This window comes from Streptomyces sp. NPDC093510 (genome assembly GCF_040683555.1).
Classification (GTDB): domain Bacteria; phylum Actinomycetota; class Actinomycetes; order Streptomycetales; family Streptomycetaceae; genus Streptomyces.
Window position 1 is genome coordinate 1 of sequence record NZ_JBFBEE010000012.1, and the last position, 226503, is coordinate 226503.

The window sequence follows — 226503 nt, forward strand, 5'->3', positions numbered from 1 at the left end:
GTGAGGATGTGCGCGGGGGCGCGGCCCGGTTCGAGGCGCACATAGTTGGCCCTGCCCCAGAGGTAGGTCTCGCCGGTGAGCTCGTCGCGCACCGGTACGGACTCGTGCCATTCGAGGCCGAGTTGCGGCATGTCCAGCGAGACCGTGGCCTCCTGGGTGTGGTGAGGGTCGAGGTTGGCGACCACCAGGACCGTGTCGTCGCCGGCGTGCTTGCTGTAGACGATGACCGCGTCGTTGTCGGCCTCGTGGAAACGGAGGTTCCTGAGCAGCCGCAGGGCGGGGTGCTCGCGCCTGATGCGGTTGAGCCGGGTGATCAGGGGCGCGATGGAGCGGCCCTCGCGTTCGGCGGCCGCCCAGTCGCGGGGCCGCAGCTGGTACTTCTCCGAGTGCAGGTAGTCCTCGGAGTCCGGGCGGGCCGGGGTGTTCTCGCACAGTTCGTAGCCGGCGTACATGCCCCAGCTCGGCGCGAGGGTGGCGGCCAGCGCCGCCCGTACCTCGAAGGCCGGGCGGCCACCGTCCTGAAGGTAACCGGGCAGGATGTCGGGCGTGTTGACGAAGAAGTTCGGCCGCAGGAAGTGCGCGGTCCCGACGGAGAGCTCGGTCAGGTAGTCGGTGAGCTCCTGCTTGGTGTTCCGCCAGGTGAAGTAGGTGTAGGACTGCTGGAACCCGGCCTGGGCCAGGGCGTGCACGACCGGCGGCCGGGTGAATGCCTCGGCGAGGAAGACGACGTCCGGGTCGCTCGCGTTGATCTCCCCGAGCACTCGCTCCCAGAACGCGACGGGCTTGGTGTGCGGGTTGTCGACGCGGAACACACGGACGCCGTGCGCCATCCAGAACCGCAGCAGCCGCACCGTCTCCGCGATCAGCCCCGGCATGTCCTCGTCGAAGGCGATCGGATAGATGTCCTGGTACTTCTTCGGCGGATTCTCGGCGTACGCGATGGAGCCGTCGGGGCGGTGCACGAACCACTCGGGGTGCTTCTCCACCCACGGGTGGTCCGGCGAGCACTGGAGCGCGAAGTCCAGGGCGACTTCGAGCCCGAGGTCCGTGGCGCGGCGCACGAAAGCGTCGAAGTCGTCGAGCGTCCCGAGGTCCGGGTGGACCGTGTCGTGTCCGCCCTCCTGTGACCCGATCGCCCACGGCACCCCGACGTCGTGCGGGCCTGAGGACAGGGAGTTGTCCGGCCCCTTGCGGTAGGTGGTGCCGATGGGGTGGATCGGCGGGAGATAGACGACGTCGAAGCCCATGGCGGCGATGGCGGGCAGCCGCTCCGCCGCGGTCCTGAAGGTCCCGGAGACGGGCGGGGAACCCTCCTCGACGACGGCGCCCTCCGAGCGCGGGAAGAACTCGTACCAGGACCCGAAGAGCGCTCGCCGACGCTCCACCAGCAGGGGCATCCGGGGTGAGCGGGACACCCTCTCGCGCAGGGGGTGGCGCGCCAGGGCCGCGTCCGCCTGCGGCGTGAGCGCTCCTGCCAGACGTGCGGCCGGGGGCCGGGACTCGTCCTGCAGTGCGGCGGCCGCGGCCGACAGCGCCCGCCGTTCCGCGCCCTTCGGCGCTCCGAGCGCCGCACGCTCGAACAGCAGCGCGCCCTCTTCGAGCATCAGCCCGGCGTCGATACCGGCCGGGATCTTGATCTCGGCGGAGCGCCGCCAGTCCCGCACGGGGTCCGTCCAGGCCTCCACGTGGTACGTCCAGTGCCCCTCGACGTCCGGGGCGACGTCCGCGCCCCAGCGGTCGCTGCCGGGGGAGAGCTCACGCATCGGTGTCCAGGGGCCGCGGCGCCCTTCCGGTCCGAGCAGGACGACATCGGCGCCGACCGCTCCGTGACCCTCGGCGAAGACGGTGGCCGTGACCTGGAAGGTCTCGCCGGGAACCGCCTTCGCGGGCCGCCGGCCGCCGTCGACGACCGGATGCACGTCAAGAACGGGCACGGGCACAGGCATGGGCATGGACCCGCGCGTGGACGCGGGCCCGGACGAAGGCACGGCCTTGGGAGCAGGGGTCGCCTTGCGGGCTGACGTCATCGGTCCCTCCTCCGCGGGGCTTGCGTGCAGTCGGTCTCGTGGGTGCCGCGCGTCGTCACAGACTCCGGGGCGTCGCGGGCACCGGGGCCACCGGGAGCGGCTTCGGCCGGTGCGCGGCCCGTGGGCGCAGGTAGAGCTCGGCGGCGTCCGCGGCCATCCGCGCCTTGGACTCGCCCATCAGTACGCACAGCGTGTACGCCGTGTCCTCGAAGCGCATGCGCACGGTGTGGTCGGCGGGATGGGCGAGCAGCTTCCGCTCCCACGACCGGTACTGGCGCAGATGGCGTGCGACCTCGGCTCTGGCAGGCAGCAGTATCAAGCTGATCACCTTCTCGTCTCCGCGAACGGCGCGCGCGGTGCACCCGGCCGGTGCGAGCTCGGCGCCCCGGCACCGGCGCGTCACGCCTGTCGAACCTTCTGACTCATGGTGCACGTGTGAGCACGCAGCGTCCTGTTGGCTATTCAACTACTGGGCGGCGGCCGTCTCGTGTTGCGCGGATGGAGTAGTGCTCCCACGCTATTACTGACGCAGAAGCGATCAGTGCTCACGCTTCGTGTTCGGGGCTCGGTCAGCCAGGCCGAGGCGGAGCGACATGCTTCGCCGAAGGGAGCCAAGAGCAATGAAATCCGCTATCCCCTGCTACTACCACCTCGATGTCGAGGTCAGCCCGGAGAGGATCGACCAGGTCGGGCGCATCCTGACCGCGCATCTCCGGCACTGGGGGCTTGAAGTTCTCGTCGAATCCGTCAGCCACTGCACCGGAGTGCTGCTCCACGAGATCGAGGAGCACGGAGCCGACAAGAAGGCCGTCGTGGAGATGTGGTGGAGCGGCCAGCACCTCATCACCGCCGTGACGGACAGCAACCGCGATCTTCTCGAGCGGCACTACGGGCCGCAGGGGTGTCTGACGCAGATCGCCGCGCTGAGCGACGGCTGGGGCAGCTTCCCGGCGACCAACGGCAAGATCATCTGGTTCTCGCGCCGTGCCCGGGCGCCCGAACGGGCACCGCTGGCTCCCGCGGCGCCCGCACCCAGCCTGCGCGAGGAGCTGGAGCTGCCGCGCGAGGTGCGCCACGCCGTCCTCACGGGCGTGGCCGAAGAGGAAGTACCGGTGGTCGAAGAGGAGGCGCCGGTGGCCGCGAGCGCCCTCGCGCTGCGGCCTGCCGGAATCCGGACGAGGATGGCGATGGAGCCCGCGGTGTGAACGCCGATCACGCGTGAACTCCGAAGTCCCGCGGGGGCGCGACGCGTTGGCCGTGGCTGCTGCCCGAGCGGGCCGCCACGGCCACACGCCTCACGCCCACGCCCGACTCCCATCCCACCCGTACGGAGGCAGTTGCGTGCGCATCTGGACCGGCGCCCCTTTCCCCCTCGGAGCCACCTACGACGGCGAAGGAACCAACTTCGCCCTGTTCAGCGAGGTGGCCGACCGTGTCGACCTGGTGCTCGTCGATGACGACGACACGCACCGGAGCATCACCCTCACCGAAGTCGACGGCTTCGTCTGGCACTGCTACCTGCCCGGGGTCGGCCCCGGCACGCGGTACGGCTATCGGGTGCACGGCCCCTGGGACCCGGCGGCGGGCCACCGCTGCAACCCCGCCAAGCTGCTGCTCGACCCCTACGCCCGGGCCATCGAGGGGCAGACGGACAACCACCCCGCCCTCTTCGAGCGCGCGGCCCACGGGCCCGACCCGGCCGACAGCGCCGGCCACACCCCGCTCTCGGTGGTGACCGACCCGTCCTTCTCCTGGGAGGACGACAGGCCGCCGCGGCGCCCGTACGCGGAGACGGTCGTGTACGAGACGCACGTGCGCGGTCTGACCCGCACGCACCCAGGGGTCCCCGCCGAGCTGCGGGGCACGTACGCGGGCCTCGCGACCGAGCCGGTCATCGACCACCTCACGTCCCTGGGCGTCACCGCGGTCGAGCTCATGCCGGTCCACCAGTACGTCCAGGACGGATTCCTGCGCGACCGCGGCCTGTCCAACTACTGGGGCTACACGTCCATCGGCTTCTTCGCCCCGCACAACGCCTACGCGGCGCACGGCTCGCGCGGCGAGCAGGTCACCGAGTTCAAGTCGATGGTCAAGGCGCTGCACAAGGCCGGGCTCGAAGTCATCCTGGACGTGGTCTACAACCACACCGCGGAGGGCAACGAGAACGGCCCCACGCTCGCCTTCCGCGGCATCGACAACGCGTCGTACTACCGCCTGGCGGAAGACGATCCCGCGCACTACTTCGACACCACCGGCACCGGCAACAGCCTGCTGATGCGCCACCCCAACGTCCTGCAGCTCATCATGGACTCGCTGCGGTACTGGGTCACCGAGATGCACGTCGACGGGTTCCGCTTCGACCTGGCGGCCACTCTCGCGCGGCAGTTCCACGACGTGGACCGTCTTTCGGCGTTCTTCGACCTGGTCCAGCAGGACCCCGTCGTCAGCCGGGTCAAGCTCATCGCGGAGCCCTGGGACGTCGGCGACGGGGGCTACCAGGTCGGCAACTTCCCGCCCCTGTGGTCGGAGTGGAACGGCAAGTACCGCGATTCCGTACGGGACTTCTGGCGCGGCGCCGACCACACGCTCGCCGAGTTCGCCTCCCGGCTCACCGGGTCGTCCGACCTCTACCAGCACGACCGCCGCCGCCCCCGCGCCAGCGTCAACTTCGTCACCGCGCACGACGGGTTCACGCTGCGCGACCTGGTCTCGTACAACGACAAGCACAACGAGGCCAACCTCGAGGACAACCAGGACGGCGAGAGCGCGAACCGCTCGTGGAACTGCGGTGTCGAAGGACCCACCACCGACGAGGCGGTCCTCGAACTCCGCGCACGCAGGCAGCGCAACTTCCTGGCCACCCTCATGCTCTCGCAGGGCATCCCGATGCTCGCCCACGGCGACGAACTCGGCCGCACCCAGGAGGGCAACAACAACGCCTACTGCCAGGACAGCGAGCTCTCCTGGATCGACTGGGACCTCACCGACGCACAGCGCGAGCTGATCGGCTTCACCGGCCGCGCCATCCGGCTCCGCCGCGCCCACCCCGTCCTGCGCAGGCGCCGCTTCTTCCGCGGCGAGACCGCGACACACGAGAACCAGCCGCTGCCCGACCTGGTGTGGCTGCGGCCCGACGCGCACGAGATGACGGACCAGGACTGGCAGCGGCCCGACGCGCACGCCGTCGGCGTCTTCCTCAACGGCGACGCCATCGCTGAGCCCGACGCCCACGGCAGGCAGGTGGTGGACGACTCCTTCCTGCTCCTGCTGAACAGCCACGGGGAACCGGTCGTCTTCGACCTGCCGGACGCCGCGTACGGCGAGCGTTGGACGGCGCGCATCGACACCTCGGACCCCGAGGGCCTCGCGGACGAGGTCGAACACAAGGCGGCCACCGAGGTCACCCTCGCCCCCCACAGCCTCCTCCTGCTCTCCCGCCCGGCCCGCTCGTCCCGTTGACGACACGGCCGCGGCTGTCAGCCTCCGGTCGCCGCGTCGCGGGCGGTGAGTTCTTCCCAGGTCCCGACGAAGGCGGGTCCGTAGTCGAGGGGGAGCCTGTCGATCAGTCTCCATGGCGGCACATCATCTCCCAATGCCTGGTCCGTTGGCCTTGTGGTGGCCCGTCACGCGGCATGGAAGTGGGCCATTGGTTCAGCCGAATCAGGTCCGGTTGAGCCAGAGGGTCGGTCGATGGTGTGATGGTCCTGTCGATGGCGCTGCGGATCTCCGCGGCGCCTTTGTCATGTGGACATGTCGGGCAGGTCGAAAGGGGCGGGAATCCGTGCTCAAGAGCGTGTTCGTGGCGCCGGACCCGGGGCGGATGCGGTTGCGGTTCGCCTCGCGGGCGCTGGTCGGCATCGCGCTGGCGGTGGCCGTGTGCGGGTTGGCCGGACACTCACTCGCGGCAGCGATCACCGGGGGGCTCGCGGCGCTCCTCGCCCTGTTCACCGTCACGGACTCCACGGTGCGGGGGCAGGCGGTCTCCACGGCTCTGCTGCCCGTCGCGGGCTTCCCCGTGCTGGCGCTCGCCGCGGGTCTGCACGACTACCCGGTGGCGCGGGACATCGCCTTCCTCGCCGTCATGGGGGCGGGCGTGTACGCGCGGCGATGGGGCCCTCGCGGGCACACCCTCGGCGTATTCGCGTTCATGACCTTCTTCACCGCCCAGTTCCTGCACGCCGAGCCGCGGCAGCTGCCACAGCTGTACGGGGCGGTCCTGCTGTCCCTGGGCGTGTCCTCGACGGTGCGCTTCGGACTGTGGTGCTACGAGCGTCGCCTGCCGCCCGCGGCCGTGCCCGCCCCACCCGTGGCCACGGGGCTGGCCCGAGCCACCACCCGGCAGGCCATACAGGCCACGGCCGGCGGCGCCTTCGCGCTCGCCGTGGGACAGGTGCTCTCCGGGGAGCGCTGGTACTGGGCGGTGGGCGCCACCTGGTGGGTCTTCGTGAACACCACGTCGCGGGGCGAGACGCTCGTCCGGGGCTTCCGCAGGGTGCTGGGGACGCTCCTCGGGATCGCGGCCGGCCTGGTGCTCGTCGTGCCGCTGAACGGCGCCGCCGTCCCCAGCGCCCTGCTGATCGCGGTCAGCGTCTTCGGCATCTTCTACACGGCCGCGGTGTCCTACACGTGGATGATGCTGGCGGTGACGGTGATGGCCGGAGTGCTCTACGGCCTCCTGGGGGTGCTCGATCCGGGGCTGCTCGCCCTGCGGGTCGCGGAGACGGGCGTGGGCGCGCTCGGTGCGGCACTCGCCGTGCTCTTCGTGCTGCCGGTGACCACGCACGCCACCACCGACGCGTGGATCCAGCGCGCGCTGCACTGCGTGCACGCCTGCACGTCCGAGGCCGCCGCCCGCCTGGCCGGCTCCGCGACCGCGGACCCGGCCAGGTACGTCGCCGAACTGGAACTTCTGCTGGGCCGCGTACGGCTCTCGCTGGCCCCGCTCGTGCACCCCTTCGCCCCGCTGCGTGCCCGCAAGGCGCGGGCCCGCCAGGTGCTGGAACTCCTCGACCAGTGCGCCCGGGACGTGCGCGGCCTGGCGTCGGTCGCCGCGGACCCCGATGCCTCCCACGACGCCAGGCTCGCCGCCGCCTGCTGGCGGGTGGAGGCAGCGGTACAGGCGCTGACCAGGCCCGACGCGGCGCACCGCGAGATGGACGTGGCCGCCGCCGTGGCGCACCACTCCGGTGCCGAACGGGCTCTGAACCATCTGCACGGCCTCGAACAGGCACTGAAGGCCCTCGCGGAGCCCCTGCGCGGCCCGGTGGCTCCCGCCTGACGCCGTCCGGGCCACCGGTCAGAAGCCCACGGCCGTCGCGCTCTCCAGACGGCGCGTGCGGTAGCTGTCGGCGTCGAGGGTGACGACCTCCGCGTGGTGGACGAGACGGTCCACCGTCGCGGAGGCCGTCGCACTGTCGCCGAACACCTCGTCCCAGCGTCCCAGCGGCCGGTTGCCGGTGACGATCAGCGAGGCCCGTTCGTAGCGGTGCGAGACGAGCTGGAAGAGGAGCTGGGCGACCTCGGAGTCGAAGGGCACGTAGCCCACCTCGTCCACGACGAGCACCTGGTACGCGTCCAGGCGGGCCAGCTCCTTGCGCAGCCGCCCCGCGGCCTTGGCGTCCGCGAGCCGGGCGCCCCACTCGGCGGCGGTGGCGAACAGCACCCGGTGACCGGCCTGGCAGGCCCGTACGCCCAGGCCGACCGCCAGGTGCGTCTTGCCCGTGCCGGGCCCGCCGAGCAGCACCACGTTGGCCTTGCGGGTGACGAAGTCGGCCTTCCCCAGCCGCGTGATCACATGCGGTTCGGGCGCCCGCAGATGTCCCTCGTCGAACATTTCGAGGACCTTCCTGGCCGGGAACCCGGCGGCCTCGACGCGCTCCTCGGCACCGGCCTCCGGCTCGGCCGCCTCCTCGTCCCGCGCGGCCGCCCCGCCGTCCCGCTGGGCGGGGACGACCACGGCGTGGGGGTCCTCCTTCACGCCGCGCGCCCGGGCCTCGTGCGCCGCCATGGGCCCGGACATGTAGGCCAGGATGGCCGCGGACGCGATGAACGCCATGTGGATGACCGTCCCCCACAGCAGGTCGTGCCGGGGCGTGTGGTGCACGTCGACGAACATCTGGAGCAGATGCACCGACGAGATCCCCACGATGGCGGTGGCCAGCTTGACCTTCAGCACGTTGGAGTTGACGTGCGAAAGCCATTCGGGCTGGTCCCGGTGGCCCTGCAGGCCGATCCGCGAGACGAAGGTCTCGTACCCGCCGACGATCACCATGATGAGCAGATTGGCGATCATCACCACATCGACGAGCTTGAGGACGGCGAGCATGACGTGCGTCTCGTCGGCGTGCCCGGTGATGACGTGGTGGATGAGGTGCCACAACTCGTTGAAGAACTTGTAGACGTACACGCCCTGCGCGGCCACCAGGCCGAAATACAGGGGCGCTTGGAGCCAACGGGTCGCGAAGAGGGCGCACCCCAGAGTGGTCATGGTCGACGGGGGCGGGGCGGAGCGGGACACGTGACCTCCAACAGCCGTAAGGTCCGTCATTCTTGTGGGCCGCCACCGACAATCTGAATTCGAGCCACCCGTTGGGATTAATAGAAATCCAGTCGGACAGGTCCTCCGGACGGCCGGTCTAGACCGGCGGGGCGGTGAAGACGCCGGGGTCGGGGTCGTTGAAGGACTCCTTGGCGACGAGTTCGTTCATGGGGTTGGCGGTGCCCCACTGGTCGGTGACCTCGGGCCGGGAGAAGTCGTAGACGTGCGGGTGCCAGGTGTCCTCGTCCAGGCATTCCAGCTCGGTGGTGTACTCGACGGTGTTGCCGTGGGGGTCGAGGAAGTACGTGAAGGTGTTGTCCCCGGCGAGGTGGCGCCCCGGTCCCCAGATCTTGGTGAAGCCCGCCCGGGTGACGCGTCCGGAGCCGCGCATGTACTCGTCGATGCCGCGCATCTCGAAGGACACGTGGTGCAGGGACGTGTGCGGGCCCTTCGCCAGTGCCATGGAGTGGTGCTGGTTGGAGATCCGCATGAAGTGCATGACCTCGCCCATGTGGGGCGAGGTGAGCGTGTCGGACAGGGCGAAGCCGAGGTGGCGCTCGTACCACTCGCGGGTGCGGTTCAGGTCGGGGGAGTTGAGGACGACGTGGGAGAGCTTGACCGGGACGGCTTCCTTCTCCTCGATCCTGCGGTGCCGGCGGACCTGGACGTCGGCGGAGACTTCGACGGTGCGCCCGTCGACGTCGAAGAAGCGGAAGCCGTAGCCGCCGCCGGGCGTGTCGACCTTGCCGGGCTGCGATATCAACTCGACGCCTCCCGCCATGAGTTGCTCGGCAAGCGTGTCGACGTCCGCGGCGGAAGCGGCACCGTAGGAGACGAGGTCGAGGCGCTTCTCGTCGGCCTTGCGCAGCCGTACGACGTACTGCTCCGGGGAGCCTTCGGCGGCCAGGAAGGAGATGCCGGAGTCCTCGGCGACCTTGGTCAGGCCCCAGACGCCCGCGTAGAAGTCGAGTTGCTTGTCGTAGTCCGGCACGGCGAGGTCGACGTGCCGCAGATGGGTGAGCAGGCGCATGGTGTCAGTCCTTCCGAAGGAGGGCGGTGGCGTTGCCGCCCCGTACGGCGTGGAAGTCGGCGTCGGGCAGCCGGGCGGCGCGCAGAGCGGCGACGGGGTCCTCGGTGCCCATGTCGAAGGGGAAGTCCGAGCCGAGCAGGACCCGGTCGGCCCCGGCGGCCCGCACCAACTCCCGCAGGGTGTACGGGTCGTGGACGAGGGAGTCGAAGTACAGCCGCTTCAGATAGCTGCTGGGCGGGTGTGCGCAGCCGGCGCCCGCGTCGGAGCGGGCCGACCAGGCGTGGTCGGAGCGGCCGATGTGGGTGGGCAGGTAACCGCCTCCGTGTGCGGCGATCAGCCGCAGCCCGGGGTGCCGGTCGAGCACCCCGGAGAAGATGAGGTGCGAGAGGGCGACGGCGTTCTCGGTGGGCTGGCCGACCGTGTTGGACAGGTACCACCGGTCCAGGCGCTCGTCGAGCGTGCAGCCGAAGGGGTGCAGGAAGAGCAGCGCGCCGCTCTCCCCGGCCCGCGACCAGAGCGGTTCGTAGGCCGGGTCGGACAGTTCGCGCCCCGGGGCGTGGCTGGAGATCTCGACCCCGGCGAGGCCCTGTTCGAGGGCGTGGTCCAGGGCGGACACCATGAGGCCCGGGTGCTGGAGGGGCGCGAGGCCCAGTCCGCGCAGCCGGTCGGGGGCGGCCGAGCAGTGCGCGGCCGTCGCCTCGTTCGCCAGCCGGTACACCTTCTCCGCGGTCTCCTCACCGGCCCAGTAGTGGTAGTGCGAAGGGGACGGGCTGACCAGCTGGACGTCGACTCCCTGGGCGTCCATCGCGGCCAGGCGCACGGCCGGGTCGGTCAGCCGCGGGAGACGTGCGCGGACCATGGGCCCGCTGACCGCGAGGGCGGCCGGGCCGTTGCGGCGGGCGTCGAGCGCCCGCGCCTCGGAGAACCCCGGCCGCCCCTCGACCAGGGCATCGATCTCGGGGAGCAGGACGTGCGCGTGCACGTCGACGGTGGCTGTCGTCAAGGCAGTTCCCTGAGCATGGTCATGATGCGGGCCATGACGCCCGGCACGTCGGCGTCCCGCACCCCGTCGAGCTGCCACCGCCCGATCTGGACGGAGGCCTCGACGACCGGCCGCACGCGGGCGATCCGCCGCTCGTGGTAAGCCTGGAACAGCGCGTCGTCCCACGTGTCGGACCCGGTCAGCATCTGGGCGAGGACCCAGGCGTCCTCCAGGGAGAGGGCGGCGCCCTGGGCGAGGGTGGGCGGGCAGCAGTGGGCGGCGTCGCCGACGAGGACGACACGGCCGCGGTGCCAGGAGCCCTCGACCAGCATCCGGTCGAACCACGTGTAGTTGACCTGCGCCGGGTCGGTGATGTGTCCGGTGATCTCGGGCCAGAAGCCGCCGTAGGCCGACGCGAGCCGGCGCATCTCGTCCGCGTACGACTCCGGGGGTATGGCGGCGCGGTCGCGGTTGGCCTCGGCGACGAACGCGTACAGGGTGCTCTCGCCGGTCGGGCAGTAGCCGGCGATGTAGGCGGGGCCGCCGTAGGTGAGGTCGGCACGGATGACGCCGGCCGGGCGCGGGGCGGCGACGCGCCAGATGGCCATTCCGGTGGGTTCGGGCCTGGTCGTGATGCCGACCGCGGCACGGGTGGCGGAACCGAGGCCGTCGGCGGCGATCACCAGGTCGTAGCGGCCCTCGGAGCCGTCGGAGAGCCGGACGCGGACGCCGTCGGCGTCCTGGTCCAGGATCTCGGCGGTGGTCCCGAGGCGCACGGTGGCGCCGCTGGCGCGCACGGCCTCGATGAGAATCTGCTGGAGCCGCGGCCGCCGCATGCCGACGGTGGCGGGCAGCTCGTCGCCGCCGGTGCGCAGGTCGTCCCGCGCGTGCAGAACGGTTCCGTCGGGGGCGGTGATGCCGATCGAGTCGAAGCCGAAGCCGGACGCTTCCACCTGCTTCCAGACGCCGAGTTCGCGCAGGACGCGCAGGGCGTTGCCCTGGAGGGTGATGCCGGACCCCGCGGTGGCGTTCCAGTCGTCCTTGGCCTCGATCACGTCCACCGTGTGACCGGCGCGGCGCAGCAGGATGGTCACGGCGTTCCCGGCCGAGCCGCCACCGACGACGAGGACCGTGCGGGTCTTGGTCATGCTGAACTCCTTGGCTCCACGGTCTACTTGACGGCGACCGGGTTGACGGGGGACCCGACGGCGCCGGTGATCGGCAGGGGCGCGGCGGTGAGCCAGAACGCGTACGCGCCGTCGGCCGCGCAGTCCTCCGCGAGCCCGTCCAGGTCCCACATCTCGCCGATGAGCAGGCCCATGTGCGGAATGACGACCTGGTGCAGGGGCTGGAAGGCGTGCTCGAACTCGTTGGGCCGCACCTCGAAGCCCCACGTGTCGGTGGCGATCGCGGCGATCTCCGTGCGGTGCAGCCAGCCCGCGCAGGTGAAGGACAGGCCGGGCGCAGGACCGCCCGCGTACTCGCCCCAGCCCTCGCGGCGGGCCCGAGCGAGCCGCCCCGTGCGGACAGTGACGAGGTCGCCGCGCCCGACGTGCACGCCGTGGGCCTCGGCCGTTCGCTCCAGGTGGTCCGCGGTGACGGCGAACGCGTCGGGCAGTTCGCCGCGGGCGTCGCCGAAGACGCGGCCCACGTCGAGCAGCACACCGCGTCCGGCGATGTGGGGCGCCATGTGTTCGATGCCGGTGACCTGGTCCCCGGCGGAGGTGACGACCTCCTCGGCGGCGCGGCCGTTCCAGGCGACGCCGTGGTCGAAGATGTGCCCGAGGCCGTCCCACTGGGTGGAGCACTGCAACGGCATGGAGATCACGTCGTCGGAGCCGCCGTGACCGTGCGGGAAGCCCTGGTTGGCCAGCGCGGCGTCCGTGCCGGTGTCGAGCATCGTGTGCACGGGGTTGGTGCGGCGGCGCCAGCCCCGCTGCGGGCCGTCCATGTCGAAGCGCTGCGACAGGGAGAAGCTGACGCCGCGCCGCACGAGCGCCGCGCCTTCGCGCCGCTTGGCCTCGTCCAGGAAGTTCAGCGTGCCGAGGCGGTCGTCCTCGCCCCAACGCCCCCAGTTCGAGAACGACTTGGCGGCTGCGGCGATCGCGCCCTCCGGGTCGGTGCGGTCCGGGGGGCTCTGCGGGGCGGTGCGGTCCGGGGGGCTCTGCGGGTCGGTGCGGCCCGGGGTCACGAGGTCGCCTCCGCCACGCAACGGGTCCGCTGGGCGCCGAGCCCGGTGATGGCGCCGTCCATGACGTCGTCGTCGCGCAGAAACCGGCCCCAGTGCATGCCGTTGCCGGCCGGGGAGCCCGTCAGGACCAGGTCACCGGGGAGGAGCCGGGCACTCTGCGAGGCGTACGAGACCATGCGGGCCACGTCGAAGATCATGTCCTTGGTGGACTCGTCCTGCATGGTCTCGCCGTTCAGCGCGAGCGTCAGACGCAGGTCGTCCGGCTCGCCGACCGACGTGGCCGGCACGATCCACGGGCCGAGCGGGGTGAAGCCGGGCGCGTTCTTGCTCCGCAGCCAGTCGGTGCCGATCTGCGGCATGTCCCGCCGGAAGACGGTCGCGCGGTCGGTCAGATCGTTGGCGATCGTGTACCCGGCGACGTGGTCCAGCGCCCGCTCCACGGGCACCCGATGGGCGGGGCGCCCGATCACGACCGCCAACTCCAGTTCCCAGTCCGGCTTCTCGGCCCAGGCGGGCAGCACCACGTCGTCGTACGGTCCCGTGATCGCGCTCGGCAGGCCGATGAACACGTACGGCAGGTCCTCGGCCGCGCGCCGGTCCATGATCTCGGCGGCCTCGGCACGCGCCTCCTCCGGCGTGCGGCCGTCAGCCGGGTCGCGGTGGGCGACGTGGAGGTCGATCACGTGCTGCCGGTAGTTGGCGCCGGACTGGAACACCTGCCGCGGCTCGACCGGCGCGTGCACGCGGAAATCGGCCAGCGGCCTCCGGTCTAGGCCGTTGTCGTCGGCCAGCGCCGCGAGCCGCGCGATGGCCGTGTCCCATGCGTCCAGCAGGTCCCGGGCCGTCAACTCCTCGCTCCCGAAGGCGACTCGGAGGTCGAGCGCCCGGCCGTCGGGAGTGACCAGGGCGGGGAAGGCGGGCCCGCCCGGGGCCGACAGGGTGGCGAGGGCGAAGGGTCCGGCGAAGAGTGCGGACGCGGCTTCAGGTTTCACGGACTTGTCCTCCTGATTGCGGTGCGACCAATCTGGACCCCGCACCTGCGATCAGGGAAATCGATTCCGTGGATGGCTGGCATCCACACCACAGATTCGCCCAGGTCGTCGACGTACAGCCAAGGGGAGAGCCCGTGAATCTGAGCAGTCTGGACCTCAATCTCGTCGTCGCTCTGCGCGCCCTGCTGGAGGAACGCAACGTCACCCGCGCCGGTCGGCGCGTCGGACTCAGCCAGCCCGCCATGAGCGCCGCCCTGTCCAGGCTCCGCCGCCACTTCGACGACGACCTGCTCGACCGGGTCGGCGGCCACTACGAACTCACCGCCCTGGGACAGGTCCTGCTCGACCGCACCGCCACCGCGTACGACGTGCTCGAACGGCTCTTCGCCAGCCGGGCCGACTTCGACCCGGCCAGGGAGAGCCGCGAGTTCGAACTGATCGCCTCCGACTACGCCGTGGCCGTCTTCGGCACCGAACTGGCCCGCGTCGTCCACGAGGAGGCGCCGGGCATCCGGCTGCGGTTCGCGCACACCCCGACCACGGTGGTGGACGCCACCGACACGCTGCTCAGCACGAACGACGGGCTGCTCATGCCGCACGGTGTCATCAGCGACTTCCCCGCCACCGACCTGTACGGGGACCGGTGGGTCTTCCTCGTCGCCGACGACCACCCGAGCGTCGACGACCGCCTCACGCGTGAGGACCTGTCCCGCCTGCCCTGGATCACCTACCAGCGCACCTACGACGCCCCCGCCGTGCGCCAGCTCGGCATGCTGGGCATCGAACCCCGCGTCGAGGTCTCCGTGGACAGCTTCCAGATCATTCCGCTGCTGGTGGCGGGCACCCGGCGCATCGCCCTGCTCCAGGCCCGCCTCGCCCGGCTCCTCGCGCCGCTCGCCGCCGTACGCGTGGTGGAGCCGCCCTACGAGGCGATGCCGCTGCGGGAGGCGCTGTGGTGGCACCCCGTGCACACCCACGACGCGGCCCACATCTGGCTGAGGGAGACCGCTGCCCGAGTCGGCAGGCAGCTGCCCGACGTACCGGAGAAGTGACCCCCGTGGCGGGGCCCATGGGCCGGTCCCGCACCTCGTCACGTCTCGACGTGCCCGCGCTCGACGATCTACGCTCATCCCCTTCGGATGCCGTACGGACCCGCAGTGAGGTGGCGACAGTGCGCGGAAGGGGCACGCGGTGGTTCGCGGCCGCCACGGCCGTGGCCTTCATGGCGCTCGTCGGCCCCAGCGTGCCGGGCGACGCCCTCCACGCCAGGGCGCTGCCCGGCCACGCCGTCAAGGACGTCGTACCGAACCGGGTCATGACGTGGAACATCTGCAACCCCTGCGAGGAGAGCGACCTCGACAGGGCGGCGGAGATCGCCACGTACGCGCCCCAGGTCATCGGCCTTCAGGAAGCGTGCGCGCGTGACGTCAAGAGGATCAGGGACTACCTGGAGAGCTTCTACGGGCTGGTCTACCACGTCGAGTACGGGACGGTTCTGCAGGACTGGGGACGCTGCGGGGGAGTGCCGTGGAACCCGGGAGCCTTCGGCCAGGCCATCCTCTCGGCGGCACCGATGACGGACCGCGTCCACGTCGAGTACCCCGACGGCGGGTCCGAGGACCGTGGATACATGGCGGTCACCACCACCGTGGGCGGCGAACCCGTCCGGGTCTTCAACACGCACCTCGCCCAACGGCAGCAGGAAGCGGTCCGAGCGGAGCAGACCGCCGTACTCGCCGCGGCTGTCGCCCGGCACGACCGCGCCATCGTCCTCGGCGACTTCAACGCCGTGCCGGACGCCCCCGAACTCACCCGGATGTGGGCGCTGGCCTCCGACACGGACGCCCGGTGCCACCCCTCGCGCGCCGGCACCTGCGAGGCGACCACCGACTGGCACAGCAAGTTCGACTACGTCTTCCTGCGAGGCTTCACCGCGCTCGAACACCGCGTGCGGCTCACTCCGTACTCGGACCACCACATGCTGCACACCGACGTGGACCCGGCCTGAAGCCGCTCACGACGCCGTGTCATCATCCGCGTCACCGTCCGGGTCGTTTCTGTCCGGGTCGTTTCTGGAGGCGCGCCGTCCCCGCGTGACCGCGAGGACGCTGCCGGCGACGGCGATCACGGCGATGGCCAGGGCGATGCTCACTCCGCCCTGCGTGTCCCAGTACACGTCCTCCAGACTGATCAGCAGGGCCGCCTCGTCGACGACCAGGGCCAGACCCACCCCGTAGGCCAGGCCCATCCAGGCGCGTGCCCGTGCCGAACGGTCGGCGAGGCCCGCCGCGCCCACCACGACGAGCAGCAGGATTCCCCACACGTAGTGGTGGATGTGCACGCCGCCGGCCTGCATGTCGCCGACCCCGGCCACGTCGATGTGGATGAGCCAGGTGAGCAGCCGCATCCCGCCGAAGGTGAGGGCGAACCCCCACCAGGCCAGGACGAAGCCCCGGCGCTTCGGGGAGATACCGGGCAGCAGACGCAGCCAGGGCGAGGGGTGCCTCTTGTGCTGGTGCTCCTCGTGCCGCTCCTCGTGCCGCTCCTCGTGCCGCTCTTTGTGCTGCTCCATGTGCTGTTCCCTGTGTCCGGACGGTGCCTGCCCGGACGCCTTCGAGGACTTCATCCGGACTCTCCCGACTCTCCCGGCTCTCCCGGCGTGAACTTCTCACCTGCCGTGAACTTCTCGATCAGTGCGGCCAGGGCGTCCGGGGCGCTGTAGTGGGCCGCGTGGGCCGCGCCCGGGACATCCTCCGTACGCCCGTCGGCGACCAGATCCGCCACGCGCCGCGTCCATGTGCCGGAGGCGATGGTGTCACCGGCTCCCCGTACGACGAGCGTGGGCGCGCGGACCTGGGACAGGTTCCCCTCGAACGACTCGGCGGCGTCCCGCAGCGAGTGGCGGAAGGAGGCGGCGCAGCGCAGGGGCCCGGTCACCAGATAGTCGAACGCGGCCAGCGACAGCAGGCCGATGGGCTCCCTGGGAGCGTCCGCGACGAGCCGTCCGAACTGGCGCCACCACGAGACGCCCGGTGCGAGCGCCGGGCCGACCAGCACCAGGTGGCTCACCAGCCGTGGATGGCGGGCGGCGAGGGCCGCGGCCACCTGGCAGCCGACCGAATTGGCCACCAGCGGACTCGGACCCAGGGACAGGTGCCGGTGCAGGCGGGCCAGGGCGTCGGCGAGCTGCCCGACGTCGGGCGCCCGACGGGCGGCTCGCCTCGAATGCCCGTTGCCCGGCAGGTCCGGCACCACCACGCTCGTCCCGCCCGCCGCCAGCCGACGCGCGAGCGGCACGAAGTACCGCCCGGACAGCCCGAGCCCGTGTACGAGCACCGTGGCCGAGCCGCCTTCGTCCGGCGCGGGCCCGAACCCCCGGGCGAAGAATCCAAGGTCGTTCACGTGATCCACATGCCCACCCTCACCTTCTGCACGCTGTCGGGCCAACTGAACGGCCCTGCTCGTCACTGTCAGATGAGTCACCGGATGAGTCAGGGAGGCGAGGAACCATGAATGAGCAGCGCCGTCAGATCCTGGAGATGCCGGCCGAAGGCAAAATCACCGCGGACGAGGCCGAGCGGCTGATCGACGCGCTCGAACGGCAGTGCCCCGAGGCCCCGTCCGGCGCCACGGCCCGGCCGAAAGCCCGCCCCAAGTACCTGCACGTGCTGGTGAACTCGCTGGACGACTCCGGCGGCGGCGGCCCGAGCCGGGTCAACGTCCGCATCCCCCTGCAACTGCTGCGCGCGGGCGTCCGGCTCCCGGGCCTCCTCCCTCCGCAAGTCGGGCGTACCGCTCGACCTCGAGCAGCTCGAGCCGCAGCACCTGGAGGACCTCGTCGACCACCTCTGCGAGGTCGACATCGACGTCGACGACCCCGACGCCCGGGTGCGGATCTTCTGCGAGTGACACATGCGCAGGGCACTGCAGGGTGGATCAGCTGCCCGGACGGGTAATTGAGCGGTCAACGGACGCGGGCCGTGCGGGAGCGGCCCGCGTCCCTCGGGTGACCGCGCCCGCCGGTCACCGCTTGGTCCGGACCAGCTGCTAGCGTCGGGCGCACGAGCGGCGCCCCGACGCGGCGCCCCGATCGAGAGGGGACTGTCAGTGGTCGTCGGCAGGCATGCGGAGCGGGCGTACATCGGATCCTTCACCGCGGCCGGAGGACCCGGCGTCGTCACCGCGGCCGTCGACCCGGACACCGGCGCACTGACCGTCCTCGGTGCCACGGACGCCGTCGCCGACCCGTCCTACCTCGCCCTCTCACCGACCGGCGACACCCTCTACGCGGTCAGCGAGACCCCCGAAGGCGCGCTCGCCGCCTTCCGGACCGCCGGGGACAGGGCCGAACTCGCGGGACGGCCGGTGCCGGTCGGTTCTGCGCCCACGCACCTGGCGCTGTACGACGGCCACGTCCTCGCCGCCAACTACCGCTCGGGCAGCGTCAGCGCCGTGCCGCTGAGCGCCGACGGAACCCTCGCCGCCGCGGCGGGCGAGCTCCGGCACACCGGCTCGGGCCCGCACCCGCAGCGCCAGCAGGGCCCGCACGCCCACCAGGTCCTCGCCGACCCGAGCGGCCGATGGGCCGTCAGCGTCGACCTCGGCACGGACTCCGTGCGCGTCTGCGCGTTCGATGACGGGGATCTCACCCTGCACCGGGAGGTCGCCCTGCGCCCCGGGTCCGGTCCTCGGCACCTCGTGTTCCACCCGCGCGGCGACCGCGCGTACGTCCTCAACGAGCTCAGCCCCACCCTCACCGTCTGCGCGTGGGACGCCGCCGACGGAGCGCTCAAGCCGCTCGGCGAGCTGCCCGTCCTCACCGAGACCCCCGCGGTCGACACCTACCCCTCGGAAGTCGTCGTCGCGCCCGACGGGCGGTTCCTGTGGACCGCCACGCGCGGCACGGACGTCATCTCGGTCATCGCCCTCGACGAGGCGGGCGACGCGCCGCGGCTGACCGCGACGGTGCCGTGCGGCGGGCACTGGCCGCGCGACCTCGCCATCGACCCGGCGGGCCGCCACCTGTACGCCGCGAACGAGCGCTCCGGAGACGTCACCTGGTTCACCATCGACCAGGAGACGGGCATCCCGAGCCGGACAGGGGCCGTCGAGGTGCCCGCGGCCTCCTGCGTGGTCTTCGGCTGAGAGGGCTGAGAGGGCTGAGACGGCTCCGCCCACGCCGATGGGCCCGCCCCCACATCGGGGCGGGCCCATCGGCGTACCTGCGGAACGGCTCAGTGCACAGGCGCGCCCGAAGGCTGCTGCGGCGTGATGCCGAGCGTCGTCGTGTACTTGCCGAGCGCAAGCTTGCCGATGGCGGGATAGGCGCCGACCGGCTCGGCGACGGAGCAGCCCGCCTCCTTCGCGGCCGCGTCGAGCAGGGCCGTGTCGAGCTCGGGGCCGATCAGGTACGGCGCGAGCGCCAGCTGGGCCGAGCCCGAGCCGCGCAGCTGTTCGGCGGTCGCCGCGATGGCGCCCTCCTCGTCGAGCGCCGCGGCCATCACCGGCACCGCGAGACGCGCGGCGAGCAGCATGCCGGTGATCCCGGCGGCCTGCACGGCCTCCTCGCCGCCGACCGTGGCCAGCACGATGCCGTCCGCGGCGGTCGCCACGGTGAACAGGCGGGCGCGGTCGGCGCGGGCGAGACCGGCCTCCGAAAGCCGCACGTGCAGCGCCTCGGCGAGCAGCGGGTGGGGGCCGAGGACGTCCGTCAGCTCGGCGGCGGCACGGCTGTCCATGACGGCCTGCCGGATGCGGCGCATCAGCGCGCTGTCGGGGCCCGCGAGCAGCGGCACGACGACGGCCACGGGCCCGTCGGGCTCGGCCACCTCGGCGCCCGCGGCGCGGGCACGCTCGAAGCGGGCGGTGCGCTCGGCGGCCGCGTGCGCGAGCACGGACTGCAGCGAGGGGAACTCGGGGAAGGACGTGACGGTGGCGTCCTCCTCACCGTCGACGTAACCGATTCTGGCGTCGAGGCCGGGGAGCTCGGAGCGGGCGATGCTCACGACTTCCTCGGCGAGGCTGCGCGTGGTGGTGCTGGGGGCGCCCGGCACGGCGAGAACAAGTGCGGGCGCGCCCTCAGGAGCCGCGACGGGCTCCGGACGGCGGTGCCGGCCCGGCTGACGGGGGCGCGGCATTCGTACAGGCAGGCCGGATGCGGGCCCAGTGGGGGAGCTCATGCGCCCGCATGCTACTGGCTTGCGGGCATCCCTGTTCGGGGAGGGTGCAGGTGGGCGGTATAAGTCCGTTTTTGTCTGATGAATTACGTAGAGGTCAACTGTCGCCTTCGCTGTGGACGGAGAGCATGCGCGAATCGTGCGGCAGCCGCAGCCGGTCCGCGGCGATATCGGCCGCTATGCGCAGTGCTCCGTCCAGCGGGTCCCCGGCCGCGGGAACGCGGCGCGCGTGCGGCAGTTGTTCCGCGAGCTCGTCGCGCAGGGGGGCGAGCAGTGGCTCGCCGAGCTTGAACAGGCCGCCGGTGAACGCTACTTCGCTCTCCTCGGCGCGGGGGCAGACGGCGGCCGCGGCCTCGGCGATGTGGCGGGCCGCGGCCCGCAGGATGCCGCCCGCGACGGGGTCGTCCGCCGCGCAGCCGGCCACGTCGGGTGCGAAGGAGGCGAGGACCGCGGGCCGGTCGGCGCGGGGGTAGAGCTGCCCCGGCAGGCCGGCCAGGGGGCCGAACCTCTCTTCGGCGCGGGCGAGGAGCGCCTGCGAACCGCCCCGCCTCCCGTCGTGCGCCCGCATCGCGGCCTCGAGTCCGGCCCGGCCGATCCATGCGCCGCCACCGCAGTCGCCGAGGAGGTGCCCCCAGCCGTCGGCGCGGCGCCAGACGGTCAGGTCCGTGCCGAGCGCGATCATGCCGGTGCCCGCCGCGACGACCACGCCGGGGCGGTCGCCGAGCGCGCCCGCGTACGCGGTGACGGCGTCCGCGGCGAGTGCCGTGCGGCGTACGCCCAGCGTCCGTGCCAGCGCCGACGGCAGCTCGGCCCGGAGGTCGTCGCCGAGGGTCGCCATGCCCGCCGCGCCGACGGCGACCGCCGTGATCCGCCCGCCGCCGGCCCGCTCCAGCAGGGCCCGCGCCATGGGTGCGAGTTGTGCCATGAAGTGCTCGGCGTCGATGCCCCTGGACCCCGTGCGCACCGGCTCCGCGGAGCGCACGGGGTCGGGACGGCGCAGTCCTTGCGGCACGTGCAGGGCGGCCCGCAGTCCGGAGCCGCCCGAGTCCACGCCGAGTACGCAGTCCTCGTCCGTCACGGCAGCCGCCAGTCCACCGGTGGCGCCCCCTGCTGGACCAGCAGGTCGTTGGCCCGGCTGAAGGGGCGCGACCCGAAGAAGCCGCGGTCCGCCGACATGGGGGACGGGTGCGCGGACTCCACGGACGGCAACTGGCCGAGCAGTGGCCGCAGATTGCGCGCGTCCCGCCCCCACAGGATCGACACCAGCGGCTTGCCGCGTGCGGCGAGCGCCCGAATCGCCTGCTCGGTGACTTCTTCCCAGCCCTTGCCGCGGTGCGCGGCGGGCTTGCGCGGGGCGGTGGTGAGCGCCCTGTTGAGCAGCAGGACGCCCTGCTGGGTCCAGGGCGTGAGGTCACCGTTCGAGGGCGCGGGCAGTCCCAGGTCGCTGTTCATCTCGCGGTAGATGTTGATGAGACTGCCGGGCAGCGGCCGCACTTCGGGCGCGACCGAGAACGACAGGCCCACCGCGTGACCGGGTGTGGGATAGGGGTCCTGGCCGACGATCAGGACGCGGACGTCGTCGAAGGGCTGCTGGAAGGCGCGCAGGACGTTCGCCCCCGACGGGAGATAGGTGCGTCCTGCGGCGATCTCCGCGCGCAGGAAGTCCCCCATCGAGGCGATCCGTTCGGCCACCGGCTCCAGGGCCTTGGCCCAGCCGGACTCGACGATTTCATGCAAGGGTCGTGGTGCCACGGCGTCACCCTACTGCCGTAACGGCGGGGGCGATCAACCGATGGCCGCGGCCCGGACGCAGAGCACGTCCGGCAGGTGCGAGGCGAGCAGTTGCCAGCTGTCGCCGTCGTCCGCCGACGCAAACACCTCCCCGTTGCGATTGCCGAAGTAGATGCCCGCCGGGTCGCAGTCGTCGCAGGACATGGCGTCACGCAGCACCACGCCGTAGTGGTCCTCCTGGGGCAGACCCGCGCTCAGCGGCTCCCAGCTCTTGCCCGCGTCCGCCGTGCGGTAGACCCGACAGCGGCGGTCGGCCGGGACGCGGTCGCTGTCCGCGGTGATCGGGAAGACGTACGCCGTGCCGCCGCGGTGCGGGTGTGCGACCGCCGCGAAGCCGAAGGTGGACGGGAGGCCCTCGCCGATGTCCGTCCAGTGCCCGCCCGCGTCGTCGCTTCGGTACACCCCCCAGTGGTTCTGCAGGTACAGGCGGTCCGGGTCGGCCGCGTCCCGCGCGACCTTGTGCACGCACTGCCCGAACTCCGGGTTCGGCTCGGGCAGGAACACCGCGGACACGCCGTTGTTCGACGGGGACCAGCTCGCGCCGCCGTCCCGGGTGCGGAACACGCCCGCGGTGGACACCGCCACCGTCACCGCGCGGGCGTCACGGGCATCGCTCAGCACGGTGTGCAGTCCCTCACCGCCGCCGCCAGGCACCCACTTGGAGCGCGTGGGGTGCTCCCAGAGGGGGCGGACGAGGGAGAAGGACTCGCCGCGGTCCTCCGAGCGGTACAGCGCGGCGGGCTCCGTGCCCGCGTACACCACGTCCGGCTCGGCGGCCGACGGGTGCAGCTGCCACACCCGCTCCAGCGAGGCCCCGGTGTCCTTGGGGAACTTTACGGCCGGCTTCGCGGGCTCCGTCCAGGTCCTCCCGAGGTCGTCGGAGTGGAAGACGGAGGGGCCCCAGTGCGCGCTGTCACCGCCGACGAGGAGCCGGGGGGTGGGGCCGCGGGTGTCGATGGCTACCGAGTACACCGCCTGCGCGTTGAAGTACGGGCTGTCGTCGAACTCCCAGGCGCCCCCTCGCCTGCGGCCGATGAAGAGGCCCTTGCGGGTGCCTACGGTCAAGATGATGTCGGCCATGCCGACCACCTCCGGGACGTCGTTGTCTCAGGTATCGGCCAGTCTGCACCCCACCACTGACAACCACCCCTGGACGTGACGTCCGCGCAGCTCAGCGCCGTGTCTCCGGGCCCGGACGGCAGTCCGGCGCCAAGTCCGCCAGCTCCGCCGCCACCTCCGCGATCGACGCGGGGCCCACCCGGCAGCACCCGCCGATCAGCCGCGCCCCCGCCGACCGCCATCCCGCCGCCCGCCCGGCCGCGAACCGCGCGGGGCCCCGCCACGCCCTGGCCCGCGCGTCCCACGTCTCGCCGCTGTTCGGATAGACGACCACCGGCTTGCCGGTGACCCGCGCGGCGAGCGCCACCGCGGCGTCCGCGTCCCCAGGGGCGCAGCAGTTCACGCCGACCGCGATCACCTCGTCCGCGTCGGCGGCCAGTGCGAAGGCCTCTTCGAGAGGCTGTCCCGCGCGTGTGCGCGTGCCCGTGACGCTGTACGACAGCCAGGCAGGTACCCCCAGGCCGCGGACCGCCCGCAGCAGCGCCCGCGCCTCGTCGGCGTCGGGGACCGTCTCCAGCGCGAGGACGTCGGGGCCGGCTTCGGCGAGGGTCTCCAGGCGCGGCCGGTGGAAGCGTTCCAGCGCGTCGACGGAGAGGCCGTACCGGCCCCGGTACTCGGAGCCGTCCGCGAGCATCGCCCCATAGGGCCCGGCCGAAGCGGCCACCCACACCTCGCGTCCGAGCCCGGCCCCGGCCCTGCGGGCCAACTCCACGCTGAGACGCAGGAGTTCGCCCGTGCGGCCGGCGTCGATGCCGTGCCGCGCGAACCCCTCGTACGTCGCCTGGTAGCTCGCGGTGATCGCGACCTCGGCGCCCGCCTCGTAGTACGCGCGGTGGGCGGCCTCGATCGCCGCGGGCTCGTCGGCGAGGAGGCGCGCGGACCACAGGGCGTCGCTCAGGTCGTGCCCGGCGGCCTCCAGTTGGTTGGCGAGGCCGCCGTCGAGCACGACCGGTCGCCGGGCAAGGGCATCGGTGAGTCTCACACCGCCGACGCTATCCGAGGCGTCGCGAGCGGGAAGTGGCAGGCCACCTCGTGTCCCGCGCCGTTCGGTGTGCTCACCTGCGGTGCGGTCGTGGCGCACACGTCCTGCGCGAGGGGGCAGCGGGTCCGGAAGCGACAGCCCGAAGGGGGCTTCGCCGCGGAGGGGGTCTCGCCCTCCAGCGGCGCGCGTTCCGCACCGGACGCGGCCTCCGGGTCGGGAAGGTTCACCGTGTCCAGGAGCCCCCGCGTGTAGGGGTGCAGCGGATGCGCGTACACCTGTTCCGCCGGGCCCGACTCCACGAGTTTGCCCAGATACATGACGCCTACGGTGTCCGCCAGATGGCGTACGACGGCCAGGTCGTGCGAGATGAACAGATAGGTCAGACCGCGTTCGCGCTGCAGCTCCCGCATCAGGTTGAGGATCTGGGCCTGCACGGACACGTCGAGCGCGGACACCGGTTCGTCGGCGACCACCAGGTCGGGGGAGAGCGTCAACGCCCGTGCCAGACCGAGGCGTTGGCGCTGCCCGCCGGAGAACTCGTGCGGGTAGCGGTGCACGGCGCCGCGCGGCAGGCCGACGGCGTCGAGGAGTCCGGCTGTCAGGTTCTCCTGTTCGGCGCGGCTGCCGACGTTCTGGATGACGAGTGGTTCGCGCAGGATCTCGCCGACCCGCATGCGGGGGTCCATCGCGGCGGTGGAGTCCTGGAACATCAGCTGGACGCGGCGGCGGTGCGCGCGCCGTTCGGCCCGCGACATCCGCGACGGGTCGGCGCCCTCGAATCGCACCGCGCCCGCCGTCGGCTCCTCCAGGCCCGCGACGATCCGCCCGAGCGTCGTCTTGCCGCAGCCGGACTCGCCGACCATGCCGAACGTCTCGCCCTTGCGGATCGTCAGCGACACCCCGCCGACCGCGCTGACCGTCCCCCGGCTGCGCGAGAACGCGCCGCCCTTGAGCGGGAACTCCTTGACCAGAGAGTCGAGTTCGAGGAGCACGTCGCCGGGGGCGGCGGTGGCGGGCGCGGCCGCGGGAGTCACGACGTCGTCCTCGGAAGCGGCCTCATCCGGTACCGGGTGGAAACACGCGAACCGGTGGTCCGCGCCCCGGGTCCCCTCCGCTCCCCGCTCCTTGTCCTCGCCCCGCGCCCCGGCGTCCACGAGCGACGGTTCCTCGGTGCGGCACTCGTCCGTGGCGAAGGCGCAGCGCGGTGCGAAACGGCAGCCCGTGGGGCGCACCGCCAGGTTCGGCGGCAGGCCGGGGATCGTGTGGAGTTCGGTGCCGCGGTCGGCGGCCCGCTCGGGAAGCGCCGCGAACAGCGCCTCGGTGTAGCGGTGGCGCGGGCGCGCGAACAGGCTTCGTACGTCGGCCTGTTCGGCGACCTTGCCCGCGTACATCACCGCTACCCGGTCCACGCGGTTGGCGATCACCCCCAGGTCGTGGGTGACCAGGATCATCGCCATGCCGAGGCGGGTGCGCAGGTCGTCGACGAGTTCCAGGATCTGGTGCTGTGTCGTCACGTCGAGGGCCGTCGTCGGCTCGTCCGCGATCAGCAGTTTCGGCTCGCACACCAGCGCCATGGCGATCGCCACACGCTGGCGCATGCCGCCCGACAGCTGGTGCGGGTAGGCCTTCATGCGCTCGGCGGGCTGCGGCATGCCGACCAGCCGCAGCATCTCCTGGGCGCGCGCCCACGCTTCCTTCCTGCCGATGCCGGGCCGGTGCAGGAGCAGCGGCTCCGCCACCTGCGCGCCGATGGTCATCGTCGGGTTGAGGGAGGTCAGCGGGTCCTGGAAGACCATGCCGATGGTGTTGCCGCGGACGTCCTGGAGGACGGGCGCGGCGGCGGAGGCGAGGTCCTGCCCGTCGAAAACGACGCGGCCGCCGGTGATCTCGCCGCCCGGCGGCAGCAGCCCGAGGACGCTGAGCGCGGTCATCGTCTTGCCGCAGCCGGACTCGCCGACGATGCCCAGGGCCTCACCGGGGGCGAGAGACAGGGAGACGCCGTCGAGGGCGTGGACGGTGCGCTCGCGCGAGGCGATGTCGACGCGCAGGTCCTCGATGGAGAGGAGGTGTTCGGTCGCGGGCCGGGGCTCGGCCGCGCGCAGGGGTTCGGTCATCTTCGCGGTACTCCCTCTTACTTCCGCAGCCGTACTTCGAACGCGTCCCGCAGCCCGTCGCCGATGAAGTTGAACGCGGCGACGACCAGCACGATCGCGATGCCCGGCGGGAAGATCAGCCACCAGTAGCCGTTCTGCGTGTAGGTGATGCCGGCCGACAGCATCGAGCCCCAGTCCGCCGAGGGCGGCGGGATGCTCAGGCCGAGGAACGCGAGGTAGCTGACGTAGAGGATGGCGTCGGCTATCTGGAACGTGCAGTTGACGATGACCGTGCCGATCGCGTTCGGCACGATGTGCTTGAAAACGGCGCGCGTACCGCCGCCACCCATCATCCGCATGGCCTGGACGTACTCGCGGTTGCGCAGGGACAGCGCCTCGCCGCGCACCAGGCGGGCGGGGGAGAGCCACGCCACCGCCGCGATGATCATGATGAGGACGCCCTTGCTGGGAGTGATGATCGCGGCCACCACGACGAGCAGGAACATCGCGGGGATGGCGAGCGCCGCGTCCGTGATCCGCATCATCGCGGCGTCGACCCAGCCGCCGAAGTAGCCGGAGACCGCTCCGTAGACGGTGCCGAAGAGCGTGGCGAGCAGGCCGGCCGCCAGTCCGATCTCCAGCGAGGTACGGCCCGCGACCATCAGCCGGCCGATCATGTCGTAGCCGAGGTCGGTGGTGCCGAGGAGGTGGCCGGAGCTGCCGGGCGGCAGGTTCGCCTGCGACAGATCGGTGTGGACCTGCTCGGTGTCGTACACGAGCGGGCCGAGATAGCTGAACGCGAGCAGCAGGAGCAGCACCACCACGCCCGTCAGGGCGAGTTTGTTGCCGGTGAAGACCTGGAGCGTACGGCGGGCCAGCGAGGGCGTCGCCTGCGCGGCGTCCTCGTGGCCTGGCGCGGTGACAGGGGCGACCGTGGTACTCATGCCACGCTCCGTATCCGGGGGTCGAGGACGGCGTACAGGACGTCGGTGAGCAGCGAGCCGACGACGGTGGCGACACCGACTACGAGCGTCACGCCGAGCAGTACGGGGAAGTCGGAGCCCTGAGCCGCGTTCCAGAACAGCAGCCCCATTCCCGGGTAGTTGAACATCGACTCCACGACGAGGGCGCCGCTGAACAGCGTCGGCAGATAGAGGCCGAGGAGCGTCGCGAGGGGGATCAGCGCGTTGCGCAGGACGTGCCTGACCATGATCCGGCGGCTCGACTGGCCCTTGGCCATCGCCGTGCGGACGTATTCCTCGGTGAGGTTGTCGAGCACCGCCGAGCGCATGTAGCGGCTGAACATCGCGACGATGCCGAAGGCCATGGTGACCACCGGCAGGATCAACCCGGTGAAGTCGCCCAGGAGTTCGGCGACCGTCTCGCCCTGCGGCGCCTCCGCCGGGAAGATGGGCATGACCTGCGCGAACAGGATGATCATGATGAGGCCGAGGAAGAACACCGGCGTCGCGTACAGCAGGAAGGCGAGGCCGGTCAGCGCGTAGTCCGACGCCTTGCCGCGCCGTACGGCCTGCAACAGTCCGAGCGGGACCGCGATGACCACCGCGAGGACGGTGGACAGGACGGTGAGGAGGAGCGTCTTGGGCAGGCGCTGCTTCAGCAGGTCGAGGACGGGCGAGTTGAGCTTGAAGGACTCGCCGAGGTCACCCGTGAGCAGCCGCTTCAGGTACATCGCGTACTGCGTCGGCAGTGAACGGTCGTATCCCTGCTGGTGGTTGAAGTGCTCGATCTGCTGCGGTGTGCCCTTCGGGCCGAGGATGGCGCGGGCGGGGCCGCCCGGCAGCAGGTGCAGCAGGACGAAGACGATGACGGAGACCAGGAAGAGGACGACGACCGCCTGGAGGAACCGCTTGACCAGAAAGCCGGTGAAGCCGGTGAGGCCGTTGCTGCCGCTCACTTCTCGGCTCCCTTCTTCTTGACGTAGTACCAGTGCTGGGGAGCGAAGGTGACGGTCGGGTTCTGTGCGACTCCGCGCAGGTCGTTGCGGATCACCGAGACCTGGTACGCCGGGTTGGGCATCCACATCACGGGCAGCTGCTCGGCGAGATACTCGCCGTACTCGTGCACGGCCTTCATGTCGGGGGAGTACTGCACGCCCCGGATGATGCGGTCCGCCTTCTTGTCGCTGTAGTTGCCGAAGTTGGCGGAGGCGCCCGTCGAGAAGAGCTGCTCGCCGCTGGGGTTGAGCGGGTAGTACCAGCTGCCGGCCGTCCCGAAGAACGACATGTCCCACTCGCAGCCCGGGTCCTTCGCCTTGCACGGCACGGAGTTGCCGAGGACCGAGTTCAGCGGCTGCTGGCGCACCGTCAGGTCGATGCCGGCCTTGGAGAGCGACGACTTGAGCTCCTGCATCATGTTCGTCGTCTCGGTAGACCCGGACTGGGAGAGCAGGGTCAGTTCGAGCGGGGTGTTCCTCCCGATGCCCTTGCCGCACTCGCCCTCGCCCGTACCGGGGCGTACGCAGCGCGCCGTACCGTCCTCGATGCGCCAACCATGCTGTGTCAGCAGAGACTTGGCCTTGTCGACGGAGAACGGGTACTGGTTCTTCTCCATCTCTGCGGACAGGTACTGGCTCTTCGGTGTCACCGGAACCGGACCGAGCGTCGGGGTCGCGCTGCCCTGCCAGATGACGTCGCTCATGGCCTTCTGGTCGACGAGATGCTGCATGGCCTGCCGGATGTAGAGCTGGTCCATCATCGGGCCGCCGTGCGTGGAGTTGAAGTTGTAGACGATGTACGTCGCCGCCCAGCCCTCCCACGGATCGACGCGGTAGCCCTTGCCCTCGAACTTCTCCTTCTGCGCCATCACCGACGGCGGGATGTAGCCGTAGTCGACGCCGCCCGAACGCAGCACGTTGTACTCGGAGTCGGCCGTCGTGAACGGTTTGAAGACGACCTTGTCCAGATGCGGGCGCTCCGACTCCGGTCCGGTGAACTTCTCGTTCGGCACGATGGTGACCTGCCCGCTGTCGCGCCAGCCCGCCAGCTTCCAGGGCCCGTTGACCGTCTTCCAGAGCGGGTCGGAGCCGTACGAGCCGAGGCTCTTGGCGTGCTTCGTCAGGCGGGCGAAGACCGCCTTGGCGCCCGCGGGCGTACGGTCCCAGTCGCCGATCCTCCCGCCGTCGGTCTTCGCGTCCCAGGCGTGCTGGGGGAGCGCCCGCAGCAGGGTGAGCTGGTTGGCCGTGAACCAGTCCGGGTTGTACGCGCGCGTCAGGTGCAGCCGCACGGTGTGGTCGTCGAGCGTCTCGAACCGCTTGACGTTGTCCGGCATCGCGCCGACCGAGTAGCTGCCCCAGTCCGCCTTGTTGGCCTTGACCAGGTGGAACCAGAACTCCAGGTCACGGGCCGTGACCGGCTTCCCGTCGGACCACTCGACGCCCTCGCGCAGCGGCACGGTGACGGTCTTGTTCCCGTCGCTGTACTTCGGCTCCAGGCCGAGCGTGCCCGGCCCGTGCGTGGTCAGCTCGCCCTTCTCCTTGTCCTGCACGGCGTCGTACACCGGCATGAACAGCAGTGAGTAGATCCCGTAGTTGTACGAGCCGCCATAACCCGGCGCGCCGATCGGGAAGATCCAGTTGGGCGTCGCGGCGGGCGGGAGCGCCATCGTCGCCGTGCCGCCCTCCACGGGCGTGCCGCCGGTCGGGCCCATGTCGATGCGGCCGCCCTCGCGGGTGCAGCCGGTGAGGGCCGCCGCGAGGACGAGCAGCGCGGCCGCCGCGGACCTGAATGAGCGCATGGCGATGGGCCTCCAAGGGGTACGGGGCCGGCCCGTGCCGGAGAACGACGGGGCGGCGCCCGAACGCTAGGCCCGGCGAGAAAAACAAGTCAATAGCTTCATTCGGCAAGAAGTGGAAAAGCCGGAAGGGCTGGTCAACTTGGTTCGGTCGGACCTAGTGTTCGTCCTGGTGTCGAACAAACACATCGAAGCAACAGGGAAGCAACTGGGGGCGGCATGGCCGGAACACCACTCGGCGAACCGGGGTCGGCGCAGCACATCGTGCACCTGGTCTCGTCGGGGGCGGCCACGTCCCGCGCCGACCTCGTGCGCGAACTGGGCCTCGCCCCCTCCACGGTCTCCCTGCGCGTGCAGGAACTCGTCGACGCCGGGCTCCTCACCGAGTCCGGCGAAGGCGCGTCGCGCGGCGGACGCAGGCCGCGGCTGCTGCGCGTGGCGACCCAGGGAGGCGTCGCGCTCGCCGCGGACCTCGGCAGCCACCACGCGCGGCTCGGCGCCGTCGACCTCGGCGGCACCGTCACCGACGCCGTCGACCTGCCGCACGACATCACCGCGGGCCCCGAATCCGCCGTCGACTGGCTCTGCGGGCAGGCCGACGCCCTCGTCGCCCACCAGCGCGCCGAAGGCCGCACGGTACGTGCGTTCGGCGTCGCCTTCCCCGGTCCCGTGCAGCCCGCCACTGGCCGCGTCCTGAGTCCGTCCCGCATGCCCGGCTGGCACCGCTACCCGCTGCGCGACGTCCTCGCCGAACGGCTCGGCATCCCCGTCACCGTCGACAACGACGCCACGATGATGGCCGTCGGCGAGCACCGCGTCGCACGCCCCGAGCTCGACCACCTCGTCGTCGTCAAGGCCGGACGCGGCATCGGCAGCGGCATCATCTCCGCCGGCCGGCCGCACGACGGCGCCAACGGCAGCGCGGGCGACATCAGCCACGTCCGCGTCGACGCGGCGGGCGACCGCCCGTGCAGCTGCGGCAACATCGGCTGCCTGGAGACCGTCGCCAGCGGCGCCGCCCTGATCCGCGAACTCGCGCTCCAGGGCGTCGAGGTGGCCGACACCGCCGACCTGCTGCGGCTCGTCGCCGACGGCGACCCGCTGGCCACCACCCTCGTCCGCACCGCGGGACGCCACATCGGCACGGTCCTCTCCGTCGTCGTCAACTTCTTCAACCCGCAGGCCGTGGCCCTCGGCGGCGTCCTCGCCACCGCCGAACCCCTGGTCGCCGCCGTGCGCGGCGTCCTCTACGAACACTGCCTGCCCCTCGCCACGGCCGACCTCGAGATCACCACCACCGTCACGGGGCCCGACGCGGGCCTCCTCGGCGCGGGACTCACCGCGCTGCGCCACCACCTCCCCACCTCACCGGCCGCCCCCGCACCCCAGGAAGAGAGCGCAACCGCATGACCCCCTCCGCGCACCACCGCCGCCTGCGCGTCGGCATCGGCGGCATCGGCATCGAGTCCTCCACGTTCTGCCCGCACCGCTCCACCGCGGACGACTTCCGCCGGACCCGCGGCCAGGACCTCCTCGACCGCTACACGTGGACGCGCCCGGACTCCGACCTCGCCGACACCGTCGAATGGGTGCCCCTGCTGCACGCGACCGCGCTGCCCGGCGGCCCGGTGGAGGCGGAGTCGTACCTGACCCTGAAGGACGAACTGGTCACGCGCATCCGGGCGGCGGGCCCGGTGGACGGCCTCGTGTACGACATCCACGGCGCGATGAGCGTCATCGGCCTCACCGACGCCGAGGCCGACCTGACCGAAGCGGTGCGCGCCGCCCTCGACTTCGTCGGTACGCCGGACGGCACGGGACGGCCGATGATCTCCACCGCCATGGACCTGCACGGCAACGTCTCGCGCCGCTTCGCCGAGCCGGTCGACCTGCTCACCGCCCACCGCCTCGCCCCGCACGAGGACGCCTGGGAGACCCGCGAACGCGCGGCCCGCAACCTCGTGCGATGCCTGCGGGAAGGAGTGCGCCCGCACCGCGCCTGGGTCCAGGTCCCCGTCCTCCTGCCCGGCGAGAAGACCAGCACCCGCCTGGAACCCGCCAAGTCCCTCTACGCCTCGCTCGCCGACATCGAAAAGCTCCCCGGCATCCTCGACGCCGCGATGTGGGTCGGCTACGCCTGGGCCGACGAACCGCGCTGCCAGGCCGCCATCGTCGTCACCGGCGAGGACGCCGGACTCGCGGCCGCCGAGGCCGAAAAGCTCGCCCGCCGCTACTGGGACGCGCGCCGCGACTTCGTCTTCGTCGGCCCGACGGGCTCCGCCGAGGAATGCATCGAGCGGGCGGTGGCCTCACCCGCACGCCCCTTCCTGATCAGCGACTCGGGCGACAACCCGACGGCGGGCGGCGCGGGCGACCTCGCGTACATGCTGGGCAAGCTCCTGGAGAACGCCGCGATCCGCACCGGCGAGGTCACCGCCCTCCACCCCGGCATCACCGACCCGGTCGCAGTCGCCCGCTGCTTCGAGGCGGGCGTGGGCGCGGAGGTCGCCCTGAGCGTCGGCGGCAAGGTCGACGCGAACCACGGAGGACCGTACGAACTCACCGGCACCGTCGTCGCGCTGCAGCGCGCCACCGACCAGAAGGACCGGGCGGAGGGCGGCGCGTACGACCGGGGCGTCGACATGGCGGCCGTGCGCAGCGGCGGCCTCACCGTGATCCTCGTCGAGCGCCGCAAGCCGTTCCACACGCTCGCCGACTTCACGGGCCCCGCGGAGGGCGGCCTCGGCATCGACCCTCGTACGTACGACATCGTGGCCGTGAAGATCGGCTACCTGGAGCCGGAGCTGTACGACATGGCGGCCGACTGGCTCCTCGCCCTCACGCCGGGCGGCGTCGACCAGGACCTGCCGCGCCTCGGCCACCACCGGGTGGAACGGCCGCTGTATCCGTTCGACGAGGACGCGTACGCGGACGGCGCACCTGACCTGACCCCGGTCGGACTCGCCCCTCTCGCCCCTCTCGCCCCACTGGCTCCCCTTGCCCCTCTCGCTCCCTGAGAAGGGGGTTCACCTGCGCGAACGGGTCTGCGAGGGTGATCGCCAGGAACTGTCCGAACACAGCCCGACCCCCCGTCCGATACGCGCAGGAGCCCCCGTGAAGCGTGCCGCCACCCTGTCCGCCCTGGTCTGTCTGCTGGCCGTCACCGCCGCCGCCCCCGCGTCGCCCGACGCGGGCAGGCAGCCGGACACCAGGCCCGACCGGCACCACGGAACACTCCTGGACTCCGTCCCCAAGAAGGGCGTCCTGAAGGTCTGCACGACCGGCGACTACGCCCCGTTCACGAAGCTGGACCCCGCCGACGGAACGTACAGCGGCGTCGACATCACGATGGCACGGGACCTGGCGAAGAGCCTCGACGCCAAGCCGAAGTTCGTGGCCACGTCCTGGGCGAACCTGACCAAGGACGTGGCGGCGCGGCGCTGTGACATCGGCGTCGGCGGCGTCTCGATCACCCTGCCGCGCGCCCGCCAGGTCTACTTCAGCGAACCCACGCGCGAGGACGGCAAGACACCGATCGTGCGCTGCGCGGACAAGGGCAAGTTCGGGGCGGGCGCGCTGGCGGACATAGACAGGCCGGGCACGACCGTCGTCGTCAACCCCGGCGGCACGAACGAGCAGTTCACCCGCGCGAACATCAAGCGGGCGACGGTCAAGCTGCACCCGGAGAACACGACGATCTTCCAGGAGATCATCGACGGCCGCGCGGACGTGATGATGACGGACGCGAGCGAGACGCTCTACCAGTCGAAGATCCACCCCGAACTGTGCTCTCTCCACCCCGACAAGCCCTTCACCTTCTCCGAGAAGGCGTACGCGACACCGCGCGGCGACGACGAGTTCAAGGAGTACGTCGACCAGTTCGTGCACCTCGCGACGCACGACGGGACGTACGCGAAGTATGAGGCGGAGTGGATGAAGTGATGCGGCACGGCTGGGGCGTCCAGTACGTGCTGACGCTGCCGACCGAAAGCGCGGCCGGGGAGGCGGCCGACGAGCTGGCCCGGCATGGGTGCCGGCTCGTGGCCGCGCGCGAACACCGCTCGCTCCCCTTCGAACTGTCCGACTGGTACGGCGATTCGGCGCCGGAACTGGCGGGGTGGTGGCAGGTCTTCGCCCTCGCGGTGTACGTCACTGAGGCCGGGAGCGAGAGGGGTGGGGGCCCGGAACAGGGGTTCGTGGCCCGGTTGCCGGACATGAGGCCGTACCTGAACGAGGAGGCGGCCCGGGTCGCGGAAGTCGCGCGGTCGCACGGCGGGTTCGCCGACGGCTGCTCGGAGGGGCACGAGGCGACGCTGGAGAGGGGGTTCGACCGGTCGGGCCTGCGGCACGAGGACGCGGACGCGGTACTGACTGTCGCCGAGCCACGGGATGTCACCGAGCCACGGGATGTCACCGAACCGCCGGATGTCACCGAGCCACGGCCGACGGTCGGGCCGGCACCGGGGCCTGCGCCCTTGCCGTGGTTCCTCCCTGATCCGGGTGATCCCGCTCTCGTCTGCGCGGCCGCGATCGCCGTGGCGGAGCGCATGTACGGGAGCGCGGAGAACGCCCCCGAAGCGCTGGCCTGGCTGCTCGACGAAGACTTCGCGTTCGCGGACCCGTACGAGCGCGTCGACGACTTCCTCGCCGAACTCGACGACGCGGTGGCGCACCAGGGAACGTGCACGCCCGGCACCGCGACGGCAGTCCCTTTCCTGGCGGCGCTCGCAGCCGAACCCGATGTCCCGGCGAGGGCCAGGCTGACGATCCTCGTCGATCTCCTGCGCCACTCCACCGCGGGCGTGAGGGACGACGTGGCGCTGGCCGACCGCAACGCCGCGCTGGGCCGCGCGTCCACCCAGACCGAGGCCCAGCGCACCGTCCGGCACGCGGTGGCCGACGCCGTGCCGGGTCTCCTGGGCCGGTGGGCCCACGCCACCGACGCGGAACGCCACGTACTGGCCGCGCTGGCGGCGGCACACCGGCCCAGGACGGGCGCCGAAATCATCGCCTCGGTCCGCCTCACCGACCTGGACGCCGCGGGCGCCGACCGTGCGGACGCGGTCGCGCTGATCGGAGCGTTGCTGCGGGACGACGAGGCGGATGTCGCTGCCGTGGTGCGGAGGTTGGCGGCGCGGCCCGGCCGGGTTCCGGGCACCACCGCCGGCCCGCATGCGCGCACCCGGGACGTGGGGGTCGTGATCCTCTCGAGGCTGGTGACGCGCGACGTGGGAGGGACGTCATGCATCACAGCGAGAGGCGGGGACGGGTGATCAGACGGGAACGGGAACGGGGACGGGCGATCAGACGGGGACGGCCTCGTGGACCCGGTGGAGGTGGATGAGCACGTCGTAGGCCTTTTTGACGGCGAGGGTGGGGAGTGGGTCGTTCTTGAAGGACGAGCCGGCGTCGTACACGGGACGCGGCGTGGCGAGCCAACGGCGGGCCGCGGCCGGGAGCGTGCGCAGATCCACGTAGTAGTCGCGGTGGTGAACCTGGTCGAGGGTGTACTCCTGCATGTCGGCGGTGGCGGCCGGGACAGTGACCTTGCTCCACGGGCTGCCCAGGGTGGTGGCGGTGAGGAAGGAGCCCCGGTTGAAGGTGAAGCCGACGGCGACGTAGCGGCTGCCCAGGACGTCGCGCAGGTAGACGCCCTGTGTGGTGGGGTACATCACCGGGTCGGTGGACAGGTAGCCCACGTGCCCGTTGTGCGCCGACAGCAGCATCTTGTCGCCGGTGCGGCCCTGCCACCAGGCGGTGTTGGCGGCCATGGCCCGGTCGCGGAGGTGTTCCGCCTCGGAGACGGACTGCGGGTCGGACAGGTCGAGCGAGGCGAACGCGAAGGTCTGGTGGATGTTGCGGGCGTGCTGTTCGGCCCACTCATGGGCGTCGCCACCCGCCTGCTTGTCCGCGGCGACCAGGTCGAACGCCTGCTGGGCGGTGACGGCGTTGCGGCGCCGTTCGGCAAGGGGCCTGTCCAGATACGCGAAGATGTCGTCGAGCGGCGGCAGTTGGGCGTACAGCGCTTCGAGGCGGGCGAGGTCCTGGGGACGGTGCACGCGGACGTGCGACAGGACCCGCTCGAAGATCGCGCTGCCGAGTTTGGGCGCCCCGACGTCGTTGCCCATGAAGTGGACGCGGCGGCCGGGGTGGCGGTCGTTGTGCCTGCGCATCCAGGCGAGGAGGCTGACGAACTCCTCGCGGGCCCAGGGGGACCCGGCCAGCGCCTCCTTGGCGACCCGCCGGGCGGAGCCGGGACCGCCCTGCACGTACTCGTCGATGCGCAGGCCGGCCGTCCAGCTCATCTCCAGGGCGAAGGTGGTGAAGCCCTTCTCCTCGACGAGGTACCGGAAGACTCGTTCCTTCATGGCGAAGAACTCGTGCGAACCGTGGGTGGCTTCTCCCAGGCCGACGACGACCGCGTCATCGATCATCGAGCCCAGCGCGCGCAGGTCGGTGACGCGCCCGCCTGGCTCCGTCGACCTCAAGGGGTGCGCGGCGCGCTCCAGTCCGCGGACTGCCGCGGCACGGCCGTTCTCCGCCGCCGGGCCTGCGGGTACGGAACCTTCCGGCCCGGCGGTGGGTGCCGCGTGGGCCGCCGGAGCCAGTAGGGCGGTGGCGGCGAGCCCGGTCGTCGCGGCCAGCAACGTCCGTCGGCCCATCGCCTGCCTGTGCACGGTCATCCTGATCTCTCCTCGCTTCGGTGGTCCGCCGGGGCGGTGAAGTGATCATGGCTCGGGCGGCGTGCGGGGCGCGCTGGTGCTGACCGCCGACGTGCCAGGGGGGAAACCCCCGGGCGGCCCGGCCACATCGCCACCACTCGGCAGCTCGACCGCTTCCTCACCCGTCGTGCGCCGAGGTGTCCATGCGGCGGTGAGCAGGGACGTCGTGGCCGCCCGGGTGTAGAGGGAAGCCGCCAGCCACGCCTCGGCGTACGCGTCGGGGTCGGCGGGGCGCAGGCGGCCGAGGGTGTCGTGGCTGCGGTCGGCGGCCGTGTCCGTGAGGCGGCGGGCGCAGTCGGCCCCCGTGGTGAGTCCTGCTGCTCTCAGGCGGCGTGGGAGTTCACCGTCGGTGTCCGTGGCGGCCACGGGGCGGCCGCCCGCCACCGCCCGGTCCACGGCGCGGCGGAGCAGGCCGAGTTCCGTGGGCAGGGCCGGGGGGTCGATGGCGGGCGGCATCGACGGCCCTGTGTGCGGCGGCAGTTGGGTGCGGTCGAGGCGGCGCAGGCCGAGGTCTGCGCGCAGCGTCGTCCGGCCGTCGTGGCCGGTCCACGCGGCGGCCAGCGCGAGGACGCCGCCGGGGCGGTCGGGGGCGACGCGGGCGACGACGCGCAGGGGCAGGCCGGTGCGGGTGGCGAGGAGGCGCAGATTCTCCGCGTACGGGAGCTCCGTTCGCTCGTCCGGCGCGAGCAGCCGCAGCGTGGGTCCGTCGCTGACCGCGAGTCCGCTCGTGGTGACCGTCCCCCGGAGGAAGACGAGGTCGCCCCCGGCGGATACCCGCTCGTCGGCGGGTGTTCCCAACCAGGCCAGCGCGGCGGCCAGTTGGTCGTACGGAGCCCGCTGCCACAGGGCGTCGAGAGGCTCCTCCGACCAGGCGGCTCCCGACGCCCGTACCGAACGCACGGTGCGTCCCGCGCTGATCCGGCCGTCCGGCGACACGGTCGGTGCGGTCAGGGTCACCCCGCCGCCGTCGCCCAGCTCGCGCAGGGACAGTGCGCAGCCGCCGGGGACGGAGGACTCCGTCGCCCGCCGGACGCGGTCCGGGCCGCCGGGCGCGACATCGGACACGGTGCGCAGGTGTCCGTCCGGGGCGAGGGCATAGGTGACCGCCCCCGCGTAGCCGGACGCGGTGACCACCGGCTCGGTGAACAGGCCGTGCAGGCGCAACGGCCGCTCCGGCCGGTAGGCGCGGCGTACCGTGCCTACGAGGGAGGGGTCGGGGTCGCATTCGGGGTTGGGGGCCGCCGGGACCGCCGGGCCCGGCGGCCGCAATCGCTTTGCTACGTAGAGCAGTTCGGTCAGCTCTCCCGACAGGTCGGCGAGCCGGAACTGCGGATCGCCTGAGGTGGCCTCACCGAGCCGCCGGGCCACGCGGACCGCCGCGGCGGAGGCGCGGTGCAGACCCGCCAGCCGCGCGGAATGAGCCGCGTGCAACAGCCGCGCCCGCTGCACGGCACCGGCTGCCCCGACCCCGGCGACGAGCACATCCACCGCGGCTGCCCAGAGGGCTTGGACGGCGGTGCCGGCGGCGGTGCCGGCGGCGGTGCCGGTTGCGGTGACGGTGCCAGTGGCGGTGACGGTGGCGGTCGCGGTGCCGGTGGCGGCCGCGGTGACGGTGCCAGTAATGCTGGCGGGCTCGGACTCGTCACCTGGTGGGAGCTCGGGGCCGGTACCCGGTGGGAGCTCGGGGCCGTTACGTGGCGAGGGTTCGGGGCCGATACGCGGCGGGAGTTCGGGACCGTCACGTTGCGGGAGTTCGGGCGCGTCCGCGGTCGGTGCCTCCTCCGCGAGCGGCGCCCGCAGCAGCACCGCCGCCCTGTGCAGGCACGCCGGCGCGAGCAGACACGTGCACGTCGCGTCGTCCGCCGTGGCGACGATGCCGCGCGGAGCGGTGAGCGTCACCGCTGTGTCGTCGTCGACGCGGACGACGGCACGGATCACGACCCCGTCACCGTTCTCCATGGCGTCGACCGGCCAGGCCGCGGCCTTGGCCGTCGCCCCGTCGACGCGTTTGCGCAGCCGCGCGGGCAGCGGATCGAGCGCGGTGGCGACCACCGCGGCGGCCACCGGGGGCAGCGCGGGCGGCCGGGGCGGCAAAGGCGGCACGGGCGGCCGGGGCGGCAGGGGTGGCACAAGCGGCTGGGGTGGCACGGACGGCTGCGTCATTGGGGCGTCCCTCTCATGCGTTCGCCGACCCAGCGGGCCAGCTCCAGCGGGCTGAGCGCCGCGACGGGCATGCCCGCGGCCACCAACTGCCCGGCCACGCCCGCCGAGTAGCGCGGCCGACCGGCGTCGTCGAGCGAGGCGCAGCCCAGTACGTGGCAGCCCGCGTCGACGAGTGCCCGCACCTCGGAGAGGAGCGGGCCGACGGGTCCGCCCTCCTCGAAGTCGCTGATCAGCACCACGAGGGTGCGCGACGGCACGGTCACGAGGGTGCGGGCGTGCCGCAGCCCGCGCGCGATGCTGGTGCCGCCGCCGACCCGTACCTCCAGGAGCAGCCCCAGCGGGTCGTCCACCTGGTCGGTGAGGTCCAGCACCTCCGTGGAGAAGGCCACGAAGTGCGTGCTGAGTGCGGGCACCCCGGCGAGCACGGACGCGGTGAGCGCCGACCAGATCGTCGACGCCTCCATCGAACCGGACACGTCCACGACCAGCACCAACCGCCAGTCCACAGCTTTGCGCGACCGCGTGCGGAACACGGGCCGCTCGGGCAGCACCGTCACCGTTCCCGTGACCGGGTCGCGGCGCGCGGTGGCGAGGTTGGCCCGCAGCGTACGTGCGAGGTCCAGTGGGCCGCCGGGCCGGCGCGTGGGCCGGGGGTGGGCGAAGCCGGTGACCGCCGGACGCAGCCGGTCGGCCAGTGCCTCGGTCAGCTCCTTGACCAGGCGGGCCACCAGCGGCCGGAGACGGGCCAGTTGACTCTCGGGCATGCCGCCCGCGTACGACAGGACCGTGCGCAGCAGCTCTACCGAAGGGCGTGCCGTGGCAGGGTCGAGTTCCATCGCGGCGTCGATGCGGCCGCTGTCGGCCGCCGCGGCGAGGACCTCTTCCCGTACGTCCGGTCCGAACAGCGCGGCCAGCTCCTCCGACCAGCTGCGCACATCGGGGTACGAGGCGTCGGTGCCGCCTCCTGACCCGCTCCCGGGCCCGTCCTGCCCGCGCGAGCCTTCCCCGCGCCCGCTGCCGTACAGCTCGTCGAGCGCGGCGGCGACCCGTCCCGCGTGTCCGCCGACGCCCCGGGTCCGACCCAGGAGAAGCCGCCACCGTTCATGAGCGGCGAGGCGATAACTACAGGGGCTACAGGGGCTACAGGGGCTACAGGGGCTACAGGGACTACAAGCGGCCGCCGAGACGGAACCCGCCCCGGCGAACGCCGCGCCCGGCCCCACCACAGTCGGCCCCACCGCCGATCCCGCCGCCGGCCCCGCCTCCGTCGGCACCACCGGCATCAGCCCCACCGCCGTCAGCGCCTCCCGCCCCGCCAAGTCCGCCTCCGCGAGCCTCGCGAGAGCCGCCGGGTCGGTGACCGCCGTCGGCAAGGTGTCCGCCGAGAGGCCCGTGCGGTCCTCCACCGCCGTGAGCATCCGGGCGCGCGCCGCGGGGGACAGGGTGTCGAAGCCCGCCCGGAGTGCCGGCAGCCGGTCGAGGAAGGCGCGGTCGGGGAGTGACTCGACGCGTTCGAGGAGGGGGCCCATCGCGCGGGCCGTTTCCAGGAGCGGGCCTGCCGCGACCAGCGTTCCCCGTAGGAACGCGCCGAGCTCCGCCCGCAGTTCGGGCGTCACCGCGCCGTCCACGCGGGAGGCGATCCGTACGCCGAACTCCCCGGCGTCGCACTGTCCGAGCAGCACCCGAGCCGCGCCCGCCGCACCCCGGACGAGAGGCGTGCCCTCCGCGTCGAGGCGGGCCAGCGCGTCCGCGAGCCGCAGTCCGCCGCCCCTCTCGGCGGCGCGGAGGGCGAGGTCCGTCAGGGCGCGGGCGTCGGCCGCGTCGGTGGACCCGGCGAGCCCGTCGAGGGCCCGCACCCCCGCCGCGTCGAGCTGCTCACGTGCGGCGGCGACCTCGGCGGCACGCCACCGCGCGGGCAGCCCGGGCAACTGGCCCGCCTCGATTCGGCTCAACAGGTCGAGCCCGTCGAGGAGTTCGGGCAACGTACCGGACGCGGGCAGCAGCTCGGCGACCTGCCCGAGCCGTTCGGCCGCCGGTTCCGGCAGCGCACAGCGCGCGGCGTCCGTCAGCCCGGCCAGTACCTGGGCAGCCGTCGGCCCACCGTGCCGGACGTCGGCCGCGTGCCGCCGGCGCAGTACGCCGGCCGTCGCCTGCTCCAGCGTCACGCCGTGCACGCCCACGACCTCCAGCATCGCCGCGGACGACGGCGTCCACTCCACCGCCCAGCGCGTGGTCAGCGCGGCGGTTCCGCCGACCCGCGCGACCTCGCCCTCCTCCCCGTACGGAACACGGCAGACCGCGAGTCGGCGCAGCAGGACTTCGCGCCGCAGGTCGAGGTCCGAGCGGTGCGGATCCAGGCGCAGTTCGCGCCGCGCGGGCGCGCCGGGCGTCGGCAGCGACACCTCACCGAGCGCCGCCTCGACGGCGGGCCCCAGGCCCGACCGGGGCGTCCCCGGGGCGAGCCGCCCCCGCCGGTCCCCGACGAGCACCTGCTCCAGGGCCGTGGCGACGACCCGCCCGCGGCCGAGAAGCTGTCCCTGGGTCAGCACCGTCCCCACGGCCTCGACCAGCTCGCCCCGGCCCGCCGCGGGCAGCCCGCGCAGCGACGCCAGGTCCCGCGCGACGCGGACCACTTCGCGCGCGTCCGCGGGGCCGCTGGGGTGGCCCGCAGCGCGGACCGCCGCGCAGATCCGTACGGCGGTGACGGTCAGCAGCTCGTCGAGCCGGTCCGCCTCCCCGCCGGCCAGGAACACGCCGCGCTGCCACTCCGGATCGCGGATTCCGGCCGGATAGCCGGAGCGCTCGTCCAGCAGCGGGTAGGAGTACGGCACGAGCGAGGTGGTCACGGCCGTTCCCTCCGGGGCCGCGCCGGACACGTACTCCCTGGCCGCCGCGTCTTCCGGTTCGTCCGCCCCAACAGGCCGCACGCCGTCTCCCGCGACCAGCGCCGGCGCGTGGAACGCGCCGATCACCGCCGCCGTCCGCCGCCCTGCGTGCTCCGCGATGCGGCGCCGCATGTGTGCCTCACGCGCCAGGTCGTACGCGGCGACCTCACCGGCGTCCGTTCGCAGGGCCCAGCCGGCCAGGAGCGCGGCCCGGCGCAGCGCCTCCGCCGTGCCGCCCGGCGCTGCCGACTCCACGAGGCGGTCCCAGAGGTCGTCCCCGGGACGCAGTCCGGCGCGTGAGCGGAGCGCCGGGACCAGGCGTCCGGACTCCAGGGACGGATTCGCTTCCCGGCCGTCGGCCGCCCCGTCCGCGGCGTCGTCCCGTACGGGCTCGCCCACCTGATCCCGTGCCGCCAGCGGCAGGTCGAACGGCACGACCGGAACGTCCGCCTCCCGGGCCCAGCGGATCGCCGCCAGCTCCGGTGAGAACTCCGCGAACGGCAGGAAGACGAGGCCGCCCTCCCCGGCACTTCCTGCCAGCGCCACGGGCGGCACGGTCGCCGAGTCCCCGAGATGCTCCAGCCACGGCGCGAACTCCTCGGGCAGCTCCACGAGCAGCACCTCGGGAGCGGCCGCCGTCAGCAGCGCGGGCATCGCGGCGGCAAGGGCGGGGGAGTGGTGCCGCACCCCGCTCAGATACGGGTCACGGCACCCGGCCAGCTCGGCCAGGGCCTCCTCCGGCTCCGGCGCGGCCCTCTCACGCGAGGTCATCACGCAGCTCCCACAACGTCCGCCACAACCCCGCCCCGCTCTCCGCACGCCGCCGCACAGGACCGTCCCAGTAGCCGAGCAGTCGTGCGTGGTCGGCCGGGTCGTCCTTGCGCACGGTGCCGAGGAGGTGGCCCGGCAGCGTACGGACGACGTCCCTGCCGTCACTGAGATACGCCGCGCCGATCGCCATGGACGTGGCGACCTGCACCGCCTCCGCCGTCGACATGACCGTCGAGGGCCGCTCGACCTCCCAGCCCTCCGCGCTGCGCCCCGAACGCAGGTCGCGGAAGGCGGTGACCAGCGCCTCCAGGACCGTGTCGTCCACCGAGAAGGCGGCTCCGGAGCGGGTCAGCGCCGCCGTCGCCTGCCGGCGCACCAGGTCGGTCTCCGCCGCCAGGTCGTCGATCGGGCCGACCGTCTCGAAGTTGAAGCGCCGCTTGAGGGCGGCTGACATCTCGGAGACGCCGCGGTCCCGGAGGTTGGCCGTGGCGATGAGGGTGAAACCGGGCACCGCGTGCACCGTCCCGTCGTCACCGTCCTGCCCCGCCAACTCCGGGACGGAGATACGGCGTTCGGAGAGCAGGGAGACCAGGGAGTCCTGCACCTCCGGCAGGCAGCGGGTGACCTCCTCGACCCTGGCGACCGCGCCCCGGGCCATCGCGGTGAGCACCGGCGAGGGGACGAGGGCCTCGCGGCTCGGGCCCTTGGCCAGGAGCATCGCGTAGTTCCAGCCGTACCGCAGCTGGTCCTCCGTGGTGCCCGCTGTGCCCTGCACGGTGAGCGCGCTGGTGCCGCACACGGCGGCGGCGAGCAGCTCGGACAGCATCGACTTGGCGGTGCCGGGCTCGCCGACGAGCAGCAGCCCGCGCTCGCCCGCCAGCGTCACCACGCAGCGCTCCACGAGCTGTCTGTCGCCCACGAACTTCCGCGTCACGGCGAGCCGCCGCCCCGCCCCGTCGCGCAGCTCCTCACCGTCCGAACCGCAGACGAAGAGCACCACCGCGCGCGGAGTCAGCCGCCAGCCGGGCGGGCGCGGCCCGTCGTCGTACGCCGTGAGGAAGGCCAGCTCCTGCGCGTAGCGGTCCTCGGGCAGCTCCATCTGCCGTCCGCCCGTCACCGGCTGTTCCGGCTGTTCCGTCTGTCTCGTCGTTCGGTGGCTCATCGCCTGCCTCCCCTGCGGCCGCCCCGCTCCTCGAACTCCTCGTAAGCGGGCCCTTCGCCGTCGACGACCCGCTGCCACGCACGGGCGTACAGCTCGGGCACCGGGCACCCGGGGACTTCGAAGCGGGAGCTCGACTCCGGGAGCAGCGGGACCTTCCAGCTCTCCACGGGCAGGAGCGGCGCCCTGCGGTCGAGCCAGCCGCCGGGCAGGAAGAGGGTGCGGCCCGCCCGGGACCGCTTGGCCTCCACCACGAGCTCCGTGGCGGCCAGTTCGGCGCTGGCCTTCTTGAGCCGGGCCGGTTTCCAGCCCGTCCACGCCGCCTGGCGACGGTCCGTCGGGTCGGGCAGCGCGAGCAGCATCAGGTAGATGACGGCCGCGTCCTCGGAGAGCCCGAACCGCGCCATCACCTCGGGGACCGCCTCGGGGGCACCGATCAGCGGGTTCTGCGCGGCTCCCGCGGGGCCGTCGGCGGTGAGCAGCGCGGTGAACTCCTCGCTGAGCAGCGTCCGCAGGGCCCGCAGCGCGTCGCTGTTCCCCGCGAGGCCGGAGAGGAGCGTGAGCGCCGGGTGGTCGGGGCCGCCCTCGTCGTTCACACCGGGCAGCAACGCGGAGGGCCGCACCCACACGGCGTCCCATTCGGAACGGTGCCGCATCGGCGCGAGGACGAGCGCGGGGCCCGCCTCCACCAGACCGCGGTCGTCCTCCCCGCCGCGCGGCGGCAGACCGAACGCCTCCCGGACGGCGGCACCCGTGACCTCGCCGTCTGTACCCCAGCTCACCCGCAGATCGAGCAGCAGGCCAGGGTCGGCGAGCCGGTCGCGCAGCACGCGCAGCGTCTCGGGCAGCACCGCGCGCAGCGGATCGCCGTACGGCAGGCGGTAGGCCAGCCAGCGCAGCATGTCCACGTACGGGACGAGCGCGGGGCCGGTGAGCAGGGCCCCGGGGTCCGCAGGCCGCAGTCCGTCGTCGAGCTTCTGCTCGGTCCGCCCGGTGAGTTCGCGCCGGGCCCCGGGGTTCAGGACGTGGTCGAGGATGGGGCCCGGGCCGATCTCCGCGACGACCTGGGCGACCAGCTCGGGCGGTGCGACGCGGTGTCTGCCGCGCGCCGCCAGCCACAGCTCGGCGGCATCGTCCGGCGTGAAGCCGCTCGTCCACAGCCCTTCGACGTCCTCCGGGTCGACGGGCACCAGCGCGGCCGTGAACGCCTGTCGCAGGGCGAGCGGCAGATCCTGCAGCGCGCCCCGCGCGGCCTTGGCCTCGGCGCTCTTGGCACCCAGCGGCTTCAGGAACTCGGCGGGGAGCAGTCCCTCCCTGCCGTACCCCTGCAACCCCGGCAGGCCGAGCAGGAGCAGCGCCCCGGCCACCGGTGCGACCCCGATGCGCTCGGCGAGCTCCGCCGCCCGCTCCGGACGGTAGGGCAGCGGCCCCCGCTCCCGAAGGAGCGTGAGGAGCCGCCGCAGCGAGGGCGCCCGGCGCGGGTCTTCCGGGCTGCCGTGCACCTCGGAGGAGGTGAGGGCGAAGCCGTCCCATCCGCCGAAGGCGCCGGCCGGGTCGTACTCGATGCCGTTCCAGAACGCGTCGTCCCCCTCCACCCGCTGACACGACACGATGAGCATGCGTCGCGCCCCGGAGACGAGGACTTCGCCCACGCGCTCGGGCCGGGCCTTGTGCGAGGTCCTGAGCTGCACCACGCGCAGCCGCCCGCGCGGGTCGACGAGCACGGCGTCGTCGTCGGCCCGCACCTCGAGGACGGCGTCCAGGCATTCGAGGAGCGCCGCACGGTGCCCGTCCTCCGTGGTGGGCGACGCGGCCCGCAGGGCGATCGCGGCCATGCCGGATCCCGCGAGCGTCAGCCAGGCCACCCCGGTGCCGCTGAGGCTGCTCCGGCCCGCCGCGGTGCCCGGCCGCAACGCCCTTGCCAGCGCGACGAGTTGCTCGATCGCGGTGGTGCTCTGGTCGGCCCGGACGCCGTAGTGGTACGAGCCGTAGAAGTGCTGCGATCCGGTGAAGCCCTGCATGGCTTCACGCAGCGCGAAGTCGTACGCGTGCCGGACCGTGGGCGTGGCGTCCTGCCGGGCGTCCGTCCGCCGCCGCGCCCGCTCGGCGAGCGTGGCGATCCGCTTGGCGCAGCGCGCGGTCTCCTCGACGAGCCCCGCCACGCCCCGGGCGAGCGCCTCGTCGGTGACGGCGGGCAGCAGCCGGGCCACGGCAGCGCCGGGGCTCTCGCCGCCGACGACGGCGGCCAGGAGCGCCGCCGCGTCCGTGTCGGTCACCGCGCGCAGCGCCGCGGAACCCCGCTCGTCGCGCGGCCGCAGCGCGTGCCAGTACCAGAGAGGCGGCACGAAACGGGTGCCCGCCGCGTGGGCGCTGCCCCGGTCGCCGATCTGCACACGGGCCACGGCCACGCCGTCCGCGTCCCGCAGCTCGACCACCGACTGGTTCCAGCCCAGCTGTACGGGGTGGAGCACGGCCTCGGCCGGCAGCCGCAGGGGCGCCACGGGCAGACCGCCGGCCGTCGCGGGCCCACGGGTGCCGTCGACCGAACAGGCCGTGCGCATACCTGACTTCTCGTCGTACGTCACCCACCAGCCGAGCAGCCCGTCCTTGCTGCCGAACGGCGAACCCTCCAGGCCCGCCTGGACGGGCAGCAGCCTGCAGTGCTTTTCCTCCAGACGCACTCCCGCCCCGGCCCCGGCGAGCGCCGAGTCGAAGAACGCGGGCACCGAGGCCCGGCCCCGCCGCGCGGACGCGGGGTCGTACTCATGCCAACGCCCCTCGTGCAGCACCCAGGAGGACACGCCGTCCGAGGCGATCTCGCGGCGCCGCTCGGGGAACGCGGTGTCCCCGGCGCGCACCGGCCGCGCTCCGTACCAGCGGCTGCCGTCGGCGAGCGCCATCGACACCGTGCCCGAGTCGTACCAGCCGTCCTGGAGGCCCGTCGGCCTGAACACGTCGGCGGGGCCGCCGGACCAGACGGCCCGCCGGTCGTTGCCGTACCCCGACGCGATCAGCCACTGCCCGTCGACGAACCGCACCGTCGGCTCGCCGTGCCCCGGACTCCGGCCGGGCAGGCTCAGCGTGCGCCGGTCCAGGACGCCTTCGGGCCCGGCGAGCGCGACATGCGTGCCGACACGCACGATGAGCGCGGGCCAGGCGTCGGCGGACTTGTACCACCGGTTGTCGACGTGCGGCCACTGCGGCTGCCCCGCGGTCACTTTGTCGACGTCGCCGAGCGCGGCGAGCGCCTCTTCGAGCGCGGGCCAGCCCAGCTCGTCGAGGATGCCCGCGCGCAGCGTCCGGGCGAGGGCCGGCGCCGGGTCGAAGGAGACGATCCGCTCGACGGCGTCGGGCGCGGTGGCCAGGACGGCGGGCCTGGCGAACCGCGTGACGTTCCTCAACAGCGTGTCCAGGCCCGGCAGTCCGATGGGCCGCCCGAGGTCCGCGGCACGGTGCTGGAGCCAGTCCGCGAGCACCGTGCGCAGCGCCGGATACTCGGCGACCCGCTCCAGCCGCGCCGAGGGAACGGCGCCGGGCCCGTCCGCGGTCGACAGGTTCTCCACCGCCCCGCGCAGCAGCGGGGCGAACCGCGCGTCCGAGGTCAGCGCCACCAGGTCCCTGCGGCCCTCGCTGTCATCCTGAAGCCAGTGCCGCAGCTCCAGGCCGTCCGCTTCCTGCGGCGGGTCGGCGACCGGCACCCCGGCCGCGAGCGCCGCGTCGAGAAGGTCCAGGTCCGTCTCGCACCGGTGGCCGCGGTCGACGACGAGCCGCGCGGGCGTACCGTCCGCGATCAGGCGGGGCGCGAGCCGCTCCACCAAAGCCAGCTCGGCGGCGAGCCGCTTCGACTCCCGCCAGCCGCGCCTACGGTGCCGCGCCCACGCGCCCAGCCACTCGGCGGCGCTCACCGTGCCGTCCATGAGCAGCCCGATCGCCCCGCACCGGTCCAGGAGCGCCAGCCACGCCTCGTCGAAGGCGTCCGTGGAGTCACCTCCGGCGGTCGGCATGAGCTGCAACAGCCGCTGCCGCACGGCGGGTTCGGCCTCCGCGAGCTCGGCGAGCGCGGGCAGCGCGGACTTCCAGAAGCTGCCGGCCGCGCGCGTCATCGCTCCCGAGTGGATGATCTCCGCGAGCAGAGAGCACTCCTCGGCGCGGGCCGCGAGCCCCGCACCCTTCGCGAGGCGCCGCAGATCCTCCAGCATCCCGGCGTACGGCGCGATGCCCGCCGCGCACCGCTGTAGGGACAACATCCTGAACTGCTCGTACGCCTCCTGGCCCGTCAGCCGCGCCGCGAGACCCTTCGCGTGCTCGCGCAGCACCTTGCCGCTGAGTGCGCCCGCGCCCGCGAACTCCACGAACGCCCCCCGCAGCCGCTCCTCGTCGATCTCCAGCGCGTGCCGCTGCTCGGCCGCCCGCGCCTTGCCGAAGAACACCGAGGCGTGCTGGCGCGACTCGGCCGCGAGGAAGAGCCGCGCGACCTGTTCGTAGTACGTCGGCAGGAAGTGCGGCACGGAACGGTCCAGGCGGCCCCCGATCTCGTCGAAGCCCTCCTTGGCCAGGCCGGGCTTGCTGGTGACCAGCCGGGCGAGCCGCTCCACCTCCTTGACCACGGCGAGCGCGTGCCGTCCGTTGGCCGGGTCGTTGACCAGCGCCCAGGCGGGGAAGCCGAGCGACTGGCGCTGCACCCGCCCGACCGTGGTGGCCGTGGCCGAACCGAATCCCAGGTACTCCAGGGCGAGATCCTCGGCGGGGCCGAGCGCCTCGGGCACCAGCCGCACCACCGTGCGCCCCTCGATCACCGGATGTCCGTACGCACGCGCGGTCAGCGCGTCCCCGGCGGAGCCGGCCGGCGGCAGCACCGCGCCCGCCTCCAGCAACTTCTCTTCCCTCGTCGCGCTCACAGCTTCCCCGCCCCGTCCTCTTCGGACTCGTCGTCCTCGTTCCCCACCACGCGCCCCGCGTGTACGAGGGCGGCCATCCGGACGCCCTCCGACCAGGCCACGGGCCCCACTTCACCGAGCGGCACCCGCCGCCCGCCGGCGGCCCGCCACTCCAGCCCGCCCGTGTACGCCTCGCTCTCGGGATAGTCGTCACCGAGCCAGTACGCCGCCTCCAGCGTCCGGCCGTCCTCAGTGAGCCCGCACACCGCGTAACCCCCGCGCACGCGATACCCGTACGCCCCCGCCCTCGCGGTCGCGTGCCGGAGCTCCTCGAACTTGGCGTCGGCGTACGCCCCCCACTCCAGCGCCGCCCCGTCGACCGCGTCCGGGCGCGGCCAGACCTCCCGGAACAGCTGGTCGAGGCCCTGCTCGACGCCCAGCTCCGCGGCGAACTCCCGCAAGTCCGCCAGGTCGTCAAGGAGCACCGGGTGCGGTATCAGCACCTGCTCCGCGTCGAGCCGCACCGAGTCGCCGTCCAGGTCGACGACGCCGAGGCCCCGCTCGCTGTCGGCGTCCCGCAGGAATCCGGCGCGCACCACGTCGGCGCTGCCATCGGCCCCCACCGGCGCCACGACCAGGTCACGCAGCGCCCCTTGCCAGGCGGCGTCGCGCCACACCTCCGTGAGCAGCCGCGCGGGGACGGGCAGGGAGCGCACGAGCCAGGTGTCCACCTGGGCCCGGCACTCGCGCTCGTGCCGCTCCAGCCACTCGGCGAGCTGGCGCAGCCGCACCACCTCGGCGTCGTCGCGCAGCTTCGCGGGGACCTGCTTCAGCGTGCGGCCCGCGGCATTCCTGCACAGCACCCGCGTGCCGTCCAGGGTGACCGCGTACCCGCCCGCCGTATCGACCCAGCCCATGACAGGACCCCTCCCAGACCTCCTGCTTTCCATGTCGATCACAGTAGGTGACGGGTCTGACAATCCTTCCGGGGTGCCGGGCGCCCATGACGGCAGACGGACCCCTAGGGACCGTCGTGGAGCACCGCGAGCCCGACGAAGTCCCCCGGGACGGCGGCAGGTTGACCTCTCATGAGCTGAAGGGGTCGGGCAACATCGGGTCCAAACGGAGCGACGCACGCACGGCTGAGCCTCACCCGCGGTACGAGGCCACCTGTGCGAAATTGGTCACCGGCACCGTGACCTCGCCGCGGCCCGCGCCGACCGCGTCGACCTCGCCCACAGCGTCCTTCTCCGCAGGGCCGCCCGCTCCTCCGCGCAGGTCCCGCCCCAGACGCCCGCGGCCTCCCCGGCCTTGAGCGCCCACGCGAGGCACTGCACTCTCACCTCGCAGTGGGCGCAGACCTCTTTGGCGGCGGCGGTGTCCCGTGCCGCGGGCCCCGTCGTACCGACGGGGAAGAACAGTTCCGGGTCCTCTTCTGTACAGGCAGCCCTCTCCAACCACTTCATGCCCGCGCGGGTGCCCATGGCCAAAGCCCGGAAACCGCAGGCCGTTTGGGCGGAACGGCGTGGGGGACCCGGTCGCCATGACCGTCGACAAGAACGCCGTGCTCGTACTGGACTGTTCGGAACCCGAGCGGCTCGCCGAGTTCTACGCAGGACTGCTGGGCGCCGAGGTCCGGTTGAGCAAAGACCCCGACTACGTAGAGGTCACCCATGAGAGCGGGGTCTGCCTGGCCGTGCACAGGGAGCGTGACTACATCCCGCCGAGCTGGCCCCGTCCGGAGGACTCGCAGCAGGCGCACCTGAGGATCCTGGTGGCGCGGAGCGACATGGACGAGGCGGAGCGCGAGGCGGTCGGTCTCGGCGCGCGGCCCGTGGACACGAAGGACAACAACGGCCCCCGGGACACCCGCACCTACTCCGATCCGGCCGGGCACTCCTTCACGCTGGCCGCGATCCCCGAGTGAGCCTTCTCGGCTCATGGCTCCGCCCCCCCCAAGGGGCACAGCAGCGCACGGACGGCCCCTGAAACCAGCGCCCCTGAAACCAGCGCCCCTGAAACCAGCGCCTCTGAAACCAGCACGCCCCACGTGTCCGTAAGTTGATGCCCCCGCTTCACTCCCTGTGGCATTCTTTCCGTCCACACGTACCGCTCGGGTGGGAGGGGGGAGGGCGCCACTTGGTCGCACAGTCGAAGCCCGTTCCGCCGGGCGGTGGGCCCGCCCAGGAAGGCGCGGCCGGGCAGAGCGGCCCGGACGAGCCGGACGGCCGGACCGGGCAGGCGCCGGACCCCGAGGGCAGGCGCTACTTCACGGTGCTGTTCACCGTGCACCTTCTCCTGATGCTCATCCTCGTCGCCATCGCGGTCATCGGGGACTCGGCGACCGCGCTCACCGTCGCGGGCGGCGGATTCATCGCGTACGTATCGGCCATGACGCTCTACGCGCGTCGGGACGAGCGCAAGGAAGTGACGCACCATCTGCTGGCGTTCCTCGCGGCGTTCACCACGGCGGCCGTCATCGGAAGCGTCCTGTGGTGGGCCCTCGCGGCGCGGCCCGACGACGTCACGGATGACGCGCGCCTGACGGGCGGCAGCGTCGGCGCGGGAGCGACGGTGAGGCTCGACGTCCAGGCGCGGCCGGATGGCAACGGCGAGTTGAGGGTGTCGTTCACGGCACGGGACAGTGCGGCGGGTGCTTCGCCGTGTCTGCGCATGGGCAAGCTGAGGTTCCAGGGAAAGGACGTCGAGGCCAAGGCGCCCGTCGACCTGGAGGAGACGCTCAGTACGACCCTCACGCTCCACGACCCCGGACCCGAGGTGTCGGTCGACATCCAGCTCGTCGGCGGCACGGACTGCCGGGTCGAGCTGACGCTGGAGAAGGCGGAGTACCGCCGGTAGCCCAAGGAGATTGCTCATGCCCGGCAGAACGCCGTCGCCCCGCCCCGGGACTCGTCCGTCGTCCCGGTCCGTGTCCCGCCCGTCGTCCCGCCCCGCGTTACGCGTCCGGTCGGCCGTCACGTGCCTGCTGGCGCTGGCCCTGCTCGCCGCCTGCGGCGGTGGCGGGTCCGACGATGGGTCCGGCGCCGCGTCGCCGTCCCGCACCGGCGGCTCGCCCGGCGACACCCAGGCGTCCCTCTTCGACAAGGAGACGCTCAACATCGCGGTGAAGAAGGGGCAGCCGGGCTTCAGCACGCGCAGTGAGGAGGATGACGACTTCGCTGGTTTCGAGGCGCAGTTGGTGCAGTTCCTCAGTACGGACCTCGACTTCAAGGCTGCGGACTGGGACGTCCAGTCGCGCAACCGCGAGAAGGTGCTGCGCGAGCGCAGCATGGACCTGGTGGTGGCCACGTACTCCATCACGGCGCCCCGCGACAAGAAGGTCGACTTCACCGCCCCCTACCTCAAGACCTACCAGGGCGTGCTCGTCCGTGAGGAGGAGAAGGGCATCGCAAGGCTGGCGGACGTCGACGGCAAGCGGGTCTGCAGCGTGCGCGGCTCCACCGGCGACCCCGAGAGCGAGCAGGACGACAAGGCGAAGAAGTCGGTGCGCGACGCGCTGGGCCCGAACGTGGTGGCGGAGTTCCGCAACAGCTACAAGACCTGCGTGAAGGAGCTGAGGAGGGGCAACTTCGACGCCGTCTGGACCGACAAGATCATCCTTGAGGGGTTCGCGCAGGACCCGCGGTACAAGGACGACGTGAAGGTGGTGCGCAACATCACCGTCAAGAAGCTGCAGTTCTACGGGATCGGTCTGCGCGAGGGCCACGAGGCGGACTGCCGCAGGCTGAACAGCGCCCTCAAGCGCTTCCTCGACACCCAGTGGGTGCTCGCCTTCCAGGCCCACTTCTCCGACATCACCGAGCGCGTCGCGGGCTACGAGCAGCAGTACAAGCCGACCGACGACGAGTTCGAGGCCCTCGCCGAGACGTCGTGCGGGGGCGCATAGGCTGCCGATGACAACAGCCGTGCCCCCGCGTCCCGTCCCTGCCCTCAGACGGACCGGTGGTACTGGTCCGGCACGTGCACGTCGGCGCCGAGTTCACGCCCCGCGCGCCGCGCCCACGAGGGGTCGCGCAGCAGTTCCCGGCCCAGCAGGACCGCGTCCGCCTCGCCGTTGGCGAGGATCTTCTCGGCCTGCTCCACCTCGGTGATCAGGCCGACCGCGGCGACCGCGAGCTCCGTCTCGGCCTTCACCCGTGCGGCGAGGGGCACCTGGTAGCCGGGTCCGACGGGGATCTTGACGCCCGCCGCGTTGCCGCCGGTGGAGACGTCGAGCAGGTCGATGCCGTGCTCCTTGAGGTCGGTGGCGAAGCGGACCGTGTCGTCCGGCGTCCAGCCGTCCTCCTCCAGCCAGTCGGTGGCGGAGATGCGGAAGAACAGCGGTTTGTCCTCGGGCCACACGGCCCGTACGGCGTCGACGACCTCCAGCGCGAAGCGCGTGCGGTTCTCGTACGAGCCGCCGTACGCGTCGGTGCGCTTGTTGCTGTGCGGGGAGAGGAACTCGCCGATCAGATAGCCGTGGGCGCCGTGGAGCTCGGCGATCTCGAAGCCGGCGTCCAGCGAGCGCCGCGCCGCGTCGGCGAACTGCGCCACGATCTCGCGGATCTCCTCGACGGTGAGCTCGGCCGGCACGGGGTGCCGCTCGTCGAAGGCGACCGGACTGGGGGCGACCGGCTGCCAGCCGTACCGGTCCGGTCCCACCGGGGCGCCGCCCTTCCAGGGCCGGTCGGTGGACGCCTTGCGGCCCGCGTGGGCGAGCTGGATCGCCGGGACGGTGCCCTGGCTCTTCAGGAAGTCGGTGACGCGGCGGAAGGCCTCGGCCTGGGTGTCGTTCCAGATCCCCAGGTCGTACGGGCTGATGCGGCCCTCGGCGCTGACCGCAGTGGCCTCCACGATGATCAGGCCGGTGCCGCCGGTGGCGCGCGCCGCGTAGTGCGCGAAGTGCCAGTCCCGCGGCGCTCCGGCCTCCGCGCCGGTGGGCGCTGCCGAGTACTGGCACATCGGGGGCATCCAGACCCGGTTCGGGATGGTCAGCGATCGCAGGGTGTAGGGCTCGAACAGCGCGCTCACGGCGGGCTCCCATTCGTCGGGGCTGGTGTCTGCTCCTCGTACGATAGACCTCGTAGTACGGAGGATGTCAAACTACGACGGCTCTCGTACAATGGCGTCCAGGGATCGCCCGGGGGCCAGATGCCCGGGGCGCACAGGACGAAGTGGAGCCGCCATGACGACCGCCGCCGCGACAGGCAGCGCGAGCAGCAGGACGCTCGCCCACCCCGAGCCCGAGGAGGTCCGCCTCGAAGGCGTGCTGCACGCCCTCGCCGACCCGATGCGGATGCGGGTGGTGCGGGAGCTGGCACGGGAGGAGGGGGCCGCCGGGCTCTCCTGCTCGTACTTCGAGCTGCCCGTCACCAAGTCCACCTGCACGCACCACTTCCGGGTGCTGCGCGAGAGCGGCGTGATCCGGCAGATCTACCGCGGCACGGCCAAGCTGAACGTGCTGCGCCGCGACGACCTTGACGCACTCTTCCCGGGCCTGCTCGACAGCATCCTGGCCGCGGCGGCCCGTCAGGAGGAGCGGGGTTAACCGCCGCCCGTTCCGGCGTCGGTGTCCTCCTGCAGCAGTACGCCCCGGAATTCGTCCGTCAGTGTGTTCCGGGCGCCTCGCAGGGCGTCGATGTGCGGGTGGAGCCGGTCACCGAAGGACTCCTCGGTGACCGGCAGCGTGCCGGCCCGCAGGCCGGCCAGGAACGGCCGCAGCTCCATCTCGAACCGGTCGCACCGGTCGACCACGCCCTGCGCGGCGTCCGCGATGACCGGCGTGCCCAGGAACGACACGGTCCCCGAGCAGCTGCCCGCGAGTTCGCCCACCGCCCGGAGCGCCGCTTCCTCCTGCTCGGCACTGGGCAGCTCGCCCCGGCAGACGGCGGCGTAGACCGGATAGAGGCTCACACCGATGGCCGAGTAGGCGGTGCACACCTGGTCGTACGCCTTCGTACGCTCCTGGCGCACCCAGAGCGCGTGCGACTCCGCGGCCGCGATCGTCGCCCCCAGCCGCGTGCCTTCCGTCGCCGCCCGCCCGCCCAGCCAGGCGCCGAGCACCGCCCCGAGGAGCCCCGCACCCCCGGCGACCACCGCCGCCAGCCCCTCGTCCACCCCCTAGCCCCGCATCTCCTGGTCCCGCACCCGCTCCGCCGCCGCGCGCAGCCCCGCCCAGTCCGGGATCTTCACCACGCCCCGGCCGAGGGAGCGGCCGAGCTCGGCCTCGGCGCTTTCGATGGCCAGCCAGCCGGGCCACTCGACCGGACGCAGGCCCGCCGCCCGCAGAGCCGTCAGCGGGTCCTCCTGGAGCGGCCTCCGTTCGAGGGCGGAGGCGTCGTCCAGGAGGGACTGGACCGTCTCCTTGGAGCACGGGCGGTTCGTGCCGATGACGCCGGTCGGGCCACGCTTGATCCACCCCGCCACGTACTCGCCCGGCGACGGCACGCCATTCCGCAACACCCTGCCCGCCGCATGCGGCACCGTGCCCCGCTCCGCGTCGAACGGCAGCCCCTCCAGAGGCACTCCGCGGTAGCCGACCGAGCGCAGCACCAGTTCCGCGGGGATGTCCTCGTACTGTCCGGAACCCGTCACCCCGCCCCGCCCGTCGGGCAGTGTGCGCTCGAACCGCGTCAGGGCGACGCGGCCCGCCGCCCCCGCCGTCAGGGAGACCGGCCGCAGGAAGAAGCGCAGCCTGAGCCGCCGGGCCAGGCCCTGCGCGGGGCGCTCGGCCCAGCCGCGCAGCACCTCCACGTTGCGGCGGCTCGCGGCGGGCAGCCCGGACGGGTCGATGTACGCGGGGTCAAGCGCCAGCTCCGCCGGGTCCACGACGACGTCGGTGTCCGGGAGCGCGCCGAGCTCCCGCAGTTCCTTGGTGGTGAACCGCGCCTGCGAGGGCCCGCGCCGCCCCACCATGGACACCTCGCGCACCCCGCTGCCCGCGAGCACGCCGAGCGCCGCGTCCGGCATGTCGGTGGGGAGCAGTTCGGCGGCGCCGCGGACCAGCATGCGGGCGACGTCCACCGCGACGTTGCCGACGCCGATGACGACGGCGGACTCCACGTCCCGCACGAAGCCGTCCTGCGCGTACCCGTCGGTCAGCGCGTCCGGATGCGCGCTGTACCAGGAGACGAACTCGGTCGCCGAGTAGCTGCCCGGCAGGTCCTCGCCGGGCACTCCGAGCCTGCGGTCCGTCGCCGCGCCGACGCAGTAGACCACCGCGTGGTAGAGGTCGAGCAGCCGGTCGGGGAGGAGGGTGCCGGGGCCGATCTCGACGGAGCCGAGGAAGCGCACCCGCTCGTGTTCGAGGACCGCGCGGAGGTTGTTCTGCAGGGACTTGATCTTCTCGTGGTCCGGCGCGACTCCGTAACGCACCAGGCCGTACGGGCAGGGGAGCCGGTCCAGCACGTCGACCCGCACGTCCGGCACGCGGTCCTGCTGGACGAGGGACTGTGCGGCGTACACCCCGCTGGGGCCCGAACCGACGACGGCGACCTGCAGCACTGTGGTGCTCCTTCCGCGAGGCACGCCCGGGACGGTTTCAGGATCGCACCGAGCGCCGCGCGATGTCAGGGCCCGCGCCGGAAGTCCCGGCTCCCCGCCTCACCTCATGTCCCGCATCCTGCTGATCTCGCTCGACTGCTGGGCCACGACGTCGTTCGCCATCTCCTCGACCTGGATGTTGTTGCCGTCGGAGAGCACATCCGTGGCCATGGTGACCGCGCCGCTGTGGTGCGTGATCATCAGCTTCAGGAAGAGTTCGTCGAAGGCCCTGCCCTTCGCCGCGCGCAGTTGCGCCATCTGCTCGTCGTCGGCCATGCCGGGCATCGTCGCGTGGTCGTGCCCCGCGTGCTCGCGCGGGCCCCCGTGGCTCTTCAGCCAGCCCTTCATGGCGCCGATCTCCGGCCGCTGCGCGGCGCTGATGCGGTCCGCGAGCCGCTTGACTCGGCTCGACTCCGCCCGCTTCGGGGCGAGTTCGGTCATCTTCAGGGCCTGGCCGTGGTGCACGATCATCATCTGCGTGTAGGTGAAGTCGGCCGTGTTGGGGGAGTCGTCATCGGTTCTCTGCTTCGCGGCGTCCTTCGCGGACATGGTCGCCGCGGTCTCGCCCGGCCTGCCCGGCGCGATCACCGACGGCTCCGGTGACGCCTTGCGCGCCGCATCCGACCCGCCCTCGCCCCCCGCGTCGGAGTCACACCCTGCGAGCACGAGAACCGCGGCGGCCATGAGGACGGTGACGGCGGACGTACGGCGGTTGAGCACAGTGACCTCCTGTGACAAACGGGCGTGTTGGGGTCCGTCCTAGCACGCGGATGAGCATGTGTGACCGTAAACGCTCATGACGAGCCCGGTTACAAGGCCGCTGCCCCCTATTGATCTGAGCATGACGAGCACGATACTGCGGGTGTCCGTGAACCGTTCGACTGCGAACGGCGACAAGGGAGGACGCAGTGACCCTGTTGAACAATTCCCGAACTCGGCGCAGACAGCTGGGAGTCGGAGCGGCGGCAGTCGGGCTGCTGGCCGCACTGCTCACCGCCACACCCGCGGGGGCGATCCCCGACCCCGGTGACACCCCCACCGCCCCGAAGAGCGTCTCCAAGAGCGACGCCGCCGAGACCCGGGAGGCCATCGAACGCGGGGAGATACCCGCGCCCGACGAGGTCGTCCACTCGGACAACATCGAGCACGTGGCCAACATCCCCAAGGACGCGCTGCCCGGCACGAACACGGACATCGCGTTCCAGGGCAAGTACGCCTTCGCCGGCAACTACGACGGCTTCCGCATCTACGACATCAGCAACCCGAAGGCCCCCAGAACGGTTTCGCAGGTCCTGTGCCCGGGATCGCAGAACGACGTCTCCATCTCCGGCGACCTGCTCTTCCTGTCCACGGACTCCTCGCGCAGCGACGACTCCTGCAACAGCACCACGCAGCCCGCGACGGAGAAGTCCTCCTGGGAGGGCATGAAGATCTTCGACATCAGCGACAAGTCGAACCCGAAGTACGTCTCCTCCGTCGAGACCGCCTGTGGCTCGCACACGCACACGCTGGTGCCGGAGCGCAGGGACGTCTACGTGTACGTCTCCTCGTACTCCCCGAACGCGACGTTCCCGGACTGCAAGCCGCCGCACGACGGCATCTCGATCATCAAGGTGCCGCGCAAGGCCCCGCAGAAGGCCGCGATCGTGAACTTCCCCGTCCTCTTCCCCGGTGAGGGACCCGACGGCGGCGGCAACCCGGGCGGGCCCACCAACCCGGGCGTCTCCAAGACCACCGGCTGCCACGACATCACCGTGCTGCCCTCCAAGGATCTGGCCGCGGGCGCCTGCATGGGCGACGGCATCCTGTTCTCCATCAAGGATCCGGAGAACCCGAGGATCATCGACCAGGTCCAGGACAACACCAACTTCGCGTTCTGGCACTCGGCGACCTTCAACCAGAAGGCGGACAAGGTCGTCTTCACCGACGAGCTCGGCGGCGGCTCCGGCGCCACCTGCAACGCGGCCACCGGCCCCACGCGCGGCGCCAACGGCATCTACGAGGTCCGGGGCAAGGGCGACAAGCGCAAGCTGGTCTTCAAGAGCTACTTCAAGATCCCCCGCCACCAGGCCGACACCGAGAACTGCGTGGCCCACAACGGCTCACTGATCCCGGTCAGGGGCAAGGACCTCATGGTCCAGGCCTGGTACCAGGGCGGTGTCTCCGTATGGGACTTCACCAACTCCATGAAGCCCAAGGAGATCGGCTACTTCGAGCGCGGCCCGCACACCACCGACAAGATCACCACCGCCGGTTCCTGGTCGGCGTACTACTACAACGGCCGGATCTACTCGAACGACATCGCCAAGGGCCTCGACGTCCTGAAGATCAACGACAAGCGGACCGACCCCGGGCAGCGGGTCCGTCTGTCCGAGCTCAACGTCCAGACGCAGCCCGACTACTTCGACTGAGGTGACCGGAGGCCCCGTCGGGCGGTGTGCCGTCCGGCGGGACCCCGAGCTCCCAGTCGAGGCCGTACCGCTGGAACAGCTCGGCCCGCAGCGTCGCCAGCGGCATCGGCGCCCCCGGGATGAGCAGCGCGAAGACCGCGCCCATCAGGAGCGCCCGCAGCAGCGGGTAGTCCCGGTCGACGTCCTGCGAGCCGTAGCGCACGACGGTGTCGCGCAGCAGCTCCGCGAGACGCTGCTGCTCGGGGCACTGCACGAACCCCTCCGCCTGGAGAATGCCTGCCATGTGCGTGCGCATGAGCAGCGGTTCGTCGCGGGCGAGACCCAGGATCGCGTCGACGGCCCGGGCCATCCGCTCGTGGCCGTCCTCGGCGCGCGGCTCGCGCTCCAGCGCCGTCTCCAGCGTGCGGTGCATCAGGCGGTGCACCGCTGACTGCAGCAGCTGGCGCTTGCCGGGGAAGTAGTACGACACCAGTCCGCGGGCGGCGCCCGCCCGCCCGGCGATGTGTCCGAGCGTCGTGGCCTCGTAGCCCCGCTCGCCGACCAGTTCCACCGTCGCCTGCAGCAGACGTTCCCGGGAACGTCTGCGCAATTCTTCATTGACCGATGGGCTACGCGGGGACATCCTGTAACTCCTGCGTTGACTGGCTCCGAGCCAATATACTCAGTGCGTCCCGGGGCGGCGTCTCGAGCGAGACTCCGCGCGGGTCGCTGGAGCCTGGGGCAGGCAGCACCGCGGGGGAGTGTTGCCTGCCCACAGGCGTATGCGCAGCCGCCGCGGCGTCGGGCGCGGGACCCCTCACCCGATCAGGTCGAGCACGGACCGCAGGGCGTCCGGACGGCGCTCCACCGGCAGATGGTCGACGAAGTGCACCGCGCATCCCAGCTGGGCCGCGCCGCCGTCGGCCGCCCGGTCGTCGCCCACCATCAGGGTGTCCCGCGGATCGACGCCGAGCGCCTCACAGGCCAGCGCGAAGAGGCGCGTGTCGGGCTTCTGGATCTCGTGCTCGTACGACAGGACGTACGCGTCGACGTACGGGTCGAGTCCGTGCGTGCGGAACACGGGCCGCAGGTCCCAGCCGATGTTGCTGACCACCGCGACGCCGATGCCCCGCTCCCGCAGCCCGGCGAGGACCTCGGCGGCGTCGGCGTAGGGCCGCCACGCCGGAGGGGCCATGTGCCGGTCGTACAGCGCGTCGTACAGCCGCGGATCGGGCAGCGGCACCTCCCGGGCGAGACCCGTGAACGCGGCGCGGTGCAGCTCCGCGCTCCGGTCGCGGACGGCCCACAACTCGGCGAGGTGCCCCGGCACGGCGACGGGATGCGCCCCGCCGGGCAGCGCGCCCGCCCTCTCCAGCGCCGCGGCGGTCGGCCCCGACTCCGCGTCCGGCAGCGTCACCGCGAGCTCGGTGAGCGCGGCCCCCAGCCAGGCCTCGGCCGACTCGATCCGGAACAGGGTCCCGGAGAAGTCGAAGAGCACGCCCTTGATCGCCATGGTCAGAATCCTCCGAAGCCGGTTGCCGTTCGGTCATGTCGAAGCGGTCATGTCGAAGCGGTCATGCCGACGTGGTCATGTCGACGTGGTTGGTCCGTCGGCGGTGCGCCTGCCGGGGCCGTACGCGTAGGTCGTGACGGCCAGGGCCACCATCAGGGCACCGAGCAGCCAACCGCCCACGACGTCCGACGGCCAGTGCACACCGAGCCAGATCCGGGTCAGGCCGACCCCGGCGACGGAGACCGCGGCGAGGGCCAGCCCCGCACGCCACAGGGCGGCGCCCGCACCGTACACGCGCAGCAGCCACAGGAGCAGGCCGCAGACGATCGCCGCCGTCATCGCGTGCCCCGAGGGGAACGCCGCATAGTGCGCGGAGTCCACCGGGTCCGGCCACACCGGGCGCGGCCGGCCGACCGCCGCCTTGAGCCCCTGCTGCACCGCCGCGCCGACCACGCACGTGCCGGTGATCCAGAGCGCGAGCCACCACGCCCCGCGTGCCGCGAGCCAGATCACGACCACCGCGACCAGCGCGCGCATCGTCCACGGGTCCCACACCCAGTCGGTGAGGACGCGGCTGACCCGCGTGGCGCCGTCTCCGTCCACCGCCCAGCGGTGCGTGGTGCGCGCGATGTCGTCGTCGAGGGAGAGGAGGGGCCGCCACTCCCACGCGACGAGGAGCAGCAGCAGGAGCGACGGCACGCAGAGGGCCGCGGCGGTGCGGGCGGCACGGGGGCCGGGCGGTCGGGTCGGGGAGTCGGTGGGCGCGGGGTGCATGAACTGATCCTCGCCGACGAAGCGGGCCGGAAACCATCCCGGGGCGTCCCCGGGCGCGCCCCCGGCTTCGGCACAGGCCCTAGCCCAGGGCGCGCAGGCCCGGTACGAAGGTGACCAGGACGGGGATCACCGGCACGAGCGCCGCCGTCGCCGTCAGGCGGAGCCTGCGTCCCGCGGTGAGGCGGGGGCGGGCGGAGAGGAGCCGGTGCACACGCTGCGGGACGTGCGCGTGATGGGTGGGGCAGGGGCCGAACACCCCGCGGTCCTCGTTGAGTTCGACCAGCGCGAGGGCGATCGTCAGCCGGCCGAAGCGGCGCGACGCCACGTCGTCGGCGGCGAGCTCCACCAGTCGGTGCATCTCGTCACGGAACGCCGCGAAGACCCGGACCTGCGGAAAACCGATGGCCAGCGCGCCCGAGCAGTACAGCAGCCAGTCGTGCCTGGCCTGCGCGTGGCCCTGCTCGTGCGCCAGCACCGCATCGAGCTGACGGCCCTTCAGGCGGCGCAACGCGGCCGTGGTGATGACGAGTTGGGGCGCCTGGCCCGGCAGCCACCAGGCGTCGGGGCGCTCACCCTCCAGGACGACGAGACGGTTGCCCGCCGGTTCCTCGCCGGGCAACAGCGGTGAGCGCACGAGGAGTTCGGCCCGCCGGCCGGCTCGCCTTGCCCGCGCCCGGGCGATCTCCCGGGTCAGCATGACGGCGGTCCACACGCCCCCGCTCGCCAGCGCCACGGCGGTCGCCGCGGCCCAAGGGCCGGGCGCCTGGAGGGCGTAGGCCTCGACCACGCCGTGCGGCGCGGGGGCGAAGACATGGCCGCGCACGGCCTGCCACGCGGCGGCGGCGCTCAACGTCATCGAGAGCGCACAGCAGAGCAGGACACCGGCCACCACGCACTGCCAGGCCCACAGCGCGACCACGGGTTCGCGCTCCGGCCAGTCCGCCCGCGCGAGCATCCGGGGGGCGACGACAGCGGTCAGGGCGCCCAGCAGCAACAGCGCGACGGGGACCATCATGGCGCCCAGCCTATGAGGGTCGGACCACCCGGGGGTATGGGCAGCCACCCCAAGTGACGCACGCCACGGCCGACACGGGTGTATCTCACGTACGAGTGACGACCACGGGCCGGGAGCCGGTACGGCGTTAGTGTGCGGACGGTGATCGAGACCATCGTGTTCGACGTGGGGGAGACCCTCACCAAAGACGACCGCTACTGGGCATCCTGGGCGGACTGGCTGCAGGTGCCGCGCCACACCCTCTCCGCGCTCGTCGGCGCCGTCGCGGCCCAGGGAGGGGACAGTGCCGACGCGCTGCGGCTCGTCAGCCCGGACATGGACATCGCCTCCGCCTGTCACGCGCGGGAGACGGCGGGCCGGGGCGAGCACCTGAGCGAGGCCGACCTCTACGCGGACGTGCGGCCCGCGCTCGGCGGTCTCCAGAAGCTGGGCGTCCGCGTCGTCGTCGCGGGGAACGGGACGCCGCGCGCCGCGGAGCTCCTGCGCGGCCTCGACCTGCCCGCCGACCTCATCGTCACCTCGGGCGAGTGGGGCGTGGCGAAGCCGGACCCCGCCTTCTTCACCAGGGTCCTCGAAGTGGCCCAGGCCGCACCCCACGAGACGCTCTACGTTGGCGACCACCCCGCCCACGACGTGTTCCCCGCCAAGCGGGCCGGGCTGCGCGCGGCACATATCCGACGCGGACCCTGGGGGCACTACTGGGCGGGCGATCCGGCCGTCGCCGACACGGCGGACTGGCAGGTCGACGGCCTCACCGCCCTGACCGCGCTGATCGGGAACTGAGGCGACCTCGCGGGCGAGGGCGCCGAGCCACGCCACCCCCGTCCCGGCACGCGCTCACGCGGTCTCCCGCCGCACGCGCTCACGCGGCCTCCCGCCGCACGCGCCCACGCGGCCCCCCCCCGCCGCACGCGCCCACAGCGCCCCCGAGGACGCGCCTACAGCGTCAGCAGCATCGCCACCATCCCGATCCCCATCGACAGCCGGCACGCCAGCGCCACCTCGGAGCGGTCCGCCCACCCCAGCACGGGGGGACCGCCCGCCACCGACGAGACCGCCCGGGGGGCCAGCCGCGCGCCCGACCACAGGACGTACCCGGCGAAGTAGAGCAGGAGCGCGCCGGTGAGCAGCGGGACGCCGGTGCCGCCGTGCCCCGCGTGCGCGCCGGGCGCCGTGGCCATTGCCACCGACATGTAGACCATGGCGGACGCGCCGACCAGATGGTGGAGGTGGTGGCGGTTCGCGCGGGCCGCCCACACGGTTTGCAGCGCGGCCCCGCCGAACACCGCGGCGTAGACCAGCCACGCCCAGCGCGGCGGTGCCACCACGGCGGCGGGCACGGCCATCGCCGCCATCCCGAACCCCATCAGCGCCTCGCCGCCGGCCGTGCGGCGCTGTTCCTCGATCCGGCTGCGCATCCGCAGCAGACAGTAGGCCCCGGTCGCCGCGCACAGCGCGACGAGCAGCCAGGCGGCCTGTGCCGGTCCGTGCACCGCACCCTCCCCCTGTAGACGGTGACGATGGGTCGATGCCCGGGGCGGCGGGGCCGTACGCGAGCGCACGGGGGTGCAAGGGGAGCGCGGGGGAGCAGCCGGGCGGGCGCACTGGAAACCGGATCGCTCGCAAGCAATCGTTTGCGAGTAAAACACTTGCTAACCTTCTGGGTATGAGCAGCACCCCTCCGTCCCCGCACCCGTCCCCCCGCCCCGCCCGCGCCCGCCGCCTCCCGCTCGCCGGTGTGCTGCGTCCCGGCAAGCCGTCCGACATCTGGTTCAAGCCCGCGACCAGCGTGGTCGTGGCCACCGCGATACCGAACCTGACGCTGCTCGCCCTCGGGCGGCTCGACCTGGTGATGTACACGATGGCCGGCTCGTTCTGCGCCCTGTACACCCACAACCTCCCCTACGCCGCCCGCGCGCGCGTCCTGGCCGGGGTCGTCGCCGGAATGTTCGCGAGCGTCACCGTCGCCCTGGTCACCGCCTCACTGACCGGCTCCGCCGTGATCCTCGTCGCGGTCGGCGCGCTGCTCGCCGCCGCGCAGAAGACGCTCTGCGACGCGACCCGCGTCGGGCCGCCCGGGCACCTGATCTTCACCTTCATCAGCTCGGCGACCCTCTTCGCGCCGCAGACCCTCGGCCAGGTCCCGGGCCACCTCGCGCTGACCCTCGCCGGCGGCGCCACGGCCTGGCTGGTCGGCATGGCGCCCGCCCTGGTGCGGCCGCACGGCCCCGAGCGCCGGGCCACCGCGCGCGCCCTGCACGCCACCGCCGCCTACGTGGAGGCCGCGAGCGCCGACGCCGACGGACCCGGCGCCGAGCGGGCCCGCGCCGCCGCAGCCGGAGCCGTGCACGCCGCCTGGCAGTCACTGCTCGCCACCGGCGCCCGGACCACGGCGGCCCGGCGCGCCCTGTCCCGCCTCGCCGTCCGAGCCGAGGAAGCCCTCGCCGAGCCCGCCGAGCCCGCCGCGGCCGACCCCGCCGCGCTGCGTTCCTGGGCGGCCGGGCTGCGCGGCACGGGCGCCGTCCCGCGCCCCGGCCGCGTACACCCCGCGGAGGAGGACGAACTCCTCGGTCTGGACGCCGACCTGGCCGGGCCGAAGGTCTCGCTGTGGCGGCGGCTCGCCCCCGGCTCCCCGCTGCTGCCCATCGCGCTGCGCACCGCCGTCGGCTGCGCCCTCGCCGGATACGCCTCGCTCGCGCTCGGCATCGGCCGCCCCTACTGGGCGCTGGTCACCGCGGCCTCCCTCTACCAGGCCAACGTCACCCTCACCTGGAACCGGGGCGTGCAGCGCGTCGTCGGCAACCTCATCGGCGTGCTCGCCTTCGCCGCCATCGCGCCGTTCGCCCACCTCGGCCACGTCGAGCTCGTCGTGAGCTGCCTCGCCCTCGCCTTCGGGGCGGAGGCGCTGATCACCCGCAACTACTGGCTCGGCAGCGTGTGCGTGACGCCGATGGCGCTGCTCGTCACCGAGTTCGCACGCCTCCAGCAGCCCGGTGAACTGATCCTCGACCGTGTCGTGGACACCCTCGTCGGCGCCGTGCTCGGCGTCGCGGCCGCGGTCCTCGTCACCAACCGGCGCGCCGCCGACCACATCGAGCGCGCCATCGAGGCCACCGAACGGGCCAGGGAAGACGCCGAGGCCGGTCTCGCGGGGGCCGGCGGAGTCGAACCCGCGCGGCGCCGGCTCACCGCCGCCCTCGTCGAACTGCGCGCCGCCGCCGACGCCGCCGCCGGCGAATGGTGGCAGCGCGCCCTGCCCGAACAGCGGGTGCTCGCCGCCGAGCGCGCCGGACACCGTACGCTCGCGGCGATGGTCCGCAGGCCAAGTGGCCGGTGCGGTGAGAACGGTCAGGGGACGCGGGCCCGCGCGGGAGCCGCCGACGCCTGGGAGGGCGCACGAGCATGACGACGGAGAACGGCCCGGCGGTCGGCCCCGGTGGAGACACCGTGGCCGCGGTGGTGCGGCAGTGGCAGGCGGTGCGACCGGACATCGACACCGGGCCCATGGAGGTCATCGGCCGCATCAACCGCTGCGCGGCCCTCCTCCAGCAGGCCGAGGACGCCCCGCTGCGCCGGGCGGGCCTCACCCGCGCGGAATTCGACCTGCTCGGGGCGTTGCGCCGCACCGGGCACGAACTGACGCCCGGCGAGCTGGCCCGCGAGACCTTCTCCTCCGGCGCCGCCGTCACCAAGCGCCTCAAGCAGCTCCAGGAACGGGAGCTGGTCGAGCGGCGCGCCGACGCGAGGGACCGCCGGGTCGCCCACGTCGGTCTGACCGGGGCGGGGCGTGACCTGGTCGACGCGATCCTGCCGGAACAGCTCGCGTACGAGACCGTGGTGCTGTCCGTGCTCGACGGAGCCGGACAGGGCAGGCTGAGCGGGCTCCTCGGGGAACTGCTCGCCCAGCTGGAGGGCCGCATGGGCGTGCGGCGGGGCTGAGCCGGGGGCCGACGGCGACGGGCTCAGGCCACCCGCCGGCTGATCTCCTCCCGCGTCAGATACGCGTCGGTCATCTCGAAGTCCTTGAGCGTGGCGGGCCGTTGGGCCTGGAAGCCGGTGCGTACGTAGTCGTCGCCCGCGAGTGCGTTGAGCCCCCAGTTGGCGGCCGTGCGGAAGCGTGCCGTCACGGTGCGCAGGGCTCCGAGGTGGTAGCCGCGCGCCACGATCTGGGCGGGCAGCCCCGTCAGCTGCACGCCCAGCGGCTTCGACACCGCCTGGATGCCGCCCAGGTCGACGACCAGACCCATGTCCTTGTGGCGGTAGTCGGCGAGCGGGAAGCCGCGCAGCGCCGAGATGATGTTTCTGGCGGCGGCCCAGCCCTGGCGCATGGCGTGCTGCGCGGTCGGCGGGCAGATCGCGTCGCCGCCCTTGGTGACGTCCGGCACGGCCGCCGCGTCGCCGAGCGCGAAGACGCCGTCGAGGCCGGGGACCGTCAGATCGGGCCTGACGACGAGGCGCCCCCGGTTCGTCTCGGCGTCCAGGGTGGCGATGAGCGGACTCGGCGCGACGCCCGCGGTCCAGATCAGCGTCCGGCACGGCAGGACCCGGTCGTCGGTGAGGGTGACCGTGTCCTCGGTCGCCTTCGCCACGGACACCCCGAGCGAGACGTTCACGCCCCGGCGCTGGAGGATCTCCATCGCCTTGTCGCCGAGCCGCTCGCCCAGTTCGGGCATCAGCTTCGGCGCGACGTCCACCACGTGCCACTTGATCTGCGACACGTCCAGACCCGGATAGCGCTTGACTGCGGCGCACGTCAGACGCTGGAGGTACGCGGCCGTCTCCACGCCCGCGTATCCGCCGCCGACCACCACGAACTGGAGCCGCTGCTCCTGTTCCTCGCGGCTCGAACTCGCCGCGGCCAGGTCCAGCTGGGAGATGACGTGGTCGCGGATCCAGGCGGCCTCGGCGAGCGTCTTGACGCCCACCGCGTGCTTGTCGACGCCGGGGATGTCGAACTGCCGGGTGACGCTGCCGGGGGTCAGGACCAGGTAGTCGTAGCGCTCCACGACCTCCTCGCCGTTGATCTTCCGCACGACCACGGCCTTGGCCTTGGGATCGATGCCGACGGCGCCACCGGGCACGATCCGGGTGCGGCGCAGCATCCGGCGCAGCGGCACGGCGACGGACTGTGGGGTGAGGACTCCGGAGGCGACGTGCGGCAGCAGCGGCAGATACAGCTGGTGGTCCATTGGACTGATCAGCCGCAGTTCCGCCTCGTGCGGCGAGAGCTTCTTCTCCAGCTTGTGAGCGCACTCCATGCCGGCGAAACCGCCGCCGACGATGAGGATCCGGGGAGCTGCCATGTGATGTCTCTCCTGGGCTGTTGGAGATCGACTTCAGGGCTGTCGGGCCCGTCAGGTGCTGGGCCTTCGGGCCAGTCAGGGCTGTGGAAGATCTTCTGCGGACCGTACCCGTGGCCTTGTACCCCTGCATCCCGGATGGATTGCTCGTGTGACGTGCTTCACACGCCTGGAGGGTGTCCCTTCCGCCGCCGCGGCCTCACGTGCCCCGTCGGGGCCGGGCCACCGTAAATGGCCGGCGAGTGCGCCCGGCGCGACGGGATGCTCCGTGGTGTCCGGGCGGCGCGAGTCACGTTGACCGTCAGCCAGTCGTTCCCCTCGGCTTCCCCGGCCAGCGCGTCCATGCCGAAGTGGCCACCCTGAGGACCCCGGCCCCGACCCCGATCCCGGCCCCGCCCCCGTGTCCGGCCTTCCCGAGTACGACGGTGGGCGTCTGGCACGGGACGGCGCAGTCGTCATGGTGACGTTCAACTACCGCGTGGAGATCGAGGGTTTCGGGCAGATCGAGGGGGCGCTCGCCAACCGTGGCCTGCTCGACCAGGGCGCCGCCCCGGAGTGGGTGCGCAGCGAGATCGGGGCCTTCGGCGGCGACCCGGACCGCGGTAGGGCTCTTCCGCCGGGCCGTCGCACAGAGAGCACCCTCCGAGGAGGCGGAGGCCCTGTCCGCGCGCATGCGCTCCGCATGGACGTCGTTCGCCGCCGACGGGGGCCCGGGCCGGCCCGCGTACGACGACGAGCAGCGCCTCGTGCAGCTCTTCGACGCCCGGCCGACCGTCTCCCGACCGGTCTCCCCCTACCCGGAGGAGTCGTCCCGCCAGATCTGGCGGCGGCACACCTTCCCCGTGCCGGCGCCGGTCGTCGGCGGGCGTCAGATCCCGGGGCGGTAGCGCAGCGGATGGTGGGGCGGGATCTCGACGAGGACGATCCTGACGCCGTCCGGATCCGCGATCCACATCTCGATCAGACCCCACGGCTCCTCGACCGGCGGCCGCAGCACCTCGACGCCGCGCCCCGCCAGCTCCTCGTGCGCGGCCCGGACGTCCGCGACCTGGAGCCACAGCCGCAGTCCTGGCGCGGGCGGGGCGTCGGAGCGGCCGGAGACTTCGAGGAACCCGCCGCCGAGGAAGTAGACGGTGCCGCGCTCGGGCCCCGTGCCGAACTCGCGATGAACGGCGAGCCCCAGGTCCTCGCCGTAGAAGGCGCGGGAGCGTTCCGGATCCGTCGGACGCAGCAGAGTCCTGCCGCTCAGTACGTGCACCATGCGGCCGCACCCTAGCCGCCCCGGCCGGAGGTTAGGCTCGACGGCGCCCCAGATGCCGCGCAAAGATTCGCGCCAGGATTCGCGTCAAGATTTTGGAGAGTCAGGTACATGGACACCGCCCCGCGCCCCACTTCCGGCGAGCTCACCTACCGCGACGCCGGCACCGCCGACGTCGACGCGCTCGTCGCGCTGATCGAGTCGGCGTACCGCGGTGATGCCAGCCGGGCCGGGTGGACCACCGAGGCGGACATCCTGGAGGGGCAGCGCACCGATCCGCAGGGCGTCGTCGAGGTCATCGAGTCGCCCGCGAGCCGGCTGCTCGCCGTGGAGCGGGACGGCGAGCTCGTCGCCTGCTGCCAGCTGGAGCACCGCGGCGACCACGCCTACTTCGGGATGTTCGCGGTGAGCCCGGCCCTCCAGGGCGCGGGCCTCGGCAAGGAGATCATCGCCGAGGCCGAGCGGACGGCGCACGGCACGTGGGGCGTCCGCGAGATGCACATGACCGTGATATCCGCCCGTGAGGACCTCATCGCCTGGTACGAGCGGCGCGGCTACCGCCGTACGGGAAAGATGACCCCTTTCCCGTACGGCGACGAGCGCTTCGGCATCCCGCAACGCGCCGACCTGCAGTTCGAACTGCTGGTCAAGGACCTCGGCTGAGACCGAGGCCCCACCGGACCCCTAGGCCGTGAAGCGGCCCGTCCGCTTGATCTCGGGGTAGTCGGTCGTCGCCCCGTCCAGCTGCAGTGCCCGTACGAGACGCAGATCGTCCTGCGTGTTCACGACCCAGCCGATGATCCGCAGGTCGGCCTTCCTGGCGTGCTCGACGATCTCCAGCGTCAGGCGCCGGATGTTGAGGACGAGCGTGGTGGCGCCGACGGCGGTGGCGCGCTGCACGACGTCGGTGCCGTAGCGGCTGGCGACGAGTGCGGTGCGCACCCCGGGGACCAGGCGCGCGATCTCGGCGATCGCCTCGTCGTGGAAGGAGATCACCTCCACCCGGGAGACCAGGTCGCGGCGGTGCATGACCTCGGCGAGGGCGCGCGCGGCGGCGACGTCCTTGATCTCGGCCTGCAGCGGCGCCTTCACCGCGTCCAGGACCTCTTCGAAGACGGGAACGCGCTCGCCGCGGCCCGCGTCGAGCTCCCGCAGTTCGGCGAGGGTCTTCTCGGCGATCGGCCCCCTGCCGTCGGTCGTACGGGCCACGTCGGCGTCGTGCATGACGACGAGGGCGCCGTCCTTGCTCAGATGCAGATCCAGCTCGATGAGATCGAGACCCGCCGCTTGCGCGGCGACGAAGGAACGAAGGGTGTTCTCGGGTTCGACACCCATGACCCCGCGATGACCGATGGTGAGGAAGTTCAAGATCCACTCGCTTCCGTCGACGGAGGCTCGGCGACCGCGCGGCGAGGACGGATGAAGCCGTGCGGCAATGTCGCAGCCTAATGGCCCGCCACGGTGTGGGAACCGGGTGGACGCGAGTGAGTGGAGCCGTCCGCTCTGGTTCCTGAGATGCCGAGCAGAAGTCCGGTGATCAGGGCGGCGACAAGGACGGCACGGGTGCTCACGGGTGCGGGGCTCCGTAGGGCGGGGACGGCTGACCCCGCCCGTCCTACCGCCGGGGGCCCGGCCGGGGCGAGTCGCTTCACCCGGGCGTGGGCGAGTCCTCCACGGGTTGACCGGACGGCCCGGCGGCTGCCGGAAACGCGTTCGCGGCCGGTCCGCCGGGTGCGCCGGCCACGGCCGGAGCGCCGAGGTCACCGAGGTCACTGAGCATCGCCTCCGCCAGCTCCACCTCCGACACCAGGCGCCGCTCGCTCCACCGCAGCGCGACCTGCGGGTGGGACCACGCCGGCGCGCCGTCCGCCCGGCTGAGCGCGGCCCTGACCTCCCGCAGCTCGGCCTCGGTCTGCGCGATGTGCGCGGCGACCAGCGCCCGAAGCTGCTCGGGGGAGCTGAGGTGACCGAGCCAGACCCGCAGCAGGAGCGGGTGCTTGAGCACGGGCGGGCCCACGTCCCGGCCACCGCCCGCCCAGGCGGCCAGTGCCGCGCGCCCCTCGTCGGTGATGGTGTACGCGCGCTTGGTGCGGGGCGCCTCGGGTCCCGAGCGCCGCGACGTGGCGTATCCGAGCGCTTCGAGGCGGCGCAGCTCGGCGTAGATCTGACTGATGGCGGGCGACCAGTAGAAGAAGCGCAGCGAGGCGTCGGCCCACTTCTTCAGTTCGTACCCGGTCCGTTCCCCGGGGAAGGAGAGCAGCCCGAGTACGGCCCACGCGGTCGGCGGCAGCCCGCCGCCGTCGGCGGAGTCCGTGGCCACCTGCTGCTGCGGGGTCGTTCGACGGGCTGCCATACGCCGCATTGAAGTGAACGGCACGCTCCCGGCGCAAGAGCGTGCCGACCGGCAGTCACCTGCCGTAGCGCGCGGCGGTCCCCCGCACCGTCCCGGCTTGACGTCGCCGCGGCGCGCCAAGGCGGCCAGTGTGGCCGCCGCGATCGAGGGGCGTCCACGCCGAAGGGGCGGCGGGCGTCCTCCCGGCTGTCGGAGAGGCCGTAGCCGTCGGTGCCGATGGAGGTCCAGTCGCCTGATCTGGTCGGGCACAGCCCGCATCCAGTCGCTCACCGCCACGACCGGGCCGGGGGCGCCCGCGAGGGCCCGTGTGACGTGCGGGACGCGGTCGCTGGTCGCCGTCCCGTGGGACGCCGGGGCGGGTTCGCGACGTCGCAGGTCGGCCGCCGCGGTCGGCGAGGCGAGCGAACCGGCCTCCGTGACGCCCTCGTTGAGGATCGGGCCGTCCCGCGCCTCCTCGTAGCATGAGGAGCTCTGCTCCTCATGCGGGACCGCGCAACAGCCGGGGAGGGAGGTCAGCGCGAACCCTGTCAGGTCAGCGCGAACCCTGTCAGGTCAGCGCGGCTCGCGGCGCGGGCGGCGGTTCGCGGCCAGCGTCATGGTGCGGGCCCGCTGCGCGATCTCGTCGAGGCGCGCGGCCGGACTGTAGACCGTCAGCGCGGCGTGCCGCTTGTCGAGGAGCAGGGCGTCCGGTGCCGGCGCCGTCTCGCCGTCGTACGCGAGGGAGGCCACGTCCTCCAGACCGCTGAGCGCGAGCCGTTCGACGCGCTCGGTGCGGAAGACCCGGGAGCGCCGCAGCGCCCCGCCCAGCGCGGACAGGGCGACGCGGGTGCGGGCCAGCGGCGCCTGCGCGTCGACGGTGCGGATGTCCAAGAGGCCGTCGTCCATGCGCGGCCGGTGCGTGGGCGCGAGGCCGTCCGGCACGTACTGACCGTTGCCCGCGAACAGCAGCCACAGGACACGGTCATGGCCGTCGACGCGGATGCGCAGAGGCGTCGCCGTCCGCAGCACCTCCACGAAGGAGACTGCCGCCGCGGGCCACTTGCCGATGCGCCCCTCCAACTTCTCGCGCTTGCGCACCAGTTCCGGATAGAGCCCGATGCTGAAGGTGTTGACGAAGCCGGCCACGTCCGCGCCCTCGCCGTCGCGCACCCGCGCCAGGTCGACACGGACTGCCTCGCCCCGCAGCACGGCGTGCGCGGTGTCCTCGAAGGTGGGTGTGCCCGCGTCCAGGGCGAAGTGGTTGAGAGTGCCGCCGGGGAACACCGCCAGCGGCAGCCCCGCCTCGGCCGCTCGCCGGGCGGCGGCGTTCACCGTGCCGTCGCCGCCGCAGACGCCGAGGACGCCGGCCGACCCGGCGGCCCGCGCCACGGCCTTGTCCAGGACGTCACGGAGGTCGTCCCCGGAACCGCACGCCACGATCTCGGCCTTCGGCAGCAGCAGTTCCAGGTGTTCACGCGCGGGCAGACGCCCCGGAACGCCCTTCCCCGAACCGGAGTTGAGGACCACGACCAGCCCTTCGCCCTCCGGCAGCGCGGGCGCCTTCACCCGGGTCCGCCGCAGTTGCGCGGGCGAGGGGTGCGGCGGCCACCAGTAGCAGGTGACCGCGGCGGCGGCCGCGCCCAGGGCACAGCCCGCCAGCACGTCGCCGGGATAGTGGACCCCCACGTACACCCTGGAGAACGCCACGGCGGCGGCGACCGGCGCGATCAGCGCGCCGTACCGGGGCGCCTCCAGAGCCACCCCGACGGCGAACGCCGCCGCCGACGCGGAGTGCCCCGACGGGAACGACGACGTCCACGGCGTCTTCGTCAGACGCCGCACCACGGGGACCGCTCCCAGGCCGGGACGGCGCCGGCGCACGGCGTACTTGGCCACGACATTGGTGGTCAGCGAGGCCAGCGCGAGAGAACCCACCCCACGCCGCGCGGCACGCCGGGCCGCGGGGCCGCCGAGCGCCGCGAGCGCCGCCGCCGAGCCGAACCAGAGCCGCCCGTGATCGGCCGCCGAGCTCAGCGGGGGCAGCACCTGATCCGCGCCGGGCAGCCGCGCCGACGCCACCCGTTCGAACCACCGCCGGTCGATGCCGTCGATCCGTCGCCTCATGGCCTCACTTGAACAGCACTTGATCAGGGCGGCACGGCGGCATCCCGTGACACTCGCCCGAACGGGGTACACGCCACGGGTGCCCGCCGGTGGAGGACCCCGGCTGGCAGCGGAACGCCGCCGCCCGCAGCCTTGAGGGTGGCACCCGACCGGACGGAGGACGCCATGGCGCCGAGCCGCTCCCTGGACGTACAGGTGAAACGCGTCTACGACGAGGCGTCCCCCGACGACGGCACCCGCGTCCTGGTCGACCGGCTGTGGCCGCGCGGACTCTCCAAGGAGCGGGCCCGGCTCGACGCGTGGGAGAAGGAGCCGGCCCCGTCGAACGAGCTGCGCCGCTGGTACGACCACGACCCCGAGCGCTACGAGGAGTTCGCCGAGCGCTACCGCCACGAACTCACGGACCCGGAGCGGTCCGCGGCACTCGACCGGCTGCGCGCCCTCGCCCGCGACGGCCGCCTGACCCTCCTCACCGCCACGAAGGACCTCCCGCACGGGCACGTCCGCGTGCTAGTCGACGCGTTGAAACGCGACAGAGGGCACGTATAGGGCACGCAAAGCCCCGTGATAGGCGTGTATAGGCATGCACGGCATGCATGGGGCGGGAATCGGGGCAGCAACCACTTCAGGAGGTACGCACCGTGCTCGTCGACCTTTCCGGCAAGACCGCCCTCGTCACCGGGTCCACCCAGGGAATCGGCGCGGCGATCGCCGCGGGGCTGGCCCGGGCGGGCGCCAGGGTGGCCGTCAACGGCAGGTCCCGCGACTCCGTGGACGCCGCCGTCGACCGGCTCGGGAGTGAGTGCGGCGGCGCCGAGTTCCTCGCCGCACCGGGCGACATCTCCACCGACGAGGGCGCGGGGCAGGTCTTCGACGCCGTTCCGCACGCGGACATCCTCGTCAACAACCTCGGCATCTTCGGCGCCGAGCCCGCCCTCGACATCAGCGACGCCGAATGGCGCCGCTACTTCGAGGTCAACGTCCTGACGGCGGTGCGGATGATCCGCCACTATCTGCCGGGCATGAAGGACCGTTCCTGGGGGCGCGTCCAGAACATCGCCAGCGACTCGGCGCTCGTCACGCCCGCGGAGATGATCCACTACGGCACGTCGAAGACCGCGCTGCTGGCGGTGTCCAGGGGCTTCGCGAAGGAGGCGGCGGGCTCGGGCGTCACCGTCAACTCGGTGATCGCCGGGCCGACCCACACCGGAGGCGTCGAGGACTTCGTCTACGAACTGGTCGACCGCGCCCTGCCCTGGGACGAGGCGCAGCGGGAGTTCATGACCCGGCACCGCCCCCAGTCGCTGATCCAGCGGCTCATCGAGCCCGAGGAGATCGCGCACATGGTCGTCTACCTCAGCTCGCCGCTGGCGTCCGCGACGACGGGCGGCGCGGTGCGGGTCGACGGCGGATACGTGGACTCGATCGTTCCGTAGCGGGGGAACCGGCCGGCTGTCGCGCCGCTTTTGCCGGAACGGCAACGAACGTGGGTCCGCGGCGGACACACGGCACATGCTCGGGACGAAGCCGTCACGCGGGGTGTCACCCTAGTCGCCCCCGAGTCGCCCCCGAGCCGTACCGAGTCGCACAGAGCCGTCGCCGAAGCCCAGGAGAGCCCATGTCCTCGCCCCAGATCTCTCACGCCGCGGACCGCACGCACCGGCTGGTCCCTTCGCCCGCGGGCCGGACCCACCTGGTGGAACAGGGCACAGGCCCCCTCGTCCTGCTGGTGCACGGCTTCCCCGAGTCCTGGTACTCGTGGCGCCACCAGCTGCCCGTCCTCGCCGCGGCCGGATACCGCGCGGTCGCCGTCGACGTGCGCGGTTACGGCCGCTCGTCGAAACCCGAGGACACCTCCGCGTACCGGATGCTCGAACTGGTCGAGGACAGCGCCGCCGTGGTGCGCGCGCTCGGCGAGGAGACCGCGGTGATCGTCGGCCACGACTGGGGCGCGACCGTGGCCGCGCACTCCGCACTCGTCAGGCCCGATGTGTTCCGCGCGGTCGGCCTGCTGAGCGTTCCGTACACGCCGCCAGGCGGCCCGCGCCCCAGCGAGGTGTTCGCCGGGATGGGCGGGGACGAGGAGTTCTACGTCTCGTACTTCCAGGAGCCGGGCCGCGCCGAGGCCGAGATCGAACCCGACGTCCGGGGCTGGCTCGCGGGGTTCTACGCCGCGCTCTCCGGGGACACCATGCCCGGCCCCGACGCGCCGGACCCGCACTTCGCGGGCCGTGGCGGACGGCTGCGGGACCGGTTCCCCGCCGGACCGCTGCCCGGCTGGCTCGACGAGCGCGACCTGGACGTCTACGCCGGGGAGTTCGAGCGGACCGGCCTGACCGGTGCGCTCAGCCGGTACCGGAACATGGACCGCGACTGGGAGGACCTCACCCCCCGCTTCGCGGGAGCACCGATCACTCAGCCGTCCCTGTTCATCGGCGGCGCCCTGGACGCCTCGACGACCTGGCTCGCCGACGCGATCGCGGCCTACCCCCACACGCTGCCCGGCCTGAGCTCCTCACACATCCTCGACGGCTGCGGCCACTGGCTCCAGCAGGAACGCCCCACGGAGGTCAACCGCCTGCTGATCGACTGGCTCGCGGCCCTGCCCGGCTGACCGCCGTATCGTGACGCCCGGGCGGGGACGACGGGTGGACACGGGGCGGGGGACACGGTGTGAGCGGCGGTCGGCGTACGCGGGGGAGCCGGAGCAGGCTCCGCGGGGTGATGGCGGTGGTGGTGTGGGCGGCCGCCCTGACAGCCTTCGCCGTACCGCTGCGCCATGCGCTCGTCGCCACCCACACCTACCTCTCCGGCTACTGGGCGACGGTCACCGACGGGGACGAACTCGACCACTTCGCGTGGCGGGACCCGCAGGGCGGCACGGTGCGCGGCGCCGTCCGGGGCGTCCCGGAGGACGGCGTGTGGGACGAGGAGGGGGAGGGGACGAGCAGTGTCACCGGCGACCGCGTCTGGGTGTCGCCACAGGGCGTCGCCCACATCAGCGAGTCCCCCGCCGAGGTGGACATGGTCCTGGGGTACGCCGGGGCCGGGGCGGTGCTCGGCATCGTGCTGCTGGTGTCGCGGGCCCGCCGCCAGGCGCGCAGGTCTCTCAGGGAAACGTGACGGCCGGGTCGACGGGGGTGACGACCAGCCAGCGCAGCGACGTGTCGCCGAAGCGGCCGTAGGCCGCCACGCGCACGTCGACCGGGTCGGGCGCCACCAGCGGGAAGTACACGGGCAGCGGCGCGTCGTCAGGAGGCCCCTGGACGTCAGCCGTGCGGTCCCACAGCTCGGCGACGCCCGGCTCGCTCCGCACGGTCCGCACCACCTCGTCCAGGCGCTCGTTGTCCGGCCAGCGCTGCCAGGCGAGGCGCAGCCGCCCGAGCAGCGGGGCGGCCCACCGCGCGTCCCAGTCCCGCAGCTGATACCGGGCCTCGGCGGAGAACGCCCAGGTCATGGCGTTCGCGCCCGCGCGAGCCAGCCACGGGCAGTGGCGGGCCGCCACGGCGTTGACGGCGACCACGTCCCAGGCCTGGTCGCAGATCCAGCTCACCCGGCGCTGCTGGTGCAGCAGATCCAGCATCGCGGCGTCGGGGCGCGCGCTCCCGGCCCGGTACCGCGGCGGCTGGTGGCCGGTGCCGCGGTAGAGAGCGGTCGCCTGGCGGGGCGAGAGGTCCAGGATGCGCGTGACACCGGCGATCATCTCGCGCGCGTACTTGCGGTCCTCGCCGCGCTCCAGGGCGCGGTACCAGCGTTCGGAGACGCCGAGGAGCAGCGCCATGTCGAGCTGGGTGAGGTAGGTGCGGTGGCCGCGGAAGGGGACGGGGCCGGGCAGCAGCGCGGGGTCCCGCGCCATCCGCCAGGCACGCAGCATCCGTCCGAGGTCCTCGCGTCGCGCGTCCAGCAACTGTAAAGACCTCGCAAAGATGGGGCGGTCGTACGGAGAGTGCCGCGCGCCCTTCGCGGATCGCCGCCCGCGCCGGTGCACGGTGTCAGCCTCGCACAAGGGGCCGGCGACCGGAACGCGAGAGTGCCGGTATCGACGAGTGCCGACCTTGGGGCGGGGCGGGCGGCCATGGTGAGCGCCCCGTCCCCGACGAACGCCGCACGACCCGTACGAACGCCGCGCCGACCGTACGAACGCCGCACGACCCGTACGAACGCCGCACGACCCGTACGAACGCCGTGCGAACCCGCACACCTACGGAGATCCCCATGAGTCACTTCCTGCCGGAGACCGATGCCGTGCTGACCGCCGCCCGTGGGCTGGCCCAGGCGCATTCCGGCATGATCGAGGTGCACAGCAGCCCGCTCTATCTGCGGGCCCGCGACGCCGACCCGGCCCGCAGGGTCGGCCTGGTCTCGGGCGGCGGCTCCGGCCACGAGCCGCTCCACACCGGGCTCCTGGGGCGGGGCGGCCTGGACGCCGTCTGTCCCGGCGAGATCTTCGCCTCCCCGCACAACCGGCAGATCTACGAGGCGAGCGCGGCGGCCGCCAAGAGCGACGGCGTCCTGCACATCGTCAAGAACTACACCGGCGACGTGATCAACTTCCAGATCGCTGCGGAGCGCCTGCGGCACGACGGGATTCCGGTCGCCACGGTCCTGGTCGACGACGACCTGGCCACCGACAGCGCGGAGAGCGCGACCGGCCGCCGGGGCACCGCCGCCACGGTCGTGGTCGAGAAGCTCCTCGGCGCGGCCGCCGACCGGGGCGCGACCCTGGAGGAACTCGCCGACCTGGGACGGCGGATCGTGGCCCGGTCCCGCAGCATCGCCGCCCGCGCCCAGACCTCGCCCACCACGCTGAGCCCCGCCTTCGAGTTGGAGCAGGGAACCCTCGACTACGGAGTCGGCATCCACGGCGAGCGCGGCACCCGCACCATCGCCCGGCCCGCGATCGAAGACCTCGTCCGCCGCATGACCGACGACCTGCTGGACGCGCTGCCCGACGGCCCCGAAGAGGTGCTCGCCCTCGTCAACGGCCTGGGCGCCACCACCGAGCTCGAGCTCAACGCCATCGCCGTCCTGCTGAGCGACGAACTCACCGCCCGCGGTCTCCGGCCGGTCCTGGTCGTCCCCGGCACCTTCACCGCGGCCCTGGACATGGCGGGCTTCTCCCTCACCCTCACGCGGCTCGATGAAGGGTGGGCCGAGATGTGGACCGCCCCCACCCGCACCCCGCTCGTCCTGCCGCGCCCCTCCCTCACCCCGGAGGAACCCGCGTCCCCGGAGGCCGCGTCCGAGAGCTCCCCCGCTGCCGCGCCCCGCAAGGGCGGCGACCGCGCCCTGCTCGACCGCTACGCGCTCACCGTCACGCAGGTGCGCGACAACCTCACCAAGCTCGACCAGCTCGTCGGCGACGGCGACTTCGGCGACAACCTCGCCGGTGGCGTACGCCGCGCGGTGAAGCTGGCCGACGAGACCGGCACGGACGGCACGGCGGCCCTCGCCGACGCCTTCCTCAACGATGTCGGGGGCACCAGCGGCCCCCTCTTCGGTCTCCTCTTCCAGCACCTGGCCGCCGCTTCTCCGGCGGAGGGCGGGACTCCCTCGGTCGCCGCGCTCGCGGAGGCCGCCGCGGCCGGCCACGCCGCCATCCACCGGGTGGGCGGCGCGGTCCCCGGCGACTGCACGCTGGTCGACGCGCTCGCGCCCGCCGCCGAGTCCCTGGCCGCGGCCCGGGAGGACGCCGACGCCGAGGCGCCGCTCACCGAAGCCGCCCAGGCCGCCATTCGCGGCGCCCTGGCCACCGCGTCGCTGCGCCCCCGGCGCGGCCGCGCCAGCTATGTGGGCGACCACGCGCTCGGCGTCCCCGACCCCGGCGCTCTGGCCGTCGCCCTGCTCTTCATGGCCCTCGCGGACATCCACGAGCCCGCCACCGCCCCGCGGCTGCCCGCCCCCGGCCACATCACGGTGCCCTGACCCGCGAGCCGCTTTCCCTGGCCTCGGAGTCCATTCCCTGACTAAGGTCAGAGAATGGACTCCGACCAGATCGCTCAGGTACGGCGGTTCAACCGCACCGTCACCGAACGCGTGGGTGTGCTCCACGACCGCTACCTGGGCCGCGACCGGCCCGTCGGCGAAGCGCGGCTGCTCTGGGAGATCGGCGGGCACCGCCAGGACGTGCGCCGCCTGCGCGAACGCCTCGGCCTCGACTCCGGCTATGTCAGCCGCCTGCTGCGCGCCCTGGAGGCCGACGGCCTGGTGGCGGTGGCGCCGCACCCGGAGGACCGCAGGGTCCGCACCGTCCGGCTGACGGCGGCCGGGCGTGCCGAGCGCGCCCTGCTCGACGAGCGCAGCGACGAACTCGCCGGCTCGCTCCTGAGCCCGCTCAACGCCACGCAGCGCGCCCGGCTCGTCGCCGCTATGGCCGAGGTCGACCGCCTGCTCACTGCCGCGACAGTCACCCTGGACGCCGTCGACCCCGGTCATCCGGACGCCCGGCACTGTCTGCTGTCCTACTTCACCGAACTGCAGGAGCTCTTCGACACCGGCTTCGACCCCGCGCGGAGCCTGCTGCCCGACGCGGGCGGACTGCGCCCGCCACACGGCCTGTTCCTGGTCGCCAGGGTGCACGGGGAGCCCGTCGGCTGCGCCGGTCTCAAGCTGCCGCCCGGCTCCCCGGCGGAGATCAAACGCATGTGGGTCGCACCCGCGGCGCGCGGCCTCGGCCTCGGCCGCCGGTTCCTCACCGAGCTGGAGGCGCTGGCCGCCCGGCGCGGGCACACCGTCCTGCGTCTGGACACCAACAAGGCGCTGGAGTCGGCGATCGGCCTCTACCGCTCCTGCGGCTTCCAGGAGGTCCCCGCGTTCAACGACGAGCCTTACGCCCACCACTGGTTCGAGAAGCGGATCGCGGGAACGCGGCCGACGTAAGCCCGCTCACCCTCTCCCTAAATCGCATATCGATTTGCCTAAAGGTATTAGGCAAATGCATAGTCGGTCATGCCGAGAGAGGGGAACGCCATGGTGCGCGTAGGGCTGACCACGGAACGTCTGGTCCGGGCAGGGGCCGAGCTGGCCGACGAGGTCGGGTTCGACCAGGTGACCGTCTCGGCGCTCGCCCGCCGCTTCGACGTCAAGGTCGCGAGCCTCTACTCGCACGTGAAGAACTCCCAGGACCTCAAGACCGGGATCGCCCTGCTCGCCCTGGCCGAGCTCGCCGACCGGGGCGCGGACGCGCTCGCCGGCCGGGCGGGCAAGGACGCGCTGGCCGCCCTCGCGAACGTCTACCGCGACTACGCGCAGGAGCACCCCGGGCGCTACGCCGCGGCCCAGCTGCGGCTCACCCCGGAGGCGGCCGCCGTCAGTGCCGGCGGCAGGCACGCGGAGATGACGCGGGCGATCCTGCGCGGATACGACCTGACGGAACCCGACCAGACACACGCGGTCCGCCTTCTCGGCAGCGTCTTCCACGGCTACGTGAGCCTGGAGCTCGCGGGCGGATTCAGTCACAGCGCGCCGGACTCGCAGGAGACGTGGACGCGCGTCATCGACGCCCTCGACGCCCTGCTGCGCAACTGGCCCGCACCGGCCGCCCAGTCCACACACTGATCAACAGGTTGAGGCCATGCACACCGATACGCACACCGAACACACCGGTCAACACTGGACCACCACGCCCGTCACCGCGGACCTGCTGCGCGGCGCCCTCGACGTGGAGCGGACCGAACACGGCGTACTCCCGCACCGGCTGCCCGCCGCGGCCCGCGCCCAGAACACCGACGGCCAGCTCGCCATGGCGGAGTCCCAGCCCTCCGGCGTACGCCTGGTGTTCCGCACCCGTGCCACCGCGGTCGAGCTCGACGCGCTGCCCACCAAGCGCGTCTACGTGGGCGCACCGCCCCGCCCGGACGGCGTCTACGACCTGCTCGTCGACGGCCGTCTCGCCGACCGTGCGAGCGTGCCGGGCGGCAACGTCCTGACCATCGACATGACCGCGGGGACCGCGGAGCGCACCGCCGGCCGGCCCGGCACCCTGCGCTTCACCGGGCTGCCCGACGGGATGAAGGACATCGAGATCTGGCTGCCGCACAACGAGACCACCGAACTCCTCGCCCTGCGCACCGACGCCCCCGTCGAGCCCGCGCGGGACCCGGGCCGCAAGGTATGGCTGCACCACGGCAGTTCCATCAGCCACGGCTCCGACGCCGCGAGCCCCACCACCACCTGGCCCGCGCTCGCCGCCTCGCTCGGCGGGGTGGAGCTGATCAACCTCGGCCTGGCCGGCAGCGCCCTGCTCGACCCGTTCACCGCACGAGCCATGCGGGACACCCCGGCCGACCTGATCAGCATCAAGATGGGCATCAATGTGGTCAACGCCGACGCGATGCGGCTGCGCGCGTTCGCCCCGGCCGTGCACGGCTTCCTCGACACCGTCCGCGAGGGGCACCCCGACACGCCCCTGCTGGTCGTCTCGCCGATCCTCTGTCCCATCCACGAGGACACCCCCGGACCCAGCGCACCGGACTTCAGCGATTTCAGCGAGGGGCGGCTCCGGTTCAAGGCCATGGGCGACCCCGCGGAGCGGGCCGCCGGCAAGCTCACCCTCAACGTCATCCGCGAAGAGCTGGCCCGCATCGTGAAGCAGCGCTCGGCCGACGACCCGAACCTCCACCACCTGGACGGCCGCGACCTCTACGGACCCGAGGACGCCGCCGAACTCCCCCTCCCCGACGACCTCCACCCGGACGCCCCCACCCACCGACGCATGGGCGAACGCTTCGCCGCCCGGGCCTTCACCGCGGGCGGCCCCTTCGTGGACGGCGCGGCCTGACGGATTGCCCGTGCGGCATCCCTTGCGACTTCACGACCTGACGGCTAGTCATATGACTAATCGAAACAGCGAGGGCCATGCCACACGGCGCAACTCCCTGGAGGGCACGTGAAGTTCTCCGTCATATTCGAGGCACAGCTCGCCGATCCGACGGTCGAGCGTGAGCATCAGGTCATCCACGACAGCGTGGAACAGGCCGTGCTCGCGGAGCGGATGGGGTTCGACCGCGTCTGGGCGGTCGAACACCACTCACTCAAGTGGTACGCGCACATGAGCGCCCCGGAAATCTTCCTGACCTGGGTCGCCGCCCGCACGAGCACCATCCGGATCGGGCACGGCGTCGTCTGCATGCCGTTCAACTTCAACCATCCGGCGCGGGTCGCCGAGCGCGCGGCGATGCTGGACCTGCTCTCCGGAGGGCGGCTCGACCTGGGCGCGGGGCGCGGCGGCACGGAGCAGGAGACGTCGCTCTGCGGAGTCGACAGGGAACGTACGGCCCAAGAGGTCGAGGAGGCGCTGCGGATCATCGGGAAGGCCTGGGAGAAGGAGGAGTTGGAGCATCACGGCGAGCTGCTGGACATCGGCCCGCATCCCATCCTGCCGCGCCCGAAGCAGACCCCTCACCCGCCGCTCTTCCTCGCGTGCAGCAGGACGGAGACGCTCACGCAGGCGGCCGAACTCGGCATCGGCGCCCTGGTGATGGGCTTCGCGGGGCCCGAGTCGATCGCCGGGATGCGGCAGGCGTACGACGCGGCCATCGAGGCCCGCACCGACGCCCGCTTCGTGTCGAGCGTCGTCAACGACCACTTCTCGGTGCTCTGTCCGACGATCGTGCTCGACGACGGGGAGGCGGCGCGGCGGGTCGGCATCCGCGGGCAGCGGTTCTTCGCGCAGTCCATCGGGCACTGGTACGGCGGCGCGGGCATCCCCGACGAGGCGGTCGTGGAGGGCGGCGACGAGGCCGCGGAGATGCGGAAGGCCGCCGAACAGGTCGTCGCGCGCCTGCACGAGCAGAACATTCCGGTACGGCCCACCTCGACCGCCACGTTCAACGCCGACCACGCGTACGGCACCGCGGACGACGCCATCGCCTACGTCGAGCGGCTGCGCGACGCCGGGGCCGACGAGATCATGTGCCTCATCCAGATGGGCACCGTCCCGCAGGAAGCCTGCCTGGAGACCCTTCGGCAGTGGGGCGAGAAGGTCATCCCGTACTTCCGTGACCGGGAGCGGGAAGTGGGCACCGCCTGATGCGGCGGCCCGAGCCCGCCCCCGACCGACTCGACCCCCGCGCCCGCCCCCTCGTGGACGCCCTGACCGCCGCCTTCCCCGACCTCGGCGGCGCCGTCACCGACGCCGTCGAGGCCCGGCGGATCCTCGCCGCCGCGCCCGCCTCCGGAAAGCCGTCGCCCGCCGTCGGGGAGGTCACCGACAGGACGGTCCCGGGACCGAGGGGCGCACCGGACATCCCCGTACGCGTCTATGTCCCGAACGGGCCGGAGGACCGGAAGGCGGACGCGGGCGTGAGCCGTCCGACCGTCGTCTTCTTCCACGGCGGCGGCTACACCGTCTGCGGCCTCGATTCCCACGACGCCACCGCCCGCGCTCTCGCCGCCCGGTCCGGCGCCACCGTGGTCTCCGTCGACTACCGCCTCGCCCCCGAACACCGCTTCCCGGCGGCCGTGGACGACGCGTACGCCGCGCTGTGCCGGGCCGCCGAGGAGAGCCCGGGCGCCCTCGTCACCGCGGGGGACAGCAGCGGGGGAGGGCTCGCCACCGCCGTGGCGCTCAGGGCGAGGGACCTGGGAGGGCCTGCCGTCGCGCTGCAGATCCTGCTGTATCCCGTCCTGGACGCCGCACAGAACACCGCCTCCTACCGGGAGAACGCGAAGGGGTACTTCCTGACCGCCGCGCACATGCGCTGGTTCTGGGAGCAGTACCTCGGCCCGGACGGCGACGGGACGCACCCCCTCGCCTCGCCGCTGCGCGCCACCGACCTCACCGGGCTGCCGCCCGCGCACCTCGTCACCGCCGGCTGCGACCCGCTGCGCGACGAGGGTCTGGCCTACGCGGAGCGTCTGCGGGCGGCCGGAGTCGGCGTGACCCTGTCCCACCACCCGCGGATGTTCCACGGATTCCTCGGCTTCCCCGACGTGCTTCCCGAAGCGGGGGAGGCTCTGAACGGCGCGGCAGAAGCGATCGCGTCGGTGATGAAGCACAGGAAAAACAGCGGTACGGGCAGGGGGTGCGCAGGATAATTTCCTGAGACCCCCCTTGTCGCGGGGAACCCCACATGCATACGGTGTTCTGACGTGAGGTTCTCCCGTGGAGGATGGGGCATGACGGAAATTCTTGTGCAGTCGGGTACGGAGGGTGCGGTTCTTTCCGCCGGAGCGCGGGTGGTGGACCACCCGGCGTGGCCGGTGCTCAAGGACGCCGTGGAGGACATCCGCCCCTGGCAGTCGCCGGACGGCTCCATCGACTTCGAGGCGGACGGCGCCCCGGCGAAGAGCATCGCCGAACTCGCCGTGGACCGCGTGATATCCGCGGTCGAGGAGCTCTCCCCGCTCCTCCCGCACGACGCCGCGTACCACCGCGCGCTCGTCGCGGACCTGAGCCGCTGGGCCGAGGGCGGCTTCCGGGTGCCCGACTTCCTCGACTCGCTGCTCGCCTTCCAGCCCGCCGCGCACCGCGAGGACGGCCTGCAGCACCTGGTCGTCTTCCCGATGTACACGCAGAACGGCAACCCCGACCGCAATTTCGAAGCGGTCGTGCTGCGCATGGTCTGGCCCGACTGGCTGGCCGATCTCGAGCGCACGCGCTACGACAACCCGCTGTTCTGCGGCATCACCTTCGAGGACTTCACCGCCGGGTACGACACGAACTCGGCCGTGCTCTTCCCCGAGACCATCGCCGTGCGCGAGGCCCCCGAGCGCTTCTCCTGGGGCGGCATCTTCTGTGACCGCGAGGCGGCCCGCTTCCGCCGCGTCACCGAGGCCGCCGTGGACCTCCTCGGGCTCGAACTGCCCGACGACATCCGCGAGATGGTCGGCGACCAGGACCGCTGCCAGCAGGCGTTCGTCCTGTGGGACATGGTCCACGACCGCACCCACAGCCACGGCGACCTGCCGTTCGACCCCTTCATGATCAAGCAGCGCCAGCCGTTCTGGATGTACGGCCTCGAAGAGCTGCGCTGCGACCTCACCGCCTTCAAGGAGGCCGTGAAGCTGGAGGCCGAGGGCGTCCCGCAGGCACGCGACGTGCAGTACGCCGTCCTCTTCGACCGGATGTTCCGCTTCCCGGTCACCGGCGACCGCGTCAAGAACTACGACGGACTCGGCGGCCAGCTCCTCTTCGCCTACCTCCACAAGCACGACGTGGTCCGCTGGACCGACAACCAGCTCAGGATCGACTGGCAGCGCGCGCCGGAGATCACCAACCAGCTGTGCGGCGAGATCGAGGACCTCTACCGCGCGGGCATCGACCGCCCGAAGCTGGTCCACTGGTTCGCCGCGTACGACCTGGTCTCCACGTACCTCGCCCCGCACCCCGGATCGCGCTGGGCCAAGGGCCCCGACGCCCTTGACACCTCGCTGCCGCCGCGAAAGCTCGTCGATGAGGTGCTTCCCGACGAATTTCCGCTCAGCATGTTCTATGAGGCGCTCTCCAAGAAGCTGAAGCACGTGATCGCCTCCACCAAGGGGATCACCGCTTCCACGGGCGCCGAGAAGGCCGCCGCGTGAGCGGCCGCCAGGAGGAGGCGAGGAAGATGTCCGCACTCGATGGAGCCGTGGTCGCGGTCGCCGGCGCGGCCGGACCCGCGGGACGAGCCACACTGCTCAGGCTGGCCGAGGCGGGAGCCACGGTCGTGGCCGCCGACGCCGACGCCGCAAGCCTCGCCGAAGCGGTGGACGCCGCGCGGTACGCGCACGGCGGGGCCACCGTCATAGGTGACACGGTCGACCTGCTCGATCTGGACGCCGCCCGCGAGTGGGCGACGCGCACGGAGAAGGAGTTCGGGCGGATCGACGGCCTGGTCCACCTCGTCGGCGGCTGGCGCGGCAGCAAGAGCTTCGCCGAGACCAAGATCACCGACTGGGACTTCCTCGAGAAGCTCCTGATCCGCACCGTGCAGCACACCTCCCTCGCCTTCGAGGACGCCCTGCGGCGCAGCGACCGCGGCCGCTACCTGCTGATCAGTGCGGCGGGCGCGTCCAAGCCGACCGCGGGCAACGCGGCGTACTCCGCGGCCAAGGCGGCGGCCGAGGCCTGGACACTCGCCCTCGCCGACGGCTTCCGTAAGGCGGGGGGCGAGGAAGGACCGCGCGCGGCGGCTGCCATCCTGGTGGTCAAGGCGTTGGTGCACGACGCGATGCGCGAGGCCCGGCCCGACGCGAAGTTCGCGGGCTTCACGGACGTCAAGGAGCTGGCCGAGGCCATCGCCGGCGTCTGGGAGAAGTCCGCCAAGGAAGTGAACGGAAACCGCTTGTGGCTGACCGAGAAGCCGTGACCGCTGCCGCCAGAGAAGCCGTGAACCCGCCGAAGACGGACGCCCGGCGCCACCACGACCCGGACGTCCGCGGCTTCGCCAGCGACAACTACGCGGGCGCCCACCCGGAGGTCATGGCCGCCCTCGCGCTCGCCAACGGCGGTCACCAGATCGCGTACGGCGAGGACGACTACACGGCAAACCTCCAGCGGGTGATCCGCGGCCACTTCGGGCCGACCGCCGAGGCGTTCCCGGTGTTCAACGGCACGGGCGCCAACGTCGTCGCGCTCCAGGCGCTCGCCGACCGCTGGGGCGCGGTGATCTGCGCCGAGTCCGCGCACATCAACGTGGACGAGGGCGGCGCACCCGAGCGCATGGCCGGGCTCAAGCTGCTCACCGTGCCCACGCCCGACGGCAAGCTCACCCCCGAGCTGATCGACAAGCAGGCGTTCGGCTGGGACGACGAGCACCGGGCCATGCCGCAGGTCGTCTCGATCGCGCAGAACACCGAACTGGGCACGCTCTACACGCCCGACGAGATCCGCGCGATCTGCGACCACGCGCACCAGCTCGGCATGAAGGTGCACCTGGACGGCTCCCGGATAGCCAACGCCGCGGCCGCGCTCGACGTCCCCATGCGGACGTTCACGAACGCGGTGGGCGTCGACATCCTGTCGCTGGGCGGCACGAAGAACGGCGCGCTGTTCGGCGAGGCCGTCGTGGTCATCAACCAGGACGCCGTGCGCCACATGAAGCACCTGCGCAAGATGTCGATGCAGCTAGCCTCGAAGATGCGCTTCGTCTCGGTGCAGCTGGAGGCCCTGCTCGCCAAGGACCTGTGGCTGCGCAACGCCCGGCACGCGAACGAGATGGCGCAGCGCCTCGCCGAAGGCGTCCGCTCCGTGCACGGCGTGGAGATCCTCTACCCCGTGCAGGCCAACGCCGTCTTCGCCCGCCTGCCGCACGACGTGAGCGAGCGTCTCCAGAAGAAGTACCGCTTCTACTTCTGGAACGAGGCGGCCGGCGACGTCCGCTGGATGTGCGCGTTCGACACGAGGGAAGAGGACGTCGACGGGTTCCTCGCGGCGCTCAAGGAGGAGATGGCGCGCTGATGGCGTGCTGATCTGTTGCCGCATACTTATACGTCCGACCGTAAAGTCATTGACGTACGGTCGGGCGTATTCCTATGCTCCCGTGGCATGCAGCTGACCCAGGAAAAACCCGACCTGTCTGCGTACTTGGCCGCGGACGAGGTCATCGACCACCACCATCCGCTGGTCCGCGAGACAGCGGCCGGTCTCGCAAATGCATCCGCCGACACCTACGCATACGCGCGCGCCGCCTTCGAGTTCGTGCGCGACGCCATTCCGCACTCGCAGGACTCGGGCCGCATGGAGGTCACCTGGCGCGCCTCCGACGTGCTGCGCGAACGCACCGGCATCTGCACCGCCAAGTCCCACGCCCTGGCCGCCCTGCTGCGCGCCGAGGACATCCCGACGGGCTTCTGCTACCAGCGCCTGCGGGACGACAACACCAGCGGCTACTCCCTGCACGGCCTGGTCGCCGTACGGCTCGACGGCGCCTGGCACCGGCAGGACCCGCGCGGCAACATCCCCGACGGCGTCGACGCGCAGTTCCGCATCGGCGAGGAGCGACTGGCCTGGCCGGTGAATCCCGAGTACAACGAAGTGGACTATCCAGTCCTCTATGCTGAACCGAGCCCCGTGGCGCTCCGCGTGCTCCAAGAAGCCCGCGACCGGCAGCACCTCTGGCAGATCTACCCCTCGGAACTGTGAGGCTGGTGCGGGCCACCGGCGAGGAGGGCTTCGTCACTGCCGCCGCGGGGGAGCGGCTCGTGGAGCACCCCGACGCGGGCGAGGTCGTGTGGTGCGACGACGAGGGCGTCATCTGCCGCCGCTGGAACTGGCGGCAGGGCCCGCGCACCCGCCTCGCCGAGGAGTCGGTGAACGCGCTCTTCCTGCTCGAAGGCATGGGGCCCGATGCCGGTCTCGAAGCGGCGGGGCGCCGAACTCGCCGAACTCCTGGAGAAGTTCAGCCCGGCGCGCGGTTTACCGTCCGCGCGCCGCACCAAGTCCCGTCAGCCGGCCTCTGACGCCTTCACCTCGGCCGGGGTCGGCGCGGTCCCGCCGAGGTGCGCCGGCATCCACCACGTGTCGTCCGGACCCTTGGGCCGCACGGGGTAGGCGCGCTGCGCGGCCTCCAGAAGCTCCTGGCAGCGCTCGCGCAGCCGTCGCGTGATCGCGCCCGCGTACTGGTCCTTCGGCGCCTCGACCGGCTCGCCGACACGGATGGTGATCGGCAGGTGGCTGCGCCTGAAGTTGCGGGGGTGCCCCTTGGTCCACAGCCGCTGCGTGCCCCACAGCGCCATCGGGATCAGCGGCACACCGGCCTCCTGGGCCAGCCGCGCGGCACCGGACTTGAACGTCTTCAGCGTGAACGACTGCGAGATCGTCGCCTCGGGGAAGACGCCGATGATTTCCCCGGAGCGCAGCGAGTCGAGGGCGTGGGTGTACGCCGTCTCGCCCTTGTCGCGGTCGACGGGGATGTGCTTCATCCCGCGCATCAGCGGCCCGGAGATCTTGTGCCGGAACACCGACTCCTTCGCCATGAACCGCACCACACGCTTCTGCGGCAGCGCGGCGAGACCGTCGAAGATGAAGTCGAGGTAGCTGATGTGGTTGCTGACCAGGACCGCGCCGCCGGAGCGTGGGATGTTCTCCGACCCCTTGCAGTCGATCTTCAGGTCCCATGCCTTGAACAGGGTTTTCGCGGCACCGATGACCGGACGGTAGACAAGCTCTGCCATGGGTGGGGAGGACCCTTCGTTTCTGCCTGGGGAGGGGGTTCCCGGCGGGAAGTTACGCAGCCGTAGGTTTTTCGGCGTTGCGCAGATCGTGCCCCAAGAACGGACGAGTGACCAGTCTTGGTGCCGTCAATCCGGGAGATTCTCGTCACGTAGGAATCATCGGGGGCGGACGGATGCTGTACTCCAGAGACGCTGGAGACAGAGGTGTGCGAGGAGGAGAAGGTGCGGGGACGCGAGACCGCCGGGCGGCGGCTCGGCGCGACGGACATCGGCGAGCGGCTCGGGGAGCGGGCGACGCTCGTGCAGTTCTCCAGCGCCTTCTGCCAGCCCTGCCGGGCGACCCGCAGAGTCCTCGCGGAGGTGGCGGAGCTGGTCCCCGGCGTGGCCCACGTGGAGATCGACGCCGAGGCACGGCTCGATCTCGTACGGGAACTGCACATCCTCAAGACCCCCACCGTGTTCGTCCTGGACGCGGCGGGACACGTGGTGCGGCGCGCCGCCGGACAGCCCCGCAAAGCCGACGTGATCGCCGCTCTCGGGGAGGCCGTGTGACCCGCTGCGGCGCAGGTCACGACGGGCGCTCCGAGGCCGTGACGCTCCTTTCACATTGCGGAACGGACTTGACTGCACGCGGCATCTATCGCGAGCCTGCCTACATGCCCCGGGATCTCCTTCTGTACGAGCGTGTCCACGTGGACCTCGGCCGCCACGCCAGCGCGCGCTGTCCGCAGTGCTGAGCAACGACGCCTCCGCTCGTACCTCCGGCAACCCCCGGCAGAAGGACAACTCCATGACGGCATCGCCAGCCCTCAGCACTCCCCGGCTCGCCACCCCCGACCTGCTGCGCTCGGTCTTCCGGCAGCACGCCGCCGGTGTCGCGGTGATCACCGCGTCGGACGGCTCCCGGGGCTCCCGCCCCGTCGGCTTCACCGCCACCTCGCTCGTCTCCGTCTCGGCGGAGCCCCCGATGCTCTCCTTCGGCATCGGCCTCGGCTCCTCCAGCTGGCCCGCGGTCTCCGAGGCCGCGCACGTCGGCGTCCACATACTCGGCGAGCACCAGCAGGAGCTCGCCGCCACGTTCGCCCGCAGCGGGGCCGACCGCTTCGCGGCGCCCACCGCCTGGCGCGAGGGTCCGGAGGGCGTGCCCGTCCTTGACGGCGCGCTGGCCTGGCTGGTGTGCCGGATCGTGGCGCGCGTGCCCGCGGGGGACCACCGCATCGTGATCGCGGAGGCCGTCGTCGGCGACCGCGCGGAGGAGGGGCGCCCGCTCCTGTACCACCAGGGGCGCTTCAACGCTCTGCGCGACTGAGAGTTCCCGTGGACGGGCGCTCCGCGTGCTTACGGAGCGTTGGGAAGGTCACAGTTCAAAGCGCTTGCTCAGTGGGAATGAACTGGGTGTACTCATGAGTAATATTTCGTTCGGAGCGCGGGCCGCCCCGACCGTGATCCGCCGCTTCCGGCGCCTATGCTGCCTGCAAGAAGGCAGTAGCCATAAGCCGAGGCAGCAGCCCGATAAAGACGATGCAGTAGGAGAGCCGGCGTGAGCCTGAGGATCGTTGTCTGTGTGAAGTACGTGCCCGACGCCACCGGCGACCGGCACTTCGCCGATGACCTGACCGTCGACCGCGACGACGTCGACGGCCTCCTGTCGGAGCTCGACGAGTACGCGGTCGAGCAGGCACTGCAGATCGCCGACGAGGCGGACGACGCGGAGATCACCGTGCTGACCGTCGGCCCCGAGGACGCCAAGGACGCGCTGCGCAAGGCGCTCTCCATGGGCGCCGACAAGGCCGTCCACGTCGAGGACGACGACCTGCACGGCACCGACGTGATGGGCACCTCGCTGGTGCTCGCCAAGGCCATCGAGAAGACCGGTTACGACCTGGTCATCGCCGGTATGGCCTCCACCGACGGCACCATGGGCGTGCTGCCGGCGATCCTCGCGGAGCGCCTCGGCGTCCCGCAGGTCACGCTGCTCTCCGAGGTTTCCGTGGAGGACGGTGTCGTCAAGGGCCGCCGTGACGGCGACAGCGCCAGCGAGCAGCTGGAGGCGTCCCTGCCGGCCGTCGTGTCCGTGACGGACCAGTCGGGCGAGGCCCGCTACCCGTCCTTCAAGGGCATCATGGCCGCCAAGAAGAAGCCGGTGGAGTCGCTCGACCTGGACGACCTGGACATCGACGCCGAAGAGGTCGGCCTCGAGGGTGCCTGGACCAAGGTGGACTCCGCCGCGGAGCGTCCGGCCCGCACGGCCGGCACGATCGTCAAGGACGAGGGCGAGGGCGGCAAGCAGCTGGCTGAGTTCCTCGCCGGCCAGAAGTTCATCTGAGCTTCAGTCACCCCCTCAACCGCCCCAACTTCTTCGTATCGCAGGAGATTGAAGTCCCATGGCTGAAGTTCTCGTCTACGTCGACCACGTGGACGGCGCCGTCCGCAAGCCCACCCTGGAGCTGCTGACCCTGGCCCGCCGCATCGGCGACCCCGTCGCCGTCTCCCTCGGTGCCGGCGCCGAGGCCACCGCCGCCACGCTCGCCGAGCACGGCGCGGTGAAGGTCCTCACCGCCGACGCCCCCGAGTTCGCCGACTACCTCGTCGTACCGAAGGTGGACGCGCTGCAGGCCGCGTACGAGGCCGTGTCCCCGGTCGCGGTGCTCGTGCCCTCCTCCGCCGAGGCCAAGGAGATCGCGGCCCGCCTCGCGGTCCGCATCAAGTCCGGCATCATCACCGACGCCGTCGACCTCGAGGCCGGCGACGAGGGCCCGGTGGCCACGCAGTCCGCGTTCGCCGCCTCGTACACCACCAAGTCCCGTGTCTCCAACGGCACCCCGGTCATCACGGTCAAGCCGAACTCGGCCGCCGTGGAGGCCGCCCCGGCCGCGGGCGCCGTCGAGGCCCTCTCGGTCTCCTTCTCCGAGAAGGCCACCGGCACCAAGGTCGTCTCGCGCACCCCGCGCGAGTCGACGGGCCGCCCCGACCTGACCGAGGCCGCGATCGTGGTCTCCGGCGGCCGTGGCGTCAACGGCGCCGAGAACTTCTCGCTCATCGAGAACCTCGCCGACTCGCTCGGTGCCGCCGTCGGCGCCTCGCGTGCCGCCGTCGACGCCGGCTGGTACCCGCACTCCAACCAGGTGGGCCAGACCGGCAAGTCGGTCTCCCCGCAGCTGTACATCGCGTCCGGCATCTCCGGTGCGATCCAGCACCGCGCCGGCATGCAGACCTCGAAGACCATCGTGGCCATCAACAAGGACGCCGAGGCCCCGATCTTCGACCTGGTCGACTACGGCGTGGTCGGCGACCTCTTCGAGGTCGTCCCGCAGCTCACCGAAGAGGTCAAGACCCGCAAGGGCTGAGCTCGTCGGCCGTCCGAGGCCCTCGTCCCCGCGCCGTGCGGGGGCGGGGGCCTCGGCGCGTCACAGGGACAGGCTCGCCTGCACCGGCAGATGGTCGCTCGGGAACTGCCCGCCAAGCGAGAACGTGTTGATCGCCGCCTCGTGCACCCGCACCCCGGGCGTCGTCAGGATCCAGTCGATGCGGTCGCCGTCCGGGGTGAGGGGCTTGTAGCCGTGGAACGTGGCGTACGCCTTGCTCCGCCGGTCCGCCGCGTCCCAGCTGTCGACGAGGCCGGCGCCCAGGAGCGTGTCGTACACCGGGTTCTTGTGCGCGGCCACGTTGAAGTCGCCCGTCATCACGAGGGGCAGGGACCGGTCGAGGCGGGCGAGGCGTTCGACGATCAGCTGCGCGGCCCGCGCGCGTGCGTGCTGGGACGCGTTGTCGAGGTGCGTGTTGAGGACGTACAGCTCGTCGTCCGTGCGCAGGTCGTGGAAGCGGACCCAGGTGACCATCCGGATGGAGCCGCCGCCCCAGGTGTTGGAGCCGATCACTTCCGGGGTGTCCGACAGCCAGTAGTGGTCGTACTCGACCGGGGCCAGCCTGCGCGTGTCGTAGAAGACGGCCATGAACTCGTCGCGGCTGCCGCCCGCGCGGCCCGTGCCGATCCAGTCGTAGTGCGGGCCGAGATCCGCCTCGATGTCCCGCACCTGCTGGTAGAGGCCCTCCTGCGTGCCGATGACGTGCGGCCTCGCGCGGCGCAGCAGCTCCCGGGTCACCGGGCGGCGCTCGGCCCAGGTGTTCGGCGGTGTGGCGCTCGCGTAGCGGAGGTTGAACGACATGACCTCCAGACGGCGGCCGGGCCGCTGCACCGCGTGCGCGGGCCCCGCGGACAGGGCCGTGCTGAGCAGGGGGATCGCGGCGGCTGCGGCGAACACCGTCCGCAGGCCGGAACGGCGCGTGACGCGTGACTCGGTCGGCACACGGTCTCCTTCGGTTCGGGGCGCGTGGTCAGGATGGGGCGCGCGCACAGGGGTGCGGAAGCAGGATCTGAGACAGCGGGAGAAGAATCCGGGACAAGCGTGAACTCCCGTGGTCGGTGGCGGGTCCACGACACGAGAGGGTGTTGACCAGCACGAAGGTCACGGATAACTTCGCTATACGGATTGTTGATTCCGTGAAGCGGAAATGCCGGGCGCGGCACCGAGCGTGTGGAGGATGCAGGAATGGGTCAGCAAGAGAAGGTGGCAACGAGCCTCGCCGGCGCTGTCAGCGAGGGCATCAGCGCTTCCCTCGCCCCGGTGGACGCGGAGCTCGACCGCCGCTACCCCGGCGACCCAGGCACCCGCCAGCCCGTCCACACCGTGTACGTCCCCGGCGAGCAGTTCACCGCCGACACCCTGCGCACCTGGGGCGACAAGGCCCTGGAGATGCTCGACGAGCACGCCCCGGACGCCGCGTCCTTCGCCGCTGTCCTCGGCCTGGGCGACGACCTCGCCGACGCCGTCTACACGCGCGTGCGCACCAAGCTGGAGCGCGAGCCGATCGAAGACCTGCGCATCGACTTCGAGGACGGCTACAAGGGCGCCGACGAGGACCAGGACGCCGCCCGCGCGGCCCGCCTGGTCGCCGAGGCGTACAAGAACGGCACGGCGGCCCCGTACATGGGCATCCGCATGAAGTGCATGGAGGAGGCCGTACGCGACCGGGGCATCCGCACCCTCGACGTCTTCCTGTCCGGCCTCATGGAGGCGGGCGGCCTGCCCGACGGACTCGTCCTGACCCTGCCGAAGGTGACGTACCCGGAGCAGGTCACCGCGATGGTGCGCCTCCTGGAGGAGTTCGAGAAGGCGCGCGGCCTGGAACAGGGCCGCATCGGCTTCGAGATCCAGATCGAGACCAGCCAGTCCATCCTCGCCACCGACGGCACCGCCGCCGTGGCCCGCATGATCCAGGCCGCCGAGGGCCGCGCGACCGGGCTGCACTACGGCACCTTCGACTACAGCGCCTGCCTCCACGTCAGCGCCGCCTACCAGGCCAGCGACCACCCGGCCGCCGACCACGCCAAGGCCGTCATGCAGGTCGCCGCCGCGGGCACCGGAGTACGCGTGTCCGACGGCTCCACCAACGTCCTGCCCGTCGGCTCCACCGAGCAGGTCCACGACGCCTGGCGGCTGCACTACGGCCTCACCCGGCGCGCCCTGGCCCGCGCCTACTACCAGGGCTGGGACATGCACCCGGGCCACATCCCCACGCGCTACGCCGCGGTGTTCGCGTTCTACCGCGAGGGCTTCGAGTCGGCCGCCGCGCGCCTGGCCGCCTACGCAGGCCACCACGAGGGCGGCGGCGTGGCCGACGAGCCCGCCACCGCGAAGGCCCTCGCCGGGTACCTGCTGCGCGGCCTGGACTGCGGCGCCCTCGACGCGGGCGAGGTCACCCGCCTCACCGGCCTCACCCTGGCCCGCCTGCAGGGCTTCGCGGGCCCGCGCCGCGGCGACCTCACGGCATCGGGCAAGTAACACCGGCCTCTGCCGTCACCACTGCCCCGTAGTCTGTACGCCACAGAAAGTGGTGTCACAGAACGGGGCAGCAGTGCATTCGGGGGATCAGACACAGCCGGGGGACCAGCCACAGCCTGGGGGCCCGGCGCGTCCGGGGGATCAGGAACAGTCCGACGGGGTCGGCAGACTTCTCGCCGGGCGCTATCGCGTCGTGGCCCAGCTCGGCCGCGGCGGCATGGGCGTCGTGTGGCGCGCCGTCGACGAGGTGCTGCACCGCGAGGTCGCGGTCAAGGAACTGCGGACGTACACGGACGCGGCGGGGCCCGAGCTGGCCGACCTGCGCCTGCGGATGCAGCGCGAGGCACGGGCGGCCGCCCGGGTGCGCCACTCCGGAGTGGTCGCCGTGCACGACGTGGCGGAGGTCGACGGGCGGCCCCTCATCGTCATGGAGCTCGTCGACGGCCCGTCCCTGGACGACGTGCTGCGCGACCACGGCCCGCTCGACCCCCGTGCGGCCGCCGCCATCGGTGCCGAGGTGATGGAGGCCCTGGCCGCGGCGCACCGCGTGGGCGTCCTGCACCGCGACGTGAAGCCCGGCAACATCCTCCTGGAGTCCGGAGGACGCGTCGTCCTCACCGACTTCGGCATCGCCACGATGGACGACCCGGGCGACGGCTCGGCCACCCACCTCACCCGCAGCGGCGAACTGGTCGGCTCGCTGGACTACTTGGCGCCCGAGCGTGCCCAGGGCCACGACCCGGGCCCCGCCTCCGACGTCTGGGCCCTCGGCGCCACGCTGTACGCCGCGGTCGAGGGCGCCTCGCCCTTCCGTCGTACGTCGACGTGGTCCACGCTCACCGCGATCGTCACCGACCCGCTTCCCGAGCCCCGGCGCTCGGGACCCCTGACTCCCGTACTGCGGCAGCTCATGCACAAGGACCCGCAGGCGCGCCCGGACGCGGACTCGGCGCGGCTGCTGCTGGCCGGTGTGGCGGCGACGGCGCAAGGGGAAGTGGGCGCGGCGACGGCGCAAGGGGAGGCGGGCGCGACGCCCCGGGAGACCGCCCCTGCGCCGTACGGGACGACCGAGCGCAGCATTCCCGGCACCCCGCCGCCGGGATTCGGACCGCCACCCTCCGCGGCCCCGCAGGAACCGGCCCCGCCCGCCCACCTGGGGCACCAGGCCCCCACCCCTGCCGCCTCCGCGAGCCGTGCCGAGACCCGCTCCACCCAACGCCCGCGCCGGGGCCGCGCGTTGCTCGCCGCCGCTGCCGTGGCCGTCGTCCTTGCCGCGACCGGCGCCACCGTGGCCGTACTCAACGGCAAGGACGACAGCGCCGACGGCGGTCAGGCGCGCAAGGATGTGGCGGCCGGAGGCGCGGGCTCGGCCGAGGACGACGGCAGCCGCGGACCGCTCGGCGGTGGCGAGTCGAAGCGGCCGAAGCCGTCGGAGCAGGGCGACGAGAAGCCCCGCAAGCCGGACACGAAGCCCTCCGGCGACACCGAGGGCGCCGACAAGGACGGCAAGGACGACCGGGACGGCGAGGAAACGTCCGACCGGGACAAGGACAAGGGCAAGGACGGCGACGGGTCCTCGCGCCCCGACCCCACCACCAAGCCGACCGGGGGTGGTTCGGCGCCGGACCCCGTCTGTCATCCGGCGGGCGGCGGCAAGTACAACTGCGACGTGTGGCAGACCTCGAAGTCGTACACGGCGGGCGGCGCCCACGTGGGCACTCTGAACGCGGGCACCAACTACTTCTACTGCCAGCAGAACCTGGGCCGCCGCGAGACCCACGGCCAGTGGACGAACGTCTGGTGGGCGAAGACGGACGACGACAGCGGCAACACCGACGTCTTCGTCAGCGACGTCTACATCAAGGGCGGCGACAACGACAAGCCGCTGCCGGGCCTGCCCACCTGCTGAGGCGGTACCGAGACAGGAATCGAGCAGATGAACGCACCCCGCGACGCAGGCGGCGGCGTCGTCGATCCACAGACGCTGTACGCCCGCGTGGAAGCCGCCACGGTCGGCACGTCGTACCGTCCGCGGCGGACCGAGCGAGGCTTCGACCTGGTGGTGGACGTCCCGCAGCCGAGCCGACGCGTCACCCAGGTGCACACCTACCGCGTCGAACTGCGCCCGCACGAGAAGACCTTCGTCATGACGGACATCGTCCGCACCGAAGAGCGCGGTGCCGTGGGGCCGCCGCGGAGAACGGTGCAGACCGGCCGGAGCCGCTACCGGACGTGGAGCCGCTCGCTGGACGGCAGCGAGCGGACCTCGTTCTCCTCCGCCGACGGCCACCGCCTGATCCGCGGCGAGGCCGAGGCACTCGGCTGGAAGGAGCTCCCGCCCGCGAGCCGGCAGATCGCCCTAGTCTTCGGAGCCGTCGGCGGGCTGCTGGCTCTCGGTGTGCTGATCGCTCTCGCGGTCGTCTTCCGGCCGTAGCCGCTCCGTGAGCGGTGCCGCTCCGTGCCAGTCGGAGCACGACGCGACCTCGAACCCACGGGTGGGGAAGACGGCGTCCATGAAGAAGTCGTGTATCGCCGTGTCGCCGTCGGCGCAGCCGTCACGCAGCACGGTCACGCGGTAGTCGCGGTCCGCCGCGTCGTAGCACGTCGCCGCCACCATCGCGCTGGTCGCGACCCCGGCGACCGCCACGGTGTCGACGCCGCGCGCGCGGAGCACGAGGTCGAGGTCCGTGCCGGCGAACGCGCTGGCGCGGCGCTTCAGTACGACGACGTCCTCGTCGGCGACCGGCAGCGCGATCTCGGTCCCCGCCGACCCTTCGTGGAAGGTGTCCCCGGCTTCGTGGAACGTCTTGAACAGCGCGTTGTCCGGTGGCAGGTCGGCGCCGTTGCCGCGGACGGCGAAATGCACGAACACGATGAGGACGCCGGCCGCGCGGGCGCGCGGAACGAGTTCGGAGAGCTGAGGCACGACGCGCCTGGCGAACGGGTAGCCGCTCGTGATGCCCTGCTGGATGTCGCCGATGATCAATGCGGTGGTCATGACAGGCTCCCTTCCCCAACTCGACCGAGTCAGTCGAACCGGCCGGTCCGGCCGAGTCAGTCGAGCCGGCCGATTCAATTGAGCCGGTCGGGCAGGTGAGCCGGTCGTGCCGGTCGGGCAGGTCGTGCCGGTCGGGCTGGTCGTGCCGGTCGGGCAGGTCGAGTCGACAGAGCCGGTCGGCAGGTCGAGCCGGTCGTGCCGGTCGAGCCGACAGAGTCGGTCGGGCAGGTTGAGCCAGTCGTGCCGGTCGAGCCGACAGAGTCGGTCGGGCAGGTCGAGCCAGTAGTGCCAGTAGTGCCAGTCGAGTCGACAGAGCCGGTCGAGCCGGTCGAGCCAGTCGTGCCGATCGAGCCGGCCGGATCAGTCGGCGGGCGGCAGCTCGCCGGACCCGCGCGTGATGAGCCGCGTCGGCAGCTCGACCCGCTCCGGGGCCTCCGACGCGCCGTCGAGCTGCCGGAACAGCCGCTCCGCCGCCGTCCTGCCCAGCTGCGCCGCGTCCTGCGCGACGACCGTCACCCCCGGGCTCAGCAGATCCGCGAGCTCGATGTCGTCGAAGCCGACCAGGGCCACGGGGCGGTCGAGCGAGGCCAGGACGCGCACGACGGTCACCGTCACACGGTTGTTGCCCGCGAAGACCGCCGTGACCGGCTCGGGCCCGCCCAGCATCGTCTCGGCCGCGGTGCGGACCCGCTCCGGATCAGTGACGCCGAGCGACACCCAGGCCTCGTCGACCGGGATGCCCGCGTCCTCCATCGCGGCGCGGTAGCCCCGCAGCCGCTCTATGGCGGTGTGGATGCGCGGCTGGTCGCCGATGAAGCCGATACGGCGGTGACCATGCGCGATGAGATGCGCGACGCCGTCCCGCGCACCGCCGAAGCTGTCGGAGAGCACCACGTCGGCGTCGATCTTCCCGGCGGGCCGGTCGACGAAGACGGTGGCGACGCCCGCCGCGATCTCCGGTTCCAGATAGCGGTGGTCGTCACCGGCCGGGATCACCACGAGCCCGTCGACCCGCCGCGCGCACAGCGCGAGCACCAACTCCTGCTCGCGGTCCGGGTCCTCGGCGCTCGATCCGTTGATGAGCAGCGCCCCGTGCGCCCGCGCGACCTCCTCCACGGCACGGCTCAGCGGACCGTAGAAGGGGTCGGCGAGGTCCTCCAGGACGAGGCCGATGCTGGCGGTGCGGCCCTTGCGCAGCACGCGCGCGCTGTCGTTGCGGCGAAAGCCCAGGGCCTCGATGGCCTCCTGGACACGGCGTTCGGTGTCGGGCGTGACGCCCGGCTCACCGTTCACGACGCGCGAGACCGTCTTCAGGCCGACTCCGGCGCGGGAGGCGACGTCTTTCATGGTCGGCCGGTTGCCGTAACGGTTCTCGGGTCGTCGGGCGGCGGTCTCGGCCACGATGCGCTGTCCTGTCCTGTCGTCCATGATGTCGTCGAGCGTGAAGTCGTCGAGCGTGAAGTCGTCAAGCGTGAAGTCGTCGAGCGTGAAGTCGTCGAGCGTGAAGTCGTCGAGCGTGAAGTCGTCGAGCGTGAAGTCGTCGAGCGTGAAGTCGTCAAGCGTGTGGCGTCGAGCATAGGGCCTGGACAACGTTGTCAGATGCAAGGGAGACTGACCTTCGCACTCTCCGGCCTGCCGATACACCAGGAGACCCGACACAGATGCACATGGACCTCGTCGCCGCACTCGACATCGGCGGCACCAAGATCGCCGGAGCCCTGGTGGACGGGCACGGCCGGATTCTTCTGCGCGCGCAGCGGCCGACCCCGGCGCGCGAGGACGGCGACACGGTGATGCGGGCGGTCGAGGAGGTCCTCGGCGAGCTGACCGCCGGTGAGCTCTGGGGCCGGGCGGCGGCCGTGGGCATCGGCAGCGCGGGGCCCGTGGACGCGTCGGCCGGCACGGTCAGTCCCGTCAACGTCCCCGGCTGGCGCGGCTATCCCCTGGTCGACCGCGTCCGCGCGGTCACCGGCGGCCTGCCCGTCGTCCTGGTCGGCGACGGCGTGGCGATGACCGCCGCCGAGCACTGGCAGGGCGCCGCACGAGGCCACGACAACGCGCTGTGCATGGTCGTCTCCACGGGCGTCGGCGGCGGCCTCGTCCTCGGCGGCAAGCTGCACAGGGGTCCCACCGGAAACGCCGGTCACATCGGTCACATCAGCGTGGACCTGGACGGCGACCCCTGCCCGTGCGGGGCGCGCGGCTGCGTCGAGCGGATAGCGAGCGGCCCGAACATCGCGCGCCGCGCCGTGCGGGACGGCTGGCGGCCGGGCCCCGACGGCGACACGTCGGCGGCCGCGGTGGCGGCCGCCGCCCGCGCGGGGGACCCGGTCGCGCTCGCCTCCTTCGAGCGGGCGGCCCAGGCGCTGGCCGCCGGGATCGCCGCGACGGCGACCCTCGTCGAGATCGACATCGCGGTGATCGGCGGGGGAGTGGCGAAGGCGGGCGACGTGCTCTTCACCCCGCTGCGCCGCGCCCTGAGGGACTACGCCACGCTCTCCTTCGTACGCCATCTGACCGTGGCCCCGGCGCTGACGGGAACGGATGCGGGGCTTGTGGGGGCGGCGGCGGCCGCACTTGACGGTGAGCCGAGTGCGGCCGTGGAGCTGCGGTCGGCGGTGGGCGGCTGAGCAAGGGAACGGTGACGGGGGCGTCCGGTGGCCGGTCTCAGCAGGTCAGCGTGGCCTCCGCCCAGTCGCCGTGGTCGGAGTCGATGCCGTCCCCGCCGTCCGTGACGACGAGGCGTACGACCTGGGCGCCGGTCACGTCCGCGGACAGTTCCTGTGCGGGCATCGCGTTGGTGAGCACACCGGTCGAGGCGGTCTTCCTGCCGTCCGCCCAGATCTCGAAGGCGATCGTGCCCTTCACGATCGTCTCGTCGTCGACGCCGACCTGCGCGGTGACCTTCTCACAGGCCGCTCCGGTGTAGTACTCGACGGAGCTCTCTGCGTGCGCCCCGAGGCCCTTCGCGTACACCTTTCCGCCGATGGTGATCGGCCTGCCGTCGCCGAGGCCGCGGTCGCCGTTGCTGGTGTCGCGCTCCACGGGGCCCCAGCCGTTGGTCGCGGAGAGCCACGGCAGGCCGCTGAGCGGCGAGTTGCCCGCGGGCGGCGCGACGACGACCTGTGCTGTGAGCGGCAGCGTCTTCTCGGCCCGCGCGCCGTGCGGCGAGCGGTAGGTGGCCTTGAGGCGCACGTCGTACGCTCCCGGCCCGGTGCCCGCGGGCGCGGTGACCGTCCAGGACGTGGCGAGCGTCTTGCCGGTCCGCAGCGAGCGCGCCGTCGTCGGGGAGGTGGCCTTCACGGCCCACCCGGAGGGAGCGCCGAGCGCCACGGAGACCCGCTGGGCGGGCGTGCGGCCGAGGTTGGTGACCTTGGAGGTGACCTTCGTGGGTTCGCCCGCCTCCACGAACAGGCCCCCGTCGAGGCCGAGTTCGACGGCGGGCGGCTGGTGGGCCCACTTGCCGTCGGCGGACACGCGCAGCAGTACCGTGCCGTGGGCGGGAACGGTCGCCGCGATCCGGCCCGCCGTGTTGTAGCTCTTGTGCTCCCACAGATCGCGCAGGGTGTACGCGTCGGCTTCGGGGAGGCCGACGGCCTTCGCCGTCGTGGACACGGACTGCGCGGTGCCGGTCTCGTTGAAGAGGGCGACGGCGCGGCTGCCGTCCTTCATCTCCTTGGCGACGACCCAGCGCCCGCCCCGGGAGGAGACGACCTCGCCCTGCCTGCCCAGCGGGTCCTGGTCGACGGCGATGACCTCTTCGTTGCCGAGGATCTCGAAGGTCTCGGGGGAGGCCTTGCGCAGGTCGGAGCCGATGAGCAGCGGCGCGGCCATGATCGACCACATCGAGAAGTGCGTACGGTACTCGGTGTCCGTCATGCCGCCGTTGCCCACTTCCAGCATGTCGGGGTCGTTCCAGCGCCCCGGGCCCGCGTACTTCGCCAGCGGCAGGTTCTGCTTCATGATCGACACCATGGAGCCCCAGCTGTCGCTGATGTCGCCCGTGGTGCGCCACAGGTGGCCGACGTCCGCGGCCCACTCCCAGGGCTTGTTCTCGCCCCATTCGCAGATGCTGTAGACGATGGGCCTGCCGGTGGTCTCGGAGGCGGCTCGCAGCGCGTCGCGCATCGCGATGTACCGCTGTTTCGCGTCCACACCCTGGTTGTTGCAGTTGTCGTACTTGAGGTAGTCGACGCCCCAGTCGGCGAACTGCTGGGCGTCGCTGCGTTCATGGCCGAGAGCGCCGGGAAAGCCCGCTGAATTGCAGGTCTTGGTGCCCGCGCTGGTGTAGATGCCGAGCTTGAGGCCCTTCGAGTGGACGTAGTCGGCGACCGCCTTGATCCCATTGGGGAATCGCGCGGGGTCGGGCACCAGCTTGCCGTTCGCGTCGCGTTGCGGCAGGGCCCAGCAGTCGTCGAGGTTGACGTACTCGTATCCCGCGTCCTTGAGGCCCTTTTCGACAAAGATGTCGGCGATCCCCTTGACCATCGCCTCGTCGAACTCGGCCCTGCAGTGGGTGGAATTCCAGTTGTTGAAGCCCATGGGCGGCGTCAGGGCGAGCCCGTCGGGCAGTTTGACGCCGGGGTCGGCGGTGTCGCGTGCCGCGGTGGGTGTGGTGAGTCCGGCGGCGGGTGTGGTGAGCCCGGCGGCGCACAGCAGGACGGCGGTCAGTGATCCGACCACTCTTCGGCGGATGGTGCGGGCTGGGAGATGACGCATCGTTACGTTCCTCCGTACTCGCGGAAGATGGGGGGTTGCATGTGCGTGTCACGCGCGCGCTTACGGTAGGGCGTGTTGGACTCTGTTGGAAGAGGAGTGGTACGGCTTCGACTGCCTGGTGCCGGGACCCTTGACGGCGGTGCTTCTTGGGAGTGAGATCCAACCCTCGCGTTCGGTTGTGTTCGGTTGAACCCCGAGGAGGGGGCCATGGCACAGTCATCGTTCGGCGGACCTGCGGCTCCAGGAGACATGACAGGACATCGGATGTCCCGGCGCAATCTTCTGCGTGGTACCGCCGCCGGGGCCGGGGTGGTCACCCTCCCCGTACTGCTCGGCGCCTGCGGTGAGAAGCCGGGCGGCAAGAAGAACGAAGTCACCATGGGCTCCAACTCCTCGGATGCCGTACCGAAGAAGGCGTTCCAGAAGGCCTTCGACGCGTACGAGAAGAAGACCGGGAAGACGGTCGAGGTCCACACCACGGAGCACAACGAATTCCAGCAGAACATCACGCGTTATCTCCGCGCGACGCCCGACGACGTCTTCATGTGGTTCGCCGGATACCGCATGCAGTACTTCGCGGAGAAGGATCTGCTGGTCGACATCAGCGATGTGTGGAAGGGCTTCACCGGCTTCTCCAAGGCGCTGAAGGACCAGTCCACGCACGAGGGCAAGCAGTACTTCGTGCCGTACTACTACTATCCGTGGGCCGTGTTCCACCGCAAGAGTCTCTTTGCGAAGCAGGGGTACGAACAGGCCAGAACCTGGGACGAGTTCATCGCCCTGGCCAAGAAGATGCACAAGGACGGGATTCCGGTCGCCTTCTGCGACAAGGACGGCTGGCCCGCGATGGGCACCTTCGACTACATCAACCTGCGCCTGAACGGTTACGACTTCCACAAGAGCCTGATGGCGGGCGAGCAGGCCTGGACCGACACCAAGGTCAAGAAGGTCTTCGACCTGTGGCGCGAACTCATGCCGTACTACCAAAAGGGCGCCCTCGGCCGCACCTGGGAGGAGGCGGGTCAGGGTCTGCAACAGCGCAGGACGGGCATGGCCGTCTTCGGAATGCCGCACCCCGGCCAGCAGTTCCCCGCGGACGAACGCGACGACATCGACTTCTTCGCCTTCCCCGAGATCGACCCCGCGTACGGTCAGGACGCGGTGGAGGCGCCGATCGACGGATTCCTGATCGCCGAGAAGGCAAAGAACGTGGACGCCGGAAAAGCCCTCCTCACATGGCTGGGAACACCCGAGGCCGAGGACATCTACCTGTCCAGCGACCCGAACAATGTCGCCGTCAACGACGGCGCCGACACCTCCAAGTACAGCCCGCTGCAGAAGAAATCCGCCGAACTGGTCTCGGGCGCCAAGCAGATCTCGCAGTTCCTGGACCGCGACACACGTCCCGACTTCGCACAGACGGTCATGATCAAGGCGCTCCAGGACTTCATCGACGACCCCGACGACGTCGACGGACTCGTCAACAGCATCGAACGGCAGAAGAAGGACATCTTCTCGCAGGGCGCCGGCTGACGATGTCCCGGCCGACCCGATTCACACGCCGTGACACGGTCGTCCTCGGCGTTCTCCTGGGCATCCCCGTCCTGATCGAGGCCGTCATCATCTGGGGGCCGACGCTCGCCTCCATCGGCCTGTCCTTCACCTCGTGGGACGGAATCGGCGACATCGAGTGGGTGGGCGGACGTAATTACGAAAGCCTCGTCGACAACTACCCCGCCTTCTGGCCGGCGGTCCGCCACAACCTTCTCTGGATCGCCTTCCTCGGCTTCGTGGCCACTCCGTTCGGACTTCTCCTCGCGGTCCTCATCGACCGCGGCGTCCGGTTCAGCCGCTTCTACCAGTCCGTGCTCTACATGCCGGTGGTGCTCTCGCTCGCCGTCGTCGGATTCATGGCACAACTGCTCCTCGGCACCGACCAGGGCGTGGTCAACACCGCTCTCGGCAACGAGAGGAACCCGATCGACTGGCTGGGAAACTCCGACCTCAACATCTGGATGATGATGCTCGCCGCCGGCTGGCGACACACGGGATACGTCATGATCCTCTACCTCGCCGGACTCAAATCGGTCGATCCGGCCCTCAAAGAAGCAGCGGCGATCGACGGGGCGAACACCCGCCAGACCTTCTTCCGCGTCGTCTTTCCGACGCTGCGCCCGGTCAACGTCATCGTCGGCGTGATCACAGTCATCGAAGCGCTGCGCGCGTTCGACATCGTGTACGCGGTGAACAAGGGGCGCAACGGCCTGGAACTGCTCTCCGTGCTCATCACCGACAACATCATCGGCGAGGCGAGCCGCATCGGATTCGGTTCGGCCATCGCGGTCGTCCTGCTCACCGTCTCACTGGGATTCATCGTGACGTTCCTGGTCCAGGAGTTGCGGGGTGAGCGCGACCGATGACCGCGGACCCGCACACCGCATTCGACGACGGACGCCCTTCGGGGCGACGTACGCCCCCACTCTCCCGCCGTCCTCCTCGCCGCCGTGGGACTTTCGGCGTCCCCCTCTTCCTGTCCGCCGTATCCGTCGCCTTCCTGGCACCGCTCCTGCTGGCCGTCTACGCGTCACTGCGTCCATACGAGGAGACGGCAGAGCACGGCTACTTCTCCTGGCCCGACCGCCTGTCCCTCGACTACTACCGCGAGGCCTACACCGAATCCGGTATGGGCAAGTACTTCACCAATACGCTCCTGGTCGCGGTCCCCGCGGTGATCGTGACGCTCTTCCTCGCGTCGTTCGTCGCCTTCGCGGTGTCGCGCCTGCGCGTCCGCGGCGGAATGCTGCTCCTGATGCTGTTCACGGCAGGGAACCTGCTGCCCCCACAGGTCATCGTCACCCCGCTCTACGCACTCTTCCTGCAGATCCCGCTGCCCTGGTGGATGTCCGACTCGCTCACCCTCTTCGACTCCATCTGGGCGCTCATCGTCGTCAACATCGGTTTCCAGATGGGGTTCTGCGTCTTCGTCCTCTCCAATTTCATGCGGACGCTGCCGAAGGAGATCCTGGAAGCGGCGATCGTCGACGGCGCGGGAGTCTGGGCCCAGTTCTGGCGCATCACGCTGCCACTGTGCCGCCCCGCGCTCGCGGCCCTCGCCACGCTCGAGTTCACCTGGATCTACAACGACTTCCTCTGGGCCCTGATCTTCATCTCCAACCCCGAAAAACTCCCCATCACCTCTTCGCTGAACAACCTGCGCGGCCAGTTCTTCACGGACTACAACCTCCTGGCCGCCGGCTCCGTCCTGGTGGCCCTCCCCACGATCCTCGTATTCCTCCTCCTGCAACGCCACTTCATCGCGGGGCTGACGCTGGGGGCGGGGAAGGGGTGACCGACTTACCTGGAACGCGGCTCCAGACCCTCGTATCGGGCGCCGGCCATTGCGCGCTGCGACGCCGCTACAACCGGCTCATCAACGCGACGAAGACAATGGGGAAGCCGGCGGGCGGTAGCAGGCGCTGGCACGTGCGCCGGGAACATGCCTCCGATGGTCAGTTCACGCGCTTGTCGGCACGTCGTACCGGGCTCCACTCTGGCCACGTCATCCGACGACCACAGGGGGGCCCATGGCGATCTTCGGCAACGACAATGCCGACCTGCTCAGGCAGGTGCTCACCCAGCTCGGACAGATCAGCACCGACCTCGCCGTCCTCAAGCAGCAAGCCGCTGACCAGCAGCTCGCCATCGACCAGATCCGACAGGACACCACCGCCGCACTCACCACCGGCCTCACCGAGAACCGGGCCGTGATCCGCGACGGCCTCACTCGCACCCACGACACCATCGGTGATCCCCTCACCCGAATCAGTACCGAACTCGTGGCCATCCGCGGCAGCGTCAGCCAGCTCGACAGCCGGCTCAAGACGCACACCGACCACAAGACGCACACAGACCACAAGACGCGTACCGACCACGTGCCGGCCCCGCCCGCCCCGGACCACGCACCTGTGCCGAAGCCCGCGCCGGCACCCGTCGAACGGCCGGACGACGAACGCGTCGTCGCGTTCACCGAGCCCCGGCACCACGAACCAGACGAACCCGGTGAACCCGGTGAACCCGACGAACCCGACAGCGGCATCCTGCGGGCCGCCGCCGGCATCGCCCACGCCACCGTCGAAGCGCACCGCGACACCTGGGCCTTCCTCGTCCAAGTCGCCGGGAACGAGCAACACTTCCACATCCCCGGCGCCGTCGAGGACGACGACGGCTTCGTCGGCGTCCGTCTCTCCGGACCCAGCCTCGTCGCCGCCGTCATCAGCCTCGCCCACGTCACCCGCGACACCCACAACCCCGCCACGCGCGCCATCGCCGACCACATCCAAGGCAAGATCACCCATGCCGTACAAGCGATCATCGACAGGCCGCACAGCGGCGACCCCGGCAGCCCCGTCCGGATCGTCATCGACGACCGGGCCCGCCCCGACGATCACTCCGACGACGGAGCACTGCCAATGGCCGGCCGCTAGACAGCGCAACGTCCCTGCCCGCAACGGGCGGGGCGCGGGGGCTCTCGGTGTGCGGTCAGGGCAGTGCCGGCCCGGCCCGGTACTCTCACCGATCACCGCCAACGGCTCGACGACCACGCCCGCCTCTTCCAGAGCCTCCCTGGCAGCTGCCTGGACCGGCGCCTCGCCCGGCTCGACCTTCCCCGCTGGGAACTACCAGAGCAGATCACCCTCCGGGACCTGGCGGCGGATGAGCAGCACCCGGCCCCCGTGCGCCACCACAGCACCCGCGATCACCGGCCCCACAATCAACCTCAACCATCCCTCAGGGAAACCTTGTCAGCGGCATGGCGCTCCCCGCGCGGACACCATGCCGCGATGAGCGGCAGCGGCGGGGCGTACTTGAAGAGCAGGGGAGCTCCGCGTGTGGCGCATCGTCTTCTGGGCGAACGGGCGAACGGGCGAACGGGTGAACGGGTGGACGGGTGGACGGCGTCCCTGTTTCTCGCCGCCCTCGCCGCGGCGTCTGTCGGGCTGGGAGTGTGGCGTCGCACGTCGCCGCGCCGTCAGCGTCGCGTCGCCCGGCTGCTGTGGTGGACGTGCTTGGTGGTGGTGCTGGCGGCTACCGTGGTTCCGGACCGGCCGCTCGGCTCCGGTGTGCCCTATGTTGCGGTGATCCCGGGTGAGGGGCTCTGGGGGAGCCGCGTCGACCACCTGTACGCCGCCGAACGGCACATGATCCTTGTCCTGCAGGCCGTCAATGCGGCGATGTTCGTGCCGCTCGGCTTGTTCACCTACGCCGCAGCCCGCAGCCCGCAGCCCGTCGGTCACCTTGGCCGTCGTCGGATGCCTCGCGCTCAGTGTTGTCATCGAGGCAGCCCAACTGGTGATGAACGCCGGGCGGGTCGCCGATGTCGACGATGTCCTCTTCAACACCGCGGGCGCGCTGACCGGCTGCCTGATGGCGCAGGCGGCCTGGGCGGTGACAAGGCAGGGCGTCGAGAGCGGTGCGGGGCGGCACGCCGCACGGGCACGTCCGGTGCGGTCATGGCTGGGGCAGTTCCGGGGATGACCCGGGCGGTGGGGCAGGGCCCGGGAAGGGGCAGCGCCCGGCAGTGCTTCCGCTTTGTGTCGCCGGGGACCCCCGTATCCGGCGGCAGCACCGAGCGGACCGCCACGAAGGGGTTCCTTCGGAACGACGGTGCATCCAGAGCCGCCCCCAGCCACGAAGTACTGGGCGCAGGGACCGTACTCGGCACCCCCGACCGACTACGCCCCTGTACCGCCGCTGGCGTCGGGCGGTCAGGCACCCCGACGCCAGCGGCACAGCCGACGGCGACGTGCCGATCGGCGCCGGACACGTCCATTGCGCGCACCCGGAAGGAGACACGCACGTTTGGTGCCGCACTTTGTTCTACGGCGTTCTACGGTCGCGTCAGAACTGACCAAGGAATGCGGGGCCACCATGAATGCGCAGTACCCTCCGGCGGATCGGGCGGGCGCGGGAGCACACGTCGGAGGGGGAACGGCATGACGCTCGCGACAGCCGTCGAGAGGCAGGGGCGGCTCCTCGATCACCTCGACAGATGCGCGGTCTGCCAGGGCTTCAAGTACTGCCCCACCGGCAAGCTGCTGCAACGGCAGGTCCGGGAGGCTCGTCGTGCTCTGCGCCCGATGTGACCACCCGATCCAGCCGGGACAGCCGTACACCACCCACGACATCCACAGCGCGTCCGCGGGCGGAACGACGGTGAGGGTGCATGTCGTGTGTCCGGTGCCGCCGCGCAGATGAGGGCCTTGGCCCGTCACTGTCAGTGGCGGGTGCCACGATGGCGCGTATGGAGATCTTCGAGTGGGGGCCGCTGCTCAAGCGGTGGAGCGAGGAATGGCTGGACGCGTTGGCCGCGAGCGAGCCGGAGGAGTTCGAGGAGCTGGACGAGGACATCCTGCGGGAGCGCTGGCTCGGATTCGGACCGGTCGATCCGGTGCAGATGGCGGCCCTGGAGGAGCGGGTCCGAGGACTCGGGATCACGGTGCCGCTGCCGCCGTCCCTCCGCTCCTTCCTCGAGACGACGGACGGCTGGCGCTTCGCGGGCGGCTCCGTCTATCTGCTGGCGGGCGCGGAAGGCATCAGGCCGTACGGAGATCCGTACGAGCTGGGGAAGATGTACGAGGAGCATCAGGGCGAGAACCCGACCGAGGAGGAGGTGCTCCAGGCCGGCATGTGGGGCCGGGCGCTGCAACTGGCGCTCGATTCGGACATGACGGATGTGCTGCTCGACCCCGGAGACGTCGACGCCGACGGGGAGTGGGCGGTCTACGAACGCCATGGGTGGAGCGGCGAAGAACCTCAGCGGTATGGGTCGTTCCGTGCGTTCATGGAGGAGATGTACGTCGAGTTCTACCGCATGGGGGGCGGCGACGCCGACTTCGAGAACGCGGTGACGCGGGAGCTCGACGAGAGAGTGGAGCAGGCCCGACTCGCCTGCCTCCGGGGTGAGTTGGACGACGCGCTCGCCGTCTTCGATGAGGTGGGGAAGTTCGGCAGACCGCGGGCGCAGCTGCTGGCCGCGCAGCTCCGGGCGCTGCTCGACGGGCGCGGTTGGGTACCGGTCGACCCGCGCATGGACGACCCGCTGTACGCGGGCGAGGTCCTGCCCCTGAAGGCACGGGACCACCTGCGCGAACACCGGAGGGACGACAGTTTCGTGCTCGGCCCCGTGACCGACGACTACGCGTCGGACAGGGAGCGGGCCAAGGCCGTGCTGGAGCAGATCAGACGGCGCACCTACGAGTACACCTCGCCGGGCCCCTTCGGACGCGCGGTCGAGGAGGCCAGGGAGTTGGCGCGCTGGGGTGACACGGACGGCGCCTGGCAGGTGATCGCGGCGGCGGTCCCGCGGTGGGAGCCGTACGGAGAGGACCACGTGGCCCCGTTCGGCCTGCTCGGCGATCCCTTGCTCGGACCGGTCGTCACACCGGAGCGGGGCCGACAGCTGCTGGTCACACCCCGGGCCGGTCTTCAGGGCGAGACGGCGCCTGCCCTCGTGCCCGCCACCGAGTCCGCGTCACCGGCCGAGTCGGCGCACGACGGGCTCGGGTGGCTGACCCGGCAATCCGACGGCGCACCGCGCCGGGACGCTTACCGGTTCGTCCTCGTGGAGGGCATACGCCCTGAAGAGCTGGTGGAGCGGTTCGGCACCGGCCCGCTGGAGCCGGTGGCGAGCGAGAGCGACCTGCGGGGCCTCGAGTTCTCGTCGCAGCCGGAGCAGGCCCCGTCGCAGCAGAAGCGCCACGGCCCCCTGGCCAGGGTCGGCGCTCGCGACGGCTGGAGCTTCGCCTTCGAGTCGGCCCACCGGCTCCGCTTCAGGCGCGACCGCCTGACGCACCCGAGCCCCGAGCTGTCGCGCGGCACCCGAACCCTCACTGTCTGCCGGCAGCCGGGCCTGTTCCACTTCGCCTGCGCCGAAGGCGGCAAGGAGCGGTACGGCTTCACGGTCCACGCCGCGGAACGGAACCAGTGGGGCGACCTCCCGGCCGCCCTCGCCCCGGACCACCTGTTCCCGGACCCCGCCGGGCCCGCCGACGACCGTACGGACGAGGGCCGCGCCCTGGACGGGATAGCGGCGGCCTTCGGAGTCTCGCTGCCCCGATTCGCCCTCGACCACGGCAGGTTGCCGGCCCTCCCGACGCAGCCGTGGACCAGGCCCGCGGTGCCGGGGGAGGGGCACGTGACGCTCACGATCACGGGCCGATAGGAACGGCGGCCGCGGCGCTCACCCGCCGCCCGCCCGCATATGGCGCGCGGTGCTCACCCGCCGCCCGCCCGCATACGGCGACCGGCGCGCACCCGCCGCCCGTCCCGCGTACGGCACGAACTGCCGCCGTGGCGAGGCCGACCGCTCACCCCTCCCGTCACCCGGCCGTCCGGATCCGCCGAGACAGCAGGCCCCCGGCCGCCGCGAGGGCCGCTGTCAGGGCGAACGTCACGGTCAGCGCGACCGTCACCGACGAGCCGTGTGCGTCGGACAGGGCGACCGCCGCCCCGCCGAGGCCGCTCAGGAGGGCGACCGCCAGGGTCTGCGCGAGCTGCATCGCGCCGCTCGCCTCGCCCTGGCGGTCGGCGGGGGCCTGTTCCATCGTGTCGGTGGTCGCGGCGTTGAAGGCGACGCCCATGCCCGCGCCGCCGATCGCCCAGCCCGCGACGGCCGTCAGTGCGGGCGTCGCGTCGACCAGTACGCCCAGCGCCATCACCACGATGCCGAGAAGCAGCACCGCGAACCCCGCGGCGACCGGCACCGCGCGCGACCGCCCGCTCCAGCGGCTGTCGGCCCTGCCCTGCCAGGCCGCGCCGAGAACCCAGGTGATCGCGCCCGCGGACAGGCCGAGCCCGGCCTCCGTGGCGCTCAGGTCGCGCAGTTCGACCAGGCCGAGCGGCAGGAACGCCTCGCTCCCGAAGTAGGCGCCGCAGAGCAGGAAGCGCAGGACGACTCCCGTCGGCACCCCGCGCCGTGCGCTGAGCGTGCCGGGCGGAGTGACCGAGCGCAGTGCGACGAGAGCCACGGCGCCACCGGCCAGAACGAGCGGAACCAGCAAGGCGATCTGACGCAGTTCGAGGCCGGCCAGGAGGACGCCGGTGCCCGCGGCGAGCAGGATGCTGCGGGCCACCGGAGTGGACCACCACGGTCCACCGTCCCCGGCCGGAGCCCGGTCACGGCCGCTCAGGCGGCGCAGCGGTGGCAGCGCGAGTACGGCGGCCAGCGCGACCAGCGGCAGGAGCAGGACGAACACGCCCCGCCAGGAGACGTGGTCGGAGATGAGCGCGGCGATCGTCGGACCGATCAGCGAGGGAACCGTCCAGCCGCCCGACACGAGCGCGAACATCCGGGCCCGCAAACGCTGCGGATAGGCCAGCGCGATGGCGGTGTACGCGAGGGCCATGACGGCGCCGACACCGAGCCCCTGCAAGAAGCGCCCCGCAAGGAACAGCGGCCAGTCGGGCGCCGCCCCGGCGAGCGCGCAGCCGACGGCGAAGACGGCGAGTCCGAGTGCCAACGGCCGTGCGGGGCCGCGCCGGTCGGCGTCGCGGCTCGCGGCGACGGTGCCGATGAGGTTGGCGAGCATCAGCGCGGACAGCCCCCAGCCGTAGGCGCCGAGACCGCCCAGTCGCCCCGCGATCTCGGGCAGCACCGTGGCGACCCCCATCGACTCGAAGGCGACCAGGCCCACCGATAGCACGATGCCCCAGGTCAGCGCCGCGTAGGGAGCACGGAAAACACTGTCCCGCCCTACGTCGCCCACATGTTCCTCTGCCGCTTCCAGCTTGGACAAGGCAGCCCCTCCTTATGTTTCGATCCGGAACGGAACGAAAGTAGATGCTACCTATACTGCGTCCCATGGCAACCCCCGACCCCGACCCCGCGCCCCGCACCGCCCGCGCCGCGGGCCGTCCTCGCGACACCCGGCTCGACGAGGCGATCCTGGCGGCGACGCAGGAGCTGCTGGAGGAGGCGGGTTATCCCGGCCTGACGATGGAGGCGGTGGCGCGGCGCGCGGGCACGTCCAAGCCCGCGATCCGGCGCCGCTGGCCGTCCCGGCAGCACCTCGTCATCGCGGCCCTGGCCGACACGATGGGCACCGCGCCCACGCCGGACACCGGATGCACGCACTGCGATCTGATCGAGGGCATCGACACCCTCAGCCGCGCCTTCGGCGGCAGTCTGGGCCGTCGTACGCTGCCCGCCCTGATGGCCGAACTCGCCGACGACCCCGAGCTGGACCGCGTCTTCACCGAGACGATCTTCCATCCCCGCAGGGCCACGACGGAGGCGGCCCTGCGGCGCGGCATCGAGCGCGGTGACATCCGTCCCGACGCCGACATCGGCCTACTCCTGGACATGCTCGGCGCCACCACCTATCACCGCGTCCTCTTCGGGCACCTGCCCGTCACGGAGTCCCTCGCGCACGACGTGGTGATGACGGTCATGGGCGGTGCCGCGACACCGCGTTGGCGCGACCACTACCAGCTCCGCCACGAAGCGGGGAAGCCGCCGAAGCGCGTGAAGAACCGCGGGCGGGCGGTCAGGAGTCAGGCCGCGCCGTGATCGTGCGGTTCGTTCAGTGCCGCGCTCAGCGTCGGTACCGGCGACAGTGCCGACGTGAGCTTCGTGACGCGCAGCATGCGCAGCGTCAACGGGTGTGAGCAGACGATGCGCAGACGGCCGCCTCTGTCGGCGACCCGTCGCCGGATCCGCAACAGCAGCGAGAGCCCTGAGCAGTCGACGAAGGTGACCGGGCTCAGATCGACGACCACGAGGGGTTCGGAACCCGTGGTCGCGGCGTCCAGCAGTGAAACCGTCCGCTGGTAGGTCACAAGGTCGAGCTCACCGTGCAGTTCGATGACGATCGCCTGGTCGAGCCCGTACACCCGCGGAGGCTGATCGGAATACTCGCGTGCGTACTCGCCCAGTTCGTACTGCCTCATTCGTCCCCCCAGCGCCGGCCGGTCGAAAGTGGACACCGGGGGCTGGGGTGCCTGCCGGGAAACGCTAGCGGGGACCGGGGCCCTCCGGAGTGAGGGAACGATTCACAAAGGGCAGTCGCCACACGTTGGGGTGAAATTAATGCGATGCACTTGACGCAAAGAGTTGACATCGCGGTGCGACACCATCGCGCCGCGGGCCGGCTCCGCTCCCGACAGCGCCGGGTTTCCATGGCAGGGTGTTGCGGGCAAGCCACAGGGGGCCAACAGAAGAGGGGGAACCGTGATCGTCTGGATCAATGGTGCGTTCGGTGCGGGAAAGACCAGCACCGCACGGGAACTGATCGAGCTGATCCCGAACAGCACACTCTTCGACCCTGAGGTCATCGGCGGCGCACTGCCCTACCTGCTGCCGCCCAAGCGCCTCGACGAGGTGAGCGACTATCAGGACCTGCCGATCTGGCGCCGTCTCGTCATCGACACCGCGGCCGCCCTGCACGCCGAGGTCGGCGGCGTCCTCGTGGTGCCGATGACGCTGCTGCGCCAGGAGTACCGCGACGAGATCTTCGGTGGTCTCGCCGCGCGCAGGATTCCCGTACGCCACGTCCTGCTCGCCCCGGACGAAACGATCCTGCGCGAGCGAATAGCCGGCCGGCCCGTACCGCCGGACCTGCCCGACGGCGACCTGCGCGTACGACAGTGGGCGTACGACCACATCGAGCCGTACCGCGCCGCGCGCACCGACTGGCTCGACGCCGACGCCCACCGCGTCGACACCAGCACCCTCACTCCCTACGAAACCGCCGAACACCTCGCCGGTGCCGTCCGCAGCGGCGCCGCGCCCGTCAGCGACATCGTGCAGACACCGGAGCCCACCGCGGAGACCCTCGCCGCCGGGGTGCTGCTCTTCGACGAGCAGGACCGGGTGCTGCTCGTGGACCCTACGTACAAGGCGGGCTGGGAGTTCCCCGGCGGCGTCGTCGAACCCGGCGAGGCCCCCGCGTGCGCGGGCGTGCGCGAGGTCGCCGAGGAGACCGGCATCCAACTGACCGAAACACCCCGCCTGTTGGTCGCCGACTGGGAGCCGCCCAATCCGCCCGGCTATGGCGGCATGCGGTTCCTCTTCGACGGCGGACGCCTCGACAGCGGCGCGGTCCACATGCTGCTGCCGGGACCCGAACTCAGGGGCTGGCGCTTCGTCACCGAGCAGGAAGCCGCCGACCTGCTGCCCGCCGTACGCTACGAAAGGCTGCGCTGGGCGCTGCGCGCACGCGAGCGCGGCGTCGCGCTCTACCTGGAGGCGGGTGTTCCGCTCGGCGGATGACGTGCGGCGTTCGGCAAGAAGGAGCCCCGCCCGCAGGCGAGGCTCCCCGGCCGTTGACGAGGCCGCCCGGCCGTCAGCTCGCCGCGTACTTCCGCAGGAACAGCGCCTCGGCCACCGAAAGACGCTCCAACTCCTCGGGCGACACGCTCTCGTTGACCGCGTGGATCTGCGCCTCCGGCTCGCTCAGGCCGATCAGCAGGATCTCCGCGTTCGGGTAGAGCGACGACAGGGTGTTGCACAGCGGGATCGAACCGCCCTGCCCCGCGTACTGCATCTCCTCGCCCGGATAGGCCTCGCCCATCGCCTCGGCCATCGCCGCGTACGCCGGGCTCGCCGTCTCCGCGCGGAACGGCTGACCCTGCCCGATCTGCTCCGTGCGCACCCGCGCACCCCACGGAGTGTGCGCCTCCAGGTGCGCCAGGAGCAGCTTCGTCGCCTCGGCCGCGTCGACGCCCGGCGGCACCCGCAGGCTGATCAGCGCCCGCGCGCTCGCCTGCACCGACGGGGTCGCGCCGACCACCGGCGGGCAGTCGATGCCGAGGACCGTGACGGCGGGACGCGCCCAGATGCGGTCGGCGACGGTGCCCCGGCCGATCAGCTCCACACCGTCGAGAACCTTGGCGTCCTTGCGGAAGACGGTCTCGTCGTACTGCAGTCCGTCCCACACCCCGTCGCCCGTCAGACCGTCGACCGTCGTCGATCCGTCCTCGGCACGCAGCGAGTCCAGGGCACGCACCAGCGCGGCGAGGGCGTCCGGGGCGGCGCCGCCGAACTGCCCTGAGTGCAGATTGCCTTCGAGGGTGTCGACGCTGATCCGTACGAGCGTCATGCCGCGGAGCGTGGACGTCACCGTCGGCAGGCCGACCCGGAAGTTGCCCGCGTCGCCGATGACGATCGTGTCGGCCGTCAGCAGGTCGGGGTGCTGCTCCGCGTACCGCTCCAGGCCGCCCGTGCCCTGCTCCTCCGAGCCCTCCGCGATCACCTTGACGTTCACGGGGACGCCGCCGTTCGCCTTGAGGGCGCGCAGCGCGAGCAGGTGCATGATGACGCCGCCCTTGCAGTCGGCGCTGCCCCTGCCGTACCAACGGCCGTCGCGCTCGGTCAGTTCGAACGGCGGGGTGACCCATGCGGCCTCGTCGAGCGGCGGCTGCACGTCATAGTGCGCGTACAGAAGCACCGTCGGGGCGCCCGCGGGGCCCGGCAGGAAGCCGTACACCGACTGGGTGCCGTCCGGGGTGTCGAGCAGCGCCACGTCCTGGAACCCCTCGGCGCGCAGCGCGTCCGCGACCCAATTGGCTGCGGCCTCGCTCTCGCTCTTGGGGAACTGGTCGAAGTCCGCCACCGACTTGAAGGCCACCAGTTCGGTGAGCTCCGCCTTCGCCCTCGGCATCAGTGAGGCGACGGTCTCGGCGATCGGATCCGGCGACATGGGCACGCTCCTCATAGGTGCGACGTTGTACGTGTGGGTACATGTGATCCTCCCACAGGCGGCACCGGTGGACCTCAGCCGTAGGATGCGCAGACCTCCGCCGCAGGACGCGCGGACCTCCGCCGTAGGATGCCTGGGGAAAGCGCGGCCAACAGCGGGATCAGGAGCGGTAGACCAACGTGAGCAGCGAGAACTCAGCGGACGACACCCGACACGTATGGGACGTCGTCGTGGTCGGAGCCGGCCCCGCCGGGGCCTCGGCGGCCTACGCGGCAGCGGTCGCCGGGCGCACCGTCCTCCTCCTGGAGAAAGCCGAGATCCCCCGCTACAAAACGTGCGGCGGCGGCATCATCGGCCCCTCGCGCGACTCCCTGCCGCCCGGCTTCGAGCTGCCCTTCCGGGACCGGGTGCACGCGGTGACGTTCACGCTCGACGGCAAGTTCACCCGCACCCGCCGCTCCCGGCAGATGCTCTTCGGGCTGATCAACCGTTCCGAGTTCGACCAGCAGCTCGTCGAGCACGCACAGAAGGCGGGCGCCGAGCTGCGCACCGGCGTCACTGTCGCCCGCGTGGAGCAGCACGGCCCCGAGGTGCCCGACCGACGCACCGTCGCCGTCGTGCTGCAGGGCGGCGAGACCGTCCTGGCCCGCGCCGTGGTCGGCGCCGACGGCAGCGCGAGCCGCATAGGGGCACATGTCGGTGTGAAGCTCGACCAGGTCGACCTCGGCCTGGAGGCGGAGATCCCCGTTCCGGAGACCGTCGCCGAGGACTGGGCGGGACGCGTGCTCATCGACTGGGGCCCCATGCCGGGCAGTTACGGCTGGGTGTTCCCCAAGGGCGACACCCTCACGGTGGGCGTGATCTCCGCGCGCGGCGAAGGCGCGGCCACCAAGCGTTACTTGGAGGACTTCATCGCCCGGCTCGGCCTCGCCGGCTTCGAGCCCAGCATCTCCTCGGGCCACCTGACGCGGTGCCGCAGCGACGACTCGCCGCTCTCCCGCGGCCGGGTCCTGGTCTGCGGTGACGCCGCGGGCCTCCTGGAGCCGTGGACCCGCGAGGGCATCTCCTTCGCGCTGCGCTCCGGACGGCTCGCGGGGGAGTGGGCGGTGCGGATCGCCGAGGCGCACGACGCCGTGGACGCCCGCCGCCAGGCCCTGAACTACGCCTTCGCCATCAAGGCCGGGCTCGGCGTGGAGATGAGCGTGGGACGCCGCATGCTCCAGACCTTCGAGCGCCGCCCCGGCATGCTGCACACGGCGATCACGGGCTTCCGCCCCGCGTGGAACGCCTTCGCGAAGATCACGCGCGGCTCGACGACGCTGGGCGAACTGGTCCGCACGCATCCCATGGTCGGCCGCGCCCTCCAGGCCCGGGACCGCTAGCCCTTCTTCCCGCAACCCTCCATCCCTCTTCTTCCCTCAACCCTTCTTCCCTTTCCGCGACTGCACGGTGATCCGGAACACCGGGTGGTCGGGCGCGGCCGCCAGGATCTCCTCGTCGGAGGAGGCGGCGGTCACGCCCTGGAAGTACTGGTTGACCTCCCAGCCCCACTTCTCCAGATAGCCGCGCAGCAGCGGCACCTTCTCGGCGGCGGCGTCGGGCATCTCGACGGCCGTGAACTCCCGCACCTTCCGGCCCACCCGCAGCTCCCCGCCCTCGGCCGCGCGCATGTTGCGCACCCACTGGGAGTGCCCGCGCGCCGACACGAGGTACTGGCAGCCGTCGCTCTCGTGCGTATACGGATTCACGGGTACGCGCTGCATCTTGCCGCTGTTGCGGCCCCGCACCGAGAGCTCGGCGCTGCCCATGAGGCTGACGCCGCGCCGCGCCAGCCAGCCGATCACGCTGTTCAAGCGGACGTTGAGGCGGCCGCCCTTGAGGTAGTAGGGGGCCGGGGCCGAGGTGGGGAGCGGGGCGGTGGGGGTCACGGATGTCGACGGCATGGTGCTGTCCTCCTCCTTCTGCGACTTCGAGAGCACTGCTCTCGCTTAAGAGCAGTGTGCACGAGACTGGTGCTCCAAAGCAAGAGCAGTGCTCTCGAAAATGTCCGGCGATCTCGTAGAGGTGGCAGTGGCCCGCTCCCGGTTCAGAGCACCGCTCTCAGACGTGTGCACTGCTCTGCCCGCATGGCACACTGGTCCGCATGAGCAGCAACAGCGGTGCCACCGGTGCCACCAGCGGGGCCGGCGCGACCAGCGGGCCCAGCGCGACCAAGGGAGCGCGGGCGCGCGCCCGCGAAGAGGTCACCGTGGCGATCAAGGACGAAGCGCGCAGACAACTGGCCGCCGACGGGGCCGCCAAGCTCTCCCTGCGTGCCGTCGCCCGCGAACTCGGCATGGTCTCCTCCGCGCTCTACCGCTACTTCCCCAGCCGGGACGACCTGCTGACCGCGCTCATCATCGACGCGTACGACTCCCTCGGAGCCGCCGCCGAAGCCGCGCACGCGGGAGCCGCGGGGGAGGAGCCCGTCCGGCGGTGGACGGTGGTGTGTGAAGCGGTGCGTTCCTGGGCGCTGGCGCATCCGCACGAGTACGCGCTGATCTACGGTTCGCCCGTCCCGGGCTACAGCGCGCCGGCGTCGACCGTCGAGGCAGCCGCCCGCGTGGGCCGGCTGCTCATCGACATCGTGCGCGACGCCCACCGGGGGCGGGGCATCGCCCTTCGGCCCCTGCCGGGCGAGTTGCGTACGGAGGGCGAGCGGATCGCGGCGGATCTCGCGCCCGACCTGCCGCCCGAGGCGGTCACGGCGCTGGTCGCGGCGTGGGCGCAACTGTTCGGCCTCGTAGGGTTCGAGGTGTTCGGGCAGTTCAACCGCGTCGTCGAGGACCGGCCGGCGTTCTTCGCGCATGCGGTGAGGCAACTGGCCGACGGCGTGGGCGTGCTGCGACTGAGCTGATGCCGGAACCGGTGGGCCTGCCCGGAGCTGGTGCCCGGGAAAGGAACGGGTCGGAAGCGTCCTATGGGGCACCCGTGACGCATGGGCGCTCTTCTCGCACTGGCCTCCGCGGCCTGCTACGGCATCGTCGACTTCGCCGGGGGCCTGCTGTCGCGCCGGGTCCACTTCACCGTAGTGACGTTTCTCGGGCAGGCGGGAGGGCTGCTGCTCGCCCTCGTGCTCGCTCTCGCGGTGCCCGCGGAGACGGTCCGGCTCGCGGACCTGGCCTGGGGTGCGGCCTCCGGAGTCGGCAGTGCCGTGGCGATGCAGTACCTCAACCGCGGGCTCAGCCGCGGCGCCATGAGCGTCGTGATCCCGGTGAGCGCCGTCACCGGGGTGGCGCTGTCGGTGGTGTGCGGCGTGCTGTTCCTGGGCGACCGGCCCACCGCGCTCGCCTGGCTCGGCATCTGCGTCACCGTGCCCGCGCTCTGGCTCGTCGCGGCGGGCGGTTCGCACACCGGAGGCAGCAGCGGCGGTGGTGGCAGCGGCGGTGGCGGCAGCGGCGGGGCGGCGCCCTCCGCGCGGGTGCCCGTGGACGGCCTGATCGCCAGTGTGGGCGTGGCGGTGCAGTACATCGGCCTCGCTCAGGCGGGTGCGGCGAGCGGTGTGTGGCCGGTGGCCGCGGGGCGCCTCGCGGCGGTGCTCTTCCTGCTGCCGAACGCGTGCCGGCACGCCGCAGCGTTCCGGCAGCCCGTCAGGTCGGCCGGCCTGGCGGTACTGATCGGCGCGGGGGCCGCCCTCGGGCTCATCCTCTACCTCTGGGCCACCCGGCAGCAGATGCTGGCCATCGCCGTCGTACTGGCCTCCCTGTACCCGGCCGTTCCGACAGCTCTCGGGCTCGCGGTGCTGGGTGAGAAAGTCACCCGAGCCCAGACGACCGGCCTGGTGGGAGCGGTCGCGGCCGTCGTCCTGCTCACCCTGGGCTGAGTGCGGCCCAGCCGCGCGGATCGCGGCGGGCCAGGGGTGCCACGATGCCCCGCGCCGGGCGTCACGCGTCGAAGATCCCCAGCCGGTGCGCGATGGCCGCGGCCTCGCCCCGGCCCGAAGCGCCCGTCTTGGCCAGGATGTTGGAGACATGCACGCTCGCCGTCTTCGGCGAGATGAACAGCTCCTGAGCGATCTGCCGGTTGCTCCGCCCTGCGGCGACCAGCCGCAGCACGTCCCGCTCACGGACGGTCAGACCCAGCACCGCCGCCGGTTCCGGGGCCACCTCCCCCTCGGCCCGCCGCAGCGGAATCCGGGCGCGGCCCGCCAGCGTGGAGATCTCCGTCCCGAGGGGCACCGCACCCAGCTCGCGCGCCACCGCGTCGCACCGCCGCAGCAGCTCACCGGCCGCTTCGCGGGCCCCGGCGCCGCCCTGCGTGATCAGGGCCTCCGCCAGCCGCAACCGCGCGGTGGCCGAGAGCGCCGGGGACTCCAACTGCTCGGTGGCGGCGACGGCCTCCCTGCAAAGTGCGGTCGCGTCCCGGCCCTCCGCGGTGAGCAGCTCGGCCTCGGTCATCAGGGCGTACGCGGCCCACAGCGGTACGAACTCGGGCTGGCCCCGCATCGCCTCGCGAATCCGCTCGACCGCCGCGTCGCACCCCACTTCGGCCACCGCGAGCCCGCGGGCGCGCGCCTCCGCCGCTGCCGCCTCGTACAGCAGCGGCCAGCCGTAGCGCTGGTGGCCGGGAGCGATGGCCTCGCCGACCGCGGTCTCCAGCAGGGAGCGGACGTCGAGGACGCGGCCGTCGGCGGCCGCCAGAACGATCGCGATCCGGGCCGTGGCCAGGGTGTGCTGCGGCTCCGGGAACGGGCCGGTGGTCCAGCTGTCGGACTCCGCCAGCCACCGCCCGGCCTCGTCGTACGCTCCACGGGCCAGGGCGAGTTCGGCCCACTGTCCGGCGATCTGCCCCCTGGTGCGGACGCTCACCCCGCGGCGCCCGGCGGCCCGTTCGAGCGCCTCGTCGGCGTCGGCCCAGCGGCCGAGCTGGGTGAGGGACTCGGCGAGATTGACGTCGATGAACGAGGCGGTGTCCGCCAGCCCGTGCCGCTCGGCGAGGCCGCTGCCCTCCTCGGCGGTCGTGACGGCCTCCGTGTAGCGGCCGATGCCGTGCAGCGCCGTGGCGAGGTTGCCGTAACCGCGCAGCACGACGTGGGCGTTGCCCGGTTCCAGGTCGACGGCGCACACGTCGCGTGCCTGCCGCAGGCCGGCCTCGACGTCGCCCGAGTCGATGACGAGCCAGGCCAGGGTGTGCCGGGCGGCAAGGCCGGTGGTCTCGGCGCCCGTCATGCGGCAGAGTTCCACGGCCTGTTCGGCGGTCTTGAGCGCGGTCGGTCCCGGCTGGTGCACCGCGTACCAGTACGCCGCTTGCGTCAGCACGTCGGCGTGTACGACGGACGGCGGCAGGCCCTTCACCAGCTTCTGTGCCTGCGCGATCTCCTCCCAGCCGTCGGAGCGGGAGAGGTCGCGCATCAGCTGATGACGCTGGGTCCAGAACCAGGCTGCCCGGAGGGGGCCTTCCCCGACCTCGACTCCGGTCGAGCGCAGCGCCCGCTTGCAGAGGGCGAGCGCCCGCTCCCGCTCGCCCGCGAGGCGTGCGGCGACGACGACTGCCGCGAGCAGATCCACGAAATCCCCGGGCATGTCGGGGGAGATGGCCGGCCACAGGCCTTCGTCGAGGCCCTGCCGCATCGTCCGGCGGTGCAGCTCCTCGGGGACGTCGTCCCACAACTCCAGCGCCAGCTCCAGCAGATGGTGCTGCTCGGTGAACGCGTACCGGCCGCGTACGGCGGCCGCCGCGGCGATCACGGCGGGCAGCGCCCTTACGGGGTCGCGGGCGTCGAACCAGTAGCCGGCGAGGCGTCCGGGCCGCTCCTCGGACCGCACGAGCGTGGGGTCGGCCTCCAGCGCCTCGGCGTAGCGGCGGCTGAGCCGGAAGCGCTCGCTGGGCAGCAGGTCGCCGACCACGGCCTCACGCATCAGGGCGTGCCGGAAACGGAAGGACTCGCCCTCGTCGCAGGGGCGCAGGACGGCGGCGCCGACGGCCGTGCGCAGGGCCTCGATGAGCTCGTCCTCGGCGAGTCCCGTGACGGTGGCCAGGAGCCGGAACTCCACTTCGGAGCCGCCTCCCGCGGCGATCCCCACCACGCGCCGCACCTCGTCCGGCAGCGCCTCGACCCGGACCAGCAACAGGTCGCGCAGGGAGTCGCTGATGCCGCCAGGGGAGCCTTCGAGGATGCTGGAGGCCAGCTCCTCGACGAAGAACGCGTTGCCCTCGGAGCGTTCGAAGACCCGGTCGAGGAGCTGCTCGGCCGGGGCCTCGCCGTGAATGGCGGCGAGCTGGCGGCGGACCTCCGCGCGGTCGAAGCGGGGCAGTTCGATGCGGGTGACGGTGCGCAGCCGCTCGTACTCGGCGAGGGCGGGTCGCAGCGGGTGGCGGCGGTGCAGGTCGTCGGCGCGGTAGGTGGCGACGATGAGCAGGCGGCTGTCGGTGAGGGCGCGCAGCAGATAGCTGAGCAGCTCGCGGGTGGAGCGGTCGGCCCAGTGCAGGTCCTCCAGGACCAGGACGATGGTGCGGTCCGCGGTGAGCCGCTCGATGAGGCGGACGGTGAGTTCGAAAAGCCGGGCGCGGCCGTCGGCCTCGGGGTGGCCCGGAGCCATCTCGCCCAGTTCGGGCAGCAGCCGGGCGAGCTCGCCCTCCGTACCGGCGACGGCGGCGTCGAGCTCCGCGCCGATCGTGCGGCGCAGGGAGCGCAGCGCGGTCGAGACGGGGTGGTACGGCAGGGCGTCGGCGCCGGTCTCGACGCAGCCGCCGAGAGCGACCACGGCCCCGTCCGCTGCGGCACGGACGCGGAACTCCTCGAGCAGCCGGGTCTTGCCGACGCCGGCCTCACCGCCCACGAAGAAGGCCCGGGGCTCCCCGGCGTGCGCCCGGGACAAGGCCTCGCCGAGAGCGGTCAGTTCGGCGCTGCGGCCCACGAGAACGGGGCTTATGTGGCTGCTCTGCACGGTGCCGAGCATCGCATGTCGCACCAGGTGGGGCACAACGGTTTCGACGGCGAGGGCCCCTGCAACAGGGTGACGCTCCGGCTCCGTCACGCGGTACGCGCCGCCTTCGCGGCCCGCTCGGCCCTGCGGACCATGCGGCGCCGCGCGGCACGGGAGAGGAGCTCGGCCTCGCGGGCGGCCTGGTACTCACGGTGCAGCATGACGGTCTCCTCGGACGAGTCGGTCGCTGGTGGTGCTTCCAACGTCGTCTCCAAGGTGGGGACGCCACATCGAGAGGCTGACGCATCCCGCCGCGCCGAAGCCGCCTTAGGACGGGGGCGAAGGGCCCTTAGGGCCAGGGCAGTGCCGGAGTTCGCCAGGACCTGTGCCGGATTTCTCCAGGACCTGTGCCGGATCGGGAGCGCGCGCAGTGCCACCGCCTACTCCCTCGGGAGTACGTGTGATCGCCACGCCCGTCGGACGACCGCGGGACCCGCTCCGGTCTAGCGTGGCCGCCATGGACGAGCAGCGCGAACGCAGGTGGTCCGTCGGCGGGCCGCCCTGGCGAAACGCCGGGATGGGGACGGGGGCGGGGACCGGGACCGGGGAGCCGACGGGCCGTCGGCTGCCCTGGCCGACGACGATCGCGCTCACCGTGTTCGTGCAGATCGGTTCCGGGTTCGCCGGGCACGGCCAACCGGACCGCGAGGGCCTCGCCCCGCTCGCGCGGGTCCTGCTGTTCCTGGCCACGGCGGTGCTCCTGCTGCGCCACCGCCACCCCGTGCCCGTCGCGTACGCCACCGCCGGGCTCACCCTGGTCTACATCGGCGCCGGGTTCCCCTACGGGCCGGTCTTCCTCGCCGTCGCCGTGGGCTGCTTCGCCGCGATCGTCGCGGGACACCGGCGTGCGGCCTGGGGGGCCGTCGGCGGGCTCTGGGCGGGGCACCTGCTGATCGCGCACTGGCTCTACCGCTGGCTGCCGCCCGGCGACGACGGACCCCGCCCCTGGGGCGAGGAGCTCGTGGCCGCCGTGTGGGTCGTCGCGATCGTCGCCGTGTCCGAGCTCGGCCGCGTACGCCGCGAACAGTGGGCCAAGGAGCGGGCCGAGCGCGCGGAGGCCGCCAGGCGGCGCGCGGACGAGGAACGGCTGCGGATGGCACGGGAGTTGCACGACGTCCTCGCGCACAGCATCTCCGTGATCAACGTCCAGGCGGGCGTCGGCCTCGCCCTGCTCGACTCCGACCCCGAACAGGCCCGCACCGCGCTGACCACCATCAAAGCCGCGAGCAAGGAGGCGCTGGGGGAGGTACGTCAGGTCCTCGGCACCCTGCGCGCCCCCGGGGAGGCGCCGCGCGCCCCGGCGCCGGGCCTCGACCGGCTGCCCGAGCTGGTCGAGCAGGCGAGGAGCGCGGGCCTGACCGTCGACGTCACGACCGAGGGCGCGCACGCGAAGGTGCCGCCGGGCACGGACCTCGCCGCGTTCCGCATCGTCCAGGAGGCGCTGACGAACGTCGTACGTCACTCCGGTTCGCGCCACGCGCGCGTGCTGGTGCGCCACGAGAAGGCGTCGCTCACCCTGCGGATCGACGACGACGGACCCGCCACCTCCGCCGACGCGGGCGGCAGCGGAAACGGACTTGCCGGGATGCGGGAGCGGGCCGCCGCCCTCGATGGCACGATCGAGGCGGGCCCGCGTCCGGACGGCGGCTTCCGCGTGACCGCCACACTGCCCCTGGCGGCGGGCCGCGACCCCAGGGCCCGCACCGCACCTCGGGAGGACCAGTGATCCGCGTACTGCTCGCCGACGACCAGTCCCTGGTCAGGGCAGGCTTCAAGGCGCTCCTCGACGCGCAGCCGGACATCGCGGTCGCCGGGGAGGCCGCGGACGGCGAGGACGCGGTGCGGCTGGTGCGGGAGACACGTCCCGACGTCGTCCTGATGGACATCCGCATGCCGCTGCTCGACGGTCTCGCCGCCACCCGCCGCATCACCGACGAGCCGGGCCTGGAGGACGTGAAGGTGGTCATGCTCACCACCTTCGAACTCGACGAGTACGTCTTCGAGGCGATCCGCTCCGGAGCGTCGGGTTTCCTCGTGAAGGACACCGAACCGGAGGAACTGCTGCGTGCGGTACGGGCGGTGGTCGAGGGCGACGCACTGCTGTCGCCGGGCGTGACGCGCCGCCTGATCGCCGAGTTCGCGGCCCGCTCCAAGGAGCCCGCGCCCGTCGACACCCTCGGCGGGCTGACCGAACGCGAGCGGGAGGTGATGGCCTTGGTCGGCATCGGCCTCTCGAACGAGGAGATCGCCCGCCGTCTGGTGGTCAGCCCCCTCACCGCCAAGACGCACGTGAGCGGACCATGGTGAAGCTGAACGCCCGGGACCGCGCCCAGCTCGTCGTCCTCGCCTACGAGTCGGGTCTGGTGCGCCCCGGCTGGCTGGGCTGACAGAATGCATGCATATGCAATAGATGCTGGTGCAACAGATACTTGAATCTCTGCTAGCGTGCGTCCCATGGCGGCGACAACGGCCGAGCAAGGGCTCGTGGACCAGTGGCGGGGCATCCTCGCGGTGCATGCGCGCACCGTGTGCGAGCTGGACCGGGAACTGCACCCCCATGGTCTCGGGGCGAGCGACTTCGAGGTCCTGGACGTGCTGGCCGAGGGGTCGTCGGACGACGGGGGCTGTACGTTCCGTGTGCAGGAGATCTCCGCTCAGGTCCATCTGAGCCAGAGCGCGCTCTCCCGCCTCATCGGACGCCTGGAGAAGGACGGCCTCGTGGAGCGCGGCATGTGCAGCGAGGACCGGCGAGGCGTGCGCGTCTCCCTCACCGCCAAGGGGCGCGCGCTGCACCACCAGGTGCGCCCCTTGCAGCGAGCGGTTCTCGAGCGGATGCTCGACACCCCCGGGGCCTGACGGTCACCCCATGACGATGGCGGACTTGTCCCGCCACAGTGCGGCCAGCGAACGGTCACCCGTCACCTGAGGGAACGGCAGCCGGTTCCACAGCGCAAGATAGAGCCGCGCAGCGGGCCCGGACACCTCGCAGTCGGCGGGCGCCGCCATGCCGCGCTCGGTGACCGGCGGCCCGTCGGAGAGGCGCACGGTCCAGCTCCGCTCGTCCGGCGCGTCCGTGGCCCGCACCCGCAGGACGCGCGGTATGTCGGTGCGCACCCGGCTCTTCTCGCGGGCGTGGAAGCCGAGCAGCAGCTCCTCGATGCCGTCCACGGCGAAGTCGGTGTCGATGGGTGACGGGGTGCCCGCGCGCGCGGACTCCGCGTCCACCCGGTGGACGGTCGTCTCGTTCGCCTGCCGCCGGGCCCAGAAGGCCAGGGGTGAGGGGGCGGGCAGGAACGTCCAGCACTCGACGTCGGGCGGCGCCGAGGCGAGCGTCGCGACGAGCGCGGCGTGCCCTTCGCGGAACCACCCGACGAGCGCTTCGCCGTCCAGGTCGGGGAGTTCACCGCCGAGCCGGTACGAGCTGCGCCGCTCGGTGATGAACGCCGCGGCCCAGCGGTGCACCATCCCTGTGTGCCGCAGCAGGTCCCGCACCTGCCAGTCGGGGCAGGTCGGCACCTTCGCCTCGGTCCCTGCCTCGGCGGCGGCGCGGGCCAGCAACTGGCCCTCCCTGTCCACGACTTGGATGTGCTCGGAAATGTCCATGCGGGGATTGTGTCGGATGGAGTGCGCTGGAACCGGAAGCTCCGGGTGATGTCAGACCGATTCGGTATGCCCCAGGGGCCCGTTCCGCTCCGCGGCGCCCGTACGCTCCGTCGTTTCCGTACGCCGTGTCGCGAGGCCGATCACCGAGGCGACGGCGGCGAGCAGCGCGACGCTCGTCAGCGCGGTGGGCAGGGAGTACCAGTCGGCCATGAACCCGATCAGCGGCGGTCCGACCAGCATGCCGCCGTAGCCGAGTGTCGACGCGGCGGCGACCCCGCCCGGCCCGGCGAGCGCGCCCGCCCGTTCGACCGCCACCGGAAAGATGTTGGCGAGGCCGAGCCCGGTGACGGCGAACCCCGCGAGGGCGAGGCCCGCCGACGGGGCCAGCGCGCCGAGCAGCATCCCCGTGCACGCCGTCGCACCGCCGCCGACCACTGTGCGGGTCCTGCCGAGCCGTTCGAGGAGCGTGGTGCCGGAGAGCCGGCCGATCGTCATGGCGAAGGCGAAGCACGAGTAGCCCGCGGCGGCGATGCCCGGGTGCGCGTGCAGGTCCTCCTCCAGATGCAGCGGCCCCCAGTCCGCGATGGCACCCTCGCCGTACGCGGTGCACAGCGCGATGAGTCCGAAGACCGTCACGAGCCCGCGGGTGCGGTGGTCCATGCGACGCGAACCACCGCGCTCCGCGGCATCGGTGCCGTCGGCGGCGGGGACATCGGCGGTGGGGGCACCGGCAGGGGGTGCGGCGGCTCCGCCGAGTCCGGCCGCCGCCCCGTGCCGCAGCAGTGCCGGCGCCGTCACCGCGGTGACGGCCAGGCCGACGGCGGTGATGCCGAGCAGATGGGGGGTGGGGGAGAGGTGCCCGGCGACCAGGCCGCCGAGGCCCGCGCCGAGCATGCCGCCCAGGCTGAAGGCCGCGTGGAAGCTGGGCATCACCGGCCGCCGCAGTGCGCGTACGAGATCCACGGCGGCGCTGTTCATCGCCACGCTGATGCCGCCGTACGCCGCCCCGAAGAACAGCAGTACGAGGCCGAGGACGAGGACCGAGCCCGTCAGCGGCGGCAGCGCGACACTCAGGGGCAGCGCCACTCCGCACGCCACCGTCATCGGGATGCTGCCGAACCGTCGGCAGAGCCGCCCGGTGAGCGTCATGGTGACGACGGCCCCGGCGGAGACCGCGAGCAGCGCGAGCCCCAGCTCACCGGCCGAGGCGCCGGTCTGTTCCTTGATGGCGGGGATGCGGACGACCCAGCCGGCGAAGACGAAGCCGTCCAGGGCGAAGAAGACGGTCAGCGCGGTGCGCAGACGGCGGAGGTCGGGAGTGGGGACGGAGGGCCGCGGCGCCGCGGTCCCGATTTTGTTTAGTAGCGGCACAAAGTCAGAGTAGGGGTGCGCACGGGTCCCGTACAAGACGGTTTCGCGGTGCCGCGGGAGAGCGCGTGACGGTGGCGGCACGGCGTACGCGAGGGTTCAGGGGAGGAACGAGCGGATGACGGCTGAACGGCGAGGCCAGGTGCGGATCATGGGAGACTCGCCCTCATGAACGGCAAGGCTGACCCCCGTGCCGAGGGGGAAGTGACCACGCGTACCCGCCTGGAGCGAGGGCGCGGCGCGCTGGGCCCCGCGCTCGAACTGGTCCACACCGGGCGCGCTCCAACCCGTGCCGTGCTCACCGCCGAGCTGGGCGTCACCCGCGCCACGGCGGGCGCCGTCGCCGCCGAGCTGGAGGCGCTCGGGCTGATCCGGATCGACGCGAAGCCCAGCGCGGCCGCGGGTTCGCAGGGCCGTCCTTCGCACCGGCTCGCCGTCGCGGAGGAGGGGCCCGTGGTGCTCGCCGCGCAGGTCCACGCCGACGGGTTCCGGGCCGCACTGGTCGGGCTCGGCGGCGGCATCGTGGCGACCGCGCCGGGCTGCGAGACGGTCGGCGCCGACCCCGCGCAGGTTCTCGGGTCGGTCGTCGACGCGGGTGCGCGGCTGCTGCGCGAGACGGGCAGGCGCTGTGTGGGCGCGGGCCTCGCCGTGCCGTCCGCGGTCGCCCAGCCCGAGGGCACCGCGCTCAATCCGCTGCACGTGGCGTGGCCCGCGGGCGCGCAGGTCAGCGAGATCTTCGCCGACTGCGTACGGGAGGCGGGCATCGCGGGACCGGCTTTCACGGGCAACGACGTGAACCTCGCCGCTCTCGCCGAGCACCGGCACGGCGCGGGCCGCGGCGCCCGGGACCTGCTCTGTGTGGCGACCGGCCACCGCGGTGTCGGCGGCGCCCTCGTCCTCGACGGCCGTCTGCACACGGGGAGTTCGGGGCTCGCCCTGGAGGTGGGCCACCTCACCGTGAACTCCGAGGGGCGCCCCTGCTACTGCGGCAGCCGGGGTTGTCTGGACGTCGAGACGGATCCCCTCGCCTTCCTCACGGAGGCGGGCCGGGAGCCGGGGCCCGAGGGGCTGCTCGTACAGGCCCGCGGCCTGCTCCGCAACGCGTACGGCGACCCGTCCGTGCGCGCCGCGGCCGAAGCCCTGATCGACCGGCTCGGCCTCGGGCTCGCCGGTCTTGTCAACATCCTCAACCCCGACAGGATCATCCTGGGCGGCCTGCACCGCGCCCTCCTGGAGGCCGACCCGGAGCGGCTTCGCGCCGTCGTCGCGGACCGGAGCCTGTGGGGACGCAGCGGCGGCGTGCCGATCCTGGCCTGCACGCTGGACCACAACAGCCTGGTGGGGGCCGCCGAGCTGGCCTGGCAGCCGGTGCTCGACGACCCCCTGGGGGCGCTGGGCTAGGTCCAGGGGGTGGTGCCCGTGATGTCGGAGTACGGTCTGCGAGAAGAGGCGACGCGTTGACACTGCGTTCTGATGTGGCCGAGTTGCTGGCGGGGGCCGGCATCGCCGATGTGGACGTCGACGAAGTTGTCGCGGACGACCACGCCCGAACGTCCGCGTACCTTCGCGTCGTCTCGGTGACCGCTTCCTCGCGGAGCCGGGACCGGGATCGCGCGATCGTGGCCACGATCCTGCGCGACCCCGATGTGATGGGGGCCAAGACGGCGGTGGTCGCCCTCGTGGACGAGATCGCGGGGAAGGTGTCCGGTCCGGCCGAGTTCCGGCGGTGGTCGGCCGAACTGCTGCCGGAGATCGACCGGTTCGATGCTGAGGTGTACCGCGAGTTCATCCGCCGCCGCATCCACGACTGGCTGTTCTACCTGACCGTCGAGGACGGTCACGTGCCGACACCGGCCGAGTTGGCGGAGGTCACGGACTGGATGCAGCGCTTCCTCGCCGACAGGTCGACGTCGTCGGCGGTACTCGCCCTGGTCGCCGATTCGGCCCGCACGAGGAAGACACGGAACATCGCGAAGAACCGAGCCGGAAGCCGGTGGCTCAACTGACGGGCTGGGGCGCCTCGTTGGGGGCCCCACCCACGGCCCCACCCACGGCCCCGTCCACGGGCCCACCCACGGCCCCGCCCACGGTTCCGGCGGGCGCGGGACGTTCGGCCGCCGAGGGCGACAGCGAGGGCGAAGCCGGGGACACGCTCCTCCGGCGTACGAGATCGGGTATCAGCGAGACGAGCCCGAGCGCGGCCAGCGCGGCGCCTGTCCACAGTGGTGCCCGCAGTCCGAACGTGTCGATGGCGGGGCCGCCGACGGACGTGGCGATGATGATGCCGAGCGTGATGAAGGACGAGTGGACCGTGTTGACCAGCGACCTGGCGTTGCCGGTGCGCTGGACACGGGTCACCAGGGCCGGGTTCATGGTGACGCCGACCAGGCCGATGCCGAGCATGAACACGACGGCCGGGACGGTCAGCTCGGCGAAGGCCGCGAACCCGACGAGGAACACCAGGTTCAGCGCGATGCCGACGACGAGCACGGGGAGGGTGCGGCGGTCGGCGAGCCGGCCCACGACGGTGTTGCCGATGACGGTGGCGGCGCCGTACGCGATGAGGAGCAGCGGGACGGTCCCCGTGGAGAAGCCGGTGAGTTCCGTGAGGATCGGGTTGAGGTAGCTGAAGGCGGAGAAGGTCGCGCCGATCACAAAGGTGCTCGTGGTGAGGACGAGCCACAGCCGGGGGTTGCGGAAGGCGCCGAGTTCCTGGCGGAGGCTGCCGTTCTCCTCGCTCTCGCCGTCGGTGCTCGGTACGCCGGCGAGCGTGGCAGCGGCGGCGAGCACGGTCAGGACGGTGATGGCCCAGAACGCGGCACGCCAGCCCAGGTGTTCACCGACGACCGTGGCGAACGGAAGTCCCAGCAGGGTTCCCAGCATGAGTCCGTTGAGGGCCACCGCCACTGCACGGCCGCGTACTTCGGGCCGGGTGATGCGGGAGGCCATCGAGATGGAGACGCCGAAGAACGCCTGTGAGGCGATGCCGGTGAGGACGCGCGCGACCAGCATGGTCCGGTAGTCGGGTGCGAGGGCCGCGAGCACGTTGCCTGCCAGGAAAATGCCGAACAGTAGTAGTAGAGCGCGCTTCTGACGCATCCTCAGCACGGCGACGGTGAGGAAGGGGCCGCCGAGCGCCATCGCGGCGGCGAAGGCGGTGATGAGATAGCCGATCTCGGGGATCGTGGCGTCCAGTCCGTCGGCCATCTGCGGCATCAGTCCTGCGACCACGAATTCGCTGGTCACCATGGCGAAGATGCCGAGGGCCAGCACGTATACGGCGCGGGGCATGAAGGGTGTCCTCCTGTCCGGAAGGTTTTGGGTGGGTCGGTTTTGGATGGGTCAGTACAGAACAAAGGCGTGAAAAGGGACGGAAGGGCGCGTGAAGTCGCGAGGGGTGGTGCTGTTACGCGGAGTTCATGGTGCGGGCCACGCCTGAGAGCGCTGTCCGGTCACCCGGTCACCGGGCCGCCAGCGCGTCCAGGGCGGTCTCGGCGATGGCGTACAGGGCGGCCCGGTCGGCGCCGCCCTGCGCGGAGATCCGCATGCCGCCGATGACGGCGTTCACGTAGCGGGCGAGCGTGTCCGCGTCCCGCCCGGACGTGATGTCGCCGTCCCGCTGACCGGCCCGGATCGTGGCGCGCAGGGCGGTGAGCCGTGTCGCGAGGTCGCGCTCCAGCAACCTGGCGGCCTCGGGATCGCGCCCGGCGAGCTCAACGGTGGAGTTGACGGTGAGGCAGCCGATGCTGTGGCCGTTCTCGCAGTGCTCGAACTCGCCCTCGACGATCCGGGTGAACAGCGCGCGCAACCGCTCCGAGGCCGGCCGCTCCACGTCCTCCAGGATCTCGGCCTGGGCGGCGTTCATCGTGTCCATGTACCGGGTCAGGGCCCGCCGGAACAGCTCGTGCTTGCTGGTGAACGTGTTGTAGATGCTGCTGCGGCCCAGGCCGGTGGCCTCGCACAGATCCTGGGTCGATGTGGCCTCATAGCCGTTCGTCCAGAAGGCGTGCATCGCCGCGTCCAGGGCCCGCTCCTCGTCGAAACTCCTCGGTCGGGCCATGTCGGTACCGTACAGTTTTTGGAACGGTCAGTGCAATACGGGGCGCGAGCCGTGCGGCACGTTGCCGAGGGCGGGTGCCTACCGCCAGTCCACTCCGAAAGCCCGCCCCGGGTTCACCGTCATGACCTGCTCCATCAGCTCGTCGCCCACGGCGAGTTCGAGCCGGGGCCGCACCCGCCGCAGCAGGTGGGGCATGCCAGGGCCGCCGTGCACCGACCGCGCCCCCGCCGTCGTCGTGTCGCCGCCGAGGAGGAGGCGGCCCCCGAAGCCCGCGTCGGCGAGGGAACGGACCGCGTCCGGCATGCGCCAGTCCGTGGCGTGATGGGATCGGGACGGGCCGTCGAAGGCCAGATAGGCGCCGGACGCGGCGGCCTGGAGATGTTCCGCGAGGTCGGGGGCGCGGTTGAGGTGGCCGAGGATCACCCGGTGCGGCGGGACGGCGAACTCGCCGCAGAGCAGGTCGAGTACGTCCAGTGCGCCGGTCCCCAGCTCGAGGTGGACGGCGATCGGCGCGCCCGTCGCGAGGTGCGCCTCGGCTGCCGCCTTCATGGTCCGGCGCGCATGGCCGTCGAGGCCGTGGAAGCCGCCCGCGACCTTGATCAGCCCGGCCCGCACGCCCGACTCCCCGATTCCGTCGGTGAGTTCACGGGCAAAGAGGTCCGCGAGGCCGTTCGCGCGGAGCCTGTCGAGGAACTCTGGTGCGTAGTGGGCCGCTTGGTGCAGCCCCGTCGCGGCGACGAGGTGGACGCCCGCCGCTCTCGACAGCTCGGGCAGCAGTTCGGCGTGCCGCCCCATCCCGTGCGGCGTCCACTGCACGACACTCCGCCCGCCCGCCGCGTGGAACGCCGCGAGTTCGGCGGCCGCGGCGTCGGCCGAGTCCAGCTCCTGGCCCGGGAGGCGAGGGCTGCGGAGGAAGAGGTGGTCGTGGGCGTCGCACACGCCGAGGTCGGCCGGGCCGATATCTCCGAGGACGGTACGGACCGTCGGGCCCCCGTCGCCGACCGCGCCCCCTGCCGCGGCCGCGGTCACCACTGCCGTCCGCGCGGCAGCTTCTCCCGCTCGGGCGCCGAGAGGTGCAGCACCTGGAAGACGTCGCCGGGGACGTCCGGTGCCTCGTGCTCCCAGAGCGAGAAGTGCACGGCCTCCCAGGTGCGCGGATCGACGGCGGTCAACGCACTCACCGCGCCGCGTCGGCGCGCCAACCTCCGCGTCTCGGCGGCGAGTTCACCCGCGTACTCCGACAGTGGCGTCGGTGCGGCGATCCGCTGATGACGCCGGACCGCCGTCCTCGGCACGGCTCCGGCCGCGTCGCCCTCCTCGTACGCGAGGACCGTCCAGTTCTGCACCACCGGTCGACCGAAGTCGTCGACGAGCCCTTGGAAGCCGGGCCCCCAGAGGAAGGAGTTCATGCCCTCGGCGGTGTTCCACAGGTAGAACGGCGCGTACTGGTTCACGGGCGAACCGTCCCTGCCGCGCTCGCGCATCAGATACGCCTTGAAGCCGAGCCCGGGAAAATCGTCCAGGAGGTGGCCCTTCGACTCGACCCGGTGGCGTATGACGCCCATGTCGTAGTCGGCGGGCAGAGTGATCTCGTACTGCATCGCATGCATGGTGTACTCCCTTGGTGTCGGGCTCAGTTGGGGCAGGCGTCGGCGTCGACCAGGGCGCCCCAGTCGGCGGTGGTGCCGTCCGCCGCCGCCTCGACCACGGCCAGGTGCGTCATGAAGGTGCGCGGCCCCGCGCCGTGCCAGTGCGCCTCGCCGGGCTCGATCCAGACCGTGTCCCCGGCCCGGATCGGTTCGACCGGACCTCCCGCACGCTGTACGAGCCCCTCGCCTTCGGTGACGTGCAGGACCTGGCCGTGCGGGTGGCTGTGCCAGGCCGTGCGGGCGCCCGGCGCGAAGTGGACGCTGAACATACGCAGTCGGGAAGGGGCGTCGGGGGCGGCGATCTCGTCGAGCCAGACGGTGCCGGTGAAGTGCTCGGCGGGGCCCTGTCGGCTGTCGGGCCGGTTCCGGGTGATGTGCAACGTACGAATCCCTACTGTGTGGTGGTGGTGCGGGGCCGAGCCGTGGGTGGCGTGGTGCGCGCGGCCGCGAGCAGCGCGAGCAGGCCGCGCACCGCCGCGTCGAACGCGGCGGGCGAACCCGACGAGCGCGCCAGCACATAGCCGCCCTGCACCGTCGCGACGACCGCCGACGCGGTCTCCCGCGGATCGAGCGCGACGCCGAACTCGCCCTGGGAACAGCCCTCTTCGACGATCCCGGTGAGCCGGTCGCGCAGCCAGTCGAGCGTCTCGGTGACGGGCGCGCGCAGCTCGTCGCTCGCGATGACGTCCGGATCCATCGTGAGCCGCCCGACCGGGCAGCCCTTCAGTACGTCGCGCTCGCGCAGCAGATAGGACTCGATGCGCTCGTACGCCGTCCCGTCGCCGCCCAGGACCGCCTCCGCGGTGGCGCGCATCTCCTCGGCGGTGCGCTTGATCGCGGCGAGCGCGAGGTCGGGCTTCCCGTCGAAATGGTGGTACATGCTGCCCTGGCCTGCGCCCGCGTGCTGCTGGATGGCCTTGGGGCTCGTGCCGACATACCCCCGCTCCCACAGCAGCTCGCGGGTGGACTCGATCAGACGCTCCGGAGTGCTCATGCGCTCACTGTACATACTAATAGGTACAGAGAACATACTAGTAGGTACAGAGATTCGGCGGCGGCGGGAGCAGACGCGTACGTCCTGCGTACTCCCCGGGTGGTACGCGTGGTGCCGCTGGCCGTACGACGACGAGAGGGCGCCCCCGGGGCGAGTTTGGAGGCATCGCAGAAACCCGCTTCGGAGGAGATGACTTCAGATGCAGACCCTGGCGCACTGGGACGGCGGGCCCGGCCCGTGGATCTTCTTCTTCCCGCTGATCTGGGCGGCCGTCGTCATCGGCGCCGTCACCCTGCTCCGCCGCACCGTGGGGCGAGGCCGGCGCGGCCCGTTCCGGGGTGCCGGCGGACCCGCCGCGTCCACCGGCCGCACCGGCGTCGACGAGAACTCGCCCATCGCCGTGCTCGGCCACCGCTTCGCCACCGGCGAGATCGACGAGGACGAGTACTGGCGCAGGCTGAGCGTCCTCAGCGAGGAGTTCGGCCCTACCTCCAAGGGCGGTGCCGCATGAGCACCGCGACCGGACGGCCCGCCCGGCCCGTGGCCACCGGCGCCGCGCGCGTCACCGACGCCGTGAAGGTCTACGGCAGCGGCGACACCGCCGTACGGGCCCTGGACGGGGTGAGCGTCGACTTCCCGGCCGGACGCTTCACCGCGATCATGGGACCGTCGGGCTCGGGCAAGTCCACCCTGATGCACTGCGCGGCGGGCCTGGACACGCTCACCTCCGGCGCCGCCTTCATCGGCGACACGGAGCTCGGCAAGCTGGACGACCGACGGCTCACGCTGCTGCGCCGCGACCGCGTCGGCTTTGTCTTCCAAGCCTTCAACCTGGTGCCGACACTCACGGTCGCCGAGAACATCACGCTGCCCATGGACCTCGCGGGCACCGGCGGCGACCGCGAGTGGACGGACGCCCTCGTCGACGTCGTCGGGCTCCGCGACCGGCTGCACCACCGGCCCGCCCAACTCTCCGGCGGCCAACAGCAACGCGTCGCCGTGGCACGGGCGTTCGCGGGCCGCCCCGACGTCGTCTTCGCCGACGAACCGACCGGCAACCTCGACTCGCGCTCCGGCGAAGAGGTGCTGAACCTGCTCGGCCGAGCCGTGCGCCGAATGAGCCGCACCGTCGTCATGGTCACCCACGACCCGGTGGCCGCCGCCCACGCCGACGAGGTCGTCTTCCTCGCCGACGGGCGCCTCGTCGACCGCATGGAGGGGCCGACCGCCGACAAGGTCCTGGACCGCCTGAAGGCGTTCGACACGCGGCAGCCCGCGGGCTTCGCCCCGGGCGGCCGCACGGAAGGGCCCTCGTCATGAGCTCCCTGGGCGCCTCCGCGCGCATCAGCATGTCCTCGCTGCGCGGCCACAAGCGCCGCTTCGCCGGTACGTTCCTCGCCGTCATGCTCGGCGTCGCCTTCCTGGCGGGCACGCTCGTCATGGGCGACACCCTGCGCGCCGGCTTCGACACGATGTTCGGCAACGCCACCAGCGGCACCGACGCCGTCGTCCGCAGCGCCGACGCCATCACCACACCCGACGACAGCCAGGGCACCCGAAAGCCCGTCCGGACCGACCTCGTCGAGAAGATCGAGGAAACCGAACAGGTGGCCGCCGCCGCACCCGGCATCGAGGGCGCGGGGCAGCTCCTCGGCAAGGACGGCGAACCCGTCGGCGGCCAGGGCCCGCCCACCCTCGCGGGCAACTGGATCGACGACGAGCAACTGAACGCGTACCGACTCGCCGAAGGGCGCGCCCCGGCCAGGTCCGGCGAGGTCGTCGTCAACCGCGGCGCCGCCGAGGCCGGAGACCTGAAGGTCGGCGACACGACGACGCTGCGCACCCCCGACCCCGTCCAGGTCACCGTCGTGGGCCTCGCGACGTTCGGCGGCGAGGACGGCATGGCGCAGACGACCTTCACCGGAATGACGCAGGCCGACGCCGAGAAGTACCTCACCGCGAAGCCAGGCGAAGCCTCGGCCATCCGGGTGCGGGCCGGCCCCGGAGTGAGCCAGCAGGAGCTCGTCGACGCGCTGACACCCGTACTGCCCAGGGGAGTTGAGGCGATCACCGGAGAGGCGTCGGCGGTGGAGAACACCGACAACATCTCCGGCCAGTTCCTCGACCTCTTCACCAGCTTCCTGCTGGTGTTCTCCGGAGTGGCGCTGCTGGTCGCCACCTTCAGCATCCACAACACCTTCGCCATCGTCGTCGCCCAGCGCACCCGCGAGAACGCGCTCCTGCGCGCCCTCGGCGCCTCGCGCCGCCAGGTCACCGCCTCCACCCTCGTCGAGGCGAGCGTCGTCGCCGTCATCGCGTCGGCCGCGGGCCTCGCGGGCGGCATCGGTATCGCGGCCGGACTGCAAACACTCTTCCCCGCCATCGGATTCCCTTTCCCCGAGGGCGACTTGGTGATCAGCGCGCTCTCCATGCTGCTTCCGCTCGCCGTCGGCGTCGTGGTCTGCCTCGGCTCCGCGCTGCTGCCCGCCGCACGGGCCGGACGCACCGCACCCCTGGCCGCTCTCCGCGAGAGCGCCGTCGACCACTCGGGAGCCTCGCGTGGGCGAGCCGTCGTGGGCGCGGGACTCGCACTGACCGCCGTGGGCCTCGCCCTGACCGGCGTCCTGGTGAGCCCGTCGGTCTGGCTCGCCGGCGCCGGGGCCACCCTCGCCCTCGTCTCCTTCGTGGTGCTCGGACCGGTCGCCTCCTCGCGAGCGGTACGCATCCTCGGCGGACCCCTGGACCGGCTGCGCGGCGTCCCCGGCGGCCTGGCCAGGCGCAACGCCCTGCGCAGCCCCAAACGGACCGCGGCCACCGCGAGCGCGCTGATGATCGGCGTCGCGGTCGTCTCCCTCTTCACGGTCTTCGGCGCCTCATTGAAGGCCACGATGGACCAGTCCGTGAACCGCTCCTTCGCGGGCGACGTCGCGGTGAGCACCCCCGGCTTCGGCGCGGGCGGCAGCGGGCTCAGCCCCAAGCTGGCCCCCGCGCTCGCACAGCGGCCGGAGGTCGAGACGGCCGTGGGCCTGGGCAAGGGCGCCGCGGAAGTCGACGGCGAGGGACGCGCCCTCACCATCACCGACCCGAAGCCCTTCGCCGCCTCCTTCGAACTCGGCAAGGTCGACGGGTCCCTGGACGCACTCGGCGACGACGGCATCGCGATCACACGGTCGGAGGCGGAGAAACTGGACCTGAAGGTCGGCTCCCGGACCGAACTGGCCTTCGCCGACGGCGAGAAGGAGACCTTCACCGTCCGCGCCGTCTACGGCAGGTCGGAGCTCGCCGGTGACTACGTCATCACCCGCGAGGCCTGGGCGCCGCACCGCATGCAGGACGCCGACAGCGTCGTCTCCGTCACCTTCAAGGACGGCGTGAGCACCGCCGAGGGCAAGTCCGCCATCGCGAAGACCGCGCAGGACCACGGCTACCCGGACGTGCAGACCCGCTCCGAATACGCGCGGGCCTCGGCCGGCGGCATCGACATGATGCTCACCCTCGTCTACGCGCTGCTCGCCCTGGCGGTGCTCATCGCCCTGCTCGGCATCGCCAACACGCTGACCCTCGCCATCCACGAGCGCACCCGCGAACTGGGTCTGCTGCGCGCGGTCGGCCAGACCAGGGCCCAGCTGCGGGCCATGGTCCGCTGGGAGTCGGTGCTCGTCGCCGCGTTCGGCACGGTCGGCGGGCTCGCGCTCGGCGGCTTCCTCGGCTGGGTGCTCGTCAAGGCGTCCGACGGCACGACCGAGAGCGACTTCGCGTTCGCCGTGCCTCCGGTGCAGCTCGCGGTGGTCGCCCTGGTGGGGCCGGCCGCGGGAGCCTTGGCGGGCCTGCGCCCGGCTCGCCGGGCGGCACGGCTCGACGTGCTGAGGGCCATCGCCACCGAGTGACGGCCCAAGGGCCCGCGTCGGAGGTCCCGTCGTCCGGCCGGAGGGCGGGACGTCCGGCACAGGCCCTGGCGCACGTCGAGCGGAAACTCACCGCCCGGTCAGCCGACAACGGCCGACCGGGCGGGAGTCTTCTCGGCCACCCGGTACACGGGATATGAGGAGACGGTCACCACGGGGGAGGGGGCCGGCAGCGTGAACCACACGATCTTCCCCGCGTCGCCCTGCGGACGCACGCCCCAGCTCTCGCTCACCGCCGCGACCATCGCGAGCCCTCTGCCGCAGGTGGCGAGGGAGTCCCCGGCATTGATCTGGGGGAGCCGGGGATCGTGGTCGTGGACGGAGACCGTGAGCCGCTCGAGCAGCAGCTCGATCTCCACGGTGCACATCTTGTCCGGCTCGGCATGCCGGTGAACGTTGGTGAGCAACTCCGTCACGCCGAGGGCGGCCTGGTCTATCAAGGGATCGAGATGCCAGTAGCGCAACTGCGCAGATACGATTCTGCGGACCTGGCCGATCCGCGACGGCAGGGCTTGGAGCTCTACCGTGCAATGCCTGCTTGGCTGGCTGATCACGGTTGCGACTCCCCGAATTGAGGTCCGGAAGAGGACGACGATCGGATCCAGCAGGGGCCGCGTGGTCTGCCGCCTGCTGTGTGTCCGGCGGGGCTGGTTCGCAGCGTCATCGCCGGTAAACCCAGAGTGATGTGAGACCAGAGTGACCCAGGGGGTGGGGGCGTGCAACTCGCGCGTGGTGCGGAGGGTCCGTTCAGCTTCGCGGGCGCTCGTGTTCCGTGGCGCTGCGCACCGCCTCGATGAACCTGCGCACCGTCGGCGGCCCGGCCTCACCGGGGCGCAGTTCGTGATCGCCGAGGGTGAGCCGATAGAGGGTGCCGTTCACTTCGGCGAGAGCCCGGTCGTCCGCGGCGAACCACGGCTTGCCCGTCCGCACCGCCCGCAGTGGCGCGCTGTCGATCTCCGTGCCGTAGCTGGTCAGCAACTCCAGCCGGCCGTCGGCGATACGGACCTGGCCGGCACGCGTGAGGGAGCGCAAGCGCCGCCCGATCCGCACGCCTGTAGCCGTGAACTCCGGCTCTGCCATGTCTCCGAGCCCCCTTGTGCGTTTCGGTGAATCGCTCCGACCGGGGCGGGTGCCCCGTGCGGTGAAGTCTGCACGTACCCGGCGTCGAGCACCAGTGCGCATGGAGACGTGGGACGAGCGCTTCGGCGGAGCGGCCTGCAGCGTGCCGTGACGCCCCTCCCAGGGACTGCGCCAGCTGTGCCTTTGAGGTGCTCAAAGGTGTGTTTATGCAGGTGAGGCGCGTGTGGAGGGTGTTTAAGATCGAGGTGTACGGCCGCGTCGAATCGCGTCCGGCACGACGCGAAGGAGCCCCGCCGTGAGCACCCCACAGCAGATTCGAGCCGACGGGCCGATGCCGACGCTCGACGTCGACCAGAGCGACGAAACGTACCGCTCGTGGCTCAAAGAAGCCGTTCGCAAGGTTCAGGCCGACGCCAACCGTTCGGCCGACACGCACCTGCTGCGCTTCCCGCTGCCCGAACAGTGGGGCATCGACCTGTACCTGAAGGACGAGTCGACCCATCCGACGGGCAGTCTCAAGCACCGCCTCGCCCGTTCGCTGTTTCTCTACGGCCTGTGCAACGGCTGGATCAGGCCAGGACGGCCGGTCATCGAGGCGTCCAGCGGGTCGACGGCCGTCTCCGAGGCGTACTTCGCGAAGCTGACCGGAGTGCCCTTCATCGCGGTGATGCCACGCACGACCAGCGCCGAGAAGATCCGCCTGATCGAGTTCCACGGCGGCCGGTGCCACTTCGTGGACGACCCGCGCACGATGTACGCGGAGTCCGCGGCCCTCGCCGTCGAGACGGGAGGGCACTACATGGACCAGTTCACCTACGCGGAACGGGCCACCGACTGGCGGGGCAACAACAACATCGCCGAATCGATCTACCAGCAGCTGAGGCTGGAGCGGTACCCGGAGCCCGCGTGGATCGTCGCCACGGCGGGCACCGGCGGCACCTCGGCGACCATCGCGCGCTACGTCCACTACATGCAGCACGACACCCGTATCTGCGTCGCCGACCCGGAGAACTCCTGCTTCTTCGACGGCTGGACGAAGAACGACCCGGACGCGACGAGCGACTGCGGCTCCCGCATCGAGGGCATCGGCAGGCCCCGCATGGAGCCGAGCTTCGTGCCCGGCGCGATCGACCGCATGATGAAGGTGCCGGACGCGGCGTCCGTCGCCGCCGTACGCGCTCTGGAGCAGGCCATCGGCCGCAAGGCGGGCGGCTCGACCGGCACCGGCCTGTGGAGCGCCCTGAAGATCGTCGCCGAGATGGTGGCCGCGGGCCGCACGGGCAGCGTCGTGACCTTGATCTGCGACCCCGGCGACCGCTATCTGGACAAGTACTACTCGGACGTCTGGCTGGCCGAACAGGGGCTGGACATCGCGCCGTACGCGCTGGCGATCGACACGCTCCTGACCACGGGGGCCTGGCCCGAGTAGCCGCCTCCCGGCCGGGGCTACGCCTTGGCCGCGGCGAGCCGCCGGTCCAGAGCCGTCACGGCGTCGCGGAACGCCCGGCCCAGACCCGCCCGGCCGATCCTCAGGGCACCGCGCAAGGGTGCGACGCCGTCCATGGCGAAGGTCCACTGCACCCGGGTGCCGCTGCCGGCGCCGGTGTCGTTGTCGTTGTCTGTCGGGGTGAGCCGCCACTCCTCGACGAGGGCGCGCAGGCCGGGCGCGTTCGTCTCGTCGACGCGGTAGGTGTACCGCTCCGGAGCGTCGGCGGCGAGGATCGACTCCTCGAAGCGCGTCCCGCCCTTGAGCCGGACCTCACGGCCCGCGCCGCCGCCGGTCGGCCGGCACAGGGTGACCGCCGTGAACCACTGGGGCCAGCCCGTCACGTCGTCGGCCAGAGCGCGGAACACCGCCTCGGGAGGCGCGCTCACCTCGCGCACGAAGACCAGCCGCACCGGAGCGGAATCCACGAAGTCGAGCCCCACAGGGCTCAGTCGGCGTGCCATGTACCTCTGCCCCCCAGCGGACGGACGGTTGACCGAGCACCGTCACCTTAGCTGGCGGGTCGTCAGATGTCTGCGTCGGCCTCGGAGTCGTCCGCGCCCACGGCGGCGACGGGTTCGGCGTCCCCGGCCGTCGCGTGCTCACCCGTGATCACGAGCTGGTCCAGATGCTCGGAGATCTCCGAGCGCGCGTCCGCGGGCAGCCCCGCGTCGGTCACCAGCGTGTCGACCTGCGAGAGCCTCGCGAACGAACTCAGGCCCACCGTCCCCCACTTGGTGTGGTCCGCGACCACCACCACGCGCCGTGCCGACTGCACCAGACGCCGGTTGGTCTCCGCCTCCGCCAGGTTCGGCGTCGACAGACCGGCCTCCAGCGATATGCCGTGCACACCGAGGAAGAGCACATCGAAATGGAGCGCCCCGATCGCCTGGTCCGCGACCGGGCCGACAAGGGAGTCCGACGGGGTCCGCACCCCACCGGTCAGCACGACCGTCGCCGCGCCCTGCCGCTGCCCCGAGGTGCGCTGCGCGGAGTGGAAGACGTCCGCCACACGCACCGAGTTCGTCACCACTGTCAGATCCGGCACGTCCAGGAGGTGGTGGGCCAGGGCGAACGTCGTCGTACCGCCGGAGAGCGCGATCGCCGTGCCGGGCGCCACCAGGGACGCCGCGGTCCGCGCGATGTCCTCCTTGGCGGTCGGCTCCAGACCGGACTTGGCTTCGAAGCCCGGCTCGTGCGTGCTCGCCTCGACCACCGGGACCGCGCCGCCGTGGACCTTCTCCAGCACACCCTGGCGGGCCAGCGCGTCGAGGTCGCGGCGGACCGTCATGTCGGACACACCGAGCTTGCGCGTGAGTTCGTTGACGCGGACACCGCCGCGACGGCGCACCTCGTCGAGGATCAGAGCACGGCGCTGCTCGGCGAGGAGGTTCTGGTTGTCGCTCACGCCCGGTCCGGCCCTTCTGCCTCGTCACGCCCGTCGCGCCCGCCCGGCGCGCTGCCTCATCCTCGCACGGGCCATCGGGAGCCGTGCCATCGACCGGGGCCCCCGCACCGGCCGGAAAGAGCGGAAAGCCATCAGGAAGGGGGAGATTACGTGACGAGGGGTGCGCGGAGCGCCACGAGCCGAGATCCTTGTCCTCTCACCACGCGCATCTCGGGGGAAGCCACAGTGGAGCGTGCCACGCAGGACGAGACCGCACTCGAACTCCTGGTCCACGGAGTCGGGGGAACCACACCGCAACGGATGCTGGACGACCCGCGCACCGTGCGGATCACCGGCGACGACACGGCGGCCATGTTCCGCCGCACCGAGGACGCCGACGCGGAGCGGCGCCCCGACGACTACCGAGGCAAACCGGTGCCCGAGGCGTACGTCTGGTGCAACCTGACGTCCGGCAACGGCTCCCGGGCCCTGTGGCTCCTGCTGCTGCCCTTCATGGTCGTCAACCTCGCCCACTGGATGCGCCCCACCTCACGCCACCGTAAACGGCTCGTGCGCACCTACGGCCTCCTGGTGCGGCTCGTCGGCCTCACCCTCACCGTGCTGCTCGTCGCCGCCGCCTGCGAGCTCGCGCTCGACCTCACGGCCTGGCAGTGCGCGGGCACCCCCGAGTGCGCCGGCGAACGCGACTGGCTCGGCTTCCTCGCCACCGACGGCTCCGGCCACGGCGGCTGGTGGTCCCAGCCCGGCCGCAGGCTCGCCCTCGCCGCGCTGCTGCCCGCCGCGCTCACCGGCCTGCTCTGGTACCTGTCCCACCGCACATGGAGCGCGTACGAGTCCCAGCAGCCGCTGCCCCAGCAGCCCGACCCGGAGGAGGAGACCAGCCGCACCGCGCTCGGCAGGCCCGGGTTCTGGTACGGACGGCGCCTGGTGGCCCGGCTGCGCGCCGCCCACACGGCGGCGGGGCTGCTCACCGTCGCCGCGGCCGTCGGCACCTCCGCCGCACGGCACGACCGCCGCCCGGGCGGCCCCGCGCTGCTGGACGCCCTCGGCTGGCTGCTCGACTCGACGCTCCTCCTGGGCGGGGGAGTCGTCGTGTGGGTGGTGTGCCGCAGAGGGCGCACCGAGAACAGGCTCGACCGGAAGCTGGACAAAACTCTGGTCCGCTGGCTGCCCATGGGCGCGCTCGTCCTCCTCGGGCTCGTCCTGCTGTACGCGGGATGGTCACGCCCCGGCTGGCGCTCCGAGGGCAGGCTGCCGGGCGACGCCACGTTCGGCGGCATCGCGCTCGTCCAGGGCCTCCTGATCCTGTGCCTCGCGGTGGTCGCCCACCTCCTGTACCGCACCTCTCCCGACTCCCGCACCGCCATCCGCGGCTTCGGAGGACCCGCCGTCGCCATGCTGGCCTGCGCGCTCGGCGGGGTCATGACCGGCGGCGGCGCACAGCGCGTGTCCGACTGGCTGGACGGCACCCAGGGCTCGATAGAGGGACCGGCCGTGCTGCTCACCTGGCAGGCGTCCGTGATCCCGCCGCTCCTGGTGGTCGTCGCGCTGCTGTGCGGCTGGTTCGCCGTGCGGACCATGCAGCGCAAGCGCCACGAGATGGCGCAGCTGGCGCGGGACTACCCCGACGAGCGCACGGACCTCACCCGCACCCGCCGCATCGCGGGCACGCGCGCACGAGCCGCCCTCACCGACCGCGCGCCCCTGCTCGTCGGCATCATCTCCGCCGTGACACTGCTGCTCGGCGCCGCCGCGCTCACCTGCGCGTGGGTGACCGACGAGGTGCCGGCCGAAGCCGCGCGCGGCCTGCCCAGCATCCTGGAGGGGGCGGCGGAGACCGCCCAGGCCCTCGGCTCCTGGCTGATCGGCTTCGGCTTCATACTGTTCGTCACCTGGGGCCGCCGCGCCTACAAGGACGCCTCGGCCCGCCGCACCATCGGCATCCTCTGGGACGTCGGCACCTTCTGGCCGCGCGCCGCCCACCCCTTCGCCCCACCCTGCTACGCCGAGCGCGCGGTCCCCGACCTGACCTGGCGGATGGCCAGCTGGACGCGCGCCACCAGCGCCACGGGCGGCCGCCTCGTCCTCTCCGGCCACTCCCAGGGCAGCGTCCTCGCGGCGGCCGCCGCCTGGCAGCTGCGCCCCTCGGTCCGCAAGCGCGTCGCCCTGCTCACCTACGGCTCACCCCTGGAGCGTCTCTACGGCCGGTGGTTCCCCGCCCACTTCGGCCCGGCGGCCCTGACCTCCCTGCACCGCGAGGTCGACTGCTGGCGCAACCTGTACCGGCCTACGGACCCGATAGGCGGCCCCATCCAGCTGCACGGCGACTGCGGCCCGCAGGTCGACCGCGCCGCCCTCAAGGACCCCCTCGCCTACGGCCGTACTGAAGGGCATCCGCTGCCCGCGCCGATCCTCGGCCACAGCGACTACCAGGCCGACCCCGCGTTCGCCGAGGAACGGGCGCGGCTCCTCGCCCGCCTCAAGGCCGCTGTGCCGCCCCCGAGGCAGGCGGAGACGGACGCGGTCACACCAGCTCCGGCAGATCCTCCGGATACAGCAGGGTGAGGTCGTCCGTGCTCGGCTCGTCGAGCTGGGCGACCCGGCCCGCGTGCCGCTCCACCATGGCCTCGAAGGTCTGCCGCGCGGTGCGGCCGTTGCCGAACGCGGGCCCCTTCGGAAGTGCCGTGAAGTACTTCAGGAGCGCCTCCGACGCGCCCGTGCCGAGGCGGTACTCGTGCTCGTCGGCCTGCTGCTCCACGATCCGCAGCAGCTCCTCGGGTGCGTAGTCGCTGAAGGTGATGGTCCGTGAGAAACGGGACGCCACACCGGGGTTGACCGACAGGAACCGCTTCATCTCCGCGGTGTAGCCCGCGACGATCACCACGACGGCCTCGCGGTGGTCCTCCATCAGCTTCACGAGCGTGTCGATGGCCTCGCGGCCGAAGTCGCGCCCGGAGTCCTCGGGCGAGAGGGCGTACGCCTCGTCGATGAACAGGACGCCGCCGCGCGCCCGGTCGAAGGCTTCCTGGGTGCGGATGGCCGTCGAGCCGATGTGCTCGCCGACCAGGTCGACCCGCGACACCTCGACGAGATGGCCGCTCTCCAGGACGCCGAGCGAGGCGAGGATCTCGCCGTAGAGCCGGGCGACGGTCGTCTTGCCCGTACCGGGAGAGCCGGTGAAGACCAGATGGCGGCGGACCGACGCGGCCTTGAGCCCGGCCAGCTGCCTTCGGCGGCCCACCTCGATCATGTCCGTGAGGGCACGCACCTCGCGCTTGACGCTGTCCAGGCCGACCAGGGCGTCGAGTTCGCCCAGAACCTCCTTGGAGGCGCGGGCGGCCTTCCCGTCCGGGGGCGCGGCCGGCTGCGCGGCCTGCTGCGCCGGTACGGAACCGAGCAGCCCCACGGTCTGCGTGGCCGTCTGCACGGTCGGCGTCGCCTGCGCGGCCGGTGCCGGGGTGCGCAGGCCGCCGCTCTCGTCGCTCGTGCAGTCCTCGACGAGTGGCCCCTCCTCGGAGAACTCGAAGCCGCCGCGCGTACACCGCTCCGTGCGGCACTTCTTCAGTGTCGTACGGCAGCCGTCTATGACATGGAAGCCGTAGCCGTCGCTGCCGCCGACCCGGCAGCCGTGGAAGCTGCCGCGGCCGCCCGCGGAGACGTAGAAACCGGCCTCGGCGGGTGAAGTGACCGTGCAGCGCTCGATGGTGGGGTCCGCGCCCTTGGTGACGATGACGCCCGTCTGGACGGTGTCGATCGTGCAGTTGGCGAGGGTGCCGCCGCTGCCGTGGTCGCGGAACCAGGCGCCCGTGGCCGCCTCGCGGATGCGGCAGTCGTCGAGCTGCGCGGTCGCGCCGTCGCTCACCGACACGGCGGTGTTGCGCACTTGGGAGAGATCGCTGTCGACGACGTCGGTGCGCGAGCCGCGGTCGAGGACGAACAGCGCGTCCGGCACGTCGTGCACCCGGCACGACTCCAGGACGGCGGTCGCGCCGTCGCTGACCCAGACCGCCGGGTAGTCGCCCGTGCTGTCGTGGATCTCGCACTGGTTGGCGTCCACGCGTGTGCCGGGGTCCCAGACCGAAAGGCCGTTGCGCCCGAACCGGCTCACCGTGGACCGGGTGAGGGTGAGCACGGAGCGCGAGCGCAGGTCGATCGCGTTCTCCGGGATGTCGTGGATGCGGCAGTCGGCGAGGGTGAGCACGGCGTCCGTGTCGAGGGTGACGCCGTCGGAGGTGGTGCGGTGCACGTCGCAGTCGGTCAGGTGCGCCGCGGCCCGCCCGGTGACCTGCACACCCGAACCCTTGACCTCGTACACCTCGCAGCCGATGGCCTCGAGCCCCGTGTGCTCCCCGGTCACCGAGAGACCCGCGCCCGACGCGTGGTGCACGCGGCAGCGCTCCAGGCGGGGATGGGCGCCGCCGCGCACCGCGACGCCGGACTGGCCCGCGGCGACGATCTCGCACTCCTCGAAGACACCGCCGCCGCCGTCGAGCACCGCGATGCCGATGCCGCCGGGGTTGTCGACGGTGCAGCGGCGCACCGTCGGACGCGCGCCGCCGCGCACCTCGATGCCGGCCGCGGACCGCGTCACCACGCGGATGCCGATGAGTTCAGGGGCGCCGTCCTCGACGAGCAGCGCGGGCGCGGACGAGTCCTGGCCCTCGATGAGCAGGTCCTGCACGACCGCGGAGGCGCGGACGGTCAGCGGCACCCCGTCGGACGGCGCGATGCGCACCGAGCCGGGGGAGCTCTCGGGGCCGCGCAGGGTCACCGCGCGCTGGACGACGAGGTTCTCGCGGTAGGTGCCGGCGGCGACGGTCAGCACGTCCCCGTCGCTCGCGGCCTCCAAGGCAGCGGCGAGCGATGCGTACTCGCCGGTGCGGCGCCGCCACCGCGACGTGCCGGTGTGCGTCACCTGGACCGTGCCCTGTGCCATGGAGTTGCTCTGCCCCCACCTTGTTCGTACGCGGGACCTTGCGGCGGTGTGCCGTATCACTGCATGTCATGACAGCGCGCAAGGGGCCGAGGAGTTCGGCCGGTCCACCGTAGCGCGCGCGAGCGGGCGGAGTTGACCTGATGGCCGGGCCGACGGGTCAGGAGCCCGTGCCGGTGCGGCCCCAGTCAGGACCCGCCTTCTCCCACGCCCGGTCCAGCCGGGCATGGCGCGCCCGCACGATGCGCCAGAGGAGCAGCCTGCGAGTGCCCTCGATGAGCCCGACGGCCGCCGTGGCCGCCCCGAAACCGGCGAGGACCGCGTGCGTCGTCGCGGTCGCGCCGTCCAGCGGGCGGCCGACGACCTTGCCGTGCTCGTCGGTCCACAGCCTGAAGTGGTCACCGGGGCGCGGGGTCTCGAGGTCGGACAGCACCACGCCGTAGTGATCGGTGCGGTCGGGCGCCTGCCAGCGCGCGAGGACGCGGCTGTGCGCGTCGCGTGCCGAGGAGGTCTCCGGATCGGGGTCGATCGGGGGCGAGGCGACCTTCCGCAGCACGGTGCCGGTGATCGCGTGGCGGTCCTCCCGCTGCTGGTGCACCGAGGCGAGGAGGGCGTCCCGCGAAAGACTCGTGGTGAACACGCCGACGACCGGGGCCGCGACGGTGATCAGCACCAGGGCGGCCAGTGCCATCCAGGCCTCGGCGAGGTCGGTGCCGCGGCACAGTGGATTGCGCCGCCACCGCCAGAGGCCGACGATTGCCCGCACTGCCCTGCACCCCCTTCCGCGTCCGTCTTAACGAGGAACGGCACGGTCCGCACGAGGGTGGCGAGAAGAGAGAGGGACATCACCCTCCGAAGTCGCCCGCCTCCGCTGCGCTTCACGTCCACGATGCCCAACGTCCGTGCCGTGGCATCGAGTTCCCCACTCGGGCGCGGGCACACGAAAGTCGCCGCCGGGCTGTTGCTCGGCGGCGATCGACGCCCTGCGTGGCTGCGGCCGCCCGGAGCGGGTGAACGAGGGGCCGCCGACGATCAGTACCCGCGGTAGGGGCGGTTGTACGGATCCTCGTACGTCGCGGGGGCCGGGCGGGGCGCCGCCGGGCGCATCGCCTCGTACCCCGTACCGGGAGCCGGCCGCTGGGGCTGGGCGCCCGGGTACCCGCGCGGGGCCGCGGCCTGCTGCGGGATGTACGGCGCCGGCGCCTGCTGCAGCGGTGCGGGCTGCGGGGCCTGCGTGTAGCCGTACGCCGGGTTGGGGTGGGAAGGGGCGGCCGGCAGCGCGGGCAGCGCGGCCGGTAGCGCGGGCAGGTGACTGCCCGTGTCGTACGCGGAAGGGACCCGGATCGGGGCGATCTGAGGAGTGCCCCGCTCTGCGACGAGGGAGTCGTAGATCGGAGTGTCCGGGAAGGACGGCGCGGAGTAGTAACCGCCGCCATAGGTGGAGCGGGGGGAGGTCATACTCCATAAGTTAAGCCCTAGATGTGCTGGTTGGGGAGACCGATAAGAGGGTTGTTTTACGTGTCTCCCGTGGCTGTGGATCCCCAATGCGAGCGAACTTGGGAAAATCGGTCGCCGAACGACGTACGGATCGTGTAAAGGCCGAGCTCCCGACGGGTTACCCGGGGTTGGCCGCAGGGGCCCGTGGGGCGCGGTCGTGGGCCTCCGCGGGGTCCGGGTAATAGGTTGGCCGTGAACGGAAACGGCGGCCCTGCCGGACGGCGACTTGCGATGGGGGCGGACATGACAATGCCTAAAGGATCGAATGTTCCCGTACCGGCACCTGCGGTACGGGTCGAATTCGGGTGGGGTTCCGGGCCCGGAGTGCCGGACGCCGACGCGTCCGCGCTGTTGTTGTCGCCTTCCGGAAAGGTGCGCTCGGACGCCGACTTCGTCTTTTACAACCAGCCGGAGCACTCCTCCGGAGCCGTGCGCCATGAGGGCAAGCAGCGCTCCGGCGACGGCGTGAGCGACGCGCTGACGGTCGATCTCGCGCGCGTGGAGCCCGATATCGAGACCGTGGTGCTCGCCGCGTCGGCCGACGGCGGCACGTTCGGACAGGTTCCCGGTCTGCGCATCCGCGTCCTGGACGCGTCGAGCGGTGCCGAACTCGCGCGCTACGACAGCGCGGACGCGACCGTGGAGACCGCCTTCGTCCTCGGTGAGCTCTACCGGCGCCAGGGCGCGTGGAAGTTCCGCGCCGTCGGGCAGGGGTACGGCAGCGGTCTCGAAGGACTCGCGAAGGACTACGGCATCACGGTGGACGAGCCCCAGCAGGCGACGCCCACGCCCACGTCTCCCGCTCCCGCGGCCGCTCCGGCACCCACCCCTTCTCCCGCCCCCGTGGCCTCTCCCGCCCCCGCAGCCCCGCCAGTCGCTCCCGCCCCGGCCGCCGCCGCTCCCGTACGTCTGACCAAGGTCACCCTGACGAAGGAGGCGCCCTCTGTCTCCCTGACGAAGCAGGGCGGCACCTCGGGCGGCATGCGCGTGAACCTCAACTGGGAGGTGCGCAAGCAGTTCAAGGGCTGGGGCGCCAAGCTCGGCCGGGCCGTCGCCATGCACGCCGACCTCGACCTCGACCTGTGCGCCCTCTACGAACTCGCCGACGGCCGCAAGGGAGTCGTCCAGGCGCTCGGCAACGCCTTCGGAGCGCTGAACCAGCCCCCGTACATCCTGCTGGACGGCGACGACCGCACCGGCGCCGTCGCCACCGGCGAGAACCTCACCATCAACCTCGACCACATCAGCGACTTCCGGCGCATCGTCATCTTCGTGACCATCTACGCAGGGGCGCGGAGCTTCGCCGACCTCAACGCCACGGTCACCCTCCAGCCGCAGCACGGCGCCCCGGTCGACTTCTCGCTCGACGAGTGCACGGTCCCTTCGACCGTGTGCGCGCTGGCCCTGCTCACCAACAACGGCGGCGACCTCGTCGTCCAGCGGGAGGCCCGCTACCTGGTGCCGGAGCGCGGCGTGAGCCCGCAGCGCACCATGGACCAGACCTACGGGTGGGGCATGAACTGGACGCCCGGCAGGAAGTGACGCGTCAGCGCTGCTCGGGGGCAGGGCCCGGGGCCGGGCCCGGAGCGGCGGTGTCGGGGCGCGCGTACGTACGGCCCTTCCACGCCGCACCGCGTCCCCTGTAGTGCTGCACCGCGGAGTCCACGGTCATCAGGAGGTACAGGAACGCGGTGACCGGCAGCAGCAGGGCGAGCGGCAGCGGCTGACGGTAGTAGCGCAGCATCGGCAGGTACGTGACCGTCATCGTCAGCCACGCGAGACCACCCGCCACCGCCGCGGGCGCGTTCCCCGTGGCGAGGCCCGCGCACAGCGCCACCGGCGGCGCCAGATACACCACCGCGAGACCGGCGACCGTCCCCACCAGCAGCGGGAGGCTGTGCCGCAGCTGCGCGTACGCGCTGCGCGACACCATGCGCCACAGATCGGCGAGGCGTGGGTACGGACGCACGCTGTCGACCCGCTCGGCGAGCCCGAGCCAGATGTGACCGCCCGAGCGCTTCACCGCCCGCGCGAGCGCCACGTCGTCGATCACGGCCTGCCGGATGGCATCGGGGATGCGGGCGCGTTCGGCGGCGTCCGTGCGCAGCAGGACACAGCCGCCCGCCGCGGCGGCCGTCCGCGACCCCTTCCCGGCGATCCACCGGAACGGATAGAGCTGCGCGAAGAAGTAGACGAAGGCCGGGACCACCAGACGCTCCCACAGGCTCTCCACCCGCAGCCGGGCCATCTGGGAGACGAGGTCGAAGCCTCCGCTGCCCGCGGCGGCCACCAACTGGCGCAGGCTGTCCGGCTCGTGGGCGATGTCCGCGTCGGTCAGCAGGAGATACTCGGGGTCACGCGCGCGTGCGAGGCCGATGCCGTGACGTACCGCCCAGAGCTTGCCCGTCCAGCCCGCGGGCGGCTCGCCGGGGGAGCCGACGGTCAGCGGCAGGCCGCCGTGGCGCTCGGACAGTGTGCGGGCCAGCTCGCCCGTGCCGTCCGAACTGCCGTCGTCGACGAGGAAGACCTCGGCCCGCCCCGGATAGTCCTGCGCGAGCAGCGAGGGCAGGCTCTCCGGAAGAACGGCCGCCTCGTCCCGCGCGGGGACGACGACACAGACCGACGGCCACTCGGCGGGGTCCCGGCGCGGTGGCAGCCGCACGTCCGTACGCCAGAAGAAGCCCTGCCCCAACAGAAGCCACAGCCACGCCGCAAGCGATCCGGCGGCGGTCCACGCAACGGCGCTCATCCGACGAAGTCTGCCCCACAGGAAGGGGCCTGTGGGGCTCATCGACTATGGTGACCGGGTGAAGATCGCGCTCATGGACTCCGGAATCGGACTGCTCGCCGCGGCGGCCGCGGTGCGTCGCCTGCGACCCGACGCCGATCTCGTTCTCTCCTCGGACCCGGACGGAATGCCCTGGGGACCGCGTACCACGGAGGACCTCACCGGGCGAGCCGTCGCCGTCGCCGAGGCCGCCGCCGCACACCGGCCGGACGCCCTGATCGTGGCCTGCAACACCGCTTCCGTGCACGCGCTGCCCACCCTGCGGGCCCGCCTGGAGCCAGACATCCCGGTGATCGGGACCGTGCCGGCGATCAAGCCGGCCGCCGCGGGCGGCGGACCCGTCGCGATCTGGGCCACGCCCGCCACGACGGGCAGCCCGTACCAGCGAGGGCTCATCGGCGAATTCGCACGCGGCATCGAGGTCACCGAGGTGCCCTGTCCCGGCCTCGCCGACGCCGTGCAGTACGCGGACGAGCGGGCCATCGACGAGACGATCGCCGCCGCCGCGGCCCTCACCCCGCGCGATGTAAGGGCCGTCGTCCTGGGCTGCACCCATTACGAGCTGGTCGCCGAGCGTATTCGTGCCGCCGTCCAGCAGCCCGGACTGCCGCCCCTGGTCCTGCACGGTTCGGCGGGTGCGGTGGCCGCCCAGGCGCTGCGCAGGACCGGCGCACGCCCCGGAGCCGACCCCGCGGCCGCGGCACCCGGCCTCACCGTCCTGCTCAGCGGCCGCGAGGAGCAGCTGCCTCGGACGGCGCTCACGTACGCGGAAGGGCGCATGCTCGCGGAGACCAGCCCGGCTCTTTGAAGCAGCGCGGTTACTCTCCGCCACGCGGTGGCTTCACCGCGGAATCTGAGTAGTCTCGATGACATGAAGGACAAAGCCCCCGAAGAGCGGGCCGCATCCGACAACCCGCACGAGGTCTGGACCGGACGCGCGACCAACCGCGCCCAATGGCTGCTGGCCTGCGCGGGCGCCGCCTGCCTGGCGCTCGGCATCGAGCTCGCGGTCGACTCCATGTGGACCTCGGGCATCGCACCCCTGGTCATGTCCGTCGTGGGCTGCATCGCGGTCGGACTCCTGATGCTCTTCGGGACGCTCGCCTTCGTCCACGTGGCCGTGAAGGTCGACAAGGACTACCTAGAGGTGCGCTGTGGCCATCTGGGACTGCCGCGCCGCCTCATCCCGCTCTCCCAGGTCGTCGGCGCCGACTTCGCGCCCGCAGTGACGCCCCGGCAGTGGGGCGGCTGGGGGTACCGCTGGCGGCCCGAGAAGGGCACCGCCGTCGTCGTCCGGCGCGGCGAGGGCCTCGTGGTCAGCCTCGGCGACGGCCACAAGTTCACGGTGACGGTCGACAACGCCGAAGCGGCGGTACGCGCCATCAGGGCCCGGCTCGGCCGCATGGGCAACGCGGGCTGACCCGACAACCCGCAAGTCACCGAGCGGGTGGCGCCGCGCAACCCGCAAGTCACCGAGCAGGTGGCGCCGCCTCGTCCGGTGTCCCTTCGTTCAAGGGCCGTGCCGTCGCGATCCCCGCGAGCAGACCCGCACCTGTCGTCACCGTCGTCACACTGAGCGCGTTGCCCACCGCCGCCACGGCCGCGAGCGCCGTCAGGGCCGCGCCCGCCGACAGCACGACCTGCGTGGAGCCGGGGGAGCGCCACAGCGCGTACAGCAGCCAGCAGAACACCGCCGCCAGCAGCGCCACCCCGACCACGCCCTGCTCCGACGCCTGCTGCAGCGTCGCCGAATGCGGCTTCCCGTCCGTCAGGAGGTCCTCGGTGGCCACCGGGCTCACCTCGCCGAACCGGCCGGGGCCCACCCCCATGGCGGGCTCCCGCTCCGCGAGGCCCAGCGCGTCCTGCCACAGCAGCACGCGGTGCCGACCGAGCCCGCCCTCCAGGGGAGCCGTCAGACCCTCCGGCAGCGCATCGTCGGCCACCGCCAGCGAGACACCGGTGACCAGCACCGACGCGGCCGCGAGCCCGGCGAGCCCCAGCGCCCTGACGCGCAGCCGGGCCACCGCGAGCGAACAGAGCAGCACCACCGCCGAACCCGCGCAGCCGACCGGTGAGCCGAGCACCGCCGCCGTTCCGGCGATCCCCGCGGCGAGCAGCCGCAGCGCGAGGCGCGCCGCCGGGGTCCGGGCCGCCCACGCGGCGCAGCAGGCCGCGCCGGCCGACAGGATCAGCAGGGCGGCCGTGGCGCCCGCGTGGCCCAGCGGAGACGCGGGACTGAGCGTGAGACGCGGCGCCGCCACGGCGAGGCCGAGCCCGGCGAGCGCGCCCGCGCAGGGCGCGGCGACGGGCAGCAGCGCCCCGGAGATCCGCCCGCCCGCGTAACCGGCGGCCACGGCGAGGACCGCGAGGAGCACACCCTCGGGGCTTCCGCCGTGCACACCGGCAGTGATCAGTGCCCAGGCGGCACACGCCCCGAGCAGCGCCCCGCCCGTCGCGTCGGACGCGCTCGGCCGGTCGTGCGCCGCTGTCGGACCGGCCGACGCGGCCGTACCCGTAGACCCCACCCCGTCGCCCCCCGGTGTATGACGGGCCCCCGTCGGCGCGGACGGGTTCACGGTGGCGCGAACCGGTCGGGCGCGGGGGACTCGGCCACACGCTAACGGCTGGCGCCCCGCCGCGGGACCGGTTGTGCAGGAACGATACGGCGAACGGCGAACGGCGAACGGCGAACGGCGTCCGGCAGGGCCCCCGCGGCCCCCGCGGGCCGAGCTGTCGGTGCTCTGGTGACGCGCCGTACACTCCCCGGGTGACCGCCACCACCACTCCCGTAGACGAGCCGGACCAGCTCGATCCGCAGTCTCCGCAGGCCACCCGTGCCGTGCGTGTCCTGCGACGGCTCGTACCCGCCGCCGTGGCGGCCCTCTCCGGAGTGCTGCTCTACGTCAGTTTCCCGCCCCGCACGCTGTGGTGGCTGGCGCTCCCGGCCTTCGGCGCCTTCGCCTGGTGCCTGCACGGCCGCACCTGGAAGGCGGGGCTCGGCCTCGGCTACCTCTTCGGCCTCGGCTTCCTGCTGCCGCTCCTCGTGTGGACCGGTGTCGAGGTCGGTCCGGGCCCGTGGCTCGCGCTCGCCGCGGTGGAGGCCGTCTTCGTCGCCCTCGTCGGGGCGGGCATCGCGGCCGTCTCACGGCTGCCCGCCTATCCGCTGTGGGCCGCGGCCCTGTGGATCGCGGGGGAGGCGGCACGCGCGCGCGTGCCGTTCAACGGATTCCCCTGGGGCAAGATCGCCTTCGGGCAGGCGGACGGTGTCTTCCTGCCGCTCGCCGCGCTCGGCGGTACCCCCGTGCTCGGGTTCGCGGTCGTCCTGTGCGGCTTCGGGCTCCACGAGATCGTGCGCCAGGTCATCGACGTACGCGACACGCGTGTCGTGCGCCGCGGTGCGGCGGCCGTGGCGGTGCTCAGCGTGCTCCTCCCCGTCGCCGGTGCCTTCGCCGCGCGTCCGCTGGTCAGCGCCGAGGCACAGGACGGCACCGCGACCGTCGCCGCGATCCAGGGCAACGTCCCGCGCGCGGGACTCGGCTTCAACGCGCAGCGCCGCGCCGTCCTCGACCACCACGTGCGCGAGACCGAACGCCTCGCCGCCGAGGTGAAGGCCGGCAAGGTGAAGCGTCCCGACCTCGTTCTGTGGCCGGAGAACTCCTCCGACATCGACCCGTTCACCAACCCCGACGCGCGCCTCGCGATCGAGGGCGCCGTCAAGGCCATCGGGGTGCCCGTCTCCGTCGGAGGCGTCGTCGAGAAGAAGGACGGCAAGCTCTACAACGAGCAGATCCTCTGGGACCCGGCGAAAGGGCCCACGGACACCTACGACAAGCGGCAGATCCAGCCCTTCGGCGAGTACATCCCGCTGCGCTCCCTCATCAGCACGTTCAGCAGCGACGTCGACATGGTGCGCCAGGACTTCAGCCGCGGCACGCGGCCCGGCGTCTTCACCATGGCCGGCACCAAGGTGGGCATCGCGACCTGTTACGAGGCCGCGTTCGACTGGGCGGTGCGCGACACCGTCACCCACGGCGCGCAGATCATCTCGGTGCCCAGCAACAACGCCACCTTCGACCGCAGCGAGATGACCCACCAGCAGCTCGCGATGTCCCGGATCCGCGCGGTCGAGCACAGCCGCGCCGTCACGGTCCCGGTGACCAGCGGCGTCAGCGCGGTGATCATGCCGGACGGCGACGTCAGGGCGAAGACGACGTGGTACACCGCCGACTCGCTCGTCGAGGAGGTGCCGCTGCGTTCGTCCCGGACCCCCGCCACCCGCCTCGGCGTGCTCCCCGAGGGCGTCCTGGTGCTGATCGCCGCGGGCGGCCTCGGCTGGGCCGTCACGTCGGTGGCGCGGGCCCGGCGGACCACAGCGAAGTAACTCCCGGTAGCGGCAGGGGCGGTGGTCCAGCGCCGTTAGGGTCGGACCATGGCTATTCCTGATTTCATCCGTACGGTCCGGGCCGCCGCGGGACAGCAGCTGCTGTGGCTCCCCGGGGTCACCGCCATCGTCTTCGACGACGAGGGCAGGGTGTTGCTCGGGCGGCGCTCCGACAACGGCAGGTGGTCGGTGATCGGCGGCATCCCGGACCCGGGTGAGCAGCCCGCGCAGTGCGCGGTGCGCGAGGTGTACGAGGAGACGGCGGTGCATTGCGTGCCCGAGCGTGTGGTCCTGGTGCAGGCCCTCGAACCGGTCACCTACGACAACGGCGACGTCTGCCAGTACATGGACATCACCCTGCGCTGCCGTGCCGTCGGCGGCGAGGCACGGGTCAACGACGACGAGTCGCTGGAAGTGGCGTGGTTCGACGTGGACGCGCTGCCCGCACTGCACGAGTTCTCGCTCACCCGGATCAAGCACGCGCTGGCGGACGGACCCACCTGGTTCGAACAGCCCGAGGCGGCACAGTGAGCCGCTGAGCCCGCGGACGGGGAGTGCCCGGTGCGGTTCGCGGGCCGCACCGGGGCCGTCGTCGGCTCTCCGTTAGCCTGAGGGCACGATGAACCGTTTGAGCACGTCATGGGGCGCGTACGACCTCACCCGCTTCCCGGAGGACCCCCGCGACCAGCTGCGCGCCTGGTCGGCGGCCGACGCCTATCTGCTGCGGCACCTGGCCGGCGAGGAGGGGACGCAGGCCGTCGACCTCTCCGGGACCGTGGCCGTCGTCGGTGACCGGTGGGGCGCGCTGACCACCGTCCTCGCGGGGCACGCGCGCGTGCCGGTGCAGATCACCGACTCCTTCCTGGCGCAGGAGGCGACCCGCGCCAACCTGGCGCGGGCGGGCCACGCGCCGGACGCGGCACGGCTCCTGACGACCAGGGACACGCCGCCCGCACGCGTCGACGTGCTCGTCGTGCGCGTACCGAAGAGCCTCGCGCTCCTGGAGGATCAGCTGCACCGGCTCGCGCCCGCCGTGCACGAAGGCACGGTCGTCGTCGGCACCGGCATGGTCACCGAGATCCACACGTCGACGCTGGACCTCTTCGAGCGGATCATCGGCCCGACCAGGACGTCGCTGGCCCGGCAGAAGGCACGGCTCGTCTTCAGCACCCCCGACCCGGCGCGCGCGCCCGAGGCCGGCCCCTGGCCCCGCAGTTACGTACTGCCCGCCGACTCCGGAGCGGGTGCGGGCCTGACCGCCGTCAACCACGCGGGCATCTTCTGCGCCGACCGGCTCGACATCGGCACCCGCTTCTTCCTCAAGCACCTGCCGCGCGCCCGAGGCGGCGCCCACGTAGTCGACCTGGGCTGCGGCAATGGAGTGCTCGGCACCGCCGCCTCCGTCGCCGACCCCGACGCCACGGTCACCTTCATCGACGAGTCGTTCCAGGCCGTCGCCTCCGCCGAGGCCACCTTCCGCGCCAACGCGGCGGAGGACGCCGAAGCGCACTTCGTGGCCGGCGACGCCCTCGCCGCCGTGCCGCCGGGAACCGTCGACCTCGTCCTGAACAACCCGCCCTTCCACAGCCACCAGGCCACGACCGACGCCACCGCCCGCCGCATGTTCACCGGCGCCCGCGCCGCGCTGCGCCCCGGCGGCGAGCTGTGGGTCATCGGCAACCGTCACCTCGGTTACCACGTGCGGCTCCGCAAACTCTTCGGCAATGCGGAGGTCGTGGCGAGCGACCCCAAGTTCGTGCTGCTGCGGGCGGTCAAGGGCAAGCGGTGACGGACGACCGCTGACACCGGGCCTGTTCGGCACTCCCGCGATGGCGCGCGCGGTGACACCGTCGGAGGGCGACGGCCGGGCCGAGCGGCGGCCCGGGGCGGCTGAGGGAGACGATCGACCGTGGAACTGCCCCTGATCGTGGGTGTCGACGGTTCACCGGCCAGTCTGCGGGCGCTGGACTGGGCCGTCGACGAGGCCGAGCGGCGGGGAACACCGCTGCGCGTCGTGTACGCGTCGAGCTGGGAGTGGTACGAGGGGCACGAGCCGTCGTTCGGCATCGGCGGCGACTCCGTCCAGGCCTCGGCGGACCACATCGTCGACCGGGCCGTGGAGCACGCCCGCCGCCGCGCCCCGGCCGTCGACGTGCGCGGCACCGTCCAGCCCGAGGACCCCGCCGCCGCGCTGATCCGGGCGAGCGGCGGAGCGTGGGTGGTCGTCGTCGGCAGCCGGGGCAGGGGTCGGCTCACCGGGCTGCTGCTCGGCTCGGTGAGCCTGTCGGTCGCCGCCCGCGCCGCGTCGCCCGTCGTCGTCGTGCGCGACACCGAGGGCGACCGCGCCCCGGCTGCCGGACAGATCACCGTCGGCGTGGGCGAGCCCGGCGAGTCGGCGGCCGCCGTGGCCTTCGCGTGCGACGTGGCGGCGCGGCGCGGCGCCACCCTGCGCGCCGTGCACGCCTGGCGCTGCCCGGCGCACGAGACCCCCGCCCGGCCCCGGACCGCCGAGCTCACCGACCCGCACCAGCGGCGGGCCCTGGAGGAGCTCGACGAGGCGCTGCGCGAACCGCTGCGGGCCCACGACGCCCTCGTGGTGCGCCGCGAGGCGCCGGAGGGGCACGCCCGCGCCGCGCTGCTCGACGCCGCCCGCACCTCCGACCTCCTGGTGGTCGGCGCCCACCGCCGCGAAGGGCAGCTCGGCATGCAGCTCGGGCCGGTCAGCCACGCGGTGCTCCACCATGCGGCGTGCCCGGTGGCGGTCGTCCCGTACGGCTGATCTGCTGGACGTGGAGTCAGCCGTTCCGTACGTCAGGCGCGCCGTACGAACCGATCACAGCGTCCCGCACGACTGACCCGCCGCTCCCGTGGAACCCGCGCGGCACCCCCGACTCCGCCGTACGCCCCCGAACCTGCGAGGAGGACCCTGTGGCACCCCTGGCGAAGGACGACCTGGCAGCACTGGACGCCCACTGGCGCGCCGCCAACTACCTGGCCGTCGGCCAGATCTACCTGATGAGCAACCCCCTGCTGACCGAGCCGCTGCGGCCCGAGCACATCAAGCCGCGCCTGCTCGGCCACTGGGGCACGTCACCCGGCCTCAACTTCGTCCACACCCACCTCAACCGCGTCATCCAGGGGCGCGGCCTCGACGCCCTGTGCGTGTGGGGGCCCGGCCACGGCGGTCCCGCCGTGCTCGCCAACTCCTGGCTCGAAGGTTCGTACAGCGAGATCTACCCCGATGTCACGCGGGACGCCGAGGGCATGGCGAAGCTGTTCCGGCAGTTCTCGTTCCCCGGCGGTGTGCCGAGCCATGTGGCGCCCGAGACGCCCGGTTCGATCCACGAGGGCGGCGAGCTGGGCTACTCCCTCGCGCACGCCTACGGAGCCGCCCTGGACAACCCGGACCTGCTCGTCGCCTGTGTGATCGGGGACGGCGAGGCGGAGACCGGACCGCTGGCCGCCTCCTGGCACTGCAACAAGTTCCTCGACCCTGTCCACGACGGTGCGGTCCTGCCGATCCTCCACCTCAACGGCTACAAGATCGCCAACCCGACCGTCCTCGCCCGCCTCCCCGAGGACGAGCTCGACGCGCTCCTCAAGGGCTACGGCCACGAGCCCCTCTACGTAGCGGGCGACGATCCGAGCGAGGTCCACCAGGCGATGGCCGAGGCCATGGACCAGGCGCTCGACCGCATCGCCGCCGTCCAGCAGGCCGCCCGGAACGGCGCGGTCGCCCCGGACCGTGCCCGCTGGCCGATGATCGTGCTGCGCACGCCCAAGGGCTGGACCGGCCCGGTGTCCGTCGACGGCGATCCCGTCGAGAACACCTGGCGCGCACATCAGGTGCCGCTCTCCGGAGTCCGCGAGAACCCCGACCACCTGCGGCAGTTGGAGGAGTGGCTGCACTCGTACCGCCCGAAGGAGCTCTTCGACGGGGACGGCAGGCCCACCGAGCAGGTCCTGGCCTGCGTACCCGGGGGCGAGCGCCGGCTCGGCGCCACTCCTTACGCCAACGGCGGCCGGCTCACCCGGCGGCTGCCCGTCCCGCCGCTGGAGAGGTTCGCCGTCCCCGTCGACAAGCCGGGCACGGTCCTGCACGAGCCGACCAAGGTCACCGGCAAGCTGCTCGCGCAGGTCATGGCCGACACCGCCGGGCGCCGCGACTTCCGCGTCGTGGGCCCGGACGAGACCGAGTCCAACCGGCTCGGCGCGCTCTACGACGCCACGGGCAAGGCCTGGCAGGACCGCATCCTCGACACGGACGAGCACCTCTCCCGCGACGGACGTGTCATGGAGGTCCTCTCCGAACATCTCTGCCAGGGCTGGCTGGAGGGTTACACCCTGACCGGCCGTCACGGCCTGTTCTCCTGTTACGAAGCGTTCGTCCACATCGTCGACTCGATGGTCAACCAGCACATCAAGTGGCTGAAGACCTCCCGCGCACTGCCGTGGCGGGCCCCCGTGCCGTCCCTGAACTACCTGCTCACCTCGCACGTGTGGCGGCAGGACCACAACGGCTTCTCGCACCAGGACCCCGGCTTCGTGGACCACGTGCTCAACAAGAGCCCCCATGTCGTACGCGTCTACCTCCCGCCGGACGCCAACACCCTGCTGTCCGTGACCGAGCACATCCTGCACAGCAGGGACTACGTCAACGTCGTCGTCGCGGGCAAGCAGCCCTGCTTCGACTGGCTCTCCCTCGACGAGGCCCGCGCCCACTGCGCGCGCGGGGCCGGTGTCTGGGAGTGGGCGGGCACGGACGACGGCACGCGGGACCCCGACGTGGTGCTCGCCTGCGCGGGTGACGTGCCCACCCAGGAGGTCATCGCCGCCGCGGCGCTGCTGCGCGAGCAGCTGCCCGAGCTGACCGTGCGAGTCGTCAACGTCGTCGACATCGCCCGGCTGATGCCCCGCGAGGAGCACCCGCACGGCATGGCCGACTCGGAGTTCGACGCGTTGTTCACCCGCGACAAGCCGGTGATCTTCGCCTACCACGGCTACCCGTGGCTGATCCACCGCCTCGCCTACCGCCGCACCGGGCACGACAACATCCACGTGCGCGGCTACATGGAGGCGGGCACGACCACCACGCCGTTCGACATGGTCGTCCGCAACAACCTCGACCGCTACCGCCTCGTCATGGACGTCATCGACCGCGTCCCGGGCCTGGCCGTGCGCGCGACGACGGTACGCCAGGCCATGGCCGACGCCCGCACCCGCCACCACGCCTGGATCCGCGAACACGGCACGGACCTGCCCGAGGTCGCCGACTGGACGTGGCCGTACTGAACGAACTGTTTCCGCGGGCCCGCACCGTCCTCGGCCCGGGGGCGGTGCACCTGCCCGGCTGGCTGGCACCGGAGGCCCAGCTGCGGCTCCTCGCGGCGTGCCGGGAGTGGGCCCGGCCGCCCGCCGGGCTGCGGGTGGTCAGGACGCCCGGCGGCGGCGCGATGACGGCGCGGCAGGTCTGCCTGGGCCGGCACTGGTATCCGTACGGGTACGCGCGCACCGTGGTCGACGGGGACGGCGCCCCTGTGAAGCCGATGCCGCCGTGGCTCGCCGAGCTGGGCCGCCTGGGCGCCGAAGCGGCCGGTCACGACGTCGATGAGGCGTACGACATCGCCCTCGTCAACTTCTACGACGCCGACGCGCGCATGGGCATGCACCGCGACAGCGACGAGAAGTCCGCGGCGCCCGTGGTCTCACTGAGCCTCGGCGACACGGGCGTCTTCCGCTTCGGCAACACGCGGACGCGCACGAAGCCGTACACGGACGTCGAGCTGCGCAGCGGCGACCTGGTGGTCTTCGGCGGCGCCGCGCGCCTCGCGTACCACGGGGTGCCGAAAGTGCTTCCCGGGACCGCGCCGCCGGAGCTCGGGCTGACCGGGCGGCTGAACATCACGCTGCGGGTCAGCGGTCTCCCCGAGGAGTGATGAGGGGCACGACGAGGACCAGTGAGGCTCACGCCGCGTCGTGGAAGACGAGCCCCAGCGACCTGCGCAGCCCCGACCGCACCGTGCTCACCCCGTGCCGCACCGGCCCCGCGGACCAGCCGCGCGCGGAGCGGACCGGGCGGTCGCGGGTCGTGAAGACCAGGCCGTGGCCCTGCTTCAGGACCGTCGACGTGCCCCGCGACTGGGCCCTCGGGCGCTGTTCGACGAGCAGGAACTCGCCGCCCGTGTAGTCGACGCCCTGTTCGTCGAGGCCGATGACGACCTGCAGCGGGAAGACCATGTCCCCGAACAGGTCGCGGTGGAGGGCGTTCCAGTCGCCCGCCTCGTAGCGCAGCAGGATCTGCGCGGACTTGGCCTGGCCCGCCGCGTGGCACCGGCCGAGCCACTCCTCCAGGGAATCGGGCCAGGGCGCCGGGCGGCCCAGACGGTCCGCCCAGTCGCGGGCGACGCCGAGCAGGTGCGGGTAGAGCGCCGACCGCAACTCGGCCACCGGGTGGGGGAGTTCATGGGTGAAGTAGCGGTACTGTCCGGAGCCGAAGCGGTGTCTGGCCATGTCGACGGTGGAGCGGAAGAGCGTGACGTCGTCGTAGAGCTCGGCGATGCGGCGGCACGACGCCGGGTCGATCAGCCGGGGCGTGAGCGCGCAGCCGTGCGTGTCGAGCTCCGTGGCGATCGCCGCCCAGTCCGCCGCGTCGACGGCCGCGGCGAGGGGGCGTGCGGTGGTGGTCATGCCGCCTCCAGGTCGAGGAGCCGCTGCTTGCGCTCCAGGCCGCCCGCGTATCCGGTCAGGGAGCCGTCGGCGCCGATCACCCGGTGGCAGGGGCGCACGACGAGCAGCGGATTGCGGCCGATGGCGGTGCCGAGGGCGCGGACCGCGGCGCGGGAGAGGCCGAGCTGCTCGGCGAGCCGCCCGTACGTGGTCGTGGTGCCGTAGGGGACCGTGTCCAGCGCGGTCCAGACCTTGCGCTGGAACTCGGTGCCGGCCCCGGTGGCGTACTCGATGTCGAAGTGGGTCAGGCTCCCGGAGAAGTACGAACGCAGCTGCGCGGTGATCGCGTCGAACGCCGCGTCGTCGCGGACCCAGCCGTCCCGGATGACGGCGCCGCCCTTCTGGCCCGGCACGGACAGCGAGGCGAGCGCGGTGCCGCCCTTGGCGGTGGCCGACGCCTCGCCCACCAGCAGCAGCTCGCCCAGCGGGCTGTCGGTCGTCGTGTAGACGGTCATCGGACTCTCCTCAAGCGTTCGGTTGCTGCATCCAGTCTGCGTCTCGCGCGAGGGCGCGGCTGGCGGGATTCGGACATCACGCTGACGGCCGTCGGCGTCGGCGGGGAGACTCCGCTCACGTCTTATGCAACTAGTTGCACAACGCTGTGCGGCTGGTCTACAACTGTCCTGTAGACACCGCGTACGGAGGGGCCGCATGAGCCGTTACCCGAACCTGCTGAACCCGCTCGACCTGGGCTTCACCACCCTGCCCAACCGGGTCCTGATGGGCTCCATGCACGTCGGCCTCGAAGAGGCGCCCAACGGCTTCGAGCGGATGGCGGAGTTCTACGCGACCCGCGCTCGCGGCGGCGTCGGCCTCATCGTCACCGGCGGCATCGCCCCGAACGAGCTCGGCCGCCCCTGGGACGGCGGCGCCAAGCTCACCACCGAGGCCGAGGCGAAGGAGCACGCGGCGATCACCGCAGCCGTGCACGCCGAGGGCGGGAAGATCGCGATGCAGATCCTCCACTTCGGCCGGTACGCCTACCACGACAAGCTCGTCGCCCCCAGCGCCATCCAGGCGCCCATCAGCCCCTTCGTGCCCCGCGAGCTCACCGACGACGAGGTCGAGCAGACCGTCGAGGACTTCGTGCGCGCCGCCGAACTCGCCAAGCTCGCGGGTTACGACGGCGTCGAGGTCATGGGCTCCGAGGGGTACCTCATCAACGAGTTCATCGCGGCCCCCACCAATCAGCGCACCGACCGCTGGGGCGGCTCCTACGAGAACCGCATCCGCTTCCCCGTCGAGATCGTCCGCCGTACCCGCGAGCGCGTCGGCGCCGACTTCATCATCATCTACCGCCTTTCCATGCTGGACCTCGTCCCCGGCGGCTCGACCCTCGAAGAGGTCGTCCAGCTCGCCAAGGAGATCGAGGCCGCGGGCGCCACGATCATCAACACCGGCATCGGCTGGCACGAGGCGCGCATCCCCACCATCGCCACGTCCGTGCCGCGCGGCGCGTACAGCTTCGTCACGAAGAAGCTCATGGGCGAGGTCTCCGTACCGCTCGTGACCGTCAACCGCATCAACACCCCCGAGATCGCCGAGCAGTTGCTCGCCGACGGCGCCGCCGACATGGTGTCGCTGGCCCGCCCGCTGCTCGCCGACCCCGACTTCGTCAACAAGGCGAAGGCCGAGCGGCCCGAGGCCATCAACACCTGCATCGGCTGCAACCAGGCCTGCCTGGACCACACCTTCAACCTGCAGATCACCTCCTGCCTGGTCAACCCGCGCGCCTGCCACGAGACCGAACTCGTGCTCTCGCCGACCCGCACGAAGAAGCGCATCGCCGTCGTCGGCGCGGGCCCCGCCGGTCTCGCCTTCGCCGTCTCGGCGGCCGAACGCGGCCACGACGTCACCCTCTTCGACGCGGCCGACGAGATCGGCGGCCAGCTCAACGTCGCCCGCAAGGTCCCCGGCAAGGAGGAGTTCGACGAGACCCTGCGCTACTTCCGCACCCAGCTCGACCTGCGCGGCGTGGACGTCAGGCTGAACACCGTCGTCACCGCGGACGACCTCGCGGCGGACGCCTACGACGAGGTGGTCGTCGCCGCCGGCGTCACGCCCCGCACCCCCGAGATCCCCGGCATCGACCACCCCAGCGTCGTCGGCTACCTCGACGTGCTGCGCGACGAGGCGCCCGTGGGGGAGCGGGTCGCGATCATCGGCGCGGGCGGCATCGGCTTCGACGTCGCCGAGTTCCTCACCGACGGCGGCGAGAAGGCGAGCCTCGACCCCGCGACGTACTTCCGGCAGTGGGGCGTCGACATGGACTACCGCGAGCGCGGCGGCCTCACGAAGCCCGAGCGGCCGACGCCGCCCCGCACCGTCCACCTGCTGCAGCGCAAGACGTCCAAGGTCGGCAAGGGCCTCGGCAAGACCACCGGCTGGATCCACCGCACCGAACTGCGCCACCGCGGCGTCGCGATGGTGGCGGGCGCGAGCTACGACCTCATCGACGACGCGGGCCTGCACATCACCGTCGACGGGGAGTCGTCCGTGATACCCGTCGACACGATCGTGCTCTGCTCAGGACAGGAGCCGCGCCGCGGCCTGTACGAGGAGCTCGTCGCGGCGGGCGTCGCCGCGCACCTCATCGGGGGCGCGGACGTGGCCGCCGAACTGGATGCCAAGCGCGCCATCAAGCAGGGCACGGAGCTGGCCGCCGCGCTCTGACCCGCGCCCGCGCGGCCCGTCCCTAGGATTGCCCCCATGTCACTCCCGCACGCGATCCTCACCGCCCTCCTGGAGAAGCCGTCGTCGGGCCTCGAACTGACCCGCAGGTTCGACAAGTCGATCGGCTACTTCTGGTCGGCCACGCACCAGCAGATCTACCGCGAGCTGGGCAGGCTGGAGCGCGAGGGGGCCATCCGCGCCCTGCCCCGGCAGGGCGCGACCCGCGGGCAGAAGAAGGAGTACGAGGTCCTGCCGGCGGGCCGCGCCGAGCTGGCCCGCTGGACGGCCGCGAGCCAGGACCCGAAGCCGCTCCGCGACACCCTCCTGCTGCGTCTGCGCGCCGCGGCGGTCGTCGGCACGGAGGGCGTCCAGGAGGACCTGCACCGCCATCTCGCCCTGCACCGGCGGCAGTTGGCCGAGTACGAGGAGATCGAGAGGCGGGACTTCCCGCCCGGGAAGGACGCCGTCGAGGACCGGCTGCGCCATGTGGTGCTGCGGGCGGGCATCGACCTGGAGACGTTCTGGACGCAGTGGCTCACGCGCACGATCGAGGAACTCGAAGCGCCGTAGCCGCCCGGCGGGGCCGCTGGGGGCGGGAGCGAGGACGGTGCGGGGTCAGCCGAGTGTCGCCTCCCGGGGGTCCCAGTCCACGGGCAGCGGCCGCGGCGGCACCAGCTGTGTGGCGAGCGGGACGAACTCCGCCCGCTCCGCCGAGCGCGTGATCGCCGTCATCGTCTGCAGGACGTGCAGGGCGAGCGCGCCGGACGCCCGGTGGGGCGCGCCGCCGCGCAGGGCGCGCGCCATGTCGACCACGGCGAGGCCGCGTCCGTCGGTCCGCCCCTCGACCGGCAGTTCGCGCCAGTCGTCGGAGCCGTTGGGCAGCAGCTTCAGCGGGCCGCCGAACGTGTTCGGGTCGGGCACCGCGAGGGTGCCCTCGGTCCCGGTGATCTCGAAGCGGATGCGGGGGAGCGCGGAGTCGAAACTGAACGTCGAGTCGGCCCGCACGCCTGAGGCGAACCGGAGGAGCGACGACACATGCGTCGGCACGTCGACGGGGAACACCTGCCCCGCCTTGGGTCCCGACCCGACGACGCGCTCCTCGCGCGCGCGTGCCGCCGTCGCGGCCACCTGCTCCACGCTGCCGAAGAGGGCGACCAGCGAGGTCAGGTAGTACGGGCCGAGGTCGAAGAGCGGCCCCGCGCCCGGCTGGTAGAAGAACGCCGGATCGGGGTGCCACGACTCGGGGCCCGTGCCCTGAGTCACCGTCGTCGCCGCGACGGGCGCGCCGATGTGCCCGGCCGCCACGGCCCGCAGCGCCGACTGCAGGCCGGCACCGAGGAACGTGTCCGGCGCGTTGCCCACGAGCAGGCCCCGCTCCGACGCCTCGGCGAGCAGCTTCTCGGCCTCCGCCGGGGCGAGCGTGATGGGCTTCTCGCCGTAGACGTGCTTCCCGGCGCGCAGGGCGGCCGTCGCGACCTGCGCGTGCGCCGAGGGAACGGTGAGGTTGACGACCAGCTCGACCTCGGGCAGGGCGAGCACCATCGAAGGGCTGCCCGACACGGGTATGCCGTGGGTGACGGCAGCGGCGGCCGCCCGTTCCTCGTCGAGGTCGGCGACGGCGACGACCCGGACGTCCGGGAAGTGGCTCAGCGTACGCAGGTACTCGGCGCTGATGACGCCCGCGCCGACGACGGCGACGCCGACCGGGCCCGAGCCGACGGGTGCCGGAGTCATGCCGCCTCCAGTGAGGTGAGATAGGTGTGGCTGGCGGCGAGCTCGTCGAAGAGGGTGTCCGAGTCGCCCGCGCAGGAGTCGAACTCGACGATCCGCCAGACGTCCGGCGCGGCGGCGAGGATCTCCGGCACCGGCATGGTGCCGCCGCCGACCGCCACGTTCGGGTCCTCCCTGGTGCCGGGGCCGTCCTTGAGGTGCAGCGCCCGCACGCGGTCGCCGAGGCGCCGCAGGAGGCCGGGTACCTCGGCGCCGCCGACCGCCGCCCAGTAGGTGTCGATCTCCAGGAACACGGCGGGATCGAGCAGCCCGGCGAGCACGTCGACGGCGTGCAGGACGCCTGCGCCGTCTCCGCCCTCCTGTCCGGCCCCGGCCCCGCCTCCGCCCCCATCCCCGTCGCTGAAGCGGGGCTCGATCTCCCACCAGTGGTTGTGGTAGCCGATGCGTACGCCGTGCCGTTCTGCCACCTCGGCGAGGGAGTTGAGGCGGTCGGCGGTGCGGGCGAGCCCGTCGCGGGAGGTGAACTCCTCGGGCGGGATGCCCGCGGGGACGACCGCGAGATCGGTCCCGAGCGTGTTCACCGCGTCGAGAACGTGGCCCGGCTCCGGGCCGAGCAACTGCACGGCGTGCGTGCCGGACACGGTGAGCCCGAGGTCGTCGACGATCCGCCGCAGCCCCTTCGGGTCGCCGAGCACGTCGTACGCCTCCACCGCGCCGTACCCCAGACCGGCGAGGCGGCGCAGCGTCCCCTCCCGGTCGGCGACGAGCTGGTCGCGCACGGTGTAGAGCTGAACGCTGAGCGGTCGTGGCATGAACGCGCCCTCCCTGTCGGCTGGGAGGACGGTAAGGCGGTTCGGTGGGGCGGGCAAGGGTGCCTCGGCATGCGAAGGCCGCCCACCTGCCGTGCTGAGAGGTGGGCGGCCTTCGACTGTGCCGTGATCAGGTGCGGCCGGCGGCCCCTCGGCGGCGCAGGTACCAGACACCGCCGCCCGCGGCCGCGGCCACCAGGGCCCCGCCGGTGAGAAGGGTGACCGTGCCCCGGTCCTCGGAACCGCCCCCGAGCCCTCCGCGGACGCCGCGCGAGGGCGCGGCCGTCGAGGAGGCCGTCGGCGTGGAGCCGACGGTGACGGACTGAGGTCCGGCCGACGCGCCGTCCTTGCAGGACACGAGCACCGTGTACGTACCGGCGCCGACGTTCTGCCAGGAAGCGCTGCCGTTCGTCAGCGCCACCTGTTGGCCTCCGGCGAAGCTGGCGTTGGCGGCGCCCATCAGCGAGGCCGTGCCGCCGTCGCTGCCGCACGCGGTGGTGGTGACCCGCACGGTGGACCCGGTGGCGGTGACGGTGATGCCGCCGCCCGCGGACGCCGAGGGAGCACCCAGTATCAGCGGCAGCGCGGCGGCGGCGACGGTCAGGCCGGTACGGACACATATCTGAGTAGTACGCATGAGTCTGCCCTCCGGTGACACGGGAGGCGGTACAACCCATGCGCCGCCGAGAGTCGGGGAACGCCCGTGCTACCTGACGAAGAGCCAACGTGCCGCGCGCGGCCACCGCATGCGGACGGCGGCCGGGCAGGTGACGGAATCCTTCATCCGGCGCAGACCGGGGCGCAGACCGGGCGCTGACCTGCCGTCACGGGGCGGGAACGAGGCCGTCGGCGATCAGCCCCTCGTGCACCGCCTGCCCGAGCGCCTGGACCGCGGACTGCGGGCGCACCATCACGGTGAACTCCTTGATGCGCCCCTCCTCGTCGAAGTGCAGCAGGTCGATGCCGTGCACCTCCTTCCCGTTCACGGTGGTGCGGAAGAGCAGTACGTCCGACTCCGCCTCGCTGCCGTCGGCGCTGGTCCGCGCCTCGCCCGAGTACGAGCCGACGTACCGGAAGTCGTCGAACGTCCGCAGCAGCACGCCGAAGAGGCCGAGCACCATGGGACGGCCTTCGAAGGGCGTGAACTTCACCGGGCTGTAGAGGCGGACGTCCGGCGTGAACAGCTCCTCCAGGGCGTCGAGATTCCGCTGCTCGACGAGGGCGCGGAAGCGCGCGGCGGTGGGGTGCGTCATGGTTCCTCCCGAGGTGCGTGCGGCGGTGGCGCGCCGCATCGCCATAGTCATGAATCTGACTGGTCAGATCGGTGACTATGATGCGGGGGCGAAGCGGCCGAAGGGAAGGGGACCCGGGAAATGGCTCTGCGGCACGCGGTGCTCGCGGCACTGCTGGACGGCGAGTACAGCGGCTACCAACTGGCCAAGGGATTCGACATCGGCGTGGCCAACTTCTGGCACGCGCTGCCCCAGCAGCTCTACGCCGAGCTGGCCAAGCTGGAGAGGGAAGGTCTGGTCGCCGGGCGGGAGGTGGTCCAGGAAGGCCGTCCGAACAAGCGGCTGTTCAAGGTCACCGACGACGGCCTCGCCGAGATGGAGCGGTTCGCCGCGCGGGCCGCGAAGCCGTCCTTCATCCGTGACGACCTGCTGGTCAAGGTGCAGGCCGTCGACGGTGTCGCCGCCGCGCCGGTGATCGAGCAGCTCACGGAGCGGGCGGCGGTCGCCGACGCGAAGACCGAGGTCCTGGAGAAACTCCTCGTGCGGCTGCGGGGCGGCGCGGAGGAAGAGGAGTTCCTGCGCACCGGCGAACGCGTCGGCCCCTATCTGACGTGTCTGCGCGGGCTCGCCTTCGAACGCGAGACCCGCGACTGGTGCCGGCGCGCGGCGGCGCTGCTGAGCGAACGGGCGGCTGCCGCGCACCGGCGGGGCTGAGACGGCGGAGCTGAGCCGTCCGGGCCCTCAGGGGCGGCCCGTGGTGACCGTCCGCTCGGGGGAGTAGCCGCCCCACGTCCCGTCCGGCAGCTTGGGGCGGATGCGCACCCGGTACCGCTCCCCGGCCTTCCTGCCGATGTAGAAGCTGTGCTCGGCCTTGTCCCGCGGCGCGGTGCCGCCGTAGACGAGTGAGGTGGCGGTGCGGCCGTCGAGCTGGATCTGATACTCCGACACGGCACCGCCGGTGCGCGGCGGCGTCCAGGTCAGGTCGATGTAGTACGCCCCGTCGGCCCGGTGCGTGTCCGCCCGGAAGCCGGTGGGCGCGGTGCCGCGCCCCGAGCCCTTGCCCGCCGCCGTGGTGACGCGGACCTCGCGGCTCGCGGGCGAGAAGTTGTCGGCGGCGTCGCGCGCCTTGACCGTGAAGGTGTAGTCGGTGCCGGGCCGCAAGCCGGTGACCAGCGTCGCGGTCTGGTTCCCGCCCACACTGTGGATCTTCGAGCGGCCCTGGAAGATCTCGTACGAGGCGACCTTCCTGTCGTCCGACGACTTGCCCCAGGACAGCATCGCCGCCCTGCTTCCCTCCGCCTCGCCCGTCAGGCGCCCGGGCCGGGTCGGGGGCTCGCGGTCCGCGGCGGCCGCGGCGGGCGTCGTGACCGAGAGCTTCTTGCTGTCCTCGCTGACGTTCCCCTCGGCGTCGCGGGCGCGGACGGTGAAGAAGTACGTGGTCGACGGCGTGAGGCCGACGACGTCCACCATGTGCTCCCGGCCCGTCACCTCCTTCACCTTCTTGGTGCCGCGGTACACCTCGTAGGCGGTGACTTCGGTGTCGTCGGTGGCCTGGTTCCACATGACGTGGGCGGTGGTGGCGCTGCCCGCCTGCACGGTGAGGCCGCGGGGCGCTGCGGGGGGCCGGGTGTCCTTGGTGTCGTCACCGCCCCACGCGCAGCCGCTCAGCGTGGCCGCGGTCGCGGCCGTCGCCGTCAGCAGGGCCAGAGGGGTGGACAGACGGGAGATCCGTCGCACGGTGCTGCCTTCCACTCGACGGCATTGGTACGGACCTATTTGACACAGGTGACGAGAGCACATCAAGAGGTGGGGCGTGCGCCGTCCGGACCCTGATCGGCGTACCGGGCGTACGAGGGTGCGCAAACTGGAATACCTGGCCGATATCCCGCGCGCAACAGAACGGTGGTCCTCGCCGCCGCGGCCGGCTTCGCCCTGCCGGCCCCGCGGCTTCCGTGGCCGCCCCGGCCCGGGAGGGGGCGGTGCGGGCCGCCGATCTGTTGGCCGGGACCCGGGAGTGCCGACAGATCTCGCACGGCCGATACCGCACCGACGACGGCGCCCGCGAGACCGTCCCCGTGTGCGGGGCGCGGGGCGCGGTCTTCTGGAAGGCCGACATGGACATCGACTGCGACGGGCAGCCCACCGAGGCGTGCAACCGCCGCACCGACCCGCTGTTCCTCCACGCCACGGCCTTCCAGCAGTCCGACGGCCGACAGCTCGACGCGGAGCACCTGCCCTACGTGGTGGTGCCCGGCCCGGGCCGCCGCTGGAACCACGCCGAGCACGGCGTCACGGGCGGCACCGTCGCCGCCGTCGTGCACGGCGACAGGGTCCAGTACGCCGTCGTCGGCGCCACCGGGCCCACCGACCTCATCGGCGAGGCGTCGTACGCGACGGCCGAAGCGCTCGGCATCCGGCCGGACCCGAGAACGGGCGGCACGGACTCCGACGTCACGTACATCTTCTTCGAGGGCCCCAAGGCGTCACCGATCGAGAGCCACGCGTCGGCGGCCGCCCGGGGCGAGGCGCTGGCACGGCGGTTCGTGCGACGGAACTAGCGGGAGGGGCGGGCGTCCGGGGTGTCCCGGCCGACCCCGGCCTCCGCCTCCGCCCCCTCCCGGCCCCCGGTTCAGATTTTCCGATACGTGTACGCCTCCGTCGCCGCCGCCTCGACCGTCGCGAGGTCGGCACCGGCCGACGCGGTCACCACCGCAGCCACCGCGCCCTCCACGAACGGCGCGTCCACCAGCCGTGTGCCGTCCGGGAGTTCGTCGCCCTCGGCGATGAGCGCCTTCACGGTGAGGACCGCGCTGCCGAGGTCGGTGAGGACGGCGACGCCCGCGCCCCGATCCACCCGTGCGGCCGCCGCCGAGATCAGCTCCGCGCTGGTGCCGAGTCCGCCGTCGTCCGTGCCGCCCGCGGCCGCCACGGGGGCGGTGGCGCCGCCTCCCGCGAGTCCCGCGGCGAGTGCGGCGACCGCCTCGGCGACGGGACCGCTGTGCGACACGAGGACGATGCCGACCAGCTGTCCGTCAGCCACGGCCGGCCTCCCGCGCGCCGCCACCATCCCGCGAGCCGTGCCCCTCCGCGGTCTCGGCAAGTGCTTCGAAGAGCAGCGCCGAGGACGTCGCGCCCGGGTCCTGGTGCCCGATGCTGCGCTCGCCCAGGTAGCTCGCGCGGCCCTTGCGGGCCTGCAAAGGGGTGGTGGTCAGGGCGCCCTGGAGGGCTGCCTCGCGTGCCGCGCCGAACGACTCGTCGAGCGCGTCGAGGGCCGGGACGAGTGCGTCCAGCATCGTCTTGTCGCCGGGCGCGGCACCGCCGAGCGCGGCCACCGCGTCGACGCCGGTGCGCAGCGCCTCGGCGAACCGTGCCTCGTCGACCTCGGCCGCGTCGCCGAGCGCCTTGCCGGTACGGCGCAGCAGTGTGCCGTAGAGCGGGCCCGACGCGCCGCCGACCGTCGAGATCAACTGGCGCCCCGCCAGCGTGAGGACGGCGCCCGGCGTGTCCGGGGCCTCCTTCTCCAGGGTGGCCGCGACGGCGGTGAAGCCGCGCTGCAGATTGCTGCCGTGGTCGGCGTCGCCGATCGCCGAGTCCAGCTCCGTGAGCCGCTCCGTCTCACGGTCGACGGCGGCCGCGGCGGCCGTCAGCCAGCGGCGGAAGAAGTCGGCGTCGAGCATGGTCAGGCCCCCCAGCGGAGGCCGGGCGTGCGCACCGGCGCGTCGTACAGCCTGAGCAGTTCCTCATCGATCTGGCACAGCGTCACCGAGGCGCCTGCCATGTCCAGGGAGGTCACGTAGTTGCCGACGAGGGTGCGGGCCACGGGGACGCCGCGCTCGGCGAGTACGCGCTGCACCTCCGCGTTGAAGCCGTACAGCTCGAGCAGCGGGGTGGCCCCCATGCCATTGACGAGCAGGAGGACCGGATTGTGCGGCGCGAGATCCTCCAGTACGGCGTCGACGGTGAAGTCGGCGATCTCGCGGGACGTCATCATGGGGCGCCGCTCGCGCCCCGGCTCGCCGTGGATGCCGACACCCAACTCCAGCTCCCCGGCGGGCAGTTCGAAGGTGGGGCTGCCCTTCGCGGGCGTGCTGCACGCGCTGAGCGCGACGCCGAAGCTGCGTGCGTTCTCGTTCACCTGCCGGGCGATGGCCTCGACCCGCCCCAGAGGCATGCCCTCGTCGGCGGCGGCCCCCGCGATCTTCTCCACGAAGAGCGTGGCGCCGGTGCCGCGTCGGCCGGCGGTGTAGAGGCTGTCGGCGACCGCCACGTCGTCGTCGACGAGCACCTTCGCCACCTGGATGCCCTCGTCCTCGGCGAGCTCCGCGGCCATGTCGAAGTTGAGGACGTCGCCCGTGTAGTTCTTCACGACGAAGAGCACGCCCGCGCCGCTGTCCACGGCGGCCGCGGCCCGCACCATCTGGTCCGGCACGGGCGAGGTGAACACCTCCCCCGGGCAGGCGGCCGACAGCATTCCAGGCCCCACGAACCCGCCGTGCAGCGGTTCGTGCCCCGATCCACCGCCGGAGACCAGGGCGACCTTCCCCTCGACGGGGGCGTCCTTGCGTACGATCACCCGGTTCTCGACGTCGACGACCAGCTCGGGATGCGCGGCGGCCATCCCGCGCAGCGCGTCGGCGACCACGGTCTCGGCGACATTGATCAGCATCTTCATGGGTGCCTCCTGGGAAGGTTGGCAGGCAGCGCAGGTCCTCGACCTGCGTTCTAGCTGGTCAGAGCGGTGTGGCCAGTTCCGTCGCCGAGTTTCGGCTGGAGTGTCGCTGTCGGCAGTATCGGCCTTGGCGCAGCGAAGGTCACGCGCGAGGACGTCAGGGGCGCGTCCGGCCCCGGATCGGGACGCATCTCCTGCCGCTGGGCGCCGGTGTCTTGTTCGACGCCGGCGGACGCTCACCTACCCTGTCCGTCATGAACCGTTGGGAAGAGCTGACCGGTGGGACGTCCGGTGAGGACTACGCCGCTCGCTTCGCGGCCCTGGCCGACCGGGGCGGCGACATGCACGGCGAGGCGCGGTTCTGCACCGCGCTGGTGCCGGTCGGCTCGCGGGTGCTGGACGCCGGGTGCGGCACCGGCCGGGTCATGATCCGGCTGGCGGAGCTCGGTCACGACTGTGTCGGGGTCGACCTCGACGCCTCCATGCTGGCCGTGGCGCGCAGGCAGGCACCGGAACTGCTTTGGGTCCAGGCCGACCTGGCGACGTTCGACCCCGGCGAGCTTCATCTCGCCACGGACTTCGACCTCGTGGTCGCCGCCGGCAACATCTTCCCGCTCCTTGCCGCGGGTACCGAGGCCGCCGCGGTCGGCCACTTGGCCGCGACCCTTGGCCCGGGCGGCCTCATGGTCGCCGGATTCGGCCTGGACGAAGCCCACCTGCCGGTACCGCCCACCATCACCCTGCCGGAGTACGACGCCTACTGCGCCGCGGCCGGCCTCACCCTGGTCGACCGCTTCGCGACCTGGGACGCCCACCCCTACGAGGGCGGCGGCTACGCCGTCAGTGTCCATCGGGCGACTCACGGCTGACGCCACGGCGCCGTGGCGAGGTGTCACCGAGGTGCACCGGCGCGCCCAGGCACTCACATCCGGTCGGTTTCAGGGCCTGATCCGGTAAACAGTGCGAGGGCCGAATCGAGCCGGGTGGGATGCCGGTCGACTCCCAGACCTGGGCTCTCGCAGCCTGATCCTCTTCTCTTCGCGTACCGCGGCGGGTCCGCCACATCCAATGTGGCGGGCCCGCCGCGTAGTTGTCCGACGCACCGGTCAAAGCACCAACGGGGAGCGAGTTGCTGAAGGGGCGAAAGGGATTGGTGTTCAGGCTCCTCGATGACGCGGGTGTCGACGTACGAACTTGTATGCGAAATCGCACGGACCATAGGAATCGAAAATTCCGGTGAAATAGGAATCGAAACTTCCGATGTAACGCCGAGTGGTCAGCGGCTAACTCGACCACGCCTCAATGGAGTTGATTGGAGAGTGCGGTACCCTGTGCCGCAGAAAGGTAATTCAGCGATGAGGGAATCCAAGTCACGGGGGTTACTCGGATGATAAAGGTTCTGCTGGTCGACAACGAGAAGATCGTCATCGAGGGATTATGCAAGCTCCTGGAGGGATTCGCGGAGTTCTCCGTGGTCTCACTCGCTTGTGATGGCCCGTCAGCGCTGCACCAGATGCGGCTGCACTTCCCGCACATCGTTCTGATGGGCCTCGGCGTTCCGGGCATGGGGGGTGTCGGGGCGACCCGCGCGATTCGCCGGGCCTTCAGTCACACGCGAATCGTCATCCTGACCTCCAAGCAGCAGCCGGTCTATATGCGGGAGGCGTTCCAGGCCGGCGCCAACGCCTACCTGTCGCGCACCATCGGCGCGAGTGAGCTCCGCACCGCTCTGCTCACGGTGCACCGCGAGGGGGTGGCCCTCTCGCCCGAGACCGCCGTGCACGTCCTCGGGCTCATGTCCGAGCGGCCGGTCGCCGGCGGCTCTCCGCTCTCCCGGCTCACGGAGCGCGAGCGGCAGATTCTGTTCCTGGTCGCCGATGACCAGGAGACCGGCCACATCGCCAGGTTCCTGGGGATCAGCCCGAAGACCGTCCGGAACTACCTCAGCCGCATCTACGCCAAACTCGGCACGCCGAACCGGCTGCAGACCGTGCTGTATGCCAAACGCTTCCTGGGGCAGCCGACCGGTATGCCGGCCGAGCTGTAGTTCTCCGTGCCGCGTCACCATCGCCCTCCGGCGTGCCTTGCAGCGCCATCCTTAAATACGCTACGCTCCTCGTAGCGTATTTAAATGGGAGCCCGACGGATACGAAGGGGGCCCTGTCGGAGGGGAGCGCGCCATGGCACGCAGCCGCTGGTGGACGTTGGGTGTGGTGTGCGTCGGCAGCTTCATGCTGCTGCTCGACGTCACCATCGTGAACATCGCTCTGCCCGAGATCGAGAGCGCCCTCGACGCGACGCTCACCGATCTCCAGTGGGTCGTCGCCGCCTACGCGGTCGCGCTGTCGGCCGCCCTGCTCACGGCGGGCTCGCTCGCCGACAAGTTCGGGCGGCGCGCCATCTTCTTCTGGGGAATGGTGCTGTTCTGCGTCGCCTCGCTCCTGTGCGGAGTGGCCGGTGATCCGCTGCTGCTCATCCTGGCGCGCGCACTTCAAGGGGTGGGCGGCGCCGCCATGCTCGCCACCTCGCTCGCCCTGCTCGCCGCCGCCTACCCGGAGAGCAAGGACCGGCATCTGGCGCTCGCCGTCTGGGGGGCGGTCAGCGGGGCCGCGCTCGCCGTCGGACCGCTCGCCGGTGGCCTCCTGGTCGAGGGCGCGGGGTGGCGGTGGATCTTCCTGGTCAACCTGCCGGTCGGCGCGCTGGCCCTGATCGCCACCGTGGCCAGGGTCGATGAGTCCAGGGCGCCGTCCGCGGGCCGGATCGACTGGCCGGGCTTCCTCACCCTCGGCACCGCCCTCGGGTCGCTCTCCTTCGCCCTGCTGCGGGCCAACGAAGAGGGCTGGAGCAGCTTCCAGGTGGTGGGCGCCTTCGTCGTCGCCGCCGTCGGACTCGGCCTGTTCGTCCTCGTCGAGCGGGCCCGGCGCGATCCGATGCTGCCGGGCAGCGTCTTCAATCGGATCACCACCACGGGCGCCAGCGTCGGAGTCCTCGCGATGAGCGCCACCGCGTTCGCGCTGCTGCTGTATCTGACGCTCTATCTGCAGACGGTGCTCGGCCTCGAACCGCTCGCGGCGGGACTGCGCCTGCTGCCGCTCACCCTGTCCATCTTCGTGGCCTCCGCACTCGCCGCACGGCTCGGCACCGTACTGCCCGCGCGCTGGCTCATCTCATCGGGCCTCGCCTGCATCGGTGTCGGAATGCTCCTGATGGGCGGCCTCGAAGTGGGCGACGAATGGACCGCGCTGCTCGCCGGGCAACTCGTCACCGGCCTCGGCGTCGGCCTGGTCAACCCCAATGTGGTGGCCGCGGCGATGGGCGCGGTCGAACCGGCCAGGGCAGGCGTCGCCTCCGGACTGAGCAACACCTGCCGCTCCCTGGGCATCGCCGTGGGCATCGCGTCCCTCGGCGCGGTCTTCGCCGACCGGGTGCGCGACGGAGTGCAGAAGGAGCTGTCCGGCACGCCGCTGTCCGGCCGTGCCGACGAGTTGTCGCACGCCGTGTCGTCGGGCCAGGTCGGCGAGGTGATCGGCGGACTCCCGCCCCAGCAGCGAGGAGTGTTCTCGAACGCCGCCGAGGCCGGCTTCATCGACGGCCTCAACTCGATCCTGATCGTCGCGGCGGTCGTCGCCTTCATCGGGGCGGTCGCCGTGCTGCCGCTCATCAGAAGCCGGGACATCGACACCTCGGTCCCGGACGGCGAGCGCGTAGCGATGGCGGCGGGGCACTGAGCACGGCACCGGACCGACCACCCCGGCCACCCACACCTAGGAGTCCGACGAGTGAAGACCGAACAGATCCAGGCATGCGTCGTCGGCGGCGGACCCGCCGGAATGATGACGGGCTTCCTGCTCGCCCGGCAAGGGGTGGAAGTCGTCGTCCTGGAGAAGCACGGCGACTTCCTGCGTGACTTCCGCGGGGACACCGTGCACCCCTCGACCCTGCGGATCTTCGAGGAACTCGGCCTGATCGACGAGTTCCTGGAGATCCCGCACAGCAAGGTCTCCACCATCACGGTGGAGACCCCGGCCGGGCCCACCGACTTCGCCGACTTCTCCAAGCTCGGCGGCCGCTATCCGTACATCGCGTTCATGCCCCAGTGGGACGTGCTCGACTTCCTGGCCCGCAAGGCGGCGGAGCTGCCCGGCTTCCGGCTGATCCAGAAGGCGGAGGCCATCAACGTGATCCGCGAGGGCGACGAGGTGCGAGGTGTCCGCGCCGAAACCCCCGACGGACCCCTGGAGTTCAGGACGAACCTCGTCATCGCTGCCGACGGACGGCACTCGGCCATGCGACGGGCCGCCGGACTGCCCGTCGTGTCCGGCGCCGCGCCCATGGACGTGCTCTGGTTCCGGCTGAGCAGGCAGCCGGACGAAAACATGAGTTTCCTGCACACGGGATCGGGCTTCGTGCTGATCACCATCGACCGCGGCGACTACTGGCAGGTCGCGTACGTCATCCCGCAGGGCCAGTACGAAACCGTCCGGCGGGAGGGCCTCGGCCGGCTGCACGCCGATGTGACCGCGATACACGCGGAGTTCGCCGACCGGCTGCGTGCGGAGATCGACGACTGGGACGACGTGAAGCTGCTGAGCGTCCGGGTCGACCGGCTCCGCACCTGGTACCGCCGGGGGCTGCTGTGCATCGGAGACGCCGCCCACGCGATGTCGCCGGCGGGCGGCGTCGGGATCAACCTCGCCGTGCAGGACGGGGTGGCCGCGGCCCGGATGCTCGGGCCGGTCCTGCGCGCCGGCCGGCGGCCCACGCGGAAGGAACTCTCCCGTGTCCAGCGCCGGCGCGCGTTCCCGGTCCGCGCCATGCAGCTGGCACAGGTCCACATGCTCGCCGACCTGTACCCCAAGGACCGGCACGCCACGGTCGAGCGGCCGTTCGCGGCGCGCCTCGTGCGGAGGTTCCCCTTCCTCAGCCGCTGGACCGCCCACTTCATCGGGGTCGGGCTGCGTCCTGAACGGGTCAGCAGCGACTGAAAGGCCCGCGCCATGATTCGGCCGGATTCCGCGTCCGGACTCACGGCTCCTGCCGTCAGGCCTGCAGAGCGGGCCAGATCGTGTCGAGCACGCTGTCGGCCCAGTCGGCGGGCACGGAGCCCTGCACCGCGGAACGGGCGATGAACGAACCGGCCATCATGCTGACCACCGTCTGGTAATCGGCGTCCGGGCGCAGCTCGCCGGAGCTCACGCCCGCGTGCAGCGCCCCGAGCAGAATGTCGAGCCGTGGCTGCAGCACGCCGTCACGGAAAGCGCGGGTGAATTCCGGGTCTTCGTCGCCGTGCAGGAGGGCGGCCAGAGCGCGTAGGCCCACGACCTCCTCAAGGCCGTACCTGAATTGTCCCAGTAACTCGGCCACCCGTTCCCGGGCCGACAGGGTGGCGGAGGGCTCCGGCATGCCTTCGACGAATGCCAGGGACGCCCGCAGCAATTCATAGCGATTCTTGTGCCTGCGGTAGATCGTGGTCTTCGCGGAGCCCGAATAAAGAGACACGGCCTCGACCGTGACCCCCTGAGGGCCCCGCTCGCGCAGCAATTTCAGTGCGGCCGCGACGATTTCCCGGGACACTTCCGCGCTGCGCGGGCGCCCCGGCGACGGTCGGGTCGTATTCTCCTGAGCCATTCAAGCCATTGTAACGACGGCTATCGGCTGCTGAGGCCCTCGGGATGGACGCCGTCGAACCATTGCACCGGCGCTCCCGCGGTGTAGAGCCTGCCGAGGCTGTCGAGCATCGGACCGCGGCCGTCGGTGCTGCGCCCGAGGGAAGCCAGCCACTGCCGTCCGCCGCCCGGCAGGCAGCGGGCACCGAGACCGACCAGTGCCCGCCCCGGACCTGCTTCGACATACGTGTCGGAGCCCAGGCCGTCCAGGGCCCGGATCGCGTCCAGGAAGCGGACAGGGCCGCGCATATGGCGGCGCCAGTGTCCCGGATCGCTCAGGGTGAAGGCGTCCACCGGAGCGCCGGTCACCGTCGAGACCAGCGGAATCCGCGGCGCCGCGAAGGCGACCGTCGCCGCGGCCTCGGCCAACGCGTCGAGCGCCGGCTCCTGGAGCGGGGAGTGCAGGCCCTGTGGCACGGGCAGCCTGCTCACTCGTACGCCGTCCGCCTCCAGACGATCCGTCAGCCTGGTCAGCGCCTTGACCTCGCCGGACAGCGACACCTCGCGCTCCGAGATGACCGCGGAGACGTCCACCCCTTCCGTGCCGTCCGCGAGCAGTTCGCGTGCCGCGCCCTCGTCGAGGGTGACCACCGCCATCGCACCGTCCGTGACCCGCGCCGCCAGTGCGGCCTCCGTGCCCAGCAGCCGGATCGCGGCCTCGGGGGTGAGGACCCCGGCGCAGCACGCCGCGGTGTACTCGCCCGAGCTGAAGCCGAGTACGGCAGCGGGCTCGATGCCCCAGCTGCGCCACAGAGCGGTCAGCGCGAGGCTCACGCTGAACGTGCCGAGCGCGGCGGCCGCCGGTCGGTGCACGGCGGCGCCGCGCCCCGACTCGGGGTCGAGCAGTTCCTGCAACGGATGGTCGAGGAAGGGCCTGGCCGCCTCGGCGCAGCGGTCGACGACGGACCGGAACACCGGCGCCGTGCGGTAGAGCCCGTGCCCCATGCCCAGGAACTGCGCACCCTGACCGCTGAACAGGAACGCGACACGCGGTCCGTCCGCGCGGGCCTCCCCGGCCGACACCCCGCGCGCCGTCGTGCCGTCGAGGTACGCCCGCAGGCCCGCCATCAGCTCATCGGCGTTCCGTCCGGTCACCGCGAGCCGATGCGTGTCGTGCCGGCCCGCGGCGGCGGTGGCGCACAACTCGCCCGGCGAGGCGGCGCCGAGCGCCGACAGCTCGTGCACGGCGGCGCGAACACCGTCCGCGAGCGCGTCGGGGGTGGCCGCCGAGAGCGGCAGCAGGTGCGTGCTGTGTGTGGTCATCGACAGCCCTCCTCAGTGAGATGTGCGCGTCGCCGGTCCAGGGCCCTCTTACGCGGTCTCCGTCCTGGCCACCGCACGGCACCAGGCGGCGCCGGCATCGGCCAGGGCGATCGGGAAGGCCATGAAGGTGAAGGGCCCCGGCGGCAGCTCGCGCAGCCGGGCCAGCCCCTCGATCTGGATGAACTCGCGCTTCCTGCCGTGCATGTGGGCCGGCCACAGGGCGCCCGGGTCGCGGGTGCGGAAGAACTCCTCCACCATGGGGCGGGCGGGCCCGTCGAAGCTCCAGCAGTCCGTGCCGAGCACCTTCACGCCGAGATCCAGCAGATGGTCGACGGCGCCGGGGGATATCGCGGTGGACCCGGTGTAGTAGGCGGGGGTGCCGAGGCGCAGGTCCGAGTCGGTACGGAACAGCACCACCGTGCCCGGGCCGACCGCGCGACCGGCCGTGCGCAGCGCCTCTTTGACGTCGTGCTCGCTGGCGTTCCCTCCGCAGCCGCGCACATCGAGGACGACCCCCGGCCCGCTGAACCACTCCAGCGGCAGCTCCATGACCTTCTTCGCGGGCCGGCCCTCGCACTCGGGGCCGTAGTGGAAGGGGGCGTCCACATGCGTGCCCTGGTGTACGGACATCCGGTAGAACTCGTTCGACAGGAAGCACCCGCCGGGCACGTCCCCTTCCTTCAGGCGGCGTCTGCCGGTCAGCCACCGCCAGTAATTGAGGCGGCGGTCGCGCCGGCTGTCTCCGGGCAACGCCCTGATGCGCCGGGTCAGATGACGGATTCCGTCCCGGTGCAGCCACTGCTCGAACTCCACGCCGGGCGCCCGGCGGCTGATCGGAATGCTCAGATCGACATACATGGCTAGTCCTCGCTCGGCCGGGCATCGGTGGTGTGCGGAACAGTTGTCGCGGACCGCGGCCTCGGGGCGTACGGGATCCACGCGGGCACCTCACGCCGGTAGGCGGCGTACTGCGCGCCGAAGGTGCTGAGCAGACTCGGCTCCTCCACGCGCAGCACGGCCACACAGGAGACCGTGAGGACGAGGGCGGCCCAGCACAGGACGGACGACGCGGACCACCACAGCGCCAGGCCGATGAGGAGCAGGGTCATCCCGGCCGCCATCGGGTTCCTGACGACCCGGTACCAGCCCGCGCGGACCAGGTGCTCGGGCGGCCGGTCGCCCAGCGGGGTGCGCTGGCGCAGATAGACCCGGTCCACGGCGTCCGCGGTCATCCAGCCGCCGAGCAGCACCAGGACGCCCCCGCCGACCAGCCGCAGCGGGGCCGGCAACGGCAGGCCGGGCCCGGGCAGCAGCAGGCCGAGCAGCGTCGGCACCAGTCCCGCGGTGACCAGGGGGATCAGTACGGGCCCGGGACGCGCCAGTCGTCCGGCGCTCATGACATCCCCGCCAGGACGGGCACTGTCGCGGCCACCGTCTCCTCGCCGTACGCGCCGCGGACGCGGCCGGCCAGGGACCGTGCGTCCGGGGCGTACCCCTGTGTCCCCGCCGACTCCAGCGCCAACGAGGCCAGGGCGCAACCGAGTTGCGCGGCACCGCGCAGCGAGGCGCCGCGGGCGAGTGCGGCGAGCACCCCGGCCCGCAGCGCGTCCCTCGCGCCGGTCGGCTCGACGACCGACACGTCGGGGATCGCGGGAACGACGAACGGCTCCTGGCCGGCCCGCTCGACGAGCACGCCCGCCGCGCCGAGCGTGGTGAACCACACGCCGACCCGTTCGAGGATGCGCAGCGCGCTCCAGCCCGTGCTCTCCTGGAGGAGCGCGGCCTGGCGCTCGTCGGTGAACAGATACCGGGCGCCGTCGAGCAGGAACTGGACGTCCTGACGGTTCATGTCCGCGATCTGCCGGGAGGGGTCGGCGGCGAAGGGCAGGCCCGAGAGGCGGCATTCCTCGGTGTGCCGGAGCATCGCCGCGGGGTCGTTGGGCGAGATCATCACCAGGTCGATCCCGCCGACCCGCTCCACGACGCCCTGGAGGGAGATGGTGCAGGCCGCCCGCGTCGCGCCGGGATAGAAGGCGCCGATCCGGTGATGATCCACGTCGGTCGTGCACACAAAGCGGGCGGTGGGCTCGCCCGGCACCACCAGGACGGAGTCGACGTCGACGCCGTGCTGCTTCAGCCAGATCTGGTAATCGGCGGAGTCCGTGCCCACGGCGCCGACCAGAGTGGGGGAGAGGCCCAGCCGGCCCATGCCGTAGGCGATGTTGGCCGCCACTCCGCCGCGGCGTATCTCGAGCCGGTCGACGAGGAAGGACAGGGAGAGGGCGTGCAGCCGGTCGGGTAGAAGCTGATCGGCGAAGCGGCCCGGAAAGTGCATCAGATGGTCCGTTGCGATGGACCCTGTGACGGCGATGCGCACCTGGAGCCTCCTGGAGGTGGGAATGCGGTACGGGCCGGACGCCGGGTGGTGTCTCCCGCCGGGAGCGGCGGCGCAGCCGTGCGGTACTACCGGCCGCCGGCGGCCTGCCGGAGCTTGTCGGCCCGGTCGGTGGCCTCCCAGGTGAACTCCGGGAGTTCCCGGCCGAAGTGACCGTAGGCCGCGGTCGCGGAGTAGATGGGGCGCAGCAGGTCGAGGTCGCGGACCAGGGCGCCGGGCCGCAGGTCGAAGACCTCGCCGACGGCGTGCCGGATCGCGGCGACGGAGGTCGTCCCGGTGCCGAAGCACTCGACGGACAGACTGACCGGCCGGGCCTTTCCGATGGCGTACGCCACCTGGACCTCGCAGCGCCGCGCGAGTCCGGCGGCGACCACGTTCTTGGCGACCCAGCGCATCGCGTACGCCGCCGAGCGGTCGACCTTCGACGGGTCCTTGCCGGAGAACGCGCCGCCACCGTGGCGGGCCATGCCGCCGTACGTGTCGACGATGATCTTGCGGCCGGTGAGACCCGCGTCGCCCATCGGGCCGCCGATCTCGAAGCGTCCTGTCGGGTTCACCAGGAGCCGCACCCGCGTGGTGTCCAAGTCGCCCGGCAGGGCGGCGAGTTCGGGTTCGAGCACATGAGTGCGCAGCTCGGGGGTGAGGAACGAGTCCAGGTCGATGTCTGCGGCGTGCTGGCTGGAGAGCACCACGGTGTCCAGCCGTACGGGACGGTCCCCGTCGTACTCGACGGTGACCTGGGTCTTGCCGTCGGGACGCAGACAGGGGACGGTGCCGTTCTTGCGCACCGCGGCGAGGCGGGCGGCCAGGCGGTGCGCGAGGGCGATGGGTAACGGCATGAGCTCCGGCGTCTCGTCGCAGGCGTAGCCGAACATCAGGCCCTGGTCGCCCGCGCCCTGGCGGTCGAGTACGTCCTCACTGTCCGCCGTCCGGGTCTCGTACGCGGTCTCGACGCCCCTGGCGATGTCGGGCGACTGGGCTCCGATGGACACCGAGACCCCGCACGAGGCTCCGTCGAACCCCTTGCTCGACGCGTCGTATCCGATGCCGACGATCCGCTCCCGGACGAGGGCGGGGATGTCGACGTACCCGGTCGTGCTCACCTCGCCGGCGAGGTGCACCTGCCCGGTGGTGACCAGCGTCTCGACGGCCACCCGGGCAGCCGGGTCCTGCGCCAGCAGGGCGTCGAGGACGGCGTCGCTGATCTGGTCGGCGATCTTGTCGGGGTGTCCCTCGGTGACCGACTCCGAGGTGAACAGACGGCGGGTCACGGGCATCTCCTGTTCGGGAGGTACGGGGGACAGGTCCTGTCGTGAGCGGGGCGCGGGGGCGCGGGCAGGCGGCCACCCGGCGGGGCCGTGCGGAGCGGCGGCCTGCCCGCCACGGCGGTCGGGGCCGGCGCCTCAGGTGGCCGCGGCGGCCCCGGATTCGATCTTCTGCTTGATGCCGGCCTGGTTCTCCTTGGTGTGCAGCTGCATCCGGTCGAGCACGGTCGCCAGCGGCACGTCGAACTTCTCGTCGAGTTCGAAGTCCTGGATCCAGGTCATCGAGGTCCCGCCGGGCACCGATGTGCAGGTCCACTTCAGATGCATGTAGCGGAAGGGGTAGAGCGGGTCGCGGCGCTCGGCGACCGCGGTCAGCTCCCGGTGGTCGAGCAGCCGCCAGGAGCGCCAGGTCGCTCCCTCCGCGTTGGCGAGCTCGAAGACGATCTCGGTCCAACGGCCCTCGTTCTCCTGCGAGATCACCTTGGCGTGGCTGTACTCGTTGAATATCTCCGACCAGCGCTCGATGTCGTTGGTGATGTCGAAGACCAGCTCGGGGGCCGCCTCGATGACGATGCTGTTCTCGATCCTCGGCATGGCGTCAGTCCTTCCTCGTGTTCGCGCCGGCGGACAGCATCTGGTCGACGCGGTCGACCAGATCGGCCACGGTCGTGAAACCGTCCTCGGTGTCCGCGTCGATGGAGATGTGGAAGTGCTCCTCCAGCGCGACCACGATCTCCACCAGCTCGGTCGAGTCGATGCCGAGGTCATTCGCCAGCCGCTTGTCGTGCGCCAGTTCCTCCTTCTGGAATCCGATGCCCTCCATGACGGAGACCACTTCCTGATGGATGTCCATGAACTCCCCTTATGTCTCGTCCGTGTTGTCCCCGACACCGAGGGCGGCGCCGACGGCGGCACCCTCGGAGATGTGCGTGCCGCCGGGTGCTCCCAGCGCCAGCGCGATCGCCACCGCCACCCCGGCCTCGTGCGCGATGCTCAGTCGAAACCCACCGAACCCGGCGAGGCGGAGGGCCGCCTGCGCCCGCCCGGACAGCCTGGGCAGCGGCTCACCCGACGCGGCACGGCCGATCTCAACCTCCAGCCAGCCGACGCCGCGGCCGTGCGGGCCGAGGGCCTTGCGCACCGCCTCCTTGGCCGCGAGCCGGCCTGCCATGCAGTACGTCCGGTAGCGCGGCGACGCGCCCTCGCACAGCGCCTGCTCGACGGGGGTGAACAGCCGGTCCCGCAGCGGCTGCCCGCGGCGCGCCACGATCGTGCCGAGCCGCTCGGCGTCGACCACGTCGATACCCACCGCAAGAGCGCTCCCCTCACCCCCGAGCGCGCTCAGCGCGGTCAACGCCGCAGCAGCAGACATGCGTTGACCCCTCCCAGGCCGCGGGAGACCACCAGGGTGTGCTCCCAGTCCCGTACCGGCCGTGCCGAGCCCCGTACGAGATCGAGGTCGACCCCCGGCGCGGGCCGGTCCAGATTGACGGTGGGCGGCACCAGGCCGTCGCGCATGCCGTACAGAGCGAGCGCCGCGTCGGCGGGGGCGGCCGCGCCGAGGAGGTGACCGAAGCCCGACTTGGGCACGGTGAAGGGAAGCCGCTCCGCGACGGAACCGAACGCCTCGCGCAGCGCGTACGCCTCGGTGACGTCCTCGAAGGGAATGGCCGAGCCGTGTCCGAGGACCGCGCCGAGCTCCCCGCCGGTGATGCCGGCGCGCTCGGTGGCGGCGCGCATGGCGCGGCCGAGCACCTGTCCGGTCGGCTCGACGGTGTAGTACGGCATGTAGCCGTCGCTGCTCACGCCCCAGCCGGCCAGCTCCCCGTGGATGACGGCGCCGCGCCGTTCGGCGTGCTCCCTGCGCTCGAGCACCAGGAAGACGGAGCCTTCGGCGAACACGCTGCCGGTGTGCCCGGCGTCGAAGGGCCGGTACAGCTCGTGCGGGGCGAGCGTGGCCCGGGGCTTGGCGTTGAGCCCACTGGTCTCCAGGCACAGCCAGCCGTACGGCGACAGCGGCGCCTCGACCCCGCCCGCGAGCACCACGTCGGCCCTGCCGCGCAACAGCGCCTCGGCGCCGCCGATCAGGGCGTACGCCCCACTCGCCCGGTCGGCGACGAAGGTGCGGGCCGGACCCTTGATGCCCTGGTCGATGCAGATGTTGCCCTGCGGGGCCGCCGGGAACCAGGCCGTGGCCTGGTAAGGGCTGACCGCGCGCGGGCCGTCGGTCCACAGCTTGCGCAGCTCACGCTCCGCGAACTCCCAGCCGCCCAGCACGTTTCCGACCATCACGCCGGTGCGCTCCGGCGCCACCTCCTCGCCGATGCGCACTCCGGCCCCGGCCAGTGCCTGGCGTACCGCGTGCACGGCGAGGTGGGTGAAGCGGTCGGTGCGCTTGACGAACCGGGACGGCAGTTCGGCGAGTGCGTCGAAGTCCGCCTGACCCGCGACCGGGCAGGCGTAGTCCGAGGCGTCGAAGCGGTCGATGGTGGTGAGCTGCGCGACTCCGTCGCGGGCGCTCTGCCACAGGGGTTCCATTCCGGTGCCCGCGGGGGTCACCGCGCCGACCCCGGTGATGACGACACTCATCGCGACGCTCCTTCCCGCACGGCACGGGCGATCATCGCGGCGTGCAGCCCGGCGAATCCGCTGGCATCCTTGAGGATCACCTCGCCGGTCCAGGGCCGACCGGTGCCCGGCACATAGTCGAGGTCGCAACTGGGGTCGGGCGTCTCGTAGTTGGCCGTGGGGTGGACGAAGGAGCGCTCGCAGGCCAGCGCGCAGAGCACGATCTCCATGGCACTCGCCGCGGCGAGCGCGTGGCCCAGCATGGACTTCGCCGAGTTCACCGGCACCTCTCGGGCACGGTCGCCGAGGGCGAGCTTGAGCGCGCTGGTCTCACACGTGTCGTTCTGCGGGGTGGAGCTGCCGTGCGAGCTGACGTGGTCGATGTCCGCGGGGGTGAGCCCGGACCGCTCGATGGTCTGGGTCATGGCACGGGTCAGGTCGGCGCCGTCGGAGAGCAGGTCGGTCATGTGCACGGCGTTGGACGTGTGCGAGAAGGCGTTGATCTCCATGTAGGGGGTGGCGCCGCGGCGCAGCGCGTGCTCGCGCTCCTCGAGGACGACGACACCGCAGCCCTCACCAAGCACGAAACCGTCGCGTCCCGCGTCATAGGGGCGCGAGGCCGCCTCGGGCCGGTCCTTGTAGGCGCGCGAAAGACAGTTGATGATCTCGAAGGAGGCCACCGTCACCGGGGTGATGGGGGCCTCGCTGGCTCCGGCGATCATCACGTCCGCCTCGCCGTACTGGATCGCCTCCACGGCGTGACCGACGGCGTCGATTCCGCCGATGCATCCGGTGGACAGCGTCACACACGGACCCTGGGTGCCGAGCAGGGCCGAGAGGATCACACCCGGGGTGTTCGACATGGACGCGAGATACAGGTCGCGGCCCGCCTTGGCGGGGTCGATGGGCTTGCGGCCCCGGTCGGTGACCGCGAGGAACTCCTGCTCCATTTTGGGGGTGCCGCAGATGGCGGTGGACAGGGAGATGCCGGTCCGCTCGGCGGCGTAGTCGCCGGTTTCGAGCCCGGCGTCCCCCATCGCCTGGAGCGCCGCGGCGACCGCGAACTGCACATACCTGTCGAGCCGCTGCACCTCGGCCGGCAGCGCCGGCACCTGGTCCTCGAATCCGGGTACTTCTGCCACCGCGTCGGATACGAAGTCGAATTCCCCGAACAGATCGGAACTCGTGATGTCCGACAGGGATTTGGTGACGCTCTTCCCTGCCGAAACGGTTTCCCAGAGGGCTTCTTTTCCTATTCCAGCCGGGCTGATGACGCCGAGCCCGGTGACGACCACTTCTCGCATGACTACCGCCTTTCACCTGTCAGTGCCGTCACAAGACCCCGTGTCACGGACTCTTTCGCCGTCACGCCTGATTTCTCCATCCGCGTGAGATATTCATCCGGTTCCGGTAGACCGCCTTCCGTGGTGTTCACCAGCAGGCTGAGATCGAGCATCGACCGGGAGAGCGTCGGCTCCCCGGGCGCCGACCGCATGACGTCGGCAAGGAGCAGGGTTCCGCCGGGTCGCAGCACCCGGGCGCACTCCTGGATGAGCCGTTCGGTGGTCGCGGGCCCCGCGAAGCGCCCCGCGTGAGCCATCACCACGGTGTCGAACGAGGCGTCGGGAAACGGCGGCCGGTCGAAGTCGGCCGGCACGAAGTCGAAGCGGTCAAGGAGGCCCAGCTCCTCCACCCGTGCCCGGGCTCCCACCAGAAGCGCCGGATCGTCGTGGGCCGTCACCCGCGCCGACGGGTCCGACACGGCCAGGGCGATGCCCCATTCCCCGCCGCCCGCGGTGAGGTCGAGGACCCGGCCGACCGGGGCCGGCCGCAGTGCCTCGACCACGGCCGTGGCGGCGCGTGCCGCCGGCGCGAAGGCGCCGCCGAACATCCCGCGGTGGCTGCCACGGGCCCCTGGTTCGCCCAGGTCGCCGCCGCGCCGACCGCTCCGTACCAGGTCGGTGAGGCCGCCCCAGCGGTCCCACTGCGCCAGTACCTCGGCGAAGTGGTCCCCGAGGAATCCCGGGCCGCCCTCGACCAGACAGGCCCGGGAGAGCTCGGTGACCTCCCGGCCGGTCGTGTCGTCACCGGCGACCAGACCCAGTTCCGTGAGCGCGTCCAGCAGCCTGCGCACCGCCTCACCGTCGCAGCGCAGCGCCCCGGCGAGCGCCGCGGAGGTGCGGGGGGCGCGAGCCAGTTCGCCGAAGACGCCGAGTTCCAGGGCGGTGGAGAGCACCCTGGCGCGTGCGAACCCGAAGTTGAGGGCGAGCAGCGGAGCGGGGTCGGGGCCTTTGAGGACCGTGGGCAGGTCGTACGAGGGGATGTTCTTCGGCACCGGGAGCTCCCTACTTGGTGGCGACGACCAGCCCGGAGAGGAGCGAGACATTGCTGGTCCGGACATCCCGGAAGCCCGCGTCCCGCACCCAGCCGAGGATGTCCTCGCTGTCGCGGACCTCGCCCTCCTCGGTGTTGACCAGGAGGATCAGGCCGAACATGTACGGGAAGAGACCGGTGGCCAGCGACGGCATGTGGGCGTGCACCAGCAGCCGCCCGCCTGCCGGCAGGTGCTCGTGGATCCGCCTGATCAGATGCCCGGCGCGCTCCGGCCCGTACCCGTCGAGCACGTGCGAGAGCAGGACGGCGTCACTTGCGGGCCACGGGTCGCTCATGATGTCCGTCGGCCGGACCTCCACCTGGTCCGCGACGCCCGCCTCGGCCACATTGGCCTCGGTCAGCTCGCACACCGCGGGATAGTCGAGGGAGGTGACCCGCAGCTGCGGGTGGTGCTTGGCCAGCGCGATGGAGTAGTCGCCCGAGCCGCAGCCCAGGTCGATGATGTTCCGTACCCCGTCGAGGGGCACCGCGGAGGCGAGCTTGTCGGCCTGGAGCCGGGAACTCACCCGCATGGCCTGGATCAGCCGGCCGGTTCCCTCGCGGCCTTCGCCGGCCGCCGCACCCTGGTCGCGGTAACCCTCCTTGAGGACACGCTGGTTGAGCGAGGCGTTCTCGCGCACCGCCTCCCCGAGACGGTCGAAGTGGCCGAAGTGCTTGTTCTGGTGCTCGGCGAAGCCGCCCATGTACTCGGGCCGGCCCGCGACCAGGAAGCGGGCGGCCTCCGGGGTGTTGCGGTAGCGAGCGTCCTCGCGCGACACCAGGTCGAGCCCGGTGAGCGCGACCAACAGGGCGCGGGTGGGACGGTGCTGGAGTTCGAGCTCCGCCGCCAGCTCCTCCACGGTCCGCGGGCTCTTCTCAAGGGCTTCGAAGACGCCCAGTTCGAGTGCGGTGAACACCGCCTTGGACTGGAGGTAGGCGGTCAGGATCGTGTGGACCCGGGAGGAGTCCTGCTCGGCGGGGGCGTCGGACGTGCTCACTTGCCCTCCAGAAGCTTCGTGTACGCGGGGAGCTGCGTGTACTCGTACGGGTCCTCGGAGAGGAAGACGTTGCGCACCGGCGGCCGTTCCGTGGGCGCCACCACCAAGAACCGGCATGTCTGGTCGGGGCCCGTGACGAAACCGTGGGGCTCGTTCCGGGGAATGAAGATGGCGTCGCCCGGGCCCACCTGCTCGGTCTTGCCCTGGTCGGGCATGACGAGCCCCATCGAGCCCTCGATGACGTAGATCTCGTGCTCCCACTCGTGGAAGTGCGGCGGCGTGGAGCCGTTCGGCGCCACCTCGAATTCCGTGAGGACGAACCGGTCCGCACCGTCAGGTGTGTCGATGAGTTTGCGGTGGGTGGTTTCCTTCGCTCCCGGCTCCCGTACGATCTCCGCCTTTACCGCGGTCCTGTGCACGCGCTTCATTTGCTGCCTTTCCGTCAGGTGATTGCCCATCGGGTCGGTGCCGCACATGAATCTAGGGCAGTACCGCTCGCAGTTTCGATGGGCGCGGATCACGGCCGACGCGGGACAAATGACCGGGCACACCCGGGACGACCGCCCACATACAGGGACAGGCGCCCGATACGACTGTGACGGCCGGGACCATTGCCGAAATCCGCCCTGCGCAGCCGCTCCGCATTCCTCTACTCTTCGAGAAATAAACAGCAGTTGAATTCAATGCAGTGGAGGTCGAAGTGCCCGACCGCACGCCCAGAGGCCCCACGAAGGAGCGCATCGTGGACGCGGCCCGCCAGGAGCTCGCCCGGCACGGCTACGACGGAATGACACTGCGCGGCGTCGCCCGCCGGGCCCAGGTGGACACCCGCCTGGTGAGCCACTACTTCCACGGAAAGGACCGGCTCTGCGCCGAGGCCATCCGGCTTCCCTGCGCCACGGCCGCGCCCGGCCCGCGCGACATGGGGGAGCCGGGGTCGCCGGCCGGCCCCCGTATCGCCCACGCCCTCCTGCGCAGTTGGACCGCGGACCCTCCGGTCGGCCGTGCGGTGGTCGCCGCGGCGCTCACCCACGAGCGCTCCGCGGCACTGCTCCGCTCGTTCCTCACCGGGCTCGTCGACGACCTGTTGGGGTCGGCGCAGCTGCGACACCGGGAGTCGCGGATCGCCATGACGGTCAGCCAACTGCTCGGCCTCGCCCTGTTGTCCTGCACGGGAGCCGAGATGCTCGATCCGCCGGCGCCGCAGGTCTCCGGGGCGCTCGCCGACTACCTGCTCGTGCTGCTGAGGGAGCCGCTGCCATGAGCGGCGCTCCGTCGGGGCGCCTGGGCAGACGGCCTGGCGCGGGCAGCGCCCGTGGACAGATCCTGCGGGCGGCCCAGGTCAAGTTCGCCGAACGCGGTTACGAAGGCACCACGATCCGGTCGATCGCCCGCGAGGCCGGTGTGGACGCTTCGTTGATCCACCATTTCTTCGGCACGAAGGAGGGCGTCTTCTCGGCCGCGATGAGCCGGGCACTGCATCCGGCCGAGATCGGGCCCGAGGTGCTCGCGGGCGCACCGGAAGGCCTCGGCGAGCGCGTCCTGCGCAGCTTCTTACAACAGTGGGAGACGGCGGAGCGGCGCGATCCCATGCTGGCGGTGATCCGGTCCGCGGTCTCCCACGAGGACGCCGCGCTCCAGCTGCGGCAGTTCATCACCACGGAGGTGCTCGGCACGCTCGCACGGTCCCTCCCCGGCACCGATGCGTCGGTGCGCGCCACGATGGTCGGCTCCCAGCTGATCGGCCTGGTCATGGTGCGCTACATCGTGCGGGTCGAGCCGCTCGCGTCGGCCTCCACGGAGACCCTGGTCGAGCTGTTCGCGCCCGTACTGGGGAGCTATCTCGCCGGGGACGGGTAGGGCCTTCCTCGGAGCCGTCCCGCGCGCATCGGAGCAGGGTGCCGACAAGGCGGGTGCTACCCGTGCTGCTCCGCGTAGTGCGCGCGGAGCAGGTCGATCCCCCAGTCGTGGCGCAGGTGGCGCCAGACCGAGTGGGCGTGGTCGCCGTTGTCCTGGGTGTTGTCGTACTCGATGAGGAAGTCGGGGGCTTGGACGCAGTAGTAGTGCAGGTCCCCCGGTGCCCGGCCGCCGGCCCATGCGAAGGTGAGGGCGTCCAGCCCCTGTGCCACGGTGTCGTCCCAGCACTGCCGTGCGTACGCTGTCGGCGCGCGGTCGAGGTAGCGGCGCACCAGGCGTTGCAGGAGACGGCGTTGACCTGGCGTCATGTCGCCGTGCGTGAGTCCGGTCGGCAGCCGGTCGGGGTCGGCGAACGGGTCGTCGCGGGTCAGGATGTCGTCCGGCGCCACGCTGTCGAAGACTGCGACCGCCCGCCGATCGGGGTCGAGGTCCGTGACCAGTTCCCTGGCCAGGTCCTCCTCTGGCCCCAGCAGCCGACGGCCAGCCTGCGGGCCCTGTGTGACGCGCGCCGGCTCCGAACCGATGAAGTGCGGGGTCACCCGGACGCCCGCGGCCGTGACGAGTACGTGTACTGCGAGGTGGTGGCCGTTCATCCGCCACGCCCAGGGTGCGTCGCCGTCCGGGTCGCCGAGGAGCCGCAGCCAGTAGCGGTCGGGGGCTCCTGCGGCACCGGCCATGGCGCGGCGGTGCCGCTCCACCTCGATCGCGCCACGGGCCAGCTCCGCTCCCGTCGTGCTGTGCGCCGCGGCGAGCAGCCCGTCCACCGCGGCGCGTTGGCCGACGTCGAGTCCCTCGGTGGACAGCCCCGGACGTGAACCCGGCAGGTACGTCCACTCGCGCAGTTCGGGCGCGTCCAGCCGGCCGGGGCCCGCACGCAACTCACGTACCTGCTCCGGTTCCAGGACGGCCAGGAACGCGTGCACCGCCTCCCGCATGTCCGCGGCCGTCGCCACCCAGGAATCCCCGTCCACCGTGTTTCCTCCGCCTCGCTCGACATGCGCGTACACGGGGCGGTGTCGCCCCTGCGACCCATGGTGCGTCATTCGGCGGCGAGGGGCCCTGATCCCCTTGATTCCGGTGGGCCGGGCATGATGTCCGGCACAGGGCGGCGATCCGTCGCCTCGGTCGAGGAACGTCCGAGAGGCGGAAGGCGTGTTCGTCCTGCTCATGTACGGCGCCCTGTTTGCCGCGCCCCTCTGGGCCATCGCGGTCGCGGTCAAACTGGTGTCGGTGGCCCTGCCCGGGCGCCGCCCGGACTGGGCGCGGGATCTGCTGTGCTGGAGCGCGGGCATGGCGGCGGCCGCGGCCGTCATCACCTACACGATCGGGCTCGGCGCGGTCCAGTGGGAGGCGAGCGAAGCCGAGTCGGGCGCGGGGTCGTCGCCTGCCGTTCCCTGCCGTTCGCTTGCGCCCGGCGCCCTCGACCGGCTCGCCGGGCATGAACCGTCCTACGTTCCGCTGGGCTTCGACTGTCTGCTGGACGACGGGAGCGTCGTCGCGGGAAGCGGGCCCTACACCTTGCTGAACGCCGTGGCGGCCGCCTTCGCCCTCGCGGCGGTGCTCGCGCTCATCGCGGTGGGTTTCGTGGACGAGTACCGCGCCAGGCCAGCCCGGCGAGGGCGTGCCACGGAGGGCGGGGGTGCGGGCAGCCTCTCGGCGTGACACGGATTGCGTCTCTCAGGCTTCCCGTGTGGGCAGCACCGAGATCTGGGAAAGACTGACGTGTCGCGGGCGCCCGACGGCGAAGGCGATGAGCTCGGCGACGGCGCCCCCGGACGGGATGCTCTCGATGGAGGCCACGACCTCCTGGACGGTGGCGCTGATGGCGGGAGAGGTGACTGAAGGCGGCCTTGGAGGCGGCGTACCCCGCGAAGCCGGGCAGGACGGCCTTGGCGGCGGCTGAGGAGATGTCGACCAGGTCCGCGTGGCCCCGCTCGGCCGCTGCCGCGAGCAGGTCGGGGTGCCGTTGACGAGCGGCGAACCAGGTGACAAGTAACCCGCCAGTAGCTTCGGATCGAAGGTGCGCTGCGCGAAAGGCAGCCTTGGTACTGGGGAGTTCGCGGCTAACGCCAAGCCGTTGATCATGGTCCGGTGGTAGTCCCGAGGGTGCTGACGCGACCTTGCCCGGCATGTCGAGGACGACCGGCAGCTCCGGGGTCGGGGCGCCCGGGTCGACGGGCGTGTGCTCGGGCAGGAGGTCGGCGACGACGGTGCGGATGGCACCGCGGCTGACGTCGTGCTCGCGGGCGAGGCTCGCGATGGACTGGCCGTCCAGGTACGCGGTGCGCACGTTGTCGGTCTTGCCGGCCGAGACGGCCGGGCGGCGCCCGTGGCCCCTCGTTGCCCTTGGTCTCGGCGGCCCGTAGTCCGTCGTAGGTCAGCTCCCGGTGGAGGTCGCGCTGGTGTTCGCCGGCGGTGGCGAGGGTCTGCGCCATGAACTTCACGGTGGACAGCAGCTGTCCGGTGCGGGGGTGGCGGGCGGTGAGGTCCATCGCGGAGAACGCCCCGAGATCGGTCCCGGGTCCGTCCGCGCGCCAACCGGAGGCGCTGTCGCCCTCCGCTACTCGGTGATACTGTGTAGTGGTACTCGGTACTACGCAGTACCGCTAGGTCGAGGAGGACTCGCGATGGACGACCTGACGGAGATGCTGAAGGGCACGCTCGAAGGGTGCGTGCTCGAAATCATCGGCAGCGAGGAAACCTACGGGTACGCCATCACTCGTCAGCTGAACGAGCTCGGCTTCGCCGACGTCGTCGAGGGGACGGTGTACACCATCTTGCTGCGACTGGAGAGGAACAAACTCGTCCAGGTGACGAAGCGACCGTCCGGGGTCGGTCCGCCGCGCAAGTTCTACTCGCTCAACGACGCCGGACGCGAGGAACTCGCGAAGTTCTGGGCGAAGTGGCAGTACGTCTCATCACGCATCGACAGGCTCAAGGAGGGCGGGAGATGAACTTCTGGGAGACCATCACGGGCAGCGATCTCACCAGGGATTGGAAGGCGTTCGAAGCGCGGGCCGAGGCCCTGCCGGACGACTACCGGGCGGCGTGGGGACAGATCATCGCCCACCTCTTCCCCTATGGGGACTTCACCGGCCGCAACCTGATGCCGATCCTCGACGGCGCCCTGGGGCTGCTCGAAGTAACGGCGGCGGACGGGCAGAGCGTCCACGAGGTGCTCGGCGACGACATCCCAGGCTTTTGCGCGGCGCTGGCCGGTGGGGAAGGGGCTCGAACCTACCGCGACCGGTGGCGCGAGCAGTTGAACAGGAACGTCGCAAGGAAACTGAGCCGGCTGGGAGGCTGACGTGGGCATCCAGGACATCATCGAGGGCAAGAAGCAGTGGCGGGCGCACGTGGCTCGGGTCAAGGCGCTCCCGCCGGATTACCAGATCGTCTACAAGGAGATGCAGAAGTACCTGTTCAAGGTCGGACCGGTCGACCTGCCTGACGGGCCCCTGCTCCCCGGGATCGTTGATTTCTTCGAGGAGGGCGTCGCCGCGGGCAAGGGGGTCCTGGAGCTCATCGGCACGGACGTCGCCGCGTTCTGCGACGACCTGGTCAAGGACTCTCCCACCTATGCGGACGCCTATCAGGAGTCCATCAGCGGGGAACCCGGCACGGCCGAGAAGTAGCATCCGTCACCTCTTGCGAGTGGGCGCAACCCGCCCGCGCGGTTCGTTCACCTCGGCGCAGCGCGAACAGGCGCGGGCCGACAGCCACCAGAAGCCGCCGCAAAACCTGTCCGCCGAGGTGGTCGAGCAGGCCGGCGAGACCTGGCTCAACCCTGCTGGCGCCCCCGTGAGTAGGTCTCCGATAGGTCTCCGACGGCGGGCCGCTCTACACCATTCCCCCAAGGACGACGCGGCTTACGCGTAATCACGGACGGCATTCAATCCGGGTTCCGAAACAGCTTCCACTCCCCGTGTGTCTTCAGCCTCCGAAAGGAAGTCGCCATGCCTTTATCTGTCATGCCCACATCCAGGCAGGGTGACGGTCATCCGTCGCCGACCGCCGTCTCCGCCGTCGGGCTACGCAAGTCGTACGACGGGAAGCTCGTCCTCGACGGTATTGATCTGCGTATCCCGGCCGGGTCTGTGTTCGCGCTGCTCGGCCCGAACGGCGCCGGCAAGACCACCGCCGTCAAGATCCTGTCCACGCTCATCACCGCCGACGCCGGTGACCTGCACGTCGGCGGGCACAACCTGGCCGCCGACCCACAGGCGGTCCGTGCCGCGATCGGTGTCACCGGGCAGTTCTCCGCCGTTGACGGCCTGATCACCGGCGAGGAGAACATGCTCCTCATGGCGGACCTGCACCACCTGTCCAAGAGCGAGGGGCGGCGGGTCGCCTCCGAACTCCTGGAGCGCTTCGACCTGATGGAGGCCGCGAAGAAGCCCGCCTCGACCTACTCCGGCGGTATGAAGCGCCGCCTCGACCTCGCGATGACGCTGGTCGGCAACCCGCGGATCATCTTCCTCGACGAGCCGACGACAGGGCTCGACCCACGATCCCGCCACAACATGTGGCAGATCATCCGCGGCCTCGTCTCCGACGGCGTCACCGTCTTCCTCACCACCCAGTACCTGGATGAGGCCGACGAACTCGCCGACCGCATCGCTGTGTTGAACGACGGCAGGATCGCCGCCGAAGGCACCGCCGAGGAGCTCAAGCGGCTCATCCCGGGCGGGCACATCCGGCTCCGCTTCACCGACTCGGCCGCGTACCAGTCCGCCGCTGACGCCCTGCGCGAGGCCACCCTCCCCCAAGCTCTCGGCTTCGCTCGAGCAGGGGGCACCCCCATCGATGAGGCACTGTCGCTGTCCATCCCCAGCGACGGCAGTCAGCGCGAACTGCGCTCCATCCTCGACTGGCTCGACTCCGCCGGAATCGAGGCGGACGAACTGACCGTCCATACCCCCGACCTCGACGACGTGTTCTTCGCCCTGACCGGCCCGGCCAATCTCCCCAACCAGTCCAAGGACACCGTCCGATGAGCTCCCTCTCTCTTGCTGTACGCGATTCGAACACGATGCTGCGCCGCAACCTCCTGCACGCATGGCGCTACCCGTCCGGGACCCTGAACCTGCTGCTCACGCCGATCATGATGCTGCTGCTCTTCGTCTACATCTTCGGCGATGTGATGAGCGCCGGCATCGGTGGCGGCGGCGCGGACCGCTCCGACTACATCGCCTATATCGTCCCCGGCCTGCTGCTGATGACCGTCGGCAGCACGGTGATCGGGGCCGCGGTGTCCGTCTGCGTGGACATGACCCAGGGCCTCACCGCCCGCTTTCGCACGATGGCGATCTACCGGGGCTCTCTGCTGGTTGGGCATGTCGTCGGCGGCGTGCTGCAGTGCGTGATGAGCGTGGTCCTCGTCGGCGCCGTCGGGGTGGCGATGGGCTTCCGGTCCACGGACGCCACGGCACTGGAGTGGATCGCGGCGTTCGGGCTGATCACGCTGTTCGCCCTGGCACTCACCTGGATCGCGGTCGGCATGGGCGCGGCCAGTCCGAACCCCGAGGCGGCCGGCAATATGGCTATGCCGCTGATCCTCCTGCCGCTCATCTCCAGCGCCTTCATCCCGGCCGGTACGATGCCGGGCTGGTTCCAGCCGATCGCCGAGTACCAGCCCTTCACCCCCGCCATCGAAACCCTCCGCGGCCTCCTCCTCGGCACCGAAATCGGCAACAACGGCTGGATCACGGTCGTCTGGTGTGTCGGCCTGATCGCGATCGGCTACCGCTGGTCGACGACGCAGTTCAACCGAGACCCGAAGTAATCGAGACGACCGCATCGGCCACCTCCCGCACTCCATCTCGCCCCATCCGCGTGCAGCTCCGGGCCCCCGTATGCCCGGCCGGTGGCGGGGCCGATCGCCATGGCCCTTGGCGGGCTGGCTCTGGCCCGATCTCGGCACACCGCAATGATGCACATCGGCCTGTGCCAGCTTCGCGTCGCCCCGGGCCCGGAGACCTTCACCCTGCACGTCTACGACGGCGGTCAGCACCTGCGCCACCCGCAGTTGCCCGGCCTGCCGCTGCCCAGGCCCTGACGGGGCCCGCAGGCTCCAGGCGTCCGGGCGGGAGCGCGTTGGCCCCGCCCGGGCGCCTGGTAGTTGGGCCGTACTTACCAGGTCTGATCGCCGTGCCGGGTCACTTCGCCGATACCCGCGCCCGCTGTACACCAGCCCCTCTGCCGTCCAGCCCGACAGGTGACCACGGGGCGTGCGGAAGGGGCTGTGACGTGGGGCGGGATCTGGGTCTGGACGGGGTGGTCGACCACTTCACCCTGTCCAGCGACGAGGCGGGCTGGTTACGGAACAAGACCGGTGCCACCAGGCGCGTCATGGGCTGCCGCCCGACGCCGGCGAGCACGTCGCCAAGCAGGTCGGCGTCGCCGCGGCCGAGCTGGGGTTCTACGTCTTCTCTCCCGCACCGCGAAGCGACACCGCAGCGAACTGCGAGACCTGACCGGCTGGCACGAGCGCACCACGACCGACCAGGTCAAGCTCACCTCGCAACCGGTGGACGTGATCTGGCACGACGAACGCCGCGAAGACCAGGTGCGGGCCGAGCTGACGCGGCAGATGCGCGAGGACCTGATCGAGCTGCCGACCCGATCATGCTCTCCCCTCACCCTCCCTCACCCCCACACTTGGCCGCTCACTTGGCGCCGCCGCTGTCCAGGCGGACGAGCATCTTGCCCATGCTCGCGCCGCTGAGGACGCCCAGGAACGCGGCCGGGGCGTGGTCGAGGCCGTGCACCACGGTCTGCTCGGTGTGCAGGGTGCCATCGGCCAGCCAGGCGGCGCCCTGCTTGATCCAGTCGGGGAAGAGGCGGAAGTACGAGTTCACCAGCAGGCCGCGCAGGCTGAGCTCCTTGGTGTACGCCTGGAAAAGGTTGGTCGGGCCCGGCACCGGGGCGGTGGCGTTGTACGCGCTGATCGCGCCGATCAAGGCGAAGCGGGCGCCGGGGCGGGCGGCGTCGATGGCCGCCTCCAGGTGGTCGCCGCCGACGTGGTCGAGGTAGATGTCGATGCCTTCGGGAGCCGCCTTCGCCAGCTGCTCGGCGATGGGGGCGGCCTTGTAGTCCAGGGCCGCATCGAAGCCGAAGTCGTCGAGCAGCTTGGCCGTCTTGGCCGGGCCGCCCGCCGAACCGATCACCCGCGCGGCGCCGAGGCGGCGGGCCAGCTGCCCGGCCACGCTGCCGACGGCGCCGGCCGCGGCGGAGACGAACACCACGTCGCCCTCCTGCACCGGCGCGACCTCGGTGACGGCGGCGTACGCCGTCAGACCGGTGGTTCCCAGCGCGCCCAGGTACGCCTCGGCAGGGGCGAGCGCCGTGTCGACCACGGAGACCGCGGCGGCGTCCAGCGCTGCGTACTCCCGCCACCCGGCGAAGTGCGACACCGTGGCACCGGCCGGGACCGCCGGCGCCCGGGAGGCGACGACCTCGCCCACCGCGCTGCCCTCGAGTGCGACGCCGAGCTGGAACGGCGGGATGTAGGAGGGGACGTCGGTCATCCGGCCGCGCATGTACGGGTCGACCGACATCCAGTCGTTGCGGACCAGGATCTCGCCGTCGGCCAGGTCCGCCGGTATGTCGGCGTGGACCAGGTCGAAGTTCTCGGCGCCGGGGGCGCCGGTGGGGCGCGAGGCCAGGCGGATCTCGCGGCTGGTGCGGGGGATGGAGGCGGGGGTGCGCGTAGGGGTGCTCATGAGTGGCTCCTTGAGGTAGTTCCGGGAGTTCCCCGCAGCAGCACGAAGGCGAGGGCAAGGGCCGCCGACACGAAACCGGCGGCGGTCAGGAAGGCCGCGTGATAGCCCTCGAGCAGCGCGGACCTGGCGGCCTCGCCGCCGGATCCGAAGCTGTCCGCGCTGCCCGCTTCGAGGCCGCTCGTACGGGCGGTGACGACCGCGCTCATCACGGCGAGGCCGATGGCGCCGCCGATCTGCTGCGTGGTGTTGAACAGGCCGGAGGCGATGCCGGACTCCTCGGGAGCGACAGCGGCCATGCCGAGCCCCATCATGGCGGGCGCGGCCAGGCCGAAACCCATGCCCATCAGCAGGGACGCGGGCAGGAAGTCCACCGCGTACGTGCCGTCCGCTCGGCTGAACGACAGCAGCACGAAGGCCGCCGTGATCAGGACGAGCCCCAGGTACAGCAGCGGCCGCTGCCCGAACTTCATGATCAGGCGGGCCGAGAGGCCGAGCGAGATCACCGCGATGACAGCGGCTACCGGCATGAAGCCGAGCCCCGCCGCGAGCGCGCTGTAGCCAAGCACCTGCTGCAGATACAGCGTCCCGAAGAACAGCAGCCCGAACATGCCTGCGATCACCATGAACTGCACGGCGTTCGCCGCGGTCAGCCGCCGCGAGCGGAACAGCCGCAGCGGCAGCAGCGGCTGCTCGGCGCGGGCCTGCCGTACGACGAATCCGGCGAGCAGCGCGAAGGCGAGCACGCCGAGCAGCAGGGTCCGGGCGGAGGCCCAGCCGGCCTGCTCGGCGTCGACGATGGTGTAGACGAGCAGCATCATGCCGGCCGTGGCCAGGGCGGCACCGAGGAAGTCGGTGCCCTTGTCCAGGCCCTGTGACTCGTCCTTACGGATCGCACGAAGGCCGAGGGCGATGACCGCCGCGCCGATCGGTGCGTTGATGAAGAAGATCCAGTGCCAGCTGAGCAGGTCGGTCAGGACGCCGCCGAGCAGTGGCCCGACCGTGCCGCCGCCCGCCGAGGCGAAGCTGTAGGCGCCGATGGCCTGGGCTTGCCGGCGCGCGTCGGTGAACTGGGTCGCCACCATGCCGAGAATGCAGGCCGAGGCGATCGCGCCGCCGACGCCTTGCAGGAACCGGAAGCCGATCAGCGTGGCCTCGCTGGTCGCGAATCCGCACAGCAGCGAGGCCGCGCTGAAGAGTGCGACGCCGACGAGGAAGACCCGCCTGCGCCCGATCAGGTCACCGAGTCGGCCGGCGAGCATCAGCAGCCCGCCGAACGGGACGACGTAGGCGTTGACCACCCAGACCAGGTTCTCCGCGGAGAAGCCGAGGCCGCGCTGCACGGCCGGGAGGGCGACATTGACGATGTTCTGGTCGATGACGATCATCACTTGCCCGATGCAGAGCACGGTGATCGTCAGCCAGGGCGATGTGGCTCGCGGCCGCTCGGCCACGGCCTTCGCGGTGACCGCCCGCCCGGTCATGGTCTGCCCGTGAAGGTACGGACGTAGTGCTCGGCGATCTCGTCGCTGGTGGCCGTCCACACGCCCGGGTGGTTCACGACGTATTCCAGCGCCTGGTCGAGGTACTTGGTCCGGAACGCCTGACCGATGACGAACGGATGCAGCGCCAGCGCCATCACCCGGCCGCCGGCGGCCGAATCGTCGTACAGCTGGTCGACCTGGTCCTTGACCAGCTGCACGAAATCGGGCCCGGTCATGCCGTGCATGGTGAAGAGTCCGAGGTCGTTGAGCTCGACCGAGTACGGCACGCTCAGCATGCCAGGGATGTTCAGCGGGTACGGCTGATCGTCATTGGTCCAGTCGAGCACGTAACCGAGGCCGAGCTCGGCAAGCAGCGCCGGCGTCCGGAAGGTCTCGGTGAGCGCCGGGCCGAGCCAGCCGCGCGGCCGCTGCCCGGTGGCCTTCTCGATCGTCTCGACGACGCCGATGAGATAGCCGCGCTCGTCCTCCTCCGTCATCCCGGCCTGCAGGGTGGAGTTGTCGCGGCCGTGCGCGAGCCACGCCCAGTCACGGGCCAGGCCGGCCTCGACGATCTGCGGATAGTGCTCGCAGACAGCGGAGTTGAGCAGCGCGCTGGCGCGTACGCCGTGCCGGTCGAGGGCCTGCATGACGCGCCAGATACCCACCCGGACGCCGTATTCGCGCCAGCCGTGGTTCAGCGGGTCAGGGACGAGCGCGGCGGTTGCCTCGTTCAGACTGGTCGAGGGGGTGCCGAGCTGGAAGTGTTCGATGTTCAGCCCGACGTAGAACGCCACCCGGGCACCGCCGGGCCAGCTGAAGCGCTCCCGCTCGGTGATCGGACTGTAGTCGTAGAGCTCGTTGTCCATAGCCATGGCTTGAATGCTGTCTGCTGACGCCTGCCGGAACGAGAGCGACCTGACCTACGATCGGTGCGCGAAGCTCACCAGTTGGTTTCACGGGGCGGGGCACGGGGTGGTGATCAGCGATGCTGGAGCGGCATGAGATCGAGGCCTTTCTGGCCGTAGCCGAGGAGCTGCACTTCCGCCGCGCCACCGAGCGGCTCGGGCTCGCCCAGGGCCGGGTGAGCCAGATCGTCGGCCGGCTCGAACGCCGCCTGGGCGTCGCGCTCTTCGCCCGTACGAGCCGCAAGGTAACCCTGACCCCGGCGGGGCAGCGCCTGTACGACGGCCTGGCCCCGGCCCACCAGGAGATCCAGGAGGCGGTCGCGCAGGCACTGGCGACCGGCAAGGGCATCACCGGCACGCTGCGCGTGGGCTTCTCCTCGGCGTGGGCGGGCGACATGGTGCTGCGGACCGCCGAGGCCTTTCGCCGCACCCACCTCGGCTGCCTGGTCGAGATCCAGGAGATCCCGCTTTACGACACCTTCGGCCCGCTGCGCGCCGGCGTGGTGGATCTGCAGCTCACCGAGTTCCCGGTGGAGGAGCCCGACCTGGTGGCCGGCTCGGTGATCTTCTCGGAGACCCGGGCGATGATGGTGCCCGCAGACCACCCGTTCGCCCGGCGGGAGTCGGTCTCCGTGGAGGACCTGGCCCGCGCCCCGCTGATCGGCGTCACGGGCGACAGCCCGCCGTACTGGCGCGAGTACATCTGGCCCAGCAAGACGCCGCAGGGCAAGCCGATCCCCCGGGGCCCCACCTTCGTGTACTGGCTGGAAGTCCCCCCGCTCGTCGCCTCCGGCCGCGGCATCTCCGTCGCGGCGCTGCTCGCCGCCCGCTACCACGGCCGCCCCGGCCTCACCTACGTCCCGTTCTGCGACGCTCCGTCCATCGACTACGGCCTGATCTGGCGCCGCGACGGCTTCACGTCCCGGGTGCAGGCGTTCACGGACACGCTGTGCCGCATACGCGCGGGGCGGCCGTAGGGCCTCCTTTCGGATCTTGTCGGCCGGCACGGGGAGGTGTCATCCGGCACGCCGGTCACCCCCGGGGCCGGCCAAGTGCTGTGCCCGGCGAAGAAGAACGCCACCGGAACGATCGACCTCAGCCTCCGGCTGCAAGAACGCCTCAGCCCGCCGACCGACGACAAGCCGGAGACATACAGCGAAGGCGCCCCCTTCCGCCTCCACGACCGCGTCCAACAGATCCGCAACAACCCCCGCCGCGGTGACGACGGCGTCTTCATAGGCGCAGCGGCACGAGATCGAGGTGCTCCTGCGCGGCCAGGGTCACCCGGCCGCGGGAGGCTCCGTTGAAGCGGACCACGGGAGTCTTCCCCTTCGGTGCCCAGGTGCGTCCGCGGTGCGACGTTATCGAGACGGCTGCCTCGTCCTCGAAGACGAGCCAGGCCTTGAGCGTCGCCGCGGTGGCTTTGCCGACGGCCAGGTCTCCTTCGCCCAGCCCGCAACAGCCGCCTCGTTGCGCTCCACCGCCCGCCGGGCGGGCTGCTGGCACGACCGCCGTGGCGTCGCAGCAACTCCCACACTCCGCGAACAGACAGGTCCACGTCGAGAGTCGCAGAGATCAGCACGCTCACCCGGGACAGGGTCCACCGCTCGTTCGGCCAACCGTGGGACACCGCCCCACGTGTTCTTCTCGCCCCGCTCGAAGCCCTCGGCCGCCAGCACCCCCCGCACGTTCCCTGGCCACTTGCTCATGGGGCCTGAGCCCGCCCCCTTGCGCATACCGCATGACATCGGCGTAGCGCGAAGCACCCGCAGTGTCACCCCCCGACAACCCTCCGGAAAGGTCAGTAACAGGACACCGCGTCCCGCTCGGCCCTGGCTGCCCTCGCCCCCCTTGCGGCGCCTCAGCGCTGCGGTGCGGGGAACGCCACGGGGCTGCGCAGCCCCGAGCGTCCGACCGCGCGTACGCCGAAGAAGACGTTGTCCTTGGACAGGTCGACGGTGTGACGGGTGGCGTCGCCGACGTCGATCACATGGGTCCAGTCGGTGTCGGTCGTCTCGCGCCACACGACTTCGTAGCCGGTGAGACCGGCATCGGTGCCGCGCTCCCACACCAGCTCGGTCTCGTTGGTCAGCGCGGCGGTGAGGATCTTCGCGCCGCGCGGGGTGCCGGGAGCCTGGGCGAGGCTCCACAGGGCGGCGGCGTTGACGCGGGCGACGCGCGCGACGAACGGGAAGTCGCAGAACTCCGGCAGGTCCCCGTACTGCTTGCCGTCCACCACGCGGACGTCCTGGTGCTGGTGGGCGAAGTCCTCGGCGGGCTCGGTGAACCGGGCGGCGGGGTAGGCGCGTTCGAGGAAGGGGATGTGGTCTCCGCCGCGCAGGTAGCGGTCGCGGCGGTACACGACGCGCACCCGCATCCCGGTCGCGTCGTTCGCGGCCACGTCCTTCACGAAGCGGGCGAGCTGGCGGGCCGGCGAGTCGTTCTCGCCGCCCACCGAACGTCTGACGGCGGCCTCCTCCGGTGTTTCGGACGAGGGGACGCCCTCCGCGAAGAGGCGGATCGTGCGCGGGTCGCGGGTGCCGTCGTCGGCGGTGGAGCTGCCGACGATGTCATTGGTGAACATCCCCTGGACGTCGGCCTTGCGCTGCTTGAACCGCTCCGCCATGTGCGCCGCGCCGAACAGCCCCTGTTCCTCGCCCGCGACGGCCGCGAACACCAGCGTCGCGGCGACGCGCCGGGTCGCCATGACGCGCGCGAGCTCCATGACGAGGGCGACCCCGGAGGCATCGTCGTCGGCTCCGGGCGCGTCGCTCGTGAAGTCCATGACGTCACTGGCGCGCGAGTCGTAGTGCCCGGAGACGACGTACAGGCGGTCAGGGGATGCCGAACCGCGCAGTGTGGCCACGACGTTGGTGATGCGCGTCGGAGTGGGGATACGCGGGCCCGGTTCCTGGACGTACGACTGCAGCTCGACGGTCATCCGCCCGCCCGAGGGCCGTGCATGGCGCCGCAACTCGGCGAGAATCCAGTCGCGGGCGGCGCCGATACCGCGTACGGGGTCGTCCTGCGAGGACAGCGTGTGCCGGGTCCCGAACGCGGCGAGCCGTCGCACCGTCGCCTCGATGCGCCGGTGGTCGATCTCCCTCAGGATCGCGCGCAGTTCGCGCGGCGGTTCCTGGGACGTGGGCCCCGCGCCGTCACGCGCGACGGCGGGGCCCGTCTGCAGGCCGACGGCTCCGGCCGTGGTGGCGGCCGCGGCTGCGGTCAGGACGGTACGCCGGGAAGTGCCCGTCTGCTGAGACATGCGGCCCATAGTCATGGACACTCCAACTCGCCGCAAGGGTGGGGGGATACGGAACCCCCGCGGCGGGCGCCGGCCATCGACAGTGATGTCAGAGGCGTGTTCGGAGTCTTCGCATTGGTTACTCCCGTGCGGAGGCGGGGTCCCCCAAGAGGAGGACGAGGATGCCTCCCAGTGCGGCTACTGCCGCCGCTGCCAAGAACGCCAGCTGGTAGCCGGCAGCGAGAGCCGTCACATGGCTGCTCGAGGTCGTGGCGTCGCTCCGGGCGACGGCCACGGTGCTGAGACCGGCGACGGCGAACGTACCCGCCGTGTATTTGGCGGTCTCGAACGCTCCATAACCGGCCCCCTTGTCGGCGGGCGGCACATCCTTGCCCGCTGCCACATTGAAGGCGACAGCGCCGCAGACCGTGCCCAGTCCCAGGGCGACGAAGCCGGGAAGAACATGCGCGAGATATGTGCTGTCGGGAGAGGCGAAGGACAGCGTCAGCAAGCCGCCCGCGCTGACGAATTGGGCCACGGCAGCCACGACGGTCCATCGCATGCGCCGTAACAAGTGATGGGCCGCCACCGACCCGAACAGCACGACCAGGCCCAGAGGGCTGAACGCCAGCCCGGCGGTGAGAGCGCTGTACCCGAGCACTTGCTGCAGAAAGAGCAGGCCGACGAAAATGCTTCCCTGGTAGGCGAATTCGTTGGCCGGCATCGTGAGCATCGCGGTGCGCAGTGACGGAATACGCAGAGTCCCCCACCGCAGCAGCGGCGCCTTCGCCAGGCGTTCCCGGACGAGGAAGCCGACCAGGCAGCAGACCGACAGAGCAAAGGACGTGCCCGTCAGCGGGGCGAACACGCCGTGGCTCTCGACACCGGTCATGGCGAGCACGAGGAGCATGAACCCGGAAGTCGACAAGGCGGCTCCGGGCACGTCGAGCGCACGAGGAGCTTGCGGGGGCTTCACCGCGTCCAGCAGAGCAGGCACGCACAGGGCGGCGAGCAGCGCGACCGGCGCGGACAGCAGGAAGACGTAGCGCCATCCGAGTCCCTGGGTCACCACGCCTCCGATGACCGCGCCACCCGCTGCTCCCAGGCCTCCGGCCACGGCGACCGCTGCGAACAGGCGGTTGCGCTCGGCGGGGGTGGGGCGGGAGCTGATGACCGCGAAGGTGGTGGGGACCGCAAAGGCGGCACCGGCTCCTTGAACGGCTCGCCCGGCGAACAGCATCCAGGCGTGAGGAGCGAATCCGGAAAGGAGCAGGCCGGCGGCAAAGAGTGTCAGACCGATCGTCAGCATGCGGCGACGCCCGAACCGGTCGCCGCACCGGCCTCCCAGAAGGAGCATTCCGCCCAAGGGAAGGGAATAGGCGGTCAGTGCCCACTGGGCATGGACCTGGGCCAGAGAGAACTCGTGCTGGATCGCGGGAAGCGCCACCGTGACGACCAGCCCGTCGAACACGACAAGGAAGTTGGTGGCTGTCAGCAGAACGGCCAGGAAAGCCGTGTGCCGCTTTCTGAGCAGACCAGTGGCTGCCCCGGAAAGAGTCGTGGTGGGCCTTGTGTGCGTGCTCCTACTTGTATGCGTACGCCCTCCAGCCGCACGTCGCGGAATGCCTGACACCAGTGCCTCCGTGTCGAGTGCCTGACAGTAACCGGCTACCGCTGCGACGTACGCCTCAAACAGTTGCGTACGGAAAGTCTCTGCTCCACCACGACCGGCGCGCGGCACTCTGTCCGCGCGCCGGCCGCATCCAGGTCATGCGGAGTCGACGCCTCCGGAGCAGGCGGCGCCCGGTTCGGGTGTCTGCGGGCCCTGCACGTACTTGCTGAAGAACTCCCCGATCCGCGGGTCCGCGGCACTGTCGACGGTGAGCTGACGGCCCCAGGCCGACAGTATGATCGGGCTCCGCTGCTTCGCGACCGGGCTCATCAGGCTGTACGGGGTCTTGACGACCTTGTCGCTCAGCTTCTTGATGTCGGCCTCGGGGGCCTTGTCGTTGTACGTGACCCAGACGGCGCCGTGTTCGAGGGAGTGCACGGCGTTCTCGTTCGGTATCGCCTTGTCGTAGACCGACGCGTCACAGGTCATCCAGGCCTGGTGGTGGTTGCCGCCGACCGGTGGCGTCATCGGGTAGTCGACGGTCTTCGTGACGTGGTCGCGGCCCAGCTTCTTCGCGTCCCACGTCTTCTCGCCCCGCACGGGCTTCTTGGCGGCGGCGGAGTTCTGCTCCTCCTTGTCGTTGGCGCTGTCGATGGCGTACGCGCCGAAGCCGAGGAGCGCGGCCACGATCACCGTGCTCACGGTGACGGTGATGATGCGGTTGCGCCGTTCGCGAGCCTGTTCAGCGCGGCGCATCTCCTCGAGCCGGGCTCTGCGCTCGGCGGTGGCCGCCTTCTTGTTCGGCTTGTGGGCCTTGGCCTTGGCCATGGGTGTTCCTTGTCCCCGCCGCACGGAGGCGCGGCGGTGGTGGCGGGTGTCGGTGGATGCCGTGGACAGGGCATGCCGCATGCGCGGGCCGCCCTGCCGGGGTCCGCCTAAGTCCGCTGCACCTGGAGCATGTGGAGATCGGGAGAGCCGCGGTTCGACGGCTGGTCGACCGCGGGGCCGGGCGCCGACAGCGCCTGGGGGTAGGGAGCCGGCCGGTGGCAGGCAGGCAGTGACGGGCCGCCCGGCGCGAGCACCGCGCGTACGTCGTGTGCGGCGGGCGCGCAATGCCGTTCGTCGGGCGGGCAGTCGGAGTCGTCCACGGTCGGCGTGGTCGGAACTCGGCCGTCGAAGGACGGCGGCGCCCCGGCGACGGCCGTGACGTGTCCGGCGTCCCGATGGCCGCCGTCGGGCGCCACCGGGCCGAGGCACATGCACAACGCGGCGAGGAGCGGGACGAGCGCAGCGGCCGACACGACGCGGCACAAGGCGTGCCGGGCGGCTCCGGTCCACTGCGTCCGTCTCATCGCAGCGCATCGTAGCGATGGCCGGCCGGGGACCTTCGGGCACCCCGTCAGCGAGCGGCTGACGCAGTGCGGTGCGCCGGGTCATCGGGCCGTCAGGGTGGTGACCAGTACGTCACGTCGGGCGGGGGGGGGAGGGAGGAAGAGGGGGAGCGGCGGCCGGCGGGTGGATCGAGGACTTGAGGGTCACCCCGTCCCGGTGCCGGCCCTCCGGTGTCGGATTCCCGCGTCGGATTCCCGCGTCGGATTCCCGCGTCGCCCGGCGCGGCCGTCACGCGGAAGGGGCGGACATTCACTCTCCACTCGGCCGCGTCCACGAGCCCGGCGGCCACTCGGCCCAGCATGCGCAGCAGGGCGCCCAGCACCGGCTCCGCGCGGAACGCCCCTTCCATACCTCGTACCTGCGGCGGGGGTTACCGCAGGACTTACCGAGGGCGTGTCGCGGTGAGCAGGAGGGCCGTGCTGCGCAGGCGCAGCGTGCTGGACGCCTCGTGGGGGCGCAGGGTCTCCGTGAGGCGGTGGTGGGCGCGGTTGCGGGTCTCCGGGGGGACCTGGGCGGTCAGGTGGCGGCCGGGGCCGGAGTCGAGGAGGAAGTCCGCGGCGTCGGCGGCGTCCCGCCCCCACGTCCCGTACGCCTCCACGCGCGTCGCCTCGATGTGTTCGAACCCGGCGGCGGCCAGGATCCCGCACGTCCGGTCGGCGTCCGCGAGGGAGAACATGCCCGGCCCGCCGGGAGCGCCGAAGCCCCCGACGGGAAGCAGGTCGCGCAGCTCGGCGAAGGCCTGGAGCCATTCGTTGTCCTCGGGGTACGCGCCACAGATGAACGCCGCACGCCCACCGGGCCGCAGCGCGCGGCCGATGTTGCCGAAGCCCGCCACCGGGTCCGCGAAGAACAGCACGCCGTAGCGGCTGATCGCCACGTCGTACGCGGCGGGGTCCAGCTCGTGGACCTGCGCGTCGCCGTGCTCGAAGGAGATGTTCGCGAGGCCCTCCCGTCGCGCGGTGTCACGGGCCCGCGCCAGCATCGGCGCCGACAGGTCGAGCCCCAGCACGCGGCCGCCGCTCGCCCGGCGCGCGGCCAGCCTGGTGGTCTGCCCCGCGCCGCAGCCGACGTCCAGGACGCGGTCGTCCACGGCGAGGCAAGCGGCGTCCAGGAGGGGGGAGTTGAAGCCCGCGTTCACCGCGTCCCAGCGGTCCTGGTTGCGGGCCCAGTGCTCCCCTTCGTAACCGTTCCAAGCCTGCGCCTGCTCGGTGTTGACGGTGTTGGCGGGGTTGCCGGTGTTGACGGTGTTGGCGGTGTTCCGCATGGTCTGTCCCCTGGTTGCGTTGCATGGCGAACGGGGCGCCCGTCAGTGCTGACAGCGTTAGAATGGGCGCTCGCCCAAACAGTATGGGCGCTCGCCCAAACAGTATGGGCGTACGCCCATACTTGCAACGGTCCATCTCGTACGAGGAGAAACTCATGTCACCGCGTGGCGTCGCGATCCCCGACCTTCGCGAGCGGCTCTTCGACGCCGCGGAGCGGATTGTCGCCCGTGAGGGGGCCGCCGCGCTCACCAGCCGGGCTGTCACCACGGAGGCGGGCTGCGCCAAGGGGGTGCTGCACACGCACTTCGGCGGGGTGGACGTGTTCGTCGCCGAGCTCGTGCTCGACCGGTTCGCGCGCGCCGCGGCAGCGGCTCAGGGGCTGCCCGGGCGGGCTGGCCTGGACACCGTCGCCGCGAACCTGAACGGGGTCGCCCTCGGGCTCCTGGACTCCCTCGACCCCAGGGTCGTAGGGCTGGCGATGACCAGCAACACCACCTCCCAGCGGATTCGTGACGCCCTGGCACAGGGTGCACCCAGCTTCGCCGCCATCCAAGAAGCGCTCGCCGCCTACCTGGACGCCGAACTGCGGCTCGGCCGCCTGGCGGAGGGCACGGACACCGCCACGACGGCACTCGCCCTGGTCGGCACCGTCCACCACCTCCTGATGACCGGCTGGGCCGGCACCCCGGACCCCCGCGAACAGGCAGAGCGGCTGGTCGCCCTGCTCGTGGCGCGGTGAGCGGCGACGTCCCCTGGGTCACCACGCAGGACGTTCCCGGACCGGATCTGCACACCGTCGTCGCGCAGGACTCCGCCCCGCTCCCCGAGTGTTCCTTACAGACCCACCAGGGAGGCCGGCCAAGGGGTTGAAGCGGTCGACCAAGGCGTTGAAGGGGTCAGCGCCAGCCTCAAGCGCGCCACCCCCCTGCATCAGCGGGCCTCACGGTGGCTCAGCCGGCGCGTCTCATTCGTCGGCGCACGCCGCCACCGACCTCGTCAGGCGAGGGCCCGCGAACCAGGTGCCGCCGACGAAGCGCAGCGCGGGCCCGAAGCTCGCCGCCGCCGCGGGCCCGGTGAAGTGCAGGCCCGGCACGCTGGAGGCGAACCCCTTGTCCAGCACGGGATATCCGCCGCTCCGTACGACGTCCGCGCGCAGCTCGGAGGAGAGGAAGTCCAGCGCCTCGACCTGGACGCGGCAGCCGGTGGCGGCCAGGACGTGGTCGGACGTGACAGTGTGCGTGCTGCCGTCCGGCGTCGTGGTGTGGAGGGTGACACCGCCCCCGTCCACGTCGGCCGCCGTGATCCGCCGCTCCGCGAGGACCGGCACCCAGTCCTCGAACCGCTCCCTGAGCCACCACGCCCCGCCCGGCCTCAGCCCCCGCTCGGCCAGCCGGAGCCGGGCGGCCGCGGGCAGCCGCCGGAACGCGGCCGGGTGGCGGGTGAGGCCGTACCGCGTCCAGGACCGGCCCGCCGGGGAGTCGGGCTGCCACCGCAGAGGGGACGACGGTGGCGCGTCGAACCGTACGCTCCTGCCGCGGACCAGCACCTTGACGTCGGCGCCCGCCTCGTGGAGCAGAACGGCACTCTCCAGAGCGGACTGCCCGGCTCCGACGACGGTCACGCTGCGCCCGGCGAACGTGCGGGGGTCGGTCTGCTGCGAGCTGTGGGAGATCCGCCCCAGGGCCGCCGGGTCCCCGGACGCCGCCGCCGCGAGGGGCGCGGGCACGTGCGCGAACCCGGTGAGGCCGGTGGCCACGACCGCGGCGCTGGCCCGCAGCACCTCACCCGACGACAGCTTGACGCGGAAGCCGTCCGCGCCCCGGTCGACCGTCGCCACCCGCTCGTCCTCGACGCGGGGCACCAGCCGCTCCCGGAACCACTTGCCGTACCGGAGGAACAGATCGACGGGCACCGGATCGTGCTCGTCCGGCCTGCGCTCCCCGGTGTCGCGGCAGTAGTCGTGGAGAGTGAAGCCCTCGCGCGGGGTGGCGAGAGCGGAGGCGGCGGGCGGCGTCCTCAGGAGCATGCCCGCGGGCATGCGCCGGGCCCAGTTCGCCACGGGGGCGCCGAACGTCCGGACGGCCAGGCCGCGTGCCCGCAGGTGCGCGGCGGCGGACAGGCCGTACGGGCCCGCGCCGATGACGACGACGGTCTTGGACATGGATGTCCCTCCTGGCGCCGCACACCCCCGGCATGCCCTGCGGGCAGGGCAGGGGCCGGGGCGGGGCACCGGAATCAGCAGTGGAAGGTGCGGAGTCGGGCATGCCGGGGCCGCTCCCGTCCGTGTCGGCCGGCGTAGACGACTCGCTTCGGCGTAGACGACGCGCTTCGTCGCGGACGACGCGCCTATGCGCGGTTCAGACGGTTTGCGGCGGGCGGGCCGGCGGGCCCCGCCGTACGACGGCGTCCGCGAGGAGGAGGGAGAGGGAAGGCACGCGGGCCGGGAGCTCCGTGCGGCGGGACGGAGCCGGCCGCGGCGGCGCGACGGGGAGCGGTGCGCGCAACGGGCGCAGCAGCCGCGTCAGGAACGCCCACAGGCGGCGGAGCACCCGCGTCAGCGAGCCGCCGTCGGTCGGGCCCGATGGGCGTCGGATTCCGCGCAGGAAGCCACCGCGAGGCGCGGCGTTCGCGCGCACCCCGCCGCTCGGCGCCGGTTCGGGCCGCCATGACGCGGCGGCCGCAGCGGTCTGACCGGCGCAGAACAGGACGGTGGCGGCGACCGTCCGAACGTCCCAGGAAGGGGTCGAACCGAAGACGAAGTGGTACGCGGCGACCGCGAGGAGGGCGCTCGCCACGGAGAAGAACACGGACCGCGCCGGTGCTCGCCGGGCCGCTGACCGGGTGAACGGACGGGTCGGCTGCGTCGGCCGTTCGGCGGCGGCGGTGACGGGACGTGCCGCCTCCGCCCGGCGTGCCGCGGCAGTGACCGGACGTGTCGCCTCCGCCCGTTGTGCCCCCGTTTCCGGACGTGCCGCCGTTCCCGGACGTGCCCCCGTTTCCGGACGTGCTGCCTGTTGACGTGCGGCTGGTGGACGTGCGGCCTGTGGACGTGCTGCCTGTGGACGTGCCGCCTCTACCGGCCGCGCGGCCGGCACGCGGCCGCCGTACGACCGGGAGCGAGGTACCCGTCCCGGAGTCTTCATGACCCACCCATCATGCGGCGTCAGCCCGCCGCTGTCACCCGGCACGGACCGGCCGCCGTCGGCAACATGCCCTGCACAGAAGGGAGTTGGGGCCCGACATTCAACCTCTGGCCAAAGTTTGGCCGGGTCCGAGAAGAGGCCGCGCCCGGCGGCCGAGGGAACCGGCTGACCCGCTCGGGTCACCAGAACGCGCCGTCACCCCGCATCTCCGCCTTGAATGGACAGGTGACCGCGCCCCCCGACGACTGCCTCGCGCGCAACGAATGGATCTGCGGTGAGTACCTGAGCACCCGCCGCCAGATCCTGCTCGACGCGGTCGTCCAGCACCTGCAGCTGACCAGCCTCTCCGTCGTGATCGCGCTCGTCGTCGCGGTGCCGCTGGCCGTGCTCGCCCGCCGCTGGGGGTGGGCCGCGGGACCCGTCCTCGCGCTCACCACCGTCCTCTACACCATCCCCTCGCTCGCGATGTTCTCGCTGCTGCTCCCGGTGTACGGACTCTCCGCGTCGCTCGTCGTCGCGGGCCTCGTCCTCTACTCCCTCACCCTGCTCGTGCGGAACATCCTCGCCGGCCTGCGCGCCGTCCCCGAGGACACCCGGCAGGCCGCCCGCGGCATGGGGTACGGCCCCGTCCGCCTCCTGCTCACGGTCGAACTCCCGCTCGCGCTGCCCGCAGCCATGGCCGGGCTCCGCATCGCCACGGTCTCCGCGGTCTCCCTCGTCACCATCGGCGCGATCGTCGGCTTCGGCGGGCTCGGCAACCTCATCTACACGGGCATGAACACGTACTTCAAGGCGCAGGTGCTCACCGCGTCCGTACTGTGCGTCGCCATCGCCATCGCCGCCGACCTGCTGCTGCTCGGCGTACAGCGCGTCCTCACCCCCTGGGAGAGAGCGAGGGCGCGGTCATGAAGACACTCGGCGACGCCTGGGCGTGGCTCACCGACTCCGCGCACTGGGCCGGCGACGACGGCATCTGGCACCGGCTCACGCAGCACCTCGTCCTCACCGTCGTCTGTCTGCTGCTCAGCTGCCTCATCGCTCTGCCGATCGCCCTCGTCCTCGGCCACCTCGGCAAGGGCGGCGCGCTCGCCGTCAACATCTCCAACGTCGGACGCGCCGTGCCGACCTTCGCGGTCCTCGTGCTGCTGCTCCTCACGCCCCTGGGCAAGTGGGGCGACGGGCCGACCGTCGTCGCGCTCGTGCTGTTCGCCGTACCGCCGCTGCTCACCAACGCGTACGTGGGAATGCGCGGCGTCGACCGCAGCGTCGTGCAGGCGGCCCGCGGCATGGGGATGACCGGGCGGCAGATGCTGTGGCGCGTCGAACTGCCGCTCGCGCTGCCACTGGTGCTCAGCGGGGTCCGCATCGCCGCCGTGCAGCTCGTCGCCACCGCCACCATCGCCGCTCTCGCGGGCGGCGGCGGCCTCGGGCGGATCATCACGGCGGGCTTCAACCTGGCGAGCACCCCGCAGGTCGTGGCGGGCGCCGTCCTCGTGGCCGCCTTCGCGCTGCTCGTCGAAGGACTCTTCGAGGCGGCCGAGCGGCTCGCGCCGGGCTGGACACGCGGGCGGGGGAACGCCGGATGAAGCGGCGTACAGGGCTCGCCGCCGTTCTCCTCGCCCTCGTGAGCGGTTGCGCGACGGGACCCTCGCTGGAGAACCGGGGCGAGGTCACCGCGCCCCCTGGCGACAGCAAGAACCTCGTCGTCGGCTCCGCGGGCTTCACCGAGTCCGACCTGCTCGCCCAGATGTACGTACTGCTCCTGCAGAAGGCGGGATACGGCACGCGCATCCTCTCCGTCGCCAACCGCGAGCTGTACGAACCCGCCCTCGAGTCCGGCCAGATCGACGTCGTCCCCGAGTACGCGGCGACGTTCGCGGACTGGCTCAACGCCAAGAAGAACGGCGCCGACGCACCGCCCGCGGGCTCGCCCGACCTCGACCGGACCATGAAAGCCCTGCGCCGCCTCGCCGCCCCGCGCGGCCTCACCGTCCTCGACCCCGGCAAGGCCGTCGACCAGAACGCCTTCGCCGTCACCGCGTCGTACGCCCGCCAGCACCGCCTCAAGACCCTCAGCGACCTGGGCAGGTCGGGCCTGAAGGTGCGGCTGGCCGCGGGTGACGAATGCGTACAGCGCCCCTACTGCGCGCCCGGCCTGAAGAAGGTGTACGGCATCGAGATCACCCGGGTCGACCCGAAGGGCGTCGGCACGACCCAGGCCAAGAAGGCCGTGCAGGGCGGCCAGGACCAGATGGTGCTCACCACGTCGACGGACGCGACCCTCGACGATTTCGGCCTGGTGCTCCTCAAGGACGACAAGCACCTCCAGAACGCCGACTACCTTGTGCCCGTGGTCAACCGCTCCCGGGCGGGCAGCGAGGGCGTCGCGGCTGCGCTGGGCCGCCTCAACCCCGTCCTGACGACGGAGGATCTCGCCTCCATGAACGAGCAGGTGGACAGCTGGCGCCGCCTGCCGCAGGACGTCGCGCGGGCCTACCTGGAGGACAAGGGCTTGCTGTAGCGCCCCATCAGGGGCGCGGGGAACCGCGCGACCAGCCACAAACGGCCCGCAGACAGAGAACAGCCCGCAGACCCACAAACAGCCCGCAGACAGGAACCGCCCGCAGACAGGAAACCGCCCCGCCGGCGGAGCGCCTACGCGTCGGCGACCGAGTCGAACTCCACCTGGTCCCGCGCCACCCCCTGCGCGTCCGCGTCCACCGAGCGGCGCAGCGCCTCGTGCAGCTTCGCCGGGGTGAGGACGCCGAGGAAGCGGGCGCCGTCGAGGACGGCGACCCAGCCCGCGTCGTGCTGCAGCATCACGCCGAAGGCCTGCTTGAGCGGGGCGCCGACCGGCACCCACGATTTCATCCGGTGCGCGAGGTCGCCGACCGTGCCGCCGGTGCCGGCCAGCGCGACCTCGTCGAGGCCGACCCAGCCGTGCAGATCGCCGTCCGCGTCCAGGACGACGGCCCAACGCGCCTCCTCCGCGCGCAGCCGCGCCGCGGCCTGCGCGGCGGGCTCGTCGAGCCGGGCGATGGGCGGCGCCTCCAGGTCGTCCGTCTGGATCTCCGTGACGGACAGCCGCTTCAGCCCGCGGTCGGCGCCGACGAACTCCGCGACGTACGGCGTCGCGGGCGCCCCGAGCACCGCCCCCGGCGTGTCGAACTGTTCGATGCGCCCCTGCCCGTACACCGCGATGCGGTCGCCGAGCCGGACCGCCTCCTCGATGTCGTGCGTGACCAGGAGCACCGTCTTGCGGACGGCCGCCTGCATCCGCAGGAACTCGTCCTGCAACTGCTCGCGGACCACCGGGTCGACGGCGCCGAACGGCTCGTCCATCAGGAGCACGGGCGGGTCGGCGGCCAACGCCCTCGCCACGCCGACGCGCTGGCGCTGGCCGCCCGACAACTGCTCGGGATAGCGGGGACCGTACGTCTTCGGGTCCAGGCCCACCAGGTCGAGCAGCTCCGCCGCCCGCGCCCGTGCCTTCGCCTTCTTCCAGCCGACGAGCGCGGGGACGGTCGCCGTGTTGTCGAGGATCGTGCGGTGCGGGAAGAGGCCGACCTGCTGGATGACGTAGCCGATGCGGCGGCGCAGGCGCACCGGGTCGACGTCGGCGATGTTCTCACCGTTCACGAAGATGCGGCCCGACGTCGGCTCGATGAGCCGGTTGACCATCATCATCGTGGTGGTCTTGCCGCAGCCGGAGGGGCCGACGAGCGTGACCAGTTCACCCTCGGCGACCTCGAAGGAGAGGTCGTCCACGGCCGTCGTACCGTCCGGGTAGCGCTTGGTCACCTGCTCGAACCGGATCATGTGCTCACGCTAGCCGCGCCGGTCACTCGCCGCTCATCAGCACCACCTCCAGGGTGCGCGGACCGTGCACTCCCTCGACCCGGTCCAGCTCGATGTCGCTGGTCGCGGAGGGCCCGGAGATCCAGGTGAGCGGCCGGCCCGGAGCCAGCCGTTCGAGCGCCCGCGGCACGGAGGCGACGACCTGGTCTGGCACCCGTACGACACAGATGTGATGGTCCGGCACCAGGGTGATGCGACGGCGGCCCTGGTCGGGGGAGCCGTCGAGCACGATCGTGCCGGTCTCCGCGACGGCGACCGCGCAGCCGGTGACGACACTGTCGACCCGGTCCAGGTCCCGGGCCGTGTCCGCGGCCCGGTCGTGGATCCGAACAGGGTCGGCTTCGGCCAGCCAGCCGGGCGGCAGCTCCGGCGGCACGAGGACGCTCCGCGAGCCGCGCTCGGCGAGCAGCCGCATGAGCGTCGACGGCAGCTCCGCGCGGGTGGCGCGGTGCACGATCGCGCGGTAGTCCGCGAGGTTCGCGGCGAGCAGGTCGACGGTCTCGTCGGGGGTGCGCTCACCGTGCTGGCGTGCGTAGTCACGGGCGACCGCCGCCTCGTACGAGAGGTCGTCGGCCGGCACGTCGGCGAGCGCCCGCCGTACCCGGCCCAGGATCCGGTCCCTGCTGCTCACTTGTCGCTCCCTCCGGTGTCGTTCCCTCCGGCCGGGCCGGTGGCTGTACCGGTGGCCGGACCGGTGGCCGGGCCGTCCTGCGTGCCTCCCCGTGTGCGCTGCCACCAGTCGCGGAACGGCTCCGCGGGAACCTTCGGCAGGTCCCGAGTCGCGCTCCAGGCCCGGCCGGGCCCGGGAAGCGTGCGCGGGTGGAGCCACCGGGTGCGCGACGCCAGCCGCTGGCCCGCGCGCAGCGCGCCGGGGCGGGCGAAGGCCAGGCCCGCCGCGCGCATCGCCGCCCGCTCCGCCGCGTGCCCCTTGGCGGGCTTCAGCGTCACCCTGTTGCCGTGCCGTGTCGCCGCACCGCCCTGCACGACCCGCTCCCGCAGATGCACGAGGACTTCGGGGATGTCGATGGCGACCGGGCACACCTCGTAGCAGGCCCCGCAGAGCGAGGACGCGTACGGCAGGGAGGCGTCGATCTCGCTCTGGGTGCCCCTCAGCTGAGGGCTGAGGATCGCGCCGATCGGTCCGGGGTAGACCGAGCCGTACGCGTGCCCGCCCGCTCGCTCGTACACCGGGCACACGTTGAGGCACGCCGAGCAGCGGATGCAGCGCAGGGCCTGGCGGCCGACCTCGTCGGCGAGGGTGTCGGTGCGGCCGTTGTCGAGCAGGACCAGGTGGAAGGCGCTCGGACCGTCCTGGTCGGACGTGCCGGTCCACATCGACGTGTAGGGGTTCATGCGCTCGGCCGTCGAGGAACGGGGAAGTGTCTGGAGGAACACCTCCAGGTCGCGCCAGGCCGGAACGGTCTTCTCGATGCCGACGACGGAGATCAGCGTCTCGGGAAGCGTCAGGCACATCCGGCCGTTGCCCTCCGACTCCACGACGACGAGGGTGCCGGTCTCGGCGACCATGAAGTTCGCCCCGGAGATGCCGACCTTCGCGCGCAGGAACTTCTCCCGCAGGTGGAGGCGTGCCGCCTCGGCGAGCTCGGCGGGGGAGTCGGTCAGCCCTTCCGGCGCCGGCCGCCCCCAACGGGCCATCTCCTCGCGGAAGATGTCGCGGATCTCGCCGCGGTTGCGGTGGATGGCGGGCACCAGGATGTGGGAGGGGCGGTCGTCGCCGAGCTGGACGATGAGCTCGGCGAGGTCCGTCTCGTACGCGTGGATGCCCTCGGCCTCCAGGGCTTCGTTGAGGCCGATCTCCTGGGTGGCCATCGACTTGACCTTGACGACCTCCGTCTCACCGGTGGCCTTGACCAGCTCCGCGACGATGTGGTTCGCCTCGTCGGCGTCGGCCGCCCAGTGCACGGTGCCACCCGCCCGCACGACCGACTCCTCCAACTGCTCCAGGTAGCGGTCGAGATGGCGCAGCGTGTGGTCCTTGATGCGCTTCCCCGCCTCGCGCAGCAGGTCCCAGTCGGACAGCTCGGCGACCGCGCGGGCCCGCTTGTCGCGGATGGTGTGCGTGGCGTGCCGGAGGTTGGCGCGCAGGGTCGTGTCTCCGACCGCTTCGTGCGCGGCCCGCGGGAAGGCCGGATAGCCACCGGGCGGACCGGCAGGGCCGGCGGGACCGGCGGGACCGGGTGGCCCGGACGGGACTGCGGGCATGCCGACGAACGTGCGGCCGCTCATGACAGGGGCTCCTCTTCCGTGCTCGCCAGGATCTCCGCGATGTGGACGGGGCGCACGGCTGTGCGCAGCCGGGCCATCGTGCCGCCGATGTGCATCAGGCACGAGTTGTCCGCCGCGCACAGCACCTCGGCGCCGGTCGACTCGGCGTGGCGCACCTTGTCGGCGCCCATCGCCGCCGAGACATCGGCGTTCTTCACGGCGAAGGTGCCGCCGAAGCCACAGCACTCCTCGGCGCCGGGCAGCTCCACAAGATCGAGCCCCTTGACCGCCCGGAGGAGCCGGGTGGGCCGGTCGCCCAGACCGAGAGCACGCAGACCGTGGCACGTCGGGTGGTACGTGACCTTGTGCGGGTAATAGGCGCCGACGTCCGTGACACCGAGGACGTCCACCAGGAACTCCGTGAGCTCGTACGTCTTGGGCACCACGGGGGCGAGTGTGCGCGCGAGCCCTTCACCCCGGCCCTCGGCCCGGGCCCGCTCGCCCATGCGCGGGTAGAGCTCCCGCACCATCGCCCCGCACGACCCCGAGGGCGTCACGATCGCGTCGTACGCTTCGGACCCGAATACATCGGAGAAATGCCGGGCGAGTGGCTCTGCCTGGTGGCGGTAGCCGGTGTTGTAGTGCGCCTGCCCGCAGCAGGTCTGCGCCATCGGGAAGTCGACGTCAACTCCCAGCCTGGTCAGGAGTTTCACCACTGATCGGCCCGTGTCCGGATACAGCGTGTCGTTGACACAGGTCAGGAACAGGGCGACACGCATCGCGGGTTCCTCCTAGTCGGTCATCGGATGGATGCAGCGTACGCGGGCACGGAACGTTCGGGAATCATCGGTGGTCACGTCGCGGGGAGGCGCTCCTCGGCCGCTCGCCAACGGGCCGTGTCCCCCCGGGGTTCGTAGCGTGTCGGCGGCTGGGCGCGAGCCACCAGGGCCCGTGCCTGCGCCCGGTCGGCGAGCAGCCCGTGGGCGCGGGCCTGCACCAGGATGTTGCCGAGCGCGGACGCCTCCGCCGGTCCTGCCAGGAGCGGCAGTCCGCAGGCGTCCGCGGTCAGCCGGCACAGCAGCGTGTTGCGGGCGCCGCCGCCGACCAGGTGCACGACGTCGACCGTGCGCCCGGTCAGCCGCTGGGCGTCCACCAGGGCCCGTCGGTGCGCGAGCGCCAGGGAGTCCAGGACGCAGCGGGTCGTCTCGGCGGGCGAGGTGGGAACCGGCTGCCCCGAGGCGCGGCAGGCCTCGGCTATCCGTTCCGGCATCCGGCCGGGCGCCAGGAATTCGGGAGCGCCCGCGTCCACGACCGAACGCAACGGCTCGGTCTCGGCCGCCGCGGCGAGCAGAGCGGTGGCGTCGGGCCGACGCCAGGCGCGCAGGCACTCCTGGAGCAGCCAGAGGCCCATGATGTTGCGCAGGTACCGGACGGTGCCGTCGATGCCCAGCTCGTTGGTGAAGTTGGCCTTCCGGCTCTCCTCCGTCAGCACGGGGGCGTCCAGTTCGAGCCCGGCGAGGGACCAGGTGCCGGTGCAGAGATAGGCGAAGCCGGTGCCGCCCGTCGCGGGCACGGCGGCCACGGCGGACGCGGTGTCGTGCGAGGCGACCGTCGTCACGGGCACGGGGCCCGTCAGGCCGGTCTCCTCCAGGACGTGGGGCAGCAGCAGCCCGGCCGGGTCGCCCGGCTGCCGCAGGGGCGGGAACAGGCCGAGGTCGACGCCGAGACGGTCGGCGACCTCGCGCGACCAGTTTCTGGTGCGGGGGTCGATGAGCTGCGTGGTGGAGGCGTTGGTGAGCTCGGTGCCGAGCTGCCCGGTCAGCCAGTACGTGAGCAGGTCCGGAATGAGCAACACGTGCTCGGCAGCGCCGAGTTGAGCCGTGCGCCGGGCGGCCGCGAGTTGGTACAGGGTGTTGAACGGCGCGTGCTGCAGGCCCGTCGCCGCGTACAGCTCGGCGGCAGGGAAGCGGGTCCACACCTGTTCCGCGACACCCTCCGTACGACGGTCCCGGTAGTGCACGGGGTTGCCGAGGAGGGCGCCGTCGGCGTCCAACAGGCCGTAGTCGACGGCCCAGCTGTCGATGCCGACGGACGCCACCTGCCCGGCGGCGCGCAGCCCGTCGAGCACGCCCGCGTAGAGCCCGAGGATGTCCCAGTGCAGGGTGGGGCCCGTGCGCACGGGGGTGTTCGGGAAGCGGTGGACCTCCTCCAGTCCGAGGCTGCCCGGCCCGACCCGGCCGACCATGACGCGTCCACTGGACGCGCCCAGGTCGACCGCGGCGAAGCGGCGGGATGAGCTGTGGGGCATGAGCGCTCTCAAGGTCGGTGGTGCGGACTGGGGGAGGGGGCGGAGTGGGGGAGGGTGCGGAGTGGGGGAGGACGTGGAGTGGGGGGAAGGACGTGGAGCGGGCGGGTGCTCAGCGAAGGAAGGCTGCCGCCACGCCCGCGTCCACCGGTATGTGCAATCCCGTCGTGTGCGAGAGGTCCCCGCCCGTCAGGACGAACACCGCGCTCGCCACGTGCTCCGGCAGGACCTCGCGCTTGAGGAGGGTCCGCTGGGCGTAGAACTCGCCGAGCTTGTCCTCCGGCACGCCGTACACCGCCGCTCGCTGCGCTCCCCAGCCGCCGGCGAAGATGCCCGAGCCGCGCACCACGCCGTCCGGGTTCACGCCGTTGACCCGGATCCCGTCCTCGCCCAACTCGGCGGCCAGCAGGCGCACCTGGTGGGCCTGGTCCGCCTTGGCCGCGGAGTAGGCGACGTTGTTCGGGCCCGCGAACACCGCGTTCTTCGACGCGATGTAGACGATGTCGCCGCCCATCCGCTGCGCCCGCATGACGCGGGCGGCCTCGCGGGAGACCAGGAACGAGCCGCGCGCCATCACGGAGTGCTGGACGTCCCAGTCGCGGGCCGTGGTCTCCAGGAGCGGCTTGGAGAGGGAGATCCCCGCGTTGTTGACGACCAGGTCCACTCCGCCGAAGGCCAGGGCCGCCGCTTCGAACGCCGCGGCGATCTGCGACTCGCTCGTCACGTCCACGGTGACGGCGATCGCCTTGTCCCGCCCGCCCAGTTCGTCGGCGACGGCCGTCGCGCTCTCCGTGTTCAGATCGGCGACGACGACACAGGCCCCCTCGGCGGCGAGACGCCGCGCGATCGCCCTGCCGATGCCGCTGCCCGCACCCGTCACGAGGGCCACCCGGGCCGCCAGGGGCTTCGGCGCCGGCATCCGGCGCAGCTTCGCCTCCTCCAGCTCCCAGTACTCGATGCGGAACTTCTCGGACTCCTCGATCGGCGTGTACGAGGAGACGGCCTCCGCGCCCCGCATGACGTTGATCGCGTTCACATAGAACTCGCCCGCCACGCGCGCGGTCTGCTTGTCCTTGCCGAAGCTGAACATGCCCACGCCCGGCACCAGGACGATCGCCGGGTCGGCGCCCCGCATCGCGGGCGAGCCGGGCTCGGCGTGCCGTGCGTAGTACGCCGCGTACTCCGTGCGGTACTCGGCATGCAGTTCCCGGAGGCGGCTGATCGTCTCGTCCAGGGGCGCCGTCGGCGGCAGGTCGAGGAGCAGCGGCCTGACCTTCGTGCGCAGGAAGTGGTCCGGGCACGAGGTGCCGAGAGCGGCGAGCCGCGGGTGTTCGGCGCCGGAGAGGAAGTCCAGGACCGGTGCCGTGTCGGTGAAGTGCCCCACCCGCGGGTGGTCCTGGGAGGCCAGGCCCCGGACGACGGGGGCCAGCGCGGCGGCCCGCGCACGGCGCTCGGCGGTGGGCAGCGCACCGAACCCGGCCAGCTCCGCTCCGAACGGGTCCTGCCTGCCGCGCTCGGCGAGGAAGCGCTCCGCGGTGCGGATCATGTGCAGCGAATTGCGTGCGCATTCCTCCGATGTATCACCCCACGCGGTGATGCCGTGCCCGCCAAGGACGCAGCCGATCGCCTCCGGACGCTCCGCCCGGACAGCCGCGATGTCCAGGCCCAGCTGGAACCCCGGGCGGCGCCACGGCACCCACGCCACCGTGTCGCCGAAGCACTCGGCGGTGAGCTTCTCGCCGTCCGCGGCGCAGGCGAGCGCGATGCCGGAGTCGGGATGGAGATGGTCGACGTGCGCGGCCTCGACCAGGGCGTGCATCGCCGTGTCGATGGACGGCGCGGCACCGCCCTTGCCGTGCAGGCAGTAGTCGAACGCCGCGACCATCTCGTCCTCGCGCTCCACGCCCCCGTACACCCCCGGCAGGGCGCGCAGCCGGTCCAGGCGCAGCACCGCGAGGCCCGACTCCCGCAGCGTGCCGAGATCGCCCCCGGAGCCCTTGACCCACATGAGGTCGACGGCGTCCCCGGTCACCGGGTCGGGCGCGGTGCCCTTCGCCGAGGCGTTCCCTCCCGCGTAATTCGTGTTGCGCGGGTCCGCGCCCAACGCGTGTGCGCGTTCCAGCAGTTCCGTGACGCTCGTGTGCCGCTCCATGTCGCTCATGCCCCCCACCCGGCCTGCACGCCGCCGACCCGTTCCTTGACGATTCGCTCCTGCCAGCCTGACCGCTCATAGGCCCCGAGCGGATCAGGGGCGAGCCCCAGGTCCTCCCTGACTTCTGCCAGTAGGGGACGCACATCGGTGCTGTATGCATCCATCAGCGCCCCGTTCGCCGCGAGGACATCGCCCGAGCGCTGGGCGTCGGCCAGCGCCTCGACGTCCACGAGCAGCGCCTTCGCCGTGGCCTCCTGCACATTCATCACGGACCGGATGATCGCGGGGATCTTCGCCTCGATGTTGTGGCACTGGTCGAGCATGAAGGCGACACCCGGCGCGTCCGGGGTGCCTGCCGCGAATCCGCCGCCGCGCACCACTTCGTACATGATCCGGAAGAGCTGGAAGGGGTCGGCCGCGCCGACCATCAGGTCGTCGTCGGCGTAGAAGCGCGAGTTGAAGTCGAAGCCGCCGAGTCTGCCCTCGCGCAGCAGCGTCGCGACGATGAACTCGATGTTGGTGCCGGGCGCGTGGTGGCCGGTGTCGACGACGACCTGCGCCTTGGGGCCCAGCTTGAGGCAGTGCGCGTACGCGGTGCCCCAGTCGGGGACGTCGGTGGCGTAGAAGGCGGGTTCGAACAGTTTGTACTCGAGGAGCATCCGCTGGTCGTCGCCGAGGCGGTCGTAGACCGTGCGCAGCGCCTCGGCCAGGCGCTCCTGCCGGTCGCGCAGGTCGTCCTGTCCGGGGTAGTTGGTGCCGTCCGAGAACCAGAGCTTGAGGTCCTTCGAGCCGGTCGCGTCCATGACGTCGACGCACTCCAGGAGGTGGGCGACGGCCTTGCGCCGGATGGCCGGGTCGGGGTTGGTGACCGAGCCGAGCCGGTAGTCGTCGTCCTGGAAGACGTTGGCGTTGATCGCGCCGAGGCGCAGTCCGCGCTCCCGTGCGTACTCGGCGAGCGCGCCGTAGTCGTCGACGCGGTCCCACGGGATGTGCAGGGCGACGGCCGGTGCCACGCCTGTGTGTGCGTGGACGCGGGCGGCGTCGTCCAGTTTCTCGCGCGTGGTGCGCGGGACGCCTGGCTGCGCGAAGACCTTGAAGCGCGTGCCGGAGTTGCCGTACGCCCAGGACGGTGTCTCCAAGGCCTGGGTGGTGAGCGCCGCTTTCACGGCGTCCTTACTGGGTCCGGCGGTCATCGCGCAGCCTTTCCGAAAGGTGGTTCTTCGTGGGTCAGTTGGAGAAGTGATGGGTACCGGAGGCCGCGGCGTAGACGGCGCAGCCGTCGTCCATCCGCAGGAACTCCGTAGTGCCGTGGTCCACTTGGGAGGCATTTTCGGCGGGGATCCACACCTCGGCCGTGGTGTGGGCGGGCAGGGTGAGGGTGAGCCGAAACCCGTCGGAGCCCGCCTTCCAGCGCGTCGTGACGGGGCCGCGGACCGAGTCGAAGCGGCCTTCCGCCTCCGTCACGCCGCCGCCGGGGCGCGGCCGGACGAGGACCTTGCGGAAGCCCGGCTCGGCCGGGGCGATGCCCGCGATGTTCGCGTACATCCACGCACCGACGGAGCCGTACGCATAGTGGTTGAAGGAGTTCATGCCGGCGTCCTGGAAACCGCCGTCCGGCCTGATGGAGTCCCAGCGCTCCCACATCGTGGTGGCGCCGCGGTCGATCTGATAGCCCCAGCTGGGGAAGGACCGCTGGAGGAGCAGCCGGTAGGCGACATCGGTGTGGCCGGTCTCGGTGAGCACGTGCAGCAGGCGCGGTGTGCCGAGGAAGCCCGTGGACAGGTGCCACTGTTTGGACCTGACGAGTTCGACCAGACGGTCGGCGGCGGGGGCCCGGTCGGCGTCGGCGAGCAGATCCATGGACAGGGCCAGGACGTACGCGGTCTGCGTGTCGCCCTTCACGCGGCCGCCCCCGGAGACGTACGCGGCGCGGAAGGCGTCCCGCACGCTCCGGAACATCGCCGTGTACGTCTCCGGGTCCTTGCCCAGCGCCTCGGCGGTCCGCGCGACGAGGGCCGCGCTATGCGCGAAGTACGCCGTGCCGATGACGTCCTTCGGAGTCTCGTCCTGGACGTTCAGCCAGTCTCCGTAGCCCTCGGCGGGGCGCAGCCAGCCGGTGCTGTGCTTCTCCAGGTGGTCGAGCCACTTGAGCATCGAGTCCCAGGCACGTTCCAGTACGCGGGTGTCTCCGTAGGCCTCGTACAGCGCCCAGGGGACGGTGACTCCGGCGTCGCCCCAGCCCGCGACGCCCTTGCCGACCGGTCCGACGAACGGCGCGACATCCGTGAAGGCGCCGTCGTCCGACTGGCCGTCGCGCAGGTCGTCGAGCCACTTGGTGAGGAAGCGGGCGGACTCCATGGTGTAGGCGGCGGTCGGCGCGAAGACGTTGATGTCACCGGTCCAGCCGAGCCGCTCGTCGCGTGCGGGCGTGTCGGTGGGGACGGACACGAAGTTGCCGCGCTGTCCCCATGTGATGTTGCTGTGCAACTGGTCGAGCATGGGGACGTTCGTCCTGAAATCCATGGTGAACGGCGCCGACGTGTGAAGCACCCTTCCGACGACCGCGTCCAGCGGCGGTTTGCCGGGGAGACCGGTGACCTCTACGTAGCGGAACCCGTGGAAGGTGAAGCGCGGTTCGTACGTCTCCTTGCCACCGCCCTTGAGGGTGTACGTGTCGGTGGCGCGGGCCGTGCGGAGGTTGGCGGTGTAGAGCGTGCCGTCGGGGTCGAGGACCTCCGCGTGGCGCAGCCGGACGGTCGTGCCCGCCTTGCCGGAGATGGTGAGCCGGGCGACGCCGACCATGTTCTGGCCGAGGTCGTAGACGAAGACGCCGGGCTTCGGCTCGGTCACCTTCCGCGCGGGAATCTGCCTCTCCACGCGCGTGGGGGCGTCGACCGCGGCGACGAGCGCGGCGGACACCTTGTCCACGGTGTCGGCGGCGGC

General features: G+C 72.0%; 208 protein-coding genes and 7 pseudogenes (1 of these 215 only partly in view). 99 read left to right on the forward strand and 116 right to left on the reverse strand.

Going from position 1 to position 226503, the window contains the following annotated elements; all coding sequences use genetic code 11:
- Nucleotides 1-1946 (reverse strand): alpha-1,4-glucan--maltose-1-phosphate maltosyltransferase (locus AB0N81_RS20155; RefSeq protein ID WP_365360586.1); only part of this gene is annotated, 1946 nt, incomplete at its 3' end.
- Nucleotides 1947-2082: 136 nt separating this feature from the next.
- On the reverse strand, nt 2083-2343 hold the full coding sequence (locus AB0N81_RS20160) for a DUF5133 domain-containing protein (RefSeq protein ID WP_365360588.1): 261 nt from the start codon (nt 2341-2343) through the stop codon (nt 2083-2085).
- 304 nt (nt 2344-2647) lie between these two features.
- On the opposite strand from AB0N81_RS20160, the gene AB0N81_RS20165 reads away from it, so the two are divergent.
- The 3 genes from AB0N81_RS20165 to AB0N81_RS20175 all read left to right on the forward strand — a co-directional run bounded on the left by AB0N81_RS20165 (nt 2648) and on the right by AB0N81_RS20175 (nt 7305).
- Nucleotides 2648-3232, forward strand: a complete 585-nt coding sequence (locus AB0N81_RS20165) for a pep a2 (RefSeq protein WP_365360088.1) — start codon at nt 2648-2650, stop codon at nt 3230-3232.
- 136 nt (nt 3233-3368) lie between these two features.
- Complete coding sequence (glgX, locus tag AB0N81_RS20170; protein ID WP_365360090.1) at nt 3369-5486, forward strand: glycogen debranching protein GlgX; 2118 nt, start codon at nt 3369-3371, stop codon at nt 5484-5486.
- Between the two features lie 322 nt (nt 5487-5808).
- Nucleotides 5809-7305, forward strand: a complete 1497-nt coding sequence (locus tag AB0N81_RS20175) for an FUSC family protein (RefSeq protein WP_365360092.1) — start codon at nt 5809-5811, stop codon at nt 7303-7305.
- Nucleotides 7306-7323: 18 nt separating this feature from the next.
- Here the strand turns inward: AB0N81_RS20175 and istB are convergent, their stop codons facing one another.
- The 6 genes from istB to AB0N81_RS20205 all read right to left on the reverse strand — a co-directional run bounded on the left by istB (nt 7324) and on the right by AB0N81_RS20205 (nt 13760).
- A complete protein-coding gene (istB, locus tag AB0N81_RS20180) occupies nt 7324-8514 on the reverse strand; it encodes an IS21-like element helper ATPase IstB (protein ID WP_365360590.1) in 1191 nt (396 codons plus the stop codon).
- Nucleotides 8515-8662: 148 nt separating this feature from the next.
- The gene (locus tag AB0N81_RS20185; protein ID WP_365360094.1) at nt 8663-9595 is read right to left on the reverse strand and encodes a VOC family protein; all 933 of its coding nucleotides are present in this window, start codon (nt 9593-9595) and stop codon (nt 8663-8665) included.
- 4 nt (nt 9596-9599) lie between these two features.
- A complete protein-coding gene (locus AB0N81_RS20190; RefSeq protein WP_365360096.1) occupies nt 9600-10598 on the reverse strand; it encodes an amidohydrolase family protein in 999 nt (332 codons plus the stop codon).
- Complete coding sequence (locus AB0N81_RS20195; protein WP_365360098.1) at nt 10595-11725, reverse strand: FAD-dependent oxidoreductase; 1131 nt, start codon at nt 11723-11725, stop codon at nt 10595-10597. The genes AB0N81_RS20190 and AB0N81_RS20195 overlap by 4 nt, the downstream gene beginning before the upstream one ends.
- Nucleotides 11726-11748: 23 nt before the next feature.
- Nucleotides 11749-12681, reverse strand: a complete 933-nt coding sequence (locus AB0N81_RS20200) for a cyclase family protein (protein WP_365360592.1) — start codon at nt 12679-12681, stop codon at nt 11749-11751.
- An 83-nt stretch (nt 12682-12764) separates the two neighbouring features.
- The gene (locus tag AB0N81_RS20205; RefSeq protein ID WP_365360100.1) at nt 12765-13760 is read right to left on the reverse strand and encodes a fumarylacetoacetate hydrolase family protein; all 996 of its coding nucleotides are present in this window, start codon (nt 13758-13760) and stop codon (nt 12765-12767) included.
- 134 nt (nt 13761-13894) lie between these two features.
- On the opposite strand from AB0N81_RS20205, the gene AB0N81_RS20210 reads away from it, so the two are divergent.
- Both AB0N81_RS20210 and AB0N81_RS20215 read left to right on the forward strand, forming a co-directional pair.
- Entirely contained in the window at nt 13895-14812 is a 918-nt protein-coding gene (locus tag AB0N81_RS20210) for a LysR family transcriptional regulator (protein ID WP_365360102.1), read from the forward strand.
- A gap of 119 nt (nt 14813-14931) precedes the next feature.
- The gene (locus AB0N81_RS20215; protein WP_365360104.1) at nt 14932-15768 is read left to right on the forward strand and encodes an endonuclease/exonuclease/phosphatase family protein; all 837 of its coding nucleotides are present in this window, start codon (nt 14932-14934) and stop codon (nt 15766-15768) included.
- A gap of 6 nt (nt 15769-15774) precedes the next feature.
- Here the strand turns inward: AB0N81_RS20215 and AB0N81_RS20220 are convergent, their stop codons facing one another.
- The 3 genes from AB0N81_RS20220 to AB0N81_RS20230 all read right to left on the reverse strand — a co-directional run bounded on the left by AB0N81_RS20220 (nt 15775) and on the right by AB0N81_RS20230 (nt 17672).
- Nucleotides 15775-16332, reverse strand: coding sequence for a hypothetical protein (locus AB0N81_RS20220; protein WP_365360106.1), 558 nt, complete (start codon nt 16330-16332; stop codon nt 15775-15777).
- Nucleotides 16333-16382: 50 nt separating this feature from the next.
- Entirely contained in the window at nt 16383-17162 is a 780-nt protein-coding gene (locus AB0N81_RS20225) for an alpha/beta fold hydrolase (protein WP_365360108.1), read from the reverse strand.
- Nucleotides 17163-17474: 312 nt separating this feature from the next.
- Nucleotides 17475-17672, reverse strand: a complete 198-nt coding sequence (locus AB0N81_RS20230; RefSeq protein ID WP_365360110.1) for a hypothetical protein — start codon at nt 17670-17672, stop codon at nt 17475-17477.
- 195 nt (nt 17673-17867) lie between these two features.
- Here AB0N81_RS20230 and AB0N81_RS20235 point away from each other — a divergent pair, with 195 nt between their 5' ends.
- On the forward strand, nt 17868-18905 hold the full coding sequence (locus tag AB0N81_RS20235; protein ID WP_365360112.1) for a lactonase family protein: 1038 nt from the start codon (nt 17868-17870) through the stop codon (nt 18903-18905).
- An 89-nt stretch (nt 18906-18994) separates the two neighbouring features.
- Here the strand turns inward: AB0N81_RS20235 and AB0N81_RS20240 are convergent, their stop codons facing one another.
- The 9 genes from AB0N81_RS20240 to AB0N81_RS20280 all read right to left on the reverse strand — a co-directional run bounded on the left by AB0N81_RS20240 (nt 18995) and on the right by AB0N81_RS20280 (nt 29677).
- Nucleotides 18995-19939 carry a hypothetical protein gene (locus AB0N81_RS20240; RefSeq protein WP_365360114.1) on the reverse strand — a complete coding sequence of 315 codons (945 nt, stop codon included), beginning with the start codon at nt 19937-19939 and terminating at the stop codon, nt 18995-18997.
- Nucleotides 19940-20033: 94 nt separating this feature from the next.
- Entirely contained in the window at nt 20034-21014 is a 981-nt protein-coding gene (locus tag AB0N81_RS20245; protein ID WP_365360116.1) for a BadF/BadG/BcrA/BcrD ATPase family protein, read from the reverse strand.
- Nucleotides 21011-21688, reverse strand: a complete 678-nt coding sequence (locus AB0N81_RS20250; RefSeq protein ID WP_365360118.1) for a uracil-DNA glycosylase — start codon at nt 21686-21688, stop codon at nt 21011-21013. The genes AB0N81_RS20245 and AB0N81_RS20250 overlap by 4 nt, the downstream gene beginning before the upstream one ends.
- A 33-nt stretch (nt 21689-21721) precedes the next feature.
- Nucleotides 21722-22807 (reverse strand): exo-alpha-sialidase, encoded by a 1086-nt coding sequence (locus tag AB0N81_RS20255; RefSeq protein ID WP_365360120.1) that lies wholly within the window; start codon nt 22805-22807, stop codon nt 21722-21724.
- A gap of 91 nt (nt 22808-22898) precedes the next feature.
- A complete protein-coding gene (mmuM, locus tag AB0N81_RS20260; protein ID WP_365360122.1) occupies nt 22899-23828 on the reverse strand; it encodes a homocysteine S-methyltransferase in 930 nt (309 codons plus the stop codon).
- Nucleotides 23825-25942, reverse strand: coding sequence for an ABC transporter ATP-binding protein (locus tag AB0N81_RS20265; protein ID WP_365360124.1), 2118 nt, complete (start codon nt 25940-25942; stop codon nt 23825-23827). Before AB0N81_RS20265 ends, mmuM begins: the two co-directional genes overlap by 4 nt.
- 17 nt (nt 25943-25959) lie before the next feature.
- The gene (locus AB0N81_RS20270) at nt 25960-26865 is read right to left on the reverse strand and encodes an ABC transporter permease (RefSeq protein ID WP_365360126.1); all 906 of its coding nucleotides are present in this window, start codon (nt 26863-26865) and stop codon (nt 25960-25962) included.
- Entirely contained in the window at nt 26862-27839 is a 978-nt protein-coding gene (locus tag AB0N81_RS20275; RefSeq protein WP_365360128.1) for an ABC transporter permease, read from the reverse strand. Before AB0N81_RS20275 ends, AB0N81_RS20270 begins: the two co-directional genes overlap by 4 nt.
- Nucleotides 27836-29677, reverse strand: coding sequence for a peptide ABC transporter substrate-binding protein (locus tag AB0N81_RS20280; RefSeq protein ID WP_365360130.1), 1842 nt, complete (start codon nt 29675-29677; stop codon nt 27836-27838). The genes AB0N81_RS20275 and AB0N81_RS20280 overlap by 4 nt, the downstream gene beginning before the upstream one ends.
- 216 nt (nt 29678-29893) lie before the next feature.
- Here AB0N81_RS20280 and AB0N81_RS20285 point away from each other — a divergent pair, with 216 nt between their 5' ends.
- The 4 genes from AB0N81_RS20285 (at nt 29894) to AB0N81_RS20300 (ending at nt 34947) form a co-directional block, all read left to right on the forward strand.
- Nucleotides 29894-31084 carry an ROK family transcriptional regulator gene (locus tag AB0N81_RS20285; RefSeq protein ID WP_365360132.1) on the forward strand — a complete coding sequence of 397 codons (1191 nt, stop codon included), beginning with the start codon at nt 29894-29896 and terminating at the stop codon, nt 31082-31084.
- Entirely contained in the window at nt 31081-32691 is a 1611-nt protein-coding gene (locus tag AB0N81_RS20290) for a M81 family metallopeptidase (RefSeq protein WP_365360134.1), read from the forward strand. The genes AB0N81_RS20285 and AB0N81_RS20290 overlap by 4 nt, the downstream gene beginning before the upstream one ends.
- A gap of 97 nt (nt 32692-32788) precedes the next feature.
- On the forward strand, nt 32789-33616 hold the full coding sequence (locus AB0N81_RS20295) for a transporter substrate-binding domain-containing protein (protein ID WP_365360136.1): 828 nt from the start codon (nt 32789-32791) through the stop codon (nt 33614-33616).
- Nucleotides 33604-34947, forward strand: a complete 1344-nt coding sequence (locus tag AB0N81_RS20300; RefSeq protein WP_365360138.1) for a hypothetical protein — start codon at nt 33604-33606, stop codon at nt 34945-34947. Before AB0N81_RS20295 ends, AB0N81_RS20300 begins: the two co-directional genes overlap by 13 nt.
- A gap of 30 nt (nt 34948-34977) precedes the next feature.
- Here the strand turns inward: AB0N81_RS20300 and AB0N81_RS20305 are convergent, their stop codons facing one another.
- The 6 genes from AB0N81_RS20305 to AB0N81_RS20330 are packed head-to-tail and all read right to left on the reverse strand — an operon-like array spanning nt 34978 to nt 49168.
- Nucleotides 34978-36357: an erythromycin esterase family protein gene (locus tag AB0N81_RS20305; protein WP_365360140.1), complete on the reverse strand. Its 1380-nt coding sequence runs from the start codon at nt 36355-36357 to the stop codon at nt 34978-34980.
- Between the two features lie 45 nt (nt 36358-36402).
- Complete coding sequence (locus AB0N81_RS20310; RefSeq protein ID WP_365360142.1) at nt 36403-38559, reverse strand: hypothetical protein; 2157 nt, start codon at nt 38557-38559, stop codon at nt 36403-36405.
- Nucleotides 38556-42215, reverse strand: a complete 3660-nt coding sequence (locus AB0N81_RS20315; RefSeq protein WP_365360144.1) for a DUF5682 family protein — start codon at nt 42213-42215, stop codon at nt 38556-38558. Before AB0N81_RS20315 ends, AB0N81_RS20310 begins: the two co-directional genes overlap by 4 nt.
- Entirely contained in the window at nt 42202-43377 is a 1176-nt protein-coding gene (locus tag AB0N81_RS20320; RefSeq protein ID WP_365360146.1) for an AAA family ATPase, read from the reverse strand. The genes AB0N81_RS20315 and AB0N81_RS20320 overlap by 14 nt, the downstream gene beginning before the upstream one ends.
- Entirely contained in the window at nt 43374-48272 is a 4899-nt protein-coding gene (locus tag AB0N81_RS20325; protein ID WP_365360148.1) for a hypothetical protein, read from the reverse strand. Before AB0N81_RS20325 ends, AB0N81_RS20320 begins: the two co-directional genes overlap by 4 nt.
- Nucleotides 48269-49168, reverse strand: a complete 900-nt coding sequence (locus AB0N81_RS20330) for a DUF4132 domain-containing protein (RefSeq protein WP_365360150.1) — start codon at nt 49166-49168, stop codon at nt 48269-48271. Before AB0N81_RS20330 ends, AB0N81_RS20325 begins: the two co-directional genes overlap by 4 nt.
- Nucleotides 49169-49254: 86 nt before the next feature.
- On the opposite strand from AB0N81_RS20330, the pseudogene AB0N81_RS20335 reads away from it, so the two are divergent.
- A pseudogene (locus AB0N81_RS20335) lies at nt 49255-49329 on the forward strand (hypothetical protein); the annotation flags it as partial.
- A 106-nt stretch (nt 49330-49435) separates the two neighbouring features.
- Here AB0N81_RS20335 and AB0N81_RS20340 read toward each other — a convergent pair.
- A complete protein-coding gene (locus AB0N81_RS20340; RefSeq protein ID WP_365360594.1) occupies nt 49436-49717 on the reverse strand; it encodes a WhiB family transcriptional regulator in 282 nt (93 codons plus the stop codon).
- A gap of 77 nt (nt 49718-49794) precedes the next feature.
- On the opposite strand from AB0N81_RS20340, the gene AB0N81_RS20345 reads away from it, so the two are divergent.
- The 3 genes from AB0N81_RS20345 (at nt 49795) to AB0N81_RS20355 (ending at nt 52158) form a co-directional block, all read left to right on the forward strand.
- Entirely contained in the window at nt 49795-50178 is a 384-nt protein-coding gene (locus AB0N81_RS20345; protein ID WP_365360152.1) for a VOC family protein, read from the forward strand.
- 212 nt (nt 50179-50390) lie between these two features.
- On the forward strand, nt 50391-51110 hold the full coding sequence (locus AB0N81_RS20350; RefSeq protein WP_365360154.1) for a hypothetical protein: 720 nt from the start codon (nt 50391-50393) through the stop codon (nt 51108-51110).
- Nucleotides 51111-51126: 16 nt separating this feature from the next.
- Nucleotides 51127-52158: a transporter substrate-binding domain-containing protein gene (locus AB0N81_RS20355; protein WP_365360156.1), complete on the forward strand. Its 1032-nt coding sequence runs from the start codon at nt 51127-51129 to the stop codon at nt 52156-52158.
- A 44-nt stretch (nt 52159-52202) separates the two neighbouring features.
- On the opposite strand, the gene AB0N81_RS20360 is transcribed toward AB0N81_RS20355, so the two are convergent.
- Complete coding sequence (locus tag AB0N81_RS20360) at nt 52203-53282, reverse strand: NADH:flavin oxidoreductase/NADH oxidase (RefSeq protein WP_365360158.1); 1080 nt, start codon at nt 53280-53282, stop codon at nt 52203-52205.
- 154 nt (nt 53283-53436) lie between these two features.
- Between AB0N81_RS20360 and AB0N81_RS20365 the strand changes: the two genes are divergently transcribed.
- The gene (locus AB0N81_RS20365) at nt 53437-53799 is read left to right on the forward strand and encodes a helix-turn-helix domain-containing protein (protein WP_365360160.1); all 363 of its coding nucleotides are present in this window, start codon (nt 53437-53439) and stop codon (nt 53797-53799) included.
- Here AB0N81_RS20365 and AB0N81_RS20370 read toward each other — a convergent pair.
- The 3 genes from AB0N81_RS20370 to AB0N81_RS20380 form a co-directional block, all read right to left on the reverse strand.
- A complete protein-coding gene (locus AB0N81_RS20370) occupies nt 53796-54368 on the reverse strand; it encodes a hypothetical protein (RefSeq protein ID WP_365360162.1) in 573 nt (190 codons plus the stop codon). The two genes, AB0N81_RS20365 and AB0N81_RS20370, sit on opposite strands and share 4 nt — an antisense overlap.
- 3 nt (nt 54369-54371) lie before the next feature.
- On the reverse strand, nt 54372-55754 hold the full coding sequence (locus AB0N81_RS20375; protein WP_365360164.1) for an FAD-dependent oxidoreductase: 1383 nt from the start codon (nt 55752-55754) through the stop codon (nt 54372-54374).
- 99 nt (nt 55755-55853) lie between these two features.
- Entirely contained in the window at nt 55854-56477 is a 624-nt protein-coding gene (locus AB0N81_RS20380; protein ID WP_365360596.1) for a DUF305 domain-containing protein, read from the reverse strand.
- A gap of 224 nt (nt 56478-56701) precedes the next feature.
- On the opposite strand from AB0N81_RS20380, the gene AB0N81_RS20385 reads away from it, so the two are divergent.
- Complete coding sequence (locus tag AB0N81_RS20385) at nt 56702-58204, forward strand: hypothetical protein (protein ID WP_365360166.1); 1503 nt, start codon at nt 56702-56704, stop codon at nt 58202-58204.
- Here AB0N81_RS20385 and AB0N81_RS20390 read toward each other — a convergent pair.
- The 4 genes from AB0N81_RS20390 to AB0N81_RS20405 form a co-directional block, all read right to left on the reverse strand.
- On the reverse strand, nt 58170-58826 hold the full coding sequence (locus AB0N81_RS20390; protein WP_365360168.1) for a helix-turn-helix domain-containing protein: 657 nt from the start codon (nt 58824-58826) through the stop codon (nt 58170-58172). The two genes, AB0N81_RS20385 and AB0N81_RS20390, sit on opposite strands and share 35 nt — an antisense overlap.
- Before the next feature lie 174 nt (nt 58827-59000).
- The gene (locus AB0N81_RS20395; protein WP_365360170.1) at nt 59001-59696 is read right to left on the reverse strand and encodes an HAD family hydrolase; all 696 of its coding nucleotides are present in this window, start codon (nt 59694-59696) and stop codon (nt 59001-59003) included.
- 75 nt (nt 59697-59771) lie between these two features.
- Nucleotides 59772-60470, reverse strand: coding sequence for a phosphatase PAP2 family protein (locus AB0N81_RS20400; protein WP_365360172.1), 699 nt, complete (start codon nt 60468-60470; stop codon nt 59772-59774).
- A 79-nt stretch (nt 60471-60549) separates the two neighbouring features.
- Nucleotides 60550-61485 (reverse strand): M56 family metallopeptidase, encoded by a 936-nt coding sequence (locus AB0N81_RS20405; RefSeq protein WP_365360174.1) that lies wholly within the window; start codon nt 61483-61485, stop codon nt 60550-60552.
- A gap of 144 nt (nt 61486-61629) precedes the next feature.
- Here AB0N81_RS20405 and AB0N81_RS20410 point away from each other — a divergent pair, with 144 nt between their 5' ends.
- The gene (locus AB0N81_RS20410) at nt 61630-62268 is read left to right on the forward strand and encodes an HAD family hydrolase (protein WP_365360598.1); all 639 of its coding nucleotides are present in this window, start codon (nt 61630-61632) and stop codon (nt 62266-62268) included.
- A 155-nt stretch (nt 62269-62423) separates the two neighbouring features.
- Here the strand turns inward: AB0N81_RS20410 and AB0N81_RS20415 are convergent, their stop codons facing one another.
- Nucleotides 62424-62978: a DUF5134 domain-containing protein gene (locus AB0N81_RS20415; RefSeq protein ID WP_365360176.1), complete on the reverse strand. Its 555-nt coding sequence runs from the start codon at nt 62976-62978 to the stop codon at nt 62424-62426.
- 173 nt (nt 62979-63151) lie between these two features.
- Here AB0N81_RS20415 and AB0N81_RS20420 point away from each other — a divergent pair, with 173 nt between their 5' ends.
- Together AB0N81_RS20420 and AB0N81_RS20425 are read left to right on the forward strand one after the other, a co-directional pair.
- Nucleotides 63152-64891 (forward strand): FUSC family protein, encoded by a 1740-nt coding sequence (locus tag AB0N81_RS20420; RefSeq protein WP_365360178.1) that lies wholly within the window; start codon nt 63152-63154, stop codon nt 64889-64891.
- The gene (locus AB0N81_RS20425; RefSeq protein ID WP_365360180.1) at nt 64888-65424 is read left to right on the forward strand and encodes a MarR family winged helix-turn-helix transcriptional regulator; all 537 of its coding nucleotides are present in this window, start codon (nt 64888-64890) and stop codon (nt 65422-65424) included. Before AB0N81_RS20420 ends, AB0N81_RS20425 begins: the two co-directional genes overlap by 4 nt.
- A gap of 23 nt (nt 65425-65447) precedes the next feature.
- Here AB0N81_RS20425 and AB0N81_RS20430 read toward each other — a convergent pair whose 3' ends face one another.
- Nucleotides 65448-66788, reverse strand: coding sequence for an NAD(P)/FAD-dependent oxidoreductase (locus tag AB0N81_RS20430; protein WP_365360182.1), 1341 nt, complete (start codon nt 66786-66788; stop codon nt 65448-65450).
- Nucleotides 66789-67200: 412 nt separating this feature from the next.
- Here AB0N81_RS20430 and AB0N81_RS20435 point away from each other — a divergent pair.
- Nucleotides 67201-67380 (forward strand): annotated as a pseudogene (locus AB0N81_RS20435) (carboxylesterase family protein); the annotation flags it as partial.
- 76 nt (nt 67381-67456) lie between these two features.
- Complete coding sequence (locus tag AB0N81_RS20440; RefSeq protein WP_365360184.1) at nt 67457-67672, forward strand: hypothetical protein; 216 nt, start codon at nt 67457-67459, stop codon at nt 67670-67672.
- On the opposite strand, the gene AB0N81_RS20445 is transcribed toward AB0N81_RS20440, so the two are convergent.
- Nucleotides 67654-68046, reverse strand: a complete 393-nt coding sequence (locus AB0N81_RS20445) for a VOC family protein (protein WP_365360186.1) — start codon at nt 68044-68046, stop codon at nt 67654-67656. The two genes, AB0N81_RS20440 and AB0N81_RS20445, sit on opposite strands and share 19 nt — an antisense overlap.
- Before the next feature lie 108 nt (nt 68047-68154).
- Between AB0N81_RS20445 and AB0N81_RS20450 the strand changes: the two genes are divergently transcribed.
- Entirely contained in the window at nt 68155-68706 is a 552-nt protein-coding gene (locus tag AB0N81_RS20450; RefSeq protein WP_365360188.1) for a GNAT family N-acetyltransferase, read from the forward strand.
- Nucleotides 68707-68727: 21 nt separating this feature from the next.
- On the opposite strand, the gene AB0N81_RS20455 is transcribed toward AB0N81_RS20450, so the two are convergent.
- From AB0N81_RS20455 to AB0N81_RS20470, 4 genes and pseudogenes are all read right to left on the reverse strand, one after another.
- The gene (locus AB0N81_RS20455; RefSeq protein WP_365360190.1) at nt 68728-69411 is read right to left on the reverse strand and encodes a glycerophosphodiester phosphodiesterase family protein; all 684 of its coding nucleotides are present in this window, start codon (nt 69409-69411) and stop codon (nt 68728-68730) included.
- A gap of 280 nt (nt 69412-69691) precedes the next feature.
- The gene (locus tag AB0N81_RS20460) at nt 69692-70396 is read right to left on the reverse strand and encodes a PadR family transcriptional regulator (protein ID WP_365360192.1); all 705 of its coding nucleotides are present in this window, start codon (nt 70394-70396) and stop codon (nt 69692-69694) included.
- A 55-nt stretch (nt 70397-70451) separates the two neighbouring features.
- Nucleotides 70452-70723, reverse strand: a pseudogene (locus tag AB0N81_RS20465) (pyruvate dehydrogenase (acetyl-transferring), homodimeric type); the annotation flags it as partial.
- 225 nt (nt 70724-70948) lie between these two features.
- On the reverse strand, nt 70949-72499 hold the full coding sequence (locus AB0N81_RS20470; RefSeq protein WP_365360194.1) for a phosphatase PAP2 family protein: 1551 nt from the start codon (nt 72497-72499) through the stop codon (nt 70949-70951).
- 165 nt (nt 72500-72664) lie between these two features.
- Between AB0N81_RS20470 and AB0N81_RS20475 the strand changes: the two genes are divergently transcribed.
- The 4 genes from AB0N81_RS20475 to AB0N81_RS20490 all read left to right on the forward strand — a co-directional run bounded on the left by AB0N81_RS20475 (nt 72665) and on the right by AB0N81_RS20490 (nt 75622).
- Nucleotides 72665-73048 carry a DUF488 family protein gene (locus AB0N81_RS20475; protein WP_365360196.1) on the forward strand — a complete coding sequence of 128 codons (384 nt, stop codon included), beginning with the start codon at nt 72665-72667 and terminating at the stop codon, nt 73046-73048.
- Between the two features lie 92 nt (nt 73049-73140).
- Complete coding sequence (locus AB0N81_RS20480) at nt 73141-73935, forward strand: SDR family oxidoreductase (protein WP_365360198.1); 795 nt, start codon at nt 73141-73143, stop codon at nt 73933-73935.
- Between the two features lie 182 nt (nt 73936-74117).
- On the forward strand, nt 74118-75113 hold the full coding sequence (locus AB0N81_RS20485) for an alpha/beta hydrolase (protein ID WP_365360200.1): 996 nt from the start codon (nt 74118-74120) through the stop codon (nt 75111-75113).
- 110 nt (nt 75114-75223) lie between these two features.
- Nucleotides 75224-75622, forward strand: coding sequence for a hypothetical protein (locus AB0N81_RS20490; RefSeq protein ID WP_365360202.1), 399 nt, complete (start codon nt 75224-75226; stop codon nt 75620-75622).
- Here AB0N81_RS20490 and AB0N81_RS20495 read toward each other — a convergent pair.
- Complete coding sequence (locus AB0N81_RS20495) at nt 75609-76406, reverse strand: hypothetical protein (protein WP_365360204.1); 798 nt, start codon at nt 76404-76406, stop codon at nt 75609-75611. The two genes, AB0N81_RS20490 and AB0N81_RS20495, sit on opposite strands and share 14 nt — an antisense overlap.
- Nucleotides 76407-76714: 308 nt before the next feature.
- Here AB0N81_RS20495 and AB0N81_RS20500 point away from each other — a divergent pair, with 308 nt between their 5' ends.
- From AB0N81_RS20500 to AB0N81_RS20550, 11 genes and pseudogenes are all read left to right on the forward strand, one after another.
- A complete protein-coding gene (locus AB0N81_RS20500; RefSeq protein ID WP_365360206.1) occupies nt 76715-78424 on the forward strand; it encodes a dihydroxyacetone kinase subunit DhaK in 1710 nt (569 codons plus the stop codon).
- A gap of 54 nt (nt 78425-78478) precedes the next feature.
- Nucleotides 78479-79378, forward strand: coding sequence for a helix-turn-helix domain-containing GNAT family N-acetyltransferase (locus AB0N81_RS20505; RefSeq protein ID WP_365360208.1), 900 nt, complete (start codon nt 78479-78481; stop codon nt 79376-79378).
- 90 nt (nt 79379-79468) lie between these two features.
- Nucleotides 79469-80056, forward strand: coding sequence for a WHG domain-containing protein (locus AB0N81_RS20510; protein WP_365360210.1), 588 nt, complete (start codon nt 79469-79471; stop codon nt 80054-80056).
- Nucleotides 80057-80072: 16 nt separating this feature from the next.
- Nucleotides 80073-81278 carry a GDSL-type esterase/lipase family protein gene (locus AB0N81_RS20515; RefSeq protein WP_365360212.1) on the forward strand — a complete coding sequence of 402 codons (1206 nt, stop codon included), beginning with the start codon at nt 80073-80075 and terminating at the stop codon, nt 81276-81278.
- A gap of 108 nt (nt 81279-81386) precedes the next feature.
- Nucleotides 81387-82529, forward strand: a complete 1143-nt coding sequence (locus tag AB0N81_RS20520) for an LLM class flavin-dependent oxidoreductase (RefSeq protein WP_365360214.1) — start codon at nt 81387-81389, stop codon at nt 82527-82529.
- On the forward strand, nt 82529-83536 hold the full coding sequence (locus tag AB0N81_RS20525) for an alpha/beta hydrolase (protein WP_365360215.1): 1008 nt from the start codon (nt 82529-82531) through the stop codon (nt 83534-83536). The genes AB0N81_RS20520 and AB0N81_RS20525 overlap by 1 nt, the downstream gene beginning before the upstream one ends.
- Before the next feature lie 81 nt (nt 83537-83617).
- Entirely contained in the window at nt 83618-85021 is a 1404-nt protein-coding gene (locus AB0N81_RS20530; protein ID WP_365360217.1) for a DUF6421 family protein, read from the forward strand.
- Between the two features lie 26 nt (nt 85022-85047).
- Entirely contained in the window at nt 85048-85788 is a 741-nt protein-coding gene (locus tag AB0N81_RS20535) for an SDR family NAD(P)-dependent oxidoreductase (protein WP_365360219.1), read from the forward strand.
- A gap of 20 nt (nt 85789-85808) precedes the next feature.
- Nucleotides 85809-86879 (forward strand): low specificity L-threonine aldolase, encoded by a 1071-nt coding sequence (locus AB0N81_RS20540; protein ID WP_365360600.1) that lies wholly within the window; start codon nt 85809-85811, stop codon nt 86877-86879.
- Nucleotides 86880-86966: 87 nt separating this feature from the next.
- Nucleotides 86967-87563, forward strand: coding sequence for a transglutaminase family protein (locus tag AB0N81_RS20545; RefSeq protein ID WP_365360221.1), 597 nt, complete (start codon nt 86967-86969; stop codon nt 87561-87563).
- A pseudogene (locus AB0N81_RS20550) lies at nt 87554-87880 on the forward strand (phenylalanine--tRNA ligase beta subunit-related protein); the annotation flags it as partial. The gene AB0N81_RS20545 and the pseudogene AB0N81_RS20550, both read left to right, overlap by 10 nt.
- On the opposite strand, the gene AB0N81_RS20555 reads toward AB0N81_RS20550, so the two are convergent.
- The gene (locus AB0N81_RS20555; RefSeq protein WP_365360223.1) at nt 87866-88594 is read right to left on the reverse strand and encodes a lysophospholipid acyltransferase family protein; all 729 of its coding nucleotides are present in this window, start codon (nt 88592-88594) and stop codon (nt 87866-87868) included. The pseudogene AB0N81_RS20550 and the gene AB0N81_RS20555 overlap by 15 nt on opposite strands.
- 192 nt (nt 88595-88786) lie before the next feature.
- Here AB0N81_RS20555 and AB0N81_RS20560 point away from each other — a divergent pair, with 192 nt between their 5' ends.
- From AB0N81_RS20560 to AB0N81_RS20575, 4 genes are all read left to right on the forward strand, one after another.
- Complete coding sequence (locus AB0N81_RS20560) at nt 88787-89146, forward strand: thioredoxin family protein (RefSeq protein ID WP_365360602.1); 360 nt, start codon at nt 88787-88789, stop codon at nt 89144-89146.
- A gap of 238 nt (nt 89147-89384) precedes the next feature.
- Nucleotides 89385-89903 (forward strand): flavin reductase family protein, encoded by a 519-nt coding sequence (locus AB0N81_RS20565; RefSeq protein ID WP_365360225.1) that lies wholly within the window; start codon nt 89385-89387, stop codon nt 89901-89903.
- Between the two features lie 231 nt (nt 89904-90134).
- Nucleotides 90135-90920 carry an electron transfer flavoprotein subunit beta/FixA family protein gene (locus AB0N81_RS20570; protein ID WP_365360227.1) on the forward strand — a complete coding sequence of 262 codons (786 nt, stop codon included), beginning with the start codon at nt 90135-90137 and terminating at the stop codon, nt 90918-90920.
- A gap of 58 nt (nt 90921-90978) precedes the next feature.
- Nucleotides 90979-91941, forward strand: a complete 963-nt coding sequence (locus AB0N81_RS20575; protein WP_365360229.1) for an electron transfer flavoprotein subunit alpha/FixB family protein — start codon at nt 90979-90981, stop codon at nt 91939-91941.
- Nucleotides 91942-92001: 60 nt separating this feature from the next.
- On the opposite strand, the gene AB0N81_RS20580 is transcribed toward AB0N81_RS20575, so the two are convergent.
- Complete coding sequence (locus tag AB0N81_RS20580; RefSeq protein WP_365360231.1) at nt 92002-92901, reverse strand: endonuclease/exonuclease/phosphatase family protein; 900 nt, start codon at nt 92899-92901, stop codon at nt 92002-92004.
- A 243-nt stretch (nt 92902-93144) separates the two neighbouring features.
- Here AB0N81_RS20580 and AB0N81_RS20585 point away from each other — a divergent pair, with 243 nt between their 5' ends.
- The 3 genes from AB0N81_RS20585 to AB0N81_RS20595 all read left to right on the forward strand — a co-directional run bounded on the left by AB0N81_RS20585 (nt 93145) and on the right by AB0N81_RS20595 (nt 96871).
- Nucleotides 93145-94437: an aldolase/citrate lyase family protein gene (locus AB0N81_RS20585; protein ID WP_365360233.1), complete on the forward strand. Its 1293-nt coding sequence runs from the start codon at nt 93145-93147 to the stop codon at nt 94435-94437.
- 193 nt (nt 94438-94630) lie between these two features.
- Nucleotides 94631-96346 carry a serine/threonine-protein kinase gene (locus AB0N81_RS20590; protein WP_365360235.1) on the forward strand — a complete coding sequence of 572 codons (1716 nt, stop codon included), beginning with the start codon at nt 94631-94633 and terminating at the stop codon, nt 96344-96346.
- Between the two features lie 27 nt (nt 96347-96373).
- Nucleotides 96374-96871 (forward strand): hypothetical protein, encoded by a 498-nt coding sequence (locus AB0N81_RS20595; protein ID WP_365360237.1) that lies wholly within the window; start codon nt 96374-96376, stop codon nt 96869-96871.
- Here AB0N81_RS20595 and AB0N81_RS20600 read toward each other — a convergent pair.
- Complete coding sequence (locus tag AB0N81_RS20600; protein ID WP_365360239.1) at nt 96797-97435, reverse strand: cysteine hydrolase; 639 nt, start codon at nt 97433-97435, stop codon at nt 96797-96799. The genes AB0N81_RS20595 and AB0N81_RS20600 overlap by 75 nt on opposite strands.
- 360 nt (nt 97436-97795) lie before the next feature.
- Nucleotides 97796-98863, reverse strand: coding sequence for a LacI family DNA-binding transcriptional regulator (locus AB0N81_RS20605; RefSeq protein WP_365360604.1), 1068 nt, complete (start codon nt 98861-98863; stop codon nt 97796-97798).
- Between the two features lie 233 nt (nt 98864-99096).
- On the opposite strand from AB0N81_RS20605, the gene AB0N81_RS20610 reads away from it, so the two are divergent.
- Nucleotides 99097-100065: an ROK family protein gene (locus AB0N81_RS20610; RefSeq protein ID WP_365360241.1), complete on the forward strand. Its 969-nt coding sequence runs from the start codon at nt 99097-99099 to the stop codon at nt 100063-100065.
- A gap of 37 nt (nt 100066-100102) precedes the next feature.
- On the opposite strand, the gene AB0N81_RS20615 is transcribed toward AB0N81_RS20610, so the two are convergent.
- Nucleotides 100103-102154: an NPCBM/NEW2 domain-containing protein gene (locus AB0N81_RS20615; protein WP_365360243.1), complete on the reverse strand. Its 2052-nt coding sequence runs from the start codon at nt 102152-102154 to the stop codon at nt 100103-100105.
- 264 nt (nt 102155-102418) lie between these two features.
- Here AB0N81_RS20615 and AB0N81_RS20620 point away from each other — a divergent pair, with 264 nt between their 5' ends.
- From AB0N81_RS20620 to AB0N81_RS20635, 4 genes are all read left to right on the forward strand, one after another.
- A complete protein-coding gene (locus tag AB0N81_RS20620) occupies nt 102419-103687 on the forward strand; it encodes an ABC transporter substrate-binding protein (protein WP_365360606.1) in 1269 nt (422 codons plus the stop codon).
- Between the two features lie 2 nt (nt 103688-103689).
- A complete protein-coding gene (locus AB0N81_RS20625) occupies nt 103690-104574 on the forward strand; it encodes a sugar ABC transporter permease (protein WP_365360245.1) in 885 nt (294 codons plus the stop codon).
- A complete protein-coding gene (locus AB0N81_RS20630; RefSeq protein WP_365360247.1) occupies nt 104571-105503 on the forward strand; it encodes a carbohydrate ABC transporter permease in 933 nt (310 codons plus the stop codon). Before AB0N81_RS20625 ends, AB0N81_RS20630 begins: the two co-directional genes overlap by 4 nt.
- Before the next feature lie 235 nt (nt 105504-105738).
- A complete protein-coding gene (locus tag AB0N81_RS20635; RefSeq protein ID WP_365360249.1) occupies nt 105739-106638 on the forward strand; it encodes a hypothetical protein in 900 nt (299 codons plus the stop codon).
- Nucleotides 106639-106734: 96 nt separating this feature from the next.
- Here AB0N81_RS20635 and AB0N81_RS20640 read toward each other — a convergent pair.
- Nucleotides 106735-106818: pseudogene (locus AB0N81_RS20640) on the reverse strand (NUDIX domain-containing protein); the annotation flags it as partial.
- A gap of 631 nt (nt 106819-107449) precedes the next feature.
- Here AB0N81_RS20640 and AB0N81_RS20645 point away from each other — a divergent pair.
- The 3 genes from AB0N81_RS20645 (at nt 107450) to AB0N81_RS20655 (ending at nt 110375) form a co-directional block, all read left to right on the forward strand.
- Complete coding sequence (locus AB0N81_RS20645; protein WP_365360251.1) at nt 107450-107689, forward strand: VanZ family protein; 240 nt, start codon at nt 107450-107452, stop codon at nt 107687-107689.
- 458 nt (nt 107690-108147) lie between these two features.
- Nucleotides 108148-108297 (forward strand): hypothetical protein, encoded by a 150-nt coding sequence (locus AB0N81_RS20650; protein ID WP_365360253.1) that lies wholly within the window; start codon nt 108148-108150, stop codon nt 108295-108297.
- Nucleotides 108298-108455: 158 nt separating this feature from the next.
- Nucleotides 108456-110375 carry an SMI1/KNR4 family protein gene (locus AB0N81_RS20655; RefSeq protein ID WP_365360255.1) on the forward strand — a complete coding sequence of 640 codons (1920 nt, stop codon included), beginning with the start codon at nt 108456-108458 and terminating at the stop codon, nt 110373-110375.
- Between the two features lie 157 nt (nt 110376-110532).
- Here AB0N81_RS20655 and AB0N81_RS20660 read toward each other — a convergent pair whose 3' ends face one another.
- The gene (locus AB0N81_RS20660; RefSeq protein WP_365360257.1) at nt 110533-111948 is read right to left on the reverse strand and encodes an MFS transporter; all 1416 of its coding nucleotides are present in this window, start codon (nt 111946-111948) and stop codon (nt 110533-110535) included.
- Nucleotides 111949-112013: 65 nt separating this feature from the next.
- Between AB0N81_RS20660 and AB0N81_RS20665 the strand changes: the two genes are divergently transcribed.
- The gene (locus AB0N81_RS20665; RefSeq protein WP_365360259.1) at nt 112014-112721 is read left to right on the forward strand and encodes a TetR/AcrR family transcriptional regulator; all 708 of its coding nucleotides are present in this window, start codon (nt 112014-112016) and stop codon (nt 112719-112721) included.
- Here the strand turns inward: AB0N81_RS20665 and AB0N81_RS20670 are convergent.
- Nucleotides 112706-113137, reverse strand: coding sequence for an STAS domain-containing protein (locus AB0N81_RS20670; protein ID WP_365360261.1), 432 nt, complete (start codon nt 113135-113137; stop codon nt 112706-112708). The genes AB0N81_RS20665 and AB0N81_RS20670 overlap by 16 nt on opposite strands.
- Nucleotides 113138-113381: 244 nt before the next feature.
- On the opposite strand from AB0N81_RS20670, the gene AB0N81_RS20675 reads away from it, so the two are divergent.
- Entirely contained in the window at nt 113382-114422 is a 1041-nt protein-coding gene (locus AB0N81_RS20675; RefSeq protein ID WP_365360263.1) for an NUDIX domain-containing protein, read from the forward strand.
- Nucleotides 114423-114495: 73 nt separating this feature from the next.
- Here AB0N81_RS20675 and AB0N81_RS20680 read toward each other — a convergent pair whose 3' ends face one another.
- Nucleotides 114496-115851: a dipeptidase gene (locus tag AB0N81_RS20680; protein WP_365360265.1), complete on the reverse strand. Its 1356-nt coding sequence runs from the start codon at nt 115849-115851 to the stop codon at nt 114496-114498.
- A gap of 179 nt (nt 115852-116030) precedes the next feature.
- Between AB0N81_RS20680 and AB0N81_RS20685 the strand changes: the two genes are divergently transcribed.
- Nucleotides 116031-117233, forward strand: a complete 1203-nt coding sequence (locus tag AB0N81_RS20685) for a geranylgeranyl reductase family protein (RefSeq protein WP_365360267.1) — start codon at nt 116031-116033, stop codon at nt 117231-117233.
- A 36-nt stretch (nt 117234-117269) separates the two neighbouring features.
- Here the strand turns inward: AB0N81_RS20685 and AB0N81_RS20690 are convergent, their stop codons facing one another.
- Complete coding sequence (locus tag AB0N81_RS20690; protein WP_365360269.1) at nt 117270-117794, reverse strand: nitroreductase/quinone reductase family protein; 525 nt, start codon at nt 117792-117794, stop codon at nt 117270-117272.
- 200 nt (nt 117795-117994) lie between these two features.
- Here AB0N81_RS20690 and AB0N81_RS20695 point away from each other — a divergent pair, with 200 nt between their 5' ends.
- A complete protein-coding gene (locus AB0N81_RS20695; protein ID WP_365360271.1) occupies nt 117995-118747 on the forward strand; it encodes a TetR/AcrR family transcriptional regulator in 753 nt (250 codons plus the stop codon).
- An 81-nt stretch (nt 118748-118828) separates the two neighbouring features.
- On the forward strand, nt 118829-119713 hold the full coding sequence (locus AB0N81_RS20700; protein WP_365360273.1) for an EamA family transporter: 885 nt from the start codon (nt 118829-118831) through the stop codon (nt 119711-119713).
- A gap of 61 nt (nt 119714-119774) precedes the next feature.
- Here the strand turns inward: AB0N81_RS20700 and AB0N81_RS20705 are convergent, their stop codons facing one another.
- The gene (locus AB0N81_RS20705) at nt 119775-122777 is read right to left on the reverse strand and encodes an AAA family ATPase (RefSeq protein ID WP_365360275.1); all 3003 of its coding nucleotides are present in this window, start codon (nt 122775-122777) and stop codon (nt 119775-119777) included.
- Nucleotides 122778-123333: 556 nt separating this feature from the next.
- On the opposite strand from AB0N81_RS20705, the gene AB0N81_RS20710 reads away from it, so the two are divergent.
- The 3 genes and pseudogenes from AB0N81_RS20710 to AB0N81_RS20720 all read left to right on the forward strand — a co-directional run bounded on the left by AB0N81_RS20710 (nt 123334) and on the right by AB0N81_RS20720 (nt 125672).
- Nucleotides 123334-124542 carry a sensor histidine kinase gene (locus AB0N81_RS20710; protein ID WP_365360608.1) on the forward strand — a complete coding sequence of 403 codons (1209 nt, stop codon included), beginning with the start codon at nt 123334-123336 and terminating at the stop codon, nt 124540-124542.
- Nucleotides 124539-125203, forward strand: a pseudogene (locus AB0N81_RS20715) (response regulator transcription factor). The gene AB0N81_RS20710 and the pseudogene AB0N81_RS20715 overlap by 4 nt, the downstream one beginning before the upstream one ends.
- 67 nt (nt 125204-125270) lie before the next feature.
- On the forward strand, nt 125271-125672 hold the full coding sequence (locus AB0N81_RS20720) for a MarR family transcriptional regulator (RefSeq protein WP_365360277.1): 402 nt from the start codon (nt 125271-125273) through the stop codon (nt 125670-125672).
- A 3-nt stretch (nt 125673-125675) separates the two neighbouring features.
- On the opposite strand, the gene AB0N81_RS20725 is transcribed toward AB0N81_RS20720, so the two are convergent.
- Together AB0N81_RS20725 and AB0N81_RS20730 are read right to left on the reverse strand one after the other, a co-directional pair.
- Nucleotides 125676-126419, reverse strand: coding sequence for a maleylpyruvate isomerase family mycothiol-dependent enzyme (locus AB0N81_RS20725; RefSeq protein WP_365360279.1), 744 nt, complete (start codon nt 126417-126419; stop codon nt 125676-125678).
- A 51-nt stretch (nt 126420-126470) separates the two neighbouring features.
- Nucleotides 126471-127871, reverse strand: a complete 1401-nt coding sequence (locus tag AB0N81_RS20730; RefSeq protein WP_365360281.1) for an MFS transporter — start codon at nt 127869-127871, stop codon at nt 126471-126473.
- Between the two features lie 84 nt (nt 127872-127955).
- Between AB0N81_RS20730 and AB0N81_RS20735 the strand changes: the two genes are divergently transcribed.
- The gene (locus tag AB0N81_RS20735) at nt 127956-129188 is read left to right on the forward strand and encodes an ROK family protein (RefSeq protein WP_365360283.1); all 1233 of its coding nucleotides are present in this window, start codon (nt 127956-127958) and stop codon (nt 129186-129188) included.
- A 56-nt stretch (nt 129189-129244) separates the two neighbouring features.
- On the forward strand, nt 129245-129793 hold the full coding sequence (locus tag AB0N81_RS20740) for a hypothetical protein (protein ID WP_365360285.1): 549 nt from the start codon (nt 129245-129247) through the stop codon (nt 129791-129793).
- Here the strand turns inward: AB0N81_RS20740 and AB0N81_RS20745 are convergent.
- From AB0N81_RS20745 to AB0N81_RS20770, 6 genes are all read right to left on the reverse strand, one after another.
- Nucleotides 129786-131078, reverse strand: a complete 1293-nt coding sequence (locus tag AB0N81_RS20745) for an MFS transporter (RefSeq protein ID WP_365360287.1) — start codon at nt 131076-131078, stop codon at nt 129786-129788. The genes AB0N81_RS20740 and AB0N81_RS20745 overlap by 8 nt on opposite strands.
- 169 nt (nt 131079-131247) lie before the next feature.
- Entirely contained in the window at nt 131248-131847 is a 600-nt protein-coding gene (locus tag AB0N81_RS20750; protein ID WP_365360289.1) for a TetR/AcrR family transcriptional regulator, read from the reverse strand.
- Between the two features lie 78 nt (nt 131848-131925).
- On the reverse strand, nt 131926-132876 hold the full coding sequence (locus tag AB0N81_RS20755; protein ID WP_365360291.1) for a phosphotriesterase: 951 nt from the start codon (nt 132874-132876) through the stop codon (nt 131926-131928).
- Nucleotides 132873-133457 (reverse strand): DUF4865 family protein, encoded by a 585-nt coding sequence (locus AB0N81_RS20760; RefSeq protein ID WP_365360293.1) that lies wholly within the window; start codon nt 133455-133457, stop codon nt 132873-132875. The genes AB0N81_RS20755 and AB0N81_RS20760 overlap by 4 nt, the downstream gene beginning before the upstream one ends.
- A 23-nt stretch (nt 133458-133480) precedes the next feature.
- On the reverse strand, nt 133481-133876 hold the full coding sequence (locus AB0N81_RS20765; protein ID WP_365360295.1) for a cupin domain-containing protein: 396 nt from the start codon (nt 133874-133876) through the stop codon (nt 133481-133483).
- A gap of 11 nt (nt 133877-133887) precedes the next feature.
- Complete coding sequence (locus AB0N81_RS20770; RefSeq protein ID WP_365360297.1) at nt 133888-134490, reverse strand: TetR/AcrR family transcriptional regulator; 603 nt, start codon at nt 134488-134490, stop codon at nt 133888-133890.
- A 199-nt stretch (nt 134491-134689) separates the two neighbouring features.
- On the opposite strand from AB0N81_RS20770, the gene AB0N81_RS20775 reads away from it, so the two are divergent.
- The 3 genes from AB0N81_RS20775 to AB0N81_RS20785 are packed head-to-tail and all read left to right on the forward strand — an operon-like array spanning nt 134690 to nt 138377.
- Nucleotides 134690-135001 (forward strand): SHOCT domain-containing protein, encoded by a 312-nt coding sequence (locus tag AB0N81_RS20775; protein ID WP_365360299.1) that lies wholly within the window; start codon nt 134690-134692, stop codon nt 134999-135001.
- The gene (locus AB0N81_RS20780) at nt 134998-135810 is read left to right on the forward strand and encodes an ABC transporter ATP-binding protein (protein ID WP_365360301.1); all 813 of its coding nucleotides are present in this window, start codon (nt 134998-135000) and stop codon (nt 135808-135810) included. Before AB0N81_RS20775 ends, AB0N81_RS20780 begins: the two co-directional genes overlap by 4 nt.
- A 5-nt stretch (nt 135811-135815) precedes the next feature.
- Nucleotides 135816-138377 carry an FtsX-like permease family protein gene (locus AB0N81_RS20785; protein ID WP_365360610.1) on the forward strand — a complete coding sequence of 854 codons (2562 nt, stop codon included), beginning with the start codon at nt 135816-135818 and terminating at the stop codon, nt 138375-138377.
- A 98-nt stretch (nt 138378-138475) separates the two neighbouring features.
- Here the strand turns inward: AB0N81_RS20785 and AB0N81_RS20790 are convergent, their stop codons facing one another.
- Nucleotides 138476-138949: an ATP-binding protein gene (locus tag AB0N81_RS20790; RefSeq protein WP_365360303.1), complete on the reverse strand. Its 474-nt coding sequence runs from the start codon at nt 138947-138949 to the stop codon at nt 138476-138478.
- 193 nt (nt 138950-139142) lie between these two features.
- Entirely contained in the window at nt 139143-139475 is a 333-nt protein-coding gene (locus AB0N81_RS20795; RefSeq protein WP_365360305.1) for a hypothetical protein, read from the reverse strand.
- A gap of 331 nt (nt 139476-139806) precedes the next feature.
- On the opposite strand from AB0N81_RS20795, the gene AB0N81_RS20800 reads away from it, so the two are divergent.
- Nucleotides 139807-140904, forward strand: a complete 1098-nt coding sequence (locus AB0N81_RS20800; protein ID WP_365360612.1) for a PLP-dependent cysteine synthase family protein — start codon at nt 139807-139809, stop codon at nt 140902-140904.
- Between the two features lie 17 nt (nt 140905-140921).
- On the opposite strand, the gene AB0N81_RS20805 is transcribed toward AB0N81_RS20800, so the two are convergent.
- A complete protein-coding gene (locus tag AB0N81_RS20805; RefSeq protein ID WP_365360307.1) occupies nt 140922-141425 on the reverse strand; it encodes an SRPBCC family protein in 504 nt (167 codons plus the stop codon).
- Nucleotides 141426-141487: 62 nt separating this feature from the next.
- Nucleotides 141488-142369 (reverse strand): DeoR/GlpR family DNA-binding transcription regulator, encoded by an 882-nt coding sequence (locus AB0N81_RS20810; RefSeq protein WP_365360309.1) that lies wholly within the window; start codon nt 142367-142369, stop codon nt 141488-141490.
- A 300-nt stretch (nt 142370-142669) separates the two neighbouring features.
- Here AB0N81_RS20810 and AB0N81_RS20815 point away from each other — a divergent pair, with 300 nt between their 5' ends.
- Nucleotides 142670-144934 (forward strand): hypothetical protein, encoded by a 2265-nt coding sequence (locus AB0N81_RS20815; RefSeq protein ID WP_365360614.1) that lies wholly within the window; start codon nt 142670-142672, stop codon nt 144932-144934.
- On the opposite strand, the gene AB0N81_RS20820 is transcribed toward AB0N81_RS20815, so the two are convergent.
- The 3 genes from AB0N81_RS20820 to AB0N81_RS20830 form a co-directional block, all read right to left on the reverse strand.
- Nucleotides 144894-147305 carry a right-handed parallel beta-helix repeat-containing protein gene (locus AB0N81_RS20820; RefSeq protein WP_365360311.1) on the reverse strand — a complete coding sequence of 804 codons (2412 nt, stop codon included), beginning with the start codon at nt 147303-147305 and terminating at the stop codon, nt 144894-144896. The two genes, AB0N81_RS20815 and AB0N81_RS20820, sit on opposite strands and share 41 nt — an antisense overlap.
- Nucleotides 147306-147462: 157 nt before the next feature.
- Complete coding sequence (locus AB0N81_RS20825) at nt 147463-148068, reverse strand: hypothetical protein (RefSeq protein ID WP_365360313.1); 606 nt, start codon at nt 148066-148068, stop codon at nt 147463-147465.
- A gap of 266 nt (nt 148069-148334) precedes the next feature.
- Nucleotides 148335-148760, reverse strand: a complete 426-nt coding sequence (locus AB0N81_RS20830) for a DUF6643 family protein (RefSeq protein ID WP_365360315.1) — start codon at nt 148758-148760, stop codon at nt 148335-148337.
- A 282-nt stretch (nt 148761-149042) separates the two neighbouring features.
- Between AB0N81_RS20830 and AB0N81_RS20835 the strand changes: the two genes are divergently transcribed.
- Nucleotides 149043-150341, forward strand: coding sequence for a TerD family protein (locus AB0N81_RS20835; RefSeq protein ID WP_365360317.1), 1299 nt, complete (start codon nt 149043-149045; stop codon nt 150339-150341).
- 4 nt (nt 150342-150345) lie between these two features.
- Here AB0N81_RS20835 and AB0N81_RS20840 read toward each other — a convergent pair whose 3' ends face one another.
- A complete protein-coding gene (locus AB0N81_RS20840; RefSeq protein WP_365360318.1) occupies nt 150346-151548 on the reverse strand; it encodes a glycosyltransferase in 1203 nt (400 codons plus the stop codon).
- 58 nt (nt 151549-151606) lie between these two features.
- Here AB0N81_RS20840 and AB0N81_RS20845 point away from each other — a divergent pair, with 58 nt between their 5' ends.
- Both AB0N81_RS20845 and AB0N81_RS20850 read left to right on the forward strand, forming a co-directional pair.
- Nucleotides 151607-152395, forward strand: a complete 789-nt coding sequence (locus AB0N81_RS20845; RefSeq protein ID WP_365360320.1) for an aspartate/glutamate racemase family protein — start codon at nt 151607-151609, stop codon at nt 152393-152395.
- A gap of 63 nt (nt 152396-152458) precedes the next feature.
- The gene (locus tag AB0N81_RS20850; RefSeq protein ID WP_365360322.1) at nt 152459-153007 is read left to right on the forward strand and encodes a hypothetical protein; all 549 of its coding nucleotides are present in this window, start codon (nt 152459-152461) and stop codon (nt 153005-153007) included.
- Nucleotides 153008-153056: 49 nt separating this feature from the next.
- Here AB0N81_RS20850 and AB0N81_RS20855 read toward each other — a convergent pair whose 3' ends face one another.
- Nucleotides 153057-154112, reverse strand: coding sequence for a hypothetical protein (locus AB0N81_RS20855; protein WP_365360324.1), 1056 nt, complete (start codon nt 154110-154112; stop codon nt 153057-153059).
- 242 nt (nt 154113-154354) lie between these two features.
- Between AB0N81_RS20855 and lnt the strand changes: the two genes are divergently transcribed.
- The 6 genes from lnt (at nt 154355) to AB0N81_RS20885 (ending at nt 161904) form a co-directional block, all read left to right on the forward strand.
- Complete coding sequence (gene lnt / locus AB0N81_RS20860) at nt 154355-155968, forward strand: apolipoprotein N-acyltransferase (RefSeq protein ID WP_365360326.1); 1614 nt, start codon at nt 154355-154357, stop codon at nt 155966-155968.
- Nucleotides 155969-156016: 48 nt separating this feature from the next.
- Nucleotides 156017-156499, forward strand: a complete 483-nt coding sequence (locus AB0N81_RS20865) for an NUDIX domain-containing protein (protein ID WP_365360328.1) — start codon at nt 156017-156019, stop codon at nt 156497-156499.
- Between the two features lie 88 nt (nt 156500-156587).
- A complete protein-coding gene (locus AB0N81_RS20870) occupies nt 156588-157757 on the forward strand; it encodes a methyltransferase (RefSeq protein ID WP_365360330.1) in 1170 nt (389 codons plus the stop codon).
- Nucleotides 157758-157877: 120 nt separating this feature from the next.
- The gene (locus AB0N81_RS20875) at nt 157878-158747 is read left to right on the forward strand and encodes a universal stress protein (RefSeq protein ID WP_365360332.1); all 870 of its coding nucleotides are present in this window, start codon (nt 157878-157880) and stop codon (nt 158745-158747) included.
- A 158-nt stretch (nt 158748-158905) separates the two neighbouring features.
- Entirely contained in the window at nt 158906-161260 is a 2355-nt protein-coding gene (locus tag AB0N81_RS20880; protein WP_365360616.1) for a phosphoketolase family protein, read from the forward strand.
- Nucleotides 161248-161904: an alpha-ketoglutarate-dependent dioxygenase AlkB gene (locus AB0N81_RS20885; RefSeq protein WP_365360334.1), complete on the forward strand. Its 657-nt coding sequence runs from the start codon at nt 161248-161250 to the stop codon at nt 161902-161904. Before AB0N81_RS20880 ends, AB0N81_RS20885 begins: the two co-directional genes overlap by 13 nt.
- Before the next feature lie 28 nt (nt 161905-161932).
- Here AB0N81_RS20885 and AB0N81_RS20890 read toward each other — a convergent pair whose 3' ends face one another.
- Both AB0N81_RS20890 and AB0N81_RS20895 read right to left on the reverse strand, forming a co-directional pair.
- On the reverse strand, nt 161933-162655 hold the full coding sequence (locus AB0N81_RS20890; RefSeq protein ID WP_365360336.1) for a 2OG-Fe(II) oxygenase: 723 nt from the start codon (nt 162653-162655) through the stop codon (nt 161933-161935).
- Complete coding sequence (locus AB0N81_RS20895) at nt 162652-163149, reverse strand: methylated-DNA--[protein]-cysteine S-methyltransferase (RefSeq protein WP_365360338.1); 498 nt, start codon at nt 163147-163149, stop codon at nt 162652-162654. The genes AB0N81_RS20890 and AB0N81_RS20895 overlap by 4 nt, the downstream gene beginning before the upstream one ends.
- A 196-nt stretch (nt 163150-163345) precedes the next feature.
- Here AB0N81_RS20895 and AB0N81_RS20900 point away from each other — a divergent pair, with 196 nt between their 5' ends.
- Nucleotides 163346-165367 (forward strand): NADPH-dependent 2,4-dienoyl-CoA reductase, encoded by a 2022-nt coding sequence (locus tag AB0N81_RS20900; protein ID WP_365360339.1) that lies wholly within the window; start codon nt 163346-163348, stop codon nt 165365-165367.
- Nucleotides 165368-165403: 36 nt separating this feature from the next.
- The gene (locus tag AB0N81_RS20905) at nt 165404-165937 is read left to right on the forward strand and encodes a PadR family transcriptional regulator (protein ID WP_365360341.1); all 534 of its coding nucleotides are present in this window, start codon (nt 165404-165406) and stop codon (nt 165935-165937) included.
- A gap of 45 nt (nt 165938-165982) precedes the next feature.
- On the opposite strand, the gene AB0N81_RS20910 is transcribed toward AB0N81_RS20905, so the two are convergent.
- The 4 genes from AB0N81_RS20910 to AB0N81_RS20925 all read right to left on the reverse strand — a co-directional run bounded on the left by AB0N81_RS20910 (nt 165983) and on the right by AB0N81_RS20925 (nt 169160).
- Nucleotides 165983-167101: a Gfo/Idh/MocA family oxidoreductase gene (locus AB0N81_RS20910; RefSeq protein WP_365360343.1), complete on the reverse strand. Its 1119-nt coding sequence runs from the start codon at nt 167099-167101 to the stop codon at nt 165983-165985.
- The gene (locus tag AB0N81_RS20915; protein ID WP_365360345.1) at nt 167098-167910 is read right to left on the reverse strand and encodes a sugar phosphate isomerase/epimerase; all 813 of its coding nucleotides are present in this window, start codon (nt 167908-167910) and stop codon (nt 167098-167100) included. Before AB0N81_RS20915 ends, AB0N81_RS20910 begins: the two co-directional genes overlap by 4 nt.
- Before the next feature lie 127 nt (nt 167911-168037).
- Complete coding sequence (locus AB0N81_RS20920) at nt 168038-168544, reverse strand: hypothetical protein (protein ID WP_365360347.1); 507 nt, start codon at nt 168542-168544, stop codon at nt 168038-168040.
- A 187-nt stretch (nt 168545-168731) separates the two neighbouring features.
- Nucleotides 168732-169160: a nuclear transport factor 2 family protein gene (locus AB0N81_RS20925; RefSeq protein WP_365360349.1), complete on the reverse strand. Its 429-nt coding sequence runs from the start codon at nt 169158-169160 to the stop codon at nt 168732-168734.
- Between the two features lie 120 nt (nt 169161-169280).
- On the opposite strand from AB0N81_RS20925, the gene AB0N81_RS20930 reads away from it, so the two are divergent.
- Nucleotides 169281-169853, forward strand: a complete 573-nt coding sequence (locus tag AB0N81_RS20930; protein WP_365360351.1) for a PadR family transcriptional regulator — start codon at nt 169281-169283, stop codon at nt 169851-169853.
- A gap of 27 nt (nt 169854-169880) precedes the next feature.
- Here AB0N81_RS20930 and AB0N81_RS20935 read toward each other — a convergent pair whose 3' ends face one another.
- Nucleotides 169881-170876 carry a fibronectin type III domain-containing protein gene (locus AB0N81_RS20935; RefSeq protein WP_365360353.1) on the reverse strand — a complete coding sequence of 332 codons (996 nt, stop codon included), beginning with the start codon at nt 170874-170876 and terminating at the stop codon, nt 169881-169883.
- Between the two features lie 242 nt (nt 170877-171118).
- Here AB0N81_RS20935 and AB0N81_RS20940 point away from each other — a divergent pair, with 242 nt between their 5' ends.
- A complete protein-coding gene (locus tag AB0N81_RS20940; RefSeq protein WP_365360355.1) occupies nt 171119-171697 on the forward strand; it encodes a glycoside hydrolase family 75 protein in 579 nt (192 codons plus the stop codon).
- A 71-nt stretch (nt 171698-171768) separates the two neighbouring features.
- Here AB0N81_RS20940 and AB0N81_RS20945 read toward each other — a convergent pair whose 3' ends face one another.
- The 3 genes from AB0N81_RS20945 to dhaK are packed head-to-tail and all read right to left on the reverse strand — an operon-like array spanning nt 171769 to nt 173811.
- On the reverse strand, nt 171769-172179 hold the full coding sequence (locus tag AB0N81_RS20945; protein ID WP_365360357.1) for a PTS fructose transporter subunit IIA: 411 nt from the start codon (nt 172177-172179) through the stop codon (nt 171769-171771).
- On the reverse strand, nt 172172-172816 hold the full coding sequence (dhaL, locus tag AB0N81_RS20950) for a dihydroxyacetone kinase subunit DhaL (protein ID WP_365360359.1): 645 nt from the start codon (nt 172814-172816) through the stop codon (nt 172172-172174). The genes AB0N81_RS20945 and dhaL overlap by 8 nt, the downstream gene beginning before the upstream one ends.
- Before the next feature lie 2 nt (nt 172817-172818).
- The gene (gene dhaK / locus AB0N81_RS20955) at nt 172819-173811 is read right to left on the reverse strand and encodes a dihydroxyacetone kinase subunit DhaK (protein WP_365360361.1); all 993 of its coding nucleotides are present in this window, start codon (nt 173809-173811) and stop codon (nt 172819-172821) included.
- 251 nt (nt 173812-174062) lie between these two features.
- Here dhaK and AB0N81_RS20960 point away from each other — a divergent pair, with 251 nt between their 5' ends.
- From AB0N81_RS20960 to AB0N81_RS20975, 4 genes are all read left to right on the forward strand, one after another.
- Nucleotides 174063-174677, forward strand: a complete 615-nt coding sequence (locus AB0N81_RS20960) for a class I SAM-dependent methyltransferase (RefSeq protein ID WP_365360363.1) — start codon at nt 174063-174065, stop codon at nt 174675-174677.
- Between the two features lie 518 nt (nt 174678-175195).
- Entirely contained in the window at nt 175196-175855 is a 660-nt protein-coding gene (locus AB0N81_RS20965; RefSeq protein WP_365360365.1) for a response regulator transcription factor, read from the forward strand.
- 133 nt (nt 175856-175988) lie between these two features.
- Entirely contained in the window at nt 175989-177536 is a 1548-nt protein-coding gene (locus AB0N81_RS20970) for an MFS transporter (RefSeq protein ID WP_365360367.1), read from the forward strand.
- Between the two features lie 51 nt (nt 177537-177587).
- On the forward strand, nt 177588-178793 hold the full coding sequence (locus AB0N81_RS20975) for an FAD-dependent oxidoreductase (RefSeq protein ID WP_365360369.1): 1206 nt from the start codon (nt 177588-177590) through the stop codon (nt 178791-178793).
- Nucleotides 178794-178848: 55 nt separating this feature from the next.
- On the opposite strand, the gene AB0N81_RS20980 is transcribed toward AB0N81_RS20975, so the two are convergent.
- The 14 genes from AB0N81_RS20980 to AB0N81_RS21045 all read right to left on the reverse strand — a co-directional run bounded on the left by AB0N81_RS20980 (nt 178849) and on the right by AB0N81_RS21045 (nt 190764).
- Nucleotides 178849-179436 (reverse strand): TetR/AcrR family transcriptional regulator, encoded by a 588-nt coding sequence (locus AB0N81_RS20980; protein WP_365360371.1) that lies wholly within the window; start codon nt 179434-179436, stop codon nt 178849-178851.
- 20 nt (nt 179437-179456) lie between these two features.
- Nucleotides 179457-180737: an acyltransferase domain-containing protein gene (locus tag AB0N81_RS20985; RefSeq protein WP_365360373.1), complete on the reverse strand. Its 1281-nt coding sequence runs from the start codon at nt 180735-180737 to the stop codon at nt 179457-179459.
- Nucleotides 180738-180785: 48 nt separating this feature from the next.
- Nucleotides 180786-181595, reverse strand: a complete 810-nt coding sequence (locus tag AB0N81_RS20990) for a cyclase family protein (RefSeq protein ID WP_365360375.1) — start codon at nt 181593-181595, stop codon at nt 180786-180788.
- Nucleotides 181596-181597: 2 nt separating this feature from the next.
- Nucleotides 181598-182134 carry a PEMT/PEM2 methyltransferase family protein gene (locus AB0N81_RS20995; RefSeq protein ID WP_365360377.1) on the reverse strand — a complete coding sequence of 179 codons (537 nt, stop codon included), beginning with the start codon at nt 182132-182134 and terminating at the stop codon, nt 181598-181600.
- Nucleotides 182131-183114, reverse strand: coding sequence for a carbohydrate kinase family protein (locus AB0N81_RS21000; RefSeq protein WP_365360379.1), 984 nt, complete (start codon nt 183112-183114; stop codon nt 182131-182133). Before AB0N81_RS21000 ends, AB0N81_RS20995 begins: the two co-directional genes overlap by 4 nt.
- Nucleotides 183115-183200: 86 nt before the next feature.
- Nucleotides 183201-184403, reverse strand: a complete 1203-nt coding sequence (gene metK / locus AB0N81_RS21005; protein ID WP_365360381.1) for a methionine adenosyltransferase — start codon at nt 184401-184403, stop codon at nt 183201-183203.
- Nucleotides 184404-184535: 132 nt separating this feature from the next.
- Nucleotides 184536-184991: an SRPBCC family protein gene (locus AB0N81_RS21010; protein ID WP_365360383.1), complete on the reverse strand. Its 456-nt coding sequence runs from the start codon at nt 184989-184991 to the stop codon at nt 184536-184538.
- Between the two features lie 4 nt (nt 184992-184995).
- A complete protein-coding gene (locus AB0N81_RS21015; protein WP_365360385.1) occupies nt 184996-185250 on the reverse strand; it encodes a phosphopantetheine-binding protein in 255 nt (84 codons plus the stop codon).
- Between the two features lie 9 nt (nt 185251-185259).
- Nucleotides 185260-185769, reverse strand: a complete 510-nt coding sequence (locus AB0N81_RS21020; RefSeq protein ID WP_365360386.1) for a holo-ACP synthase — start codon at nt 185767-185769, stop codon at nt 185260-185262.
- Nucleotides 185748-186986 (reverse strand): beta-ketoacyl-[acyl-carrier-protein] synthase family protein, encoded by a 1239-nt coding sequence (locus AB0N81_RS21025; protein ID WP_365360388.1) that lies wholly within the window; start codon nt 186984-186986, stop codon nt 185748-185750. Before AB0N81_RS21025 ends, AB0N81_RS21020 begins: the two co-directional genes overlap by 22 nt.
- Nucleotides 186983-188269 carry a beta-ketoacyl-[acyl-carrier-protein] synthase family protein gene (locus tag AB0N81_RS21030; protein WP_365360390.1) on the reverse strand — a complete coding sequence of 429 codons (1287 nt, stop codon included), beginning with the start codon at nt 188267-188269 and terminating at the stop codon, nt 186983-186985. Before AB0N81_RS21030 ends, AB0N81_RS21025 begins: the two co-directional genes overlap by 4 nt.
- A gap of 2 nt (nt 188270-188271) precedes the next feature.
- A complete protein-coding gene (locus AB0N81_RS21035) occupies nt 188272-189300 on the reverse strand; it encodes a class I SAM-dependent methyltransferase (protein ID WP_365360392.1) in 1029 nt (342 codons plus the stop codon).
- Between the two features lie 10 nt (nt 189301-189310).
- On the reverse strand, nt 189311-190336 hold the full coding sequence (locus tag AB0N81_RS21040; RefSeq protein WP_365360393.1) for a methyltransferase: 1026 nt from the start codon (nt 190334-190336) through the stop codon (nt 189311-189313).
- Nucleotides 190333-190764 (reverse strand): cupin domain-containing protein, encoded by a 432-nt coding sequence (locus AB0N81_RS21045; protein WP_365360395.1) that lies wholly within the window; start codon nt 190762-190764, stop codon nt 190333-190335. The genes AB0N81_RS21040 and AB0N81_RS21045 overlap by 4 nt, the downstream gene beginning before the upstream one ends.
- Nucleotides 190765-191036: 272 nt before the next feature.
- On the opposite strand from AB0N81_RS21045, the gene AB0N81_RS21050 reads away from it, so the two are divergent.
- Nucleotides 191037-191600, forward strand: coding sequence for a TetR family transcriptional regulator (locus AB0N81_RS21050; RefSeq protein ID WP_365360397.1), 564 nt, complete (start codon nt 191037-191039; stop codon nt 191598-191600).
- Nucleotides 191597-192196 (forward strand): TetR family transcriptional regulator, encoded by a 600-nt coding sequence (locus AB0N81_RS21055; protein ID WP_365360400.1) that lies wholly within the window; start codon nt 191597-191599, stop codon nt 192194-192196. The genes AB0N81_RS21050 and AB0N81_RS21055 overlap by 4 nt, the downstream gene beginning before the upstream one ends.
- Before the next feature lie 56 nt (nt 192197-192252).
- Here the strand turns inward: AB0N81_RS21055 and AB0N81_RS21060 are convergent, their stop codons facing one another.
- Complete coding sequence (locus AB0N81_RS21060) at nt 192253-193224, reverse strand: DUF3500 domain-containing protein (protein ID WP_365360401.1); 972 nt, start codon at nt 193222-193224, stop codon at nt 192253-192255.
- Between the two features lie 181 nt (nt 193225-193405).
- Here AB0N81_RS21060 and AB0N81_RS21065 point away from each other — a divergent pair, with 181 nt between their 5' ends.
- The 8 genes from AB0N81_RS21065 (at nt 193406) to AB0N81_RS21100 (ending at nt 198311) form a co-directional block, all read left to right on the forward strand.
- Entirely contained in the window at nt 193406-193915 is a 510-nt protein-coding gene (locus AB0N81_RS21065) for a hypothetical protein (protein ID WP_365360402.1), read from the forward strand.
- A gap of 88 nt (nt 193916-194003) precedes the next feature.
- The gene (locus tag AB0N81_RS21070; RefSeq protein ID WP_365360404.1) at nt 194004-194156 is read left to right on the forward strand and encodes a hypothetical protein; all 153 of its coding nucleotides are present in this window, start codon (nt 194004-194006) and stop codon (nt 194154-194156) included.
- Nucleotides 194157-194880: 724 nt separating this feature from the next.
- Nucleotides 194881-195207 (forward strand): PadR family transcriptional regulator, encoded by a 327-nt coding sequence (locus AB0N81_RS21075; protein ID WP_365360406.1) that lies wholly within the window; start codon nt 194881-194883, stop codon nt 195205-195207.
- Nucleotides 195204-195560, forward strand: coding sequence for a DUF1048 domain-containing protein (locus tag AB0N81_RS21080; RefSeq protein WP_365360408.1), 357 nt, complete (start codon nt 195204-195206; stop codon nt 195558-195560). The genes AB0N81_RS21075 and AB0N81_RS21080 overlap by 4 nt, the downstream gene beginning before the upstream one ends.
- Nucleotide 195561: 1 nt before the next feature.
- Nucleotides 195562-195888: a DUF1048 domain-containing protein gene (locus AB0N81_RS21085; RefSeq protein ID WP_365360410.1), complete on the forward strand. Its 327-nt coding sequence runs from the start codon at nt 195562-195564 to the stop codon at nt 195886-195888.
- Nucleotides 195889-196224: 336 nt separating this feature from the next.
- Entirely contained in the window at nt 196225-197250 is a 1026-nt protein-coding gene (locus tag AB0N81_RS21090) for an ATP-binding cassette domain-containing protein (RefSeq protein WP_365360412.1), read from the forward strand.
- The gene (locus tag AB0N81_RS21095) at nt 197247-198038 is read left to right on the forward strand and encodes an ABC transporter permease (protein WP_365360414.1); all 792 of its coding nucleotides are present in this window, start codon (nt 197247-197249) and stop codon (nt 198036-198038) included. Before AB0N81_RS21090 ends, AB0N81_RS21095 begins: the two co-directional genes overlap by 4 nt.
- Nucleotides 198039-198182: 144 nt before the next feature.
- Entirely contained in the window at nt 198183-198311 is a 129-nt protein-coding gene (locus tag AB0N81_RS21100; protein ID WP_365360644.1) for a hypothetical protein, read from the forward strand.
- Nucleotides 198312-198921: 610 nt separating this feature from the next.
- On the opposite strand, the gene AB0N81_RS21105 is transcribed toward AB0N81_RS21100, so the two are convergent.
- Genes AB0N81_RS21105 through AB0N81_RS21115 form a run of 3 tightly spaced genes read right to left on the reverse strand, consistent with a single transcriptional unit; the run spans nt 198922 to nt 202330 of the window.
- Nucleotides 198922-199977, reverse strand: coding sequence for an NADP-dependent oxidoreductase (locus tag AB0N81_RS21105; RefSeq protein ID WP_365360415.1), 1056 nt, complete (start codon nt 199975-199977; stop codon nt 198922-198924).
- Complete coding sequence (locus AB0N81_RS21110; protein ID WP_365360417.1) at nt 199974-201458, reverse strand: DHA2 family efflux MFS transporter permease subunit; 1485 nt, start codon at nt 201456-201458, stop codon at nt 199974-199976. Before AB0N81_RS21110 ends, AB0N81_RS21105 begins: the two co-directional genes overlap by 4 nt.
- Nucleotides 201455-202330 (reverse strand): polysaccharide deacetylase family protein, encoded by an 876-nt coding sequence (locus AB0N81_RS21115; protein WP_365360419.1) that lies wholly within the window; start codon nt 202328-202330, stop codon nt 201455-201457. Before AB0N81_RS21115 ends, AB0N81_RS21110 begins: the two co-directional genes overlap by 4 nt.
- Nucleotides 202331-202443: 113 nt before the next feature.
- Between AB0N81_RS21115 and AB0N81_RS21120 the strand changes: the two genes are divergently transcribed.
- The gene (locus tag AB0N81_RS21120; protein WP_365360421.1) at nt 202444-203340 is read left to right on the forward strand and encodes a LysR family transcriptional regulator; all 897 of its coding nucleotides are present in this window, start codon (nt 202444-202446) and stop codon (nt 203338-203340) included.
- Nucleotides 203341-203596: 256 nt separating this feature from the next.
- Here AB0N81_RS21120 and AB0N81_RS21125 read toward each other — a convergent pair whose 3' ends face one another.
- The 7 genes and pseudogenes from AB0N81_RS21125 to AB0N81_RS21155 form a co-directional block, all read right to left on the reverse strand.
- The gene (locus tag AB0N81_RS21125; RefSeq protein WP_365360647.1) at nt 203597-203869 is read right to left on the reverse strand and encodes a hypothetical protein; all 273 of its coding nucleotides are present in this window, start codon (nt 203867-203869) and stop codon (nt 203597-203599) included.
- 52 nt (nt 203870-203921) lie between these two features.
- Nucleotides 203922-203993 (reverse strand): annotated as a pseudogene (locus AB0N81_RS21130) (hypothetical protein); the annotation flags it as partial.
- 231 nt (nt 203994-204224) lie between these two features.
- On the reverse strand, nt 204225-205628 hold the full coding sequence (locus AB0N81_RS21135; RefSeq protein WP_365360423.1) for a M20/M25/M40 family metallo-hydrolase: 1404 nt from the start codon (nt 205626-205628) through the stop codon (nt 204225-204227).
- Between the two features lie 118 nt (nt 205629-205746).
- On the reverse strand, nt 205747-207348 hold the full coding sequence (locus AB0N81_RS21140; protein WP_365360425.1) for an MFS transporter: 1602 nt from the start codon (nt 207346-207348) through the stop codon (nt 205747-205749).
- Between the two features lie 27 nt (nt 207349-207375).
- The gene (locus AB0N81_RS21145) at nt 207376-208047 is read right to left on the reverse strand and encodes a DUF3105 domain-containing protein (RefSeq protein ID WP_365360427.1); all 672 of its coding nucleotides are present in this window, start codon (nt 208045-208047) and stop codon (nt 207376-207378) included.
- Between the two features lie 107 nt (nt 208048-208154).
- Nucleotides 208155-208571: a hypothetical protein gene (locus AB0N81_RS21150; protein WP_365360429.1), complete on the reverse strand. Its 417-nt coding sequence runs from the start codon at nt 208569-208571 to the stop codon at nt 208155-208157.
- 422 nt (nt 208572-208993) lie between these two features.
- On the reverse strand, nt 208994-209875 hold the full coding sequence (locus AB0N81_RS21155) for a class I SAM-dependent methyltransferase (RefSeq protein WP_365360431.1): 882 nt from the start codon (nt 209873-209875) through the stop codon (nt 208994-208996).
- A gap of 155 nt (nt 209876-210030) precedes the next feature.
- Between AB0N81_RS21155 and AB0N81_RS21160 the strand changes: the two genes are divergently transcribed.
- The gene (locus AB0N81_RS21160) at nt 210031-210615 is read left to right on the forward strand and encodes a TetR/AcrR family transcriptional regulator (RefSeq protein WP_365360433.1); all 585 of its coding nucleotides are present in this window, start codon (nt 210031-210033) and stop codon (nt 210613-210615) included.
- A gap of 225 nt (nt 210616-210840) precedes the next feature.
- Here AB0N81_RS21160 and AB0N81_RS21165 read toward each other — a convergent pair whose 3' ends face one another.
- Both AB0N81_RS21165 and AB0N81_RS21170 read right to left on the reverse strand, forming a co-directional pair.
- Nucleotides 210841-212037, reverse strand: a complete 1197-nt coding sequence (locus AB0N81_RS21165; RefSeq protein ID WP_365360435.1) for an NAD(P)-binding domain-containing protein — start codon at nt 212035-212037, stop codon at nt 210841-210843.
- A 196-nt stretch (nt 212038-212233) separates the two neighbouring features.
- Nucleotides 212234-212683: a hypothetical protein gene (locus AB0N81_RS21170; protein ID WP_365360437.1), complete on the reverse strand. Its 450-nt coding sequence runs from the start codon at nt 212681-212683 to the stop codon at nt 212234-212236.
- A gap of 561 nt (nt 212684-213244) precedes the next feature.
- On the opposite strand from AB0N81_RS21170, the gene AB0N81_RS21175 reads away from it, so the two are divergent.
- From AB0N81_RS21175 to AB0N81_RS21185, 3 genes are read left to right on the forward strand one after another with little or no spacing between them, the layout of a single operon-like run.
- Nucleotides 213245-213928: an ABC transporter permease gene (locus AB0N81_RS21175; protein WP_365360439.1), complete on the forward strand. Its 684-nt coding sequence runs from the start codon at nt 213245-213247 to the stop codon at nt 213926-213928.
- Nucleotides 213925-214605: an ABC transporter permease subunit gene (locus AB0N81_RS21180; protein ID WP_365360441.1), complete on the forward strand. Its 681-nt coding sequence runs from the start codon at nt 213925-213927 to the stop codon at nt 214603-214605. The genes AB0N81_RS21175 and AB0N81_RS21180 overlap by 4 nt, the downstream gene beginning before the upstream one ends.
- Complete coding sequence (locus tag AB0N81_RS21185; RefSeq protein WP_365360443.1) at nt 214602-215540, forward strand: ABC transporter substrate-binding protein; 939 nt, start codon at nt 214602-214604, stop codon at nt 215538-215540. The genes AB0N81_RS21180 and AB0N81_RS21185 overlap by 4 nt, the downstream gene beginning before the upstream one ends.
- Before the next feature lie 134 nt (nt 215541-215674).
- On the opposite strand, the gene AB0N81_RS21190 is transcribed toward AB0N81_RS21185, so the two are convergent.
- The 8 genes from AB0N81_RS21190 to AB0N81_RS21225 all read right to left on the reverse strand — a co-directional run.
- Complete coding sequence (locus AB0N81_RS21190; protein WP_365360445.1) at nt 215675-216838, reverse strand: betaine/proline/choline family ABC transporter ATP-binding protein; 1164 nt, start codon at nt 216836-216838, stop codon at nt 215675-215677.
- A 22-nt stretch (nt 216839-216860) separates the two neighbouring features.
- The gene (locus tag AB0N81_RS21195; RefSeq protein WP_365360447.1) at nt 216861-217508 is read right to left on the reverse strand and encodes an LUD domain-containing protein; all 648 of its coding nucleotides are present in this window, start codon (nt 217506-217508) and stop codon (nt 216861-216863) included.
- Nucleotides 217505-219124, reverse strand: a complete 1620-nt coding sequence (locus AB0N81_RS21200; RefSeq protein WP_365360449.1) for a LutB/LldF family L-lactate oxidation iron-sulfur protein — start codon at nt 219122-219124, stop codon at nt 217505-217507. The genes AB0N81_RS21195 and AB0N81_RS21200 overlap by 4 nt, the downstream gene beginning before the upstream one ends.
- The gene (locus AB0N81_RS21205; RefSeq protein ID WP_365360451.1) at nt 219121-219882 is read right to left on the reverse strand and encodes a (Fe-S)-binding protein; all 762 of its coding nucleotides are present in this window, start codon (nt 219880-219882) and stop codon (nt 219121-219123) included. The genes AB0N81_RS21200 and AB0N81_RS21205 overlap by 4 nt, the downstream gene beginning before the upstream one ends.
- Nucleotides 219883-219956: 74 nt before the next feature.
- Entirely contained in the window at nt 219957-221411 is a 1455-nt protein-coding gene (locus AB0N81_RS21210) for a rhamnulokinase family protein (protein WP_365360453.1), read from the reverse strand.
- 109 nt (nt 221412-221520) lie between these two features.
- A complete protein-coding gene (locus AB0N81_RS21215; protein ID WP_365360618.1) occupies nt 221521-223560 on the reverse strand; it encodes a bifunctional aldolase/short-chain dehydrogenase in 2040 nt (679 codons plus the stop codon).
- Between the two features lie 5 nt (nt 223561-223565).
- On the reverse strand, nt 223566-224753 hold the full coding sequence (gene rhaI / locus AB0N81_RS21220; RefSeq protein WP_365360455.1) for an L-rhamnose isomerase: 1188 nt from the start codon (nt 224751-224753) through the stop codon (nt 223566-223568).
- A gap of 34 nt (nt 224754-224787) precedes the next feature.
- On the reverse strand, nt 224788-226503 hold the 3' portion of the coding sequence (locus tag AB0N81_RS21225) for an alpha-L-rhamnosidase (protein WP_365360457.1). It continues 1533 nt past the right edge of the window; only the last 1716 of its 3249 coding nucleotides appear in the window; its start codon lies beyond the right edge, outside the window; its stop codon occupies nt 224788-224790.

Excerpts from the sequence above, each read along its gene's own strand:
- AB0N81_RS21105 (WP_365360415.1), bottom strand. The coding sequence starts at position 199,977 with ATGAGCACCCCTACGCGCACCCCCGCCTCCATCCCCCGCACCAGCCGC.
- AB0N81_RS20865 (WP_365360328.1), top strand. The coding sequence starts at position 156,017 with ATGGCTATTCCTGATTTCATCCGTACGGTCCGGGCCGCCGCGGGACAG.
- AB0N81_RS20195 (WP_365360098.1), bottom strand. The coding sequence starts at position 11,725 with ATGACCAAGACCCGCACGGTCCTCGTCGTCGGTGGCGGCTCGGCCGGG.
- AB0N81_RS20895 (WP_365360338.1), bottom strand. The coding sequence starts at position 163,149 with ATGACCGTCTACACGACGACCGACAGCCCGCTGGGCGAGCTGCTGCTG.
- AB0N81_RS20330 (WP_365360150.1), bottom strand. The coding sequence starts at position 49,168 with ATGGGCTGGGTCGATACGGCGGGCGGGTACGCGGTCACCCTGGACGGC.
- AB0N81_RS20430 (WP_365360182.1), bottom strand. The coding sequence starts at position 66,788 with ATGGCAGCTCCCCGGATCCTCATCGTCGGCGGCGGTTTCGCCGGCATG.
- AB0N81_RS20530 (WP_365360217.1), top strand. The coding sequence starts at position 83,618 with ATGACGGAAATTCTTGTGCAGTCGGGTACGGAGGGTGCGGTTCTTTCC.
- AB0N81_RS20460 (WP_365360192.1), bottom strand. The coding sequence starts at position 70,396 with ATGGCAGCCCGTCGAACGACCCCGCAGCAGCAGGTGGCCACGGACTCC.
- AB0N81_RS20165 (WP_365360088.1), top strand. The coding sequence starts at position 2,648 with ATGAAATCCGCTATCCCCTGCTACTACCACCTCGATGTCGAGGTCAGC.
- AB0N81_RS21090 (WP_365360412.1), top strand. The coding sequence starts at position 196,225 with ATGCCCACATCCAGGCAGGGTGACGGTCATCCGTCGCCGACCGCCGTC.
- AB0N81_RS20700 (WP_365360273.1), top strand. The coding sequence starts at position 118,829 with ATGGGCGCTCTTCTCGCACTGGCCTCCGCGGCCTGCTACGGCATCGTC.
- AB0N81_RS20965 (WP_365360365.1), top strand. The coding sequence starts at position 175,196 with ATGATAAAGGTTCTGCTGGTCGACAACGAGAAGATCGTCATCGAGGGA.
- AB0N81_RS20440 (WP_365360184.1), top strand. The coding sequence starts at position 67,457 with ATGCGCTCCGCATGGACGTCGTTCGCCGCCGACGGGGGCCCGGGCCGG.
- AB0N81_RS20780 (WP_365360301.1), top strand. The coding sequence starts at position 134,998 with ATGAGCACCGCGACCGGACGGCCCGCCCGGCCCGTGGCCACCGGCGCC.
- AB0N81_RS20690 (WP_365360269.1), bottom strand. The coding sequence starts at position 117,794 with ATGCCGTCGACATCCGTGACCCCCACCGCCCCGCTCCCCACCTCGGCC.
- AB0N81_RS20620 (WP_365360606.1), top strand. The coding sequence starts at position 102,419 with ATGTCCCGGCGCAATCTTCTGCGTGGTACCGCCGCCGGGGCCGGGGTG.
- AB0N81_RS20285 (WP_365360132.1), top strand. The coding sequence starts at position 29,894 with ATGGCCGGAACACCACTCGGCGAACCGGGGTCGGCGCAGCACATCGTG.
- AB0N81_RS20870 (WP_365360330.1), top strand. The coding sequence starts at position 156,588 with ATGAACCGTTTGAGCACGTCATGGGGCGCGTACGACCTCACCCGCTTC.
- AB0N81_RS20960 (WP_365360363.1), top strand. The coding sequence starts at position 174,063 with ATGAACCGTTGGGAAGAGCTGACCGGTGGGACGTCCGGTGAGGACTAC.
- AB0N81_RS20290 (WP_365360134.1), top strand. The coding sequence starts at position 31,081 with ATGACCCCCTCCGCGCACCACCGCCGCCTGCGCGTCGGCATCGGCGGC.
- AB0N81_RS21160 (WP_365360433.1), top strand. The coding sequence starts at position 210,031 with ATGTCACCGCGTGGCGTCGCGATCCCCGACCTTCGCGAGCGGCTCTTC.
- AB0N81_RS20820 (WP_365360311.1), bottom strand. The coding sequence starts at position 147,305 with ATGGCACAGGGCACGGTCCAGGTGACGCACACCGGCACGTCGCGGTGG.
- AB0N81_RS20985 (WP_365360373.1), bottom strand. The coding sequence starts at position 180,737 with ATGACCACACACAGCACGCACCTGCTGCCGCTCTCGGCGGCCACCCCC.
- AB0N81_RS20990 (WP_365360375.1), bottom strand. The coding sequence starts at position 181,595 with ATGTATGTCGATCTGAGCATTCCGATCAGCCGCCGGGCGCCCGGCGTG.
- AB0N81_RS20760 (WP_365360293.1), bottom strand. The coding sequence starts at position 133,457 with ATGCATGCGATGCAGTACGAGATCACTCTGCCCGCCGACTACGACATG.
- AB0N81_RS20185 (WP_365360094.1), bottom strand. The coding sequence starts at position 9,595 with ATGCGCCTGCTCACCCATCTGCGGCACGTCGACCTCGCCGTGCCGGAC.
- AB0N81_RS20910 (WP_365360343.1), bottom strand. The coding sequence starts at position 167,101 with ATGACTCCGGCACCCGTCGGCTCGGGCCCGGTCGGCGTCGCCGTCGTC.
- AB0N81_RS20655 (WP_365360255.1), top strand. The coding sequence starts at position 108,456 with ATGGAGATCTTCGAGTGGGGGCCGCTGCTCAAGCGGTGGAGCGAGGAA.
- AB0N81_RS20625 (WP_365360245.1), top strand. The coding sequence starts at position 103,690 with ATGTCCCGGCCGACCCGATTCACACGCCGTGACACGGTCGTCCTCGGC.
- AB0N81_RS21055 (WP_365360400.1), top strand. The coding sequence starts at position 191,597 with ATGAGCGGCGCTCCGTCGGGGCGCCTGGGCAGACGGCCTGGCGCGGGC.
- AB0N81_RS21115 (WP_365360419.1), bottom strand. The coding sequence starts at position 202,330 with ATGGCTATGGACAACGAGCTCTACGACTACAGTCCGATCACCGAGCGG.
- AB0N81_RS21025 (WP_365360388.1), bottom strand. The coding sequence starts at position 186,986 with ATGAGTGTCGTCATCACCGGGGTCGGCGCGGTGACCCCCGCGGGCACC.
- AB0N81_RS20445 (WP_365360186.1), bottom strand. The coding sequence starts at position 68,046 with ATGGTGCACGTACTGAGCGGCAGGACTCTGCTGCGTCCGACGGATCCG.
- AB0N81_RS20830 (WP_365360315.1), bottom strand. The coding sequence starts at position 148,760 with ATGACCTCCCCCCGCTCCACCTATGGCGGCGGTTACTACTCCGCGCCG.
- AB0N81_RS20270 (WP_365360126.1), bottom strand. The coding sequence starts at position 26,865 with ATGAGTACCACGGTCGCCCCTGTCACCGCGCCAGGCCACGAGGACGCC.
- AB0N81_RS20720 (WP_365360277.1), top strand. The coding sequence starts at position 125,271 with ATGGCGGCGACAACGGCCGAGCAAGGGCTCGTGGACCAGTGGCGGGGC.
- AB0N81_RS20900 (WP_365360339.1), top strand. The coding sequence starts at position 163,346 with ATGAGCCGTTACCCGAACCTGCTGAACCCGCTCGACCTGGGCTTCACC.
- AB0N81_RS20305 (WP_365360140.1), bottom strand. The coding sequence starts at position 36,357 with ATGACCGTGCACAGGCAGGCGATGGGCCGACGGACGTTGCTGGCCGCG.
- AB0N81_RS20775 (WP_365360299.1), top strand. The coding sequence starts at position 134,690 with ATGCAGACCCTGGCGCACTGGGACGGCGGGCCCGGCCCGTGGATCTTC.
- AB0N81_RS20485 (WP_365360200.1), top strand. The coding sequence starts at position 74,118 with ATGTCCTCGCCCCAGATCTCTCACGCCGCGGACCGCACGCACCGGCTG.
- AB0N81_RS20915 (WP_365360345.1), bottom strand. The coding sequence starts at position 167,910 with ATGCCACGACCGCTCAGCGTTCAGCTCTACACCGTGCGCGACCAGCTC.
- AB0N81_RS20555 (WP_365360223.1), bottom strand. The coding sequence starts at position 88,594 with ATGGCAGAGCTTGTCTACCGTCCGGTCATCGGTGCCGCGAAAACCCTG.
- AB0N81_RS21180 (WP_365360441.1), top strand. The coding sequence starts at position 213,925 with ATGAAGACACTCGGCGACGCCTGGGCGTGGCTCACCGACTCCGCGCAC.
- AB0N81_RS21120 (WP_365360421.1), top strand. The coding sequence starts at position 202,444 with ATGCTGGAGCGGCATGAGATCGAGGCCTTTCTGGCCGTAGCCGAGGAG.
- AB0N81_RS21070 (WP_365360404.1), top strand. The coding sequence starts at position 194,004 with ATGAGCTCGGCGACGGCGCCCCCGGACGGGATGCTCTCGATGGAGGCC.
- AB0N81_RS21075 (WP_365360406.1), top strand. The coding sequence starts at position 194,881 with ATGGACGACCTGACGGAGATGCTGAAGGGCACGCTCGAAGGGTGCGTG.
- AB0N81_RS21030 (WP_365360390.1), bottom strand. The coding sequence starts at position 188,269 with ATGCGAGAAGTGGTCGTCACCGGGCTCGGCGTCATCAGCCCGGCTGGA.
- AB0N81_RS21205 (WP_365360451.1), bottom strand. The coding sequence starts at position 219,882 with ATGCGTGTCGCCCTGTTCCTGACCTGTGTCAACGACACGCTGTATCCG.
- AB0N81_RS21110 (WP_365360417.1), bottom strand. The coding sequence starts at position 201,458 with ATGACCGGGCGGGCGGTCACCGCGAAGGCCGTGGCCGAGCGGCCGCGA.
- rhaI (WP_365360455.1), bottom strand. The coding sequence starts at position 224,753 with ATGACCGCCGGACCCAGTAAGGACGCCGTGAAAGCGGCGCTCACCACC.
- AB0N81_RS20840 (WP_365360318.1), bottom strand. The coding sequence starts at position 151,548 with ATGAGCGCCGTTGCGTGGACCGCCGCCGGATCGCTTGCGGCGTGGCTG.
- AB0N81_RS20390 (WP_365360168.1), bottom strand. The coding sequence starts at position 58,826 with ATGTCCCCGCGTAGCCCATCGGTCAATGAAGAATTGCGCAGACGTTCC.
- AB0N81_RS20345 (WP_365360152.1), top strand. The coding sequence starts at position 49,795 with ATGACCGTCGACAAGAACGCCGTGCTCGTACTGGACTGTTCGGAACCC.
- AB0N81_RS20365 (WP_365360160.1), top strand. The coding sequence starts at position 53,437 with ATGACGACCGCCGCCGCGACAGGCAGCGCGAGCAGCAGGACGCTCGCC.
- AB0N81_RS21190 (WP_365360445.1), bottom strand. The coding sequence starts at position 216,838 with ATGATCCGGTTCGAGCAGGTGACCAAGCGCTACCCGGACGGTACGACG.
- AB0N81_RS20680 (WP_365360265.1), bottom strand. The coding sequence starts at position 115,851 with ATGTCGCCGGATCCGATCGCCGAGACCGTCGCCTCACTGATGCCGAGG.
- AB0N81_RS20255 (WP_365360120.1), bottom strand. The coding sequence starts at position 22,807 with ATGGCCGACATCATCTTGACCGTAGGCACCCGCAAGGGCCTCTTCATC.
- AB0N81_RS20615 (WP_365360243.1), bottom strand. The coding sequence starts at position 102,154 with ATGCGTCATCTCCCAGCCCGCACCATCCGCCGAAGAGTGGTCGGATCA.
- AB0N81_RS20395 (WP_365360170.1), bottom strand. The coding sequence starts at position 59,696 with ATGGCGATCAAGGGCGTGCTCTTCGACTTCTCCGGGACCCTGTTCCGG.
- AB0N81_RS20650 (WP_365360253.1), top strand. The coding sequence starts at position 108,148 with ATGACGCTCGCGACAGCCGTCGAGAGGCAGGGGCGGCTCCTCGATCAC.
- AB0N81_RS20665 (WP_365360259.1), top strand. The coding sequence starts at position 112,014 with ATGGCAACCCCCGACCCCGACCCCGCGCCCCGCACCGCCCGCGCCGCG.
- AB0N81_RS20575 (WP_365360229.1), top strand. The coding sequence starts at position 90,979 with ATGGCTGAAGTTCTCGTCTACGTCGACCACGTGGACGGCGCCGTCCGC.
- AB0N81_RS20695 (WP_365360271.1), top strand. The coding sequence starts at position 117,995 with ATGAGCAGCAACAGCGGTGCCACCGGTGCCACCAGCGGGGCCGGCGCG.
- AB0N81_RS21165 (WP_365360435.1), bottom strand. The coding sequence starts at position 212,037 with ATGTCCAAGACCGTCGTCGTCATCGGCGCGGGCCCGTACGGCCTGTCC.
- AB0N81_RS20995 (WP_365360377.1), bottom strand. The coding sequence starts at position 182,134 with ATGAGCGCCGGACGACTGGCGCGTCCCGGGCCCGTACTGATCCCCCTG.
- AB0N81_RS21185 (WP_365360443.1), top strand. The coding sequence starts at position 214,602 with ATGAAGCGGCGTACAGGGCTCGCCGCCGTTCTCCTCGCCCTCGTGAGC.
- AB0N81_RS20490 (WP_365360202.1), top strand. The coding sequence starts at position 75,224 with ATGGCGGTGGTGGTGTGGGCGGCCGCCCTGACAGCCTTCGCCGTACCG.
- AB0N81_RS20635 (WP_365360249.1), top strand. The coding sequence starts at position 105,739 with ATGGCGATCTTCGGCAACGACAATGCCGACCTGCTCAGGCAGGTGCTC.
- AB0N81_RS20405 (WP_365360174.1), bottom strand. The coding sequence starts at position 61,485 with ATGATGGTCCCCGTCGCGCTGTTGCTGCTGGGCGCCCTGACCGCTGTC.
- AB0N81_RS20800 (WP_365360612.1), top strand. The coding sequence starts at position 139,807 with ATGCCGACGCTCGACGTCGACCAGAGCGACGAAACGTACCGCTCGTGG.
- dhaK (WP_365360361.1), bottom strand. The coding sequence starts at position 173,811 with ATGAAGATGCTGATCAATGTCGCCGAGACCGTGGTCGCCGACGCGCTG.
- AB0N81_RS20535 (WP_365360219.1), top strand. The coding sequence starts at position 85,048 with ATGTCCGCACTCGATGGAGCCGTGGTCGCGGTCGCCGGCGCGGCCGGA.
- AB0N81_RS20815 (WP_365360614.1), top strand. The coding sequence starts at position 142,670 with ATGCTGGACGACCCGCGCACCGTGCGGATCACCGGCGACGACACGGCG.
- AB0N81_RS20710 (WP_365360608.1), top strand. The coding sequence starts at position 123,334 with ATGGGGACGGGGGCGGGGACCGGGACCGGGGAGCCGACGGGCCGTCGG.
- AB0N81_RS20400 (WP_365360172.1), bottom strand. The coding sequence starts at position 60,470 with ATGCACCCCGCGCCCACCGACTCCCCGACCCGACCGCCCGGCCCCCGT.
- AB0N81_RS21010 (WP_365360383.1), bottom strand. The coding sequence starts at position 184,991 with ATGCCGAGGATCGAGAACAGCATCGTCATCGAGGCGGCCCCCGAGCTG.
- AB0N81_RS20750 (WP_365360289.1), bottom strand. The coding sequence starts at position 131,847 with ATGGCCCGACCGAGGAGTTTCGACGAGGAGCGGGCCCTGGACGCGGCG.
- AB0N81_RS20725 (WP_365360279.1), bottom strand. The coding sequence starts at position 126,419 with ATGGACATTTCCGAGCACATCCAAGTCGTGGACAGGGAGGGCCAGTTG.
- AB0N81_RS20595 (WP_365360237.1), top strand. The coding sequence starts at position 96,374 with ATGAACGCACCCCGCGACGCAGGCGGCGGCGTCGTCGATCCACAGACG.
- AB0N81_RS20470 (WP_365360194.1), bottom strand. The coding sequence starts at position 72,499 with ATGAGGCGACGGATCGACGGCATCGACCGGCGGTGGTTCGAACGGGTG.
- AB0N81_RS20380 (WP_365360596.1), bottom strand. The coding sequence starts at position 56,477 with ATGGCCGCCGCGGTTCTCGTGCTCGCAGGGTGTGACTCCGACGCGGGG.
- AB0N81_RS20265 (WP_365360124.1), bottom strand. The coding sequence starts at position 25,942 with ATGACCGAACCCCTGCGCGCGGCCGAGCCCCGGCCCGCGACCGAACAC.
- AB0N81_RS21150 (WP_365360429.1), bottom strand. The coding sequence starts at position 208,571 with ATGAGACGGACGCAGTGGACCGGAGCCGCCCGGCACGCCTTGTGCCGC.
- AB0N81_RS21135 (WP_365360423.1), bottom strand. The coding sequence starts at position 205,628 with ATGTCTCAGCAGACGGGCACTTCCCGGCGTACCGTCCTGACCGCAGCC.
- AB0N81_RS20525 (WP_365360215.1), top strand. The coding sequence starts at position 82,529 with ATGCGGCGGCCCGAGCCCGCCCCCGACCGACTCGACCCCCGCGCCCGC.
- AB0N81_RS20930 (WP_365360351.1), top strand. The coding sequence starts at position 169,281 with ATGGCTCTGCGGCACGCGGTGCTCGCGGCACTGCTGGACGGCGAGTAC.
- AB0N81_RS20600 (WP_365360239.1), bottom strand. The coding sequence starts at position 97,435 with ATGACCACCGCATTGATCATCGGCGACATCCAGCAGGGCATCACGAGC.
- AB0N81_RS20320 (WP_365360146.1), bottom strand. The coding sequence starts at position 43,377 with ATGAGCCACCGAACGACGAGACAGACGGAACAGCCGGAACAGCCGGTG.
- AB0N81_RS20610 (WP_365360241.1), top strand. The coding sequence starts at position 99,097 with ATGCACATGGACCTCGTCGCCGCACTCGACATCGGCGGCACCAAGATC.
- AB0N81_RS20355 (WP_365360156.1), top strand. The coding sequence starts at position 51,127 with ATGCCCGGCAGAACGCCGTCGCCCCGCCCCGGGACTCGTCCGTCGTCC.
- AB0N81_RS21210 (WP_365360453.1), bottom strand. The coding sequence starts at position 221,411 with ATGCCCCACAGCTCATCCCGCCGCTTCGCCGCGGTCGACCTGGGCGCG.
- AB0N81_RS20980 (WP_365360371.1), bottom strand. The coding sequence starts at position 179,436 with ATGGCTCAGGAGAATACGACCCGACCGTCGCCGGGGCGCCCGCGCAGC.
- AB0N81_RS20475 (WP_365360196.1), top strand. The coding sequence starts at position 72,665 with ATGGCGCCGAGCCGCTCCCTGGACGTACAGGTGAAACGCGTCTACGAC.
- AB0N81_RS20605 (WP_365360604.1), bottom strand. The coding sequence starts at position 98,863 with ATGGACGACAGGACAGGACAGCGCATCGTGGCCGAGACCGCCGCCCGA.
- AB0N81_RS20280 (WP_365360130.1), bottom strand. The coding sequence starts at position 29,677 with ATGCGCTCATTCAGGTCCGCGGCGGCCGCGCTGCTCGTCCTCGCGGCG.
- AB0N81_RS20795 (WP_365360305.1), bottom strand. The coding sequence starts at position 139,475 with ATGGCAGAGCCGGAGTTCACGGCTACAGGCGTGCGGATCGGGCGGCGC.
- AB0N81_RS20310 (WP_365360142.1), bottom strand. The coding sequence starts at position 38,559 with ATGACGCAGCCGTCCGTGCCACCCCAGCCGCTTGTGCCACCCCTGCCG.
- AB0N81_RS21015 (WP_365360385.1), bottom strand. The coding sequence starts at position 185,250 with ATGGACATCCATCAGGAAGTGGTCTCCGTCATGGAGGGCATCGGATTC.
- AB0N81_RS20340 (WP_365360594.1), bottom strand. The coding sequence starts at position 49,717 with ATGAAGTGGTTGGAGAGGGCTGCCTGTACAGAAGAGGACCCGGAACTG.
- AB0N81_RS20835 (WP_365360317.1), top strand. The coding sequence starts at position 149,043 with ATGACAATGCCTAAAGGATCGAATGTTCCCGTACCGGCACCTGCGGTA.
- istB (WP_365360590.1), bottom strand. The coding sequence starts at position 8,514 with ATGACCACTCTGGGGTGCGCCCTCTTCGCGACCCGTTGGCTCCAAGCG.
- AB0N81_RS21080 (WP_365360408.1), top strand. The coding sequence starts at position 195,204 with ATGAACTTCTGGGAGACCATCACGGGCAGCGATCTCACCAGGGATTGG.
- AB0N81_RS20500 (WP_365360206.1), top strand. The coding sequence starts at position 76,715 with ATGAGTCACTTCCTGCCGGAGACCGATGCCGTGCTGACCGCCGCCCGT.
- AB0N81_RS20420 (WP_365360178.1), top strand. The coding sequence starts at position 63,152 with ATGAGCAGCACCCCTCCGTCCCCGCACCCGTCCCCCCGCCCCGCCCGC.
- AB0N81_RS21145 (WP_365360427.1), bottom strand. The coding sequence starts at position 208,047 with ATGGCCAAGGCCAAGGCCCACAAGCCGAACAAGAAGGCGGCCACCGCC.
- AB0N81_RS20925 (WP_365360349.1), bottom strand. The coding sequence starts at position 169,160 with ATGACGCACCCCACCGCCGCGCGCTTCCGCGCCCTCGTCGAGCAGCGG.
- AB0N81_RS20970 (WP_365360367.1), top strand. The coding sequence starts at position 175,989 with ATGGCACGCAGCCGCTGGTGGACGTTGGGTGTGGTGTGCGTCGGCAGC.
- AB0N81_RS20585 (WP_365360233.1), top strand. The coding sequence starts at position 93,145 with ATGGGTCAGCAAGAGAAGGTGGCAACGAGCCTCGCCGGCGCTGTCAGC.
- AB0N81_RS20240 (WP_365360114.1), bottom strand. The coding sequence starts at position 19,939 with ATGAGCTCCCCCACTGGGCCCGCATCCGGCCTGCCTGTACGAATGCCG.
- AB0N81_RS20890 (WP_365360336.1), bottom strand. The coding sequence starts at position 162,655 with ATGACCACCACCGCACGCCCCCTCGCCGCGGCCGTCGACGCGGCGGAC.
- AB0N81_RS20505 (WP_365360208.1), top strand. The coding sequence starts at position 78,479 with ATGGACTCCGACCAGATCGCTCAGGTACGGCGGTTCAACCGCACCGTC.
- AB0N81_RS20515 (WP_365360212.1), top strand. The coding sequence starts at position 80,073 with ATGCACACCGATACGCACACCGAACACACCGGTCAACACTGGACCACC.
- AB0N81_RS20565 (WP_365360225.1), top strand. The coding sequence starts at position 89,385 with ATGACGGCATCGCCAGCCCTCAGCACTCCCCGGCTCGCCACCCCCGAC.
- AB0N81_RS20905 (WP_365360341.1), top strand. The coding sequence starts at position 165,404 with ATGTCACTCCCGCACGCGATCCTCACCGCCCTCCTGGAGAAGCCGTCG.
- AB0N81_RS21020 (WP_365360386.1), bottom strand. The coding sequence starts at position 185,769 with ATGTCTGCTGCTGCGGCGTTGACCGCGCTGAGCGCGCTCGGGGGTGAG.
- AB0N81_RS21200 (WP_365360449.1), bottom strand. The coding sequence starts at position 219,124 with ATGAGCGGCCGCACGTTCGTCGGCATGCCCGCAGTCCCGTCCGGGCCA.
- AB0N81_RS20805 (WP_365360307.1), bottom strand. The coding sequence starts at position 141,425 with ATGGCACGCCGACTGAGCCCTGTGGGGCTCGACTTCGTGGATTCCGCT.
- AB0N81_RS21155 (WP_365360431.1), bottom strand. The coding sequence starts at position 209,875 with ATGCGGAACACCGCCAACACCGTCAACACCGGCAACCCCGCCAACACC.
- AB0N81_RS21095 (WP_365360414.1), top strand. The coding sequence starts at position 197,247 with ATGAGCTCCCTCTCTCTTGCTGTACGCGATTCGAACACGATGCTGCGC.
- dhaL (WP_365360359.1), bottom strand. The coding sequence starts at position 172,816 with ATGCTCGACGCCGACTTCTTCCGCCGCTGGCTGACGGCCGCCGCGGCC.
- AB0N81_RS20425 (WP_365360180.1), top strand. The coding sequence starts at position 64,888 with ATGACGACGGAGAACGGCCCGGCGGTCGGCCCCGGTGGAGACACCGTG.
- AB0N81_RS20735 (WP_365360283.1), top strand. The coding sequence starts at position 127,956 with ATGAACGGCAAGGCTGACCCCCGTGCCGAGGGGGAAGTGACCACGCGT.
- AB0N81_RS21045 (WP_365360395.1), bottom strand. The coding sequence starts at position 190,764 with ATGAAGCGCGTGCACAGGACCGCGGTAAAGGCGGAGATCGTACGGGAG.
- AB0N81_RS20220 (WP_365360106.1), bottom strand. The coding sequence starts at position 16,332 with ATGGAGCAGCACAAAGAGCGGCACGAGGAGCGGCACGAGGAGCGGCAC.
- AB0N81_RS21215 (WP_365360618.1), bottom strand. The coding sequence starts at position 223,560 with ATGGAGCGGCACACGAGCGTCACGGAACTGCTGGAACGCGCACACGCG.
- AB0N81_RS20510 (WP_365360210.1), top strand. The coding sequence starts at position 79,469 with ATGGTGCGCGTAGGGCTGACCACGGAACGTCTGGTCCGGGCAGGGGCC.
- AB0N81_RS20850 (WP_365360322.1), top strand. The coding sequence starts at position 152,459 with ATGAAGGACAAAGCCCCCGAAGAGCGGGCCGCATCCGACAACCCGCAC.
- AB0N81_RS20920 (WP_365360347.1), bottom strand. The coding sequence starts at position 168,544 with ATGCGTACTACTCAGATATGTGTCCGTACCGGCCTGACCGTCGCCGCC.
- AB0N81_RS20450 (WP_365360188.1), top strand. The coding sequence starts at position 68,155 with ATGGACACCGCCCCGCGCCCCACTTCCGGCGAGCTCACCTACCGCGAC.
- AB0N81_RS20315 (WP_365360144.1), bottom strand. The coding sequence starts at position 42,215 with ATGACCTCGCGTGAGAGGGCCGCGCCGGAGCCGGAGGAGGCCCTGGCC.
- AB0N81_RS20545 (WP_365360221.1), top strand. The coding sequence starts at position 86,967 with ATGCAGCTGACCCAGGAAAAACCCGACCTGTCTGCGTACTTGGCCGCG.
- AB0N81_RS20770 (WP_365360297.1), bottom strand. The coding sequence starts at position 134,490 with ATGAGCACTCCGGAGCGTCTGATCGAGTCCACCCGCGAGCTGCTGTGG.
- AB0N81_RS20745 (WP_365360287.1), bottom strand. The coding sequence starts at position 131,078 with ATGCCCCGCGCCGTATACGTGCTGGCCCTCGGCATCTTCGCCATGGTG.
- AB0N81_RS20630 (WP_365360247.1), top strand. The coding sequence starts at position 104,571 with ATGACCGCGGACCCGCACACCGCATTCGACGACGGACGCCCTTCGGGG.
- AB0N81_RS21100 (WP_365360644.1), top strand. The coding sequence starts at position 198,183 with ATGATGCACATCGGCCTGTGCCAGCTTCGCGTCGCCCCGGGCCCGGAG.